The following is a 177,429-nucleotide window of genomic DNA, read 5'->3' as shown; positions in this document are numbered from 1 at the left end:
ATTGTGAAAAATAGCGAGCCCTTCAGCCTTGTAGAGGCAAGCTTCGCTTTTTGCGCGGCTAGTACTTCAGCAGCCTGTTAGACAAGACTGTCCGGCCGTGGGCACCGCGCGGCCGGCGCACAGAACGACAGCGGTTGGCCTTGGTAAGGAATGGCAAGATGGATCTCGAAAAAGCCCGATTCAACATGATCGAACAGCAAATCCGCCCGTGGGACGTGCTGGACCAGGAAATCCTGGACCTGCTGGCGGTGGTCAAGCGGGAGCAGTTCGTCCCGGCCGCGTACGCCTCGCTGGCGTTCGTCGACATGGAGATTCCGCTGCCCGCCGGGCAGAACATGCTGCCGCCGCGGGTCGAAGCGCGCATCCTGCAGGACCTGGCCGTGCGCAAGCATGAGAACGTGCTGGAAATCGGCGCCGGCTCCGGCTACATGGCCGCCCTGCTGGCCAACCGCGCGCGCCACGTGCTGACCGTGGACATCGTGCCCGAGCTGGTGGAGCTGGCCCGCACCAACCTGGCCAACGCCGGCGTCACCAACGTCGACGTCGCCGAAGGCAATGCCGCCGACGGCTGGGCCGCCGCGGCGCCGTACGACGTGATCTGCATCTCGGGCTCGCTGCCGGCCTTGCCGCAGTCGATCCTGTCGCAGGTCAAGGTGGGCGGCCGCATCGCCGCCTTCGTGGGCGAACTGCCGGTAATGGAAGCGCGCCTCATCACGCGCGTGTCCGAGACCGAGTACCAGGTCGTCAACCTGTTCGAGACGGCGGTCAAGCCCCTGCAGGGCGCGGCCCGTCCGTCGCAGTTCCAGTTCTGAGGACCGTTCCATCATGCAGGTGATCAAGCCGACCGAACTGGCCCAGTGGATGGCCGATACCAGCCGCGCCAGGCCGGTCCTGCTGGACGTGCGTGAAGGCTGGGAGGTGCAGACCTGCGCCATGCCCGGCATCACCCATATCCCGATGCGCGACATCCCGGCACGCGCCGCCGAACTGGATGAAGACGCCGACATCGTCTGCATCTGCCACCACGGCATGCGCAGCATGCAGGTGGCCGCGTTCCTGGAGCGCCAGGGCTACGCCAAGGTCTACAACCTGACCGGCGGCGTCGACGCCTGGGCCAGCGAGGTGGACCCGGCGATGCCGAAGTACTGAAGCGAGCCGCGGCCTGCCCACGCGGGCCGGCCGCTTTCGTTCGCACCGCAAGCAGCATTCCGAAGAAGAAACGACCGTAGCCGCGGCCCGCGCCCGGCAACCTGGAGGTGTCATGACGTTTGCGCCCAACGCCCTGCCCGGAGCGATCCGGACACGCCTGGCGATCGCGGCTACCCTGCTTGCTCCGCTGCTTGCCATGCTGCCCGCGGCACCGGCAGGCGCGGCCGACCTGCTGCAGGTCTATCGCGATGCGCAATCCAATGACGCGCAGTTCGCCAGCGCCCGCTCGCAGTTGCTCGCCACGCGCGAGAAGCTGCCGCAGGGCCGCGCGGGGCTGCTGCCGCAGATTGTCGGCACCGCCGGCGCCAACCGCACCAAGCTCGACCAGACCGCCTCGCTGCCGATCGCCGGCTCGCCCAGCGCTTCGGGCACGCGTTTCTTCAACAACAACAACTGGCAGTTGCAGCTGAGCCAGCCGCTGTTCCGCTGGGACCGCTGGGAAACCTACAAGCAGGGCGAGCTGGCCGCGATGGCGGGCGAAGTCACCTTCCACCAGGCCGAGCTCGACCTGATCACGCGCAGCGCGCAGGCCTACTTCGACGTGCTCGCCGCGCAGGACAACCTGTACCTGGCGCGCGCGCAGAAGAAGGCGATCGGCGAGCAGCTGGAGCAGGCCAAGCGCAACTTCGAGGTCGGCACCGCCACCATCGTCGATGCCAACGACGCCCAGGCGCGCTACGACCTGGCCACCTCGACCGAGATCGCCGCGCAGAACGACCTGGAGATCCGGCGCGCCACGCTGCAGCAGATCACCGGCAAGCCGGTCGACGAACTGATGGGCCTGCGCTCCGAGGCGCCCATCCCCGGCCCGCAGCCGCCCGACGTCAACGCCTGGGCCGCGCAGGCCGAGACCAGCAACCCGCAGGTCAACCTGGCCGGCTACAACCTGGAAACCGCGCAGCGCGAGACCAACAAGGCCAAGGCCGGGCATTTGCCGTCGGTCGACCTGGTGGCGTCGTACGGCTTCAACAACCAGACCGGCAGCGCCACGCAGGCGATCTCGACGCACTACAACGCGTCGCAGATCGGCGTGCAGCTGACCATGCCGATTTTCTCCGGCGGCCAGATCCAGTCGCGCGTGCGTGAAACCATCGCGCTGGCCGACAAGGCCGCCAGCGACCTGGAGTTCGCGCGCCGCACGGCCGCGCAGACGGCGCGGCAGACCTACTCCGGGGTCTCCAACGGCCTGGCGCAGGTGAAGGCGCTGGAAGCGGCGGAGCGTTCGGCGCAGAGCGCGGTGGAATCGAACCAACTGGGCTACGAGGTTGGCGTCCGCATTAATATCGATGTGCTGAACGCCGAGGCACAACTGTTCTCCACACGGCGCGACCTGGCCAAGGCGCGCTATGACACCATCATGAACGGCTTGCGGCTGAAGGCTTCCACCGGGGTGCTGCAGGAAGCGGATGTGGTGCAGATCAATACGCTGCTGACTTCGGTGCCGGGGTCGATGTACAAGCTGCCGGTGCCGGCGCAGGCTGGCGGCAAGGCGCCGGCAAAGGCGGCGGCCACCGCGGATCGCCGCGGTGTGCGGCGCGATGGCGGGACGCCGCGATCCTGATTCCACTGACACAAAGCAAACGGGCCGCAATTGCGGCCCGTTTGCTTTGTGGGGGATGCCGGCGACAACTTGTTTGCTCCCCTCTCCCGCTTGCGGGAGAGGGGAGAAACCAGCAGCTACTGCCCCCTCGTCCGCGACTCCACCTTCAGCAACTCCCACCGTATCGACGACGCATCCGCCGGCGGATTCGGCACCTGGTATTCGCGCACGCGCACCTTGTACGAAACCCCCTGCTCGAAATCCAGCCCCTCGATCGGCCCGTACCAGAGCTGCCACGGCGCATCCGGCGACTCGCGCCAGCGGTAGCACATCATCTTGCCGACGCCCGCACACTCCACGCGCTGCGAATCGATATAGACGATCTTCTCCACGCCGCCCGCCGCAGCGCTCGCGCCGCGCCTGCCCACGCCTTCGCGCTCGGCAAACTGCAGCAGGTCGCCGCTGGCGGTCTTCCAGATCACCTGCCGTCCGGCGCTGCCCGCCGACGGCTGCGTGCCGACGGTGGTGAACGACGCCTGCATCGCCTTGAGCAACGCCGACTCCAGTTCCATGCGCGGCGCCGGGCAGGCCATGCGCGTGCCGGCGACGCGATCGAAGCGCACGCCGGTGTCGGTCTTGCCGTAGCTGCCGGTAAAGCGGTTGCAACCACTGGTGCCGCTCACCGTGCCCTGCGCGGCATCGATGCCCTCGCTGAACTCGAAGATGATGGGCTCGCCGTTGTCGCCATGCGGGATGTCGCGCAACGTGCCGTCGGCCTGCTGCCAGCGCACCAGTTCCCAGCGGCTGGGACCGGTCGGCTGCGTCTGGTTGAGGTTGGCGCCGGCGCTGGGCAGGCCGGGGGCCGGGGCGGTGGCGCAGGCAGCAAGTGTGGCGGCGGCGGTGGCAAGCGCAACGGCCGCGCTGCGCAGGCCGATGTTCCCGCCGGTTTTCCGGCATATGCCGCGAAGGGATGTCTGCATATCGGTGAGCTCCTGTAACTTGGGCGGGAACGCCGCTGGCAATCGATTGACGATCGCACCGCAGCGTCCGCGCTTCATGCTGGCTTAGAGCCTGGCGGAATCATGCAAGTTTCAGCATTGCCGGCTGCACAATGCTGCCGTCTAGTGTAACGTGCGCCCCATGTCTCGCCGCGGCCGGATGCCGGCCGCTACCTTTCGTGTCCCCGGGTGCCTCAGAACACTTCGGATCGCCCAGATCGCCTTGCCCACCACCACGCATCCCTCGCCTTCCGGCCGCAATATCTGCTTCCTGACCGGCACGCTGAACGCCATGGCCGGCGCCGAACGCATGACGGCGACGGTCGCCAATGCGCTGGCCGCGCTCGGCCATAACGTGACCATTCTGAGCCTGTGGGACCAGGCCAGCCAGTTCGCGCTCGATCCGCGTATCCGGCATGAAGCGCTGTTTGCCCAGCGGCCTTCATTCAAGCGGGCTTACCTGGCCACCGCGGCCGGCATCCGCCGCCATTGCCGGGCGCACCGGACCGAAGTGCTGGTGCAGGTTGACACCATGCTCGCGCTGTTTGTGCTGCCCGCCACCGCTGGCCTTGGCCTGCACCATATCGCCTGGGAGCACTGCCACTTCGACGAAGACCTCGGCAAGCCGGCGCGCAAACTGGCGCGGCGGCTCGCGGCACGCTTCTGCCGGCAGGTCGTGGTGTTGACGGAACGGGACCGCCAGCGCTGGCGCGAAGCGCTGCAGCCGCGCAGCGATATCGTCTGCCTGCCAAACCCCCTGCCATTCCCGATGCCGCCCGCATCTGCGCCGCGCACGCAGAAGACGGTGCTCGCCATGGGCCGGCTGGTTGCGGCCAAGGGGTTCGATGTGCTGCTGCATGCGTGGCAGCAGGTCGCCGCGCAGGCGCCGGGATGGCAATTGCTGATCCACGGCGAGGGCAAGGAGCGCCCTGCCCTGCGTGCGCTGATTGTTGAATTGGGCTTGCAGGATCGCGTCAGCATGCCGGGCATTTGCCACGATCCGCAGCAAGCGTACGGGCGCGCGTCGGTGTTCTGCCTGAGTTCTCGATATGAGGGCTTCGGGCTGGTGCTGATCGAAGCCATGGCGTTCGGCTTGCCCATCGTCTCGACGGATTGCGAAACGGGCCCGCGCGAACTGCTGACGCCCGGCCAAGACGCGCTGGTGGTCGCGACAGGCAATGCGGATGCGCTTGCGCAAGCGCTGCTGACCGTGATCCGCGAGCCGGCGACCGCTACTCGCCTCGCCGACGCCGGCCGCCGCAAGGCAGCCGGCTTTGCGCTCGAGCGGATCGCGCTGCAGTGGGATGCGCTGGTCAGGACGCCACCGGCTCCGGCGGAACCCTGACCTGGCCGCTTAGTCTTCCAGTACCGGCGCCAGCGCCGCCAGCGTGCGCACGGTAGCGCCGCGATGCAGCCCGGCAAAGGTCTGCGCATGCGCCCGCATATCCGCCAGCCGCGCGCGGTCCGCCAGCACGCTGCCGGCGCTGCGCACCAGTTCATCGGCATTGTCCACGCGCAGGCAGGCGCCTGCGGCAATGGCGTCTTCGGTCGCCTGCGCAAAGTTGAAGGTATGCGGGCCGATCAGCACCGGCGTGCCGACCGCGCACGCCTCGATCAGGTTCTGTCCGCCCAGCGGCAACAGGCTGCCGCCGATAAAGGCGAGGTCCGATGCGGCGAAGTACATCGCCATCTCGCCCATCGAATCACCGAGCAGGATATCCGCGTCCACGGGTGCCGTCTCGCCATCGAGATTCAGCGCACTGCGGCGCGCCACCGAGAACCCGGCGCGCCCAGCCATTGCCGCCACTTCATCGAAGCGCTGCGGATGGCGCGGGATCAGCAGCAACGCCGGGCGCGGCACGTCGCCGGCCAGCGACTGCCAGCGTGAGAAGGCGTCGAGCAGCAGCGGCTCCTCGCCTTCGCGGGTACTGGCGGCGGCCAGCACCTGGCGGCCATTGAAGACCTTGCGCAGCCGCTCGCCCAGCGCCATGCCGGCCGCTGGCGGCTGCATGTCGAACTTGAGGTTGCCCGTGATCTGCACGGCCGGCACGCCCAGTGCGCGAAAGCGCTCGGCATCGCCAGCAGTCTGCGCCAGCACACCCGCGAAGTCGCGGTACATCGCCGAAGCCGCGCGTCCGAAGCGCGCCGTGCGCCGGAAACTGCGCGGCGACAGGCGCGCATTGACCAGGTACAACGGCACACCCGCCTTGCGCGCGCCGTGCACCACATTGGGCCACACCTCGGTCTCCATCAGCATCCCCGCCTCGGGCCGGAAATACCGCAAGAACCGCCGCACCAGCCAGGGCAGGTCGTACGGCAGGTAGCACTGCACGATACGCGGCTCGTTGCCGAACAGCTGCGCGCCGGTCTGGCGCCCGGTCGGCGTCATGTGCGTCAACAGCAGGCGGTGGCGCGGATAGGCGCGGAGCAAGGACTCGATCAGCGGCTGCGCGGCACGGGTCTCGCCCACGGACACGGCGTGGACCCATAGCCATGGCCCCTGGTTCGGCAGGCTGCCATACACGCCCAGCCGCTCGCCGACATGGTGCAGGTAGCCGGGCTCCTTGCGCGCGCGCCATGCCAGCCGCAACAGCGCCAGCGGCAGCACCGCCACCCACAGCAGGCTATAGATCAGGCGCAGCATCAGGCAGCCACCCCGCGCACGCGGCGGGCGGCCTCATAGACTTCATCGACCGATGGCACCACGCCGTCGTCGCCGACGTTGGCGATGCGGCCGGACCAATACCCTTCCGTCTTCCAGCGCCACGTGGCGGTATAGATTTCCACCGTCGGCCGGCACAGCGCCGCGGCGATATGGACCAGACCCGTATCGACCCCGATCACCACTTCGGCACGGTTGATCAGGCCAAATCCCTGCATCACCGAGAACTTCGGCAGCACGCGGGCCTGCGGCACGCCCGCGGCGATCTCCTCGGCGGCCTGGCGCTCCTTGTCGTTGCCCCACGGCAGCAGCATCGTCAACCCTTCAGCAGCCAGGCGGTTGCCCAGCGCGTGCCAGTTCTGCACCGCCCACTTCTTGCGCGCCCCAGCTGTCGCGTGGAAGCAGACGGCATAGCGCGCGGGGAGGTCCGCCCACAACGGATCGTCCGCATGCAGCGACTGCGCCGCCGGCCCGAAGAACTGCGGCGGCTCCGCCGGCGCGATCCCGGTCAGCGCCGCGCCCAGCAGACGCGAGCGCCGCACCGAATGGGTCTGCCGCGGCACCCGCACCGCATCGGTGTACAACAGGCGCGCCGCCGGCTCATAGCCCGAGCCCTGCGTCGCATTGCCCAGCCCGATGATCGGCGCACCCGGCGCGCGCGTCGCCACGCGCGCCACCACCGCAGTCTTGAGCAGGCCCTGGCTTTCGATCACGGCGTCGTAGCGCTCCTGGCGCAAGGCGTCGCGCACGGCGCCCATTTCCTGCCAGGTCGCGCCCTGCAGGATGCGCTTGCGCCAGCGCCGCAGCGCGAACGGGATGACCCGCCGCACCTCGGGCAACAGGCGCACCAGCTCCACATAGCCCTCTTCCACCACCCAGTCGATCTCGGCACCGGGCCAGCGCGCGCGCAGGTCGTGCACCAGCGGCATGTTGTGCACCACGTCGCCGAGCGACGACACCTTGACCAGCAGGATGCGCGGCTTATCCGGCAACGTAAGCGGCAGCGCGAACGGCACCGCGGCCGGCATGGACTGCGCCACGCCGGCCGCGCCGACCGCATCGGGCGAAGGTGGCGGTGTCGGCGGCACCGCCGTGCGCTCAGAACGGGAGTTGAGCATCCGGTTTCTCGGCCAGGATCACACGCTTGAACTCGGCCTGGATGCGCCCCAGCGCGGCGTCGTTGTCCGCCTCGAAACGCATCACCACCACCGGCGTGGTGTTCGACGGACGCGCCAGGCCGAAGCCATCGGCGTATTCCACGCGCACGCCATCGATCTTGTTCACCTCGCGCGCCCCCTCGAACTTCGCGTTCGCCTTGATCTTGTCGAGCAGCGTAAAGGGCTCGCCTTCGGCGCACTTGAGCTGCAGCTCCGGCGTGTTGTTGGCGTTCGGCAGCGCATTCAGCACCGCGCTCGGGTCGGCGTGGCGCGACAGGATCTCCAGCAGTCGCGCGCCGGTGTACAGGCCGTCGTCAAAGCCATACCAGCGGTCCTTGAAGAACACGTGGCCGCTCATCTCGCCGGCGATCGGCGCACCGGTCTCCTTCAGCTTCGCCTTGACCAGCGAATGGCCGGTCTTCCACATCAGCGGCTCGCCGCCGTGCTCGCGGATCCACGGGGCCAGCTTGCCGGTGCACTTCACGTCGTAGATCACCTGCGCACCGGGATTGCGCGACAGGATCTCCTCGGCGAACAGCATCAGCTGGCGGTCCGGGAAGATCACCTGGCCGTCCTTGGTGACCACGCCCAGGCGGTCGCCGTCGCCATCGAAGGCCAGGCCCAGCTCGCAATCGGTCTCGCGCAGGGTCTTCATCAGGTCCTGCAGGTTCTCGATATGCGCCGGATCGGGGTGGTGGTTGGGGAAATTGCCGTCCACGTCGCAGAACAGTTCGGTCACTTCGCAGCCCAGGCCGCGGAACAGGTCGCCAACGAAGGCGCCGGCCACGCCATTGCCGGCGTCGAGGGCGATCTTCATCGGACGGGCGAGCTTGACGTCGCTCGTGATGCGGTCGAGGTACTTCTGACGCACATCGACTTTCTGGTAGGTGCCTGCACCGCTGGTGAAGTCACTCGCCTCAATGCGCTGGCTCAGGCCCTGGATCTGCTCGCCGTAGATGGCCTGGCCGGCGAGGACCATCTTGAAGCCGTTGTAGTCGGGGGGGTTGTGGCTGCCAGTGACCATGATGCCCGAGGTGGCACGGACGCCATTGAGCTCGATGTTGGTACCGAAGTAGACCATCGGGGTGGCGACCATGCCGACGTCGATCACGTCGAGGCCTGCGGAGCGCAGCCCCTCAACCAGGCCGTCGATCAGCTCAGGCCCCGAAAGCCGCCCGTCGCGGCCGACCACAATGGAGTTCTCACCCAGTTCCACAGCCGCTGAGCCGAACGACAGACCAATCTGGCGTGCGACCTCGCGCGTGAGCGTTTTGCCCACGATGCCGCGGATGTCATAGGCTTTAAAAATGGAGGGGTCGATTGCCATATTTTTTCCCATATACGCGACAGCGCGACGGTCTGTCGCAGTCGCAAAAAGTCAACTCAGCCGCTATTGTGCCGGATTTGAAATCGAGGGCGGCTTCCCGGGGGGTTTATAATGCGCTCCGCTGGTTTGCTCGTGGCCGTATGCCCGTTGCCGATACTACCCCGACAGACCCGCCCGGCCTTGCAGGCCAACGATTTCTGGTGCCGACGGCGCCTTTGTTCCTGGCCAGCCTGTTCCCGTCCGTATGTCGTACTCCCCAGAGCCAGTTGGTCAAACCTTGGCGCCAGCCGAGCGTCACAAGATGAAGCTGCCAACGCGTATATCGTCAGAAACCACCCGCCGCCGCAGCCGCATGCTCGCATGGGGTGCCTTGGGCCTCCTGCTCTACGGACTGGCCGCCCTTGGGGGACATGAAGCCACACGCCATGGCTGGGTCACGCAGATCTTCCTGAATACCATCGGCATGTCCGTGGTGCCGTATGCCATCGCCTGCATGCTGCTGGACCGCACTATCTATATTCCGCCAGTTGAAGGCAACAGCATAGTGGCGCTTGCGACACTGGTTCCCTTTGCCATCCTTCTGGCCACCTGCGCGGTATTCCGCATCGACTATTCGCGGGGCGCCATGCTGCTCTGCATGACGATCACAATGGTCTGGCTGTGGAGCGGTTATCTCCGCTTCGTGCGTCGCTACGTACCGAAATTCGGCTATACCGACCCCCAGGCGCTCGAACACTTGGATGAACTGCTGGCGATGCCTGGCGCGGCGCGCAGCGCACACGCCGAGTTCCACCGCATCAACACGCTCGCGGAAGCAGCCGACTGCGAGGGCCTGATGATGGACCGTAGCGCTGCTGTCGACCCGCAACGCACCCGGACGCTGGCGCGCTACAAGCTCAGCCACGTCCACGTCTATTCGGTCGAACGCATCGCGGAGCTGCTGACCGGCCGCCTGGCCTTGACGCACATCGACGAGAACTTTCTGGACGACCACGCACAGAATTTCATCTATGCGCCATTCAAGCGCCTGGGCGATATCGCCGCGGTGCTGCTGCTGGCGCCGCTGGCCATCCCCATCGGGCTGGCCGTTGCCGTGGCCATCCGCATGGAATCGAGCGGTCCGGCCATCTTCCGCCAGGAACGCGTGGGCCTTTACGGGAAGGTGTTCACGATGCTGAAGTTCCGCAGCATGGCCGATGAACCGGACACCGAGGCCCAGTTCGCTGCACATTCCGACCCCCGCGTCACGCGTGTGGGCCGCGTCATCCGGAAGTACCGGCTCGACGAGATCCCTCAGCTGTGGAATGTACTGGTGGGCGACATGAGCCTGATCGGACCGCGTCCCGAACAGTCCTTGATGGTCGAGTCATTCTCCGAGACGATCCCGTTCTATCCCTACCGCCATCTCGTGCGCCCAGGCCTGTCGGGCTGGGCGCAGGTCCAGCAAGGCTATGCCGCGAGCCACGAGGAAACCATCACCAAGCTTTGCTATGACCTCTACTACGTCAAGCACTGCTCGATGGCAATGGACCTGCTGATCGCCGGCAAGACCATGCGCACGCTGCTAACGGGCTACGGCGCGCGCTGAGATGCTCGGCGTGGCCCGCATGAATTGCCTCCCCGCCAGATGCGCATCCTGCTGCTGACGACAGGACTTCGGCTTGGCGGCGCCGAGCGCCAGGTCGCGGACCTCGCGCGTCAGTTCGTTGCCTTCGGGCATGAGGTGGCGGTGATCAGCCTGACACTTGCTCAAGAGGTAGTGTTACCCGCAGAGGTGATGCTGCATCGCGTGGACCTGCACAAGGATCCGCTGCGATTCCTTTTCACCCTGCACTCCGTGCGCAAGTGGGTGGGGCACTGGCAACCGGACATCGTCCATGCGCACATGTTCCACGCCAATATCTTCGCTCGGCTGCTGCGGCCGCGGCGCGCCGGCGGGGCGCGTATCCCCGTCCTCTGCACCGCGCACAGCTCACGCGAGGGAGGCAAACTGCGCATGCTGGCGTATCGGCTGACCGATGGCTTGTGCGCAGCGACCACCCACGTCAGCGCGGAAGGCATGCAGTACATGCTGGACGTCGGCGCCACGAAGACCGGGCGAATCAGCGTGATGCCAAACGGCATCGATACGGACCAGTTCCGCCGCGTCCCGCAGGCAGGTGTGCAGGCGCGGCAGGCACTGGGAATCGGCCCCGATGCCAGGGTCGTGCTCAATGTCGGCCGGCTGGTTCACGAGAAAGATCAGCGGCGCCTGATCGAAGCATTCCGCCAACTGGCAGACGATCCGGAGACCGGCGCAGGCATTTGCTTGCTGATTGCCGGCGACGGTCCCCTGAAGGCAACGCTGATACAGCACGCAGCCGCGCTCGGGCTTTCGCACGCCGTGCGGCTGCTCGGACCCTGCGACAACGTTCCGGCGCTGATGAACGCCGCCGACCTGTTCGTACTGTCCTCCATGCGCGAAGGCCTGCCCCTCGTGGTAGCCGAGGCGCTCGCCTGCGAGACGCCGCTGGTGGCCACCGACGTATCAGGCATCCGCGCGCTGCTGGCGGCGTCGGGCAGCATCGTGCCGGCAGGCGACACCGATGCGCTTGCGCGCGGCATGCGTGCGGCCCTGCTGGGCCGGCAGGATGTCGCGGCAGGCCGCGTCCACGCTGTTGCCGCATACAGCCTGGCCAGCGTCGCCCAGCGCTGGATCGACCTGTACCGGGAGCTCGTGCAGCGCCGGGGAGCCGCCCTGCCCCACGCCTCCGGCAAGGCCGACCATGCGTAGGCAGATCGCGCGCAACGTCGTCTGGCTGCTGGGCGAGCGGGCTCTTCAGATCACTGTCAGCATCGCCATCGTGGCGTTGATTGCACGCGGCGTCGGACCGGAAGGTTTTGCGCATTTTCAGTATGCGCAGTCGCTGGTGCTGATTGCGGCGTCGATTGGGTTGATCTGTGGCGCTGAAGTTGTTGTGCCGCGGCTGGTCGCGCATCCATCACCGGATGCCCAGTCCCATTTGATCGCACATGCCTTCGGCCTGCGTGCATTTGCCTCCATTGCTGGCTACTTGGCTCTGCTCACGAGCAGCGTGCTGACCGGGCAAGATACCACCACCGTGCATATCGCAGCCATTCTGGGTATTTCCATCTTGCTGCGCGAGCCGTTCGGCGTCGTGACAGCCTGGATGCAGGCGCACACCGACAACCGCCCTGGCGTGGTCTTCAGCCTATCCGCGCTGGCGTTCAAGGCTGCCCTGATCGCGGCGCTCTATTTCTCGGCAGTGCACGCCGTCCACGAGTATGCCTGGGCGTTTGCGATGGAGTCCATGCTGCTAGCGACGCTGCTCACCTGGTACTACGCCCGCCGCCGCCCGCGCACCTGGAATTCGTTTGATCGTGACTTGCTGGTGCGCCTGGTGCGAGACGGCTCGGTATTCTGGGTCAGCATGATCCTGCTGTTCAGCGCGCGCCGTATCGACCAGTTGCTGCTGAAACCCCGCGTGCCGTTGATCGACCTTGGGGCCTATGCGGCCTGCATGCAGGTACTTGACAATTTTTCCCTGCTGGCCACCATCATCGCGAGCGCGGTTGCACCGCTTGCGGTCTATGCGCAGCCGACCCTGGCCAAGGCGCGTTACAACGTCGCACGTGTGGCGGGAGGCATGGCGGCGATCGGGATGGTGGGGGGTATCCTCATTGCTGTCGGCGCACCATGGATTGTGCAACTTCTGTATGGTGAGCGTTTTGAGGCAACTGTGAGCCTTCTGCAGCAAGGCGCCATGGCCTCTGGACTGGCCTTCGCGGATACGGGCTTGGCTTTGCTTGCCGTCCATCTGCGCAAGCCCGCTTGGCTGGTAGGCAAATCGCTGCTCGTGTTGGTCGCAACTGCCGCTGTCGACCTGTTCACGATCCCCAAGTATGGTGTGCAAGGCGCGGTCTATGGATATATAGCGGCCAATGCACTGGCGGTTGTTGTGAGCTTGGGGTTCGTTGTTCTGGCTCGGGAGCCTGATGCCGTAAAGCAAGCTGCATGAGGTGATAGCGATACCGCTGCTACATCGCTCGTAGCGGCCCGGAGCGCCTTCTCCTCGTTGTGCGGTGATACAGTGGCCCGCAAGACGGCCCTTGTTGGGGTTCTGCTAAAATCTATTGCCTTCACTGTGCAACGAAATCAGGAATGCTAGACGGAGCACAACCGCAACATATTGGGCCTGTGTGACCGCCGAATTGGCATGTGACAAGGATGCTGAACAGTATTGACGAACATCCGGCCCACGCGGTACCAAAGCGATTTGAAGAGGTGGCCCATCAGCCCGGCAAGCTGCATCTGGACGGCACCCATATAGCATTCGTCGCCAATTCGAGTTGGTCTGTCCAGCAGTACCGTGGCGGGGTCGTGCGTGCTTTACTCGCGCACGGAGCGAAGGTCAGTGTCATTGCACCTGTGGATCGCAGCTCTGAAGCATTACAGGCACTTGGCTGCGACTTCCACCCCCTGACACTGTCGGCCAAAAGCGCCAATCCGTTAGCTGACTGGAAATGTTTCAGCCAGTTGACCAGGTTGTATAGGCAACTCAAACCTGACTGCGCGTTTCAGTACACGATCAAGCCGAACATCTATGGCTCGCTGGCTGCAAGGTTATCCGGCGTCCCGTGTATTGCAGTGACAACAGGGCTTGGCTTCGTTTTCATCAACAATAATTTTGTCGCACGAATCGGACGCGGGCTGTATCGTCTGGCGCTGCGCTCAGCCTATCAAGTCTGGTTCCTCAACGAAGACGACCGTCGCGAATTCGTCAAGCGGAGCTTGGTCAGCGAGCAACGAACCTTTGTGCTTCCCAGCGAGGGGATTGATCTCGAGCACTACACACCGGGTGAGCGGCCGCCCAGAGAAAACAACACATTCCACTTCCTCCTGATTGCGCGAATGCTATGGGACAAAGGGATCGGTGAATATGTCGAGGCTGCACGCCGCATTCGTGCCGTCTATCCCACAGTCCGGTTTCAGCTTCTCGGGCCCGCCGATGTCGAGAACCCCAGCGCCATTTCAAGGACGCAACTCCTGGCGTGGGAGGACCAAGGGCTCATCGAATATCTTGGCACAGCAACGGATGTCCGAGGCGCCATCGCACAGGCCGACTGCATCGTCTTGCCCTCGTACCGCGAAGGCGTGCCTCGCACACTGCTTGAAGCTGCCTCAATGGAAAGGCCGATTGTGGCCACGGACGTGCCGGGATGCCGGGACGTCGTGCGCGATGGGGTAACAGGAAGACTGTGCCGCCCACGCAGTGCAGAGGATCTCTCGAAAGTCCTGCTCGAGCTTTGCCAAAGCGAAGACGAAACGCTGCGACAAATGGGCAAGGCAGGACGATTGGATATGGATGCGCGCTTCAGCGAGGGCCGCGTGATAGATATCTATATGAAGGCGATCGCGCTGATCAGGCGCGGCAAGTCCGCTTGAGGATGGCGGTCATGGGCCCTTCTCGCAGGCCCGCCCGTCATGTCAGCCTTCTACCCTCCGCAGCGGTTTCCATATCCGTCGCACGCGGCTCAACACGTTCGTTGTCTTTCCAAGGGAAGAAGACATGAGCAAGCAACCCACCAGACGGATGGAAGCTGTTGAGACCGGTCTGGGGCCATTCCCGCTTCTTGGGGAGTCGCAGCGTGCCAAAAATCAAATCGAAGATTGGGAAGAAAGCCGCGTAGTTCGAATTGTAGTAGTGGCTATCGCGCCCATGGTGCAATCGGTGAAGCTGAGGCCCGGAAACCAGCCTCATTAAAGGCCCAAGCTGCAGCCTTACATTTGCATGGTTAAAGTAACCCCATCCGCTGAAAAGTACGATCGCACCGGCAAACGGCAAGAGTCCCCCCACCGCATATGACCATGGTCGGAATGTGTACAAGTACGAAACCCAGCACGAGCCCGCCGAAGCTATGCCTTACGGCAGTCGACGCGTTCATCGCGGAATCGGCGTGGTGAGTTCTGTGAAAAATCCACAGTATGCGGAAAGTGTGTTCGGCCCGGTGCTTCCAGTACTGGAAGAAGTCCCATACGAAAGCATATACAAACGTTGCCAGGATCGCACGAAGAAAACCATTCGTCGGCCACTGCACGGACAACCGATCAATCAACGCGACATTCGGTAGTTGCAGCCCCACCCAGCCATAGAGCGGACCCAGCGCCGCCATACCTAGCAAGAGCGCCGCATACATCGCGAGATTATGCAATCTACCGTGTGCGCCCGGATCTGCAGCCGCTGGCTTCCATACCTCAAATATCCACACAATCCCACAGGCAATCGCAGCAATTGCGACGCCCTTCCACGGAGCCGCCAGGGCCATTGCCAAATCCGACAGGAATTCCGTCATTTACTCGGCCTCACATAGCTTCCGTTTGGCCGCACGGACACCAGCAACTATTGCAGCTCATCCCGTTCCTCTCATTTGCTTTTTTTTTGGAAGGATTTTAGCGCGCTACCCCATCCAGCGGCCACGTCCAAAAGTGTGGCGTGCGCAAATCCTGACCTCTTCCAGCGCTCGCAGGCTGCCCGGCGATGCGGGGAAGGTGTCGTAGTCAGCCACTACTCTTGTTCGCTGTGCCAAGCTGAGCGACATCAAGATTTCACTTCGACCTAAGCCTCCAGCCACAGATGTTCGCCCAAGCGCGGTTGGGGGGCAAGATGGCCTTGGCGGTGTCGTCCGTCCGATAGTTCGTCCGCATTGTCAACGTAGATTGGCCTCATTCAGTCGCAGGCAGTGTGTCCACCACCCGAGTCTGGATGACCACCTGCGGTTCCGGCGGCGGCTTACTTTCCCCACTCGCGCCGCATCTTCGATTCTCGTTCAAGTCGGAACCGACAGCATAATGGGTCCATTCGGAGAAGGGCTGCGTTTTACGCTCTTCCACATTGCGTCTGGTTACTCTCTCCAGGCCGCATTCTCGGAGCTGCATGTCTACTGAGCTTACGTTCTTCCCGACAAGGCCTGTGGTAGCAATCTCTAGCAACGCCTCTCGGTTCGCCAGGACCCTCACAGCCGCGAACCGCCCTACGCGCCTCTTGCGAGCACGAAGATGCCGCCAACGATAAGACATATACCAAATGCCCTGCCAAGCGAAATGCTTTCCCCAAACACAATCGTGCTTGCTATCGCGACTAGCAGAAAGGTTGCGCCCGCCATCAAAGGTGCCGCCATGGAAAGCGGGTTTACCGCGAATACCTTCACGGTCAACAAGAAACTGGATCCATAAAGGGCAATGGCGAGCAACAGCCATGGCGAAAACCAGGACGCCATGCCGTCGTTACCAACGCCGTGGCGTCCGGCAACTTTAATCATTACTTGTGCCGCCACGTTGCACAGCACCGACACAAGAGCTAGCAATGGGGCATTCATGATTGAACGTCCTTCCTCTGAGTTTCACGGACGAAGGGAGGGCGCCCTTTTATCTCATCATATATACGACTCAGATAATGGCCGATGATACCTAGACTCACCATCAATATGCCGCTTGTCATAATAATAAGGAGGTTTACAGTCGTAAATCCATCGAGCGCAGTACCTTCCGCTTTTTGAATCAGACTCACCGTTCCCACTATACCTCCGAGAGCAAACATTAACATTCCCAACCATGTAATAGATTTCAGGGGAAAACTGGAAAACATGGTAATGTTGTTGATCGCGTATTTCAACAACTTAAGTTTGTTCCATCTAGACCCACCAATGTCACGCTCGGCCACTTGGAACGGAATACGGGCACTTCTGAACCCGACCCAGTGGATCAAACCGCGGAAGAACCGATTGCGCTCTGGCAGCCTGATATAGGCGTCGACAACGGACCTATCAAGCAGCTTGAAGTCCGAGTGGCCCGCAATATCGAGTTCAGATAAGTTGTGAAATATTTTATAGAAAAGCTTGGCAAACACACGATTGGCCACAGTTTCCTTGCCGCGATTCGCTTTGACCGCCTCCACCACCGGAAACCCACTTTGCCAAAGGCGGATCATTTCAGGGATAAGTGCAGGTGGGTGCTGCAGGTCTGCGTCAATCACGATTACGCCGTCCCCGCGAGCCTCCATCAATCCCGCCAGAATTGCAGCCTCCTTACCAAAATTGCGAGTGAAGCAGACCCCTCGAATTCGATCATCGGATATGGCGGCATCACAGATTTCAGCCCACGTGCCATCCGCAGAGCCATCATTGACAGCAATGATCTCTAGAGTATGGCCTTTTGCCTCAGCTTCACGCGCAATGATCTGGAGATTGCGCTTGACGATTGCCTCCTCGTTGTACAGCGGAACTACGATCGAAATCATTGTCATCTTTCAAAACCTTCTTTCAACTGTGACCTTATGAATTTCCATGACGCCATCACCGTCGTATATGCTTCGAATTTCCAGCGCGGGTAAAGGCCTTTCGAATGCGAAATCCGCACTCAGGCTAACGCTAGAGCCATCGGTCGCACGCAGGACGCCCTGGGTAACCTTCTGCAATCTATTGGCACCATCGGCCACCACATCCCAGGTACCACATTGACCGTCGGCTGCCGACGAACACGAATATTCGATCGATGCCCGGTATTTGCCCGGCGCAAGATCGACATAAGGGCCGTAACTTAGGATACCAGCTCGACTGGGTTCGCTGACTATGCGCCCGCCTTCCAGACGCCCTACTACGGTAGGCAGTTCCTTAGCTGCGTATTCTGCCTTTTCCTCAAGCATCAGGCCGTTGACAGGCGCCCGCTCCCACTTAATCTCGCCGACGCTCTTTAGCAGTTTGCGTCGACACACAAGAATCTTATCGACCACCGCACACTCACCACGTTTGGCTGCCGTCACAAGAGCAGGGGGTAGGTCAAACCGGATGAACTTTAGTTCGCTCTCGCGCATAACAAAGACCGTATCAGAGTCAAACTCGGCTGGCAGACCCGCCCCTGCAACGCCGCACGACCTCTTTAGTCGTGCAATGTAACCGGTATTGAACGTCAATCCCTGTCGCGCCGCGAGATTTTGGAAGTACAGATACTGTTCTGCGCCTACATGACCACAACCAAATGCCGGATACATAATCAAGTGACGCGCGTCAGCCAGAATGGATGGCCATGGTTTTCGGTCCACTTGCTCAGGACGATGCACCGCGTTGATTACATTGTTTCGGATAGCGGATGTGTCAAACCACTGTAGCGGGAGTGCAACTGCGAAGACGCCAACCGGTACTAGGCGCGCCTTGCTCCTCAGCAAGCGGGCCAGCATAACAAACATCAAGAGATATCCAACCACCCAGAAAAAACGACCACTCGCCCGAAACGAACTAGTAATGATTTTGAATACCGATGGCAGCGAGTATCTGAGTACCTTGCTATCTCCCAGATACCACGTAGTTGAGAGTGCATACAGAGTCAAGACCATCGCCATCAGTATCAAAAAAGGATACTTGACTTTCACGCCCAATGGCTGACGCTTGCGCATGAATGACAGTGTGCCCGCGGCCAGAATCAAGAGCCCTCCCGCACCAAAATAATTAAAGCCTTCTTGTTGCCCCCCTGTGGCGTCAATTTGGCAATGCAGAAAGAGGCCACCGCAGAAGGGGGATGCTAGGTTCATCGAAAAATAGTCAAACCCCCCCGCACCACCCGCCGAACCGATATAGCCGAAAAGGTACATCAAAGCCCCGACCAGGCCTAGCGATGCCGCGACTCGCAGCCCTTGTACACGCCAGCTCTCGCCTCCGACTCGCTTGTCGAGCACGTAGGCAAGAAAAATCGCGTAAATCATCGCCATAAGGTACGGATGTACCAACAGCGCAAGACCGATCAAACCAATCAAGCACCGAGCCGCAAGCCCGCTTTTTCTCGCGTCCTTGACACCCGCGAAATATGCACTTAGGGCAAACAATATCAGCCCGTGGGTCATCAACGACGTGTGTCCTAGGCGATTTGTTAGTGCCGGCCAGGAGACAGCGACTGAAGCAGCAATACATGCGGCAAAAAGTGTCCGACAACCGAGTACCCGTATTAACACTGCAGCCCCTAGTGCTTGGGTTAGGTACGCGACCGCATGCCACAAACCAATATATTGGAAGCCCTGGGGCAGCAAGCCACTTATTGGCTTAAGAAGAAGGGCTAACAGAGGGATACTATCGGTCAATGCAATGCTTACGCCATCGGGATTATTTAGGCGCGTAGTGCGAAGCAGGGGAAAATGCAAACTGTCTCGCGCATAGAAGAGCCATCCACTCACATGTTGGCTGGCGTCTCCATCAGAAAAGTAATATCCGATGCCGCGAAAAAAATCCAACGGGTAGACGTATGCGAGGTAAGCGGTCGCAACGGCCAACGCAATTGCTGCAGCGGCCCAGGTCGGGCAAGGGACATCGAAAACTCCTTTAGCAACGCGTCTCACAACAGATCACTCTCCCTCACATTTCCACTTTTTCTGCCAGTTGCTCCGTCGGTTTACTCCATTCATTGGGAATGGCTTCGGGCGCTCATGGAGCCTGGAAAACTTGTTAGTATGCACTAATTTAACCTCACCCCCAACATCTGCTAAATTGTAACTTCCCGAGGAAATGTTGATTTGACGACGCAGACGATCAGCCGCACTGAAAACGCGTGCGAGGGTAAGGAGGCATTGATAGGTCCACCCAGTCGAACGCACAAGCTTGGGAGGCAGTTGATGGGATTCGGCAATGCACACGTAGTGCATGGCGCACTTCTTGACTGATCCCCTCAGCGTGGTCTGATGAGCGTGCACATCGTAGCGGCGTGTTCGCCGCCACTATTCAAGCAGGCTGCCAGCGCTTCATGCGGTCATGGAAGCGGGACTTGCGCCAAAGCTTGTTGGCGTGTCTTACGTGCCGCAGGAGCCTCGCCCGGATTTCTCTCTGGGTCTACAGTCCCTGTCGCCCGGGAATCAAATGTTGTTGGCCGTCAGGCATATCCATCCTTCGGCATCGGCTTGCTCACCAACCTTCTTAGGCTGCCGCATGGTGCACCTCTGAGCCGCTCGATCGGGAGAAGCAACCGGAATTCAAGCGTGTGGGAGGGTATGTCGGTGGTTGGCCGGCAACATTGTTCCGCTATCTGAGGATTTCCAAGCCCTACACGCGCAGTATAAGCCACATAAGGGAAGACGCTCACCCGACTGCGGGTTAGAATGCAGTCTTTCCGGAGACTTCCCGCCCCTTTTGCGGTGGTTGTTATGCTCGAACCCACACACGGGTCCAAGCTGGCTCCTACAGATGTGATTGACGAGCGGAAGAACAATGAAGACCGAAAATAAGAAATGGAGATTGGAATGAAGGCAGTGATCCTCGCTGGTGGACTCGGCACCCGAATCAGTGAAGAAACTAGTTCCCGCCCCAAACCCATGGTCGAAATCGGGGGTAAGCCTATCCTATGGCACATACTCAAGATTTATTCGTCACACGGTATCAATGATTTTGTCGTTTGTTGTGGCTACAAAGGCTATGTCATTAAGGAATATTTTGCAAACTATTTCCTTCATATGTCGGATGTGACCTTCGACATGCGGCACAACAAAATGGAAGTCCACCATCGCTATGCGGAGCCCTGGAAGGTAACATTGGTCGATACTGGCGACAATACCATGACCGGTGGTCGTCTCAAGCGCGTCCGACAATACGTCGAAAATGAGGAAGCGTTTTGCTTCACCTACGGTGACGGTGTCAGCAATGTGGATATCAGCCAGCTCATCGAATTTCACCGACAGCACGGGAAGAAGGCAACATTGACAGCCACCTACCCGCCAGGCCGCTTCGGCGCACTAGACATCCATACCGACAATCGCGTCCTCTCTTTCAAAGAAAAGCCAAAGGGCGATGGGGGGATGATAAACGGAGGATTCTTTGTTCTTTCGCCTGCGGTAATCGACCTAATTAAGGATAACGATACAAGCTGGGAGCGCGAGCCTTTAGAACAATTGGCAGAAGATGGGCAACTGGCGGCCTTTCAGCATCATGGATTCTGGCAGCCAATGGATACCCTGCGCGACAAAAATTACCTCGAAGAACTCTGGCAGTCCGGCAAAGCTCCTTGGATGATCTGGTAATGAATTCAGCTTTCTGGCGCGGCAAACGCGTCTTTCTTACCGGTCATACCGGCTTCAAGGGAAGCTGGCTGTCGTTGTGGCTGCAAAGTCTCGGTGCAGAGCTCACCGGTTTCGCCCTTTCGCCGCCAACGCGGCCCAGCCTGTTTGATGAGGCTCATGTCTCAGGCGGCATGCGATCAATCATTGGCGACATTCGTGACCTCCCTGCGCTGCGACAAGCCATGCACAGCGCTCAACCAGAAATCGTCATCCACATGGCAGCCCAGCCGCTGGTGCGCTATTCGTACCAAAATCCGGTCGAGACCTATGCCACCAACGTGATGGGTACAGTGCATTTGTTTGAAGCCGTGCGTAACACGCCTGGCGTCAAAGCCGTAGTGAATATCACCACCGACAAATGCTACGAGAACCGGGAGTGGGTCTGGGGCTATCGCGAAAACGAACCCATGGGCGGCTATGACCCATATAGCAACAGTAAAGGATGCGCGGAATTAGTCAGTGCCGCCTATCGCTCGTCTTTCTTTAACGCTACCTCGCATGCTCAACACGGTATTGCCCTAGCTACTGTTCGGGCTGGCAATGTCATTGGCGCTGGCGATTGGGCGCAAGACCGTTTGATTCCGGACATCCTAACCGCCTTCGAACAGGGCAAGATCGTCAGCATTCGTAACCCCCACGCTATCCGCCCCTGGCAGCACGTCCTGGAACCTCTGCGAGGCTACTTGATACTGGCAGAGCGTCTTCACGAACAAGGCCCCGCCTTCGCTGAGGGCTGGAATCTCGGCCCCAGCGACGAAGACGCCAAGCCAGTTGGGTGGATTGTGGAGCAACTGGCTGAGATGTGGGGTAACGGCGCCAGATGGCAAATCGACACTGGCCACCATCCGCACGAAGCTACTTATCTCAAGCTGGATGTATCCAAGGCGCGAAGCCGTCTTAATTGGCGGCCGATCCTGCGCCTGAACGATGCTTTGAAGCTAATCGTAGACTGGGCAAAGCAACGCCAAGCCGGTACTGACATCCGCCAACTGACCCTCGCCCAGATCCACGGCTATCAAACATTGATCAAAAGCTAAAGAACACCATGCAAAACGCCAATACCCACGCACTCCGCGAACAAATCGCCAAGTTGGTCGACGAGTACGCCGCTATCGCGCTGGCCCCACAGCCATTCCTGCCCGGTGCCTCCGTCGTGCCGCCGTCCGGCAAAGTCCTCGACGCCGCCGAACTTAAACTCATGGTCGAAGCCTCGCTCGACGGTTGGCTGACGACCGGTCGCTTCAACGACGAATTTGAACAGCGCCTTGCCGCCTTCCTCGGCGTCAAATTCCTTATCACTGTCAATTCCGGCTCTTCCGCCAACTTGGTCGCATTTTCCACGCTGACATCGCCCAAGCTCGGTGAGCGCGCAATCAAACCCGGCGACGAAGTCATTGGTGTCGCCGCTGGCTTCCCGACCACTGTCAACCCCATTCTGCAATTTGGTGCTGTGCCCGTCTTCGTCGACGTCGAACTAGGCACGTACAATATCGATGCCACCAAGATCGAAGCTGCCATCAGCCCCAAAACCAAAGCGATCATGTTGGCCCACACGCTGGGCAATCCATACAGCCTGGAAGTCATCACCGCCCTTTGCAAGAAATACAACCTTTGGCTGGTTGAAGACTGCTGCGACGCGCTGGGCTCCACGTACAACGGTCAGCTCGTCGGCACTTTCGGCGACATTGGCACCCTGAGCTTCTATCCTGCCCACCACATCACAATGGGTGAAGGGGGCGCAGTCTTCACCAACAATGCCGAACTCAAACTGATCGCTGAGAGCTTCCGAGACTGGGGCCGCGATTGCTATTGCGCGCCTGGCAAGGACAACACCTGCGGTCGCCGTTTCTGCCAAAAACTCGGCAGCTTGCCCGAAGGTTACGACCACAAATACACCTATAGCCATCTCGGCTATAACCTCAAGATTACCGATATGCAAGCTGCCTGTGGCTTGGCGCAGCTCGCAAAGGCTCCTACCTTTATCCAGCAGCGGAAGAATAACTTTTCCTTCCTCAGGGAGCGTCTGGCTGCATGCGAAGAATTTCTGATCCTGCCGAAAGCCACCCCTAATTCAGACCCGTCCTGGTTCGGCTTCCCGATTACCCTCAAGGAAAACGCTCCGGTCACTCGCGTCGAACTGCTTCAATATCTTGACCAGAACAAGGTCGGCACCCGTCTACTGTTCGCTGGCAACCTAGTTCGTCAACCTTATATGATCGGACGAAATTTCCGGATAAGCGGCGAGCTGACTAATAGCGACAAAGTAATGAACAACACGTTCTGGATCGGCGTGCAGCCTGCGCTGACGCAAGACATGCTGGAATTTTCCGCCAGCAAGATCGAAGCCTATTTGGGCGTGAATTTTTAAGCGGTGCCTCCAATGAGCCTCCCGACGAAAGCCTTCGATACCAGTGTACTCCGAAAAAAAGTACTGGATATGGCCTATGCCGGTTCCACGGTGCACATTGGTTGTGCGTTCTCAATTATTGAGCTCCTAGCGGTTTTATATCGAAACCATTTGCGGTATCCGGGCAACAATCCGGTTGATCCTGGCCGCGACTATCTCGTGCTCAGCAAGGGCCATGGTGTTATGGCACAGTACGCCTGCATGCACGAATTGGGCTGGCTTAAGGATGAGGCACTGTCGCGGTATTTTTCCGATGGCAGCGACCTGAAAGGCCTTTCCGATTCAAGAATACGAGGTCTCGAAGTGACTTCGGGCTCATTGGGCCACGGCTTCTCGGTCGGCGTAGGTCTCGCGACCGGAGCAAAGCTACGTGGCACTGGTCAAAAGACCTATGCCTTGGTGGGCGATGGCGAGCTAAATGAAGGCCCTATCTGGGAGGGAGCACTTTTCGCGGCCCACCACGAGCTAAAGGACTTCATGGTCATCGTGGACGAGAACGGCTTCCAGGCAATGGGGAGTACTCAGGAAGTCCTCAAGCTTGGTTCGATCCAATCCAAGTTCGAGAGTTTCGGCTTTGAAGCGGTAACGATCGATGGTCATGATGAGACTGCCATTGACTGCGCGATCACCGATCTCTGGAAAAGCGATTCGAGGTCGCCAAAAGCTGTCATTGCCAAGACGGTCAAAGGCAAAGGTGTGCCTTTCATGGAACACAATAATATTTGGCATTACACACGCCTAAATGCGGAAACCTATGCACAGGCTGCATCCGCCGTTGCCGGGGGTGCACAATGAGAGCTGCTTTTTCTGACGCACTGATTCGCCTCGCAAAAGCCGACCCCAATGTGCTGCTCCTAACCGGGGATCATGGATATGCCTTGTTCGATGCTTTCCGCAAAGAGTGTCCCGCGCAATACATCAATGCAGGTATTGCCGAACAAAACATGGTCGGGATGGCCGCAGGACTGGCGCGGGCCGGTTTCAGGCCTTTCGTCTACGGTCTAAGTGCCTTTATACCGTTACGGGTTATCGAGCAAATAAAACTTGATGTGGCTCACGACAAATTGCCTGTCGTTTTCATCGGCGATGGAGCAGGGTTTGTCTATAGCCATCTGGGTACGAGTCACCAGGCCACCGAGGACATTGCTTGTGCACGAGCGATTCCAGACTTGTCGGTCTATTCGCCCGCGGATCGTTTCGAGCTAAGTGCCTGCATGGAATTGGCGTATCAATCAAGGTCTGCCGTCTACTTGCGCATGGGGAAATCTGACCGCGGCGACGTCCATCTTGCCGAACCAGAAGCAAGGATCGGGGCGTTATTGGAAGTCAAATCCGGAAAACCCGGCGATATCACATTCATCGCCACAGGCTCTCTGGTGCGCACAGCCAAGGATATCGCTGCGCAGAGATACCCCGATGCAGCAGTTTGGAGCGCTCCCTTCATCAAGCCTATTGATAGCGCAAAGGTGACCGCCATCTGCGAGAATAGTCGTGCAATCGTAGTCCTTGAGGAACACTCCATACTGGGGGGCCTAGGTTCCCTTATATGTGAAATTGCATCAGAATCTGCACCTTTACGAATTCTGAGAATTGGCGTTCGCGATCGTTTTTCGCATCATTGCGGTACCTACGAGTATCTGCTGAAGGAACACGAACTAGATCGCCAGGCAATTGAGCAACGAATTCGCGATTACCTCGCCTCCCTGCCTCGAGCGAATCTATGCGAATAGCTATCCTTGGTGCCACCAGCCAAATCGCGGGAGATCTGGTGCTGGCCTTCTCTGGGCAACGCAATCACGAGTTAGCATTGTTTGTACGTCGCCCAGAGACCATGAAACATTGGCTGGCGGGGGCAGGCTTGTCGAACCGTCATAGCGTTGCGGACTTCGGCGCCTTCGACATAGATGAGCGTTTCGACGCCATTGTGAATTTCGTCGGCGTTGGCAATCCAGCCACGGCTGCGGCAATGGGAGCGTCCATCCTCGATGTCACATTGAAATACGACGACCTGGCAATGGACTACTTAAGGCACTACCCAGATTGCCGATACATTTTTCTGAGCAGTGGCGCCGCGTACGGTTCAAATTTTGCCGAGCCGGTGGACGCAAATACCAGGGCTGTGATTGCAATCAACAACCTCCAGCCGCAGGACTGGTATGGCGTTGCCAAGTTGTATGCTGAATGCCGCCATCGTGCACACCCGACCCTCTCGATTGTGGATGTTCGGGTATTCAGCTATTTCAGCCACACGCAGAATCCTTCAGCGCGATTCTTTATTACAGATCTCTTGCACGCGATAGAGTCAGGCGAGACGTTAATTACTTCGCCGGACAATATTGTACGAGACTACATTGGACCGGACGACTTTACGCGATTGGTCTCCCTCATTCTCGAGGCCCCCCCTTCGAATAAGGTAGTGGATTGTTACACCCTCGCGCCAGTAGCCAAGATGACGTTACTGGAAGCACTGAAAGAACAGTTTGGTTTGGCGTATGAAGTCAGAAATGCACCGGCAGGCGTCAACGCGACCGGGGTGAAGATGAATTACTATTCGATGAATCGCGAAGCGGAGATTTTCGGATTCTATCCAACGCGAAATTCAATGGATAGTATTTTGAACGAAGTTCGTCTGATAAGCAAACGAATATAGCCAACCGTGCAGAAGTTCACATTGAATATTTGCCACGAATTGCTTAAACACCAGTTTGTAAAATTTCTTTTCGTTGGCGCCTTGAATTCCGCATTCGGATATGGGTGTTTTGCAGTCCTTGTGTATGCAGGGCTGCACTTCACCTTTGCCCTGTTCTTGGCAACGATTTTCGGAGTAATTTTTAACTTCAAAAGTACTGGCGCCCTCGTATTTGGCTCTCGCAACAACCGCCTTATATATCGCTTTATTGGCTCCTATGTTGTGGTTTACATAGTGAACGCAGCCGGAATCAAGGCATTTTCTCTCATCGAAGTCACCCCTTACGTCGGGGGTGCAATTCTCATTCTTCCGATGGCTGCGCTGGCATTTATCCTAAATAAGCGATTTGTTTTCAACTATGACTAAGCTGATAAGCATTGTCACACCGTGCTATAATGAAGAAGAAAATATCGAAGAACTGCATCGGCGGATCGCTGAGGTGATGTCCAAGCTTCCGTATGAGTACGAGCATATTTGTATCGACAATTGCTCCACGGATGGCACTGTCGGAAAGCTCAGGGAAATTGCTGCCAGGGACAAGCGGGTTAAGGTTATTATTAATGCAAGAAATTTTGGTCACATCAGGTCCCCTTATCATGCCTTGCTACAATCTAGCGGCGACGCCTGCATCCTGATAGCTTCGGATTTGCAGGATCCGCCGGAGATGATAGCGGAGTTTCTAAAGGCGTGGGAAAATGGATATAAAACCGTATTGGCCGTCAAGCCAGAGAGCGAAGAATCCCCCCTGATGTTTGTTATTCGGAAAACCTATTACCGGTTTATTTCCAGAATATCGGAGGTTCCTCTCGTCAAAAATGCCACAGGAGCAGGTCTTTTCGACCGCGTCATCATCGATATTTTGCGAAAAATTCAGGATCCCTATCCATATTTTCGAGGTCTGCTATGTGAAATAGGGTTTCCGATCGCAACCGTGCCTTTCAAGCAACCGAGGCGCCAGCGCGGAATAACCAAGAACAACTTCTACACGCTGTATGATATAGCAATGTTAGGAATCACGAATCACTCAAAGGTGCCATTACGACTTATGGCCATGGGTGGTTTTCTCCTATCCATTCTCAGCCTATTTACCGCTATCGGCTTTCTGATTGCTAAATTTATTTTTTGGGACTCCTTTCAGCTTGGGATTGCCCCAGTTCTGATTGGTATTTTCTTTTTTGGTGCAATTCAGACGTTTTTCATTGGACTGCTTGGCGAATACATAGGATCAATACATACGCAGGTTCGGAACATGCCCCTAGTGATCGAAGCTGAACGCATAAATTTTGATTCCTAGTGCAATCGAGTGAAACTAGCGGCGAATATTGGCTCCGAAGTCATCGTGCAGATCCTGGCAAGGGCCGCCATCCTGCATTTTGGCGACTCGCCAAGAGTGATTGAGTTACGGCGGGCGCCAGGCCGAACTACTGCGCGGGCTCGCCGAGCAGGCGTAACGACCCGGTCAGCACAGTCGAATGAATCGCTGTTGGCGTAGCAGGAGTTAGGGAGCGGGCGTGTCGAGGAACGGCAGTTCGTCAGCGACGGCCCAGGGCAGGAGTTCGGCGATCCGATTGATGGGGTGATCGGCGATGCGGCCCAGCACATGGCGCAAGTACGCTTCCGGGTTCATTGAGCCGGGCGGTGCCGATGAGTGTGTACATCGCGGCAGCCCGATCGCCACCGCTATCTCCTGAGTCCGACAGTTAGGGCTATGCTGAACAAGCCGCGTGAATTGGTGCGTTCAGAGTGATAAGACGTGTTCGCTCAGAAAAATTGGCTCTGATGACGAGAATTTTTCCTGCCGCCCCCAAATGGGGCGTGTTGGCGGAGCACTTGCCCGCGCGGGAAAGACACAGCACACCAACCCCGTCCAATAACTTTCTTCGTAGACAAACGCCGTGACAAACTTCACTGCCCAACCTTCATCGGCAGCCACCGCAAGTGCCAGTGCGGGGCGCTTGTGTTTCATCACGCCGATCGCGCTTACTTTAGTAACGGCACTGGTCGGCTGGGTGCTCGCTGGAGGTCCTGTTGTCAAACTTGGGGTACCGCTGATCTACGAGGGTGACGGCCTGCTGATGCTCACGGTCATCAAGCGAGTCATCGAGAACGAGTGGATTTACCACACCGACCTCATGGGCACGCCCTTCGGCTCATCCCTTTATGACTACCCGATGCCGGACTCGGGTAGTCTGCTGGCGCTCAAGATTCTCGGCTCGTTATTCGGTGGGCCAGCCGCGGCACTGAACTTCTACTATCTGCTGGGTTTTCCGTTGAACGCGTTGGCAGCGTATTTCGTGCTGCGCAAGTTCAACCTGAGCCGTACCCTCAGCTTCGCCGGAGGCCTGATCTATACAATCGCGCCATTCCACTTCATGCGGCTGCCGCATCTCTTCTACACCTGGTACTTTGTTGCGCCCATTTTCGTCTGGTACGCATACCGAATCTCCACGGGGTCGTTTGGGTGGAAGAAGGGGAAAGGAAAGCAGTCCACGCTGGTCATAGATGTCTGCGCCGTGCTCGCTGCATCATGCTTTGGTGTCTATTACGCGCTCTTCGGCTTGATCGCATTCTTGGGTGGTGGAATCATACGCAGCCTCAGCACCCGGAAATTTAGTGCACTCCTGCCTAGCCTCCTTGCTGTCGGTATCGTGACGCTCGGAATCGCCGCAAACGTCGCGCCGAATCTGCTGGACCGCAGCAAGCACGCAGCCAATCCCGAAGCCGTGCAACGTTTTGCATATGAAGCCGAAATCCACGGGCTCAAGCTCGTGCAACTGCTATTGCCGCGCCCCGAACATCGCCTTCCGAAATTCGCGTCATTAAACGCCCAGTATTCGAACAGTTTCCCGCTGGTCTACGAGAACCGTTTCGCGGCGCTTGGACTCATTGGCAGCATTGGCCTGCTGTTCCTTCTCACAAGACTGCTGATACCGCAGCCCAGCGGGGAAGATGGACGGCTGCTCCATGTGCTTGCGGGCCTGACGCTGGTTCTACTGCTGGCATCGACGATCGGCGGATTCTCATCTCTCTTCAGCCTGCTGATCAGTCCAGCAATCCGCGGCTGGAACCGGGTCAGTATTTTCATTGCATTCACCTCGGTGTGCGCCGCCATGATTGGCGTCAAGTATCTCGGCACACGAGTCGCGCCTCGCCGCTCGATCATTGCCGTCGCGCTATGCGCGCTGGCACTATGGGATCAGACGACCAATGCTTGCACCGCGTGCCTCGTGGCAAACGAGGCGGCCTGGGTGAACGACGCAAAGTTCGTGGCAAACATTGAGAAGCAGGTTCCTCAAGGGAGCATGATCTATCAGTTGCCATATATCGGTTTTCCCGAGGTGCCACACCAGCACAAGCTGGGTACTTACGATTTGGGGCGGGCTTACCTTCATTCCTCGTCACTCAAGTGGAGCTACGGCGGCATGAAAGGGCGCCCCGGCGATCTCTTCTTCCGCGCCTTGGCACAACAACCGACATCTCGACAACTCTCGATTCTGGAAAGCCTGGGATTCGCCGGCATCTACATCGACCGCCGCGGATATATCGATCAAGGAGCGGCAATTGAGCGAGAGCTGACTCAGTTGCTGGGCAAACCCGCCACGCTAGTGAGCAACGATGGGCAACAAGCGTTCTTCGCTCTGGCAAGCAACCCCGCGAATGCCGCTTCCCTCACCGGCCTGAGCGACAAAGACATCATGGAACGCGTCGACTTTGTCGCCGACACAGACGGCGAGCGGTATCGCGGCACCCTGCAGCAAGGCATCGATTTCAGCCGCTCCGGTTGGCCCAGGTTCGTCTCCTCCGTGGAAGGGCTGTCAATTCTCGAAAGCTGGGGACGATGGTCAGATGCCAACTTAGCACGCGCCGTCAAGGTGAGCTTTGCAGACGCGCTACCCAAGCAGTTTGTCCTGAATATCGAAGCGCAAGCTTTCGGCCCGAACGCTGGCAATCCGGTCATGGTCAGCATCGGAGGACAGTCCTCTACCTTCATGCCCACTGCGCGCATGCAGCAATTCTCCCTGCACTTCGCGCCCGCAGAGGGATCCAGGGAGATCACGATTGCCGCAGGAAATCCCCGATCGCCTTACGAACTGGGAATCGGCGGCGACCAACGCAAGATCGGCATCGGCCTGCGCCGCCTGTCGGTGCAGCCCGATTGATCACAGTCTTCTGAAGGCTGAAAGGTGGCGATGTCTACTGCAGCAGGCAGCAGGCATAGCCCGGCTCGAATGAGCTGCCCCTCAAAGGGTATTCGCTCTTGGCGGCGGCACATTCCCGCCACGCGGCCACTTCGGCACGCAGCGCGGTATTTTCTGCTTGTTTTGAGGGCTCATTGCAGACCTTCGGCCGCCGCCGGGATGAGCCTCGACATATTCCTACCACAGCAGGGTCAGCGTGACGCCTTGCGGCGCAGGTCCTGATGGATGCGGGATAGTCCGGCGGCACGTAGGCGTTGTTGCGTGCGCTGGGAGCAAGCGGGCGGCGATCGCCGCCTCGTCGAGGTCGCGTTGTAGCTGGTCCCATGCCAGTCCGGCCTCAACGGCCAGCGACACATACTTGGACACCACCCTTTGGAGACTTGCAGCGCCGCGGCAATGCTGGCGTGCGACAGTCTGGATTCGTGTTTGAGTCGTAACACGTCTTTGATCATGCGTATCGTCATGGGGGCTTGGGCATCGCTTCTCCGTGCAAAAACGCAGAAGGTTATCCACAGCCTGGGTTGAAAAATAAGCAACATCCCCAACCGGATCATGCAAGCCGGGCGCCACCACGTCAGAGGTGAGATGGCCCCCGGCGAGCCGGTCACGATCGCCGGAACGGCCGGTCACGATAAACCGGAAATGCCAGTCACGATGCCGGAATCCGCGGTCACGATAATCCGGAATGACTGGTCACGATCGGCCGGAAATACGCAATCACCGAGGAAGGCCTTCGCATACTTTCTTTTGCGTAAAAAATTTTGCGAAATTTTGCGCGCTCTGCGTCCATGTCAAAAAAGGTATTTCCCGAGAAGAGGGCTCTTGCTCGTTTTTCCTGAGCTCAAGCCATGTCTTAATGGCAGCGGCCAAGTCGCTTCCCTGATTGGCCGAAAAATAGTAGGCGTGTTCTCCAGCCACCTCGCGGAATACCGGCAAGTCTCGCGCGATAATTGGCAATCCGTGCCGAGCCGCCTCAATTAGAGGCAAACCAAAGCCCTCACCATAGGACGCGGCAACCAAACATGAGCTTGCAGCATACACACGCGACAAATATTCATCAGTAACACTTTCCAGCCAAAACAAACGCTTCCCTTGTTCAGCATGGGTTCGCAGCGCGACCGCCAGATTCTCAACCAACCACCCCTTTTTACCGACAATAACCAAGTTGACGTTCTGGTTCTCACGCCACAGTTGCTCGAAAGCGGCCAGCACCTGGGCGTGCCCCTTCCGAGGTTCCAATGTGCCAACCATTAAGAAAGTCGGGATATCACTCAACGGCTTGAATGCCGAGCCGGCATCGCCCGGAACTCCTGGCAATCCGAGCGGATTGTCAATATCCGCGCCGAGATGAAACCAATCAATCGCAAAAGATTGGGCCCGTTCGGGAGCCCACTGATTGATCCAATCAGCAAGCTCTCCCGCAACCGCTTTCGAAATGCATATTGCGCCATCGCTTTCCAACACCACGCTCAACCACCGCTCAAATCCTTCTGTCGCGCCAGGAACGAAGTATTGCGGCTGAAGAACACAAAGCAGGTCATAAACAACAAATTTGACCTCTACTCCACGTAACTTCATATCCTGATAAAACGCGCGTTGCGCCGGAACAATCTGTGGCTGTAGATCCAATCCGATGAAAATGTCCCCGGGACCATAATCAATCGGTGCGTCTTGCAACCAATGGTCTTCAAAACCCATTAGCTTCATCGTAAAGCTGCGAGCGTAGCGGTAGGCCTGCTCGGTCGTCGCATAAACGGGTTCCACTCGGAAACCTTCCGGCGGATGCTCCAGCCACTCCTTCAGCAAACTACAAACCACTCGCTGAATTCCACTTTTTGCGTCGCGTTGGACAAGTTCCGAAATATCTACCAATAATTGCCGCCGGCTGTTACGCGGTACAAAGTTCATCGCCGTAGACGTCGCCAATTGCCGAAAGTGAGTGTCGTCCGCCTCACCAACACGGCTAATAATTGTGCGCGCTAACACAGCGGTATTCGCGCTGGCCTGGTGATAGAAAGATTCGATAGCATTCCGATATCGTGCGGCGCACACATCCGGCGAGTGATGAGTCAAAATGGTTTCTCGTGCCAACGCTCCCATTTTTTGGCGCAAGCTCGAGTCTGAGTACAATGTGTCCAATGCGTTCGTTAGCTCGTGATCGGAAAATTCGTCTGGCAGCATCCAGACGGTCTCGGGATCCAGATCCGCCATGCTGCCGTTCGCATTAACGATCGTCGCCTTTGCGTAATTCATGCAATCTAGGACCGTTGCGGAAGTCTCCCCTCTAGAAAGAGTCCGCAATTGCACACCGACGTCTGCTGCAGCCAGATATCGATGGAAAGTTTGGGTGTCTGCCCAACCGGTAATGCGGACATTGGGTCGCTCGCCCAGTTCATGAATACTACTGACCAGTTCGTCACCGTAACGACCGAGCTGATTTTCTCCAACGAAAATTAGATGGCACGTAGAATTATGGGCCAGCGACGAGTCGGCCCATGCTTGTAACAACCGGTGATTCAATTTTGTCGGACCTAGTAAGCCGAATGCACAGACCAAGTAATCGTTTTCCCCAAATCCTAACGATGCGCGAGCGTCGGCTTTATCAAAATCAACCGCAGTATTGCGCGCAAGAGGTATCTGAACCCAATCGGCCGTATCCCCACCGTACCATTGCCGTGCCAATCGTATCGCATTTTCCGAGTGAACGATAAGCCCCAGGCTCTTCTGAATCACATCCAAACTACACGGATATTCCCACACAACATCTGCCGTATCCGATTTCTGATGCCGGTCTCTCACACCAGCATAACCGTGCCCCGCGTACAGCGCCGTGGACCAGTAGCCAGGGTGCCATCTTTGGGTATCCATCTCGGCTGCAATCCCAGAAAGAAAAAAATCGTGCAGCGCCACTACCCCAGGCACGACCTCGAGGAGCGGAAACATGTATCGATGAAACGATGAATTGCCGAAGTGGTACAGCACACTGTCATATGCATCGGGATTTCGGAGCAAGAATTCCGATGTTCTGACGGCGCCGTATTTGAATTGAACGTCAACATCCATGCCATCTTCAACGATAACATCGATATCGTAAAACTCAGAAAGCGCAGGCAGTAACTGCGCACTGAAGTCAGCAATTCCCGTTCGAGAGGGCGGCAGAGGTGATACATACGCCAACCGGGGGCGCGATGTTTGGCCTAATGCAGTCCGTTTCTGCTCCAACCAAGCCTCATACCGCGACTCCATTGCACTAATTGCACGACGACCGCTTTCATCCCATGAGAACTTTTGTGCTTGGTTCTCGGCGCGCACCACCAGTTCCTGCCTGAACTGCTCATCAGTCAGGCCGCGCCGCATACATTCGGCAATTGATCCATCAGATTTTGGATCGAACAGCGCCTCGCTCCAGCCAATCACTTCCGGCACGCTCGACGTATTCGAACCAATGACTGGAGCAGCACATCGCATTGCTTCCAATACTGGCAATCCGAATCCCTCGTGCCACGAAGGAAACACGAATAGTCGGCACAAATTATAGAAAGACAGTAATTCCTCATCCGGCACAAAATCCGTAAATACGACATCCTGTGCATCTAGACCGAATTGCCTGGCCAAGCGCTCGAGCACCTCGCGGCTAGCCGGCTGGATCGAACAAACGATCGTCAGTTGATGAGACTGCCGTAACTCTTGCGGCAGAAGTGAAAAGGCGCGAATCAGTCCCTCGACATTCTTACGGTGATCAATGCCACCCGTATACAGCACGAAAGGCTTGGATAATCCATATTTGCGGCGCAGAATCGCTTCCTGCTCGCAATCAATACGCGTGGGTAGGAACCATGTATCCACGCCGGTGGAAATATTAACCGACTGTTCATTTGCTAAATTCAAATATCTGATACCCTCCTGACGAGAAGATTCGGATATCGCCAACCACAGATCGGCCCGCCGCAGGTGCTCGATCTTTTCCATGTACCAAGCCCTAAAAGAAGGATTTTCCAAGTATGGATCGGGGTAGATATACGGAATCAAGTCGAAAAGCGTAACGGCAACCGGGACGCTTTCTTGGAGAGCATGAATACTCGTTACTGATTCGTCGCCAAAACCCTCGAAAAGACTGGTGATATAGATAAAGTCCGGCTTCAGACTTAGCAAAAAACTTTCATAAGTCAGCTCAGCTGCTCGGCGACGCCAACCATTTTCTTCGCCAACGTAAGCAACCGACTTCGGTGGAGACCAAATGCGAATGTTTTTCCGCGCAAGCGTATGTCTAAACTCTTCGCATAGGGAAGCGTTCTCACTTTCGAACGAACCATTCAATGCGAGGAGGATTTCATGCTCACCGCGATGCCGAATCATAGCCTTGACGATAGACAAGGTATAGCGGCCTATGCCTCGATTTCGCGACGCAAGGCTCTGCGCCCCCTGCATGTCGAAAACAATACGCATCAATGTCTTCCCTTATCTCTACTTTCCAGAGCAGCTTTCAATGCCACGTAGAATTTCCGGGCTCGGGGCGTCAACCCGTCATCCTCAACAGGAACCACGTTCATACGAACCTCGGTCACCGGCACGTCGGTCGTCGGAACCTCAGCCGTCGATTGTATGGGAGCACCGACAATAATGCGAATCAAGCGTTGTTTAACGCTTGGAACAACATCCAGCGCTCGCCCGACCAGTCGTCGTAGTAATGGCCGACGGTCGGCATATATCGCGCACCGCTGCAAGAACCGTCGCGCTTTTTCTTTGCTCCCTCGTTTTGCATTACGCGCGAATGTCGCTACACGCCGCAGCGGTGCCGTAATACGCCACGATGTACTGCAATAGACCGCCTGCAATTGCGTCGAAATCTGTTGCATTTCGCTTCGAACTTGCCGTATGTCCAATTCGACTTGCTGGAAATGTAATTCAACTTGATGGCTATGCGCTCTAGCTTGTTGGTTATGCTGGTCGAACTTCTCGATACGACGATCCAGTAGAGCAACATTTTTGCCGAGGCTCTGAAGTTGGTCCTCGAACTCATTATTTCGATTGGTCAACCGATTTTCGAATCGACTCGCCAATACTGCCAAGGTCAGCCCATAATCTGCATTAAATGCATCGTCAAATAATTTCGACAGATCTCCATCACAGACTTTTTGAGCAACTATGCCATAGTCTGGGCTTACGCCGCCCAATACATCCAATAAATGAACGTCAACATTCTGGTCGCGCAGGATCTCCGATTCTTGCAATCGTATTTTTTTTATCCTTGAAAACCCAGAGTACTCAACGACGAATCCAAGAAGCTCTGGAGGGATCGGATTTTTATGACTGGGATCTAAATAAAAATTACACCCCGCAACAATAATGTTTTCAGGGTTGGGGGTCTCAAGAATCAAAATCCCACCCGGGCGTAACACGCGAAACGCCTCCGATACTAGTGCAGCAAGGCACTCGAAATCCAGGTGCTCCACTACGTGAAACGCCGAAACCACAGATAAGGACTCGTCGGGTATTGAGCGCAATGCACTCAGCGCGTCCTCTTTTTGAGCATTTAGCCCCAACACATGGCACGCCTCAAGCATGCCATCGTCCAAGTCGACTCCTTTGGCGAGAAATCCCTCCTCAGTCAGGAGTTCCAACCACTCTCCACGGCCACACCCTAAATCAAGAGCAACTATGTCAAACCCAAACGTAAGCAATGGGCGGATAAATGGCAAATACGATCTCTGTCGCTCTTTTATCTGCGTCCTGGAGCCACGATGTCGATCTTCAAACGCGCGATAAAATTCATAACTCATAATGAGCTCCTGATGCCAGTCTACAATCAAACCCCGCCCCAAAAAACGCTTGTCTAGACATTAATCACATTAAATTCCAGTGTATGATCTTGCTTTGATAACTGTTATTAATATGATTATTTCTGGCCTGCTCGTTTTTAATACCATAGTCGCCAGTGAGTTCAGCCCCGTCCGCACAGCCCCAAGGAGGAAACGGGGATAAATCGACTGAATCTCCCGCATTACACTTCCGACGATAAAAGCTGTGGCACAATGTCAAAGCCATCAGGGTGATGCAGTCGATTTACAGTCCATGGCCGATCGTCGCGATCATTTTCCGTCCTCGCCCAGTTGGGGTGGCAACTCTTGTGTTGTGTGCCGGATCGAGCGGCTTGCGACCGCGCTTCTTGCGCCTGGGGCCCGCCACCTCGACCTCGGCCGTCCCTTCTTCTTCCTGCGCCGGCGCAGCGTTCGGCGCGAGGGCCGCGGGAAGGCATGGTCGCTCGCGGCAAACAGAATGAAACCTGCCTCGGTCTTTACAAGAACATCCCTTGGCTACAAGGTATGGCAACGCGACGCGCCGTGGCATAGCTATATTCTTCAATTCGATCGAGACGAGAATAAATGTTCTCGATCCAATCCTGCAGTCTCTGAGAGGCGGGATCAGATAGCTGCCGAAAGCGATGCTGGGACTGCATGTGCAGTTCGGGCGGTACATGTAATTCCTGGAGCGTGGAAGCCAATGCTCTGCGAATCTCCTGCTGTGACTTCCCATACGATTCGAGCAACTCCCCTCGTTGCACGACCTTCTTGCGCCGTAATAGTGGACGCATGCCTGATTTCGTGCAGAATATTCTGATGCACGCCATCGAGCAGATAACTCCCCATCCTTGATGCAATCGGCCGAAGCAAGGGCTTGGCCAGACGAAATCCGAACCGCGCGACCGGCCGCAACACCTTCTTGATCCAGGACGTAGTCACTCCATCTTGTGGAATTTCCTGCCCGGTGTCGTGATCATGAGTCATGGTGATATCGGCCTGCGCTGGAGCACGCCGCACCGCCAGCCTGTTTTCCATTTTTCATTCGCTTTGACGCAACCTGAAAGGCTGCCGAAACATCCACGCCGTCGCGATGTATCTCGTTCATTACGAACTCAGGCTCCGAAATAGGCTGGAACCACCGATTGCGGATCCCCATCCATCCGGACTTTACCATGTTCGAGCCAGATAACACGGTTACATGTATGCAGCACCAGATCACGTGAATGGCTGGCGATCACAAGGATGTTGGTGGACTGCACCAACTCCGTCATGCGCTCTTCGGCCTTATGCTTGAAGCCCTCGTCACCGACCGAAAGCCACTCATCCATCAGCAGGATCTCCGGCCGCACGATGGTCGACACGGCAAATGCCAGCCGCAAATGCATACCGGTCGAATAGGTACGCAACGGCATATCGACGAAATCTCCCAATTCGGAGAATTCGATAATATTCTCGATCTGGCTGGTGATCTGCGCCTTGGTCATGCCCAGCAGGCCGCCACGAAGATAGATATTTTCCCGGCCGGTCGCTTCCGGATCGATTCCGAGCGAGATATCGATCAGCGATCCGATTTCGCCTTTGATCCTGGCGTTTCCGGAGGATGGCTCATAGACGCCGCTCAACAGGCGAAGCAGCGTGCTTTTCCCCGCCCCGTTGTGACCGAGCAGGCCAACCCGATCGCCATCGCGAAGTGTAAAGGACAGCCCCTCCAAGGCCCGGACCACCACCCGGCCCTGCTGATCCGCGCCCAATTGACCACCGGTTGCGACTTGGATCAGCCGCTTCTTCAATGATCTGCCACTCGCGTTGTAAATAGGAAAATCGACGCAGACGTCCTTGAATTCAATCGAAGCCACTGTTCAATTTCCTTATTCAGAGCCAATAGGCGATGCGGCGCTTGTAACGTCCATACACCAGAATCGCTGCGCCCCACCCCAAAAGCGCCATGGCAAGGGATACGCTCCAGTTCAGCGCGGTCGGAACTTGGCCCAGCAACGGAGAGCGGACAATTTCAAGCACGTGATAGATCGGATTCAAATCAAGCAGATAGAGACTGGCTCGCTCCGGCAAATGGCTTGGCATCCACATGATGGGCGTCAGGTAAAAAACAACCTGCAAAACGCTACCCACCATTTGCGGCAAATCGCGATATCGGGCACACAGGATCGCCAGAATCAAGGCAACCCACGTCAGATTGATGATCGCCAGAAACAGGCCCGGGATAATTAGCAAAGCAACGATGCTCAATGGCTTTCCCACGGCCAGGAATACCAGCGGCAGAATCACGATATTGTGGCCAAGAATCAGCACATTCCGCCAGATCATGCGCAAAATGTGAACGAACAAGGGGATCGGGAGTTGCTTGATAATCCCTTCCGCGGCAATAAATCCAGTACAACCTTCCGTGACAATGGAAGAAATGAAAGCCCACAGAATCATGCCCGCCGCCAGATAGGGCAGGAATTCGTCTAGGGGCGATTTAAAAATCTGCCCGAAAACGATCCCAATAGTGCCGATCATGACACCCATGCTGAGCGTCAGCCAAAATGGCCCCAACGCAGATCGTCGATAGCGTTGGCGAACATCCTGCCATCCCAGCATTGCCACCAGGGAAAGGCGCCGCGATGCCGCGCTTATGTCAGAAACCGCTGCAACTGCCAAACCATTGCGCATTACAAACACCGAGTTAGTCACAAAATGCAATTTTAATCCAGGCAAAGGTGTGAGTCATCTTTGCCAACCGTATTCAGAACTTCCGGCGGCAAATCGCCCCGTCAACCTGCACGATGCGCCGATATAACTCCACGTAGGAGGCAGCCATTTTCTCCGCCGTAAATTCTGACTCGAATCTCTGGCGGGCCTGAGCGCCCATGATGGCAGCGAGAGCATCATCTTCATATAACCGCTCCATTGCCTTGCGGAAGGCAGCCGGATCGCCTGGTGGCACCACCAGACCCGTTTCACCATCGATATTGATGAAACTGCTTCCAGTTCCGATTTCGGAAGAAATCAACGGTTTGCTGTTCATGGCCCCCTCCAGCAGGGTCACGCCATAAGCTTCCGAACGCAAATGTGACGGGAATACAACTGCATGACAGAGACTCAGCAGCGCCATTTTATCCTCGTCCGGCAATGCTCCGAGAAAATGGACGTTATCAAGCCCGAGCGACTCAGCCTGCTTGCGCAGCTGTAATTCTATCGGTCCAGCCCCCACAATAACGACATGAAAAGGAGCTCCTTGTATGGCGTTGAGCAAGATATGCAGGCCCTTGTAATAACGGATAACGCCAACAAACAGGAAAAAGCGGTTACCCACCCTGTCCTTCCAATAGGCAACGCGCTCTGATTTAACGGTCGGGTAACTGGCCTCGTTCAAGCCGATCGGGACCACTGAAACCTTGTCACGAAACTCCTGCAGGGTTTCACTGGTCTCGACATAGTTGGGAGAGGTCGCCACCACCGCGTCCATGCTTCCAATGAAGCGCCGCATCAGTGGGCGATAAAAGTGCAAAAGGGTACGTTGCCGGACTATGTCCGAGTGATAGGTCAACAGCGAAGGCCTACGCGGGCGCCCAAGCAGATGGAGCATATCCCCAAAAGGCCACGGGAAATGGTAATGGATGACATCCGCCCATTTCGAAGCATCCTTGAATGGCTTCAGCGCCGACAACGAAAACGGGGTTGATGCCACATCGAGATTGGTGGGCGCCTGAATGACTTCGATCTCACCGTCACGCACCCGACGCACCTGACGTGTCGATTTACTCAGCGTAAAGACGCGACCTTCCACACCCAGCGGGCGCGCCGACAGGATGATTTGACGAATCACTTGCTCGACGCCACCGAAGGAGTCAGGGTAATAGGTCTTAAAAACGTGCAATACGCGCATGTTGGTCCGGCTTCTCAGGCGACGCGTCGGTAAACTTCGGCAGTCAGCTTGGCCGTATTCTCCCACGACAGGCGAAACGCACGCTCCCGGCCCAGGGCAATACATGTGCTGCGGACGTTCCGATCCTCGGTCAGCCGCTCCATCGCTACGACAAGTTCAGCCACGCTGGACGCGTCGACTTCCACGGCCGCACCGGCGGCAACCTCTGGCAAGGACGAACTGGTCGAAGTAATCACGGGTACGCCGCAAGCGAAGGCCTCCAGCAGCGGGATACCAAATCCCTCATACAGTGAAGGAAACACAAAGACGCCTGCACCGGTATAAATAGCCTTCAATTCCTGCTCACTCTTCACTGACTCGAGCCACACGACACGCTCTCCGCGGGCCTGCGCGGCACGGATCCCATCAATCTCCGCCTGGCAGCGCCAGCCAGCCCGGCCGACGATGACCAGTTGTCGCGTTTCGCGAATTCGCCTTGGCAGGGCAAGATAAGCGGCCAGAATCCGGCCAACATTTTTCCGCGGCTGAATCGTCCCGACAAACAGGAAATATTCCGGCGCCAGCCCGTACTTCGATGCGACGCTTACGACTTCCTGCGCATCGACCGGTTGCAGCCACTGGCGATCAATGCCGCAGGGCACTACCGAGATCTTCCTTTCATCGACGCCGAAGAACTCGACCAGGTCCGCGATCGAAGCGCGCGCGTGAGCAATCACATGATCGGCATTGCGGCCAGCCTGCCTGATCTGCCAGTTCTTCAGTGCACGCAACCTTGGACTGGTCCATTCCGGATGCTTCAGTGGAACGGCATCATGGAGAGTGGCGACTACCGGGCAATCCATACGTACCGCACGGAAATCCGTGGCGTGATAGACATCGATCTGCCTCCCGACCCTTAGCCGGAATCCCAGACTGCTGATGGCCGCCTGCACGAGGAATGGGTGCGGAAAGGTGACGGCCGCGGTCATGGCAAGCGTGCCTGCCGAGCGGTTCGAGTAGACGCACGGAATCGGCTGGCACCCGGAGCCGGGCAGCGCACGCACCAACGCGCTGGTGTAGACGCCGATCCCATCGATTCGTCCACCATGCGCACCTCCCACTATAGGCAGGGAACTGATGCCGACACGCAGCTCCCTCATCCTGCGTACATCCAGCGCAGCGTTTCTTCGAATGCCGGTCTTTCCAGACCAGGAACCAGGGACTCCAGCTTCCTGGTGGATCCGACCAGCATACGCACCTCATTGGGTCGTACAAAAGCCGGATTGACGTGGACTTCAATCGAATAGCCAGCGAGCTGCTCGACGACAGCGATGATGTCTCGCAAGCTGAACGGTTGCCCACTGCAGACGTTCACCATCTCCCCGCATGCAGGGCCGTCCAGCAGCGCAGCGTAAATGCTGGCGACTGTGCGCACATCGGAAAAATCGCGTGTTACATCGAGGTTGCCGAGCTCGATGGAACGCTCGCCCCGCTTGAAATGCGAAACGATCTTCGGCACCAGGAAATGCTCTGCCTGGCCGACACCGGTATAGTTGAACGGCCTGGTCACGATGATCGGTAAACGATCGAACCAGGTCCGGACCATATACTCCATCGCGACTTTGCTGGCGGCGTAGTGATTGACCGGCTGCGGCTGCTGGCTCTCTTCAATGACGCCTTCACAGGCATTGCCATAGACATTGGCGCTGCTCGCGATGAGAATCTTCGCCGGCTGGTGCCCAACGTCGGCACACGCCTGCAGCAGATTCAGCGTGCCGAGGACATTGACGCGATAGAACGCCAGCTCATCCGCATGTGCGACATAGCTGATGGCGGCAAGGTGCGCAATATAATCTGGCCGCTGCTCATCGATGACGCGGCGGCACTGATCGAGGTCGGTAACATCCAGCGGAATATCATCCGTGGCAGCCACGTCCGGATGGACGGACGCCCCCATTACGCCGACGCCGGCCTGGCGCAGCGTTTCGCTGAGATAGTGTCCGGTAAATCCACGCGCCCCAGTAATCAAGGCGCGTGGCACCGCCTTCTTAGAAGGAGAAGCCAATCTGATTTCTCCGCAGATCTGCCTCGACCATCATCTGGCACAGTTGCTCGAGTGTGGTTTGCGGTTGCCAGCCCAGCTTTTCCTTTGCTCTGGCCGGATTGCCAATCAGCAGGTCAACTTCAGCGGGCCGGTAGAACTTCGGATTGATGCGCACGATGGTCTTGCCCGTCGCGGTATCGACACCCATTTCAGCCTCCCCGCTGCCCTTCCACTCGAGCGACACATCCACGGCCTTGAAAGCCATCGTCACGAAATCGCGAACGGTTTCGGTACGGTTGGTGGCAAGCACGAAGGTGTCCGGCTCGTCAGCCTGCAGCATGCGCCACATGCCTTCGACATATTCCTTGGCGAAACCCCAATCCCGCTTGGCATCCAGGTTGCCCAGTTCCAGGACATCGAGCTTACCCAGCTTGATTTTCGCTGCCGAGTCCGTGATCTTTCGCGTCACGAACTCGCGCCCGCGCAACGGCGATTCATGGTTGAACAGGATGCCGCTGGAACCAAAGATCCCATAGGACTCGCGGTAATTCACCGTGATCCAGTGGGCATAAAGCTTGGCCACGCCATACGGGCTGCGCGGGTAGAACGGCGTCGTCTCGATCTGCGGGATGGCCTGCACCTTACCGAACATTTCGGAGGTGGATGCCTGATAGAAGCGGATCTTCGGATTGACGGTGCGAATAGCCTCGAGCAAATTGAGCGCTCCGACACCGGTAATTTCAGCCGTGGTCACGGGCTGCTCGAATGAGACCCCGACGAAGCTCTGGGCAGCCAGGTTGTAGACCTCCGTGGCGCCACTGGTCTGCAGCAGGCGAATGCACGTGCTCAGGTCAGTGAGGTCGAACTCCACCAGATGAAGGTTGGGGTGATCGGTGATGCCTAGTTCATCCATGCGCCAGAAGTTGACCGAGCTGGTCCGGCGATAGGTACCGTAGACGGTATAGCCCTTCTCCAGCAGAAGCTCGGTGAGATAGGCACCATCCTGACCGGTCACCCCGGTAATTACAGCAACACGTTGATTCATCGTTCTAGTCCTGAAGAAATGTTGACATTCAGTGTTCTCGATTCGGGATGGACGTCACGCCAGCCGCCCAAAGAGCTTCCCAGCCAACTGGCGCGCACTCTCCCGCCAAGTAATGGGTCGAATTCTACCCGCCAACGCCCGACGCTCGTCCTCCGGCATCTCTGTGATGCGACTTACCGCCTCTCCGAGCGAGGAAGGCACGCCAAGTTGAAAGTAGATGGCACCCTCGCCGCCGACCTCGCGGAACACGGGGATGTCGCTTGCCAGCACTGGCACCCGGTGCATTGCGGCTTCCACAATCGGCAAGCCGTAGCCTTCAATCGTGGAGGCGGCAATCAGCGCTGTGGCGCTTTCGTAGCAGCGATTGATCTCCGCGTCGGTAAAAGCCTCGATCACAAACAGCTTCTTCCCGTTCATGGGATGGTTGCGAATCCTCGATACGAGGGCTTCCACATGCCACCCCTGCTTTCCCGCGAAGCACAATCGTGCGTCGCCGCCGGCGGCCCAGATCTGCTCAAAGGCATCAAGTACAAAACCGTGCCCCTTGCGCGGCTCAATGGTGCCCACCAGAAGAAAGAGGGGTGAAGACACGTCATCGACCATGGCCTGCACCGCTGGCCTGATGCTCAATTCCTGTTCTAGCACTGCCAGATCGGCGCCAAGGTTCCAATGCTCAAGCAGAAGCGGCCGCGGAGGCTGTACTTTCGCGTCAGCAAGATGATCCGCCAGAGTTGTCTTCACTGCTCGCGAAATGCAGATCAGCATATCGCTCTCCATCACCGCCGACCGCAGCCAGTTCTTGAAAACGGAAACTAGGCCAGGACTGCAGTACTCGGGGTGCAGGATTGGGATCAGGTCGTAGACAACCGACACAATACGCCCGCCAAACTGCCTGACCTCCTCGAATACGGGCAGGAACTGCTCATACTGTTCCCAGGACGAATCGAGCATCAACAGCACATCACCCGGATGGATATCGATAACCGCGTCCCCATATGCATCGCGCTTTCGATCGAACACCGACGCGACCACACCGGCAGCCCGAACCAGCCTGCCGTTGACAAGCTGCACAACTTCGATCGGCGGCGTATCCGCACCGAGGCACAGCTCACGCACGATATTGCGCACCACCCGCTGGATTCCACTGCGTGCATCAGTCCTGGCCAATTGCGTCACATCGATCAGGAGCCGGCCATGCCGATTGAGCCTCAGGTTATGGCCAGCACTTGCGCAGATCCTGTCGAGCAGCGACTCGTCCGAAGGCAATTCCTCCAATGACTGTGCGACCTCATCCACGAGGCGAGAAGGCGCAAGATATGAAGCGCTATCAAGAAGCGATTGAATGCCTTCGACATTGCCACCCACCAAATCCAGAACTGTGATCGGCGGGCACCACCCGCCGGCTTGAAGCCGGCGCACCTGGTTTGCGGCCTCTTCAGTCTGCGTAACGACGGACAAGGTGGAAGCAAGCACATCGAGGACCGCTGGCTCTCCCCCATTACTCTCATCGCAAGGCGGCAATAACAGGGATCGGATCCCTGGCTCCAGGCAAGCGCCCGCCAGGCCGGAAGGGCCTAGTACCAGTACGCCCGGATTCGTCCGCATCTCGCGTAGCAGCCAGGCAGGAGGTGCAGAATCCTGGCTTGAGTACACGACCGTTCCACTGCGCAAAGCGCCATCGAAGGCCGTCCCTTCTGCCGATCCGGCGTGGATCGACAGACTGTGACCGGGCTGCGCTGCTTGCACCTCGACATTCGCAAACGCGGAAAGCTGAACGGCAAGCTGGCTACCCTCGCCTGGCTCGTCGCTGCCGGAACAGCCCGCGTCAGCAGATATGATGGAAACCGCCGGCCGGGTATCTCCAACTCCTCTCGCACTACACTGCTCACGGACGCGGGGCATCTCCTTCGCGTGCTCGATAGCCTGCCAGGCTTTCATGCCCGTTGCATCCCAGCTGAACTCAGCCGCGCGAGCGATGCCGAAGGTCCGCAACTCCTGCTGCAAACCTTCATCGGAGAGCACCCGTGACAGGGTGACAGCGATGGCCTCCGGATCTTTCGCGTCAAACAATACATCGGTTCGACCCACCACTTCCGGGATCGACGAATTGTCAGCCGCAATGACTGGCGCACCACAGGCCATTGCCTCCAGGACCGGCAAGCCGAAGCCTTCATAAAGCGATGGGAATACAAAGACCTTGCACTGCTGGTAGAGCGCAACCAGCTCGGCGTCATCGACATGGCCCGTGACAACGATATCACCATCGCGCAGGCCGAGCGCCTTCGCCTCATGCCAGAACTCCCCGCGATCTCCCGTTTGATTCACTACGAGCTGATGCGTATGCCGCAATGCTTCGGGCATGCGCGCATAGGCGCGCACCATGCCTGACAGATTCTTGCGGTAATCCGCGTTGCCTGTATACAGCACGAAGGGGCGTTGAATACCAAACCGGGAGACATCACCAGGTGTCCCGCCCTTGGCGAGGGGGCGAAACCGTTCGTCCACGGCTCCGCCGATAACGGCAATGCGACCCGGCTCGATGCCGAGATGCTCTATGGCATCCCGCCGCGTCGCCTCCGAGATTGCAAGCAGCAGATCGAACCTTTTCAGATGCTGAAGGCGCGCCGTATACCATTTCTTGAAGGTTGGCGAGGCATCCAGGTACTGTGAAGGAAAGAGCCACGGAATCAGATCGTACAGGACTGCAGCACGCAGGCTAGCACCCACACGAATCCCCGGATCCGGCGCAACGCCATTTTCCGCCCAGCCCTCGAATGGACTCAGGCACAGGACCGCATCCGGGGACAGAACCCGATAGGCGCCGGTTACCAGGCTTGCAGCTAGTCGCTCGTCCATGGACGCAGACACACCGCTATGCCGATAACTAGCGAAGTGTCCGGTCTCAAGCATGGGTGACAGCATGGTACGCAGTTCGTCGCACGACTTGCCATACTGGGCGTCCGCCAAAGCATGAAACTGATGCCCGCCATTGGTGCGCACAAGCGCCTGCGTCAGTGCCAGCGCATATCTGCCAATGCCACGCAGACGGGATGTCGTTTGGCAGGGAAGAAGGTCAACCAGAAGCCGCATCAGGAGGGTTCCCCGACGATCTTATAATCAGTCTTCAGCCGATTGATGAGGGCAGCCTTAAAAATCTGCGCATCTTCGGTGAGATATGGCACTACCAGCGTCTCGGTGGCTATAGCAGCACGAACGCGGCGCATCAACCAATCCCAGAGTCCCGGGAATCGCTTGGCGATCAACCTGAGGATTGGTCGCAACCATGCCTGAGCCTGCACGACCAGCACCAATGCTTTGGTCACGCGTCTAAATAATGCAAAAGCACTTGCTCTTGGCCGCTTGACTGCACGCAGCGCCTTTGCGGACGCCCGCAGCGGCTTGGTAAGACGCCATGACGTACTAGCATGCATAGCATCGAGGCTAGATCGCAAGTTGCCGTTCTCAGTTCGCAACTGTTCGAGTTCGGTGTAGAGGGCCTCATAGCGACGAACCGCCTTTACAAGGTCCGCTTGACGCTGTGCACCTTGTCTTGCCATCTCCCCTTTTTCCGCTACACCAGCCTGCCGCTCCTCGACGCGGCCGATGGAGACCATGCGATCAATAACGAAATCGTCGAATACGTTAGGAGGCACTTCAAATGCGAATTGCGCATCATGCTGCTCCTTGGCAACATAGTAGCGATTTAGCCCGTCGAAATATACAAAGTTATATCCGGCCGACAGGATAATCGGCTCCCAAAGCTGATGATTTTGCTCGGTACTGTTCGGCTTGGTAGCCTCCACGATCAGTACCCAGGGACGCCAGACCTCCAGATCGAGACCCTTCAGTACGGCCCTCTCAGCGCCTTCTACATCAATCTTGAGAAAATGGATTGGACGCATTGCGTAGCGGTCAAGCACACTTGAAAGCGTGTCGACATCGATCTGCTGCGTAAAGACGTCCGTGCCACGGGCGCGATAAGCATCGGCAACGGCCGAATCAAGCGTTGACAGCCCTCGCACAGGAATAGAATAAAACGGAACCGTCCCCTTTGAATCTCCGACGGCAATGGCAATGTTAATGTCGCGCGGTCGTACCTGACAAAGCCGTCGCCAGCTATCCTGCTCCGGCTCAATGTTGATGCCAGACCAGCCATGCTCATAAAACAGCCTGGTTACTGAATCGATATCCGGGTCACTCGCACCAACGTCAACATAGAAGCCATTAGACACGTGTTTGAGCGCGCGCCACAGCAAAACGTCTTCGAAATTCTGCGCGTACGAGGTAATTGTCATTGACTTACTAGTTAGGACTTGTGGGCCCACCGCGCATTCGGCCTGATCACCTGCGCAGAAGCCTTGGTCAGGGGCGAGCCACGTTTAGACGCCGTCGGGCACAGCCGTTGGGGGAGATGCCTTTCCATCGATTCGGCTGTGGCTGGTAATCAGGACGGCGAATGAAGCGCATAAGCGGCACCAGATTCGGTGAGCGCTTGTCATAGTTACGACAAGCGCTCACCGCACCGCACGAAAATGCCCCTTGGCCTACACCACCCGGCCGTATGAATCTTCGAAGCGTACGATGTCGTCTTCGCCCAGATATTCACCGCACTGGACCTCGATCAGGACGAGGTCCATTACCCCCGGATTGATCAACCGATGCTTGTGTCCCGCCGGGATATACGTAGACTGATTCGGTTGCAGCGAGATGACTTGTTCACCATTGACCACATCTGCGGTGCCACTTACCACAATCCAGTGCTCACTACGGTGATGATGCATCTGCAACGACAGCTGAGCGCCCGGCTTGACCACAATCCGCTTGATCTTGAAGCGGTCACTTTCCTCCAGCACTGTGTATGTGCCCCATGGACGGTGCGCAGTTTTGTGGATCTTATAACTGTCGTGACCGTTCTTTTTCAGCTGCCCGACGATGTGTTTGACATCTTGCGTGCAGTCGCGATTGGCCACCAGCAACGCATCAGGAGTGTCGACGATGATCAGGTTATCAACACCCACGGCGCCAACCACGCGCGCATCGCTCTTGATATAGCAGTTGCTTACGTCATGCAGCAGAGCATCCCCGTAAATCCGGTTCCCCTGCGCATCTGGCGGCGTCAGTTCGCTAATGGAGTGCCAGGAACCGATATCGCTCCAACCCATGTCGCTAGGCACAACCGACACGCGATCGGATTTTTCCATGATTGCGTAGTCGATGGAAATATCGGTGACGCGCTTAAACTGAGCCGCGTCTAGTTCAAGCGAACGGCATCCGTCTGCGGTTGAGCTAGCACCCGCACCGAAGCTGCTCTCGCATGCCTGGAGCAAATCCGGCGTGAAGCGGCTGAAATCCTTGAGAATGGTTCGGACAGAGAAGCAGAACATCCCGGAATTCCACAGATGTGCCCCGCCAGCCACCAGTGCCTCAGCCACCTCAAGCTTCGGCTTTTCCACAAAACGCACGACTGGATGAACACCATCCAGACCTTGCTCGCAGTCAAATTCAATGTATCCGTAGCCGGTTTCCGGCGCAGTGGGCCGAATGCCGAAAGTGACAATCCGCCCTTCCAAGGCCGCAGCAGCGGCTGCTTCGACGGCAGCCCGGAACTTGTCCAAGTCTTCGATGAGGTGATCCGCCGGCAACACCAACATTACCGCATCCTCGCCATGATTCTCGCGAACCCAGCAAGCCGCCGAAGCCACGGCCCCTGCGGTATTGCGGCCAAACGGTTCCAGAACGAAGCCAAGCGGAATCCGTTCCTCATTGACCTCCTGGCACTCGTCCCGGGTCAGGAAGAAGGTTTCCCGGTTGGTCACAACTACCACCTCCGGCACTTCATCAAACAAAGTGGCCCGCTTAAATGTCTTCTGCAGCAGACTTTCACCGTCAGCAAGCTTCAACAGCGGCTTGGGGAATGCCTCTCTGGAAACCGGCCAGAGACGGGTTCCTGCACCACCGGAGATAATGACTGGAATGATTTGCATGATTGACCACTTTTTTGACTCAGGGCCAAATTGTAACGGAGCATCCCGCCGACCCTGTAAGACCCATGTAATTTTGTCTTGCCATCTGTAACGTTCACGGCAATTAGCCTCTCGCCTCTTGCCAAGAGCGCTCTATGTTGCTAGCGGCCGGATATGGGGCGAAATTGATTGCCTTGCAGCGTCACCGCCACGGCAGGAGATGCCAAATGCGCCTCTCGATGTCGGTGTTGTGGTAATTAGATCACAAAACGGATGGAACGGCCCGATACACGCACTTACAGAATCGCCGCGCGCGGACAGGACAGAGCAATAGCCGTTCCTGATGCCCGTGCGCCTGCGAGCCTCTGTACAAACACAGCTACTGAGGTTGTTTAACTTCGAAAGCTACTTCCGCCAGCAACTTGCCCGCCGCATCCTTCGCCGTAAGGAACGGAGTGCCCTGTAGGGGCCAGCGCACACCAACCGACGGATCACTCCACAACAGAGTGCGCTCGTGCTCAGGGTACCAGTAGTCAGTCGCTTTATAGAGGACTTCGGCCTGCTCGGACAAAACCAGAAATCCGTGCGCGAAGCCTTCCGGTATCCAAAGTTGCTTCTTGTTTGCGGCCGAGAGCGTCACACCCACCCACTGACCGAAGGTAGGTGACTCGATGCGGACATCCACCGCGACGTCAAACACTTCCCCCGCGATTACCCGCAGCAGTTTACCTTGGGGATGCCGGACTTGGTAATGCAGGCCGCGGAGGACATTGCGCATTGAGCTGGAATGGTTGTCCTGGACGAAGGTAGGTCGGATGCCGGTCGCCTGCTCGAACGCCCGCGCGTTGAAGGTTTCCATGAAGAAGCCGCGCGCATCGCCGAACACCTGTGGCTCGATGACCAGCACTTCGGGCAGTGCGGTGGGAGTGACGGTGAGTTTCATTTGACCGGATCCGCAATGATTTGCCTCAGGTACTTTCCGTAGCTATTGTTGTCCAACGATCCGGCAAGCTCGGCAACCTTGTCGGCGTTGATCCACTGACTGCGGTAAGCGATTTCTTCCGGGCAAGCCACCATCAGACCTTGCCGGTTCTGTAGTGTTGCGATGAAGCTGGCCGCCTCCAGCAATGATTCATGCGTGCCGGTATCAAGCCAGGCATAGCCGCGCCCCATGATCTCCACATCGAGCTGTCCGGCCCGCAGATAGTGATTGTTGACGTCGGTGATCTCCAGCTCGCCGCGCGCCGATGGCCGGATCCCTGCGGCGATGTCGCATACCTGGTTGTCGTAGAAATAGAGGCCGGTCACCGCATAGTTGGAGCGCGGCTTGCGCGGCTTTTCTTCCAGCGACACGGCGCGAAAGTCCTCGTCAAATTCCACCACGCCATAGCGCTCGGGATCCTGCACGTGGTAGGCGAATATCGTGGCGCCATCGGTCTGTCTGGCGGAGCACCTGAGCTGGGCCACCAGGTCGTGGCCATAGAAGATGTTGTCGCCGAGGATCAGCGTAGACAAATGATTGCCGATGAAATCCTTACCGATGATGAAGGCCTGCGCCAGTCCATCGGGCGATGGCTGCACGGCATATTGGAGGTTGATGCCCCAGTCGCTGCCGTCGCCGAGCATCTCGGCGAAGCGCGGCGTGTCCTGTGGCGTGGAGATGACCAGGATGTCGCGGATGCCGGCCAGCATCAGGGTGGACAGCGGGTAGAAGACCATCGGCTTGTCGTACACCGGGAGCAGTTGCTTAGATACCGACCGCGTAATCGGGTATAGCCGGGTGCCGGAACCCCCGGCGAGGATGATGCCTTTACGCATGGAAATCTCGCTCAGCAAGGAGCTGGTCCAGCAGATAGCGCACCCCTTCTTCCCATGGAGGAAGGTGGATGCCGAAAGCCTGGCGCACCTTTGCCGTATTTAGCCGGGAGTTTGCCGGCCGTGGCGCTGCGGCGGCATACTCTTCCGCAGCAATGCCTTCGATATCGTCGGGCCCAGCCTTCAGGGCGATGCCGCGTGCCGCCGCATGGCGCAGGATTTCCTTCGCATAGGCATGCCACGTGGTCTCGCCGGCAGCAGCCAGGTGGTAGATGCCCGCCGCAAAGTCAGCTCGATTGCCGGACAGCCAGTGGCGCGCAACGATCTGAGCCGTTGCGTCGGCGATCAGCGCCGCCGAGGTCGGCGCGCCGCGCTGATCGGCCACCACCCGCAGGCTTTGGCGCTCGCGGGCAAGACGCAGCATGGTCTTAGCGAAATTGTCACCGTGCGCCCCCGCCACCCATGCCGTGCGCAGAATCAGGGCAGGAATGCCTGCCGCCCCGATCGCGGCTTCGCCGGCCAACTTGCTCTTGCCATACACTGAGCGCGGATTGACGGGGTCGCTTTCCACATAGGGACTGTCCTTGCTGCCGTCGAACACATAGTCGGTGGAATAGTGGACCAGCAGCGCACTCATGGTGCGTGCTTCTTCGGCCAGCACCACCACTGCCGCGGCATTGATGGCAAAGGCAAGCGCAGGCTCGGCTTCCGCCTTGTCGACCGCGGTATAGGCGGCAGCATTGACGATCACGTTGGGGCGATACTTGCGGAGCGCGCGGCGGACCTGGTCGGGGTCGGCAAGGTCGCACGCAGACCGGTCGAGCGCCACGACGCGGCCAAGCGGCGCCAGGCTGCGTCGCAGTTCGAAGCCGACCTGCCCGTTGCTGCCGGTGACGAGAAGCGTGGGGGTTTCCATGCTATGCGGCATATTGCTTCGCCACCCAGTGGCGGTATTCGCCGGACAGCACGTCCTGCACCCAGTCCTGGCTGTGCAGATACCACTGCACGGTCTTATGCAGGCCGGATTCGAAAGTCTCGGCCGGCTTCCATCCCAGTTCCCGCGCCAGCTTGCTGGCGTCGATGGCGTAGCGCCGGTCGTGCCCGGGGCGGTCCTTGACGAACGCGATCTGGGTTCGGTACGAACCGGAGGCCTTGGGCTTCAGTGCGTCCAGCATGTCGCAAAGCGTATGCACGACCTCCAAGTTGGTTTTCTCGTTCCAGCCGCCGACGTTGTAGGTTTCGCCGGGGCGGCCGCATGCCAGCACCTCGCGGATGGCCGCGCAGTGGTCGCTGACGTAGAGCCAGTCGCGCACGTTGAGGCCATCGCCATAGACGGGCAGCGGCTTGCCGGCCAGCGCGCTGGTGATCATTAGCGGGATCAGCTTCTCGGGAAATTGGAATGGCCCGTAGTTGTTGGAGCAGTTGGTCGTGATCACCGGTAACCCGTAGGTATGATGGTAGGCGCGCACCATATGATCCGATGCCGCCTTCGAGGCGGAATACGGACTGTTCGGCTGATAGGGCGAGGTTTCCGAGAACGGCGGGTCGGCAGGGCCGAGCGAGCCGAAGACTTCGTCGGTGGAGACGTGCAGGAAGCGGAATGCGGCCCGGGCGGCGGCATCCAGTGCTCGCCAGTAGGCGAGGACCGCTTCTAGTAGCGTGAGCGTGCCCACCACGTTGGTCTGCACAAAGTCGGCCGGCGCATCGATAGAGCGATCGACGTGGCTTTCCGCCGCAAAATGCAGGACCGCGCGAGGCCGGTAGGACTGCAGCAAGCGGGTGATCGCTGCGCCGTCGCAGATATCGGTTTGCGAAAAGATGTGCCGGGGATCGCCTTCAATGGCGGCCAGGTTCTTGCGGTTGCCGGCATAGGTCACCTTGTCGACATTGACGATTCCGTCGGCGCCGCCCTGGCGCAGCCAGTCGAGAACAAAGTTGGCGCCGATGAAACCTGCGCCGCCTGTAACCAAAATGTGCGACAACGCTTGCTCCTGCCAATGTATGTCGACAAACCCGTCATGCCGGGCGCTCAATTTCGAGAAGAAAACTACGGCTGCGTTCATCCCCTCTGAAAGGAACGGTATTCTATCTGCCGGTAACCCATCCTACGATCGCCGCAGTTCGTTGGGTAGCCTCAGATAACAGGTACCGGAACGGATTGCGGATGCGGCTCACCCTAATGACAAATCACAAAGCATTCCAAGCATCACCCTACGCCATTGGCGACCTTCAGGGCTGTGCCCCCTCCCTCGATAATCTTCTCGCCCAACTCCATGCCGAAACACCGGTGCGCTTCGTCGGCGACCTGATCAACCGCGGCCCCGCCGCGCTGCCAACGCTGCGCACCGTCCGCGCCATGGGCATCCGGGCTGAAACTGTACTTGGCAACCACGACATCCACCTCCTTGCCGTAGCCGCGGGCGTCCGCAAAAGAGGCAAATCGGACACCTTGGACGACATCCTCGCCGCGTCTGACTGCGAGGAACTCCTGACCTGGCTCCGCCACCGCCCCCTGGCCCTGCTCGAAAACAATTTCCTCCTGGTCCACGCCGGCGTCCTCCCCCAATGGACCGCCCCCCAGGTCATCGACCTAGCCCAGGAAGTCGAAGCCCAGCTCCAGGGCCCCAACTGGCAAGGCTTCCTCGCCGACATCTTCGGCAATACCCCCGACCGCTGGCACGACGGCCTGCGTGGCATCGAACGGCATCGCGTGGTGGTCAATGCACTTACCCGACTGCGCTTTTGCACCGTCGATGGCGTGATGGACTTCAAGACCAAGGAAGGGCTCGGCAAGGCGCCGGACGGCTTTATGCCGTGGTTCGATGTGCCGGGACGGCGCACCGGGGATGTGACCGTGGTGTGCGGGCACTGGTCGACGCTGGGCCTGGTGATGCGGCCGGACCTGATGGCACTGGATACCGGCTGCGTCTGGGGTGGCAAGCTGACGGCGGCGCGCATGGCGGCGGATCCGGCCGAGCGGACCGTGGTCCAAGTCGATTGCCCGCAATATTGTGATCCGCTGGCCTGAGGCGCAATCCCGCGTTGGCGGGGAGGACAAGCGCGCTAGCTGATGGCAGCGGAGGCTGCCGCAGGTTCGGCGACAGGGTTGGCCGGCTGGTTCAGCCGCTCGGCCGTTGCCACTGCCTCGTCACCGGCACCCTGCGCGAGATGATGAACAACCTCGCGGGCGGCACTTGCCAGTTCGCGGCGGTCGGCTGAGATCGGCATCAGGGACGGGCCGATGACCACCCGAGCCTTGATGCGCGGGGCGCGCAGGACGGCATTCAGCGACTGCAGCAGCGTGGTGTCGTCGATGTAGGCGGCCGCCAGCGTCGGCTGGCCGGAGGCCGCGTCGAGGTAGTTCAGTCCGACCGGCTGCACCGGCAGGCCGCCGGAGATCGGGGCCTGCATCAGGTTGGCGTGAAACGGCAGCACCCCGGTGCCGTCGGTGGTGGTGCCCTCGGGGAAGACGCCGACTAGGTCACCCTGCAGCATGACGTCGGTGATGTCGTGCAGGACCCGGTGGGCGTCGCGCTTGCGCGCGCGTTCGATGAAGATGGTGCCGGTCTTGTCACACAGCCAGCCGATCAGCGGCCAGCCGCGGATCTCGGACTTGGCAACGAACCGTACGGGCTGCCAGCTATGGATCACATAGATGTCCAGCCACGAGATATGGTTGGAGACGACCAGCGCGCCATGTCGGGCCGCACCTTGCGGGGCCTCGCCGCGGACGTCGACGACTTCGACCTCGATCCCGCAGATGCGCAGCAACCGCCGCGACCAGCGCCGGATGTGCCAGGCGCGCGAACGCGCGCCCAGCCACGGGAACAGCACGGCGCAGGTCAGCAGCCCACGCAGCAGGTGCAGCACCAGCGCGGTCTTGCGCAGCCAGATCATGCGGTGGCGTGGTTGCCGTTACCGCTGCCGCTGCCGTTGCCGCTGCCGTTGCCGTTGCCGTTGCCATATACGATCTGGCCGCCGACGAGCGTCACGCGCACCCTGCCTTCCATCTCATAGCCGAGCCACGGCGTGTTCTTGCCCTGGCTCTTGAGCGAGCGGCGATCGACCTTCCATACCTGCTTCGGATCGAACACGCAGACATCGGCGGTGGCGCCGGCGGCCAGCGTGCCGGCCTTCAGGCCGCTCACGCGCGCGGGCTCGGAGGTGATGCGGGCCAGTGCCTGCGCCAGCGGCACCTTGTGCTCGGCGGCCCAGCGCAGGGTCAACGGCAGCAGCAGTTCGAGGCCGGTGGCGCCGGGGGTGGCTTCGGCGAAGGGCAGCAGTTTCTCGTCGTCGTCCACCGGGGTGTGGTCGGAGCACAGGGCGTCGATGGTGCCGTCGGCCAGCGCGGCGACGATGGCGTCGCGGTCGCGGGTGCTGCGCAGCGGCGGCGAGAAGCGCATCTGCGAGTTGAAGTAGCCGATATCCATGTCGGTCAGCGAGACGTGGTGGATATTGACGTCGCAGCTGACCGGCAGGCCTTCGCGCTTGGCCTGGCGCACCAGCTCCAGCCCGGCGGCGGAGGACAGGCGGCACAGGTGCACGCGGGCGCCGGTGGAGCGCATCAACTCGAAGATGGTGTGCAGGCGCACGGTCTCGGCGATCACGGATACGCCGGACAGGCCGAGGCGCGACGCCACGGCGCCGCTGGCGGCCACGCCGCCGCCCAGGAACGGGTCTTCCGGGCGCAGCCAGACCGTAAAGCCGAAGGTCTGCGCGTACTGCAGCGCGCGCAGGAGCACCTGGGTGTTGCGCACCGGCTCCTCGGCCTGGCTGAAGCCGACGCAGCCAGCCTCGGTCAGCTGGTTCATTTCGGTCAGCACTTCGCCCTTCAGCCCCAGCGTCAGCGCGCCCAGCGGGTAGACGTGGGTCTGGTTCAGCGTGCGGGCGCGGAACTTGAGCATCTCGACCAGGCCGGGCTCGTCCAGCACGGGGTCGGTGTCAGGTGGGCAGATCAGGCTGGTGACGCCGCCGGCGGCGGCCGCGGCGACTTCGGATTCGAGGGTGGCCTTGTATTCGTAGCCGGGCTCGCGCAGGCGCGCGGACAGGTCGACCAGGCCGGGGCACACGATCAGGCCCTTGGCGTCGACGACCTTGTTGGCGGTGAAGTCCGCCGGGGCGCTGCCGACGCCGACGATCTTGCCGGCGGCGAGATAGAGGTCCTGGACGGCATCGGTGTTGCTGGCGGGGTCGATCAGGCGGCCGCCCTGGATGTGAATCTTCATAGCGTGGCTTGTCGTATCGGTCGTGTCGCTTGGCGTGTTCGGTAGGTCTTGGCTATGCCGCATCGTTTCAGTCGTTGTTCCCGGCCACGATGCCCATCACCGCCATGCGCACGGCGATGCCGAAGGTCACCTGGTTCAGGATCACCGACTGCGGGCCGTCGGCCACGGCGGAGTCGATCTCCACGCCGCGGTTCATCGGGCCCGGGTGCATCACGATGGCGTCGGGCCTGGCCAGTGCCAGGCGCTCCGGCGTGAGGCCGTATGCCTTGAAGTATTCCTGCGCCGACGGCAGCAGCGCACCGCTCATGCGCTCGTTCTGCAGCCGCAGCATGATGACCACGTCGACGCCCTTGAGCCCTTCTTCCATGTTGTGGAAGACGCGCACGCCCATCTGCTCCAGGCCGGATGGCAGCAGCGTGCGCGGGCCGATGGCGCGCACTTCGGGCACGCCGAGCGTGGTCAGCGCGTGGATATCCGAGCGCGCCACGCGGGAATGCAGGATGTCGCCGACGATCGCTACCGTCAGGTTAGTGAAGTCCTTCTTGAAGTGCCGGATTGTGTACATATCCAGCAGGCCCTGCGTCGGGTGCGCGTGGCGGCCGTCGCCGGCGTTGATCACGTGCACGTGCGGCGCGACGTGCTCGGCGATCAGGTAGGGCGCGCCGGAGCTGGCATGGCGCACCACGAACATGTCGGCGGACATGGCGGACAGGTTGTTGATGGTGTCGAGCAGCGACTCGCCCTTGCTGGTCGACGACGCATTGATGTTCAGGTTGAGCACGTCCGCCGACAGCCGCTTGGCCGCGATCTCGAAGGTGGTGCGGGTGCGGGTGGAGTTCTCGAAGAACAGGTTGAACACGCTCTTGCCGCGCAGCAGCGGCACCTTCTTGACATCGCGGTCTGAGTCGGACAGCGATACGAACTGGCTGGCGGTGTCGAGGATGTGCGTGATCATGTCACGCGACAACCCCTCGATCGACAGCAAATGCTTCAGTTCGCCGTTCTTGGTGAGCTGCGGGTTGCGGAACGTCTTGGTCATGGCAGGTCGGGCGCGGGCAAAAAACGGGGTGGTGTGGTCTCGTGGCAGGCGCCAGGCGCGCTACAGCGCAATGCGGCGCAATGCGGCGCCTGGCAGGCAACGCCGGCTCAGCCGGCGGCGGTATCGGCAGGTTCGGTGGCGAAGGCGAAGCGCGCGTCGGCGCCCTCGCCCTGGCGCGACAGCACCAGGGTCGTGCCGCGCGGCAGTTCGATCTCGGCGGCGACCAGGTCGGCGGCGATCGGCAGCTGGCGCCCGCCGCGGTCGGCCAGCACGCCCAGCGCCACGCGCGCCGGGCGGCCGTAGTCAAACAGTTCGTTGACGGCGGCGCGGATGGTGCGGCCGGTAGCCAGCACGTCGTCGATCAGCAGGATGTTGCGGTCTTCCACGGCAAACGGCAGCGTGGTCGACTGGGCCTGGCTGTGCAGGCCTTTCTTGGCGTAGTCGTCGCGATGGAAGGCGACGTTGATCACGCCATGCTCGGGCAGGTTCAGGTCGTTGGCCAGGCGCGCGGCGATCCACGCGCCGCCGGAATGGATGCCCGCCACAGACCAGCGTTCACGCTCGGCGTCGGGGATCAGGGCGCGGGCCTGGTCCAGCAGCTTGCGGTACAGCGACTCGGCGTCGGGTGCGGAAATCTGCGTCATAGCGGGAATTGGTCGAAATACTGTTGCAGGATGATGCGCGCGGCTTCGGCGTCAAGTTCGCCGCGGCGCGCGCCGGCCATCGAGGCGGCGCGCGAGGAATAACGCTCGTCCACCCATTCCACCGGCAGGTTGAAGCGTCCGTTGAGCTGGTTGCCAAAGCGCCGCGCCAGCCGCATCATCGGCTGCTCGCCACCTTCCGGGTTGACCGGCATGCCGACGATCAGCTGCACCGGGTTCCATTCCTGGATCAGCGCACCCACGGCCTCGAAGCGGCCTTCAACGGTGATATTGGGAAGGATGGCCAGCGCGCGCGCCTCGCGCGTGATGAAATTGCCCAGCGCGACGCCGATCTTTTTTTCGCCGTAGTCGAATGCCAGGACCGTGCCGTCGCGGGGCAGTTCGCGCCCCACGGCGTCAGGCATGCCCGGCCTCGCCCGACAGCATGTTGACGTCGACGCCCAACAGGCCGATGGCCGCGGCAAAGCGCCCTTCAGGCGGCACGCTGAAGATGATCTCGGGATCGGCCAGGACGGTCAGCCAGCCGTTGCGGCTGAGTTCTTCTTCCAGCTGGCCGGCACCCCAGCCGGAATAGCCCAGCGTCAGCAGGAAGCGATGCGGGCCGCTGCCGTTGGCCACGGCCTCCAGCACGTCCTTGGAGGTGGTCATTTCCAGCCCGCCCGGCACCGCCAGCGACGAGACATAGACGCCGACCGGGTCGTGCAGCACAAAGCCGCGCTCGGTCTGCACCGGGCCGCCGAAGTAGACCGGCTGGGCCGCCACTGGCTGGATTTCAAGCTTGAGGTCGATCTTGTCGAACAGCGTGGCCATGTCGATGTCGATGGGCCGGTTGATCACCAGCCCGAGCGCGCCACGCTCGTTGTGTTCGCAGATGTAGACGACGGAACCCGAAAAGGTCGGATCAGCCATGCCAGGCATGGCAATCAGGAACTGATTGGTCAGATTGATGGGTGCTTCGGGCTTCGCCATGCCTTGCATTTTATCAAATCGCCGGGGGTCTTCCGGAAAAGATTGGCGGGCGTTGCAGTGCAGCAATGGGCGCCCGCGCGGGCCGCTTGCCGGAAGCTACGGACCGATGATACGGCCCTTTGATCATGCCTTGTCATGCCTTGCGGGTCAGCGCCGCGAGCTCGTCCGCCGTCAGCCAGCGCCATTCCCCTTCGGCCAGCTCCGGGTCCAGCTGCAGGCTGCCGAGCGCGCTGCGGTGCAAGGCGCTGACGTGGTTGCCAGCCGCGGCCACCATGCGCTTGACCTGATGGTACTTGCCTTGCAGCAGGGTCAGCCGCAGGCTGCGTTCGCCGGTGATCTCGCAGGCTTCTGCGGCGATCGGCGCCGGTTCGTCCAGCAGCTGCACGCCGGCGACCAGTGCCTGCGCCTGTTCGGGCGTGACCGGCTCCGCAGTCGTCACTTCATAGACCTTGGGCACCTTGCGCTTGGGCGAGGTCTGGGCGTGGATGAACTGGCCGTCATCGGTGAGCAGCAGCAGCCCCGTGGTGTCGTGGTCGAGCCGGCCCACGGCCTGGACTTCGCGCTGGCGCAGCGGCACCGGCAGCAGGTTGTAGACGCTGGGATGGTGGCGCGGACGCTGCGAGCATTCATAGCCGGCGGGCTTGTTCAGCATCAGGTAGGCCTTGGTGCAGGCGATCCACTCCTCGCCGTCGACGGTCAGGCGCAGGCCGTCCACCTCGAACTGGGCGCGGGGATCCTCGCACAGCTCGCCGTTGACTTCGACCAGCCCGGCGGCGACCAGGTCGCCGCAGTAGCGGCGCGTGCCGAAGCCCTGGGATTGGAGGATGCGGTCGAGTGTCATGTGCTTTGTTGCTGTATTCGTTGGTTGAGTGGCAGATTGGTGCCGAACCGCTATGTTAGGGTATTGGCGCGACGCACCCGGCGACAGTCCCCGCCGCGACGCCCACTTGCCGGCCTCATTGCGCGCATTTTCCTTCGACTCCGTCAGGCAGCGAGCATGCAGCCAGCAGACCCTTCGGCATCGGGCCGCAAACCTTACCGTATCGGCCGGGATTTCGAGCGCGGGCTGGCCTGGTTCCGGCGCGACCTGCGCGCCAGGGACCACGCGGCGCTGCATTATGCCCTCCGGCATTGTGCCCGGGTGTGGTGCGTCTTCGTATTCGACCGCGACATCCTCGACCCGCTGCTGGCGCGCGGCCTGCATGCCGACCGGCGCGTCGAATTCATCCTCGAATCATTGCGGGAGCTGGCCCACACGCTGACCGCGGCCGGCGGCGGGCTGATCGTGCTGGACGACCGCGCCGTCGACGCCGTGCCCGCGCTGGCGCAAGCGCTGGACGTCCAGGCGGTCTTTGCCAACCACGACTACGAGCCTGCCGCCATGGCACGCGATGACACCGTGCGCCAGGCGCTGGCGGCACAGGCGCGCCTGCTGTTCACGTTCAAGGACCAGGCCGTCTTCGAACGCGACGAGATCCTGAACGGCCAGCGCAAGCCCTTCTCGGTGTTCACGCCCTACAAGAATGCCTGGCTGCGGACAGTGCAGCCGTTCGACCTGCGCCCGTATCCGATCGACCCGTACCTGCACGCGCTGGCGCCGGTGCCGGCAGCATATCGCAAGCCGTTGCCGACGCTCGAACAGCTAGGCTTCCGCAACAGCAACCTTGCCGAAGTCGCCATGCCGACCGGCGCCGCCGGTGCGCAGGCCCTGTTCGAGGAGTTCACCGGGCGCATCGGCGACTACGGCCGCCGCCGCGACTATCCTGCCCTGCGCGGTCCCAGCTACCTGTCGGTGCACCTGCGCTTCGGCACCATCTCGATCCGCACGCTGGCACGCGCCGCGCATGAAGCGATGCTGCGCGGCGGCGCGGACAGCGCGGGCGCGGCGGTGTGGCTGTCCGAGCTGATCTGGCGCGACTTTTACTTCATGATCCTGCACCACCATCCGCGCGTGGCCGACGGCGCGCCCTTCCACCCGGCCTACGACGCGATCCGCTGGCAGGACGGCGCAACCGGCGAGCGCTATTTCCGCGCCTGGTGCGATGGGGCCACCGGCTATCCGCTGGTCGATGCCGCCATGCTGCAGATCCGGCAGAGCGGCTATATGCACAACCGGCTGCGCATGGTCACGGCCAGCTTCCTGGTCAAGGACCTGGGCGTGGACTGGCACCGCGGCGAGCAGTATTTTGCCGACCTGCTCAATGATTTCGACTTTTCCGCCAACAACGGCGGCTGGCAATGGGCGGCGTCGACCGGTTGCGATGCGCAACCGTGGTTCCGCATCTTCAACCCGGTGACCCAGTCGGAGAAGTTTGACCCGCAGGGGCGCTTCATCCGCAAGTACCTGCCACAGCTGGCGGCGCTGCCGGACAAGTACCTGCATGCGCCATGGACCGCGCCAGACCATGTACTGGCGGACGCCGGCGTGCGGCTGGGCGAGGACTACCCGCGTCCGCTGGTGCAGCACGATATTGCACGCAAGGAAACCCTGGAGCGCTATGGGGTGGTGAAGGAAGCCGGCAAGCGCAGCGCCGCCGGCTTGGAACAGGATGCCCCCGACGACTGATCGCCCGGGGGGCGCCGCTCAGGCCGCCAGCATCGCGCTTTCGCGATAGTGCCGCTGCGCGTCGTCGAAACGCTCGGTTTCCTCGAACAGCCGCGCCAGCGCCAGGTGCGTACGCACGCGCAGCCGCCGCTGCTGGTCGATATCGGCGTACTTCAGCGCGCGCTCGAAGCTGGACTGGGCCTTGCCCCACAGCTTCTCGCCCAGGCACAGCACGCCCAGCGTGTAGTAGAGGTCGGCGTCGGCGGGATGCCCGGCCAGCCATTTCTCGGCCTGCTGGATCTGGGGCAGTGCGTGGCCGGGCACGGCGCAGTCGGCATAGCGCAGCACCAGGCGGCTGTCCCAATTGAATTTGAGCGCGTCCTCGATGATGCGGCGGGCTTCGTTCTGACGGCCCAGCGCGGCAAAGTAGCGCGCGGCGGGTTCGGCGATGCGCGTGGCGCGGCGTTCGTCGGCGGACAGCGAGCGCCAGAATTCGCCGAGGGCGTCGGCATCGTGGCGGCGCTCGTCGAGCATGGCCTCGACCGCCATCTGCTTGAGCCGCAGCGCCAGCACCGGATGCAGCGCGTTGCGCTTCTCCAGCGAGCGCGCCAGGCGCAGTACCTCGGACCAGTTCTTCAGGTGCTGGTGCGCGCGCAGCGCAATGCGCTGCACGTGGATCTGGCGCGCGCCCTGCGCCTGCAGCTGGGCGATGGTTTCCAGCGCGCCGTCTGCGTCGCGTGCGTCAACCAGCAGCTCGGCCATCGACACCAGCCGCGCCTGTTCGCGCTCGGGATCGGTGACCTGGGACATCCAGGCATCGCGCCGTTCGGTCTCCTGCATGCGGTGCGCGGCGCGCGCGCCGATCAGCGCGGCGGTCTGGGCCTGGTCTTCCCACGACTGGGCCTCGCGCGCGCAGCGCTCGGCGCGGGCAAAGCGGCCGGCGAACAGGTTTTCGATCGACTCGCGCAGCGCAGCCTGGGCCTTGTTCATGCGGCTGCGTTCGCGGTAGGCGGCGGCGCGGCGCGGCATGTCGCCCAGATGGCGGATGGTGGACATCACCGTCCAGACCACGAAGAACAGCAGCAGCAGCAAGGCCAGTGCCAGGTTCAGCGACAGCTCGACGCGGTACGGCGGATAGAACAGCACCACATTGCTGTGGTTGAACTGCGTGAAGAGCGCCAGCCCGACGGCGCCGCCGAACAGGACCGCAACCCAGAACAGAAGGCGCATGGGCTTACTCCTTCTTCAGGGCGTTCAACGCGCCCAGGCTCTCGGACATGGTCGGCAGCTGCACCGTCACCGCGCCTGCCTGTGCCTGCCTGAGCAGGGTCAGCACGCCCTGCACGCGGCGCGACTTGGTGTCGAAATAGCGCCCGATCATCGCCTGCGCGGCGGCCAGGTCATTGCGGAACACCGGCTCGTTGCGCGACAGCAGCGCCAGCCGCGCATTGAGCAGGCGCAGCTTGACGTTCTCGCGCAGGAACCAGCCCTGGTCGCCGGACAGCAGCAGCGCCTCGGCGTCGTCGACCTTGCGGATGCGGATCACCTGGGCCATTTCGTCGCGCAGGTAGGTCCACAGGCGGGAGAACCAGCCGTTGGTGGCAGCGGCGGCCGCCGGGGCGCTGGCCGCGCCCTTGCCGGCCGCGCCATCCTTGCGGGCATCGGCCTCGGTGCGTTCGAGCATGCGTTCGCTGGACAGCAGCGGCAGCGCGTCGACCTGGTTGATGGCTTCGTCCAGCTTGATCGCGGCGCCGGTCAGGTCGGTGTCGGGCACGGCCTTCATGCGCGCGATGTCGCGGGCGATGGCCCGGCGCAGCAGGTTGTACTGCGGCTTGTCGGCGCGTGCCAGGCGCGCGTCGGCGCTCTGCAGCGCGGCCAGCGCGACCTGCACGTTGCCGGTCAGCTGCAGCTGCTGGCCGGCGTTGGTCAGCAGTTGCTGGATCTCGGCGATTTCCCAGTCGTCGCGGTTGCGCATCAGGTCCTGGTAGACCTGCTCCAGCGCCACCTGCTTGTCGCGGGTTTCGCCGACCTGGTTTTCAAGCGCGCCGACCTTGGTCTGCAGTTCCTTGACCGTGTCCTGCGCATTGCGCGTCAGCACGCGCGACTCCTGCACCAGCGCATCGTTGCTTTGCTGGCGCCGGGCCAGTTCGCCGGTCAGGTGGTCCACGCGCTGCTGCAGCCACCAGAAGCCGCCGGCGGTGGCGACCAAGAGCACGGCCACCAGGGCCCACAGCGCCGCGGGCTTGCGCGCGGCAGCATGCTGGCCGGCGGAGGAAGCGGAAGCGCCGGAGCCCGGCACGGGCGCCGCGGCCGCCGAGGGCGGAGGTGTAGCGGAGGAGGACGTGGTTTCTTGCGTCACGCGTTCGACCTTCGTTGACGTTGCGGGGACTGCGGCAGCCGGCGCGGGCGCCGGTGCCTCGGCGCGCGCCGGGCCGGTGTCTGTTATCGCACTGGCGCGGCCGGATGCACCGGATGCATCCGGCGCAGCGGCCACCGGCACCGGACCGGCGTGGGCATCGGCCCATTGCAGGCACGCCGCGAGCAGGCCGGCATCGCCCGGCGCGGCGCGCAGGATGTGGCTGAAGCCCAGTGCCAGCGCTTGTTCGGCGATTCTCGCATGCGGCGCGATGCACTGCACCTGCCGCAGGCCGGCATTTTCCTGCGGCGAAAGGTGTTGACGCGCGAGCGTGTCGAGGTTACGCACGGCCTCGGAGCTGGTCAGCAGCCATACATGGGGCGGCGCGCCGGCCTGCAGGCTGTCGCGCACGGCTTGCCATTGCATCGCGCCGGGCTCGGGCAGCGTGCGCCGGTAGGCCTCGACGGCCTCGACCTGGGCACCGGCTTCGCGCAGGCGGTCGCCGAGCCAGTCGCGGCCGCCGTTGCCGCGGACGATCAGGACTGGCTTGCCGGCGAGCGCGGCGGGATCGAGCTGGGCCCACAGTGCCTCGGAATCGAAGCGCGGGCCGTCGGCGTCGTGGTTCGAATCGTGGTTCGGGTCGTGGTTCGAGCCGTGGTTCGAGCCGTGACTGAGACTGTGATTGGCATTGTCGCCGGCGTCATCGGCACCCTGCCCGTTCGTGGCGGCGCCGGCCGGCGCGATCACCCGGCAGGTGGGCGGCGCGATGCCACGCTCGGCCAGCGCCGCCACGCTGGCCGGCCCAACCACGGCGGCCGGCACCTGGGCGGGCCATTGCGCCGTGGCGGCGCCCTGCACGCCGGCCAGCGCATCCAGCGCATAGGCAATGGCGTTGGGACTGACAAAGACCACCAGGGCAAACTGGTCGAGCCGCGCCAGGGCCGCGCGCAGCGGCGCGTCGTCGGCCGACGGGCCGATGGCCAGCAGCGGAAAGCTGAGGACGTCGAGACCGGCGGCCTGCAGCGCCTCGGTCAGTTGCCGGGACTGCCCGGCGGGTCGTGTGACAACGACGGTCGGGCGGGGCATCGGGCAGCCTCAGGCGGGTGCTTGCGTGCCGGGCGAGCCGGCTGCCCGATCGTCGAGCGCGGCGAGAATCGCTTCGGCCCCTTGCGCAAGCAGGTCGCGCGCGCAGGCCTGGCCGAGCGCCTCGGCGGCGGCCAGATCGGCGGCCGGGCCCGCGGCGGCGGCGCGCAGGCCGCGCGTGCCGTCGGGCATGCCGACAAAGGCGTCAAGCTTGAGCTGGTCGCCTTCCCAATACGCGTGGGCCGCCAGCGGCACCTGGCATGAACCGCCCAGCATGCGCGCCACTGCGCGTTCCGCGGTCACGGCCAGCAGCGTCGGCTGGTGGTTGAGCGGGGCCAGCCATGCGGCCAGCTCGGGGCGGTTGGCAGGGATCTCGATGCCAAGCGCGCCCTGCCCGGCAGCAGGCAGCGACGACTCAACGGGGATCAGCGCGCGGATGCGGTCATTCAGGCCCAGGCGCTTGAGCCCCGCGGCGGCCAGGATGATGGCGCCGTATTCGCCGCGGTCGAGCTTGCCCAGCCGCGTGTCGAGGTTGCCGCGCAGCGGCTTGACCACCAGGTGCGGATAGCGGGTGCGCAGCAGGGCCTCGCGGCGCAGGCTGGAGGTGCCGACCACGGTGCCGGGCGGCATCTCGTCGAGCGAGGCGAAGCTGTTCGAAACCAGCGCGTCGCGCGGATCCTCGCGCTCCATCACCGCGGTCAGCGCGAAGCCGGCGGGCAGTTCCATCGGCACATCCTTGAGCGAATGCACCGCCAGGTCCGCGCGGCCTTCGTCCATCGCGAACTCCAGTTCTTTGACAAACAGACCCTTGCCGCCGACTTTCGACAGCGTACGGTCTAGAATCTGGTCTCCGCGTGTGGTCATGCCGAGAATGGACACGTCGCACGCGGGATAGTATTGTTGCAATGCAGCACGCACATGTTCAGCCTGCCACATGGCCAGACGGCTCTCGCGGGAGGCAATGACGAGCTTTTGCGGAAGGTTGCTAGACACGACAGCAGTAGAGGAAGACGGGGTGGCGGGTGCTTGCATCCGTGAATGGTAGCACGCGACCCAATAGCCGCTCCGCACCATATATCAGATAAGCAGACGAGGAGATTGCATGACGCAGCACGCTGCGCGCCCCGCTGGCCGCAAGTCCGCCGCTTCGGGCGCTTCGGGCACATCCGGCGCTTCGGCCACGAAGGATCCGGCCGCTGGCCAGGGTGAAGCAAACGGCGCATCCGCCGCCAAACCGACCCGCGCGGCTCGCCGCAGCGGCACCAACGGCACCAGCGGCGTCACCTCGTCGCGCGCCAAGCGCGTCACCAAACCCCAGCTTTCCATCGTGTCGAGCAACGGAACCACCGTCGCGGCCGCCGCCGGCCGCCGCACCCCCGACAAGGACCTGCCGCTGCGCGAGGACATCCGCTTCCTGGGCCGCCTGCTGGGCGACTGCCTGCGCGAGCAGGAAGGCGACGCCGCCTTCGAGGTGGTCGAGACCATCCGCCAGACCGCGGTGCGCTTCCGCCGCGAGAACGACCGCGCCGCCGGCGCCGAGCTGGACCGCCTGCTCAAGCGCCTGTCGCGCGACCAGACCAACCAGGTGGTGCGCGCGTTCAGCTATTTCTCGCACCTGGCCAATATCGCCGAGGACCAGCACCATAACCGCCGCCGCCGCGTGCATGCGCTGGCCGGCTCGCCGCCGCAGGCCGGCAGCCTGCAGCACGCGCTGGAGAAGATCGACGCCGCCGGCGTCACCGGCAAGCAGCTGCGCAAGTTCCTGGACGAGGCGCTGATCGTGCCGGTGCTGACCGCGCACCCGACCGAAGTCCAGCGCAAGAGCATCCTGGACGCAGAGCGCGAGATCGCCCGCCTGCTGGCCGAGCGCGACCTGCCGACGACCGCGCGCGAGCGCGAGCACAACACGGCCCAGCTGCGCGCCAAGGTCACCACGCTGTGGCAGACGCGCATGCTGCGCGACGCGCGCCTGACGGTGGGCGACGAGATCGACAACGCGCTGTCTTACTACCGCACCTGCTTCCTGCGCGGCATCCCGCAGCTGATGACGGAGCTGGAAGAAGACATCGCCGCGGTGTTCCCGACCACGCGCAAGCGCAAGGGCACGCCGGGCGCGCAGCAGGCGCCGCTGGCTCCGTTCCTGCAGATGGGCTCGTGGATCGGTGGCGACCGCGACGGCAATCCCAACGTGACCGCCGAGACCCTGGAGCATGCATCCAGCCAGCAGGCCCAGATGATCCTGGACTGGTACCTGGATGAAGTCCACGCGCTGGGCGCCGAGTTGTCGATGTCGACGCTGATGGTCGATGCCAGCGCCGAACTGCTGGCGCTGGCCGAGCGCTCGCCAGACCATTCCGAGCATCGCGCCGACGAGCCGTATCGCCGTGCGCTGATCGGCATCTACGCGCGCCTGGCCGCCACCTGCAAGACGCTGACCGGCCATGCCGCGCCGCGCCGCCCGGTGGCGCCGGCCGAGCCCTATGACAACGCCGAAGCCTTCGCCGCCGACGTGCAGGTCGTGATCGACTCGCTGCGCGAGAACCACGGCCAGGCACTGGCAGGCGCCCGCATCGACGCACTGGCGCGGGCCATTGGCGTGTTCGGCTTCCACCTGGCGTCGGTCGACATGCGCCAGGTGTCGGACGTGCACGAAGCCGTCATCGCCGAGCTGTTCGCCGCCGCCGGCATCGTCCCGGACTACGCCGCCCTGCCCGAGCAGCGCAAGCTGGAACTGCTGCTGGCCGAGCTGCGCCAGCCGCGCCTGCTGACGCTGCCGTGGCACGAATACTCCGAGCAGACCCGCAAGGAACTGGCGATCTTTGCCGCCGCGCGCGAGCTGCGCAAGCGCTACGGCAAGCGCATCGCACGCAACTACATCATCTCGCACACCGAGACGCTGTCGGACCTGGTCGAGGTCATGCTGCTGCAGAAGGAGTCGGGCATGCTGCAGGGCACGCTGGGCAGCAAGACCGACCCGGCGCGCATGGAACTGATGGTGATCCCGCTGTTCGAGACCATCGAGGACTTGCGCAACGCCGCCGGCATCATGCAGTCGCTGCTGGACCTGCCGGGCTTCGATTCGGTGATCGCGCACCATGGCGTCGAGCAGGAAGTGATGCTCGGCTATTCGGACTCCAACAAGGACGGCGGCTTCCTGACCTCCACCTGGGAGTTGTACAAGGCCGAGCTGGCGCTGGTGCAGCTGTTCGAGGAACGCAAGGTCAAGCTGCGCCTGTTCCATGGCCGCGGCGGCACCGTAGGCCGCGGCGGCGGTCCCACCTACGACGCGATCCTGTCGCAGCCGCCGGGCACGGTCAACGGCCAGATCCGCCTGACCGAGCAGGGCGAGATCATCAACAGCAAGTTCGCCAACGCCGAGATCGGCCGGCGCAACCTGGAGACGGTGGTCGCCGCCACGCTGGAGGCGTCGCTGCTGCCGCAGCAGAACGCGCCCAAGGATCTCGACATGTTCGAGGCGGTGATGCAGCAGCTGTCCGACCGCGCCTTCTCGGCCTACCGCGACCTGGTCTACGAGACCCCGGGCTTCAAGGACTACTTCTTCGCCACCACGCCGATCACCGAGATCGCCGACCTGAACCTGGGTTCGCGCCCGGCCTCGCGCAAGCTGATGGACAAGAAGCACCGCCGCATCGAAGACCTGCGCGCGATCCCGTGGGGCTTCTCGTGGGGCCAGTGCCGGCTGCTGCTGCCGGGCTGGTACGGCTTCGGCAGCGCGGTGAAGTCGCTGCTGGACCGCGCGCCGGACGACAAGGCACGCAAGTCCGCCGTCACCACGCTGCGCCGCATGGTCAAGACCTGGCCGTTCTTCTCCACGCTGCTGTCCAACATGGACATGGTGCTGGCCAAGACCGACCTGGCGGTGGCTTCGCGCTATGCGCAGCTGTGCGATGACGCGGCGCTGCGCCGCAATGTGTTCAACCGCATCAGCAAGGAATGGCACCTGACCAGCGAGATGCTCGCGCTGATCACCGGGCACCAGGACCGGCTGGCGGACAACCCGCTGCTGGCGCGCTCGATCAAGAACCGGTTTGCCTACCTGGATCCGCTGAACCACTTGCAGGTGGAGCTGCTGAAGCGCTACCGGGCGGGCAAGGACGGGGATGATATCCGTGTCCGGCGGGGGATCCACCTGACGATCAATGGGGTGGCGGCGGGGTTGCGCAATACGGGGTGACGACCGCTGGCATAAGACGAAAGCGGGCTGCCGGTTTGCTCCCCTCTTCCGCGCAAGTGGGAGAGGGGCCGGGGGTGAGGGCTGGCGCCTGCAACGGGCGGCGGCCTCCCCGGTGCCAGACCCCGATCTGCCGGCAAATCGACCCCCTGCAGTCCTGCCAACGCCCGCCCTCACCCCCTGCCCCTCTCCCGCTAGCGGGAGAGGGGAGCAAACAATCGGCAAGCGTTGCCGACCTCAGCCGACCTCAGCCCACAAACGCACCCGGCACCGGGTCCTCTCCCAGCGCATGCAGCAGGACGGCCCAGTGCATTGCCTCGTCCCCGAGGATGCTGCCGGCGGCCCGGGTCAGCTCGCGGTTGTGGAAGTTCGGCAGCACGCCCAGGTAGGCGGCGGTCGCACCCTTCTCCAGCCCCGCGGCAAAGCGCAGCACATCGGCCTGGTTCTTCAGGCTCTCGGTCGGGAACTTGTATTCCAAGGCTTTCTTCGCCACCACCGGCGTCCCACCCAGCTTCGACACCGTCCCGGCCAGCACCTGCGCATGGGCCTTGTGGTGGTCCTGGAACTTGACCGCGGTGGCCAGCACCGGCTTCTGCAAGAGGCCGCTTTCTGCGCCGACCTGGTAGGCGGCGATCGCCTGGTACTCCAGCCCCAGCGCGGTATTGAGGATATTGATGTCGTCCTTGGTGCTGCCCGACTGCGTCTGCGCCCATGCCGGCATCGACTCCCCGAGCGTGATGACGGCCAGCGAGCCGAGCGCGAACAGGCCGGGCGCCTTGAGCAAGCCCCGCCGGCGGGCATCCGGCAGCGTGACGATGGTTCCCGCCTCGTGCGCGGGTGTCTGTGACATGCGGTCCATGGTGTTCTCCTGTGAGGGATGACAACGTGGCGCCCCGTTGGCCGGGGTGCCGGGCTTGCGCCTGTCACTTCTACGCACGCGCCGCGCTTTTGGATGCGGCGCTACCTATAATCCGGCAAAGCTCCCTTGCGAGGACCCGTCCCGGTGCCGTCCGCCCCCCAGCCGTCCTATGCCGCGCCTGCCAGTCCCGATCGGCTGGAGGCACTGCTGCAGGCCGTGGCCGTGGGCGACCGCCAGGCACTGCGCGGCCTCTATGACCTCACCGCAACGAAACTGTTTGGCCTCGCGCTGCGTATCACTGGCAGGCGCGATTGGGCGGAGGACGTCGTGCAGGAAAGCTTTGTCAGCATCTGGCACCACGCCGGCGACTACCGGCCGCACCTGGCCGCGCCGATGACCTGGATGACCGCGATCGTGCGCAACCGGGCGCTCGACTGCCTGCGCCGCGCCGCCGCCGCGCGCATTGCGCAGACCGTCGAGCTGGAAGAAGACCTGGGCGAGTGGCTGGCCGACGACGCCGCCGGGCCCGCCGAGCTCGCCGATGCCAGCCAGCAGGCGCGCGCGCTGAACCGCTGCCTGCAACGGCTGGAGCAGGCGCAGCGCCAGGCCATCGTGCTGGCGTACCTGCACGACCTGAGCCATGCCGAACTGGCGGCGCGGCTGCGCGTGCCGCTGGGCACGGTCAAGTCCTGGGTGCGCCGCGGCCTGGAACGGCTGCGCCACTGCATGGAGGCGGCGACATGAAGCTGGCCGCCCATCCCGAGCTGCTCGACCGCCTTGCCGCCCAGTACGCGCTGGGCGTGCTGCGCGGTGGCGCGCGCCGGCGCATGGAACACCTCGCGCGCGAAGAACCGGCGGTGCACGCCGCCATCCTGCGCTGGCAGGACCGGCTGGCCGGCGTGTCCGAGCTGCAGGCGACGGCGGAACCGGTCGACAAGGTCTGGTGCGGCATCGAAACACGGCTGGGCTGGAAGGCGCCCGTTGAGAGTCTGGCGCCGGGGCCGCCGATGGCCGAACCGGCGGCCGGGTGGTGGCAGCGGCTGTGGTCGACCCCGCTTTTCTGGCGCGGCGCGGCGGCGGCAATGGCCGTGGTGGCGGTGCTGTCGATCGGGATCGGCATGCAGGTGGGACAGCAGCGCGAGGCCGCGCCGGCCGCGATCATCGCCGTGCTCAACGACGACCACGCCCAGCCCGCCATGCTGGTGTCGTGGGACGCAAGCGCACGCAGCCTGATCGTGCGACGCCTGGATCACCTGGAACTGAGCGAGCGGCAGGTGCTGCAGCTGTGGGCCCTGCCGGCCGACGGCAAGCCGCGCTCGCTCGGCGTGATCGGCCGGGCGCCGCAGGCCCGCCTCGCGCTGGCGGAGCCCCCTGCCGCGGTGCCGGCGCTGGCGGTCAGTATCGAGCCGACCGGCGGCTCGCCCAGTGCCGACGGGCCGAGCGGCCCGGTGGTGTTCAAGGGGCCTGTGCTCCACAACCCGCTGTAACCGGCGCCCGGCCGGCGCCGCCATGCCCCCGGCGGACGATATAATCGCCCTTTTCCCAAATTCTCCAATTCGCTTGCGCCCGCCGACGCTCACGCGCCGGCCGCCCGCGGCGAACCACTGCAGCCGACGTCCATGTCCACCTCCCAACTTGCCAAGAAAGGCGAAGCCTGGTCCGCCCGCTTCTCCGAACCGATGTCCGACCTGGTGAAGCGCTACACCGCCTCGGTGTTCTTCGACAAGCGCCTGGCCCTGTTCGACATCCAGGGTTCGCTGGCCCACGCGGCCATGCTGGCGAAACAGGGCATCATCGCCGAGGCCGACCGCGCCGAGATCGAACGCGGCATGGCCCAGATCAAGGGCGAGATCGAGGCCGGCAGCTTCGAATGGAAGCTGGACCTGGAAGACGTCCACCTGAATATCGAGGCGCGCCTGACCGCGCTGGTGGGCGATGCCGGCAAGCGCCTGCACACCGGCCGCTCGCGCAATGACCAGGTCGCGACCGATATCCGCCTGTGGCTGCGCAGCGAGATCGACAACATCATCTCCCTGCTCGGCGCGCTGCGCACCTCGCTGCTCGACCTGGCCGACCAGAACGCCGACACCATCCTGCCCGGATTCACCCACCTGCAGGTGGCGCAGCCGGTTACCTTCGGCCACCACCTGCTGGCCTACGTGGAAATGTTCACCCGCGATGCCGAGCGCATGGCCGACTGCCGCAAGCGCGTCAACCGCCTGCCCCTGGGCGCCGCCGCGCTGGCCGGCACCAGCTACCCGATCGACCGCGAGTTCGTGGCGCAGCAGCTGGGCTTCGACGGCGTCTGCCGCAATTCGCTGGATGCCGTGTCGGACCGCGACTTCGCCATCGAATTCTGCGCCGCCGCCGCGCTGGTGATGACCCACGTGTCGCGATTCTCGGAAGAGCTGGTGCTGTGGATGAGCCCGCGCGTCGGCTTTATCGACATTGCCGACCGCTTCTGCACCGGCAGCTCGATCATGCCGCAGAAGAAGAACCCCGACGTGCCCGAGCTGGCGCGCGGCAAGACCGGCCGCGTCAACGGCCACCTGATCGGCCTGCTGACCCTGATGAAGGGCCAGCCGCTGGCGTACAACAAGGACAACCAGGAAGACAAGGAGCCGCTGTTCGACACCGTCGACACCATCGTGGACACGCTGCGCATCTTCGCCGACATGGTGCCGGGCATCACCGTCAAGCCGGAAGCGATGCGCGCCGCCGCGCTGCAGGGCTACGCCACCGCCACCGACCTGGCCGACTACCTGGTCAAGAAGGGCCTGCCCTTCCGCGACGCGCACGAGGCCGTCGCCCACGCTGTCCGTGCCTGCGACAGCCGCCAGTGCGACCTGGCCGACCTGACCGTGGCCGAGCTGCGCGACGTGTCCGGCCTGGGCGACAAGGCCGCGCTGATCGGCGACGACGTGCACACCGTGCTGACGCTGGAAGGCTCGGTCGCCGCGCGCAACCATATTGGCGGCACCGCGCCGGACCAGGTGCGCGCTGCCATTGCCGACGCGCGCAAGGCACTGAACGCCTGACGGCCAGGAGGGCGGCGCCCTGCGCCCACCCCCACGCCGGTCATGACAAACGGGAGCGCGCGCTCCCGTTTTGTCTTTTCTGTGCGCGTTCGCACCGACACTGTTGTTATTTCCACGAAGCGGTTATTCCACCTCGGGGCAATGCCGCCCAGAAAATACGGAATTCGCCGCAATTCCGCGTGCATTAGTGCCTGTTCGCTGCAAGCGCGGCCGCAAATGTGATGCACTGGGGATTCACCCTAAAGATGTAGGACAAGTGACGCCGTAAACTAACGCGCCACCCCTGTATCCCCAATCCCTAGGACGATCACATGTCTCTCCTTATGAGGATCTCGCGGCTTATCGACGCCGTGAATGAATTCATCGGGCAATGGGCGAAATGGCTGATCCTGCTGGCCGTACTGGTCTGCGCAGGTAACGCCATCATTCGCTACACCTTCAGCATCAGTTCCAACGCATGGCTCGAACTGCAATGGTATATGTTCGCCGGCGTGTTCCTGCTCGGCGCCCCCTACACGCTGATGCGTGACGAACATGTGCGCATCGACGTCATCGCCGGCCGCTTCTCCGAACGCACCCAGGTCTGGATCGATATCTTCGGCATCCTGTTTTTCCTGCTGCCGATCTCGGCCATCATCCTCTGGCTGGCGATCCCCTACTTCTGGCTGTCTTATGTCGGCCATGAGATGTCCGGCAATGCCGGAGGCCTGATCCGCTGGCCCGCCAAATTCCTGATCGCCGCGGGCTTCCTGCTGCTGATCCTGCAGGGCCTGTCCGAACTGATCAAGCGCTTTGCGTACCTGAAGGGCGAGCTGCCATTCTCGGCATTCCGCAAGCACGCCGTCGACCCGGCGCTGGAGATCGCCGCGATCGCGCAGGCCAACCAGCCCGGTCCGTCCGAAAAACAATAAGGGGCGCGCACGATGACGCAATTCCTGATCGCGAACATGGCCCCGATCATGTTCGCTTCGCTGGTCGTATTCCTGCTGTCGGGCTTCCCGATCGCTTTCGCGCTGGCCGCCAACGGCCTGCTGTTCGCCTTTATCGGTATCGAGTTGGGCATGCTGCCGCCCGAGCTGCTGCAGGCCCTCCCCAGCCGGCTGTTCGGCATCATGGAGAACGACACGCTGCTGGCGATCCCGTTCTTCACCTTCATGGGCCTGATCCTCGAGCGATCCGGGATGGCCGAAGACCTGCTTGACACCATCGGCCAGCTGTTCGGCCCGATCCGGGGCGGCCTGGCCTATGCGGTGATCTTCGTCGGCGCGCTGCTGGCGGCAACCACCGGCGTGGTGGCGGCCTCGGTGATCTCGATGGGCCTGATCTCGCTGCCGCTGATGCTGAAGTACAAGTACGACAAGCGGCTGGCATCGGGCGTGATCGCCGCCTCGGGCACGCTGGCACAGATCATCCCGCCGTCGCTGGTGCTGATCGTGCTGGCCGACCAGCTTGGCCGCTCGGTGGGCGACATGTATAAGGGCGCGTTCGTGCCGGGCCTGGTGCTGACGGGCATGTACATGGGCTACGTGCTGCTGGTCACGCTGATCAAGCCGAGCGCGGCGCCGGCGCTGCCGATCGAGGCACGCACCTTCCGCGAGCCCAGCGGCAAGAGTGGCGCGGCGTCGGTACTGGTGCTGACCGCGCTGTCGGTCGCGGTAGGCGTGGCGGTGGACAAGATGTACAAGCCGGAGGCGCCGCTGGACGAGCGCCTGGTGATCTCGGTGGGCGCGGCGATCCTGTTCGCCTTCGTGCTGGCGGTGATCAACAAGGCGCTGAAGCTGAACCTGCTGTCGCACATGGCCGAAAAGGTCACCTTCGTGCTGATCCCGCCGCTGGCGCTGATCTTCCTGGTGCTCGGCACCATCTTCGTCGGCGTGGCCACGCCGACCGAAGGCGGCGGCATGGGCGCGCTGGGCGCGCTGGTGCTGGCCCTGCTGAAGCGCCGCCTGGATCTGGGGCTGACCCGGCAGGCAATGGAGGCGACGCTCAAGCTGTCGGCCTTCGTGATCTTCATTCTGATCGGCGCACGGGTGTTCTCGCTGACCTTCTACGGCGTGGACGGCCATATCTGGGTGGAGCACCTGCTGACCGCCCTGCCGGGCGGCCAGACCGGCTTCCTGGTCGCAGTCAACGTGCTGTTCTTCCTGCTGGCGTTCTTCCTGGACTTCTTCGAGCTTGCCTTTATCCTGGTGCCGCTGGTGGGGCCGGTGGCGGACAAGCTCGGCATCGACCTGATCTGGTTCGGCGTACTGCTGGCGGTGAACATGCAGACTTCGTTCATGCACCCGCCGTTCGGCTTTTCGCTGTTCTACCTGCGCTCGGTGGCGCCGCGCGAGGTGAAGACGTCGGACATCTACTGGGGTGCGGTGCCGTTCGTGGCCATCCAGCTGATCATGGTGGCGTTGATCATCGTCTTCCCGGGCCTGGTTGCGACCGGCGGCCACAAGGCCCAGGACCGCAGCATCACGCGTGACCTGAGCATCGACCTGGATAGCGCCGGTCCCAAGCCATCGGCGCCGAGCCTGTCGGTGCCGGCGCCGGCCGGGCAAGCGGGCGGCGGCGAAGGTCTGGAGTTGCCGGCCCAGCCAGCCGCGGAGAGCGAGCCGTCGGTGCCCCAGTTCGAGTTCGAGAAAAAGAAGAACTAGAGCCGGCATCGTCCGGACCCGCAAGGTCGAAAAGCCCCGCAACCGCTGCGGGGCTTTTTTTCTTTCGCGCATTGCGAATCGGCTTATCGGCCAGCACGCGGGCACGGCGCAGGCCCAGGCGCTGGAGCAATGGCTGACGGCGGTGCTGCAGGATTTCGGCCGGCATGTGTTGCCGATCGATGCCGATGTCGCCCAGATATGGGGCCGGCTACGCGTGCCGCGTCCGGAGCATGCCCTGGACAAGTTCATTGCTGCGACGGCGCTGATCCATGACCTGACGATTGTCACGCGGAATGTGGAGGATTTCAGCGGGACGGGGGCGGAGCTGTTGAATCCGTTCAGCTGACTAGATAGAAAAAGCCCCGCATGCGCGGGGCTTCTTCCAGTGCCGGATTCGCTTACAGCTCAGGCTACCTGCTTCACGCAGTCCACGAAGTAAGCCTTCTTGCCGTCCACCTCGTCCTCCACCAGCCCGTGGATATCGGTCTCGAATCCCGGGAACAGCTTGTTGAACTCGCGTGCGAACTTCAGGTACTGCACGATGGTGCGGTTGAAGCGCTCGCCCGGGATCAGCAGCGGGATGCCCGGCGGGTACGGCGTCAGCAAGATCGCGGTGACGCGGCCTTCGAGGTCGTCGACCGGCACGCGCTCGATCTCGCGGTGCGCCATCATTGCCCACGCATCCGACGGCTTCATCGCCGGCTCCATGTCCGACAGGTACATCTCGGTGGTCACGCGCGCCACATCGTTGGCCTTGTACACGCTGTGGATCGCATCGCACAGGTCACGCAGGCCCATGCGCTCGTACTGCGGATACTTGCCGACGAACTCCGGCAGCACGCGCCACAGCGGCTGGTTCTGGTCGTAGTCGTCCTTGAACTGCTGCAGCTCGGTCACCAGCGAGTTCCAGCGGCCCTTGGTGATGCCGATGGTGAACATGATGAAGAACGAGTACAGGCCCGTCTTCTCGATGATGATGCCGTGCTCGGCCAGGTACTTGGTGACAATCGCCGCCGGGATACCGCGCTCGCTGAACTCGCCATCCACGTCCAGACCCGGGGTGATGATGGTGGCCTTGATCGGGTCGAGCAGGTTGAAGCCGTCGGCGAGGTCGCCGAAGCCGTGCCAGCGCTCGTTGGCCTTCAGCATCCACTCTTCGCGATCGCCGATGCCGTCTTCGATCAGCGCGTCCGGACCCCACACCTTGAACCACCAGTCGCCGTTATGGCCGGCGTCGTACTCGCCCTCCACCTTGCGCATGGCGCGGCGGAAGTCCATGGCCTCCTGGATGCTTTCTTCCACCAGCGCGGTGCCGCCAGGCGCTTCCATCATCGCCGCCGCCACATCGCACGAGGCAATGATCGAATACTGCGGGCTGGTCGAGGTGTGCATCAGGTACGCCTCGTTGAAGCGGTAGCGGTCCAGCTTGCGTGTCTCGGAGTCTTGCACGAGGATCTGCGAGGCCTGCGACAGGCCGGCCAGCAGCTTGTGCGTGGACTGCGTGGCGAACACCAGCGCGTCCTTGCTGCGCGGGCGGCCCTTACCGATCGCGTGCATGTTGTGATAGAAGTCGTGGAACGCTGCGTGCGGCAGCCACGCTTCATCGAAATGCAGGGTGTCGATCTCGGCGGCCAGCATTTCCTTGATCTGCTCGGCGTTGTACAGCACGCCGTCGTAGGTGCCCTGCGTGATGGTCAGGATGCGCGGCTTCTGGTTCTTGGCCTTGCTGGCGAACGGGTGGTTGGCGATCTTGCGGCGGATGGTCTCGGGATCGAACTCGCTCTTCGGGATCGGGCCGATGATGCCGTAGTGGTTGCGCGTCGGCATCAGGAACACGGGGATCGCGCCGGTCATCATGATCGCGTGCAGGATCGACTTGTGGCAGTTGCGGTCCACCACCACGATATCGCCCGGCGCCACGTTGGCGTGCCACACCATCTTGTTCGACGTCGAGGTGCCGTTGGTGACGAAGAACATGTGGTCCGAATTGAAGATGCGCGCGGCGTTGCGCTCGGACGCGGCCACCGGTCCGGTGTGGTCGAGCAGCTGGCCGAGTTCGTCCACCGCGTTGCAGACGTCGGCGCGCAGCATGTTCTCGCCGAAGAACTGGTGGAAGACCTGGCCCACCGGGCTTTTCAGGAACGCCACGCCGCCCGAGTGGCCGGGGCAGTGCCACGAATACGAGCTGTCCTGCGCGTAGTCGATCAGCGCCTTGAAGAACGGCGGCGCCAGCGTGTCGAGGTAGACCTTGGCCTCGCGGATGATGTGGCGCGCGACGAACTCCGGCGTGTCCTCGAACATGTGGATGAAGCCGTGCAGCTCGCGCAGGATATCGTTGGGGATATGGCGCGAGGTGCGGGTTTCGCCGTACAGGAAGATCGGCAGGTCAGAGTTGCGGCGGCGCACTTCGGCAACAAAGGCGCGCAGCTTCTCGATCGCAGCGGCTTCAGGCTGGTCGTCGTCGCGCACGAACTCATCGTCGTCGATCGACACGATAAAGGTCGAGGCGCGGCTGGCCTGCTGCGCGAACGACGTCAGGTCGCCGTAGCTGGTCAGCCCCATGACCTCCATGCCCTCTTTCTCGATCGCCTCGGCCAGCGCGCGGATGCCCGAGCCTGAGATGTTCTCGGAGCGGAAGTCTTCGTCAATGATGATGACGGGGAAGCGGAATTTCATCGGGCATCCTTATGGAAAGCAGCAGGACATAAAGGACTTGAGCCACATGGCCCGCGGGGGTTCCCCTGCGACGGCGGCATGTGGCTCTCACGTCAGGTCTTGGCGCCCCCGCGCGGTCATCGCGCAGCGGCCGTTCCGGCAAACGCCGGCATTGTAATGCGCTCAGGTCTTCGGCAGTGTGACACCGTGCTGGCCCTGGTACTTGCCGCCCCGGTCGGCATACGAGGTCTCGCAGACTTCGTCGCTCTCGAAGAACAGCACCTGGGCACAGCCTTCGCCGGCATAGATCTTGGCGGGCAGCGGCGTGGTGTTGGAGAACTCCAGCGTCACATAACCTTCCCATTCCGGCTCGAACGGGGTCACGTTGACGATGATGCCGCAGCGGGCATAGGTGCTCTTGCCCAGGCAGATGGTCAGCACGCTGCGCGGGATGCGGAAATACTCCATCGTCCGCGCCAGCGCGAAGGAATTCGGCGGAATGATGCAGACATCACCCTTGAAGTCCACGAACGACTTCTCGTCGAAATTCTTCGGGTCGACGATGGTGCTGTTGATATTGGTGAAGATCTTGAATTCGTCGGCACAGCGGATGTCGTAGCCGTAGCTCGAAGTGCCGTACGACACGATCTTGCGCCCGTCGGCCTCCCGGACCTGGCCTGGCTCGAACGGCTCGATCATGCCGTGCTGCTCCGCCATGCGGCGGATCCATTTGTCGGATTTGATGCTCATAGTTGGGAGGTAGACACACTGGCTCGGAGTGCGCCGCATTGTACAACCATTCCGCCTGCGTTCCGTTGAGACAACGCCGCATCCGTCGCCGGGCCATGAAGTGGCGTTTGAGACGCACTCAAGCGACTGCGTCTTCGGGAATCCGATGACGGAACCGTTCGCGCCCCGTGTAGAGGAGGAAATGCTTGCCGGTGCAGCGCGCGAACAATGTCAGGTTGACCCGTTTGGCCATCTGGTAGCCCATCTGCGTCACGCCGGAGCGCGACAGCAGGAACGGGATACCCATCTGCGCGCCCTTGATGACCATTTCGGAGGTCAGGCGGCCGGTGGTGTAGAAGATCTTGTCGGTGCCGGTCATGCCCTCCAGCCACATGCGCCCGGCAATGGCGTCGACCGCATTATGGCGGCCGACATCCTCGACGAACATCAACAGCTCGGTCCCCTTGAACAGCGCGCAGCCATGGACCGAGCCGGCCTGCTTGTAGACCGACTGCTGCAGCCGGATGGTGTCGATAATGCCGTACAGCGTGTCCTGGTCGAGCGTGGTGTCCACCGGCAGGCGGATATTGTCGACCTCGTCCAGCAGCGAGCCGAACACCGTGCCCTGCCCGCAGCCGGTGGTCACCACGCGGCGCGCGGTGCGTTCCTCGATGCGGTCGACGCCGGTGCGGGTGGTGACGGCGGCGGATTCGGTTTCCCAGTCGACCTGTACCGCGGCAATGTCCTCGATCGATTCGACCAGCCGCTGGTTGCGCAGGTAGCCCAGCACAAGGTGCTCGGGAGCGCCGCCCAGCGTCATCAGCGTGACCAGCTCGCGCTTGTCCAGGTAGACCGTCAGCGGGCGCTCGCCCGGCAGGTAGGCCGCGCGCACGCGGCCTTGCTCGTCGACGACTTCGACCTCTTCGATCAGCGGAACGGCTGCCTGGGTAAGCTCGGGACGCAGGATCATGACAGGAAGGCTCAGGGCTGCTGGAAGGTGCCCCGTGCCGTCCAGGCGAGCATCGGGGCTGCGTTTACGGTGCCTTTGCGGGGGATTGTACCGCGCCGGGCGCAACCGGTTTGGCGTCGGGACCGGTGCTCGCGACCGCGGGCACCGGCGCTGTCGGGGGCGCCGCCGGGGGTGTCGCGGAAACGGGCGCGACAAATGGTCCCGGATCGGCACACGCCGCCGTCTGCACCGCCGCGCGCGCGTCCTTGCCCTGCGCCTGGCGTTCGGCATAGTAGCGTGTCGCGATCCTGTCCTGCGCACGGCACAACTGGAAGGCAGCGACCTTGTCCGACCAGGCGGCGCGGGCCTTCGTCTCGGCAGCCTTGGCCTGCTGGGCTTCGCTGGGTGGCGGCAGCTTGGCCAGCGCGCCGGCGCTCAACGTGGCGCCGGCGGCCAGGGCGATCAACGTCAGGGTGCGTGTCATGGTCGATGCTTCCCGAAGTGTTGGGTGTCCTGCCTGCTCAAGCTTCGCCCGGGGTTTGCCGTGCGGCCCGGCCGGACGCCGCATCCGGACTGGCCGGACCGGGCGAACGCTGCGCCGGGATCTTGCCGGACTGGATGTCGTCGTACCAGAGCTCGTGATGCTCCTTTGCCCACGCCTCGTCGACCCAGCCGTCGCGCATGGCGCGGTAGGCGCCTTCCATGCCGACCGTGCCCATGTAGATATGGCCGCACGCCATCGCGATCATCAGCACGGCGGAAATGCCATGGATCACGTTGGCGATCTGCATGGTCGCGCGGTAGTAGTCCATGCCCGGCACGATCATGTCGAGCACCCAGCCCGAGGCCGACAGCACAATGCCGAAGATAAACACGCCGACCCAGAACCACATCTTCTCGCCGGCGTTGAAGCGCCCGCTCGGCACGTGCTTGCCGGACGTCAGCCCGCCAAGGCGGGTGACCCAGCGCACGTCGTCGCGGCTGGGCAGGTTATCGCGCACGAACACCACGAAGGCGACGATCACCGACAGCGTGAAGATCGGCCCGACCACGTTATGCAGGTTCTTCAGGATGTAGCTGAGCCAGCCGAACAGCATGTGCCCCATCAGCGGCAGCAGGAAATGCTTGCCGAGCAGCATGACGATGCCCGACACCGCCAGCACCACGAACGAGATCGCCATGGTCCAGTGGATAATGCGCTCCAGCGGCGTGAAGCGTTCGATCATGCGGCCGGTGCGCGGCTCGCGCAGCGGGATGGTGCCGCGCCACAGGTAGAAGCCGAGGATGGCCAGCGGCACCACCAGCAGCAGCCAGCCGCCCCAGACGGTGATCACGCCGTTGCGGAACAGGCGCCATTGCTGTCCGGCGCGCTGGATCAGCACGCCGGCTTCCTTGTCGGGCAGGCTGCTGTAGTGGCGCTGGTCCGAATTGACCTCGCGCCATACCGGCGCGTTGTTGCCGGGCTGCGTGACAGTGCGCTCCTGCTGCGAGCGGGCCTCGGCGGCGATGTCACGGGGCGGCACGTCGAAGATGTTTTGCGATGCGATGCCAGCCAGCGGCTGGGCCGGATGCGTGGCCGGGTTGTTGGCATCGGCGCTGCCCGACGCGGTGGCCGGGCCGGTCGACGGCCCCGGTGCGGGAGCCTGGGCCGCGGCGCTGCCGGCCACGGCCATCAGTGCCAGCGCGCCGGCCGCCAGCCAGCGGCGCCATCCGGCGCCCTGCCCGCTGTGGCATGCATTGTGCGACGGCGTCATACGCCCTCCTTCAGGTCATCGGGAGCAGGCGCGCGGATGGCACCGTCTCCCCACTGCGGCGCATTCATTGCACGCGGTTGTACTCGTTCTGGTACTGGTTGCGCTGGCGGATCTGGTTATGCCAGCTGGTCTTGTCGCCCGCGGTCCAGCCCTTGGCGACGAAGGGGTCGTCGGGCGCGCCCTGGTAGGCCTGGGCGTCGGCCTTGCGGTGCGACTGGTTGATGGTCTGCGGCTTTTCGCCGCACGCGGCCAGCAGCGCGCCGCACAGTGTCAACAGGAGGATGGCGCTGGTGCGGTTCATGATGACTGGCCTCCCGGAGCGCCGGTTGCGGCTGGGGTAGTCGGTGCAGCCGGCGCGGCAGCCGGGGTTGGCGCGGCTGGTGTGGTGCGAGCCCCGGGCGCGTCCGGCCCGGCGGGGCCAGCCGGCGCTGCCGGCGCCCCTGGCGCGGCCTTGGGCACGCCATAGGCCGTGCCCCAGCCGAACACGTCGCCGCCGGTGCCGCGCTTGATCACGCGGTTGCGCAGGATGTCTGCGATCACATCGCCGTCGCCGCCCAGCAGCGCCTTGGTCGAGCACATCTCGGCGCACAGGGGCAGCTTGCCTTCGGCCAGCCGGTTGCGCCCGTACTTCTCGAACTCGGCCTCGCTGCCGTTCTTCTCCGGACCGCCGGCGCAGAACGTGCACTTGTCCATCTTGCCGCGCACGCCGAAGGTGCCGGTTGACGGGAACTGCGGCGCGCCGAACGGGCAGGCGTACGAGCAGTAGCCGCAGCCGATGCAGACGTCCTTGTCGTGCAGCACCACGCCGTCGTCGGTGCGGTAGAAGCAGTCGACCGGGCACACCGCCATGCACGGTGCGTCGGAGCAGTGCATGCAGGCCACCGAGATCGATTTCTCGGCGCCAACCATGCCATCGTTGACGGTGACCACGCGGCGCCGGTTCACACCCCACGGCACCTCGTGCTCGTTCTTGCAGGCCGTGACGCAGCTGTTGCACTCGATGCAGCGCTCGGCGTCACAGATGAATTTCATGCGTGCCATGATGTTCCTCTGCCCTGTCCTGTGACTTATGCAAACCGCTCGATCTGGCAAACGGTGGTCTTGGTCTCCTGCATCATCGTCACCGAGTCATAGCCATACGTGGTGGCGGTGTTGACGGCTTCGCCCCGCACCACCGGCATCGCGCCTTCGGGGTAGTAGTCCTTCAGGTCCTTGCCCTGCCACCAGCCCGAGAAGTGGAACGGGATGAAGGCGGTATCCGGCCCGACCCGCTCGGTCACCAGCGCGCGCACTTTCAGCGCGGCGCCGGTCGGCGTCCTGACCCAGCAGAAGTCGCCATTGCGGATGCCGCGATCGGAGGCCGCGCGCGGGTTGATCTCGACGAAGTTCTCCTGCTGCAGCTCGGCCAGCCACGGGTTGGAACGGGTTTCCTCGCCACCGCCCTCGTACTCGACCAGCCGCCCGGAGGTCAGGATGATCGGGAACTTCTCGTAGACCTTGTTCTCGATATTGCGCTGCTGCACCGACTTGTACAGCGTCGGCAGCCGCCAGAACGCCATCTTGTCGTCGTGGGTCGGGTACTTGGCGACCATGTCGGCCCGCGTGGAATACAGCGGCTCGCGGTGTTGCGGGATCGGGTCGGGGAAGTTCCACACCACCGCGCGCGCCTTGGCGTTGCCGAACGGATGGCAACCATGGTTCTTCAGCACCACGCGCTGGATGCCTCCGGAAAGGTCGGTCTTCCAGTTCTTGCCTTCGGCCTTGGCCTTCTCGGCGTCGGTCAGGTCGTCCCACCAGCCCAGCTTCTTCAGCAGCACGTGGTCGAATTCCGGATAGCCGGTGGTGATCTCCGCGCCCAATGAATATGAGCCGTCCTCGGCCAGCAGGTTGACGCCGTCGCGCTCCACGCCGAAGTTGGCGCGGAAGTTGCCGCCGCCATCCATCACGTGCTTGCTGGTGTCATACAGGTTGGGCGAGCCCGGGTGCTTCAGCTCCGGCGTGCCGTAGCACGGCCACGGCAGGCCGAAGTAGTCGCCGGTCAGGTCGTAGCCCGTGACGGGGTCCTTGCCTTGCTTGCAGCGCAGCGTCTTGACGTCGAACATCTGCATATTGCGCATATGCGACTTCAGACGCTCCGGCGACTGGCCGGTGTAGCCGATGGTCCAGTTGCTGGCGTTGATCTCGCGCAGGATCGACTCTGGCTCCGGCTCCATCCAGGTGCGGCCGGCGCGCTTGACCTCGATCATCTTGTAGTTCTTCGACAGTTCCTTGCCGAAGCCTAGCTTGTCAGCGAACGCCTGCATCAGCGTATGGTCGGGCATCGACTCGAACAGCGGCTCGATGACCTTCTCGCGCCATTGCAGCGAGCGGTTCGATGCCGTGCACGTACCCGAGGTCTCGAACTGCGTGCACGCCGGCAGCAGGTACACGGCGCGGTTCGGATTGACCTTGTCGCCCTCCGCCGGCGGCATGTTGGCCATGGCCGCGGTCGCTGACGGATACGGATCGATCACCACCAGCAGATCGAGCTTGTCCAGCGCCTTCTTCATCTCCAGCCCGCGCGTCTGCGAGTTGGGCGCATGGCCCCAGAAAAACACGCCGCGCACGTTGTTGTCCTGGTCGATCAACTCGTTCTTCTCGGTAACGATATCGATCCAGCGCGACACCGTGGTGCCGGACTTCTCCATCATCGTCTGCGAGGCGAACTGCTTCTTGATCCATTCGTAGTCCACGCCCCACACCGCCGCGTAGTGCTTCCACGCGCCGGTGGCCAGGCCGTAGTAGCCGGGCAGCGAGTCGGGGTTGGGGCCGACGTCGGTGGCACCCTGCACGTTGTCATGACCACGGAAGATATTGGCACCGCCGCCGCTCACGCCGATATTGCCCAGCGCCAGTTGCACGATGCACGACGCGCGCACGATCGCGTTGCCGATGGTGTGCTGGGTCTGGCCCATGCACCACACCAGCGTGCTGGGGCGGTTCTTGGCCATGGTCTCGGCGACCAGGTAGACCTGTGCCTCGGGCACGCCGGTCACTTCCTCGACCTTGTCGGGCGTCCACTTGGCCAGCACCTCTTCCTTGACCTTGTCCATGCCATAGACGCGGTCGCTCAGATACTTCTGGTCTTCCCAGCCGTTCTTGAAGATGTGGTACAGCATGCCGAACAGGAAGGCGATGTCGGTGCCCGAGCGGATGCGCACATAGTGATGCGCCTTGGCCGCGGTGCGGGTGAAGCGCGGATCGACCACGATCATCTTGCAGCCATTTTCCTTGGCATGCAGCATGTGCAGCATCGATACCGGGTGCGCCTCGGCCGCGTTCGAACCGATATACAACGCAGCCTTCGAGTTCTGCATATCGTTGTATGAGTTCGTCATCGCACCGTAGCCCCAGGTATTGGCCACGCCCGCCACGGTGGTCGAGTGGCAGATGCGCGCCTGGTGGTCGGTGTTGTTGGTGCCAAAGAACGAGACCCACTTGCGCAGCAGGTAGGACTGCTCGTTGCTGTGCTTGGACGAGCCGATGAAGAACAGCGAGTCCGGGCCGGTCTGCTGGCGGATCTCCTTCATCTTCGCGGTGATCTCGTCGAGCGCCTGGTCCCAGCCGATGCGCTGGTACTTGCCGTTGACCAGCTTCATCGGGTACTTCAACCGGTATTCGCCATGGCCGTGTTCGCGCAGCGCGGCGCCCTTGGCGCAGTGCGCGCCCAGGTTAAGGGGCGAATCGAACACCGGTTCCTGGCGGATCCACACGCCGTTCTGCACCACCGCGTCGACCGCGCAGCCGACCGAGCAGTGGCCGCATACGGTGCGTCGCACGACGATGCCGCTCTTGCCCTCGGCGGCGCCTTTCTTGTCGTCGGCGGCATCGGCCTTGCGCAGCAGCGTCAGCTGCGACGCCGCCAGGCCGGCACCGACGCCGATGCCCGAGCGTTTGAGGAAGCCGCGCCGGTCCATGGTCGGCATGGCGCCGGCCAGGCCTGCGGCAAGCCGCTGTGAGAGGCGTCCGGTTCCGGCTTGCGCGCCGGCAGGGTCGTGCCGGTTGGCGAGGCCGTCAGCGAGGCGGGCGGATGCGCCCTGCGCCGCGCGTTTGCGGGTCAAGATCATGTCTCACCTCAGATGCGGACGAGAGCCGTCCGTTTGCTGGCGGCGCGGCGAACCACGCCGCCCTGGCATTTACACCAGTGTGGTCCGGTAGTACTTGCGAATGTGTTCCGAGACCCGGTAGCCCTTGTTGTCCGACGGGGTGTCGGCGGGATCCGGCAGAGCGGCGGCCTGGTCCGGTAGTGCCGGTCCACGCGCTGTCAGCGCTGCCGCGCCCGTTGCGGCAGCCACAACTCCAGCGCCCGCGAGAAACGAGCGGCGCGCGACCCGGGTTGGCTTCTCTCTCATGTGGGGGGCTCCTCGGCTGTCAAAGCCCGATGGTTTCGCCGTTATGCGTTGTTATGCATATTCTAGGAGCATCTCGCAGGAAAGACCATGATATGCAAGGGTTTTTCCTGACTTACAGCGGCCTCAGCTCATCTCCAGCGCCAGCGCCTCGACATTGGCAAAGGCGGCAAGCAATCCGGCGACACTGCGATAGAAGCGCGCCTGCGGGTGCGCGATCACTGCATCGCACAATTTCCCGACCCACGGCTGCATGTGCTTCGCGTAGAAGCGCTGCTGCTCGCCGAGGTTGGACACCGACAGGTCCTCGCCTGCCACCAGGAAGCGCATCACCTCGCACAACGTGGCGATGTGGTCTTCGGTCTCGCTCACTTCCTCATGGCGCTCCAGGCCATAGCGGGCCAGGTCTTCGCGCAGCGCCACCAGCGGGCGCTCGTTGAGGAAGCCGGTCAGGTAGAACGAGCCATACAGGAACACGTCCTGCTTGCCCACGCCGACGAATAGTTGCCGGTATTCCTCTTCAGACTCCGCCGCAGTGGTCTCCGATGCTGCGTCGCACAACGCATTCCAGGCCTTCCCCAGTACCGTATCGGCGTCTTCGCCGACAGCGCGGTTGGCCGCGATGTGGTGCAGCAGCGCGGCATCGGGGGCGCGATAGAACAGCGTGGCCAGCAGGCCGTACAAGTCGGCGCGGGCGGTGTCCTCGGCATCTTCGGCGGGCGACGCGGCAGTGAGCTGGATCGGCTGGAAATCTGTCATGTCGTGATGAATTGTGTCGATGGCGACTCAGCGCAGCGTGGCGCCGCCCACAATGCCGCTGCCGGTGCCAGTATCGTGCTCCATCATGTCGATCACGCGGCAATCCGGGCACATCTTCAGCCGTTCGGCGGCTGCGCCGGCAAACGCCGGGTGGCCAGCAAGCCGGACCAGCATTGACTCCACCATCTGTGCCGTGCCGAACGGCTTGGCGCAGCGCACGCAATGGAACGGCTGGGTCTCGTTGAGCGTGACCGGACGGCGCGCGGCATCACCGGCCAGCAGGCGCGGCACCAGCGTAATCGCATCTTCCGGGCAGGTCTTCTCGCACAGGCCGCACTGCACGCAGTTTCGTTCGATCAGGCTGAGCACGGGGCGCTCGGGGTTGTCGCGCAGGGCCTGCGACGGGCAGGCGCCGACGCACGCCATGCACAAGGTGCACTTGCCGGTATCGACGGCAATCGCGCCGATCGGCGCGGCCGCCGGCAGCGGCACGATGTCGGCGGGCACCGGCGCGTGGCGCACCAGATGCTCAAGCACGAAGTCCAGCATCTCGCGCTTGGCCGCAACGGCGCCGAACGGCGCCGGCGGCAGCGCATTGCGGCCCGGACGCAACGCAGACAGGCCGGCATCCAGTGACGGCGTGCCGGTCGCATCGACCAGCGACAGCACTTCGGCGTCATAACCCAGCCCCGCCAGCAATGCGCGGCCGACTTCCATCTGCTCGCGCAGCGCGGTGCGGTATTGCGGCGCCTCGTCGCCGGTCAGCAGCACCGCCACGCCGCTGGCGCCCCAGCACAGCGCGGCCAGCCACAGCTCCAGCCCGGCCGCGGCCGGGTGGAACAGCGACAGCGGCATCACATTGGCGGGCACGCCTGCGGCACGGCCCGCGCGCGCGGCGCGGCCCAGCGCCAGCAAGGCGGGCGTGCCATATTCCTCGCCGTGCAGCAGCACGATCGGGTCGCGCGCGCCGGCCTGCCGGTAGGCCGCCAGCAGCGTGCGCAGCCGCGCGCCAGTGGTCTCGGGACCGGGATAGCCGTAGCTGATGGCGCCGCTGGGGCACACTGTGGTGCAGGCCCCGCAGCCCATGCACAGGTTGGGCGTGACTTCGATGCGGCCCTTGCCGTCATGCCAGCGCGACTGGATCGCCTGGGTCGAGCAAATGTCGATACAGGCCGTGCAGCCGGTGGTCTGGTTGCGGCCATGCGCGCACAGGCTGTCCTTGTAGCGGAAGAACTTTGGCTTCTCGAACTCGCCTACCAGGCCCACCAGCGTCAATGCCAGTGCTTGCTGTCGCGCCGGATCCGCGCCGGCGTGCAGGTAGCCTTGCGGCGGCTGGTGCATGGTGAAGGCAGGCTGGTCGCACAGGTCGAAGATCAGGTCGAAGCGGCCTTGCATGGTGCCCTGCGGCCGGTCGAAGTCGATGGCCGCGGCCGCGCCGCAGGCGCGCACGCAGTCGCGATGCGAGCGGCAGCGTGACAGGTCGATCTGATAGCTGAAATCGATCGCATTTTCGGGGCAGGCGTCGATGCAGGCGTTGCAGCGGGTGCACAGGTCGAGGTCGATCGGGTTGCTGCGTCCCGCGCCGGTTTCCCAGCTGGCTTCGAAGGCGCCGAGCCAGCCGCTGAGCGCTGCCAGCCGGCCGCTGTGGACCGGCCAGGCGCGCGCGGCCGGCTGCGCGGCAGCGCCCTCGCCCGGTGCGCTGCCCGTCAGCAGCACCGTGACCTCGAACTGCATGGCAGCGAGACGCTCGGCCCAGGGCAGCGCGCGCTGCGCGGGGCCCAGCACCAGCACCGTACCGTCGGAGCGGTAGTCGACCACGGGCACCGGCTCCGGCTCGGGCAACGCGGCCACCGCCAGCAGCGCGGCAATCTTGGCATTGGCGGTCCGCGGATCGCGCCGCGCGCCCTGCGACCAGCCGCCGGTTTCTCGGATATTGACGAAGCGGACGGGCGCGGTCACCACCGGCCGCCCATCCTGGCCTTGCGCGGTCTGCGCGGCGACTTCGGTAAACAGCGCGCGCTCCTGCGTGCAGGCCACGATGACATCGTCGGTGCCGTCCAGCGCCGCGGTGAAGGCGCCAATTTCGCGCCGGCACAGCAGATGGTGGACCTTAAGCGGACCGTGTTGCGGACCGTGTTGCGGACCGTGTTGCGGGCCTTGTTGCGGGCCTTGTTGCGGGCCCTGACAGGCTTCCGACAGCGCCGCCCCGTCAAGCGGCATGGTGTCGTTGCAATTGCAGATCAGCGTCGGCATGGCGAATGCGGCTGACCGGTCCGGACGTCCTTCTTGCGAGGATCTGCGGCCCGGCGGATTGTGGGATGCCTATTGTAGGCTGCGCTGCCCGGTCGGGCTACGCGCACTTATCCAGATCTTGCGGGTCTTGCGGGCCCTGTTTTGCGCTTTGACTGGCCACCGGCGGCGGCGTTTCGGAGGATGCGGGTATGTCCGTAGCACCGGCCGGGTCGCTTACCAAGGCAGGCGCCGCCGGCGGTACATCGTACGCTTGGGCGTCCGGTTTAGCGTCCACTTGTGCATCCACTTGTGCATCCACTTGTGCATCCACTTGTGCATCCGCCGGTGCGTCCGGCTGTGCGGCGGCGGCCGCCTGGGCTGCCGCGCGCTCCTCGTCGGTCGGCTCGAACAGCGCCAGCGACTCGGCCTGGCGCAGCTGGCGCAGGATCTCGGGCGGGATCGGGTCGGGCTTGCTGTAGTCGTCGATGTAGGTATCGAGGCCATCCATCACATTGAAGTGCGGATCGGCAAACAACGTCTTGAGCGCGGCGCGCTTGACCGATTCATCGACGCCGCGCGCGACGAAGCGGGCGATGTTGTCGCCAGGGCGCAGCGCGGCCACGTCCGCCAGCGTCGGCGGCGGAACTTCTGGCTCGGCCTCCGGCACCGCGGCCGCACCTTCCGGTGGCACGGGCAACGATGACGCCTCGGCAGGCTGCGCCGGCTCCGCCGGCACGGCCACGCCCTCTCGCACCGCGGCCTTGCGGCGCGACCAGCGTGACAGGAAGGACGAATCGCTCATCGGCCTGTTCGAACAGTAGGGTCAGTAGCGCGCGCGGTCCTGCGGCGCCTTGAAGGATTCGGGCCGGCGCCGCTGCTTGGGCTCGGGCCGGTAATGCTCGCTGACGTAGGCCTGCAGCCAGTCGCGCTGCTCCGGCGCCAGCGGCACGTTCTCGACGATCTCGCCGGCGTCGAGCCAGCGGCCGGCTTCGTTGTATGACAGCGTGACCGTCATCGGCACCGGGTGGGCGTCTTCACCGGTGCCGCCGCCGTCCTCGTCCTCGGGCATGCGCCACAGCACGAACCAGCATGGCGTGGTCGAGGTCAGGTTCAGGTAGTAGCCCTCGCCCTGGTCGCGGAACAGCTCGACCTCGTAGCCGGGATACAGCCAGCGCGCGCCGTGGTCGTCGTGCTCGAGGCAGACCGCCTGCGTGCCGAACTCGCCCAGGTCCGGCAGCACCGCATCGAGTTGCCACTTCCAGGGCTGCCAGCGGCTGGCCAGCGCAACCTTGCGCATCACCACCGCCATGGTGACGGCGGGACGGGCGCCGGGTGGCGGCGGCTGTGGCACGGACGTGGTTTCGGCTTCCATGGCTCTCTGGCGCGGCAAGCCGCGCGCTCAGGTGTTCTGCACGACGATGCTCGGGAACTTGCTGGTCATGTCGCGCGCCTTGTCGGCGACCTTGATCGCCACCTTGCGCGCGATGCCGCGGTACAGCTCGGCCACGGGACTGTCGGGCTCGGCCACCACGGTGGGGCGGCCCGAATCGGCCTGCTCGCGGATCTGCAGGTTCAGCGGCAGGCTGCCCAGCAGCTCCACGCCATAGTCGGCGCACATCTTCTCGCCGCCGCCATGGCCGAAGATATGCTCGACGTGGCCGCAGTTCGGGCAGCAGTACACCGCCATGTTCTCGACGATGCCGAGGATCGGGATGCCCACCTTCTCGAACATCTTCAGGCCTTTCTTGGCATCGAGCAGCGCGATGTCCTGCGGCGTGGTCACGATCACCGCGCCGGTGACCGGCACCTTCTGCGACAGCGTCAGCTGGATATCGCCGGTACCCGGCGGCATGTCGACGATCAGGTAGTCGAGGTCGTGCCAGTTGGTCTGGCGCAGCAGCTGCTCCAGCGCCGAGGTGACCATCGGCCCGCGCCACACCATCGGGTTGTCCTGCTCGATCAGGAAGCCGATCGAGTTGGCCTGCACGCCGTGGCCCTCCAGCGGCTCCATGGTCTGGCCGTCGGCGGATTCCGGGCGGCCGTCGATGCCGAGCATCATCGGCAGGCTGGGGCCGTAGATATCGGCATCGAGCATGCCCACGCGTGCGCCCTCGGCGGCCAGCGCCAGCCCCAGGTTGACGGCGGTGGTCGACTTGCCCACCCCGCCCTTGCCCGAGGCGACGGCAATCACGTTCTTCACGCCCGGCAGCAGCTTGACGCCCCGCTGCACCGCGTGCGCGACGATCTTCATGGTCACGGCCACGCTGACGTTGGTGACGCCCGGCACTTCCCGCACCGCGGCAACCACCAGCTTGCGGATCGGATCCAGCTGGCTCCTGGCGGGATAGCCGAGTTCGATTTCCAGCGAAACCTCGCCGCCGTCGACCCGGATGTTCCGGGCCGAGCGCGTGGACACCAGGTCCTTGCCCGTGTTGGGATCGATGACGGTGCGCAGGGCTTCGGTGACCTGCTCAGTGCTGACGCTCAAGACAAACTCCGCTTGGTTTTTCTGGATGTGGGGGATGGCCCGTACGGTCGGCGCCACCGGCTGGACTAGCACCCAATGTATCAAAGTATGAAGCACCGGCCATGGGTAGCCGGAGAAGCGCGTGGAAACCCCTGCGCCAGGTGTGGAATTACAGACATTTACAAATCTCACAACCTTGCACTTGTGCGCGCGCCGCCATATCCATATTGTAGTGCGGTTGGGCGGACAGGCACCCGGCATTGGCCACCGCGCCGGCCGCGCCGCCGCCAACGCGTACAAAGGGTTATCTGCGGTATCGCCATGGAGTTACCATCCGCATGCGGTACCAGGAACATTTACGGGAACATCAGAAGGAGAAAGCATGAAGATCAAGCTCGTCACTGTCTCGCTCGCCGCCGCCACCCTGCTGGCCGCGGGTTGCGCCACCGAACAGCAGACCCATACTGCGGTCGGTACCGGCGTAGGCGCCGCCGTGGGCGCCGGGCTTGGCAACCTGATCGGCGGCAATACCACCGGCACGCTGGTCGGCGCGGCCGTGGGCGGTGCCGTTGGCGGTGCGACCGGCTACAACTGGAATGCCATCCGCGGCAAGCTGAACAAGGACACCGCCGGCACTGGCACCCAGATCAGCGAGCAGCCGGACGGCTCGCTGAAGGTGAATATCCCCAGCCAGGTGACCTTCGATACTGACAGCGCCAGCATCAAGCCGTCGTTCCGCTCCGTGCTCGACCAGGTCGCCCAGACACTGGGCCAGCACCAGGAAGTCAGCGCCAATGTCGTGGGCCATACCGACAGCACCGGCAATCCCAGCTACAACATGCAGCTGTCGCAGCGCCGGGCGCAGAGCGTGGCGAGCTACCTGGGTGACCGCGGCGTCGCACGGAACCGCCTGACGGCCGAGGGCCGGGGCCAGGCCCAGCCCGTTGCAGACAACGCCACCGAGGCCGGCCGGCAACAAAATCGCCGCGTCGAAATTTTTTTGAAACCAATTCAGGGATGACCTAGTCATAGAAACAGGTACCGCTTGCCACCGTTGCTGGCTCGCGATGGGTGGCTGACCTCCCGGGCGGTGCCTGATTTCTCCTCCTTTTCCGTTGTGGAAAGCTGCGCCGGCTCTGACCGGCGCTTTTTTTTGGCCGCTTGCAGCAAACTTCCCGCGCCGCTTCGGAGAATTCCGCCATGCGGAACCGGCGCACCTGCGGCACGACGTTGCTAAAATACCCCTCCCCGGCACGCGCCCGCGCCGCGCGCAGCGCCGTCGCCACTGATATTCCCCGCTCCTGACCGGCCCTCCGTCTATGACCGCACGTCGCATCCTCGTCACATCCGCCCTGCCTTATGCCAACGGCCAGATCCATATCGGCCACCTGGTGGAATACATCCAGACCGATATCTGGGTGCGTTTCCAGCGCATGATGGGCAACGAGGTCTACTACGTCGGCGCCGACGACACGCACGGCACCCCGGTGATGCTGCGCGCCGAGAAGGAAGGCATCACCCCGAAGCAGCTGATCGACCGCGTCTGGACCGAGCACAAGCGCGATTTCGACAGCTTCCTGGTGTCGTTCGACAACTACTACAGCACCGACGCCGAAGAGAACCGCGAGCTTTGCGAGAAGATCTACCTCGCCCTCAAGGCCGAGGACCTGATCGCCGAGCGCGATGTCGAGCAGTTCTTCGACCCGGTCAAGAACATGTTCCTGCCGGACCGCTTCATCAAGGGCGAATGCCCGAAGTGCGGCGCCAAGGACCAGTACGGCGACTCGTGTGAAGTCTGCGGCACGACTTACGTACCGACCGACCTGAAGAACCCGTACTCGGTGGTGTCCGGCGCCACGCCGGTGCGCAAGTCGTCGACGCATTTCTTCTTCAAGCTGTCCGACCAGCGCTGCGAGACCTTCCTGCGCGAATGGGTGGCCGACCTGGCGCAGCCCGAGGCCGCCAACAAGATGCAGGAATGGCTGGGCGCCGAGGGCGAGGCCTCGACGCTGTCCGACTGGGACATCTCGCGCGACGCACCCTACTTCGGCTTCGAGATCCCCGGCGCGCCCGGCAAGTATTTCTACGTGTGGCTGGACGCCCCGATCGGCTACTACGCCAGCTTCAGGAACCTGGCGCAGCAGCGCGGCATCGACTTCGACGCCTGGGTCGGCCCGCACTCGACCGCCGAGCAATACCACTTCATCGGCAAGGACATCCTGTACTTCCATACGCTGTTCTGGCCGGCGATGCTGCGCTTCTCGGGCTACCGCACCCCGACCAACGTGTTCGCGCACGGCTTCCTGACCGTGGACGGCGCCAAGATGAGCAAGTCGCGCGGCACCTTCATCACCGCGCAGAGCTACATCGACACCGGCATGAACCCCGAATGGCTGCGCTACTACTTCGCCGCCAAGCTCAATGCGAGCATGGAAGACCTGGACCTGAACCTGGACGACTTCATCGCCCGCGTCAACAGCGACCTGATCGGCAAGTATGTCAATATCGCCAGCCGCGCGGCGGGCTTCCTGGTCAAGCGCTTCGAAGGCAAGGTCGACGAGGCCGCGCTGGCGCATCCGCTGCTGGAGCAGCTGCGCCAGGCCGCGCCGCAGATCGCGCAGCTGTATGAAGCGCGCGAGTACAGCAAGGCGCTGCGCCAGGTGATGGAGCTGACCGACGCGGTCAACGCCTTCGTCGACACCGAGAAGCCGTGGGAACTGGCCAAGGACGAAAGCAAGCGTGCCGCGCTGCACGCCGCCTGCTCGGTATCGCTGGAAGCCTTCCGCCTGCTGACGGTGTACCTGAAGCCGGTGGTGCCGAACGTGGCCGCCGGCGTCGAGCGCTTCCTGAACGTCGAACCGCTCGACTGGCGCGCGATCGACAAGCAGCTGGCCGCCGCCAGGCCGGTGCAGGCGTACCAGCACCTGATGACGCGCGTCGATGCCAAGCAGGTCGATGCACTGCTGGCCGCCAACCGCGATTCGCTGCAGGCCGCGGCGGCGCCCGCTGCCGCACCGTCGATCGAGCCGGTGGCCGAGACCATCACCATCGACGATTTCGCCAAGGTGGATCTGCGCGTGGCCAGGATCGTCGAGTGCCAGAAGGTCGAAGGCTCCAACAAGCTGCTGCAGCTGACGCTGGACCTGGGCGAGGGCAAGACCCGCAATGTTTTCTCGGGCATCCAGTCGGCCTACACGCCGGAGCAGCTGGTCGGCAAGCTGACCGTGGTGGTGGCCAACCTGGCACCGCGCAAGATGAAGTTCGGCATGTCCGAGGGCATGGTCCTGGCGGCCTCCGCGGCTGACGAGAAGGCCGCGCCGGGCCTGTACATCCTGGAGCCGCACAGCGGCGCCGTGCCGGGGATGCGCATCCGCTGATTGCAGGACCGCGCCGCGCCTCCGCACTCGGGGAGCGGCGCAAGCCGGCGGCGCGTACCGCGCTCTCCGGCATTTCGCTCCCCCTCCGCTTCGCTCCCCTCCCCTTTGCGCGCAGCCTGCGCGTCAAGAATTCCGCATAGCAGAACAAGATAAGCCGCGCGCGGCCTCCGTGCGCGGCGTGGTCATGCACGCGCGGCATGCCATACATGGTTCCCGCGCATCGCGCTTGGCGTTCGGTTGAGCTGCCGCGTAGATTCCACTGCGCAGAATCACAAACCAACAGACAGAAGCGTGCCGCGCACCCCCTGGCTGCGTGAAGCCGCTTCGCACGGAAGGGGACACTTGTGAAGAAGCTCTTGATCGCCAACCGCGGCGAGATCGCGTTGCGCGTGCAGCGCGCCGCGCGAGACCTTGGCATCGCCACCGTGGCCGTCTATGCCGCTGACGACCACGCCAGCCGGCACCGGCTCCTGGCTGACGAAGCCGTCGCCCTGCAGGGCCAGGGCGCCGCTGCCTACCTCGACATTCCCGCCATCATCGACGCGGCGCGCGCCACCGGCTGCGACGCCGTCCACCCTGGCTACGGCTTCCTCAGCGAGCGCGCCGACTTTGCCAGCGCCTGCGCCGCTGCCGAGCTCGTCTTCGTCGGGCCCGAGCCTGAGCAGTTGAGCCTGTTCGGCGACAAGGGCCACGCGCTGGCGCTGGCGGCGCGCTGCGGCGTGCCGGTGATGCCGGCCACCGCCGGCGCCGCCACGCTGGAGGCGGTCACGGCCTTCTTCAACGAACAGGGCGGTGCCGGCATCGTGCTCAAGGCGGTCGGCGGCGGCGGCGGGCGCGGCATGCGCGTGGTGCGCGAGCGCGAGGCGCTGCCCGAAGCCTACGCGCGCTGCCGCTCGGAGGCGCGCTCGGCCTTCGGTGTCGACGCCGTTTATGCCGAGCGGCTGGTCGCGCGTGCGCGCCATATCGAAGTGCAGATCGCCGGCGACGGTCACAGCGTGATCGCGCTGGGCGAGCGCGACTGCACGCTGCAGCGCCGCTTCCAGAAGGTGGTCGAGATCGCGCCCAGCCCGGCACTGGATCCGGCGCTGCGCCGGCGCATCGTCGATGCCGCCTGCACGCTGGCACGCGAAGCGCGCTACCGCAGCCTGGGCACCTTCGAGTTCCTGGTCGAGGAGCCCGAGCCCGGCGCGCGGCGCGACGGCGCCGCCCTGCCCTTTGTCTTTATCGAAGCCAATCCGCGCCTGCAGGTGGAGCACACGGTCACCGAACAGGTGACCGGGATCGACCTGGTGGCGGTGCAGCTGGGGCTGGCACAGGGCCGGCGCCTCGCCGAGCTCGGCCTGGACCCGCAGCAGCCGCCGCGCGCGCGCGGCTATGCCATCCAGGTGCGAGTCAATGCCGAGTCCACCGACGCGCAAGGGCTGGCGCGGCCGGCGCAGGGCCGGCTGGAACGCTTCGACCCGCCCAGCGGCCCGGACGTGCGCGTCGACACCCACGGCTATACCGGCTACGCACTGTCGGCGCACTACGACACGCTGCTCGCCAAGCTGATCGTCACCTCGGCCAGCGGGCAGTTCGCGGACGCGGTGCGGCGCCTGCAGCGCGCGCTGGCCGAATTCAATATCGGCGGCATCGACACCAATCTCGACCTGCTGCGCGCGCTGGCCGAGCGCGACGACTTTGCCAGCCAGCAGGTGCACACGCGCTATATGGAGGCCGCGCTGCCCCAGCTGCTGGAGCGTGCCGCGCAGATCGGCGCACAGTGCGCGGCACGGCAGGCGCTTGCGACAGGTAGCCCGGCCAGCGTGGCCGCCGCGGCCAGCACGGCGAGCTTCGACGAGCAATTGGGCGAAGGCCTGTGCGCGGTGCGCGCGCCCATGGGCGGCCGCGTGATCGAGCTGGCGGCCGACAACGCGCTGGTCAAGGCTGGCCAGACCGTCGCCGTGCTCGATGCCATGAAGATGGAGCACGCCATCGTGGCCGAACGCGCCGGTCGCGTGATCGACCTGCGCACCGAAGCCGGCGCGCAGGTTGGCGAAGGCCAGGTCATGCTGGTGCTGGAACCGGCCGATGCCGGCGCCGAGGCCGGCACCGAGGCCGAGCGCACCGACCCGTCGGCGATCCGCGCCGACCTGCAGCGGGTGCTCGACCGCCATGCCTTCCTCTACGATGCCGCCCGCCCCGATGCGGTGGCCCGGCGCCGCGCGCGCGGGCAGCGCACCGCGCGCGAGAACATCGACGACCTGTGCGATGCCGGCAGCTTCCGCGAATACGGCGGCCTCGCGGTGGCCGCGCAGGCCAGCCGGCGCAGCGAGGCCGACCTGATTGCCAACACGCCAGCCGACGGCCTGATCACCGGCACTGGCGCGGTCAACGGCAGCCTGTTCGCGCCGGAGCGCGCGCGCTGCGCGGTGCTGGCCTACGATGCCACCGTGCTGGCCGGCACCCAGGGCAAGCGCAACCACATGAAGACCGACCGCATCCTGGCGGTCGCGCTGCGGGACCGGCTGCCGACGGTGATCTTCGCCGAGGGCGGCGGCGGGCGTCCGGGTGATGTCGATTTTCCCACGGTGGCCGGCCTGTACCAGCCGTCGTTCGCCGCATTCGCCGAACTGAGCGGCGAAGTGCCGGTGGTGGGCATCGCCTCCGGGCGCTGCTTCGCCGGCAACGCCGCGCTGCTGGGCTGCTGCGACCTGATCATCGCGACACGCAACGCCAATATCGGCATGGCCGGTCCCGCCATGATCGAAGGCGGCGGCCTGGGGGTGTTCCGCCCCGAGGATATCGGCCCGGCCGCGGTGCAGTACCACAACGGCGTGGCCGACCTGCTGGTCGACGACGAAGCCGCCGCCGTGGCCGCGGCGAGGCACTACCTGTCGATGTTCCAGGGCCGCGTCGCCGACTGGCAGGCGCCGGATCCGATGGCGTTGCGCCACGTGGTGCCGGAGAACCGCCTGCGCGTGTACGACACCCGTGCCGCCATCGCCGGCCTGGCCGACGCCGGCAGTGTGCTGGAACTGCGCGCCGGCTTCGGCACCGGCATCCACACCGCGCTGGCGCGCATCGAGGGGCGGCCAGTGGGCATCCTCGCCAGCAATCCGCGCCACCTCGGCGGCGCCATCGACGCCGACGCCGCGGACAAGGCCGCGCGCTTCATGCAGCTGTGCAACGCGCACGGGTTGCCCATCGTCTCGCTGATCGACACACCGGGCTTCATGGTCGGCCCGGAGGTCGAGGCGCGCGCGCAGGTGCGGCACGTGTCGCGCATGTTCGTGATCGGCGCCAAGCTGCGCGTGCCGTTCCTGGCGGTGGTGCTGCGCAAGGGCTATGGCCTGGGCGCGATGGCGATGGCGGCGGGCGGCTTCCGCGCGCCGTCGTTCACGGTGTCGTGGCCGACCGGCGAGTTCGGCGGCATGGGCCTGGAAGGCGCGGTGCGGCTGGGCTTCCGCAAGGAGCTGGAAGCGCTGCCGGCGGGCCCGCAGCGCGACGCGCTGTACCAGCAGCTGGTAGCTCAGATGTACGAACGCGGCCACGCCATCAACGCGGCGGCGGCGCTGGAGATCGACGCCGTGATCGACCCCGCGGCCACGCGCCAGTGGCTGGTCAGCGGCCTGGACGCCGGCGCAGCGAATCCGGACCGGCCGGTGCGAAGCTACGTCGACGCCTGGTAGCGGCAACGGCCGGCACGGCACGGCACGGCACGGACAGTCAGGACAATAGCGACAGGAGACAGCAGGAATGAACGAGCAAGCGTTCTTCGAAGACCTGGAAGCCCGGCATCGCAAGATCTGGCCCGCCGGCCTGCCCACCGCCCCGGCCTATCCGCACGGCGAAGCGCCGCTGGGCGACTACCTGCGCGCGTGGGCGCGCAAGCGGCCCCGCCATCCCGCGCTGGAGTGGTACGGCACCACCGTCACCTATGCCGAACTCGACGACCTGTCCGAGCGCTGCGCCGCGCGGCTCAAGGCCGACGGCATCGGCGCAGGCGACCGGGTCGCGGTGATGATGGGCAATTGCCCGCAGTTCCACGTGGCCTTCTACGGCATCCTGAAACTGGCCGCGGTCTATGTGCCGGTCAACCCGCTCTTCAAGGAACACGAACTGGTCTACGAGCTGAACGATGCCGGCGCCACCACCATCATCGTGCAGGACCAATTGGCGCCGCTGCTGATGTCGGTGCGCGCGCAGACACGGTTGCGCACCATCTACACCACCAGTGCGGGCGCGATGCTGCCGGACCAGCCCACGCTGCCGCTGCCCGCCGGCCTGGATGCGCCGCCGCTGGAGGTGGAGGGTGCCACCGACCTGCTGCACGCGCTGCGCCAGACCGGGCCGGCCGGCGCGCTGCCGCCGGTGGACCTGGACGCGCTGGCCGCGCTCAACTACACCGGCGGCACCACCGGCCTGCCCAAGGGCTGCATGCACACGCAGCGCGACATGGTCTACACCGCGGCGGCCTCGTACGCGATGTCCGGCAGCGCCGACGCCGGCAGCCTGGCAGAAGGCTCCGACGAGGTGATGCTCAACTTCCTGCCGATGTTCTGGATCGCCGGCGAGAACCTCGGGCTGATCAGCCCGGTCTTCAGCGGTGCCACCCTCGTGCTGCTGGCGCGCTGGGATCCGGTGGCGGTGATGGCCGCGATCGCGCGCTATCGCGTCAACCGCACCTTCCTGGTGGTGGACAACGCCGTCGAGCTGATGAACCACCCCGACGCCGGCGGCTACGACCTGAGTTCGCTGCAGCACACGCGCGCCGCCTCGTTCATCCGCAAGATCACGCCCGACATACGCCAGCGCTGGCACGCGCTCACCGGCAGCATCATTGCCGAGGGCGCGTGGGGCATGACCGAGACCCATACCAGCGACACCTTCACCACCGGCATGCAGGCCGACGACATGGACCTGCGCGGCCGCCCGGTCTTCGTCGGCCTGCCCGTGCCGGGCACGCGCATCAAGATCTGCGACTTCGACACCGGCGCGGTGTTGCCCATCGGCGCGGAAGGCGAAATCGTGGTGAGCACCCCGTCGCTGCTCAAGGGCTATTGGGGGCGCCCGGACGTCGACGCCGAAGTGTTCCGCGACGGCTGGTTCCGCACCGGCGATATCGGCGCCTATGACGAGGCCGGCTACCTGCACTTCCTCGGCCGGCGCAAGGAGATGCTGAAGGTGCGCGGCATGAGCGTGTTCCCCTCCGAGCTGGAAGTGCTGCTGTCGCGCCACCCGGCGGTGCTGGGCTCGGCCGTGGTGGGACGCGCCGACGCGGACAAGGGCCAGGTGCCGGTGGCCTTTATCCGCCTGCGCCCGGAACATGCCGACGGCACCTCCGCGGACACGCTGCACGCCTGGTGCCGCGAGCAGATGGCGGTCTACAAGGTGCCCGAGATCCGCATCCTGCCCGAGTTGCCGCTGACCGCCACCGGCAAGGTGCGCAAGGTCGAGCTGCAGGCATTGCTGGACGCGGAAGCCAGCCGCTGACCGCGCGGCAATCCGCGCCGCGCTGGCGTGCCCCGACGGGGCGCGCCACGCACGCGGCTGGCGGTCAACGGCAAACCGAGGAGCCAACGGCCATGCATGACCGATCCACACCGGGCGGCGCCGCCAAGGCGGACCGCCACTTCGTCACCGCGCTGGCGCGCGGGCTGGAAGTGCTGGCCTGCTTCCGCACCAGCGACCGCGCGCTGGGCAACCAAGAGATCGCCGAGCGCTGCCGGCTGCCCAAGTCCACGGTGTCGCGCCTGACCTCGACGCTGACGCGGCTGGGCTACCTGGCGCACGAACATGGCAGCAGCAAGTACAGCCTGGGCACGGCCTGCCTGCGGCTGGGCAGCGCCATGCTGTCGCGGCTGGATATCCGCAAGGTGGCCCGTCCGCTGATGCAGGAACTGGCGGATTTCTCCGGCGGCACGGTCTCGCTGGGCACGCGCGACCGCTTCTCGATGATCTATGTCGAGCATTGCCGCAGCGCCGAGGCCATCGCACTCACGCTCGATACCGGCTCGCGCATCCCGGTGGCCACGTCGGCCATCGGCCGGGCCTGGCTGGCGGTGGTGCCGCCGGAGCAGCGGCAGGACTTCCTGGAGCAGGTGCGAGAGATCGACGACGTGGCGTGGCCGCGGCTGCTTCGGGGCATCGAGCAGGCGCTCGCCGACCACCGCGCGCTTGGCGTGGCCTGCTCGATGGGCGACTGGCAGAAAGACGTCCACGGCATTGCGCGCGGCTTCGCGCCGGGCCATGGCATGGCGCCGATGGCGATCAACGTGGGCGGGCCGGCGTTCCGCCTGTCCCCGTCGTTCCTGCTCGACGAGGTGCGCCCGCGCCTGCTGGACGTGGTGCGTCAGCTCGAGAACAGTTTTCCGCGCTGAGCGGGCCCGTTCTTCATACCAACCACGCCGCATCCGACGGCGCCACAGGAGGAGACACCATGCAACCGAAATTGACCGACGCCGCCCGGCGCCGCCTGCTGGCCGGCATGCTGGCCGCAGCCACCGTGCCGGTGACGGGCGCTGCGAATGCAGCGCCTCCCTCGGCGGCCACCCCGGCGGCCACCCCGGCAGCCACCGGCAGCCTCACCGTCGCTTTCGGCGCGGAGTCCACCACGCTCGATCCGGTCAAGATCTCTGCCGGCGTCGACCACTATTTTGTTGGCCAGATCTTCGAGATGCTGGTGCGCCGCAATGCCGCGCTCAAGGACGAGAACTGGCTGGCCGAAAGCTGGAAGCTGGAGACCGGCAAGGACGGCAAGCCGGTGCTGGACGTGCAACTGCGCAAGGGCGTGCGTTTCCACAACGGCGACCCGCTCACGGCCGAGGACTTCGAGTTTTCCTGGCAGCGCCAGCGCGACCCGAAGGGCAGCTTCTTCTCGCACTACGTCTCGTCGATCGAACGCTTCGAGATCGTCGACCCACACCACTTCAAGCTGCATTTCAAGGAGCCCGATGCGCAGTTCATCGTCGGCAACATGCAGCTGTGGGCGATGCCCAAGAAGTACATCCAGAAGGTCGGCGAGGAAGAATTCGCGCGCAAGCCCGTCGGCACCGGCCCGTGGAAGTTCGTCTCGCGCACCGTCAAGGACGAGCTCAAGCTGGAAGCCTTCGACGGCTACTGGAACAAGGAAAAGCGCCCGGGCGTCAAGGAACTGACCATCAAGGTGATCCCCGAGGATCTGACCCGGGTGGCGGCGTTCAAGACCGGCAAGGTCGATTTCATCGACAATGTGCCGCCCTCGATGGTCGATGAGTTCAGGAAGATGCCGGGCGTGAAAACCGTCACGCTGGTGAGCGGCAACAACCTCTTCCTCAACTTCAACACGCAAATGGCGAAGTCGCCGTTCAACGACGTGCGCGTGCGGCAGGCGGCGGCGCATGCGATCGACGTCGACGCCATCATCAAGCGCGTGCTGTTCGGCCAGGGCGAGCGCTACGCGCAGGTGGGCAAGGAATCGAACGGCTACGATCCCGCGCTCAAGCCCTACCCGTTCGACCAGAAGCGTGCGCGCGAGCTGCTGAAGCAGGCGGGCTATCCCAACGGCTTCGACACGCCCTGCTACAACCTCACCACGCCGCGCGAGCCGGGCGTGAAGGAAGTCGGCGAAGCCATGTACGCCTACCTGAGCTCGGTCGGCATCCGCTGCCAGGTGCGCAACCTGGAATACGGAGCGTGGATCAGCCTTGGCAAGCGCGGCCGCTCCGGCCCGCCCGAAATGGATGGCGTGCTGAGCTGGATGTGGTCGCAGGGCCTGCCCGGCGACCCCGGCCTGGCATGGTCCGGCCACCTGCACAGCTACCAGGGCGGCGGCGGCTGGGGCACTTACTCCTACACCAACGACCCCGAGGTCGATGCCCTGGTCGAGAAACAGCGCCACACCATGGATCCCGCCGCGCGCACTGCGTTGCTGAAGCAGATCGCGCGGCTCAAGCAGGAGCGCGTGCTGGGTGGGCTGCCGACGTACCGGCCGCTGGTGACCTTTGCCTGGCGCGACAACAAGATCGATTACGTGCCCTGGCCCATCCGCGACTACTGGCGCTCGTTCCAGGAAGTGAGCTGGAAGCAGCGCTGACCCGCCGCCGCGTCCGCCACGCGCCGCGTGCGCGCCGGACGCGGCATCCCCGCTGACGCTATCCCCACGGAGCCTGTCATGCCCATCGCGAAACGCCTGCTGCACGGACTGATCAGCATACTGGGCGCGAGCGTGATCATCTTCCTGATCTCGCGCCTGTCCGGCGACCCGCTTGCCCTGCTGTTGCCGGCCGATGCGCCGCCCCAGGTGATCGAGCAGACCCGGCAGCACCTCGGCCTGGACCAGCCGCTGGTGGCGCAGTACCTGGTCTTCCTCAGCCATGCCGTCACCGGCGACTTCGGCAACTCCTACCGCTGGCAGGAGCCGGCACTTGGCCTGATCCTGGAACGTCTGCCGGCCACGGTGGAACTGGCGCTGGCCGCGCTGGGCTTCTCGATCGCGATGGCGGTGCCGTTCGGCGTGCTGTCGGCGGTGTACCGCGGCTCATGGTTCGACCGCTTCGCCAAGGTCTTCGCCATGCTCGGGCAGGCCATGCCCAACTTCTGGGTCGGGCTGCTGCTGATCCTGTTCTTCGCGGTGCAGTTGAACTGGCTGCCGGCATTCGGGCGCGATTCGTGGAACAGCCTGGTGCTGCCAGCGATCGCGCTGGGCTGGTATCCGGTGGCGGCGCAGACGCGGGTGGTGCGCTCGGCCATGCTCGACGTGCTCGACAGCGACTACATCCGCATGGGCCGCGCCATGGGCCTGCCGGAAGGCGTGCTGGTGTGGAAGTACGCGCTGCGCAATGCGGCGATCCCGCTGGTCACCATCCTCGGCGTGTATTTCGCGGCGATGCTGGGCGGCGCTTTCGTGGTGGAAGTCATCTTCGCCTGGCCGGGCGTCGGCCGCACCGTGGTCGAAGCGGTGTTCGCGCGCGATTTCCCCGTGGTGCAGGCGGGCGTGATGCTCACCTCCGTGCTGTTCGTGCTGTCCAACCTGCTGGTCGACCTGAGCTACGGACTGATCGACCCGAGGATCCGCCATGCCTGAGATCGCCATCCCTCCCGCATCCACGGCGGCGCCGCTGGCCCGCAAGCGGCGCCGGCGCGAGCTGGGCACCCTGCCCTGGTTCGCGCTGGCCGTGTTCCCGCTGCTGCTGGCCTGCGCCATCGGCGGCGAAGCGCTGCTGCCGCACGACCCCAACGGCCTCGACCTCGGCCTCGCATTCCAGCCGCCGGCATGGCTGCAAGGCGGCAGCTGGGCTTATCCGCTCGGCACCGACAACATGGGCCGCGACCTGCTCAGCCGCATCATGGCCGGCACGCGCATTTCGCTGGTGGTGGCGCTGTACGCCATCCTGATCTCGGGCGGCATCGGCACCGTGGCAGGCATGCTGGCCGGCTACTTCGGCGGGCGCCTCGACGCGCTGATCATGCGGCTGGTCGATATCCAGATGTCGATCCCGGCGCTGGCGCTGGCACTGGTGCTGGCCGCGGTGCTGGGCCCGGGCTTCGAGACCGTGGTGCTGGTCATCGTGATCACCTACTGGACCTGGTACGCGCGCATCGTGCGCGGCGAGGTGATGTCGCTGAAGCAGCGCGACTACGTGGCGCTGGCGCGCGTGGCCGGCTGCGGCACTGTCACCATCTTCCGCCGCCACCTGCTGCCCAACCTGCTCAATACGCTGCTGGTACTGGCCACGCTGCAGGTCGGCCAGGTGATCATCTTCGAGGCCTCGCTGAGCTTCCTCGGCCTGGGCATCCAGCAACCCGACGTGTCCTGGGGCCTGATGCTGGCCGACGCGCGCAACTACATCACCAATGCATGGTGGGCCATCACCATGCCGGGGCTGGCCATCATGGCGACCTGCCTGGCGTCCAACCTGCTGGGCGACTGGCTGCGCGACCACTTCGACCCGAAAAGGAGACAGCTATGAACGGCACCAGCCAGGACATGACGCAACAACAAGCTGTCCCCGTCGCGCCGGGTGTCCGCGACGTCGCCGCGCCGATGCTGTCGGTGCAGGGCCTGACGACGCATCTCGACCTGCGCCGCGGACTGGTGCGCGCGGTGGACGGCGTGGACCTGCACGTGCACGAGGGCGAGACGCTGGGCGTGGTGGGCGAGTCCGGCTCGGGCAAGTCGATGACGATCCTGTCGATCCTGCGCCTGCTGCCGCGCGGCGCGCAACTGGGCGGCAAGGTCCTGCTCGACGGCACCGACCTGCTGCAGCTCCCCGAGAAAGCCATGAGCCGCGAGTACCGCGGCCGCAAGATCGCGATGATCTCGCAGGACCCGCTGACCTCGCTGAACCCGGTCTTCACCGTCGGCGACCAGGTCGGCGCGCCTTTGCACTACCACGGCCGCGCGGACAGCCGCGAGGCGCGCCGCCGCCAGGTGGTGCAGGTGCTGGAAAGCGTGCGCATCCCCTCCCCACAGACGCGGCTCGACGACTACCCGCACCAGTTCAGCGGCGGCATGCGCCAGCGCGTGGTGACCGGCATGGCGATCGCCAGCGCGCCGCGGCTGCTGGTGGCCGACGAGCCCACCTCCGCGCTGGACGTGACCATCCAGGTGCAGATCATGGCGCTGTTCCGCAAGATCCAGGCTCAGACCGGCGTCGGCATCATCCTGATCACGCATGACCTCGGCGTGGCCGCCAGCATCTGCCATCGCGTGGCGGTGATGTACGGGGGGCGCATCGTCGAGACCGGCGACGTGCGCACGCTGTACAAGCGGCCCGCCCATCCCTATACGCAGGCGCTGCTCAAGTCCATCCCGCACTTCGGCGAAAAGCGCGAGCGGCTGTATGCAATCCCCGGCAGCCCGCCCAGCCTGATCGATCCGCCGCACGGCTGCCGCTTCGCCGCGCGCTGCCCGCACCGCAAGCCGCTGTGCGACGACGCCTATCCGCCCGAGATCGAGCTGGAATCCGGCCACAAGGTCAGTTGCTGGCTGGCTTCGGCCGGTTAAGCCCCACGCGCTCAGGAGGCCCCATGCTGCTCGAAGTCCAAGACCTGAAGAAGCACTTTCCCGTACACGGCGGCGGCACGGTGCGCGCCGTCGACGGCGTCAGCTTTGCCGTCGATGCCGGCCAGACCTACGCGCTGGTGGGCGAGTCCGGCTGCGGCAAGACCACCATCGCCAGGCAGTTGCTGCTGCTCGAGCGCCCCAGCGCCGGCACCATCCGCTTCGACGGCCAGGACGTGCTCACGCTCGGCCGCAAGGGCGTGCTGGCCTACCGGCGCCAGGTGCAGGCGGTGTTCCAGGATCCGTCCTCGTCGCTCAATCCGCGCCTGAAGGTCGGCATGCTGCTGGCCGAGCCGCTCCTCGCGCACGGCCTCGGCGGCAACCGTGCGGCGTTGCGCCGGCGCCTGCTCGAGCTGCTGGAGATCGTCGGCCTGCCGCCCGGCGCGCTCGACCTGTATCCGCACGAGTTCAGCGGCGGGCAGCGCCAGCGCATCGCGGTGGCGCGCGCGCTGGCGCTGCAGCCGCGGCTGATCGTGCTGGACGAGCCGACCTCGGCGCTGGATGTGTCGATCCGCGCGCAGATCGTCAACCTGCTGGCGGACATCCAGCGCAGTTTCGGTATCGCCTATGTGATGATCGCGCACGACCTGGCGCTGGTGGAGCACTTCAGTTCGGCGGTGGGCGTGATGTACCTGGGCAGCATGGCCGAGAGCGGGCCGAGCCCGGCGGTGTTCGGCGCGCCGCGCCATCCGTACACGCAGGCGCTGCTCGGGTCTGCGCCGCGGCCGGATCCGGACCACCAGCCGGCCGAGGGGCTGATCCTGGGCGAGATCGGTTCGGCACTGAACCCGCCGCCGGGCTGCAAGTTCCATCCGCGCTGCCCGCGCGCGGCGCCGGCATGCGGCAAGGACCTGCCGCGCCTGCGGCAGCTGGCCCCGCATGGTGACGGCAAGCCGATGCATGTGGCGGCCTGCCACCTTCTTGTGTGATCGCCCCGGCTCGGACGGTAACGGCGCCGCGGCACCGGCGTCAGCCGCCCTGCATCCTCGACGGATCGTCGCTGCGCGAAGTCGTCGTCACCGTGCCGTCGGTGTTGAAATGCACGTTGAAGAAGGCCTTGTCGGTCGAGCTCTCCATCCAGCGGTAGCCCCACACCTCTTCCTTCTTCAGCGCGAACGCCTCGACCTTGGTCGGCTTGCCCAGCAGGCGGCGGATATCGTCCTTGCTCATGCCGGCGCGCACGCGCGCGAAGTTCTCCGGCGTCAGCACCTGCTCGATGCGCGCGACCTTGCCGTCGGCACCGATGGTGACCATCCAGGTGGTCGTGCCCTCCGGCCCGCGCGGATACTCCAGCCGGCGGCCGCCGTCGGCCTCTTCCCAGACGATCTCCGGCTTGCCGGCCTGGCGCCGCAGCTCTTCCTCGGTGGACTGGCCGGGCACGATGCCCTTGAACAGCTCGCTGTCAGGCTTGATCGCGTTCCAGGTATTGCGCGCGGTTTCGCCCGCCTTCTTCATCGCTTCATCGACCTTGCGCTGGTCGCAGCCGAACAGCGCAAGCACAGAGGCAATCAGTCCCATGGCGGCAAGGCGTCGCGGCGACGCGTGGTTGGCGGGGCGTAGGTGGGCGGGGCTTGCTTCAGCGGCGCACGGGCTCGGCAATGACTGACGAGGCGGCCTGCGCGGCGCTTTCGGGATCGAGTGTCTGGCCGTCATCCTGGCTCCTCCTGGTGCCGCTGCGGTTCGAGGCGCCCGAGAACAGGATCGCCCAGCTGTCGAAGCGGCGGTTGAACAAGACCGACAATCCGTTGATGGAGCCGCCCTTGGCAATCAGCGACCAGCGCCGCGAGAACTGCCAGGTCAGCTTCACCACGTTGGAGGCCGAGGTCAGGCTCTGCTCATAGCCTACCGCGATCTGGTCGGTGATGGCCTTGCCCATGCTGACCACCTGCTGGTCGTTCAGGCCCGCGGTGCTGGGCCCGATCGAGAACTCGTCGATGCCGAAATGCGAGACGATGCCCTTGCCCGCCTTGCCGCCGATCAGGCCGAGCGCCGCGCCGCCCATCGCGGCACCGCCCAGCTGGCGCTGCTGGCCCGCGGCGGCGCTTTCGGCGCCGTAGCCGAACATCAGCCAGGACAGCTTGTCTTCGTCGGGAACGTTCGGCTCCGACACCAGCCGCACGCGCGGCAGCCGCACCGTGCCGGTCACCTCGACGCCCGCCTCCACTTCCTGGTTGCGGCGCATGGCGCGGATGTTCATGTTCGGGTTGTCGATGGGCCCGTTGAAATTGATGATACCGCGCTCGATGTTCAGCTTGCGGCCGAACGCCTCGTAGGTGCCATCCGTCACGCGCACCGTGCCGACGGCCTTGAGCGGCACCAGCGGTTCGCTCCTGACCCCGAGCTGGCCGGCCAGCAGCAGGTCGGCGCCCGCGCCGCGGAAGCGGAAGTCGTTGCCCAGGTCGACGGTCAGGTCGATCACCGGGCTGAACTTGCTCGCCGGCTTGGTCTCGGGCACCACCGGCGTCGCGGCGGTCTTGACCGCGCGCTGGTCCTTGCGGCGGATTACCACCACGTCGTCGCCCAGCACCGGCGCGCCGGCCTTGGGCAGATCGAACAGGCCGCGGTCGACGCGGAACTTGCCGCGGATCACGATCTGCTTGTTCTCGTTGGCGATGCTGGCGTCGCCCGACACCACCAGCGTGCGTTCCGGGCTGGCAAACAGTTGCAGCTTGTCGGCGACGATCTTGCCGGTCAGGTTGGGATCGGCTTCGCCGAGCTTGACGTTGCCGGTGGCGGTGATCTTGCCATCGCCGCCGTGGAACTCGACGTGCTTCAGCTCCACCGTGTTCTGGTCCAGCGCCACGCGCACGGTGCCATCGGTCAGGCGCAGGCCCAGGTCGTACAGCGTGACGGCGAGGTTGTCGCCATCGACGGTGCCGGCCAGCAGCGGCGCGCCGACCGTGCCGCCCAGCCGCAGCGCGGCGGCCAGGCGCCCGTCGAAGGCATACTGCGGCCCGGTCAGCGCCTCGAGCGATTTCAGTCGTGGCACGTCGATCGTGACGGTGCCCGCCAGCGTCGACGCCGGCCCCACCGTCTGCAGGCCTTGCTCCTGCACCAGCCCCGCCGAGGCATCGACCACCACCTTGCCGATGCGCCCCGACACCATGCCCCCGCGCAGCGCGATGCGGTTGCCGCCCGCCTCGGCGCGCAGGCTGGTCTCGCCCAGGCCCATCGTGGTGAAGCCGCGGCCCGCATTGACCGACAGGTCGCCGCTGCGCCGCCGCACTTCGGCAAACCCGCTCGCGGTCTCGGCCAGCGCCAGGTTCCAGCGGCCATCGATGACCAGGTCGGAGCGCACCGGCGGCTTTTCGCCGGTAATGGTTTCCATCAGTTCGAGCACGTGGCCGACCTGCAGGCCGTTCAGCGTGCCCTGGCTGCGGATGCGGCCATGGTCCCAGTCGAAGCTGTCGATGGCGAGCGTGGCGTTGTCCAGCAGCAGCCGCGTGGCGCCCAGGCGCACGCGCTGGTCCGCGACCAGCAGCTGCGTCGGCGCGGCCAGCCGCAGGTTGACCGTGCTGCGTTCTTCCAGCGTGCGGATGGTGCCGTTCCAGCCATCCGGCCCCTTCCATGCGCCCTGCCCCGCCAGCGCGAGCTGCAATGGCCGGCGGTTCAGGCTGCCGGCCACCTTGATGTCGAAGACGTGGCTGGCCTGGGTGCCGTTGAGGGTGGCATCGAGCGTGCTGAGGCTGGCCTGCGGCCCGCGGTAGTCGCGCGCGGCCAGTTGCACCGACAGCGGGCCGTCCAGCCCGCCGCGCACTTCGGCGCGGCCGCTGGCAGTGGCCACCTTGTGCGGTCCGACCTCCAGCGCCTGCGCGTTGTAGTCGGCCACTACCTCGGGCTTCTTCAGCGTGCCGGTGATGGTGGCATCAAGCTTGAGCTTGCCGGCCACGCCGAACTTCAGGCGCTCCAGTTGCGGCGCGTCGACCGCCAGCCTGAGCTGGTCGCCGCGCGCGCCGAAGCTGCCGCGCAGGTTGGCCTGGTTGCCGGCCATGTTGAGCGCGGCTTCGCTCGGCAGCAGCCGCTCGCCGGCGAGCCGCACCTTGCCGCCACCGGTCATCGGCAGGCCCGCGTATTCGCTCTCGTGCACGGCAAAATCGAGCGCCACGCCAAGCACCGGGGCAATCTCGCCGCTGGCGCTGAAGTCGGCGTTGATGCGGCCCGCGGCCACCTTGGCGAGCCGCGACGGATCGAACGACGCCAGCTTGCCCTTGAAGCTGAACGGCTGCTTGTCCTTCAGTCCGAGCTTGCCTTCGGCGGTCAGCACGCCGGGACCCACGGTCGCGCGCAGCGTGGCCAGCGTAACGGTGTCGGCGTCCATGCTGGCATCGGCGAACAGCTTGAGCGCCGCGCCGGACAGGTCCAGCGCCACGCTCTGCCGGCCCGGCTCCATGCGCAGCACCACGGGCCCGGACAGGCTGGCGCTGGTCAGCGAGCCATGCAGCGCGGCCGGGTCGAGCCGGTGCACGTCCAGGTCGAAGCCGCCGCGGCCGTCGCGCAGCGTGCCGCCGCCGGTGATCTCGGCCTTGCCGGTCAGGGCCACGCGCAGGTCGCTGACGGCCTGCGCCATTTCGCTCAGTTCGACATGGGCGCGCACCGCCCGCACCGGCAGGCGCTCCTTGTCGAGCGGGCCGGCTTCGAGGTTGCGGATATCGATGTCGCCAGCGACGGCCAGCGGCGCGGGCGGCGGCGCGGCGGCAGGGGCAGATGCTGCAGGTGCCGATGCCGCGGCTGCCGATGCCGCGGGTGCGGAAGCGGCTGGCGGTGCCGCAGCCGCCGCCGCGCCATCCACCGGCCGCAGCTCGGCATGCACCGTCAGGTTGGCCTGCGGCGCGGTGGGGCTGAACAGCCGCGGGTTGATGCCCTCGCCATCGACCAGCAACTGCGTGAACGGCACCTTGCCGAACGGCGTCAGGTCAGCGCCGGCGCGCGCATGGATGCGGTCGCCGTTGGCCTGCAGCTCGGCGCGCAAGGCTTCGAGCGTGCCCCTGGCGGTGGCGTTGACGACAAAGGACTCCTTTTGCCAGCTCGCCTCCAGCAGCGCTTCGGCGCTGAGCGGGAAGGGCGCGCGCGCGCCGATCTGGGCGTTGGTGGCAAGCTTGCCGTACGGCGTCTCCAGCTTGTCGACGCTGACGCGGTGGTGCTGGCCGTCGCTGTGCAGCGCGCCGGACAGGTTGGCGAACACCATCGGCTGGGCGGCAGGCGCCGTGCCCTGCAGCAGCGCCAGCCGCTCCAGCGTCAGCGCGTCGACGTCGATCGCCAGCGGCAGTTCCAGCGACTTCGGCATCTGCGCCGGCTCGGTGCTCGGCGCCGACGGGCCCAGCCGGACCTCGGCCTTGCCGATGCGCAGGTAGTCGACGTGCAGGCGGCGCGGTTGCCAGGTCATGGCCCAGCTGCCATCGACGCGGTCCACCGTCACACGGGTCTGGCCGCTGGCAAAGACCACGTCGCGCAGCCGCAACCCATGCGCCACTGTGCCGCCTTCGAGCCGGCCGCTGAGCATGCCGGCCGACAGCCGCGTGGCCAGGGTCCACAGGTGGCGCGTGCCGGCCTCGGTGCTCAGTGCCGCCACGCCGGCGCCGATCAGTGCGATCACAAGGACCAGCAGCACGCCAAGGAACCAGGCGAGCGCGCGCCATACGCGCCGGCGCTTGCGCGGCGCGGGCGGGTTCGGCTCCCCGGGCGTGCCTTCGCCGGGCACGTCGGGCAGGTCGTGGGCGCTCATGCCGGCATCCCGGGCGCGAGGGCGGCCATCAGAACGCGACCCCCAGCGAGATATGCGGCCGGAACTGCTGTTCCTGGATGCCGTAGCCGACGTCCAGCTGCAGCGGCCCCACCGGCGTGCGCCAGCGCACGCCGACGCCCACGCCGTTGTAGATCGTCACGCCGCGCAGGTTGTCGGCGGCCGTGCCCAGGTCCCAGAACACCGCCACGCCCCAGTCCGGCTTGAACCAGTACTGGTACTCCAGGCTGCCGGTGCCAAGGTACTTGGCCGGCAGGATGCTGGAGCCGCTGGGCGTGCCGATCGACTGGTAGGTGTAGCCGCGGATCGAATCGGTGCCGCCGGCGCGGAAACGCAGCGTTGCGGGGATCTGGCCGGAACTGTCGCCGGTCAGGTCAGCGCCCAGTTCCAGCCGCGCCACCACCAGGTCACGCGTGCCCACCGGGATGTACTGGCGGATGCGGCCATAGAGGCGCAGGAAGGTGGCATCGCTGAGGAAGCCGCGGGCGGCCACGCCGATCTGGGTATTGATCACGTTGCCGCGGCGCGGGAATACCGGGTTGTCGACATCGCGCCGGGTCCAGGCGAAGGCGGGCACCAATGCCTTGCTGATCTGGGCGGCCTGGCCCTCGGGCACCAGCTTGTCGTAGTAGAAATCGAGCGACGTGGTGACATCGATCTTCTCGCGCGAGCGCGAGCGCTTCAGGCCCGCGCGCAGGCTGGTGGTGTCGGTGTTCTCGATATCGATGGTGCGCTCGTAGCTGCTGTACACGCTGTTGCGGTAGGCGCCGCGGGACGGCGGCATCGCGGCCTCGGCGAACATGTAGGTACGCTTCTGTTCGATCCGCGCCTGCGAGTCGAAGGTCCAGGCGCGGTTGAACAGGTTGTAGTAGGAATAGCGTCCTTCCACCTGGGCGCCGGTGTCGGTGGTAAAGCCGACGCCGCCGTTGAGCCGGTGCACCGGGTATTCGCGCACGCGCACCGAGACCGGCGCGGTGACCACGCCGTCCGGCGCCTTGTCGGCATCCGGCGGCGGTTCCAGGTCGACCTGCACGTTGGAGAAATACGGCTGGTTCTGGACGGCGCGCTGCAATTCCAGCAGCCGTTCCACGCGGTAGGGCTCGCCCTCGTTGAGCGGGTTGACGTTGTAGATGATCTGCTCGGGGTAGCGGCGCGTGCCGGTGACCTTGAGCGGCCCCAGCAGGTAGGACGGACCGCTGGCGTAGTGCGCGGACAGGTCGGCACGCAGCTCGTCCGGCTCCACCCGCGCCTGCGACGCGGCCAGCCGCGCGCCGTAGTAGTTGTGGCTTTGCAGCGTCACCAGCGCGTCTTCCTTGGCCTTGTCCCAGTCCGCCTGGCGGAACGGGTCGCCCACCGGCAGGCCCCACTTGGCCTTCATCTCGGCCACCTGCTCGGGCGAGCGCGTCGCCGCCGGCCCGGTCACCTGGACATCGACATTGCGGATCAGCGTGCGCGCGCCCGGGTCCACCGTGACATGGACCACGCGCCCGTCGCCCTCGCCCTCCACGCGCGTGGTGGTGGCCGGGTCGAAATAGCCTTCGGTCGAGGTGAACTGGCGCACCTGCTCGCCCACGGTCTCGACCATGTAGTTGAACTGGTCCTGCGACAGGTCGGCGCGGTCCTTGTAGCGCGACAGGTCGAGGTGCTCTTCGAGCATCTCCTTGATCGGCTTGGGGGCTTCGACCTCTACCTTGTAGGCGCCATGGGCCGCGGCCGGCAGCAGCAGCATCGCGGCGATCGCATACGCGGCCGCGCGCGCCCGCACCGGGAGCGGGGCGATCGGGGCCGGATGCGCCGCATCCGGCATGTCTGGGCGGCCCCGGCGGGCTGTCGTCCTGGCCAGGTCGATCCTCATCCGTTGTTGTCGCCGGGCGCCTCGGGCACACGGTCAGCAGAGATAGCGGTGTCTTTCGGCATCGCTCTTTGTCCACACATACGAAGTCGGTATTTGACCACACACAGGCCTGCGGCCGGAATCTTCCTACCCCCGGAAGCCGCCGGCGGGCCCAAATACGTCCCCGCGACGGGCCGATACTGTAAAATCCTGCCCCACTGTATCCATTACGCGCCCCAAGCGGCGCATACGGTTTCACCATGGCAATGTACGAATCCGAGATCACCCAGTTCCTGAAGCAGCTCAAGCAAGAGCGCCCGACGCTCGAGGCCGAGCAGCGCGACGGCCGCGCCCTGCTGTGGGACAAGGCGCCGATCGACCTGGAAGAGCGCGCCCGCGCCCAGGCCTCGCGCGTAGCCCAGAAGCCGTACGTCTACTCGCAGGACAACTGATCCCCGCCAGCACGCCCGGTCACCGGCGATGAGCACAGCCGACCAGGACAAGCTGCCGCTACCCGTCGCGGTTGCCGGCGCTGCCGACAACCTTGGCGGACCCGGGGAGCCCGCCGACATGGTCGACGGGATGGCCTTCGCGCGCCTGTACGGCGAGCCGCTGTTCAAGCTGCCGCAGGACCTGTACATCCCGCCCGATGCGCTCGAAATCTTCCTGGAAGCGTTCGAAGGCCCGCTGGACCTGCTGCTGTACCTGATCCGCAAGCAGAACTTCAACGTCCTCGACATCCCGATGTCGCAGGTCACGCGGCAGTACCTGTCGTACATCGAGCAGATCCGCAAGACCAACCTGGAGCTGGCGGCGGAGTATCTGCTGATGGCGGCCATGCTGATCGAGATCAAGTCGCGCATGCTGCTGCCGGTCAAGAAGGCCGATAGCGATGAAGACGCCGAGGACCCGCGCGCCGAGCTGGTGCGCCGCCTGCTGGAATACGAGCAGATGAAGCTGGCCGCGCAGCGGCTGGACACGGTGCCGCAGCTCGGCCGCGACTTCCTGCGCTCGCAGGTCTATATCGAGCAGAGCCTGGCGCCGCGCTTCCCGGAAGTCGAAACCATCGACCTGCAGGCCGCCTGGGCCGATGTGCTCAAGCGCGCCAAGCTGAACCAGCACCACAAGATCTCGCGCGAAGAACTGTCGGTGCGCGAACACATGAGCCAGATCCTGCGCCGGCTGCAGCACGCGCGCTTCATGGAGTTCTCGGAACTGTTCGAGGACGCGGTCCGCTCGGGCAAGGGCGTGCCGGTGGTGGTGGTCAACTTTATCGCCATGCTGGAGCTGTCGCGCGAGTCGCTGGTCGAGATCACCCAGGCCGAGCCGTTCGCGCCAATTTATGTGCGATTGGCGTACAGCCCTTCCTGACCCACCCGACGGGCAGGGTCCGCCCCCGCCCCACTTGATCTACAATCCGCCGACAGCCGAAACGATACGCCCGGAAGGCAGAACGCCCCGAGGCCCGGCAAGTCACGGCGCCGCCCCCCGGAGACCGGCGCCACGGGTCACACCCTCACGACAGCACACCTAGCCAGATGAAAGTCATTTCCTCCATCCAAGAGCTGCGGGACCAGCTGCGCGGCCAGAACCGCGCTGCCTTCGTCCCCACCATGGGCAACCTGCACGAAGGCCACCTGTCGCTGATGCGCCTGGCGCGCCAGCACGGCGACCCGGTAGTGGCGTCGATCTTTGTGAACCGCTTGCAGTTTGGCCCCAACGAGGATTTCGACAAGTACCCGCGCACGCTGCAGGACGATATCGAGAAGCTGCAGAAGGAAGGCGTCTATGTGCTGTTCGCGCCCTCCGAGCGCGACATGTACCCGGTGCCGCAGGAATACCGCGTCGAGCCGCCGCACGACCTGGGCGACATCCTGGAAGGCGAATTCCGCCCCGGCTTCTTCAAGGGCGTGTGCACCGTGGTGATGAAGCTGTTCTCGTGCGCGCAGCCGCGCGTGGCCGTGTTCGGCAAGAAGGACTACCAGCAACTGATGATCGTGCGCCGCATGGTGCAGCAGTTCGCGCTGCCGATCGACATCATCCCGGCCGAGACCATACGCGATGAAGACGGCCTGGCGCTGTCGTCGCGCAACCGCTACCTGAGCCCGGACGAACGCGCCGAGGCGCCGGTGCTGTACCGCACGCTGCATGAGGTGCGCGACACCGTGCTGGGCAGCGACCGCGCCGGCGCCGACCTGCTGGCGGTGGAGGCCAATGCCGTGGCAGCGCTGGCCAAGCGCGGCTGGAAGCCGGACTACGTGTCGATCCGCAAGCAAGCTAACCTGCAGGCGCCGACGCACGACGAGTTTGTCGCCGGCGAGCCGCTGGTGGTGCTGACCGCCGCCAAGCTGGGCGCGACCCGCCTGATCGACAACCTGGAAATCTGAGCCCGGGCGGGGGTTCGCGGGTTCGCAAAAAAAAGCAGGCCGCCGGCCTGCTTTTTTCATGCCCGGCGCATGGCCGCGCGCTGCGCCGTCTTCACGACGTGGCGGCGGTGCCCGCGCCGCCGCTTCCACCAGATCAGCACGCCGGTCAGCGCAAAGGCCAGCGGCGCCAGGCCGAACAGCGTGATGAAGATCCGTCCCGGCAGGCCGAACGCCTCGCCGGTATGCAGCGGGAACAGCCAGTTCAGCAGCGCGTCGCCGGCGGGCGCATCGTGCGGGTCCTTCGCGCCCAGCCGCGTGCCGGCCCAGGCGTCGAGCCAGAGCCGGGTCGCGCCGCTGTCCTTGCGCACCTCGTCCGGCTGGCGCAGCCGCACTTCAAAGGCGTCGCCCGGCTTGCGCGGGAAGCTGATGCGGGTGACCCGAGCGTCGGGATACTGGGACTGCGCCGCCGCCATGATCTGGCCGGCGTCGAGCGGGCGCGCGTCGGGCGCGGGCGGCGCCGAAACATGCTTCGCCGGCGGGGTCACTGTCATCACCCCCGCTACGATCGGCGTCACCCACTTCGGCAGGTTCAGATACCAGCCCGAAAAGGCAATGATGGCCAGCACAGGAGCCGCCAGGATGCCGCCGGCCCGGTGCAGCGAAAAGTTGAAGCGCGACCACGAGCCGCCATGGCTGATCCGGAACGCCTGCGCCCACGCGCGCAGTTTCGTCTTGGGCCACCACACCACCACGCCCACCAGCGTGGTCAGCAGCAGCAGCATGCCCGCCACCCCGATGACGGTCTTGCCGGTCTCGCCGCTGAGCAGGTAGCGGTGCAGGTGGAACAGCGTCGGCAGCAGCAGCCGGCGCGAGACGCCGGGCTCGCCCCACACGCGCTCGCCCTTCACTGCCAGCGTCACCGGATCGACCATCACCTGCCGCGAGCGGCCCTGCACCACGCCCTCCGGCCCCTTGACGGGATACCAGGCGGTGAAGACGCTGTCGTCGTGGGTCGGCAGCATCAGCAGGTTGGGCCTGCCGTACGGCGGCGCGGCCAGGCGCTCGGTCACCGCCTTGACGGTCGCCGGCGTAACGGGGCCGGTAGCGGGCGCCGAGGCGACCAGCAGATCCGGGTTGAGCCAGGCATCGAGCTCATCGCGCCACGCAATGGCCATGCCCGTCAGACCCAGCAGGACAAAAAGCAGGCCGAGAGTCAGCCCGATATAGAGATGCAGCTTGACGAAGACGACGCGCAGGCGGCCGGTGACCATGGCTTGTGTTTGTGAATGTGGAGCGCTGCAGCGTGCGGCGATATGACCCGAAAGTCATATCGCAACAGAATGCAAATGCGAAAGATTCGCAATTCTAACAGGGAGATGTTGCGGGGAGCCGGCACGATCCACGCAATGGCGGATCGCCAGCGTGTGGATCAGCGTTGCAGTGGAGCGAACATTGCTCCCAGGTCGAGATGTGCCGCCAGGGTATCGGCAAGCCGCTCGATCGACGCTTCGCGCAGCGCATCCAGGTCCACTGCCTGCGCGCCATCCAGTCCTGCCCAGCGCAGCAGCGCCTGGCAGCCGGCCGGGTCGTCGAACAGGCCATGGACGTAGGTCGCCAGCACCTGGCCATCGGCCGAGCAGGCGCCGTCGGGACGCATGGTGCCGTCGCCGCGGTCGAGCCACACTGCGGGCCGTTCCAGCCCGGCGCCCGTGGTGACGCCGAGATGGATCTCGTAGCCCCGCACCGGCGCGTCCGCATCCGCCAGCCGCCCGCTGACCTGGCGCAGCTGCTTCTCGGCGGCGAGCGTGGTCTCGTAGTCGAGCCATCCCAGGCCCGCGCTGCTGCCGGCAGGGCCTTCGCGGCCGTCGGGATCATGCACCTGCCGGCCCAGCATCTGCATGCCGCCGCAGATGCCGACCAGCTTGCCGCCGTAGCGCAGGTGCCGCTGCAGCGCCGCCTCCCAGCCGTTGGCGCGCAGGAAGGCCAGGTCGGCGCGCACGTTCTTGCTGCCGGGCAGCACCACCAGGTCGGCGGGCGGGACCGGCATGCCGGGGCCAATGAACCGCAGGTCTACCTGCGGATGGGCGCGCAACGCGTCGAAATCGGTATGGTTGGCGATGCGCGGCAGCACCGGCACGATCACGCGCAGCCGCTGCGCTCCGGCCTTCGCAGCCTGCGTGCCGACGATGGCGTCCTCCGCATCGAGGTGCAGGCCGTGCAGGTATGGCAGCACGCCGAACACCGGCTTGCCGGTACGCGCGGTGAGCCAGTCCAGCCCCGGTTCGAGCAGGCCGATGTCGCCGCGAAAGCGGTTGATGATGAAGCCGGTCACGCGCGCGCGTTCGCTGTCCGACAGGCAATCGAGCGTGCCGACCAGGTGCGCGAACACGCCGCCGCGGTCGATATCGGCGACCAGCACCACCGGGCAGTCGACCCGCTCGGCAAAGCCCATGTTGGCGATATCGCGTTCGCGCAGGTTGATCTCGGCGGGGCTGCCTGCGCCTTCCACCAGCACCACGTCATAGGCCTGCTCCAGCCGCGCGTGCGAGGCCAGCACCGCCTTCATCGCCTCGGGCTTGTAGGCGTGGTAGGCGCGGGCATCGAGGTCGAGCCGCGCGCGGCCGTGGATGATCACCTGCGCGCCGGTGTCGCTGCTGGGCTTGAGCAGCACCGGATTCATGTCGGTATGCGGCGCCAGCCGCGCGGCCTGCGCCTGCAGCGCCTGCGCGCGGCCGATCTCGCCGCCGTCGGCGGTCACCGCGCTGTTCAGCGCCATGTTCTGCGGCTTGAACGGCGCCACGCGCGTGCCGGCGCGCGCCAGCACGCGGCACAGCCCGGCGACCACGGTGCTCTTGCCGGCATCGGAGGTGGTGCCCTGGACCATCAGCGTGCCGCGCAGGGCACCCGGCGGCAAGGAAAGCGGGGAATCGGTATGCATCGGCGGATTATCTCACCGGCCTCCATGCGAGGGCGGGATGCGAGGGTGGGATGCGGCGGCTACAATACGCGGATGGAAACCCCGGCCATCGCCCCTGAATCCGCCACCGCCAGCGCGGCGAAGCCGCTTGCGGCCGGCACGTCCGGCGCGCGGCAGCTGACGCTGGTGCTGGGCGGCGCGCGCTCCGGCAAGAGCCACTACGCCGAACAGCTGGCAAGCGACCACGCCGGCATCACCGGCGGGCCGGTGACGTATATCGCCACCGCGCGCCAGGATCCCGCGCTGGCCGACCAGGAACTCGAAGTCCGCATCGCGCTGCACCGCGCCCGCCGCCCCGCGGACTGGCGCCTGGTGGAAGAGCCGGTGCGGCTGGCCGATGCGCTCTATGCCAACGCGCGCCACGACGGCTGCATCCTGGTGGACTGCATGACGCTGTGGATGAACAACCTGCTCTTCCCCGACGGCCGCAGCTATCCCGATCATGGGGTAATCACACCACCCGATGCCTTCACCGAAGAAATCGAGTCGCTGCTGACCGCGCTGCCCACGCTGCCCGGCCACGTGATCCTGGTCTCCAACGAGATCGGCTTCGGCGTAGTGCCGATGGGCGCGATCACCCGCTTCTACGTCGATGAACTGGGACGCCTGAACCAGAAGCTGGCTGCCGCCGCGGACCGCGTGCGGCTGCTGGTGGCGGGCATCCCGGTCCCGGTCAAGGGCGCCGATCCCGCATGCTGACGCAGGCCTGGCCGGCCTGGCCCGCGTGCGTGGCCGCGGCGCTGGCCGGCGTTCTGCTTGACCAGTGGCTGGGCGAGCCGCGCCGCTTCCACCCGCTGGTGGGCTTTGGCCGCGTCGCTTCGGCCCTCGAACGACGTGGCAACGATCCCGGAGGCCGCGGCGCGCCGTGGCGGCAGCGCGTGGCTGGCCTTGCCTGCTGGTGCGTACTGGTACTGGCGCCGGCGGCGCTCGCATGGTGGCTGGTCGATGCGGCAGCAAGCTGGCACCCGCTCGCGGCCCTGGTGCTGCATGCCATCGCGCTGTACGCCGCGCTCGGCGCGCGCAGCCTGCACCAGCATATCGCCCCGATCGCCAACGCCCTTGCCGCCGCGGACCTGCCCACCGCGCGAACGCTGACCGCGCGCATCGTCTCGCGCGATACCGCCAATGCCGATGCCGAAGCGCTGGCGTGCGCCGCCTGCGAATCGGCGCTGGAGAACGGCAACGATGCCATCTTCGGCGCGCTGTTCTGGTTCCTGCTCGGCGGCGCACCGGCGGTAATCGTGTTCCGGCTGGCCAATACGCTCGATGCGATGTGGGGCTACCGCACGCCGCGGCTGCGATATTTCGGCTGGGCGGCGGCGCGCATCGACGATGCGCTCAACCTCGTCCCCGCGCGGCTGACCGCGCTGTCGTACGCGCTGCTGGGCGCCACCGCGCAGGCGCTGCGCTGCTGGCGCACGCAGGCGCCGGCATGGTCCAGCCCCAATGCCGGCCCGGTAATGGCGGCGGGCGCCGGCGCGGTCGGCGTGCTGCTTGGCGGTCCGGCGCGCTATCACGGCGAGCTGGAACAACGCCCGCCGCTGGGCGCGGGCAGCGCACCCCAGGCGGGGCACGTGCTGGCGTGCCTGCGGCTGGTCCATCGCACCTTGTGGCTGTGGCTGGCGCTTGCGGGCGCCAGCGCGCTGGCCGTACTTGCCATGTCCGCATCGACGTGAGCCCTGCCCTCCCCCCGATCCGCCATGGCGGCAACCTGCTGGCCGCGGTGCACCGCTACGGCCGCGCCGAAGCCGACTGGCTCGACTTGTCCACCGGCATCCATCCCGACGGCTATCCCGTGCCGGCGCTGCCCGCTTCCGCGTGGCAGCGGCTGCCGCAGGACGGGGATGGGCTCGCAGAGCTGGCCGCGCAGGCCTTCGGCGCGCCGCAGGCGTTGCCGGTAGCCGGCTCGCAGGCCGCGATCCGCACGCTGCCAGGCCTGCTGCGGCCGGGGCGCGTCGGGATTGCCGCGCTCGGCTACAGCGAGTACGCACCGGCCTTCGCCGCGGCCGGGCACACGGTGGTGCCGCTGGACGAAGCGGACTTCACCCGCGCGGACCTTGCGGATGCGCTCGACCATCTGGTAGTCGTCAATCCCAACAACCCGACCGCGCGGCTGCTGCCGCCGGCGACGTTGCTGCGCTGGCATGCCGCGCTGGCAGGTCGCGGCGGCACGCTGCTGGTCGATGAAGCCTTTATCGATTGCCTGCCCGCGGCATCGGTCGCCGCGCACAGCGGCGCCGAAGGGCTGGTGGTGCTGCGCTCGATCGGCAAGTTCTATGGTCTTGCCGGTATCCGCTGCGGCTTCGTGCTGGCGCACCAGCCGTTGCTCGATGCGCTGCATGAGCGGCTGGGCCACTGGACCGTCTCGGGGCCGGCGCGCGCCGTCGCCCGCCATGCGCTGGCGGACCGCCAGTGGCAGGAAGCCAACCGAGCGCAGCTGCGCCTGTCCGGCGCGCGGCTCGGCACGCTGCTGGCGCGCCACGGACTGACCGCCGTGGTGCACCCGTTGTTTTGCTGGGTACCGCATGCCGAGGCGCTGGCGCTGCACGAAGCGCTGGCGCGCGATGGCATCTGGACCCGATACTTCGAAGCCGCCGGCGGTTGCCTGCCAGGCCTGCGCCTGGGCCTGCCGCCTGACCGGCCCGAAAGCTGGCAACGGCTCGATGCCGCGCTGGCCGCCCTGGCTGCTGTAATCGCCTGACCCTCACCATGCACGCACTGAAATCCGCCATGGCCATGACGGTGGTCGCTACCGCCCTGCTTGCCGCACCCTCTGCGCAAGCGGCCGTATCGGTGGTCGACGATGCCGGCCAGACCATTACGCTGGCCCAGCCGGCGCGCCGCGTGGTCTCACTGGCACCGCACGTGACCGAGATGATCTTTGCCGCCGGCGGCGGCGACCGCATCGTCGGCACGGTCCACTACAGCGACTACCCGCCGCAGGCGCGCGACATCCCGCGTGTCGGCGACAACAAGGCGCTGGACCTGGAGCGCATCGCCGCGCTCAAGCCGGACCTGATCGTGGTCTGGCGCCATGGCAACGCGCAGAAGCAGACCGACCGCCTGCGCGCGCTCGGCCTGCCGCTGTTCTACAGCGAGCCGCGCAAGCTGGCATCGATCCCGGAAAACCTGGAGAAGCTGGGCACGCTGCTAGGCACGGAAACAACCGCGCGCCGCGCCGCCGACAATTTCCGCCAGCAGGTGGAGACATTGCGCAAGACCTACGCCACGCGGCCCCCGGTGACTGTGTTCTACCAGGTCTGGCAGCAGCCGCTGATGACGCTCAACGGCCAGCACCTGGTCAGCGACATGCTGGCGCTGTGCGGCGGGCGCAACCTGTTCGGGGCCGAGACGCCGCTGGTGCCGACGGTGTCGGTCGAGGCGGTGGTGGCGGGCAATCCGGAAGCCATGCTGACCGCGGGCATGGGCGCCACGCGCTCGGACCAGCCGCTGCCCGACTATGCGATGTGGCAGCGCTGGAAGCAAATCACCGCGGTGGCGCGCAACAACCTGTTCGTGATCGACGGCGACCTGGTCAACCGCGCCGGCCCGCGCGTGGTGCAAGGCATCGAGCAGATCTGCAAGGACCTCGACGTGGCACGCAGCCGGCGCCCGGCACGCTGATCAGCCGCCGCGGTTCCACCATTCGAGCCGCGCTCCATCCGGGCCCAGCCGGAAGCGGCAGCTCGCGCCGAAGCCCAGTGCCCAGTTGACCGTCACCGACAGCGGCACGCCAAGCCAGTGCGCGGCGAGCATGCGCATCGGCCCGGCATGGCCGACCACCCACAGGCAGCGATCGTCCCGCACGTCGAGCGCATCGGCCCAGCCGGCAACGCGCGCCATCGCCTGCGCCGGCGACTCGCCGCCATGCGGGCGCGCATGCAGCAGGTCGGCGGCCCACTGGTCCAGCGCAGCGCGGTCGATCGCGTCCCACGCAACACCTTCCCAATTGCCGAAGCCCAGCTCGCGCAACAGCGGTTCGATGGCGATGGCCGGCACGCCGGCCGGCAAGGTCTGTGCCAGCGCCTGCGCTGTCCCGAGCGCGCGCGCCAGCGGGCTGCTGACGATGCGCGCCGGCGCCGGCAGGCCCGTCGCGATCTGCGCGGCAACCGGCGTCAGCGGCGACACCAGCGGCAGATCGAGGCAGCCGTAGCAGGTGCCCGCAGCCACCTCCGGCTGCGCATGGCGGATCAGGACCAGGTCCATGCCGATGCCACCAGGTAGATCAGGATCTCCGCGCACTGCTGGGCCATGCCGAGGCAGTCGCCGGTATAACCACCGATGCGGCGCACGAAGTAGCGGCCGAGCAGCACGCGCAACACCAGCAGCGCCACGACGGCCGCCGCAAGGAACGACGGCGATACCAGCCACAGCGGCACCAACCCGCACAGCAGCGCGAACCCCAACCCCGCGCCGGCGAGCCGCTGCGCCACCGGCTTGGCCTTGCCTTCCGCACGCACGTACTGCAGCGTGGCCAGGTAGCTGACCGCCATCGCGCGGCTGGCGGCGTGCGCGCCCACCAGCACCGCCGGCAATATCGCCGGCCCGCCCTGCGTGCCGATCGCCACCAGCAGTTGCCACTTGAGCAGCAGCGCCACCGCCAGCGCGATGGCACCGAACGCGCCGATGCGCGAGTCGTGCATGATGCGCAGCACGTCTTCGCGCTGCCATGCGCCGCCGAAGGCATCGACGCAGTCGGCCAGGCCGTCCTCATGGAAAGCGCCGGTCAGCAGCAGCGTGGCCGCCATCCCCAGCAGCACCGCCACGCCGATCGGCCACCACTGCAGCGCGCCCCACGTGACCAGCGCCCCGGCGCCGCCGACCAGCAGGCCTACCAGCGGGAAATAACGCGCTGCGGCATGCAGGTAATGTGGCTCGAATCCGACCCATCGTGCCAGCCGGCCCGGCAGCGGCACACGCGTGAAATAGCCCAGCGCAGTAAAAAAGTAGCGCAATTCACCGCCCATGCCACCGGGACCGGCAGGCGTGGGCGCGGGGTCGGACGGCACGCTCATGCCGAGGCCGTGCTGACGCCGGCGCCGCTGAAGGTCGCCATCTCGTTGAGGAACGCCACAGAGGATGCCAGCAGCGGCCACGCCAGCGCGGCGCCGGTGCCCTCGCCCAGGCGCAGATCCAGCGCCAGCAGCGGCTCGGCGCCAAAGTGGTCCAGCAGCGCGCGGTGGCCGCGTTCGTGCGAGCAATGCGTGAACACGCAGTACTGCAGCACGTTGGGATCGATGCGCTGCGCCACCAGCAGCGCGGCCGAGGCGATAAAGCCGTCGACCAGGATCACCATGCGGCTGGCCGCGGCGGCGAGGAAGGCGCCTGCCATCATCGCGATCTCGAAGCCGCCGAACGTCGCCAGCACATCGAGCGGTGCCTGCGCCTCGGCGTGCAGCGCGAGCGCGCCCTCCAGCACCTCGCGCTTGCGTGCAAGGCCCGCATCGTCGAGCCCCGTGCCGCGGCCGATGCAGTCGGCCAGCGGCAGCCCGGTCAGCCGCTGCATCAGGCAAGCGGCGGCGGAGGTATTGGCAATGCCCATCTCGCCGAAGCCGATCACATTGCAGCCTTGCTGGGCATGCCGCAGCACGCGCGCCATGCCGGCGGTCATCGCCGCCGCGGCCTGTTCCGGCGTCATTGCCGGTTCCTGCGCGAAGTTGCGGGTGCCGTCGGCGATGCGGCAGTTGACCAGCCCGGGTGCCGCCGGCAGCGGCACGCGCACGCCGGCGTCGACGATTTCCAGCGCAATGCCGTGCTGGCGCGAGAACACATTGATCGCCGCGCCGCCGGCGAGGAAATTCCGGACCATCTGCGCGGTGACCTCGGCCGGATAGGCGCTGACGCCCGTGTCGGCGACGCCGTGATCGGCGGCAAAGACGATCACCGTCGGCCGCTGCAGCACCGGCCGCTGCGTGCCAAGGATCAGGCCAAGCTGCAGGGCCAGCGATTCGAGTCGGCCGAGCGCGCCGAGCGGCTTGGTCTTGTCGTCGATGGCGGCCTGCAGCGCGGGCCGCAGCGTGTTGTCGAGGGGAGTGATTTCGGGAAACTGCATGGTGCTGTGGTTCTGGAAGTCTGTATCGGGGGCTACCGGGGCTACATTTCCACGCCGCGCTGCGCCTTGATGCCCTGCTGGAAGGCGTGCTTGACCGGCGTCATGTCGGTGACGGTATCGGCCGCCTCGACCAGTGCCGGCGGCGCGCCGCGTCCGGTGATGACCACGTGCTGCATCGGCGGTCGCGCGCGCAGGTCGGCGATGACCTGGTCCACATCAAGATAGTGCAGCTTGAGCGCGATGTTGAGTTCGTCGAGCAGCACCAGCCCGATGGCCGGGTCGCGCAGCATGCCACGCGCCACTTCCCACGCGGCTTCGGCCTTGGCCACGTCGCGCGCGCGGTCCTGGGTGTCCCAGGTATAGCCCTCGCCCATCACGTGGAATGCACATTCGTCGGGGAAGCGGCGCAGGAACATCTCTTCGCCGGTCGGCTGTGCGCCCTTGATGAACTGCACCACGCCGGCACGCATGCCGTGGCCGAGCGCGCGCACCACCATGCCGAAGCCGGAGCTGGACTTGCCCTTGCCGTTACCGGTGGTGATGACGATCACGCCACGCTCGTCCTGCGCGGCGGCGATCTTGGCGTCGATCACTTCTTTCTTGCGCGCCATGCGCGCCTTGTGGCGCGCGTCGCGCTCCGGGTCGTCGGTGGCGGGGTTGTGGGAATCGGTCATGGGTTCGGGTCTTGCGTAAAGAGTCGCGGCGCCGGGGCGCCATCGGGAATCAGTGCGGTATGCACGCCGTCGCTGACGCTGACGATGCGGGTGCGCAGCGCGCGGGAGCAATGTTCGGGAGTCAGTACCTGTGCCGCCGGGCCGCGCAGCGCGGTGCCGTCCTCAGCCATCAGCAAGGCGTGCGTGGCGTAGCGCAGCGCCAGCGTCAGGTCGTGCAGGATCACCACGATGGCGTGGCGACCGGCGTGGGCCAGCGCGGCAAGCCGCTCCAGCACCAGGATCTGGTGGCGCAGGTCTAGGTGCGAGACCGGCTCGTCGAGCAGCAGCAGCGGCGCCTGTTGCGCCAGCGCGGCGGCCAGCGATGCGCGCTGCCGCTCGCCGCCGGACAGCGTCAGCACGTCGCGGGCCGCCAGTGCCTCGATATCCATGGCGCGGATCGTGTCGCGCACGACGCGGTCGTCCTCGCTGCCGGTCCAGCCCCAGCCGGACAGGTGCGGGTGGCGGCCTACGCGCACCGCATCGAGCACCGACATGGAGAACGTATCGTGCACTGCCTGCGGCAGGTAGGCACGCTGTCGCGCCAGCGCCGACGGCGCCACCTGCACGGCAGGCCTGCCGTCGATCTCGACAGCGCCGCCATCCACGTGGCGCAGCCCCGCCATCGCGGTCATCAGCGTGGACTTGCCGGCGCCGTTGGGCCCGGCGATGCACCACAGCTGGCCGGGGCCGATGTCCAGCGTCAGGTGCTCGACCAGCACGCGCTGGCCGGTGCGCAGCCGCACCTCGCGCAGCGCCAGCACGGGGCAGGCCGCGAGCGGCTGCGACCAATCGGCGTTCGCGCTCATCGCGGCCTCCGCAACAGCAGATACAGGAAAGTCGGCACGCCCAGCAGCGCGGTGATCACGCCCACCGGCAGCTGTGCCGGGGCGATCACGGTGCGCGCGATCAGGTCGGCCGCCATCAGCAGCGCACCGCCCAGCAGCACTGCTGCCGGCAGCAGCATGCGCTGGTCGTTGCCCCACGCCAGCCGCACCAGGTGCGGCACGACCAGGCCGACGAAGCCGATCGAACCGGCGGTAGTGATGGCCACCGCGATGCACACCGAGGCCAGCAGAAAGGTCAGCAGCCGCACCCGGCCCACGCGCACGCCCAGCGACTGGGCCACGGTCTCGCCCAGCAGCATCACGTTGAGCGCGCGCGCCATCGGCATGGCGAGCAGCAGCGCGACGACCATCGTGGCAAGCGCGCCGCCATAGCTGGCGGTGCCGCCCAGGTCGCCGGTCAGCCAGAACAGCATGCCGCGCAGCCGCGATTCCGGCGCCACGGCAAGGATCAGCGTGATCACCGCGCCCCAGCCGGCGGCAAGGATCACGCCTGTCAGCAGCAAGCGTGCGCCGGCTTCGCGATGGCCGCCCTGCACCTGCGGGTGCAGCAGGTCGCGCCGCGCCAGCGTTGCCACCAGCAGCATCGAGCACAGCGCGCCGACCGCGGCGGCCGTCTGCACACCCCACCACGGCGCCAGCACCAGCATCGCCAGCAAGGCGCCGACCGACGCGCCGCCGGAGACGCCCAGCACGTAAGGCTCGGCCAGCGGGTTGCGCAGCAGCACCTGCATCAGCGCGCCGGACAGCGCCAGCAGCCCGCCGCAGGCAAAGGCCGCGGCCGCGCGCGGCAGGCGCAGTTCGCGCACGATGGCACTGGCGGTGCCGCTGTCGGTGCCCGTATCGGCACCGCTGAGCGCCTGCCACAGTTCGCGCGCATCGAGCGAGACGCTGCCCAGCGCGAGCGAGGCCGCGAAGACTACGACCGACGCCAGGGCGAGCGCCAGCCACAACGCCACGGCGCGCCGGAACTCAGACATGGCGCGCCCGTGCGCTCATCGCTGGCGCCAGCCCAGCGTGATGAAGCCCGCGCGCCCCTGCGTGTTGTAGGGGTAGGCGAGCTGGTAGTCCTTGTCGAACAGGTTTTCGACGCGGGCGGCAACGAACCATTGCTTGTCGATGTTGTAGCGAGCGTTGAGGTTGACGATACCGTATCCGCCCAGGCGGCGCGAGCCGGCATCCATGCGCGACGACGATACCAGCCATTCGCCGCCGAAGCGCCAGTTGCCGAAGTTGCGGCCCACGTCGAGCGCGGCATGGCGGCGGGCGCGGCGCAGCAGCTGGGTGTTGTTCTGCTCGTCGACCGGATTCTGGAAGGTCACGCTGGCGCCGAGGTCGGTGCCGTAAACGGTGGCGCGCCACGACGCCTCGATGCCCTGCACCTTGGCCTTGTTGACGTTCTCGGCCAGGAACATGCCGTTGGGCTGCAGCGCCGACACGATCAGGTCGTCGTAACGGGTCTCGAACGCCGTCACGCGCAGCAGCCCCGCCGTGGCGGTGGTGTACTGCACGCCCGCCTCGACCGACCTGGCGCGCTCGGGCTGCAGGTTTGGCTGGCCGAAATTGGGGAAATACAGCTCGTTGAAGGTCGGCGCGCGGAAGGCGTTGCTGACGTTGGCGATCAGCTTGAACGCATCGGTCACGTTATAGCCGTAGCCGGCGAAGAAACTGCTTTGGTTGCCGAAGTCGGAATAGTGGTCATTGCGCGCGTTGAGCTGCAGCTGGTGCTTGCCGATGCGCCCGTCATAGCCGCCGAACACCGAGAACACGTTGCGCGTGGGCGCGCCGTAGGCGCTCGAAACCAGCTCCTGCTGCAGGTAGTCGGTGCCGAACAGCAGCGTGTGGTTGGCGGCGACCGCATACTCGTTCTGCCAGTTGAACTGGCGGTTGCGGGTATTGAAGGTGCCGTTGGGACGCCCGTTGAGGAAAGTGTCGCTGTTGTCCGCGCTCTGCGACAGCTTGAAGTGCGTGGTCCAGTCGGCGCCGACCTTGCCGTTGACGAAGGCCGACAGCGCATACAGCTTGCTGTCGGTGCGGTTGTCGTCGGTCGGGCGGCCGAAGGCGCTGTCGAACGACAGCTTGCTCTTCGAATAGTAGCCGCTGAAGCCCGCATCCCAGTCGGGCGTGAAGCGGTGCTTCACCTGGCCCGACACGCTCTGGTTCTCGTACGGGTTGTCGTTGGGGTTGGCGCGCGGCGCCTGCTGCGTATTGATCGACGAGAAGCCGTCGGTCTTGAACGCCGAACCGGTCAGGTTGAAGGAGGTATCGCCGACCTGCCCGCCGTAGCCAACGGTACCCTGGCGCGTGTTGTTGCTGCCGTACTCCACCGACGCATTGGCCGCCGGAGCCTGGCCCGCGCCGCTCTTGGTAAAGATCTGCACCACGCCGCCGATCGCGTCCGAGCCGTACAGTGCCGACACGTTGCCGCGCACCACCTCGATCCGGTCGATCTGGTCGGGCAGGATGTTGGCCAGCTGCGCGGTGCCGCTGCTGGCCGCCGACACGCGCACGCCATCGATCAGGATCAGCGTCTGGTTGGAATTGGCGCCGCGCATGAACAGCGTGGTGTTGCTGCCCATGCCGCCATTGGCCGAGAATTCCACGCCGGCCTGGTTGCGCAGCAGCGTGCGCAGGTCCGGCGCTTGCGAATTGACGATATCTTCCTGCGTCACCACCGTCGTGTGCGGCAGCGCCTCGGTAATGGATTGCGCGGTGCGGGTGGAAGTCACCACCACCGGGGCCAGCTGTTGGGCGGTGCCGCTGTCGGCGGCTTGCGCGAACGAGGTGGCCGGGACCAGGGTGAACGAGGCAATGGCTGCCGCAATCGCAGACGAGGTTGCGGGCACGAGCGGACGCACCGCCGGGGCTGCCGGGCGGGTCGACCTGTGGAGCGATGAACGCATGATGCAGGACTAGGTAGGAACGGCCGGGCCCGTTCCCCCGCGGACCATATGGCGATGAGGCGTGCCGCGCACGGGCGGCAGCCCGCGTTCAGGCCGGTATCCGGGCTGGCGACTCGGAACCGGCGCCTTCCCGAACCTGAGGTTCAGTGGCGTGTGGCCGGTCCTGCGTGGACATGTGGCCGGGATCGGATCCCGGTCGTTGCCAGCGGCCCTTCCGGCAGGCTGGCTGCGGAAGTGGCTGGCGCTGGCGGATGCGCACGCGGTCGCTTACCGTTGCGGGGGCAGCACAGGTTGGCCCTTCCGGCGCGCGGCTGGCAAGGCTCCCTGTTTCCCGTTGAACTGCCCTTTCGCCACGGACGAAAAGGGCGAGCACCTGGAACGTGCGCGAGTGTAGGGAGTTTCGCAACCCGCGTCAACGCGGCGCCCGTAGTGATTTGTCACAACTCTGGCAGGGTTTTGGGTGCAGAAGGCTGCAACTTCCATGCAGGTGCCCGGTCAGAAACGCTTTCCTTCGCATTGTGCGCGCCGGCGCATCGGCTAGAATCGCGTTACCTGACTTTTATCCCATCATGACAGGCCCTATGCTCAACGAACTCGAACAACTGGCCGCGAAGATCGGGCGCGTGCTGCACCATGCGGACACCCTGGCGGCGGAAAACCAGCGGCTGCGCGACGAGATCGCCCGGCTAGAGGGTGAAGCCGCGCAATTGCGCAGCGAGCGCGAGGCCATGGCAGCCGACCGCGAGTTGCTCAACATCAAGATCGAGGAAGCGCAGCTGCGCATCCAGTCCATCCTTGACAAGCTGCCGACGGCCAGCGACACGCGCCAGCTCGACCTGCTGGGCGAGGGCGCCGCGGCAGGCGCAGAGCCGCACAAGGCCTCCGGAGAACACGCATGAGCAACAAGCAAGTCGAAGTCAACATTGCCGGCCAGCCGTACCGCTTTGCCATCGCGCCCGAGAACGAGGCTGCGCTGCTCGAGGCCGTGGCACTGGTCGACACGCAGATGAACAAGCTGCGCAACGGCATCGCCGCCAAGGGCGTCGAGCGCGTGGCCGTGATGGCCGCCATTTCGATCGCATCCGATCTGCTGGCTCTGCAGCGCAAGCAACAGGCCGAGGGCACGATCCCGGTCGAGGCCATCCACGCACGCATCCGCGAGCTGAACGAACGCGCCGACGAAGCGTTGCGGCAATACGCGCACGTGGGCACCGGCACGAGGGGCTGAGCGGACCGCTTGAGGCCCGCCCTGTCAGCCCCATATACCGTGAAAATGGAGGGATGTGCAGCGGATGCCGCGCTGTCGCGCAAAATGTAACGATACGCGCGTGTGGACTTGGTAAGGCCTGCAGCGCGGTGTATAGTGTAGCCAGACTGCACGAGGCACCACAGAAGTGCAGCTAACTGGCCAGGTTATCGCGCCCGGCCGCCGTTTTCATCCCATCCTAGTTAGAAACGGCAAACGTCTGACATCCCGCAGGCAGGTCACCTACCCGACCGGTCGAAGCGGTTGTAGCGTCAGACGTTTGACAGTTTCCCTGCCTGGTTCGTGAGGGTCATAAACTCCTTGAACCGATATGCATTGCATGGTGCGGGATCATGTCGCGTGGGCGAGCGCGTCGTCGCATTCATAGTCCGGGCCTGGCTTGGACTCCCTGAGTGGATGATGTACCCGAAATGCGACTTCCGCAGCCACTCTGAACCTCACTTGGGTTCAGGATGCCGACCCAGCGGCCGAGGCGGGGACCCCTTAAAAAGGCGGTGGTTTTCTGAACCATCGCCTTTTTTCTTTGCGCGCGCGCGTGGCCATGCCCGCGCGCCCCGACCCCTTCATCCACGAACCGCGCCGTGAGCCCGAACCAGAACAAACGCGCCCGCCAGTACTGGCTGATGAAATCGGAACCGGATGAGGCCAGCATCGACGACCTCGCCCGCGAGGGAACGCTGCCGTGGACCGGCGTGCGCAACTACCAGGCGCGCAATTTCATGCGCGACGCCATGCAGATCGGCGATGGCGTGCTGTTCTATCACTCGTCGTGCCCCGAGCCCGGCATTGCCGGCCTGGCCGAGGTCTGCTCCACGCCCTACCCCGACCCGACCCAGTTCGATTCCAGCAGCCCCTACTACGACGCCGCGTCGAAGCCCGATGCGCCGCGCTGGCTGCTGGTCGATGTCCGCTACGAACGCAAGAGCACGCTGATTCCGCTGCCCGCGCTGCGCGAGCATGAGGAACTGGCCGACATGGTGGTGCTGCGCCGTGGCAACCGGCTCTCGATCACGCCGGTCACGCCGGCGGAATGGCGCTTCATCACCGGCAAGCTGATGCGCTGAGGCCGGCTCCTATGCAGCTTGCTACCCTGCCGGTGCTGATCCCTGCGCTGCTGGCCCTCGGCGCCTTTACCGGCTTCTGCGCCGGGCTGCTCGGCGTCGGCGGCGGCATGATGATGGTGCCGTTCCTGACGCTGCTGTTCACCGCGCTGGGCTTTCCCACGGAAGCCATCGTCCATATGGCGATCGCCACCTCGATGGGCACCATCCTGTTTACGTCGCTGTCGTCGGTGCGCGCGCACCACCAGCGTGGCGCGGTGCGCTGGCCCGTGGTGCTGGCGCTGGCACCCGGCATCGTGCTCGGCGGCATGGTCGGGGGCGGCAAGGTCTTTGCCGCACTCAAGACCAGCTGGCTGTCGCTTGCCTTTGCCGTGTTTGTCGGGTTTTCCGCGCTGCAGATGCTGCGCAGCCGCCGCCCCGTTCCGAGCCGGCAACTGCCGGGCGCGGCGGGCATGCTGGGCACAGGCGGCGTGATCGGATTCCTGTCGAGCCTGGTCGGCGCGGGCGGCGCCTTTGTCTCGGTACCGTTCATGACCTGGTGCAACGTGCCGATCCACAGCGCGGTGGCGACGTCGGCGGCTCTGGGCTTCCCGATCGCCGCCGCCAGCGTGGCGGGCTATGTCTGGAGCGGCTGGCAGATGCCGGGACTGCCGTCGGGATCGATCGGCTACATCTACCTGCCGGCGCTGCTCGTCATTGTTGCGGCCAGCATGCTGACCGCGCCGCTGGGGGCGCGCACCGCGCACCGGATGGATGTCGGGCAGCTGCGCAAGGCCTTTGCAGTGCTGCTGCTAAGCCTGGCGTCCTACATGCTGTGGAAGGCCTGGCAGGCGTTCTGACGGCACGGGGCCTGCAACATTCGTTTGCAATCTCGCGGAACGTTTCATGCGCTGGTTCCGTCTGACAGCCACTACGTTTTTTCGGGAGAACAAGTTGACGTCCTCCCCTACCTAAAGACAGTCTAGAGACAGGGGATTCCCACACCTGGCGATGCACGTCCGCATCGGAGAATGTTCAGCGCAGCATTGGTATCACGGTCATGCACGGCACCACAGCTACTACAGATCCACTCTCCTATTCGCAGTCCCGCGATACCTTTCGGCCGCGTCGTACTGTCTTTCGAACCGCACGCCGAACAGGACTGGGTAGAACCGCTTTCGTTCACTTCCTCAAACGTCGCCCCGTGCGCAATCGCTTTGTAGCGGAGCTTGTCCCGGAAGGACGACCAGGATGCGTCGTAGACGCTTTTCGCCATCCAGGTCTTGGCGAGTTTCACAGCCGACACGTTGCCGACTGCGATGTAATCAAAGCGCCGGACGAGATCGAGCGCGAGCTTGTGCTGGAAGTCGGCGCGGGCATTCGCCACTTTGGCATGCAGCTTGGCGATATGCCGCTTGTGCTTTCGCGCCCGCTGCGCCTTCGCCAATCGTTCGGCGGCATGCCGGCCAAACCGGTCATTGGGAAGCTTCTCGCCGGTCGAGAGCGTCGCGAAGTCCTTCAACCCAAGGTCGATGCCGACGCCAGTTTGAATCGGGCGTGCCGGCACATCAGCGACTTCGATCACGATGTTGAGAAACCAGTTCCCGCGCGAATCCTGGGCAAAGTTTGTGCCGTCCTTAATCTTGCCTGCGGGCAACGGGCGGCTGTTGAACACGCGGAAGGTATGCCCGGCAAAGCGAAACGCCTCGCCCTCCCGTTTCAGATCGCGGCCCTTCAAGGGCACCCATCCAAGGCACTTCCTGCCGCGGTATCGCAGATAAGGACGGCGATGCTGGCTGCGCGATTTCGCTTACTGCTCGCACGTCGCATTGACCGTGCCGGAATGGATACCGAGTTCCTTACTGCTGCCGGTGGTCAGCACGTTCAGATCGAACCCGCTTGGCCACTTCTTGCCCCATTTGAGTGCGTGCTTCTGCGTGTCATTACAGAAGTTCCAGACGTAGTTCACCGCTCGGCTGTGCTTGTTGAGCAGGCCGTTGAGCGACTTCACCCGGTAGCGGTAGACGAGCATCATGCCGCTCATTCTAACGTTGGAATGCCGCCTGGCGGCGGCATTCCTTTCACTCCCCGCCATGAATGGCGGGGTTTCTCGGAGCAAATCTGATGAAACACTGGCTTGCCGCCACCCTGCTGGGCACCACCGCCATCGTCGCTTCGGCGCATGCCGGGCCGACGGAGACGCCGTCCGGCGTAATGTCGCTGTCGGCACAGGCTGTAAGCGAAGTGCCGACCGACATCGTGCACCTGACGCTCGCTGCCGAACAGGAAGGCGCGGAGCCCGCGGCGATCTCGACGGCGCTGTCCACGCGCACCCAGGCGGTGCTGGCACAGGCCAAGCGCACGCAGGGCGTGACCGCGGAATCGGGCGGCTTCACCATCCACCCCAGCACCGACCGCAATGGCCGCATCAGCACGTGGCGCGGGCGTTCCGAGATCATCCTGAAGTCGCGCGATTTCTCCGCGGTGTCGAAGCTGGCGGGCGAGCTGGCCAGCCAGATGCAGGTGCAGAACATCGCCTTCTCGCTGTCGCGTGAAGCGCGCGAAGCGGCCGAGGCCAAGCTGGCCGAACAGGCGGTGGCGTCGTTCCGCAACAAGGCGCAGTCGACCACCAAGCTATTTGGCTACAACAGCTACACCATCCGGGAAGTCAACGTGAGCGAAAGCGGCGTGGTGCCGCCGATGCCGCGCATGTATGGCGCAGCCAAGGCGATGATGGCCGATGCCACGGTGCCGGTGCCGGTGGAAGGCGGCAAGACGCAGGTGACGGTGTCGGTGAACGGGTCGGTGCAGATGCTGAAGTAAGCCGGCAGGGCACCGCTTGCGTGCTGCCTCTCCCGCAAGCGGGAGAGGCAGCAGACCCTGGAACGTCAGAGCGTCGCGAACTGCTGCCGCAACACGTTCTTCTGCACCTTCCCCATCGTATTGCGCGGCAGCTCGTCCACCACGTGCACGCGCTTGGGCACCTTGAAGTTGGCGATGCGTCCCTTCAGCGTACCGATCAGCTCCGACTCATCGATCTGCGCGCCCGGTTTCTTCACCACTACCGCCACCACCGCCTCACCGAAGTCCGCGTGCGGCACGCCGATCACCGCGCTCTCGGCCACGCCCGGCATCTCGTCGATAAAGCTTTCGATTTCCTTCGGGTAGACGTTGTAGCCGCCCGAGATGATCAGGTCCTTGCTGCGGCCGACGATGGTCAGGTAACTGTCCGGCACCTGGCGCTCACCCGCCTGGCTGACGATGGCGCCGCCAAAGCGGCCGACGTCGCCGGTCTTGAACCAGCCATCGTCGGTGAACTCTTCCTTGGTCTTCTCCGGCATGCGCCAGTAGCCCTTGAACACATTCGGGCCCTTGACCTCGACATTGCCGATCTCGCCCGGCGCGCACGCCTTGCCCTCGCCATCGACCACGCGCACCGACACACCCGGCAGCGGCATGCCGACGGTGCCGCCGATGCGCTCGCCCAGCGCGGAGTCATACGGGTTGGACACCAGCATCACCGTCTCGCTCATGCCGTAGCGCTCCAGGATGGTGTGGCCGGTGCGTTCGCGGAAAGCATCGAAGGTTTCCAGCAGCAGCGGCGCCGAGCCTGACACGAACAGCCGCATGCGACGGCAGGTGTCGTCGTCGAAGCGAGGCTCCTGCAGCATGCGCACATAGTAGGTCGGCACGCCCATCATCACGGTCGAGCGCGGCAGGAGTTTCAGCACCTGCGCCATGTCGAGCCGGGGCGCCCAGATCATCTTGGCGCCGGCCAGCAGCGCGCCGTGCGAGGCCACGAACAGGCCGTGCACGTGGAAGATCGGCAGCATGTGCAGCAGCACGTCGTCGCTGCGCCAGCCCCAGTATTCGTGCAGTGTCTGCGCGTTGGACGCCAGGTTGCGGTGTGTCAGCATCGCGCCCTTGCTGCGACCGGTGGTGCCCGAGGTGTAGAGGATTGCGGCGAGGTCATCGTCCTGGCGTTCAACCGTGGCGAAGGTGTCGTCCTTGCCGGCGGCGCGCGCCAGCAGCGAGCCGCTGCGATCTTCATCCAGCGTGAACACGTGGTTGACGCCGTGGCGGAACGCCACCTTGGAGACCCAGCCGAAATTCTTGCTGCTGCACACCACCACCGACGGCTCGGCGTTGCCGACGAAGTAGTCGATCTCCGCCTCCTGGTAGGCGGTGTTCAGCGGCAGGTAGACATAGCCCGCGCGCAGCGTAGCCAGGTACAGGAACAACGCCTCGGGCGATTTTTCGACCTGCACGGCCACGCGCGCGCCTTCGGGCAGGTTCAGCGAGGCCAGCAGGTTGGCCAGCTTGGCGGTGGCGCGGTCGAGGTCATCCCAGCTGTAGTACAGGCCGTCATGGGTCTCGATGCAGCAGGCGGTGCGGTCGGCGGGAAAGCGGGATTCGAACAGGGCGAACAGGTTGGCGTTCATGGTGTGGATCGAACGAAAGACTTGGAACGGTACGGGTCAGGCAGGGGCAAATGCCCCCGATGCCAGGCTGTGCGGGCATGGCAATCCCGCATTCTGGCAGATTTGCCGGACTACTCTCCCCGGAACTGCGGCGGCCGGCGCGCCAGGAAGGCGGCCACGCCTTCGGCATGGTCGGCGCCCTCCGCGTAGGCGAAATGAGCGTCGAGTTCGGCCGGAGACAGCGCCGCCGGCATCGGCGCCAGGCGGTGGATGGTGGACTTGTTGATACGCGCCGCCGCGGGTGCGCCGGCGGTAATGCGGCGCACCGTGGCATCGACTTCGGCGGCCAGCGCGCCCGGCTCGACCACGCGCGTCAGCAGCCCCTTGGCACGCGCCTCGGCGGCGTCGAAGACGCGGCCTTCCAGCAGGATCTCCAGCGTGGCGGCGCGCCCGGCCAGCGTTAGCAGGCCTTGCAGCTCCCCGGGCGCCATCGGAAAGCCGAGCCGGTTGATCGGCACCCCGAAGCGGCTGTCCGAGGCGGCGATGCGGAGGTCGCAATGGCACGCGATCTCCAGGCCGCCGCCTACGCATACGCCCTCGATCATCGCCACGGTCGGGTGCGGGCATTGCGCCACCGCGGCCAGCGCCGGCGCGATGGTAGCCATGTGGTAGTGCCGCACCGCAGCCTCGTCACCGCGTTCGGCGGGAAACTCGGCGATGTCGGCGCCGGCGGCAAAGTTGCCGTCGGCGCCGCGCACGACCACGCAGCGCAGCGCAGAATCGGCGGCCAGCCGGGTGAAGCCCGCGGCCAGCTCGCGCCACATCTGCGCGGAAATGGCATTGAGCTTGCCGGCATGCGACAGCGTCACGGTCGCCGTGGCGCCCTGCGTGGCAAAGACGACGGTGCCGCTCATCGCGGCGCCCCGGTGCATCGGATCAGCATGGCCTGGCGCTCCGTTCAGTCCATCTTGGCGCCGGACTGCTGCACCACCTGCGCCCAGCGCCGGATCTCGGCACGCTGGAACTGCGCGAACTGCTCCTGCGTGAAGGCCGGCGTCTCGGAGCCGTTGTTGAGCCAGATCTGCTTCATTTCCGGCGTGTTCAGCGCCTTTTCGGTTTCGACGTACAAGCGGTCGACGATCTCCTTGGGCGTACCCTTGGGCACCCACATCGCATACCAGGTCGAGACCTCGTAGTTCGGCACCCCGGCCTCGGCCGCGGTCGGCACATTGGGGAAGGCCGGCGAGCGCTTGCTGGAAGCCACCGCCAGCGCCTTGATGCGGCCCGCGCGGATATGCTGCGCCGACGAGCCCAGGCCGTCGAACATCAGGTCGACCTGGCCCGCGATCAGGTCGGACAGCGCCGGGCCGGCGCCCTTGTACGGGATATGCGTGATAAAGGTCTTGGTCTGGAGCTTGAACAGCTCGCCCGCCAGGTGGTGCGACGAGCCGTTGCCGGCCGATCCATAGTTAAGCTTGCCCGGGTTCTTGCTGGCGTAGGCGATCAGTTCCTGCAGCGTGTTGGCCTGCACGCGGGTGGGGTTGACCACCACCACCTGCGGCGGCTGGGCGATCACGGTGACCGGGATGAAATCCTTCTCGATGTCGTAGTCGAGCTTCTTGTAGAACGACGGGGCGATGGCATGGTGCGCGCCGCCGATGAACACGGTATAGCCATCCGGCACGGCCTTGGACGCCAGGCTGGCGCCAACGGTGCCGCCGGCGCCGCCGCGGTTGTCGATCACGAACTGCTTGCCCAACTGCTTGGACAGCTGCGCAGTCAGCGGCCGCGCGAAAGCGTCGGTGCCGCCGCCGGCGGGGAACGGCACGATCACCGTGACGGGCTTGGACGGCCAGGTATCGGCATGGGCCGCGGGTGCCGCGAACAGGGTGGCGGCACCGATGCCGGCCACGCCCAGAGCCATGCCCGCTGCCCGCGCGCACGCGGCCAGGCTGAACTGACGACGATTCATCTTGCTGTCTCCTCTCTCTCTTTTCTTCGGAAAGTCGATTAGATTGCCGCGAGCACGCGCCGCGGCATGGGTCTACTGCATGGTCCCGGCAAGAAAACGCGGCGCGCGTGGCGCCGCGGCTGCGGGGGCGATCCCCGTGACCTGACCAGGGTCACAGCAGCTTCCCGACGCTACGGCCGATGCGCGGGTTGCCTGCACCCAGACGTGCCAGATTGTCATCCAGCGCCTCCGGTACGTAAAGGTAATTCACCATCATGCCGCAGCTCTGGCTTCGGCCTTTTCGCGACAGGTCGGCGGCCCAGTTGAGCCGCTCGACGCAGGCGCCGTTGCCCAGGTGGAAGCGAGCCACCGGATCCGCCGGCAGCGCCTGGTGGCGCTCGCGTACCAGGTAATGCGCGGCCAGCGCCATCGCGGTATCGCGCGTCAGCGGCTCGGCATCGGCGGGCGCGTCGGCCGACAGCGCCGCCAGCCACCCCGACCCGTCCGCCGGCGCCTCGCCGTGGCGCTCGCGCCAGCGCGCCAGGCGCTTGTCGCCGAGCGCGCGCGACACTGTATCCGCGTCCTGCTTGCGCAGCCAGTCGGCAAACCCGGGAATCGGCGACAGCGTGGCGAACTGCTTGACCTTGGGGAATTCGCGCTGCAGTTCCTCGATCACGCGCTTGAGCAGGAAATTGCCAAAGCTGACGCCACGCAGGCCGGGCTGCGTGTTGCTGATCGAATAGAAGATGGCCCACTTCACGCGGCGCAGGTCTTCCAGCGGCGCGGCCTCGTCGAGCAATGTCTGGACATTGGCGGCCATCTCGGGAACGAACGCGACCTCGACGAAAATCAGCGGCTCGCGCGGGATGCGCGGATGGAAGAAGGCGTAGCAGCGGCGGTCTGAGTCGAGCCGGTTGCGCAGGTCGGTCCACGAGGCGATCTCGTGCACGGCCTCGTAGCGGATCAGCTTCTCCAGCAGCGAGGCGGGCGAGTCCCAGGTGATCGGCTGCAGTTCCAGCAGGCCCACGTCGAACCAGTTGGAGAACAGCGCCTCGAGGTCGTCGTCGAGCACGCGCAGCCCCGGCACCCGCCGCTGCCAGCGCAGCATGTCGGCGCGCAGCTGGATCAGGAAGTGCAGCCCGCACGCGCTGCTGCCGCGCTGGCCGTGGAGCGCGGCCAGGCGCTTGAAGAAGCGGATGCGGGCGCTGGACAGGGCATGGGTCAGCCCGGAATGGCCGCCCTTGCCGTCGGGCTTCGCCTCACCCTTGGCTTCACCTCTGCCTTCACCCTTGGCTTCACCTTTGCCTTCACCCTTTGCGTCGCCCTTGCCCTCGCCTTTGGCGTCGGCGGCTTTTTCGCCGCTGCTGCTGGCCACCTCGGCAAGCAACTCCAGCATGGCACGCCGGGTGGCCTCGCCCGCTGCCTCGTACTCGGCCTGCCATGCCTGCGCGGCGGCATTGGCGGCACCGTCGGTCAGTCGGGCATCGAAGCACAGCCGCAACTGCTCGCGCTGGCGCCGCGCCACGCGCGGTGCCAGCGGCACCTCGCCGTCGGCATGCGCGACGTCGTTGGCTGCCTTGGCCGCGGCCTCGGCTTCGCCTTTGCGGCCCCACCAGCGGCCCAGCCGCGACAGGAAATTACTGCCGGCCGGCTCGCTCTCGCCCAGCGGCGCGCTGATTTTCTGGTCACCCGTGTCGAAGGAGTTCATGCGGTACCTGCCTTGTGCATCGATCGGAACGTAGAAGACTTGCCATGCTGCGGTGAAAGGCGTGAGCTGTGAAACGTGTGGCGTGGGCAGCTAGTCGTCGCCACTGGCCACGCGCAGCGCCGGCGGTGCCCGGGTCGGCTGCGCCGTGCCGGCGGCGTTGTCGAGCGCCTGCAGTGCCGCGCGCTGGCGCAGCAGATGGGTCTTCATCATCGCCTCGGCACCTTCAGGGTCGCGCGCCTTGAGTGCGGCGAACACCGACAGGTGCTCGGCGCAGGACTCGCGGATGCGGCCCGGCAGCTTCAGGCTCTTGTGGCGCGACAACCGCAGCACCTTGCGCAGATCGCTGATCAGCCCCGACAGCCAGCGGTTGCCGGCCAGGCGCTGGATCGCCTCATGGATCTGCGCGTTGGTTTCGTAATAGGCGTCGATGTCGCCGGCCTGCGCGTAGCGGGCCAGGTCGGCGTGCAGGCCGTCCAGCGCATCCAGGTCGGCGCGCGTGGCGTTGCGCGCGGCCTCGTAGGCGCAGCGGCCTTCGAGCAGCGCCATCAGCGGGAAGATCTCGTCCAGGTCCTGCTCGGACAGTTTGTTGACAAAGCAGCCGCGTCGCGGCTCGAGCCGGACCAGCCCTTCGGCAGCCAGCACCTTTAACGCTTCGCGCAGCGGCGTGCGCGAGATGCCGAGCAACTCGGCCATCGCGCTTTCGTCGATCCAGGCGCCGGGCGTCAACGTATGGGCATCGATCATTGCGCGCAGCCGGTCTGCGACTTCGAGGTACAGGGCCTGCTGGACAATGCGCATTGCCACCCCCGGTTGAGTACTCCGTTGGCCGGAACCAATGCGTCCCGGTCGCCATAATTCATAATTATGGATTAGGACGGCGACGATACAAGCGATTTCGATGCTGCATCGCGGAACACAGGATCAATACGGAACAAGCGCCGGAGATAACGAGTGAGACCGGGCGTGACAGGCGCCGGCATGGCGAGAAGGAGGTGCGGCGGGCGTTTCCATGCCTCCCTGCAAAGAAACGCCCGCGCCTGAAAGGACTACTGAACTGCTTGCATCGCCTGCGGATACGTCCGTATCCGCCGCGTGGGTCATCATTCAAACCTGGCGCTGGCCCGGCGCCCCCCTTGAAACGCGCTTGCGCGCGGATTTTCCCGTTGCCCTGTTCGGTGGCGTGAAGCATCCGACCCCAGTGGTCCTGCCGGACCCTCCCTGAATGCTTCCGTGGCGGCTGTGGCTTGCCGCTCATCTTGTAACAGTATCGTTAGCGATTAACGTGCCAGTGGCTCTAAGTCCTTGAATTTATTGATGGCACGCATCCGAAACTTGTTACAGATTACGACCAGTGTAACAGGATGTTTCTCGATTGTTACGAGGGTTTTCCCATGGGGCCAACGAGGCAAACCCGACTGTCGGCAATTGCATATGGAAAATGTGCGGCGATCTTAATTTATCGATGCGAGAATGTGCACGACGCACCGCAATAGCCTGATTTCAATCGGTTGCATATCTGATACAAGCGCGGAGCGATATTTGCCGCGTTTCGTTCGCCAAACCGCATTTCTATTTACCCGGGAGCCTGCCCATGCACGCCGGCAGCAGCGATTTCACATTCTCTTCGTCCGCGGCCCTGGACACGGCGCCGGCGTTGCCGCAGCCTTTGCGGCTGTCCTTCACCGGTTCGGGATCGGAGTATTTCCGTATCTGGATCGTTAACGTACTGCTGACCATCGTCACCTTCGGTGTCTATTCCGCCTGGGCCAAGGTGCGCACGCTGCAGTATTTCTATCGCAATACCCGGCTCGATGGGGCCAGCTTCGATTACCACGGCAAGGCCTCCGCCATCCTGAAGGGGCGCGCCATCGTGTTCGGCCTCGCGCTTGCGTTCCAGCTGGCCTCGAATGTATCGCCCTTCCTCGCGCTGGCGATGCTGGTAGCCCTGCTGGCGGTATTCCCGCTGCTGCTGGTGCGCTCGCTGCGCTTCCGCATGGCCAATTCCAGCTACCGCGGCCTGCGCTTTGCCTTCACGGGCGGCGATGCCGGGGCCTACAAGGTATTCGTGCTGTGGCCGCTGGCAGCGGTGTTCACGCTGGGGCTGCTCGGGCCGCTGGCGCACCAGCGATTCAAGCAATACCAGCACCGCAACACACGCTTCGGCACGGCGCCGTTCGGCTTTGCCGCCGGCGCCGGCGAGTTCTACGGCGTCTACCTGCGGGCTTTCGGCGTGGTGCTGGCCACGGTTGTCGCCGGCATCGTGCTCAGCTTTGTCCTGGGCGCGGTGGTGGCACCCGGGGCCAAGGGCCTTGCCGCCGCGGTAATCCTTGGCTTCGCGATTGCCGGCTTCTACCTGGGCCTGCTGGCGGTCAGCCCCTACCTGATGGCGCGCCTGCAGAACGTCGTGTGGAGCCACACCACGCTCGCCCCGCACGCCTTCCGCAGCCAGGTCGGCGCGGGCCGCATGATCTTTATCTTCGTCACCAACCTGATCGCCATCGCGCTCACGCTGGGCCTGTACCTGCCGTTCGCGCGGGTCCGCGCCGCGCGTTACCGGGTCGAAAGCGTGACCATGCTGGCCGCCAGCCCGCTCGACAGCTTTGTCGCCGGCGAGGTGCAGCAGGTCGGTGCGCTGGGCGATGCCGCAGTAGACTGGTACGACATCGACATCGCGCTGTGATTGCCGCGCCCGCCAGCCCTGGCACCATGATCCCAGTCACCTACTTCGATGGCCGCACCTCGCGTGCGCATCCCGCGACCCTGGCCGTGGAAGCGCGGCAGGCCGTGCTGCGCGACCCCGGCGGCGCCGAACTGCGCCGCGCCGCGCTGTCCGATGTGCGCGTATCCGAACGCGTACGGCGCGCGCCGCGGCTGGTCACGTTCGCCGACGGCGCCTTCTGCGAAATCAACGACCACGCCGCCTTCGACCACATGCTGGCCGCCACCGGCCACCGCGAAGGGCTGGTGTCGCGCGCGCAGAACAGCTGGCGCCTGGCGGGGATGGCGGTGGCGGCGCTGGTGGCGGTGCTGGTGCTGGGCTATTACGTGCTGCTGCCGTGGGGCGCGGGCGTGATGGCGCGCACGGTGCCGGCGGAAGTGGAGGCCCATCTGGGCAGGCTGACGCTGGCGAGCCTGGACAACGGCGTGGTCAAGCCGACGCAGCTGCCGCAGGCCGAACAGGAACGCATCCGCCAGGGCTTTGCCGCGCTCAGGCGGCCGCCCGACGCGGGACACGACTACCAGATCCTGTTCCGCCAGGGCGGTGAAATCGGCGCCAATGCCCTGGCGCTGCCCGGCGGCACCATCGTGGTCACCGACGAGCTGGTCAGCCTGGCAGGCACCGGCGCGGGAATGATGGGGGTGCTGGCGCACGAAGCCGGCCATGTGGCGCGCCGCCACGGCCTGCAGCAGGTGATCCAGGCTTCGGCGCTGGGCGCGCTGTCGGCCTACCTGTTCGGCGACATCTCGACGGTACTGGCCGGCGTGCCGGCCGCCATGCTGACGCTGCGCTACTCACGCGACCACGAGCGCGAGGCCGACGACTTCGCCATCGAGGTCATGCAGCGCAATGGGCTGCCGCCGGCGGCGCTGGCCGATGTGCTGGTCAGGCTGGAACAGCGTGCGAGCGCCGGCGCGACGTCGTCGGCATCGGAAGCCGCACCGGACCGCGGCCAGGACTTCCTGTCGACGCACCCGCATACACAGGCGCGCATCGACGCGCTGCGCCGCGCCGGCAGGTAATCCGCCGCGGCGCCTGCGCTCAGGCTGCCGGCTGCGGCGCGCCCGCGCCCGGCTGGCGCCGGTAGGCCCAGATCACCATGGCGATGCCGGCCAGGATCATCGGCAGGCTCAGCCACTGTCCCATCGACATCTTCAGCGCCAGCAGGCCGAGGAAGCTGTCCGGCTCGCGCGCAAATTCGGCGGCGAAGCGGAACGCGCCATAACCGATCAGGAACACGCCCGACACCGCGCCCATCGGCCGCGGCTTGCGCGCGAACAGCCACAGGATGATGAACAGCGCCACGCCCTCGCCGGCGAACTGGTACAGCTGCGACGGATGGCGCGGGATGTTGTCGCCCGCCTGCGGGAAGATCATGCCCCAGGGCAGGTCGGTCGCGCGGCCCCACAGCTCGCCGTTGATGAAATTGCCGATGCGGCCGGCGGCGAGCCCGCACGGGATCATCGGCGCGATGAAGTCGGTCACCTCCATCCAGTGGCGACGCCGCAGTTTGCCGAACAGCCACATGGCCACGATCACGCCGAGAAAGCCGCCGTGGAAGGCCATGCCGCCCTCCCACACCTTGAAGATCTCCATCGGGTGCGCCAGGTAGTACGTCGGCTTGTAGAACAGCACGTAGCCCAGCCGCCCGCCCAGGATCACGCCCAGCACGCCGAAGAACAGCATGTCGTCGAGGTCGCGCGTGGTCCAGCCCTTGGCCGCCATATGCGGCTGGCGGATGCGCAGGCGCCCGAACCACAGGAACATGATGAACCCGGCCAGGTACATCAGCCCGTACCAGCGGATGGCAAGCGGGCCCAGGTGGATGGCAACCGGGTCGAACTGGGGATGGATCAGCATGTTGGCGTGAATGAAGTTATCTGTATGGGCCAGCCGCGCGCTCAGCGCGGCGCCGCGGCGGCCTCGCTGGCCAGTGCGCCTGCGATCTCGATGAACGACCGCAGCACCGGCGCCACGCCGGCGCTGCCGCCGTCGCGCCAGGCCAGCCCGGTCTCGATCTGCGGGCCGGACTCGCGCAGCGCCAGGTACGACACGCCGGTGCGCCGGAGGTTGCACAGCGATGCCGGCACCAGCGCCACGCCCATGCCGGCCGACACCAGGCTGACGATGGTCTGCATCTGGATGGCTTCCTGCGCGATCGCCGGCACCAGGCCCTCGCGCGCATAGTAGCCCGTAATGATGTCATAAAACGCCGGCGCGCTTCGGCGCGGGAAGATGATCAGCGGTTCGGATGCCGCATCGCGCAGCGACACCTTGCCGTCCTGTGCGAGCCCGCCCGGCGGCCGCCAGCCGTCGGGAACGGCCAGCACCAGCGGTTCGCTGACCAGCGGCAGGTAGGCCAGTCCGTGCGGCATCGCCGGCAGCTGGGGCCGGATCACCAGGCCCGCGTCGATCGTGCCTTCCAGCAGCGCTTCGAGCTGGACGTCGCTGGTGGCCTCGCGCAGTTGCAGTTGCACCGCCGGATGACGCGCCCGGAAGCGCCGCAGCAGGTCGGGAAGGATGCCGTAGTCGGCCGTGCTGACGAAGGCCAGCGACAGCGAACCCAGCTCGCCCCGCGCCAGCCGCTGCGCCAGCCCGGGCAGCGCCGCGGCATCGGCCAGCACCCGGCGCACCTCGGGCAGCCATTGCGCGCCGGCCGGCGTCAGTGCCACCGAGCGGCGCGTGCGCACGAACAGGGGCACGCCGAGTTCCTCCTCCAGCGCCTGGATCTGCTGCGACAGCGGCGGCTGCGTCATCGACAGCCGTTGCGCGGCGCGGCCGAAATGCAACTCTTCCGCCACGGTGACGAAGTAACGCAGCTGACGCAGGTCCAACCCGCCTCCTGATATGTTTTTCGACTCAATAAAGGGCAAATAATATATTTGACACTCCAAAATGCAAGGGGCATGCTCTCCGGCACAACATCGGCTGCCCGCGTGACAGCGCCCGACTCCGCGGCGCCGGACATTCCCCCGGAGACCACCATGGCATTCAACAAACGCTCCCGGAACATCACGCAAGGCGTGGCGCGTTCCCCCAACCGCTCGATGTATTACGCCCTCGGCTACAAGCAGGAAGACTTCGACAAGCCGATGGTGGGCATCGCCAACGGCCACTCCACGATCACCCCCTGCAATGCAGGCCTGCAGCGCCTGGCCGACGCGGCGATCGACGCGATCAAGGCATCCGGCGCCAACCCGCAGGTGTTCGGCACGCCCACCATCTCGGACGGCATGTCGATGGGCACCGAGGGGATGAAGTACTCGCTGATCTCGCGCGAGGTCATCGCCGACTGCATCGAGACCGCGGCGCAGGGCCAGTGGATGGACGGCGTGGTCGTGATCGGCGGCTGCGACAAGAACATGCCCGGTGGCATGATCGCGCTGGCGCGCACCAACGTGCCGGGCATCTACGTCTACGGCGGCACCATCAAGCCGGGCAACTGGAAGGGCAAGGACCTGACCATCGTGTCGTCGTTCGAGGCGGTGGGCGAATTCACCGCCGGGCGCATGAGCCAGGAAGACTTCGAGGGCGTGGAAAAGAACGCCTGCCCGTCGACCGGATCGTGCGGCGGCATGTACACCGCCAACACCATGAGCTCGTCGTTCGAGGCGCTGGGCATGTCGCTGCTGTACTCGTCGACCATGGCCAACCCGGACCAGGAGAAGGTCGACAGCGCGGCCGAATCGGCGCGCGTGCTGGTCGAGGCGATCAAGAAGGACATCAAGCCGCGCGACATCATCACGCGCCAGTCGATCGAGAACGCCGTGGCGCTGATCATGGCCACCGGAGGCTCGACCAACGCGGTGCTGCACTACCTCGCCATCGCGCACTCGGCGGAAGTCGAATGGACCATCGAGGACTTCGAGCGCATCCGCCGCAAGGTGCCGGTGCTCTGCAACCTGAAGCCGTCCGGGCAGTACGTGGCCACCGACCTGCACAAGGCGGGCGGCATCCCGCAGGTCATGAAGATCCTGCTCAAGGCCGGCCTGCTGCATGGCGACTGCCTGACGATTACCGGCCGCACGCTGGCCGAAGAACTCGAACACGTGCCGGACACCCCGCGCGCCGACCAGGACGTGATCCTGCCAATCGAAAAGGCGCTCTACAAGGAAGGCCACCTCGCAATCCTGAAGGGCAACCTGGCCGAGGAAGGCGCGGTCGCCAAGATCACCGGGCTGAAAAACCCGGTCATCACCGGCCCGGCGCGCGTGTTCGAGGACGAGCAGAGCGCGATGGAAGCCATCCTGGCCGACAAGATCAACGCCGGCGACGTGCTGGTGCTGCGCTACCTCGGCCCCAAGGGCGGCCCGGGCATGCCGGAAATGCTGGCGCCGACGTCGGCCATCATCGGCAAGGGGCTGGGTGAGTCGGTCGGGTTCATTACCGATGGCCGCTTTTCGGGCGGTACCTGGGGGATGGTGGTCGGCCACGTGGCGCCCGAAGCGTTCGCCGGCGGCACGATCGCTCTGGTGCAGGAAGGGGATTCGATCACCATCGATGCGCACAAACTGCTGCTGCAGCTGAATGTGGCGGACGAGGAGCTGGCCCGGCGCCGGGCCAACTGGAAGCAGCCGGCACCGCGTTATACGCGCGGGGTGCTGGCGAAGTTTGCGCGCCTGGCGTCGACGGCCAGCAAGGGCGCGGTGACGGACTGAGGCGCCTTTGCCGTATGCAAGAAAGCCCGCAAGGTCGCGGGCTTTTTTGTTGGCGAGGCGTCTTGCATGCCGGCGGTTTGCTCCACTCTCCCAAATGGAGAGGGGAAAAACCCTTCGCCGCGCCACGGCGACGATGGCTCTCCTCAGTCCCCGCCCGGCGTCCGCTCGATCTCCTCCAGCGTCGCGTCCAGCCACTCCACCAGCCTGGCCTCCAGTGACTGCGTCAGTTCGCTGGCCAGCTGCGCGGTCAGCGGCGCCAGCCGCGCCTGCAGCGTGGCTTCGGTATGGGCCTCGACCACCTGCGGCCATTCGGTGCGGAAGCGCAGCATCACCCGCGACAGCAGCTCGCTGCGCATGGCGCGCAGGTCGTCCTCGCCGGGATCGGCCACCGCCGCCGGGGCTTGCGGCGGCGGTGCTTCGGCCTGCGGCTCCCCGGTATCGCCCACGTGCATGACCATGCCGGATTCGGCCATGCCGAAGGTATCGATGACGCCTTCCTGCGAAGCGGCCAGCGGCTGCGCCGCCGATTCCGTATCCGGCAGTTCGACCACTTCGGTCAGCAGCGGAATGCTGTCGTTGGGCCCGGGCCGCGGGATCACCCGCGATGTGGTGCGTTCGCTCATGTTGCGTCTCCCTTGGGCTGGCCGATATCGTGATGCGTCAGCGGATAGCCGCGTTCGCGGTAGAAGCGGTAGCGCTGGCGGCCGGCTTCGCGGGCGGCGTCGCCCGACCCCACCACTTCGATCAGGCGTTCGAAACTGGCGAATTGCGCCGGCGGCTGGTCGGACAGGTTGATCAGCAGCTGGTGGTGCGGCACGCCTTCGGTGGTGGCGGCCAGCAGGATCGGCGTGACCGCCGCATTGGGGTGTTCCAGCCCGCAATGCGGCAGGAAATCCAGCGCCGAGAAGGTCCACAGGCGTGCATCCAGGTCCGCCAGCTGCGCCGGCGTGCCGTGGATCACGACCTTCTGGCCGGCGCCGTAGGCCTTGCGGACCAGCCGGCAGACATAGCCGAGCAGGTCCGGCACGTTGCTGTGGAAGTCGATGCGCGTCATGGACGTTTGCTGCTTGCGTGGCCGGGTTGGGTGACTGCGGCCGTCAGGCCGCGCGGTCCATCAGGAACTGCGTCAGCAGCGGCACCGGGCGGCCGGTGGCACCCTTGGCCGCGCCGCTCTTCCAGGCGGTGCCGGCGATGTCCAGGTGCGCCCAGTCGTACTTCTCGGTGAAGCGCGACAGGAAGCAGGCCGCGGTCACGCTGCCCGCCGGGCGCCCGCCGATATTGGCCATGTCGGCGAAGTTGGACTTGAGCTGGTCCTGGTACTCGTCATCGAGCGGCATGCGCCAGGCGGTGTCCATGGCGTGGCGGCCGGCCTGCAGCAGCTGGTCGGCGAGCATGTCGGAGCGCGAATACAGGCCGCTGTTCTGGTGCCCCAGCGCGATGATGCAGGCGCCGGTCAGCGTGGCCACGTCGATCACCGCGGCCGGCTTGAAGCGCTCGACATAGGTCAGCGCGTCGCACAGGATCAGGCGGCCCTCGGCGTCGGTGTTCAGGATCTCGATGGTCTGGCCAGACATGCTGGTGACGACATCGCCCGGCTTGGTGGCGATGCCGCTGGGCATGTTCTCGCAGGTCGGCACCACGGCCACCACATTGAGCTTCAGGCCCATCTCTGCCACGGCCTGGATGGTGCCGAGCACCGAGGCGGCGCCGCACATGTCGTACTTCATCTCGTCCATGCCCTCGCCCGGCTTGAGCGAGATGCCGCCGGTGTCGAAGGTGATGCCCTTGCCGACCAGCACCACCGGCGCCTGCTTGGCACCGGCGCCGTCATAGCGCAGCACGATGAACTGCGGCGGCTCCTGGCTGCCCTTGGTCACGGCCAGGAAGGCACCCATGTTGAGCGCCTCGATCTGCTTGCGGCCCAGCACTTCGGCCTTGAGCTTGTGGCGCTTGGCGATGCTGCGCGCGGCATTGGCCAGGTAAGTCGGGGTGCAGATATTGGACGGCAGGTTGCCCAGGTCACGCGTCACTTCCATGCCGTTGGCGATGGCGGTGCCGCGCACCGCGGCCTGGGTGGCGGCGCGGGCGTCGCTGCTGTCGACCGCGATCACGACCTTGCGCAGCAACGACTTGTCGGCGCCGTTGGACTTGCCGTTGGCATTGGCGCGCTTCAGGCCAGGATGTCGCTCCAGCAACCGGTAACCGGCGTCGCGCACCAGCGTGATGGTGCTGATGATGGCCCACGAAACATCGCGCTGCTGCGGCGCCTGCTGCGCCAGGCACCACAGCGCGGTGGTGGCGCGCGTGGACGACAAGGCACGCACCGCGGTGCGCACGGCGTCGGCAAAGGCCTTGTCCGAGAACTCGGCTTCCTTGCCCAGGCCCACCAGCAGCACGCGCGCGGCGCCAACGCCGGCCACTTCGTGCAGCATCAGGTGGGTGCCGCGCTTGCCTTCGAAATCGCCCTGCTTGACCAGGCGCGCCACCAAGCCCTTGGTGGCCGTGTCCAGCGCCTTGGCCACGCCGGCAAGGTTCTGGCCTTCGAACAGGCCGACCACGAGGCAGTCAGTCTTGGTCGCCAGGAAACCATTTTGGCCGGCTTTGCTCAAATCCAGGGCTTTTGTGCTAAATTCCATCGCGCTTCCTTCCAGGGGCTCGTTAGACACGAAAGCCTCCATTATCCGCGATTTTTACCCCGCGACCTGCCGCCGCTGATACGCCCCGGTCACGCTGACAGCCACTTGTGCTACCAGTCCGCTGTTCTGCCAGGCACCTCGCACGGCACATCGCCCGCTCCGGCCGGCAGCCCGGAACCGAATCCGCATGATCCTTCAACAAGCCCTGCGACGCGAGCTCGCCTACACCGCCGGGGCGGTGTTCCTGGTGATGCTGACCTTCATGCTCACGTCGCTCGTGATCCGCATTCTGGGGATGGCCGCGAGCGGCAAGGCCAGTCCCAACGACGTGCTGATGCTGATCGGCCTGGCCACGATCGGCTATCTCTCGATCCTGCTGTCCGCCACGCTCTTCATCTCCACCCTGATCGTGCTCACGCGCTGGTACAAGGATTCGGAGATGGTGGTGTGGTTCTCGGCCGGCATCTCGCTGCGCGACCTGGTCAAGCCGGTGCTGCAGTTCGCCGCGCCGTTCATCGTGCTGGCGCTGCTGCTGGGCATGTTCGCCTGGCCGTGGGCCAACCAGCAGAGCGCGCTGTTCCGCGACCGCTTCGAGCAGCGCGGGGTGATGTCGATGATCGCCGCCGGCCGCTTCATCGAACCCGCCAAGGCCAACTACGTGCTGTTCATCGAGGGCATGGACCCCGACATGAAGTATGCGCGCAATGTCTTCGTCGCCAATGCCGAGGCCGACAAGATCGGCGTGGCGCTGGCGCACCAGGGCAAGTTCGAGACCATGCCCAACGGCGACCGCCTGGTGGTGATGGAGAACGGCCGCCGCTATTCCGGCACGCCCGGCCAGGTCGACTACCGCATCGTCGAGTTCGAACGCTATGCGGTCAAGGTGGACAACAAGCCGCCCGAGTCCGAAGCCAAGCTGCCGCCCAAGAGCCGCGACACCATCGAGCTGATCCGCAACCCCACGCGCGAGAACCTGGGCGAGCTGATCTGGCGCATCTCGCTGCCGATCCTGGCCTTTAACTTCGTGATGATCGCGATCCCGCTGGCCTACGTGAACCCGCGCCTGGGCCGCTATACCCCGCTGGTGTTCGCGGTGCTGATCTACCTCACGTACAGCAACCTGATCAACCTGACCCAATCCTGGGTGCGCAACGGCTCGGTGCCGTTCTGGCTGGCCTGGTGGCCGATCCACCTGACGGTGTTCCTGGGGGCGCTGGTGCTGTTCCGCTACCGGCAGAACCGCAGCCTGGGCGGCTGGCGCGCCGTGTTCGGCCTGAAACGCGGCAGTGCCGCCACCAGCGGGAGCCGGGCATGAGGATCCTGCGCGTCTATGAACGCTACTTCGGGCGGCTGGTCTATGGCGTGTTCGCCTTCATCCTGTTCGCGGTGCTGTCGCTGTTCGTGTTCTTCGACATGCTCAACGAGCTGGAGAACGTCAACGCCCAGTACACCTCGCTGGTGGCGCTGTTCCACGTGCTGCTGCAGGCCCCTACCCGGGTCTACGAGGTGCTGCCGATCGCGGTGCTGATCAGTGCGATCTACGTGTTCTCGCAGCTGGCCAGCCAGTCCGAGTTCACCATTTTCCGCGTCGCCGGCCTGAACACGCGGCAGGCGCTGTTCTCGCTGTTCAAGCTGGCTGTGCCGCTGGCGATCGTGACCTTTATCTTCGGCGAGTTCATCGGGCCGCGCGCGGAGCAGTACGCGCAGAAGATCAAGCTCGAGGCGATCGGCGCGACGGTGTCGGCGGGCTTCCGCTCGGGCGTCTGGGTCAAGGACCGCGACCAGGACCCGGCCGGCGGCGGCGAGATCACCCGCTTCGTCAACGTAGCCGGGCTGCAGCCGGACCAGACCATCACCGGCATCACCATCTACGAGTTCGACCCCCAATACCGGCTGCGCGTGATCCGCGTGGCCGAGGAAGGCCGCTACCAGGGCGGCCAGTCGTGGGAACTGCAAGGGGTCAGCGAGACGCGCTTCACCGAGCTGATGCCGCAGGCCGATCCGGCAAAGCCCGCGCCGCCGCGCGATGCACTGGCACCGGATTTCCGCGCCGAGCAGCTGAAATTCCCGCGCGTGGCAATGCACTCGGAGCTGACGCCGCAGATCCTGTCGGTGCTGCTGGTGACGCCGGAGCGGATGTCGACGCTGGACCTGTTCCGCTATATCCGCCACCTGCGCGACAACAAGCAGGACACGCAGCGCTATGAGATCGCGTTCTGGAAGAAGGTGATCTACCCGCTGACGCTGTTCGTGATGGTGGCGCTGGCGCTGCCCTTCGCCTACCTGCACGCGCGTGCCGGGGCGGTAGGCGTGAAGGTGTTCGGCGGCATCATGCTGGGGCTGTCGTTCCACCTGTCCAATACGCTGTTCTCTCACGTCGGCCTGCTGCACACATGGCCGCCCATCATCTCCGCGCTGGTGCCAGGCACGCTCTACCTGACGGTGGCGCTGTTGGCGCTGCGCTGGGTCGACCGGCACTGAGGACGGCCATGGCAGCTTGCGACCGTGCCCTGGTCCTGTTCGCGCACGGCGCGCGCGATGCGCGCTGGCGCGAGCCGTTCGACCGGCTGCGGCAGAAGCTGGCCACTGCCCTGCCCCAGTGCGAGGTGCGGCTGGCGTTCCTGGAGCTGATGTCGCCGCTGTTGCCGGATACGCTGGCAGAACTCGCCGTGGGCGGCGTGGGCGAGGTCACGGTGGTGCCGGTGTTCTTCGGCCAGGGCGGGCATATCCGGCGCGACCTGCCGGCGCTGCTCGACCAGTGCAGGCAGGCTTATCCCGGCCTGCGCATTCATTGCGCTGCCGCGGTGGGCGAATCTGATGCGGTGCTGGATGCGATTGCGGCTTACTGCGTTGCGTCGCTGCCGGGGGCTGCTGCGCAGTCCTGAAGACTTCAAGACCCTAACGAAAAAACCCCGTGCCGGAATCCCGGCACGGGGTCACTATTGTTGACGGCACGCTGATGGGACTGGTTGTCTCCCATGAATGGGAGAGGGGAGCAAACCCTCGCAGTGCCAGCGCAGGAGCCTAAAATCAGGCAGCGCGCGGCGTACAGACTTCAATCCCGCCCACATCCTCCTGCGGCGCTTCGGTCGCGCGAGCGGCCAGCGCCGCGCCGATCATCAGCAAGCTCGGCTGCACCGGATCGATCCACGCCGCCGCTTCCCCGGCCGCCATCTGGCCAAGCGTGAATTCGCGGCTGCGCTGGCGCGGCGTGGTGGCAGCTTCCACCACCCATGCCGGCGTCGACGCGGGCTTGCCGTGCCCGATCAGCTGCGCGGCGATCGAAGCGGCCTGGTCGCGGCCCATGTAGTAGACCAGCGTGTCGGCCTTGACCGCGGCTTCGATATCGGGCGAGCCCTCGCCGTCCGCCGCCTTGGCCTGCGTGGCAAACGCCACACTGCGCGACACGCCGCGCTTGGTCAGCGGCTTGCCGATCGCGGAAGCAGCAGCCAGCGCGGCGGTGATGCCCGGCACCACCTCATACTCGATGCCGGCCGCTTCCAGCGCCTGCAGTTCTTCGTCGGCGCGGCCGAACAACATCGGGTCGCCGCCCTTCAGGCGCACCACGCGCTCGTACTTGCTGGCCAGGTCGACAATCTGCCGGTTGATGAACAGCTGCGCGGTGGAGCGCTGGCCGCAGCGCTTGCCGACTTCGACCAGCTCCGCCTGCGGACACCAGGCCAGCATCTCCGGCGACACCAGTGCATCGTGCAGCACCACCTGGGCTTCGCCCAAAAGCCGTGCACCACGCACCGTAATGAGGTCTGCCGCACCGGGGCCTGCCCCGATCAGGTACACCTTGCCGTAAGTCTTGCGCGCCTGCTTGTCCATCTGTTGCCCCTTGTCCGCTCGTTCCTGTTCGTTACCGATCAGGAGAACGCACGGATCATGCCTGCGGCCACCGTGTGGTTGGTCGCCTCGTCGATCAGCACGAAGGCGCCCGTTGCCGGATTGTCGCCGTAGGCATCGCACACGATCGGCTTCTGCAGCGAGATCTGCACCGAGCCGATATCGTTCAGGCTGATCTCGTGGCGGCCGGTCTCGTGCGACAGCGTGTGCACGTCCAGCACGCGGTCCACCGCCGACACGCGCGCGAACACGCTGGCCGTGGTGTGCTTGAGCACGTACTTGCGCGACGGGTTCAGCGACTCGTCGTCGAACCAGCACAGGTCGGCCTGCAGCTTCTTGGCGGAAGCCGCCGTCGCATCGGCGGCAACGAACATGTCACCGCGCGATACATCGACGTCGTCGGCCAGGCGCACGGTGACGGTGTCGCCGACGTTGGCCGATTCAGCGGCGCCATTCGGGGTCAGCACTTCGGCCACCACGGCCTCGCGGTTGGCGGGCAGCACGCGCAGCTTCTGGCCGACGCGCACGGTGCCGGCCTCGACACGGCCGGCATAGCCGCGGAAGTCGTCCGACTGCGAACCGTCCTGGCGGATCACCAGCTGCACCGGGAAACGCAGCGCGGCGTCGTCTTCGGGCGCGGCTTCTTCCACCGGCAGCTCTTCCAGCAGCGGCAGCAGCGGCTCGCCCTGGTACCACGGCATGGCGTCGCTCTCGTGCACGATGTTGTCGCCGCGCAGCGCGGACACCGGCACGTAGCGCACATCCTTCAGGCCCAGCTGCTCGGCCAGTTCGGCGTAGGCGGTGCGGATCTCGTTGAAGGTCTGCTCGCTGTAGTCGACCAGGTCCATCTTGTTGACAGCGACGATCACGTGCTGGATCTCCAGCAGCTTCAGGATCGCCGAGTGGCGCTTGGTCTGGGCCAGCAGTTCGGCGCGGCCGTCGGTGACGGTCACGCGGGTGGCATCGACCAGCACGATGGCCGCATGCGCGGTCGACGCGCCGGTGACCATGTTGCGGGTGTACTGCTCGTGGCCCGGCGTATCCGCGATGATGAACTTGCGGCGCGCCGTCGAGAAATAGCGGTAGGCCACGTCGATGGTGATGCCCTGCTCGCGCTCGGCCTCCAGGCCGTCGGTCAGCAGCGAAAAGTCGATCTGCTCGCCGGCGGTGCGCTTGTTCTTGGCATTGGCCAGCGCGGTCAGCTGGTCGGACAGCACGGCCTTGCTGTCGTACAGCAGGCGGCCGATCAGCGTGCTCTTGCCGTCGTCGACGGAGCCGGCGGTAATGAAGCGCAGCAGGCCTTGGTGGGTTGCTTGGTGAGTCATGTCTGGATCCTTTGCTGCGTGCGGCTTAGAAGTAGCCTTCCTTCTTGCGGCGCTCCATCGAAGCTTCGCTGGTCTGGTCGTCCATGCGGGTGGCGCCGCGCTCGGTGATCTCGGTCACCGCGGTCTCGGCGATGATCGCTTCCGGCGAGTCGGCAACGCTGGCCACCGGGCAGGTGCAGCTGATGTCGCCAACGGTGCGGAAGCGGACCGACAGCACTTCGCTGACGTCGCCATCCTGCTTGGGCGTGATCGGCGTGACCGGCACCAGCAGGCCGTTCTTGCGCACCACTTCGCGCTGGTGCGAATAATAGATCGGCGGCAGCGCCAGCTTCTCGCGGGCGATGTACTGCCACACGTCCAGCTCGGTCCAGTTGGAGATCGGGAACACGCGCATCTGCTCGCCCTGCGCCATGCGGGCGTTGTACAGGCTCCACAGCTCGGGGCGCTGGGCCTTCGGGTCCCACTGGCCGAACTCGTCGCGGAACGAGAAGATGCGCTCCTTGGCGCGGGCCTTCTCTTCGTCGCGGCGGGCGCCGCCCATCAGCGCGTCGAACTTGTGCGCCTCGATGGTTTCCAGCAGCGTCACGGCCTGCGCGGCGTTGCGCGAATCGGTTTCCTTGCGCAGGCGCACGGTGCCGCGCTTGATCGAGTCTTCCACATGGCCCACCACCAGGCGCGCGCCCAGTTCCGCCACGCGCTGGTCGCGGAAGGCGATCACTTCCGGGTAGTTGTGGCCGGTGTCGATATGCACCAGCGGGAACGGCAGCTCGATCTTGCGGTCACCCAGGCGGAAGGCCTTCAGCGCCAGGTGCAGCATCACGATCGAGTCCTTGCCGCCGGAGAACAGCAGCGCCGGGTTGCGGCACTCTGCCACCACCTCGCGGATGATGTAGATCGATTCCGCTTCGAGGCGGTCGAGATGGTCGTTCTGTACCTGCAACAGGTGCGCCACGCTGGAGGTGGCTTCTGCGATGTCGTTCATGATGCCCATTTTCTTACGGCCTCAATGCTTGATGTTCTGTTCGTGGAGCCCGCACTCTTTCGAGTCCTTGCTCTCCCACCACCACCGTCCGGCGCGGACATCCTCGCCCGCGCGCACCGCGCGCGTACACGGCTCGCAGCCGATGCTGGGATAGCCCTTGGCGTGCAGGTCGTTGACCGGCACGTCGTGGCGCTTCAGGTAGGCCCACACTTCGGCCTCGCTCCAGTCCGCCAGCGGATTGAACTTCGGGATGCCGCGGGCTTCGTCCTGCTCCTCGAACGGCAGCTCGGCGCGCGTCACGGCCTGCTCGCGGCGCTGGCCGGTCAGCCACGCGTCGGCGTGCGACAGCGCGCGATTGAGCGGCTCGACCTTGCGGATGCCGCAGCATTCCTTGCGCAGGTCGATGCTGTCGTAGAAGGCGTTCAGGCCATGCTTCTTCAGGTAGTTCTCGACCGCCTCGGCGTCCGGCGTGTACTGCTCGATGCTGTAGCCGTAGTGCGACTGCACCTTGTCGAGCACCGCCAGCGTTTCGGCGTGCAGGCGCCCGGTCTGCAGCGTGAAGACGCGGATGCCGGCGCGCACGGCGGGGGTGCCGCGCAGGATGGCATCGGTCAGCACCATGTCTTCGGCCGCCAGGCTCGAGGCAAAGCGCGCGCGGAAGAAACGCGCGGCGATGCCGGCCAGGCGCTCGCCCAGCTCGCGCTCCTTCTGCTCCAGCGCTTCGATGCTGCCGGTGTACTCGGGCGCGACCCACAGCGCGGGCGGACGCAGCGCCGACACCGCGCCGGCATCCACCACGGGGATATCGGTCAGCACCGTGCTCATGCCGTCGCCTTCGGTTGCACGGCACCGCCTTCGGTGCGGGCGCGGCGGAACAGCGGCAGCGGCTCGTCGACCGAAGCCTGGTAGGTCACGGTGAACTCGGTGAAGCCCTTGATGGCGTCGTCGATATTCTTGTCGGCACGGACCGCGAAGGCATCGAAGCCGCAGCGCTTCATGAAGTTGAGCTGGTCGCGCAGCACGTCGCCGACGGCGCGCAGCTGGCCTTCCCACTTGTAGCGGGTGCGCAGCAGGTAGGCCGTGGAGAAGCCGCGGCCGTCGCGGAACACCGGGAAGTCCACCGCCACCAGCGACACCCGGTCGAAGTACGCGGCGGCGTCGCCCGGCTCGTCTTCCGGGGCCAGCCACACGCCGGTGCGGGCGGCATCGCGGCCGGCCAGCAGCGCTTCATTGGCCTTCCACACCGACAGCGGGAACAGCACGGCGTCCTGGCCTTGCGCGGCGGCGGCGATGCGCTCTTCGGTCAGCGGTTGCTCTTCAGTGGCGCGCAGCACGGTCCAGTTGTCTTCGACGATCACCGGGGTGACGTTCGCACTGCCGGTTGCTTCCTGGCGTTGCAGTTGAATGATCTTTGCCATGTTCAGTCTCTCCGGTCCTCAGGCTTCGGCGCGCTCGCGCGGCTGCTTGTCTGCGTAGACGCGCTCCTTGAACGGGGCGATGCCGATGCGGGACAGGGTTTCGATAAAGCGTTCGTCTTCGATGCGGTTGGCCACGAAGGTGTCGATGATGCGCGTCACCACCTCGGGCATTTCCTCGGCGCTGAACGACGGGCCGATCACCTTGCCCAGCGCGGTCTTGTTGCCCTGGGCGCCGCCCAGCGTGACCTGGTACCACTCCGAACCGTCCTTGTCGACGCCCAGCACGCCGATGTTGCCAACGTGGTGGTGGCCGCACGCGTTGATGCAGCCCGAGATGTTCAGCGAGATCTCGCCCAGGTCATAGACGTAGTCCAGGTCGTCGAAGCGGTCCTGGATCGCCTGCGCGATGGGGATCGACTTGGCGTTGGCCAGCGAGCAGAAATCGCCGCCCGGGCAGGCGATGATGTCGGTCAGCAGGCCGATGTTCGGGGTGGCCAGGCCGGCCTTCTTCGCCAGCTGCCACAGCGCGTACAGGTCGTGCTTCTTCACGTCCGGCAGCACCAGGTTCTGCTCGTGCGCCACGCGCAGTTCGCCGAAGCCGAACTGGTCGGCCAGGTCCGCCACCGCTTCCATCTGCGCATCGGTGGCATCTCCCGGGGGCGAGGCCACGCCCGGCTTGGTCGACAGCGTCACCGCGGCGTAGCCCGGCACCTTGTGGCCGTGCACGCTGCGGCTGACCCAGCGCGCGAACGCCTTGTCTTCCAGCAGGTGGTTCTCGTACGAGGCATCGGTATCGGCCAGCTTTTCATAGGCCGGCGGCGTGAAGTACTGCGCCACGCGGTCGAACTCGACCTGCGTCAGCGTGGCCGGGCCGTCCTTGCTGTGCTGCCATTCTTCCTCGACTTCCTGCGCGAACTTCTCCACGCCGATGGCCTTCACCAGGATCTTGATGCGGGCCTTGTACTTGTTGTCGCGGCGGCCGTAGCGGTTGTACACGCGGATGGCCGATTCAACATAGGTCAGCATGTGCTGCCACGGCAGGTCTTCCTTGATGATCGAACCCAGGATCGGCGTGCGGCCCAGGCCGCCACCGGCCAGGATGCGCAGGCGCGTTTCGCCGTCGGCGTTCTTGTAGGCGTAGATGCCGATGTCGTGCATCTGCACCACGGCGCGGTCATCCTTCGAAGCCGAGATCGCGATCTTGAACTTGCGCGGCAGGAAGGCGAACTCCGGCTGGAACGTGCTCCACTGGCGCAGCAGCTCGGCCAGCACGCGCGGGTCCACCGACTCGTCCGGCGCCACGCCGGCGAAGTGGTCGGTGGTGATGTTGCGCACGCAGTTGCCCGAGGTCTGGATGCCGTGCATCTCGACGCTGGCCAGCTCGGCCAGCACGTCGGGCACGCGCTCCAGCTCCATCCAGTTGTACTGGATGTTCTGGCGGGTGGAGAAGTGGCCGTAGCCGCGGTCATACTCGCGGGCGATGTGGGCCAGCTTGCGCAGCTGCGTCGAAGACAGCAGGCCGTACGGGATCGCCACGCGCAGCATGTAGGCATGGCGCTGCAGGTACAGGCCGTTCTGCAGGCGCAGCGGCAGGAATTCTTCCTCGGTCAGCTCGTCCGACAGGCGGCGGCGCACCTGGTCACGGAACTGGGCGACGCGCTCGTTGACGATGCGCTGGTCATATTGGTCGTACTGATACATGGCGGGGTCCGTTCAGTATTCGTTGGATTCAGGAAACGAGCTTGATTGCGACCAGCGTCAGCGTGGTCGCCAGTGCGGCACGCACCAGCCGCTCGGGCAGCGCCCGCGACAGTTGCGCGCCCAGCCAGATGCCGGGGATCGAACCCACCAGCAGCGCCAGCAGCAAATTCCAGTTGACGGTACCGAGCCACACGTGGCCCAGCCCGGCCAGCGCCGTCAGCGGGACGGCGTAGGCGATATCGGTGCCGGCAACTTCGGCCGGCTTCATATGGGGGTACAGCAGCAGGATCAGCGTGGCGCCAACCGCGCCCGCGCCGATCGACGACACCGTCACCAGCACGCCGATCACCGCGCCGACCAGGATGGTGGCGATGACCTGGGCGCGGCCGTGCAGCTGGAAGCGCGGGTTGCGTTCGAGCCAGGCCAGCATCTGCTTGCGGAACAGCAGCGACAGTACGGTCAGCAGCACCGACACGCCGATGGTCACGCGGATCGCGTGCAGCCACTGCGCGTTGAGCTCACCTGCGCTCTTGAGCACCAGGATGGACACGACCGCCGCCGGCAGGCTGCCGATGCACAGGCGCCGCACCACCTGCCACTGCACATGGCCGTGGGCCCGGTGCGCGATGGTGCCAAAACCCTTGGTGATGGCCGCGAAGGCCAGGTCGGTGCCGACCGCCGTCGCCGGCGAAAAGCCGAACAGCAGCGTCAGCAAAGGCGTCATCAACGAGCCCCCACCCACGCCGGTCAGACCGACGAGGACGCCTACAAACAGACCGGAAACGGTATAGGCCAGCGACATGAGGGGCTCGGTGGATCCTGGCCCGTGAGGCTCGCATCACAATCCGGGGGCTGCGAGCGGACGCACTGAGGGCAGGACGTTCATTAACAAAGTTCGAGAATCGTAATAAACTGGCCTCATACCTCAAACTAATAAGAAGTTGTTTGTTTATACGACCCGAGTTATATGAACCTGCACCAGTTTCGCTTCGTGCGCGAGGCCGTCCGGCAGAACTACAACCTGACCGAAGCCGCCAAAGCGCTCTACACGTCACAACCCGGGGTGTCCAAGGCCATCATCGAGCTGGAAGAAGAGCTGGGTGTCGATATCTTCACGCGACACGGCAAGCGCATCCGCAGCCTGACCGAGCCGGGGCGGCGCATTCTCACCTCCGTTGAGAAAATCCTGCAGGAAGTCGAGAGCCTGAAGCGGGTCGGCATGGACTATGCGGCACAAGACCAGGGCAACTTCACCATCGCCACCACCCATACCCAGGCGCGCTACGCGCTGCCCCGGGTGATCGGCGAATTCACCAAGCGCTACCCGAAGGTCCGGCTGTCGATCCAGCAAGGCAACCCCACGCAGATCGCCGACATGCTGCTGCACGACCAGGCCGATATCGGCATCGCCACGGAAGGCATCACCGACGACAAGAACCTGGTGTCGCTGCCGGGCTATCAGTGGACGCATATGGTGATTACGCCACCCGATCATCCGCTGCTGGACAAGAAGCACCTGGCGCTGGAAGACCTGATGGGCTACCCGCTGATCACCTACGACCCCAACTTCGCCGGCCGGCCCAAGATCGACAAGGCCTTCCAGCTGCGCCACCTGAAGCCGGACATCGTGCTCGAGGCGATCGACGCCGACGTGATCAAGACCTACGTGGAGATCGGCCTGGGCGTGGGCATCGTCGCCGGCGTGGCCTATGATGCCGAGCGCGACAGCAAACTGCGCGGGATCCCGGCCGGTCACCTGTTCGGCAGCAATGTGACGCACCTGGCGGTCAAGCAAGGCGCCTACCTGCGCAGCTTTGTCTACACCTTCATCGAGCTGTTCTCGCCGACGCTGAACCGCAAGCTGGTCGAACAGGCCATGTCGGGCGAGCACGAAGCCTACGAACTCTGAGCGCGGCAGCCCGCCGCCTCTCCTCTCTATATAAGAAGCAGAACCCGACATGCATTCCCAATCCGTCATGCCCCGCCGGCCGGAGGCGCTGTGAGCGAACCCATGAGCGAAGCCACCAGCGAACTGCCCCGCATCCACTGGACCGAGGACGGCATCGAGCGCAGCGCCGCCTGGCGCTCCGAGGCCGGCAACCCGCCGCCGCGCCGCGTGGTGGTCGCCGACGACACCACCAGCGCCGACACCGCCTACCGGCTCGCCTGCGAAGGCACTGCGCTGCTGTGGCGTGGCGACTTCCAGAACGCGCGCCAGCTGCTCAACGCCATGGCGCGGCGCACCGAGCGCAAACCCAAAAAGGCGAGCCGGCCGGGCCAGAAGGCCAAGGGCGCGCCCGGCTCGGCCGCCGAGGCCTTCCACCTGCATCGGCTGGCGCAGTCGCAGCGCGCCCGCACGCTGGGCATGCTGCTGCTGCCGTTCGAGGCCGATCACAGCGTGCCGCTGCGCCGCGCCCCCGATGTGCGCGAAGCCTGCGAGCAGGTCTACGGGCCGGCGGGCGAGCCGTATGTGGCATCGCTGCGCGAGCTGCTGGGCATGATCGGCGCCTATGAATGGCGCAGGAAAGGTGTGGAGATCCCGGCACTGGAAGACCGCATCCATCCCTGGTACGGCGTGTTCTCGCCGGTGCGGGGCGAGTATGTCGACCTGGTTGCCGCCGAGCCGCTGCCGTCCAGGACGCTGGCCTTCGACATCGGCACCGGCACCGGGGTGCTGGCCGCCGTGCTGGCCCGGCGTGGCGTGCAGCGCATCGTCGGCACCGACCAGGATCCGCGTGCGCTGGCCTGCGCACGCGCGAATATCGGCCAGCTCGGCTACGCCGGCCCCGTCGAGATCGTGCAGGCCGACCTGTTCCCGGAAGGCCGCGCACCGCTGGTGGTGTGCAACCCGCCATGGGTGCCGGCCCGGCCCAGCTCGCCGGTCGAGCGTGCCGTCTATGACCCCGACAGCGCCATGCTGCGCGGCTTCCTCGATGGGCTGGCCGCGCATCTCGAGCCCGGCGGCGAAGGCTGGCTGCTGCTGTCCGACCTGGCCGAGCACCTGGGCCTGCGCCCGCGCGAGCAGCTGGAAGGCTGGATCGAGGCCGCAGGGCTGAAGGTGCTGGGCCGCTCCGATATCCGCCCGCGTCACCCGCGCGCCGCCGACCCCAGCGATCCGCTACATGCGGCGCGGTCGGCCGAAGTGACCTCGCTGTGGCGGCTGGGCGTGCGCTGACGCGTGTGCCCTTGCCGGCGGAGTTCGGCTATCCTTCCCGTCACAAACAAGACCGGAGGAGACAAGATGCCGAAGTTGCCCAGCCTGCTGCCCACCCTCGCAATGGCTACCCTGCTCTGCGCCAGCGCCGCCGCGCTGGCCGATATCCGCGTCGGCATCGATGTGTCCACCACCGGGCCGGCGGCCTCGATCGGCATCCCCTCCAAGAACACCGTGCTGATGTGGCCGCAGACGCTGGGCGGCCAGAAGGCGCACTACGTGATCCTGGACGACGGCTCCGACCCGGCCGCCGCGGTGCGCAATGTGCGCAAGCTGATTTCCGAGGAAAAGGTCGACGTGATCGTCGGCCCCAACATCACGCCGACCGCGCTGGCCGCGCTTGACGCCGTGTCCGAAGGCGAGACGCCGATGGTGGCGCTGGCCGCGTCGGCGTCGATCGTCGAGCCGCAGACGGATGCCAAGCGCCGCTGGGCGTTCAAGATGCCGCAGAACGACTCGCACATGGCGACCGTGCTGACGGAGTACATGAGCAACCACGGCATCAAGACCGTGGGCTTCATCGGCTTTGCCGACGCCTATGGCGAAAGCTGGTGGCGCGAATTCTCGAAGCTGGCCGAAGTGCGCAAGATCAAGGTCGTCGCCAACGAGCGCTTCTCGCGCAACGACACCTCGGTGACCGGCCAGGTGCTCAAGCTGATGGCGGCAAACCCCGACGCCGTGCTGATCGCCGGCGCCGGCACGCCCTCGGTGCTGCCGCAGAAGACACTGGGCGAGCGCGGCTACAAGGGCAAGGTCTACCAGACCCATGGCATCGCCACCTGGGAATTCCTGCGCATGGGCGGCAAGGATGTCGAGGGCACGCTGTTCCCGACCGGGCCGGTCGTGGTCGCGCGCCAGCTGCCTGAAAGCCATCCGGTGCGCAAGGTCGCGCTGGACTTCGTCAATCGCTACGAGGGCAAGTACGGCGCCGACAGCGTGACGCAGTTCGCCGGCGACGCCTGGGGCGCGTGGCTGCTGCTGGACGATGCCGCGCGCCGCGCGCTCAAGACCGGCGCCCAGCCCGGCACGCGCGAATTCCGCGCCGCCATGCGCGATGCGCTCGAATCCACCACCAATCTCACCATCCCCAACGGCGTGCTGAACCTGAACGCGAAGGACCACCAGGGCTTCGACCAGCGTTCGCGCGTGATGGGGGTGATCCGCAACGGCAAGTTCGCCTACGCGGGCGACAAGTAGCCAGCGCCCGCCGCATCCGGCATTCTGAAAGGAAGCATCGCATGATCACCACTTCCACTCCGTCCGTCACGGTTGCCTTCATCGGCCTGGGCGCCATGGGCTCGCACATGGTCCGCCACCTGCTGGCCGCCGGCCACACCGTGCGCGCCTTCGTGCGCCGTCCCGAGGCCGCCGATGCGGCGCGCGCCATGGGTGCGGAGCCGTTCTTCACGCCCGCCGAGGCCGCGCGCGGCGCCAGCGTCGTCTTCACCAACGTGACCTCGTCCGAAGACGTGCGCGAAGTGCTGCTGGGCGAGCAAGGCGTGGTCCACGGCGCGGCGCCCGGCACGGTATGCGTCGACCACAGCACCATCTCGCCGGTGGTCACGCGCGAGATCGCCGCGGCACTGGCCGCGCGCGGCCTCGAGGCGCTCGACTGCCCGGTCTCGGGCGGAACCACTGCCGCCGCATCCGGCAAGCTGACCATCATGGTCGGCGGCAAGCTCGACGTGCTGGAACGCGTGCTGCCGCTGCTGGAGCTGCTGGGCACGACCATCACGCATATCGGCGGCAACGGCGCCGGCCAGGTCGCCAAGCTGTGCAACCAGATCGCGCAGGTAGTCAATATCGAAGGCATCGCCGAAGCCATGCGCTTTGCCTCGGCGCAGAACGTCGATACCGGCCGCGTGCTGCAGGCCATGTCGACGGGCATGGCGGGCAGCCGCATGCTTGACCTGATGGGGCCCAAGATGGTGTCGCGCAATTTCGCCGCCGGCATCGAGGCGCGGCTGCACGACAAGGACTTCGGGCTGGCGCGCGATATCGCCGAGGAAATCGGCCTGGACCTGCCGGCGATGCAGGCCACCTCGGCGCAGCTGCGCACGCTGATGGCCAACGGCTGGGGCAAGGACGATACCTCGTCGCTTCTGCGCGTGCTGGAGGGTTGAAGGCCGGCGCTCAGGTAGCTGTCAGGCGCCTGTCAGGCGCAGGACGGCGCGTATCAGCGCGCTGTCGGCATCAATGAAGCCATCGAGCACGTTGAAGTGATGACAGCCCGGCAGCACCAGATCGCTCGCTGCCAGACTGCGGACATTGGCGGGCCACGCCGCCCGCATCAGAGCATGCTGGCGGTGGTATTCGGCCGCTTCCAGTTCGCCCACCGCTAGCGACAGCGGCGCGGCGGTGGCCGGCGTCATGTACGCCGGCGACAGGCGCGCCACGTCGTCCTCGGACAGCCGCAGGTCGCATTGCAGGAACGCGGCGCGGCGCAGCGGCTCCATGTCGTACAGCCCGCTGACCGACAGACCGCCCTTGACCAGGTCCGCTGGCAGGTCTTGCGCCAGCTGCGGCCAGCGTGCCGCCATCAGCATCGCCACCAGGTGGCCGCCGACGGAATGCCCGGCGGCGAACAGCCGTTGCGGGTCATGCCCCAGTTCGCCGGATTGCCGGTACAGCCACGCCACGCTGCGCAGCACCTGCCGCACGATGTCCGGCACCGTCACCGACGGCACCAGCGAATAGTTGACCACCGCCACCGACACGCCCAGCGCCGGCAGCACGCTGGCGACGAAACTGTGGTCGCGCTTGTCGAGCGCGCGGAAGTAGCCGCCGTGGACGAACACCAGCAGCGGCGGTGCCACTCCGCCACGTGCCGGCGTCGGCGCCGGGAAATAATCCAGCGTCTCATCCTGCGGATGCCGCGAAGCTGCATCGGCATAGCCCAAATCGGCGATAAAGCTGCCGCGCTCGCGCACCCGCGCCGACCATTCGCCCCAGCGCGCCATATGCGCCGGGTTGTCCGGCACGTTGGCGCGGTTGTTGTATTCGCGGTCGTAGAAGCCGGGATCCTGCGAGGGCAGGCTGGCGAGGCTCGACAATGGGTCGGTCATGGCGGTCGGTGCGTGCGGAGGGTGGGCGAGGCGGCGCGGTGACGGCGATGCTAATCCGATTCGCCATGCACAAGTTATCCGGGCCACTACCATGGCCATAGCGGCCGGTTGTCGGTCGGAGGGAATTGCGGCATAATCGCCGGCTCAGCCCGGCATCGGTTCCGATGCCGTCACACCTGCCCGGGTGGTGAAACAGGTAGACGCAGGGGACTCAAAATCCCCCGCCGCAAGGCGTGTCGGTTCGAGTCCGACCCCGGGCACCAGATTTCCTTCCAAAGCAATCAGCCGTCCACATGGGCGGCTGCGCCGCATAGCCCGGCATCTCCGGCCTATCGCGTCACATCGCCCCCCTTCCGGCCGAAATTTGAAGGTGTGTCGGACAGCGCCCACTGGTGCCCGTGCGCCTGGCTTCCTATCCTATGGCATTGCCATCCCGCGAAAATCCCGCGAAACGGAGCCACCATGAGCCGACTGACCCTTCCCGCCCTCGCCTGCGCGACCCTGCTGGCCGGCTGCGCCGGCACCAATATGGAAAACCTGTCCCAGGCCGGCGGCAGCCTGTTCACCGCGGCCACGCTGTCGGACACCAGCGTCAAGACGCTGTCCGACCAGTCGTGCGCGGAAATGGACCAGAAGAACACCATTGCGCCGGCCGACAGCACCTATGCCAAGCGGCTCGCGACTGTGATGAGCGGGCTGGGCAATACCGGGCTGCCCCTCAATGCCAAGGTCTACGTGACCAAGGACATCAACGCGTGGGCCATGGCCAATGGATGCGTGCGCGTCTACAGCGGGCTGATGGACTTCCTCAGCGACGACGAAGTGCGCGGCGTAGTCGGGCACGAGATCGGCCATGTGGCGCTGGGCCACACCAAGGCGGCGATGCAGGTGGCCTACACCACTGCCGCGGCGCGCGGCCTGCTCGGATCTACCGGCATTGCTTCGCTGACCGCGCTGTCGTCGTCGCAGATCGGGGACCTGGCGGAAACGTTCGTCAATGCGCAGTTCTCGCAGCGCCAGGAATCCGCTGCGGACGACTACTCCTTCAACCTGCTGACCAAGAACGGCGCCAACCGGCAGGCGCTGGCGTCGGCGTTCCGCAAGATGTCGCAGCTTGACGGCGGCCAGTCGAGCATGCTCAGCACGCACCCCGGCTCTTTGGAGCGCGCCAAGCATATCGAGGATCGCCTGGCCGGCGGGCGCTGAGCGCGCCGCATTCTTTTGCGCCGCCGCCCCCGCCCGGGGAACGCGGCCGCACCCTGTATTTCCCCCTCCAGACAGCACACTCGTCATGCGCAATGCCGCGCGCAATCGCCGCGCGCGGAATGTTGACAGCATTTAACTCAGTCAAGAAAGCTTTCAATATGACGGCCCGAAACCGGGGGGATAATGCCACTTCCTGGCTACCGTGCCGCGCCACGGCTTCTGGCAGCTGGGCCTGCTTGCCATGCACGAATCGGAGGGTAGTTCTCTTGCATGCCTGAAGGCGTCGACTAGCTGTATTGCTGCCGGGCCGCGGGTTCGGTACGCGGCATCCGTCTGGCCGGGTGTCGCTGGCCAACCTCAATGAAGCGGATTACGCCAAGATCGGCAGCGCGATCTGCAAGCTGTTCGAGGAGTATGTGGAGAAGTACAACGCGTCGACGGGGAGCAAGGCGAACAAGAACGTCGTGAAGAAATAAGCCTTCGTTGGCGTGCCTAAGGCCCGGCATGACGCCGGGCCTTTTTTATGCACTGCGCCTTACCGCGACTCGACGAACGCAAGCACCGTGGCCAGCATGCCTTGCAGCGCCGGCTGCAACCCCGCCGACCGCGCCTCGTCATAGGCGAACGGATACGTCTCGCTCATATATGCACATTGCGACAGCTCAAGCTGCACCGCATGCACCCCATCCTGCGGCTTGCCGTACTGGCGCGTGATATAGCCGCCCTTGAAGCGCCCGTTCAGCACCGCGGTATGGCCGGGCACCGCGCTGGCCTGCTCGAGCAGCTGGCTCGCCAGCCCCGCGTCGCAGCTCTCGCCATTGGCCGTGCCGAGGTTGAAATCCGGCAGCTTGCCTTCGAAGAAGCGCGGCAGCACCGAGCGGATCGAATGCGCGTCCCACAGCGCGACGGTGCCGTGCTCGGTCTTCAGGCGCGCCAGTTCCGCAGCCAGCGCCTCATGGTACGGACGCCAGATCGCGTCGCGGCGCGCGGCGATTTCCGCGTCGTCGGGGCCGTTGCTGCCATCGGCGTACAGCGCCGTCTTGTCGAAGGTGTCGACCGGGCACAGGCCGGTGGTGTCCTGGCCGGGATACAGGTTGGCGTTGTCGGGCGGGCGGTTCAGGTCGACAACGTAACGAGAATGCGTGGCAACCAGCAGGGACGCGCCGAGTTCGCGGGCAAAGCCGTAGAGGCGTTCCAGGTGCCAGTCGGTGTCGGGCACGGTACGCGCCTCGGCCGTGAGGCGCTGCGAAACCGAAGCCGGCAGGTGCGTGCCGACGTGCGGCATCGATATCAGCAGCGGGCGCGTGCCGCGATGCAGGGTGAAGGCGGGAGTATCGGTGGAGAAGGACATGTTCTTTGCAATGCGTCGGGCGGTGCCCGGATTTGTCGCCTATTTTGTCGCGTATCAGTCGGCCAGCAGGCTGGCGCGCGCGGCGATGAACTGCCGGGCCGCATCGGCCTGCAGCGCATGCGCGCCATGCTGCACGCGGCTGCAGCCGGCGGTGCGGACCTCCGCTAGTGTCTCATGACCGTGGTTCGCGAACACGTGGGTGGCCAGCGCCTGCGCGCCGTCGAGGCCGGCCAGCGTCGGGTGCGCACCGTCCAGCACCACGAAGTCCGCCTGCTGGCCGGGCGCCAGCCCGGCCACGTCGCGGCCGCTGGCGCGCGCGCCGCCTGCCACGGCTTCGAGATAAAGGCGGTCGGCCACCTGCAGGTGGGTATCCGAGGCCAGCACGTTGCGCTGCTGCAGGCCCAGCCGCTGGCCGTACTCGAACAGGCGCAGTTCCTCGGCCACGCTGACGCTGGCATGGCTGTCCGAGCCGATGCCCCACGCGCCGTGCTGCGCGAGGTAAGGCTCCGCCTCGAACACGCCGTCGCCGAGGTTCGCTTCGGTGGTCGCGCAGATGCCGGCCACGGCGCCGCTGTGCCCGAGGCGCCGGCGCTCATCCCAGTCCATGTGCGTGGCGTGCACCAGGCACCAGCGCGCGTCGACGTCGACATGATCGAACAGCCATGTCACCGGGCGCGTGCCGGACCAGGCGATGCAGTCGTCGACTTCGCGCTGCTGCTCGGCGATGTGGATATGGACCGGCGCCTGCGCGTCGATCGCCTTCAGCCCTGCCAGCGCATGCAGCAGGCTGTCTTCGGGCACCGCGCGCAGCGAATGGGGCGCCAGCCCGAGACGTGCGCCGGCCTGCGCGCACATGGGCGCCAGCCGCTCCAGCAGCCGCAGCATGGCGTCTGTGTCATGCAGGAAGCGGCGCTGCTCGGCCAGCGGCGGCTTGCCGCCGAAGCCGGCGGTCTGGTACAGCACCGGCAGCAGCGTCATGCCGATGCCGGTGCGCTGCGCCGCGCGCAGCAGCCGCAGCGACATCTCGGCGGCATCGGCGTAGGGCTTGCCGTTGGCATCGTGGTGGACGTAGTGGAACTCGCACACGCTGGTATAGCCCGCACGCAGCATTTCGATGTAGAGCTGGGTGGCGATGGCTTCCAGCGTGTCTGGCGAGATCCGCTGCGCGAAGCGGTACATCAGCGTGCGCCAGCTCCAGAACGAATCGGCGCCGGCGGAATTTTCACCCTGCGGGCGGCTGCGGTATTCGGTCAGGCCGGCAAAGCCACGCTGGAATGCGTGCGAATGCAGGTTGGGCATGCCCGGCAGCACCGGGCCCGCGGCGCGCGGCACACCGGCACTTGCGGTGGACCCGGCTTGCACGGTGGCCAGGCGGCCCTGCTCGTCCCAGGCGAGCAGCACATTGCGCGCCCAGCCATCGGGCAGCAGGGCCCAGTCTGCGAACAGCAGCGATGTGCTCATGCCTGTGCCTCCGCTTGTGCCCCTTCTTGCGCCGGATATACGCGCCCTTGCCGCACAACCATTGCCGCAGGGTTGCGGCCGAACCAGTATGCCAGCTCTGCCGGCGAATCGACGCGCCACAGCACGAAGTCGGCTACGCGCCCCGCTTCCAGCTTGCCGTGGCGATCCGATGCGCCCAGCGCGCGTGCCGCATGCAGGGTCACGCCGGCCAGCGCCTCGGGCACCGTCAGGCGGAACAGCGTGCAGGCCATATTCATCATCAGCAGCAGCGACGTCACCGGCGACGTGCCGGGGTTGTGGTCGGTCGAGATCGCCATCGGCACGCCGTGCTGGCGCAACAGCGCGATCGGCGGCAGGTTGGTGTCGCGCAGGAAATAGTAGGCGCCGGGCAGCAGCACCGCGACCGTGCCGGCTTCTGCCATCGCGGCGACGCCGGCCTCGTCGAGATGTTCGAGATGGTCCGCCGACAGCGCGCGATGGCGTGCCGCCAGCGCCGCGCCGCCGAGGTTGCTGAGCTGCTCGGCGTGCAGCTTGACGCGCAGGCCGTGGCGCGCAGCGGCATCGAAGACGCGTTCGGTCTGCGCGATCGAGAAGCCGATCGATTCGCAGAAGGCATCGACGGCATCGACCAGCCCTTCTTCGGCCAGCGCCGGCAGCATGGTGCCGCACACCAGGTCGATGTAGTCATCGGCGCGGCCGGCGTACTCGGGCGGCAGCGCGTGCGCACCGAGGAAGGTGGTGTGCACCGCGACGCCGAACTGCTCGCCCAGGCGACGCGCCACGCGCAATTGCTTGCGCTCGGCTTCCAGGCTGAGGCCGTAGCCGGATTTGATCTCGATGGCGGTCACGCCTTCGGCGAGCAGCGGTTGCAGGCGCGCGGCGGCCTGCGCGAACAGCGTGTCTTCGTCGGCGGCGCGGGTGGCGCGCACGGTCGAGACGATGCCGCCGCCGGCGCGCGCGATTTCCTCATAGCCGGCACCGGCCAGGCGCATCGCGAACTCGTCGGCGCGCTGGCCGCCGTAGACCAGGTGGGTGTGGCAATCGACCAGTCCCGGCGTGATCCACGCGCCGTTGGCGTTGTGGCGCGCGAGGTCGCGATACTGCTGCGGCAATTCCGTGGCAGCGCCGAGCCAGGCTATTCGGCCTTGTTCTACCACGAGCGCGGCATCGCGGATGGCGCGCGCGGGGTCGGCATCGGGCAACAGGTGGCAGTTGTGCCAGAGGCCATCGGCGCTGGCGGTGCCAGGTACGGAAGGCAGCGTCATTGGTCGGGCTCCATTTCCAGCGTGACACACAGGCACAGCGCGTCGCCGGCGCCTGGTGCAAAGGCTTGCCGGCCAGCGGGTTCGCCGGCCGGATACAGCACGCCCTGCCCGGCGTCCAGCGTGACAGCCGGCTGCGCATCCTGCGCCAGCCAGGTGCCGGACACGGCAAGCAGGCAAACGGTATCGGCACCGGTGCTGACGGTAAAGCCGTCGCGGAAGGCGTCGACGCGCGCGCGGCAGCGGCCACGCCGCGTCATCACGTTGAAGTCGCGCGTGGCGCCATCGAGCAGCGCGGCCTGCAGGCCGGTGTCGCCCGAGAAGGCAAACGGTGCGCCCGGCTGGACCAGCCGGTGACTGAAGCTGCCGTCGTCGGCGCGCAGCATCACCCCGGCGCCGTCGAGCAGCACGATCTGGCGGTCGATGCCGGGGAAGGCGGAGAACGGGCCGTCGGCTTCGATATCGGCCACGCTCAGGCGCCACACGAAGTCATCCATGCCTGCACCCGGCGGCCACACCGCGATCTCGCGCGTGTTGCCGCCGCCGTTCTTCCAGCGCGTCGGGTCGATGGCCGCGAGCTTGAAATACTGTGACATCACAGTGCTCATACGCCCTTCACCATCGGCAGGTTCAGGCCCTTCTCACGCGCGCAGTCGATGGCGATGTCGTAGCCCGCATCGGCATGGCGCATCACGCCGGTGGCCGGATCGTTCCACAGCACGCGCTCGATGCGCTTCGCGGCGGCATCGGTGCCATCGCAGACGATCACCACGCCGGAGTGTTGCGAGAAGCCCATGCCCACGCCGCCGCCGTGGTGCAGGCTTACCCAAGTGGCGCCGCCGGCGGTATTGAGCAGCGCGTTCAGCAGCGGCCAGTCGGACACCGCGTCGGAACCGTCGCGCATCGCTTCGGTCTCGCGGTTGGGCGACGCCACCGAGCCGCAGTCCAGGTGGTCGCGGCCGATCACCACCGGCGCCTTCAGCTCGCCCGACTTCACCATCTCGTTGAAGGCCAGGCCGGCGCGGTGGCGCTCGTCCAGGCCCACCCAGCAGATGCGCGCCGGCAGGCCCTGGAAGGCGATGCGGTCGTGCGCCATGTCGAGCCAGCGGTGCAGGTGCTTGTCCTCGGGGAACAGCTCCTTCATCTTGGCGTCGGTCTTGTAGATATCCTCGGGATCGCCCGACAGCGCCACCCAGCGGAACGGGCCCTTGCCGCGGCAGAACAGCGGGCGGATATAGGCCGGCACGAAGCCGGGGAAATCGAAGGCATTCTGCACGCCTTCGTCGAACGCGACCTGGCGGATGTTGTTGCCGTAGTCGACCGTCGGCACGCCCATCTTCTGGAAGTCGAGCATGGCCTGCACGTGCTTGACGATAGAGGGGCGCGCAGCGGCTTCCACCGACTTGGGATCGTGCTGGCGCGCATGCTCCCACTGTTCGACAGTCCACCCTTGCGGCAGGTAGCCGTTGACCAGGTCATGCGCGGAAGTCTGGTCGGTGACGATATGCGGGCGCATGCCACCGGCCTGCGCCCGCTTGGCCAGTTCCGGCACGATGTCGGCGGCGTTGCCGAGCAGGCCGACGGAGATTGCCTCCTTCCTTGCCGTGGCCTCGGCGATCATCGCCAGCGCCTCGTCCAGCGTGGTGGCCTTCTTGTCGAGGTAGCGCGTGCGGATGCGGAAGTCGATGCGCGATTCCTGGCACTCGATCGCCAGCACGCAGGCACCCGCCAGCACGCCGGCCAGCGGCTGCGCGCCGCCCATGCCGCCGAGGCCGGCGGTCAGGATCCATTTGCCCGACAAATCGCCGTCATAGTGCTGGCGGCCGGCTTCGACAAAGGTCTCGTAGGTGCCCTGCACGATGCCCTGCGTACCGATGTAGATCCACGAGCCCGCGGTCATCTGGCCGTACATCATCAGGCCGGCGCGATCGAGCTCGTTGAACTTGTCCCACGTTGCCCAGTGCGGCACCAGGTTGGAGTTGGCGATCAGCACGCGCGGCGCGTCCGTGTGCGTGCGGAACACGCCGACCGGCTTGCCCGACTGCACCAGCAGCGATTCGTCCTCGCCCAGGCGGCGCAGGCTGTCAAGGATGGCGTCGAAGCATTCCCAGTTGCGCGCGGCCTTGCCGATGCCGCCGTACACCACCAGGTCCTGCGGGCGCTCGGCCACGTCGGGGTCCAGGTTGTTCTGGATCATGCGGTAGGCGGCTTCGATCAGCCAATTCCTGCAGTGCAGCTGGGTGCCGCGCGGGGCGCGGATCTCGCGCTGGCCGCGCTGGAGGGATTGGGATTCGGGAGCGTTCATGTGTTGTTCTCCTTTGGATGGCGCTGGTGGTGCGATCAGATCGGTGGCACGGCATTTGGTACGTCGGCGGCTTCCGGATACGCTGGCCCTCACCCCCGGCCCCTCTCCCGCGTGCGGGAGAGGGGAGCAAACCGCTGGCCCCTCCAACACAGTCTGGGGTCTCCCCTCTCGCCGCTTGCGGGAGAGGGGCGGGGGTGAGGGCCGGCGCATCAACTTGCGTTGGTCGGCAAAATCGCCCTGACCGCCTGCGGCCACCCCGCGCCCGCATCGCCCTGCACCACCCACTGCTTCATCGCTTCGATATCCGGCGCCAGGTAACGGTCGCCTTCCACAAAATCCACCCGCGCACGAATGCGGGCCAGCTCCTGCTCCACCAGCGGCGACGACTTCAGCGGGCGGTGGAACTCGATGCCCTGTGCCGCGGCCATCGCCTCGATGCCGACCACCACGGCGGTGTTGGCCGCCATGTCGCCCAACCGGCGCGCGCCGTAGGTGGCCATCGACACATGGTCTTCCTGGTTGGCCGAGGTCGGCAGGCTGTCCACGCTCGACGGATGCGCCAGCGACTTGTTCTCGGAAGCCAGCGCCGCCGCGGTCACCTGCGCGATCATGAAGCCCGAATTCAAACCGCCATCGCGCACCAGGAACGGCGGCAGGCCGGACAGGCCGGTATCGAGCAGCAGCGCCAGGCGCCGCTCGGAAATCGCACCGATCTCGGCGATCGCCAGCGCGATGATGTCGGCGGCGAAGGCCACCGGCTCGGCGTGGAAGTTGCCGCCGGAGACCACGTCGCCCTGCTCGGAGAACACCAGCGGGTTGTCCGACGCGGCATTGGCTTCGATCTGCAGGATGCGCGCGGCGTGCTGCAGGTTGTCCAGGCAAGCACCCATCACCTGCGGCTGGCAGCGGATCGAATACGGGTCCTGCACACGGCCGCAGGCCTTGTGCGAATCGACGATCTCGCTGCCATCCAGCATCGCGCGCACGGCGCCGGCCACGGCGATCTGGCCGGCCTGGCCGCGGGCCTCATGGATGCGGGCGTCGAACGGCTTGACCGAGCCCTTGATCGCTTCCAGCGACAGTGCGCCAGCCACCAGCCCGGCGGCGAAGGTGTCCTCGGCGGCGAACAGGCCGGCCAGCGCCAGCGCGGTCGACACCTGCGTGCCGTTGAGCAGCGCCAGGCCTTCCTTCGGGCCCAGTTCGAACGCCTTCAGGCCCGCATGGGCCAGGCCTTCGGCGGCCGGCACGCGCTTGCCGTCGACCAGCACGTCGCCCACGCCGATCAGCGTGCACGACATATGCGCCAGCGGCGCCAGGTCGCCCGAGGCACCGACCGAACCCTTGGCGGGAATGCACGGCGTCACGCCGTGGTTGACCAGCGCCAGCAATGCCTCGATCAGTTCCGGACGCACACCGGAATGGCCGCGCGCCAGGCTGACCGCCTTGGTGGCCAGGATCAGGCGCACCGTATCCTCGGCCAGGTCCGGACCGGTGCCGACGCTGTGCGACAGCACCAGGTTGCGCTGCAGCTGCGCCAGCTTGTCGTTGGGGATGCGGGTCTGCGCCAGCTTGCCGAAGCCCGTATTGATGCCGTAGACCACGGCGTCGGCATCGATGATGTCCTGCACGGTGGCCTGCGCCGCGCGTACGCCGGCCCAGGCGGAATCGGCCATTGCCACGCGCACTTCGCCGCGGTAGATGCGACGCAGGTCGGCCAGGGTGACTTGGCCCGGCTGCAAGGTCAGCAGCGGGCGGGAGGCTTGGTCGTGTTGGCTCGCAGTCATTTGTATGTTCCTGTCTATACAGCTTAGGCTAAAAAATGAACCAAAGGCCGATCCCACGAGGGAATCAGCCGAAAGCGGGATTGCCGTCGGCGCGGAAGCGGCTGCCGAGGCGGTAGCGGTTGCCCGGATGCAGGCAACGAACGAATGTCACTGGCACGCCATTGGTCCAGGTGCGGCGGGTCAGCATCAGGCAAGGTTGCGTTGGCGGCATTTCCAGTTGCGCGGCCTGCTCCGGCGTGGCGGCAATGGCATCGACCACATGCTCCACCTGATCGTAGGGAACGTGGCGCAACAGGTATTCGCCGGGCTGGGTCGCGCTGAAGTCCTGGCCGATGAAATCCGGCGCCACGCGCGGGTTCACGTAGCGGTCCTCCAGCTGCACCGGCACGCCGTCTTCGCGATGCACGCAGACCGAATGGAACACCGACTCGCCGGTATGCAGCTCCAGCGCGGCGGCCACCTCGATCGACGCCGAGACCCGCTCGACCAGGATCACGTCGCAGGCATAGTCATGCCCGCGCATGCGGATCTCGTCCTGCAGGTTGACCACCGACAGCAGCGTCGACTGCGGCTTGTGCTCGGCAACGAAGGTGCCGACGCCGGCGACGCGCACCACCCGGCCCTGCTCCGACAGCTCGCGCAGGGCCCGGTTGACGGTCATGCGCGAGACCCCGAAGCGGTTCACCAGTTCCTGCTCCGACGGCACCCGGTCGCCCGGCTGCCACGCGCCGCTCTGGATCTGGCGGGCGATGTACTCCTTCACCTGCTGGTAGAGCGCGGTGGGAGAGGAAGCGGGGGTGGCGGAGCCGACGGCGTGGTTCATGGCGTTTCAGTGCTCGGCCGCGGCAATGGCCTCGGCGCGGATTTCCTCGGTCAGCCGCGCCTTGAGCGCGGAAAACTCCGGAGAGGTCTTGATGGTGTAATGGCGCGGATGCGGGAAATCGACCGCGATATCGCTCTTGATCCGACCCGGCCTGGCGGAAAACACCGCCACCCGGTTGGCCATGAAAATGGCCTCGTCGATATCGTGGGTCACGAATAATACCGTCTTGCGCGACGCTTCCCATATGCCGAGCAACAACTCCTGCATCAGCACGCGGGTCTGGTTGTCGAGCGCGCCAAAGGGTTCGTCGAGCAGCAGGATCTTGGGATCGTTGGCCAGCGCCCGCGCGATCGCGGTGCGCTGCTGCATGCCGCCCGACAGCTGCTTCGGGTAATGGTGCTCGAAGCCGCGCAGCCCCACGCGCTGGATAAAGAAGTCGCTGCGCTCCTTCTGCTCCGCCGCGCTCATGCCGCGCTCGCGCAGGCCGAAGCGCACATTCTGCTCGATCGTCAGCCATGGGAACAGCGTGTACGACTGGAACACCATGCCGCGGTCGGCGCCCGGATCGGTGACCGGCTGGCCGTCGAGCAGCACGCGGCCGGTGGAAGGCGTGTCGAGCCCGGCCACGATGCGCAGCAGCGTGGACTTGCCGCAGCCCGACGGGCCCAGGATGGTGACGAAGTCGTTGTCGCGCACTTCGAAATCGACCGGCTGCAGCGCCAGCGTCTGCCCGCCGCGCGGGTTGGAGAAGGTACGCGAGACCTGCTGGATGGACAGTGCGCTCATTGGATCGAACTCCACGGGAACAGGCGCTGGTTGGCGCGCTTGAAGACAAGGTCTGAGACCAGGCCAATGCAGCCGATCACGATGATGCCGAAGATGATCTGCCCGGTATTGAGCAGCGCCTGGCTGTCGGTGATCATGTGCCCGATGCCCGACGACGAGCCGATCAGCTCGGCCACGATCACATAGGTCCAGGCCCAGCCCAGCACCAGCCGCAGGATCTCGGCGATTTCCGGCGCGGCGCCCGGGATCAGCACGCGGCGCACGATGCCTGCGCTGTTCGCGCCCAGCGTGTAGGCTGCCTCGACCAGGTCCTTGCGCGCGCCGCCGACCGCCACCGCCACCATCAGCACGATCTGGAAGAACGAGCCGATGAAGATCACCAGCAGCTTCTGGGTCTCGCCGATGCCGGCCCACAGGATCAGCAGCGGGATAAAGGCCGACGCGGGCAGGTAGCGGCAGAACGACACGAAGGGCTCGAAGAACGCCTCGGCCGCCTTGTACGCGCCCATGAAAATGCCGAGCGGCACCGCCAGCACCGCCGCAAGCACGAAGCCGCCGACCACGCGCCACACCGTCATGCCGATGTCGCCGATGAAGTTGTGTTCGGTGAAGAGGACCAGGCCCTCCTTGGCCATTGTCAGCGGATCGGCCAGGAACGTGCGCGGCACGAAGCCGCCCAGCGTCACCGCGGCCCACACGCCGAAGAACAGCACGAAGAAAGACAGGCCCAGCATCCAGCGCGTGTTGGGCTGCACCGGCACCAGCGGGGCCAGCCAGGGATGGCGCCGGCGCGCCGGTGCCGCCGTTTGGACGGGCACCGCCGCCGCGGGCGCGTGGGAACCGATTCGGGCTTGCGTCATGACGTCACGCCTCCTTGCGACTGCGTTGCTTACTTGAGGAAACGCGCGTCATACAACGCCGTCACGTCGGGCACCTGGCGGATCACGCCGATGTCCATCAGCACGCCCGCCGCTTCCTTGCTGAAGCTGGCGAGCTCGCCGGCAAAGAACTTCTTGTTGGCCTCGCGGTCCTGCCAGCGCAGGTAGGCGGCCGACTTGGCGAACTGCTCGCCGGACTGCTTGACCGCGGCGCCCATGATCTCGTTGGCCTTCGCCGGCTCCTTCTTGATCATTTCCAGCGCCTCGAAGTAGCTGTCGACCAGCGCTTGCGCCGCCTTGGGGTTCTCCTTGAGCCACTTGGGCGCGCAGCCCAGCGTGTCGGTCACCATGGGGTAGTCGAGCGTGGTCGCCAGGATCTTGCCCTTGTCCGGGTTCTGTCGGACGGTGGACAGGTACGGCTCATAGGTCA

149 protein-coding genes, 1 tRNA gene, 1 other RNA gene, 3 pseudogenes and 1 riboswitch (1 of these 155 only partly in view) are annotated in these 177,429 nt (G+C 65.0%); of the genes and pseudogenes, 62 read left to right on the top strand and 92 right to left on the bottom strand.

Annotated features, from left to right (window positions below; all coding sequences use genetic code 11):
* Positions 1 to 158 precede the first annotated feature (158 nt).
* From J8I34_RS01300 to J8I34_RS01290, 3 genes are all read left to right on the top strand, one after another.
* Entirely contained in the window at positions 159 to 812 is a 654-nt protein-coding gene (locus J8I34_RS01300; RefSeq protein ID WP_029045429.1) for a protein-L-isoaspartate O-methyltransferase family protein, read from the top strand.
* 13 nt (positions 813 to 825) lie between these two features.
* Positions 826 to 1,149, top strand: coding sequence for a rhodanese-like domain-containing protein (locus J8I34_RS01295; protein WP_029045428.1), 324 nt, complete (start codon positions 826 to 828; stop codon positions 1,147 to 1,149).
* 112 nt (positions 1,150 to 1,261) lie between these two features.
* Positions 1,262 to 2,770, top strand: coding sequence for a TolC family outer membrane protein (locus J8I34_RS01290; RefSeq protein ID WP_209805172.1), 1,509 nt, complete (start codon positions 1,262 to 1,264; stop codon positions 2,768 to 2,770).
* 116 nt (positions 2,771 to 2,886) lie between these two features.
* On the opposite strand, the gene J8I34_RS01285 is transcribed toward J8I34_RS01290, so the two are convergent.
* Positions 2,887 to 3,729 (bottom strand): META and DUF4377 domain-containing protein, encoded by an 843-nt coding sequence (locus J8I34_RS01285; protein ID WP_209805171.1) that lies wholly within the window; start codon positions 3,727 to 3,729, stop codon positions 2,887 to 2,889.
* A 310-nt stretch (positions 3,730 to 4,039) separates the two neighbouring features.
* On the opposite strand from J8I34_RS01285, the gene J8I34_RS01280 reads away from it, so the two are divergent.
* On the top strand, positions 4,040 to 5,092 hold the full coding sequence (locus tag J8I34_RS01280) for a glycosyltransferase family 4 protein (protein WP_245175714.1): 1,053 nt from the start codon (positions 4,040 to 4,042) through the stop codon (positions 5,090 to 5,092).
* A 9-nt stretch (positions 5,093 to 5,101) separates the two neighbouring features.
* On the opposite strand, the gene waaA is transcribed toward J8I34_RS01280, so the two are convergent.
* Genes waaA through J8I34_RS01265 form a run of 3 tightly spaced genes read right to left on the bottom strand, consistent with a single transcriptional unit; the run spans position 5,102 to position 8,893 of the window.
* Complete coding sequence (waaA, locus tag J8I34_RS01275) at positions 5,102 to 6,391, bottom strand: lipid IV(A) 3-deoxy-D-manno-octulosonic acid transferase (protein ID WP_029045423.1); 1,290 nt, start codon at positions 6,389 to 6,391, stop codon at positions 5,102 to 5,104.
* The gene (gene waaC, locus J8I34_RS01270) at positions 6,391 to 7,527 is read right to left on the bottom strand and encodes a lipopolysaccharide heptosyltransferase I (RefSeq protein ID WP_029045422.1); all 1,137 of its coding nucleotides are present in this window, start codon (positions 7,525 to 7,527) and stop codon (positions 6,391 to 6,393) included. The genes waaA and waaC overlap by 1 nt, the downstream gene beginning before the upstream one ends.
* Entirely contained in the window at positions 7,508 to 8,893 is a 1,386-nt protein-coding gene (locus J8I34_RS01265; protein ID WP_029045421.1) for a phosphomannomutase/phosphoglucomutase, read from the bottom strand. The genes waaC and J8I34_RS01265 overlap by 20 nt, the downstream gene beginning before the upstream one ends.
* A 301-nt stretch (positions 8,894 to 9,194) precedes the next feature.
* On the opposite strand from J8I34_RS01265, the gene J8I34_RS01260 reads away from it, so the two are divergent.
* From J8I34_RS01260 to J8I34_RS01245, 4 genes are all read left to right on the top strand, one after another.
* Positions 9,195 to 10,481, top strand: a complete 1,287-nt coding sequence (locus J8I34_RS01260; RefSeq protein WP_029045420.1) for an exopolysaccharide biosynthesis polyprenyl glycosylphosphotransferase — start codon at positions 9,195 to 9,197, stop codon at positions 10,479 to 10,481.
* 39 nt (positions 10,482 to 10,520) lie between these two features.
* Complete coding sequence (locus J8I34_RS01255; protein WP_035876865.1) at positions 10,521 to 11,666, top strand: glycosyltransferase; 1,146 nt, start codon at positions 10,521 to 10,523, stop codon at positions 11,664 to 11,666.
* Positions 11,659 to 12,912, top strand: a complete 1,254-nt coding sequence (locus J8I34_RS01250; RefSeq protein WP_209805170.1) for an oligosaccharide flippase family protein — start codon at positions 11,659 to 11,661, stop codon at positions 12,910 to 12,912. The genes J8I34_RS01255 and J8I34_RS01250 overlap by 8 nt, the downstream gene beginning before the upstream one ends.
* 209 nt (positions 12,913 to 13,121) lie before the next feature.
* Positions 13,122 to 14,339, top strand: a complete 1,218-nt coding sequence (locus J8I34_RS01245; RefSeq protein ID WP_084402361.1) for a glycosyltransferase family 4 protein — start codon at positions 13,122 to 13,124, stop codon at positions 14,337 to 14,339.
* 37 nt (positions 14,340 to 14,376) lie between these two features.
* Here the strand turns inward: J8I34_RS01245 and J8I34_RS35420 are convergent, their stop codons facing one another.
* The 5 genes from J8I34_RS35420 to J8I34_RS01220 form a co-directional block, all read right to left on the bottom strand.
* On the bottom strand, positions 14,377 to 14,751 hold the full coding sequence (locus tag J8I34_RS35420; RefSeq protein WP_369796394.1) for a sterol desaturase family protein: 375 nt from the start codon (positions 14,749 to 14,751) through the stop codon (positions 14,377 to 14,379).
* Positions 14,690 to 15,247, bottom strand: a complete 558-nt coding sequence (locus tag J8I34_RS01235; protein ID WP_051320343.1) for a sterol desaturase family protein — start codon at positions 15,245 to 15,247, stop codon at positions 14,690 to 14,692. Before J8I34_RS01235 ends, J8I34_RS35420 begins: the two co-directional genes overlap by 62 nt.
* A gap of 678 nt (positions 15,248 to 15,925) precedes the next feature.
* Positions 15,926 to 16,270 (bottom strand): DMT family transporter, encoded by a 345-nt coding sequence (locus J8I34_RS01230; protein ID WP_051320342.1) that lies wholly within the window; start codon positions 16,268 to 16,270, stop codon positions 15,926 to 15,928.
* On the bottom strand, positions 16,267 to 17,190 hold the full coding sequence (locus J8I34_RS01225) for a glycosyltransferase family 2 protein (protein ID WP_029045416.1): 924 nt from the start codon (positions 17,188 to 17,190) through the stop codon (positions 16,267 to 16,269). Before J8I34_RS01225 ends, J8I34_RS01230 begins: the two co-directional genes overlap by 4 nt.
* Positions 17,191 to 17,199: 9 nt before the next feature.
* Positions 17,200 to 19,275: a DUF6311 domain-containing protein gene (locus J8I34_RS01220; RefSeq protein WP_371748028.1), complete on the bottom strand. Its 2,076-nt coding sequence runs from the start codon at positions 19,273 to 19,275 to the stop codon at positions 17,200 to 17,202.
* Positions 19,276 to 20,169: 894 nt separating this feature from the next.
* Here J8I34_RS01220 and rfbF point away from each other — a divergent pair.
* The 8 genes from rfbF to J8I34_RS01180 are packed head-to-tail and all read left to right on the top strand — an operon-like array spanning position 20,170 to position 27,372.
* Entirely contained in the window at positions 20,170 to 20,943 is a 774-nt protein-coding gene (rfbF, locus tag J8I34_RS01215) for a glucose-1-phosphate cytidylyltransferase (protein ID WP_209805168.1), read from the top strand.
* Positions 20,943 to 22,019 carry a CDP-glucose 4,6-dehydratase gene (rfbG, locus tag J8I34_RS01210; RefSeq protein ID WP_029045413.1) on the top strand — a complete coding sequence of 359 codons (1,077 nt, stop codon included), beginning with the start codon at positions 20,943 to 20,945 and terminating at the stop codon, positions 22,017 to 22,019. The genes rfbF and rfbG overlap by 1 nt, the downstream gene beginning before the upstream one ends.
* Before the next feature lie 8 nt (positions 22,020 to 22,027).
* Positions 22,028 to 23,350: a lipopolysaccharide biosynthesis protein RfbH gene (gene rfbH, locus J8I34_RS01205; protein WP_029045412.1), complete on the top strand. Its 1,323-nt coding sequence runs from the start codon at positions 22,028 to 22,030 to the stop codon at positions 23,348 to 23,350.
* A gap of 12 nt (positions 23,351 to 23,362) precedes the next feature.
* A complete protein-coding gene (locus J8I34_RS01200; protein WP_029045411.1) occupies positions 23,363 to 24,184 on the top strand; it encodes a transketolase in 822 nt (273 codons plus the stop codon).
* The gene (locus J8I34_RS01195) at positions 24,181 to 25,119 is read left to right on the top strand and encodes a transketolase family protein (protein WP_084402358.1); all 939 of its coding nucleotides are present in this window, start codon (positions 24,181 to 24,183) and stop codon (positions 25,117 to 25,119) included. Before J8I34_RS01200 ends, J8I34_RS01195 begins: the two co-directional genes overlap by 4 nt.
* The gene (locus tag J8I34_RS01190; RefSeq protein ID WP_209805167.1) at positions 25,110 to 26,039 is read left to right on the top strand and encodes an NAD-dependent epimerase/dehydratase family protein; all 930 of its coding nucleotides are present in this window, start codon (positions 25,110 to 25,112) and stop codon (positions 26,037 to 26,039) included. Before J8I34_RS01195 ends, J8I34_RS01190 begins: the two co-directional genes overlap by 10 nt.
* 6 nt (positions 26,040 to 26,045) lie before the next feature.
* Entirely contained in the window at positions 26,046 to 26,444 is a 399-nt protein-coding gene (locus J8I34_RS01185) for a GtrA family protein (RefSeq protein WP_209805166.1), read from the top strand.
* Positions 26,437 to 27,372 (top strand): glycosyltransferase family 2 protein, encoded by a 936-nt coding sequence (locus J8I34_RS01180; RefSeq protein ID WP_029045408.1) that lies wholly within the window; start codon positions 26,437 to 26,439, stop codon positions 27,370 to 27,372. The genes J8I34_RS01185 and J8I34_RS01180 overlap by 8 nt, the downstream gene beginning before the upstream one ends.
* Before the next feature lie 204 nt (positions 27,373 to 27,576).
* Here J8I34_RS01180 and J8I34_RS01175 read toward each other — a convergent pair.
* Positions 27,577 to 27,763: pseudogene (locus tag J8I34_RS01175) on the bottom strand (transposase domain-containing protein); the annotation flags it as partial.
* Between the two features lie 210 nt (positions 27,764 to 27,973).
* On the opposite strand from J8I34_RS01175, the gene J8I34_RS01170 reads away from it, so the two are divergent.
* A complete protein-coding gene (locus J8I34_RS01170) occupies positions 27,974 to 30,238 on the top strand; it encodes a DUF7024 domain-containing protein (protein WP_198030787.1) in 2,265 nt (754 codons plus the stop codon).
* 756 nt (positions 30,239 to 30,994) lie between these two features.
* Here the strand turns inward: J8I34_RS01170 and J8I34_RS01165 are convergent.
* The 16 genes from J8I34_RS01165 to rfbB all read right to left on the bottom strand — a co-directional run bounded on the left by J8I34_RS01165 (position 30,995) and on the right by rfbB (position 52,795).
* Entirely contained in the window at positions 30,995 to 34,723 is a 3,729-nt protein-coding gene (locus J8I34_RS01165) for a glycosyltransferase (RefSeq protein ID WP_209805165.1), read from the bottom strand.
* Positions 34,723 to 36,057, bottom strand: a complete 1,335-nt coding sequence (locus J8I34_RS01160) for a class I SAM-dependent methyltransferase (protein WP_084402608.1) — start codon at positions 36,055 to 36,057, stop codon at positions 34,723 to 34,725. The genes J8I34_RS01165 and J8I34_RS01160 overlap by 1 nt, the downstream gene beginning before the upstream one ends.
* 642 nt (positions 36,058 to 36,699) lie before the next feature.
* Complete coding sequence (locus tag J8I34_RS01155) at positions 36,700 to 37,113, bottom strand: hypothetical protein (protein WP_156914488.1); 414 nt, start codon at positions 37,111 to 37,113, stop codon at positions 36,700 to 36,702.
* Positions 37,114 to 37,190: 77 nt separating this feature from the next.
* A complete protein-coding gene (locus J8I34_RS01150; RefSeq protein WP_029049756.1) occupies positions 37,191 to 37,934 on the bottom strand; it encodes an ABC transporter ATP-binding protein in 744 nt (247 codons plus the stop codon).
* A gap of 16 nt (positions 37,935 to 37,950) precedes the next feature.
* Positions 37,951 to 38,772 carry an ABC transporter permease gene (locus tag J8I34_RS01145; RefSeq protein WP_232232550.1) on the bottom strand — a complete coding sequence of 274 codons (822 nt, stop codon included), beginning with the start codon at positions 38,770 to 38,772 and terminating at the stop codon, positions 37,951 to 37,953.
* Between the two features lie 52 nt (positions 38,773 to 38,824).
* Complete coding sequence (locus tag J8I34_RS01140; protein WP_029049758.1) at positions 38,825 to 39,967, bottom strand: glycosyltransferase family 4 protein; 1,143 nt, start codon at positions 39,965 to 39,967, stop codon at positions 38,825 to 38,827.
* Between the two features lie 14 nt (positions 39,968 to 39,981).
* Complete coding sequence (locus J8I34_RS01135; protein WP_209805164.1) at positions 39,982 to 41,106, bottom strand: glycosyltransferase family 4 protein; 1,125 nt, start codon at positions 41,104 to 41,106, stop codon at positions 39,982 to 39,984.
* Positions 41,103 to 42,011, bottom strand: a complete 909-nt coding sequence (locus J8I34_RS01130; RefSeq protein ID WP_029049760.1) for a GDP-mannose 4,6-dehydratase — start codon at positions 42,009 to 42,011, stop codon at positions 41,103 to 41,105. Before J8I34_RS01130 ends, J8I34_RS01135 begins: the two co-directional genes overlap by 4 nt.
* Entirely contained in the window at positions 41,995 to 43,035 is a 1,041-nt protein-coding gene (gene gmd / locus J8I34_RS01125; RefSeq protein ID WP_029049761.1) for a GDP-mannose 4,6-dehydratase, read from the bottom strand. Before gmd ends, J8I34_RS01130 begins: the two co-directional genes overlap by 17 nt.
* Positions 43,036 to 43,089: 54 nt before the next feature.
* The gene (locus tag J8I34_RS01120) at positions 43,090 to 46,125 is read right to left on the bottom strand and encodes a glycosyltransferase family 4 protein (protein WP_051320687.1); all 3,036 of its coding nucleotides are present in this window, start codon (positions 46,123 to 46,125) and stop codon (positions 43,090 to 43,092) included.
* The gene (locus tag J8I34_RS01115) at positions 46,125 to 47,330 is read right to left on the bottom strand and encodes an FkbM family methyltransferase (RefSeq protein ID WP_051320688.1); all 1,206 of its coding nucleotides are present in this window, start codon (positions 47,328 to 47,330) and stop codon (positions 46,125 to 46,127) included. Before J8I34_RS01115 ends, J8I34_RS01120 begins: the two co-directional genes overlap by 1 nt.
* Positions 47,331 to 47,579: 249 nt before the next feature.
* Positions 47,580 to 49,019 carry a mannose-1-phosphate guanylyltransferase/mannose-6-phosphate isomerase gene (locus J8I34_RS01110; RefSeq protein WP_029049762.1) on the bottom strand — a complete coding sequence of 480 codons (1,440 nt, stop codon included), beginning with the start codon at positions 49,017 to 49,019 and terminating at the stop codon, positions 47,580 to 47,582.
* A gap of 358 nt (positions 49,020 to 49,377) precedes the next feature.
* Positions 49,378 to 49,941 carry a dTDP-4-dehydrorhamnose 3,5-epimerase gene (rfbC, locus tag J8I34_RS01105; RefSeq protein ID WP_209805163.1) on the bottom strand — a complete coding sequence of 188 codons (564 nt, stop codon included), beginning with the start codon at positions 49,939 to 49,941 and terminating at the stop codon, positions 49,378 to 49,380.
* A complete protein-coding gene (gene rfbA, locus J8I34_RS01100; protein ID WP_029046112.1) occupies positions 49,938 to 50,816 on the bottom strand; it encodes a glucose-1-phosphate thymidylyltransferase RfbA in 879 nt (292 codons plus the stop codon). Before rfbA ends, rfbC begins: the two co-directional genes overlap by 4 nt.
* Positions 50,809 to 51,729, bottom strand: a complete 921-nt coding sequence (gene rfbD / locus J8I34_RS01095; RefSeq protein ID WP_232232340.1) for a dTDP-4-dehydrorhamnose reductase — start codon at positions 51,727 to 51,729, stop codon at positions 50,809 to 50,811. The genes rfbA and rfbD overlap by 8 nt, the downstream gene beginning before the upstream one ends.
* 1 nt (position 51,730) lies before the next feature.
* Positions 51,731 to 52,795: a dTDP-glucose 4,6-dehydratase gene (gene rfbB, locus J8I34_RS01090; RefSeq protein WP_029046110.1), complete on the bottom strand. Its 1,065-nt coding sequence runs from the start codon at positions 52,793 to 52,795 to the stop codon at positions 51,731 to 51,733.
* Positions 52,796 to 52,977: 182 nt separating this feature from the next.
* Between rfbB and J8I34_RS01085 the strand changes: the two genes are divergently transcribed.
* Positions 52,978 to 53,841, top strand: a complete 864-nt coding sequence (locus J8I34_RS01085; protein WP_232232339.1) for a symmetrical bis(5'-nucleosyl)-tetraphosphatase — start codon at positions 52,978 to 52,980, stop codon at positions 53,839 to 53,841.
* A 35-nt stretch (positions 53,842 to 53,876) separates the two neighbouring features.
* Here the strand turns inward: J8I34_RS01085 and J8I34_RS01080 are convergent, their stop codons facing one another.
* The 7 genes from J8I34_RS01080 to J8I34_RS01050 form a co-directional block, all read right to left on the bottom strand.
* Positions 53,877 to 54,710: a lysophospholipid acyltransferase family protein gene (locus J8I34_RS01080; protein WP_209805162.1), complete on the bottom strand. Its 834-nt coding sequence runs from the start codon at positions 54,708 to 54,710 to the stop codon at positions 53,877 to 53,879.
* Positions 54,707 to 56,038 (bottom strand): dihydroorotase, encoded by a 1,332-nt coding sequence (locus J8I34_RS01075; RefSeq protein ID WP_245175701.1) that lies wholly within the window; start codon positions 56,036 to 56,038, stop codon positions 54,707 to 54,709. The genes J8I34_RS01080 and J8I34_RS01075 overlap by 4 nt, the downstream gene beginning before the upstream one ends.
* Before the next feature lie 67 nt (positions 56,039 to 56,105).
* Positions 56,106 to 57,077, bottom strand: a complete 972-nt coding sequence (locus tag J8I34_RS01070) for an aspartate carbamoyltransferase catalytic subunit (protein WP_029046106.1) — start codon at positions 57,075 to 57,077, stop codon at positions 56,106 to 56,108.
* Positions 57,078 to 57,184: 107 nt separating this feature from the next.
* Positions 57,185 to 57,721 carry a bifunctional pyr operon transcriptional regulator/uracil phosphoribosyltransferase PyrR gene (gene pyrR, locus J8I34_RS01065; RefSeq protein WP_209805161.1) on the bottom strand — a complete coding sequence of 179 codons (537 nt, stop codon included), beginning with the start codon at positions 57,719 to 57,721 and terminating at the stop codon, positions 57,185 to 57,187.
* Positions 57,718 to 58,143, bottom strand: a complete 426-nt coding sequence (gene ruvX / locus J8I34_RS01060; RefSeq protein WP_209805160.1) for a Holliday junction resolvase RuvX — start codon at positions 58,141 to 58,143, stop codon at positions 57,718 to 57,720. Before ruvX ends, pyrR begins: the two co-directional genes overlap by 4 nt.
* On the bottom strand, positions 58,136 to 58,708 hold the full coding sequence (locus tag J8I34_RS01055) for a YqgE/AlgH family protein (RefSeq protein ID WP_029046103.1): 573 nt from the start codon (positions 58,706 to 58,708) through the stop codon (positions 58,136 to 58,138). The genes ruvX and J8I34_RS01055 overlap by 8 nt, the downstream gene beginning before the upstream one ends.
* A gap of 133 nt (positions 58,709 to 58,841) precedes the next feature.
* Positions 58,842 to 59,549, bottom strand: coding sequence for a pseudouridine synthase (locus tag J8I34_RS01050; protein ID WP_209805159.1), 708 nt, complete (start codon positions 59,547 to 59,549; stop codon positions 58,842 to 58,844).
* 156 nt (positions 59,550 to 59,705) lie between these two features.
* Here J8I34_RS01050 and J8I34_RS01045 point away from each other — a divergent pair, with 156 nt between their 5' ends.
* The gene (locus J8I34_RS01045) at positions 59,706 to 61,274 is read left to right on the top strand and encodes a cryptochrome/photolyase family protein (protein ID WP_209805158.1); all 1,569 of its coding nucleotides are present in this window, start codon (positions 59,706 to 59,708) and stop codon (positions 61,272 to 61,274) included.
* An 18-nt stretch (positions 61,275 to 61,292) separates the two neighbouring features.
* On the opposite strand, the gene J8I34_RS01040 is transcribed toward J8I34_RS01045, so the two are convergent.
* Genes J8I34_RS01040 through hemC form a run of 3 tightly spaced genes read right to left on the bottom strand, consistent with a single transcriptional unit; the run spans position 61,293 to position 65,724 of the window.
* Positions 61,293 to 62,483: a heme biosynthesis protein HemY gene (locus J8I34_RS01040; RefSeq protein ID WP_029046101.1), complete on the bottom strand. Its 1,191-nt coding sequence runs from the start codon at positions 62,481 to 62,483 to the stop codon at positions 61,293 to 61,295.
* 4 nt (positions 62,484 to 62,487) lie between these two features.
* Positions 62,488 to 64,695 carry a fused uroporphyrinogen-III synthase HemD/membrane protein HemX gene (gene hemDX / locus J8I34_RS01035; RefSeq protein WP_209805157.1) on the bottom strand — a complete coding sequence of 736 codons (2,208 nt, stop codon included), beginning with the start codon at positions 64,693 to 64,695 and terminating at the stop codon, positions 62,488 to 62,490.
* 9 nt (positions 64,696 to 64,704) lie between these two features.
* On the bottom strand, positions 64,705 to 65,724 hold the full coding sequence (gene hemC / locus J8I34_RS01030; protein ID WP_029046099.1) for a hydroxymethylbilane synthase: 1,020 nt from the start codon (positions 65,722 to 65,724) through the stop codon (positions 64,705 to 64,707).
* Between the two features lie 70 nt (positions 65,725 to 65,794).
* On the opposite strand from hemC, the gene ppc reads away from it, so the two are divergent.
* Entirely contained in the window at positions 65,795 to 68,887 is a 3,093-nt protein-coding gene (gene ppc, locus J8I34_RS01025; protein WP_209805156.1) for a phosphoenolpyruvate carboxylase, read from the top strand.
* A 244-nt stretch (positions 68,888 to 69,131) separates the two neighbouring features.
* Here ppc and J8I34_RS01020 read toward each other — a convergent pair whose 3' ends face one another.
* On the bottom strand, positions 69,132 to 69,743 hold the full coding sequence (locus tag J8I34_RS01020; protein WP_029046097.1) for a ferritin-like domain-containing protein: 612 nt from the start codon (positions 69,741 to 69,743) through the stop codon (positions 69,132 to 69,134).
* A 144-nt stretch (positions 69,744 to 69,887) separates the two neighbouring features.
* On the opposite strand from J8I34_RS01020, the gene J8I34_RS01015 reads away from it, so the two are divergent.
* The 6 genes from J8I34_RS01015 (at position 69,888) to J8I34_RS00990 (ending at position 75,772) form a co-directional block, all read left to right on the top strand.
* Positions 69,888 to 70,487 (top strand): RNA polymerase sigma factor, encoded by a 600-nt coding sequence (locus tag J8I34_RS01015; protein WP_029046096.1) that lies wholly within the window; start codon positions 69,888 to 69,890, stop codon positions 70,485 to 70,487.
* Positions 70,484 to 71,230, top strand: a complete 747-nt coding sequence (locus J8I34_RS01010) for an anti-sigma factor (protein ID WP_029046095.1) — start codon at positions 70,484 to 70,486, stop codon at positions 71,228 to 71,230. The genes J8I34_RS01015 and J8I34_RS01010 overlap by 4 nt, the downstream gene beginning before the upstream one ends.
* 132 nt (positions 71,231 to 71,362) lie before the next feature.
* On the top strand, positions 71,363 to 72,781 hold the full coding sequence (argH, locus tag J8I34_RS01005) for an argininosuccinate lyase (protein WP_029046094.1): 1,419 nt from the start codon (positions 71,363 to 71,365) through the stop codon (positions 72,779 to 72,781).
* Positions 72,782 to 73,092: 311 nt separating this feature from the next.
* The gene (locus J8I34_RS01000) at positions 73,093 to 73,692 is read left to right on the top strand and encodes a TRAP transporter small permease subunit (protein WP_029046093.1); all 600 of its coding nucleotides are present in this window, start codon (positions 73,093 to 73,095) and stop codon (positions 73,690 to 73,692) included.
* A 12-nt stretch (positions 73,693 to 73,704) separates the two neighbouring features.
* Positions 73,705 to 75,426 carry a TRAP transporter large permease gene (locus tag J8I34_RS00995; protein WP_209805155.1) on the top strand — a complete coding sequence of 574 codons (1,722 nt, stop codon included), beginning with the start codon at positions 73,705 to 73,707 and terminating at the stop codon, positions 75,424 to 75,426.
* 142 nt (positions 75,427 to 75,568) lie between these two features.
* Positions 75,569 to 75,772, top strand: coding sequence for a PIN domain-containing protein (locus J8I34_RS00990; RefSeq protein WP_371748027.1), 204 nt, complete (start codon positions 75,569 to 75,571; stop codon positions 75,770 to 75,772).
* A 59-nt stretch (positions 75,773 to 75,831) separates the two neighbouring features.
* Here the strand turns inward: J8I34_RS00990 and J8I34_RS00985 are convergent, their stop codons facing one another.
* The 14 genes from J8I34_RS00985 to apbC form a co-directional block, all read right to left on the bottom strand.
* On the bottom strand, positions 75,832 to 78,102 hold the full coding sequence (locus J8I34_RS00985; protein ID WP_029046090.1) for an arginine/lysine/ornithine decarboxylase: 2,271 nt from the start codon (positions 78,100 to 78,102) through the stop codon (positions 75,832 to 75,834).
* Between the two features lie 162 nt (positions 78,103 to 78,264).
* Positions 78,265 to 78,831 (bottom strand): dCTP deaminase, encoded by a 567-nt coding sequence (dcd, locus tag J8I34_RS00980; protein WP_029046089.1) that lies wholly within the window; start codon positions 78,829 to 78,831, stop codon positions 78,265 to 78,267.
* A gap of 118 nt (positions 78,832 to 78,949) precedes the next feature.
* Positions 78,950 to 79,780 carry a formate dehydrogenase accessory sulfurtransferase FdhD gene (locus J8I34_RS00975; protein WP_209805154.1) on the bottom strand — a complete coding sequence of 277 codons (831 nt, stop codon included), beginning with the start codon at positions 79,778 to 79,780 and terminating at the stop codon, positions 78,950 to 78,952.
* 64 nt (positions 79,781 to 79,844) lie between these two features.
* Entirely contained in the window at positions 79,845 to 80,243 is a 399-nt protein-coding gene (locus J8I34_RS00970; RefSeq protein ID WP_209805153.1) for a hypothetical protein, read from the bottom strand.
* 37 nt (positions 80,244 to 80,280) lie between these two features.
* On the bottom strand, positions 80,281 to 81,513 hold the full coding sequence (locus J8I34_RS00965; RefSeq protein ID WP_209805152.1) for a formate dehydrogenase subunit gamma: 1,233 nt from the start codon (positions 81,511 to 81,513) through the stop codon (positions 80,281 to 80,283).
* A gap of 64 nt (positions 81,514 to 81,577) precedes the next feature.
* Positions 81,578 to 81,814: a hypothetical protein gene (locus J8I34_RS00960; RefSeq protein WP_029046085.1), complete on the bottom strand. Its 237-nt coding sequence runs from the start codon at positions 81,812 to 81,814 to the stop codon at positions 81,578 to 81,580.
* Positions 81,811 to 82,554 (bottom strand): formate dehydrogenase FDH3 subunit beta, encoded by a 744-nt coding sequence (fdh3B, locus tag J8I34_RS00955; protein ID WP_029046084.1) that lies wholly within the window; start codon positions 82,552 to 82,554, stop codon positions 81,811 to 81,813. The genes J8I34_RS00960 and fdh3B overlap by 4 nt, the downstream gene beginning before the upstream one ends.
* 26 nt (positions 82,555 to 82,580) lie before the next feature.
* Positions 82,581 to 85,619 carry a molybdopterin-dependent oxidoreductase gene (locus tag J8I34_RS00950; protein ID WP_209769585.1) on the bottom strand — a complete coding sequence of 1,013 codons (3,039 nt, stop codon included), beginning with the start codon at positions 85,617 to 85,619 and terminating at the stop codon, positions 82,581 to 82,583.
* Positions 85,620 to 85,688: 69 nt separating this feature from the next.
* Positions 85,689 to 85,904 (bottom strand): formate dehydrogenase, encoded by a 216-nt coding sequence (locus tag J8I34_RS00945; RefSeq protein ID WP_209805151.1) that lies wholly within the window; start codon positions 85,902 to 85,904, stop codon positions 85,689 to 85,691.
* 123 nt (positions 85,905 to 86,027) lie between these two features.
* Positions 86,028 to 86,660: a TorD/DmsD family molecular chaperone gene (locus tag J8I34_RS00940; RefSeq protein ID WP_029046082.1), complete on the bottom strand. Its 633-nt coding sequence runs from the start codon at positions 86,658 to 86,660 to the stop codon at positions 86,028 to 86,030.
* 27 nt (positions 86,661 to 86,687) lie between these two features.
* Complete coding sequence (locus J8I34_RS00935; protein ID WP_209805150.1) at positions 86,688 to 88,913, bottom strand: 4Fe-4S binding protein; 2,226 nt, start codon at positions 88,911 to 88,913, stop codon at positions 86,688 to 86,690.
* A gap of 97 nt (positions 88,914 to 89,010) precedes the next feature.
* Positions 89,011 to 89,694 carry a DUF3306 domain-containing protein gene (locus tag J8I34_RS00930; protein WP_209805149.1) on the bottom strand — a complete coding sequence of 228 codons (684 nt, stop codon included), beginning with the start codon at positions 89,692 to 89,694 and terminating at the stop codon, positions 89,011 to 89,013.
* 21 nt (positions 89,695 to 89,715) lie between these two features.
* Complete coding sequence (locus J8I34_RS00925; protein ID WP_209769575.1) at positions 89,716 to 90,264, bottom strand: DUF3305 domain-containing protein; 549 nt, start codon at positions 90,262 to 90,264, stop codon at positions 89,716 to 89,718.
* A gap of 27 nt (positions 90,265 to 90,291) precedes the next feature.
* On the bottom strand, positions 90,292 to 91,380 hold the full coding sequence (apbC, locus tag J8I34_RS00920) for an iron-sulfur cluster carrier protein ApbC (protein WP_209805148.1): 1,089 nt from the start codon (positions 91,378 to 91,380) through the stop codon (positions 90,292 to 90,294).
* Positions 91,381 to 91,741: 361 nt separating this feature from the next.
* Between apbC and J8I34_RS00915 the strand changes: the two genes are divergently transcribed.
* The 10 genes from J8I34_RS00915 (at position 91,742) to J8I34_RS00870 (ending at position 106,691) form a co-directional block, all read left to right on the top strand.
* The gene (locus J8I34_RS00915; protein ID WP_209805147.1) at positions 91,742 to 92,380 is read left to right on the top strand and encodes a YiaD family glycine zipper/OmpA-like lipoprotein; all 639 of its coding nucleotides are present in this window, start codon (positions 91,742 to 91,744) and stop codon (positions 92,378 to 92,380) included.
* Between the two features lie 298 nt (positions 92,381 to 92,678).
* Positions 92,679 to 94,736 (top strand): methionine--tRNA ligase, encoded by a 2,058-nt coding sequence (metG, locus tag J8I34_RS00910; RefSeq protein ID WP_209805146.1) that lies wholly within the window; start codon positions 92,679 to 92,681, stop codon positions 94,734 to 94,736.
* Between the two features lie 344 nt (positions 94,737 to 95,080).
* Positions 95,081 to 98,407 carry an acetyl-CoA carboxylase family protein gene (locus tag J8I34_RS00905; RefSeq protein WP_209805145.1) on the top strand — a complete coding sequence of 1,109 codons (3,327 nt, stop codon included), beginning with the start codon at positions 95,081 to 95,083 and terminating at the stop codon, positions 98,405 to 98,407.
* 67 nt (positions 98,408 to 98,474) lie between these two features.
* Positions 98,475 to 100,211 carry an AMP-binding protein gene (locus J8I34_RS00900; protein WP_209805144.1) on the top strand — a complete coding sequence of 579 codons (1,737 nt, stop codon included), beginning with the start codon at positions 98,475 to 98,477 and terminating at the stop codon, positions 100,209 to 100,211.
* Between the two features lie 92 nt (positions 100,212 to 100,303).
* A complete protein-coding gene (locus J8I34_RS00895) occupies positions 100,304 to 101,098 on the top strand; it encodes an IclR family transcriptional regulator (protein WP_029046073.1) in 795 nt (264 codons plus the stop codon).
* 59 nt (positions 101,099 to 101,157) lie between these two features.
* Entirely contained in the window at positions 101,158 to 102,792 is a 1,635-nt protein-coding gene (locus tag J8I34_RS00890; protein ID WP_209769556.1) for an ABC transporter substrate-binding protein, read from the top strand.
* A 78-nt stretch (positions 102,793 to 102,870) separates the two neighbouring features.
* Positions 102,871 to 103,782 carry an ABC transporter permease gene (locus J8I34_RS00885; protein ID WP_029046072.1) on the top strand — a complete coding sequence of 304 codons (912 nt, stop codon included), beginning with the start codon at positions 102,871 to 102,873 and terminating at the stop codon, positions 103,780 to 103,782.
* Positions 103,775 to 104,668 carry an ABC transporter permease gene (locus tag J8I34_RS00880; protein WP_029046071.1) on the top strand — a complete coding sequence of 298 codons (894 nt, stop codon included), beginning with the start codon at positions 103,775 to 103,777 and terminating at the stop codon, positions 104,666 to 104,668. Before J8I34_RS00885 ends, J8I34_RS00880 begins: the two co-directional genes overlap by 8 nt.
* Positions 104,669 to 104,685: 17 nt before the next feature.
* Complete coding sequence (locus tag J8I34_RS00875) at positions 104,686 to 105,705, top strand: ABC transporter ATP-binding protein (protein ID WP_371748029.1); 1,020 nt, start codon at positions 104,686 to 104,688, stop codon at positions 105,703 to 105,705.
* 23 nt (positions 105,706 to 105,728) lie between these two features.
* Entirely contained in the window at positions 105,729 to 106,691 is a 963-nt protein-coding gene (locus J8I34_RS00870) for an ABC transporter ATP-binding protein (protein WP_209805143.1), read from the top strand.
* A gap of 40 nt (positions 106,692 to 106,731) precedes the next feature.
* On the opposite strand, the gene bamE is transcribed toward J8I34_RS00870, so the two are convergent.
* From bamE to J8I34_RS00855, 3 genes are read right to left on the bottom strand one after another with little or no spacing between them, the layout of a single operon-like run.
* The gene (bamE, locus tag J8I34_RS00865; RefSeq protein WP_209805142.1) at positions 106,732 to 107,280 is read right to left on the bottom strand and encodes an outer membrane protein assembly factor BamE domain-containing protein; all 549 of its coding nucleotides are present in this window, start codon (positions 107,278 to 107,280) and stop codon (positions 106,732 to 106,734) included.
* A gap of 58 nt (positions 107,281 to 107,338) precedes the next feature.
* Entirely contained in the window at positions 107,339 to 111,484 is a 4,146-nt protein-coding gene (locus J8I34_RS00860; protein ID WP_209805141.1) for a translocation/assembly module TamB domain-containing protein, read from the bottom strand.
* Positions 111,485 to 111,512: 28 nt separating this feature from the next.
* Positions 111,513 to 113,357 (bottom strand): autotransporter assembly complex protein TamA, encoded by a 1,845-nt coding sequence (locus tag J8I34_RS00855; protein ID WP_371748026.1) that lies wholly within the window; start codon positions 113,355 to 113,357, stop codon positions 111,513 to 111,515.
* A 239-nt stretch (positions 113,358 to 113,596) separates the two neighbouring features.
* On the opposite strand from J8I34_RS00855, the gene J8I34_RS00850 reads away from it, so the two are divergent.
* The 3 genes from J8I34_RS00850 (at position 113,597) to panC (ending at position 115,723) form a co-directional block, all read left to right on the top strand.
* Positions 113,597 to 113,788, top strand: a complete 192-nt coding sequence (locus J8I34_RS00850) for a DUF3460 family protein (RefSeq protein ID WP_029046065.1) — start codon at positions 113,597 to 113,599, stop codon at positions 113,786 to 113,788.
* Between the two features lie 28 nt (positions 113,789 to 113,816).
* Positions 113,817 to 114,707, top strand: a complete 891-nt coding sequence (locus J8I34_RS00845; RefSeq protein WP_029046064.1) for a segregation and condensation protein A — start codon at positions 113,817 to 113,819, stop codon at positions 114,705 to 114,707.
* A gap of 167 nt (positions 114,708 to 114,874) precedes the next feature.
* Positions 114,875 to 115,723: a pantoate--beta-alanine ligase gene (panC, locus tag J8I34_RS00840; protein ID WP_209769547.1), complete on the top strand. Its 849-nt coding sequence runs from the start codon at positions 114,875 to 114,877 to the stop codon at positions 115,721 to 115,723.
* Positions 115,724 to 115,779: 56 nt separating this feature from the next.
* Here panC and J8I34_RS00835 read toward each other — a convergent pair whose 3' ends face one another.
* Both J8I34_RS00835 and J8I34_RS00830 read right to left on the bottom strand, forming a co-directional pair.
* The gene (locus J8I34_RS00835; RefSeq protein ID WP_209805140.1) at positions 115,780 to 116,973 is read right to left on the bottom strand and encodes a PepSY-associated TM helix domain-containing protein; all 1,194 of its coding nucleotides are present in this window, start codon (positions 116,971 to 116,973) and stop codon (positions 115,780 to 115,782) included.
* A 158-nt stretch (positions 116,974 to 117,131) separates the two neighbouring features.
* Positions 117,132 to 118,640, bottom strand: coding sequence for a cobyric acid synthase (locus J8I34_RS00830; protein ID WP_209769545.1), 1,509 nt, complete (start codon positions 118,638 to 118,640; stop codon positions 117,132 to 117,134).
* A gap of 72 nt (positions 118,641 to 118,712) precedes the next feature.
* Here J8I34_RS00830 and cobU point away from each other — a divergent pair, with 72 nt between their 5' ends.
* Genes cobU through J8I34_RS00810 form a run of 4 tightly spaced genes read left to right on the top strand, consistent with a single transcriptional unit; the run spans position 118,713 to position 122,303 of the window.
* Positions 118,713 to 119,378, top strand: coding sequence for a bifunctional adenosylcobinamide kinase/adenosylcobinamide-phosphate guanylyltransferase (gene cobU, locus J8I34_RS00825; protein ID WP_029046060.1), 666 nt, complete (start codon positions 118,713 to 118,715; stop codon positions 119,376 to 119,378).
* Complete coding sequence (cbiB, locus tag J8I34_RS00820; protein ID WP_209769543.1) at positions 119,372 to 120,355, top strand: adenosylcobinamide-phosphate synthase CbiB; 984 nt, start codon at positions 119,372 to 119,374, stop codon at positions 120,353 to 120,355. The genes cobU and cbiB overlap by 7 nt, the downstream gene beginning before the upstream one ends.
* Complete coding sequence (gene cobD / locus J8I34_RS00815) at positions 120,352 to 121,380, top strand: threonine-phosphate decarboxylase CobD (protein ID WP_209769542.1); 1,029 nt, start codon at positions 120,352 to 120,354, stop codon at positions 121,378 to 121,380. The genes cbiB and cobD overlap by 4 nt, the downstream gene beginning before the upstream one ends.
* A 29-nt stretch (positions 121,381 to 121,409) precedes the next feature.
* Entirely contained in the window at positions 121,410 to 122,303 is an 894-nt protein-coding gene (locus J8I34_RS00810; RefSeq protein WP_209769820.1) for a cobalamin-binding protein, read from the top strand.
* On the opposite strand, the gene J8I34_RS00805 is transcribed toward J8I34_RS00810, so the two are convergent.
* Genes J8I34_RS00805 through J8I34_RS00775 form a run of 7 tightly spaced genes read right to left on the bottom strand, consistent with a single transcriptional unit; the run spans position 122,304 to position 129,189 of the window.
* Positions 122,304 to 122,885, bottom strand: coding sequence for a histidine phosphatase family protein (locus J8I34_RS00805; protein WP_209805139.1), 582 nt, complete (start codon positions 122,883 to 122,885; stop codon positions 122,304 to 122,306).
* Positions 122,870 to 123,694, bottom strand: a complete 825-nt coding sequence (locus J8I34_RS00800) for an adenosylcobinamide-GDP ribazoletransferase (protein WP_245175697.1) — start codon at positions 123,692 to 123,694, stop codon at positions 122,870 to 122,872. Before J8I34_RS00800 ends, J8I34_RS00805 begins: the two co-directional genes overlap by 16 nt.
* Positions 123,691 to 124,731, bottom strand: a complete 1,041-nt coding sequence (gene cobT / locus J8I34_RS00795) for a nicotinate-nucleotide--dimethylbenzimidazole phosphoribosyltransferase (RefSeq protein WP_209769538.1) — start codon at positions 124,729 to 124,731, stop codon at positions 123,691 to 123,693. Before cobT ends, J8I34_RS00800 begins: the two co-directional genes overlap by 4 nt.
* A 41-nt stretch (positions 124,732 to 124,772) precedes the next feature.
* Positions 124,773 to 125,405: a cob(I)yrinic acid a,c-diamide adenosyltransferase gene (cobO, locus tag J8I34_RS00790; protein ID WP_029046053.1), complete on the bottom strand. Its 633-nt coding sequence runs from the start codon at positions 125,403 to 125,405 to the stop codon at positions 124,773 to 124,775.
* Entirely contained in the window at positions 125,402 to 126,250 is an 849-nt protein-coding gene (locus J8I34_RS00785; RefSeq protein ID WP_209769536.1) for an ABC transporter ATP-binding protein, read from the bottom strand. Before J8I34_RS00785 ends, cobO begins: the two co-directional genes overlap by 4 nt.
* Positions 126,247 to 127,266 carry a FecCD family ABC transporter permease gene (locus J8I34_RS00780; RefSeq protein ID WP_209769533.1) on the bottom strand — a complete coding sequence of 340 codons (1,020 nt, stop codon included), beginning with the start codon at positions 127,264 to 127,266 and terminating at the stop codon, positions 126,247 to 126,249. Before J8I34_RS00780 ends, J8I34_RS00785 begins: the two co-directional genes overlap by 4 nt.
* 15 nt (positions 127,267 to 127,281) lie before the next feature.
* The gene (locus tag J8I34_RS00775; protein ID WP_209769531.1) at positions 127,282 to 129,189 is read right to left on the bottom strand and encodes a TonB-dependent receptor domain-containing protein; all 1,908 of its coding nucleotides are present in this window, start codon (positions 129,187 to 129,189) and stop codon (positions 127,282 to 127,284) included.
* A gap of 74 nt (positions 129,190 to 129,263) precedes the next feature.
* Positions 129,264 to 129,582: riboswitch (cobalamin riboswitch) on the bottom strand.
* Between the two features lie 188 nt (positions 129,583 to 129,770).
* Between J8I34_RS00775 and J8I34_RS00770 the strand changes: the two genes are divergently transcribed.
* From J8I34_RS00770 to J8I34_RS00750, 5 genes are all read left to right on the top strand, one after another.
* The gene (locus tag J8I34_RS00770; protein ID WP_063240132.1) at positions 129,771 to 130,088 is read left to right on the top strand and encodes an MreC domain-containing protein; all 318 of its coding nucleotides are present in this window, start codon (positions 129,771 to 129,773) and stop codon (positions 130,086 to 130,088) included.
* A complete protein-coding gene (locus J8I34_RS00765; RefSeq protein WP_029046048.1) occupies positions 130,085 to 130,417 on the top strand; it encodes a cell division protein ZapA in 333 nt (110 codons plus the stop codon). The genes J8I34_RS00770 and J8I34_RS00765 overlap by 4 nt, the downstream gene beginning before the upstream one ends.
* 304 nt (positions 130,418 to 130,721) lie before the next feature.
* Positions 130,722 to 130,939: non-coding RNA, 6S RNA (ssrS, locus tag J8I34_RS00760), on the top strand.
* Between the two features lie 98 nt (positions 130,940 to 131,037).
* The gene (locus J8I34_RS00755) at positions 131,038 to 131,520 is read left to right on the top strand and encodes an EVE domain-containing protein (protein WP_029046047.1); all 483 of its coding nucleotides are present in this window, start codon (positions 131,038 to 131,040) and stop codon (positions 131,518 to 131,520) included.
* Between the two features lie 11 nt (positions 131,521 to 131,531).
* Positions 131,532 to 132,356 carry a sulfite exporter TauE/SafE family protein gene (locus J8I34_RS00750; protein WP_209805138.1) on the top strand — a complete coding sequence of 275 codons (825 nt, stop codon included), beginning with the start codon at positions 131,532 to 131,534 and terminating at the stop codon, positions 132,354 to 132,356.
* A 122-nt stretch (positions 132,357 to 132,478) separates the two neighbouring features.
* On the opposite strand, the pseudogene J8I34_RS00745 reads toward J8I34_RS00750, so the two are convergent.
* A pseudogene (locus J8I34_RS00745) lies at positions 132,479 to 133,531 on the bottom strand (RNA-guided endonuclease InsQ/TnpB family protein).
* Between the two features lie 89 nt (positions 133,532 to 133,620).
* On the opposite strand from J8I34_RS00745, the gene J8I34_RS00740 reads away from it, so the two are divergent.
* The gene (locus tag J8I34_RS00740; RefSeq protein WP_209805137.1) at positions 133,621 to 134,319 is read left to right on the top strand and encodes an SIMPL domain-containing protein; all 699 of its coding nucleotides are present in this window, start codon (positions 133,621 to 133,623) and stop codon (positions 134,317 to 134,319) included.
* Between the two features lie 65 nt (positions 134,320 to 134,384).
* On the opposite strand, the gene J8I34_RS00735 is transcribed toward J8I34_RS00740, so the two are convergent.
* The 5 genes from J8I34_RS00735 to J8I34_RS00715 all read right to left on the bottom strand — a co-directional run bounded on the left by J8I34_RS00735 (position 134,385) and on the right by J8I34_RS00715 (position 140,374).
* Positions 134,385 to 135,938, bottom strand: a complete 1,554-nt coding sequence (locus J8I34_RS00735) for a malonate--CoA ligase (protein ID WP_209805136.1) — start codon at positions 135,936 to 135,938, stop codon at positions 134,385 to 134,387.
* A gap of 110 nt (positions 135,939 to 136,048) precedes the next feature.
* A complete protein-coding gene (locus tag J8I34_RS00730) occupies positions 136,049 to 136,831 on the bottom strand; it encodes an enoyl-CoA hydratase/isomerase family protein (RefSeq protein ID WP_029046043.1) in 783 nt (260 codons plus the stop codon).
* Positions 136,832 to 136,875: 44 nt separating this feature from the next.
* Positions 136,876 to 137,889 carry a Bug family tripartite tricarboxylate transporter substrate binding protein gene (locus J8I34_RS00725; RefSeq protein ID WP_029046042.1) on the bottom strand — a complete coding sequence of 338 codons (1,014 nt, stop codon included), beginning with the start codon at positions 137,887 to 137,889 and terminating at the stop codon, positions 136,876 to 136,878.
* A gap of 151 nt (positions 137,890 to 138,040) precedes the next feature.
* Positions 138,041 to 139,576: a malonyl-CoA decarboxylase domain-containing protein gene (locus tag J8I34_RS00720; protein ID WP_209805135.1), complete on the bottom strand. Its 1,536-nt coding sequence runs from the start codon at positions 139,574 to 139,576 to the stop codon at positions 138,041 to 138,043.
* A gap of 90 nt (positions 139,577 to 139,666) precedes the next feature.
* Positions 139,667 to 140,374: a GntR family transcriptional regulator gene (locus tag J8I34_RS00715; RefSeq protein WP_209805134.1), complete on the bottom strand. Its 708-nt coding sequence runs from the start codon at positions 140,372 to 140,374 to the stop codon at positions 139,667 to 139,669.
* Between the two features lie 793 nt (positions 140,375 to 141,167).
* On the opposite strand from J8I34_RS00715, the gene J8I34_RS00710 reads away from it, so the two are divergent.
* A complete protein-coding gene (locus J8I34_RS00710) occupies positions 141,168 to 142,256 on the top strand; it encodes a YjgN family protein (RefSeq protein WP_209805133.1) in 1,089 nt (362 codons plus the stop codon).
* 26 nt (positions 142,257 to 142,282) lie between these two features.
* Positions 142,283 to 143,317, top strand: a complete 1,035-nt coding sequence (locus J8I34_RS00705; RefSeq protein WP_209805132.1) for a M48 family metallopeptidase — start codon at positions 142,283 to 142,285, stop codon at positions 143,315 to 143,317.
* A gap of 19 nt (positions 143,318 to 143,336) precedes the next feature.
* Here the strand turns inward: J8I34_RS00705 and lgt are convergent, their stop codons facing one another.
* Both lgt and J8I34_RS00695 read right to left on the bottom strand, forming a co-directional pair.
* Positions 143,337 to 144,155, bottom strand: coding sequence for a prolipoprotein diacylglyceryl transferase (gene lgt / locus J8I34_RS00700; protein ID WP_029046037.1), 819 nt, complete (start codon positions 144,153 to 144,155; stop codon positions 143,337 to 143,339).
* Between the two features lie 41 nt (positions 144,156 to 144,196).
* The gene (locus J8I34_RS00695; protein WP_209805131.1) at positions 144,197 to 145,129 is read right to left on the bottom strand and encodes a LysR family transcriptional regulator; all 933 of its coding nucleotides are present in this window, start codon (positions 145,127 to 145,129) and stop codon (positions 144,197 to 144,199) included.
* Between the two features lie 150 nt (positions 145,130 to 145,279).
* On the opposite strand from J8I34_RS00695, the gene ilvD reads away from it, so the two are divergent.
* Positions 145,280 to 146,953: a dihydroxy-acid dehydratase gene (gene ilvD / locus J8I34_RS00690; RefSeq protein WP_209805130.1), complete on the top strand. Its 1,674-nt coding sequence runs from the start codon at positions 145,280 to 145,282 to the stop codon at positions 146,951 to 146,953.
* 143 nt (positions 146,954 to 147,096) lie between these two features.
* Here ilvD and J8I34_RS00685 read toward each other — a convergent pair whose 3' ends face one another.
* From J8I34_RS00685 to J8I34_RS00675, 3 genes are read right to left on the bottom strand one after another with little or no spacing between them, the layout of a single operon-like run.
* The gene (locus J8I34_RS00685; protein ID WP_209805129.1) at positions 147,097 to 147,576 is read right to left on the bottom strand and encodes a DUF2486 family protein; all 480 of its coding nucleotides are present in this window, start codon (positions 147,574 to 147,576) and stop codon (positions 147,097 to 147,099) included.
* Positions 147,573 to 148,007 carry a DNA polymerase III subunit chi gene (locus tag J8I34_RS00680; protein WP_029046033.1) on the bottom strand — a complete coding sequence of 145 codons (435 nt, stop codon included), beginning with the start codon at positions 148,005 to 148,007 and terminating at the stop codon, positions 147,573 to 147,575. The genes J8I34_RS00685 and J8I34_RS00680 overlap by 4 nt, the downstream gene beginning before the upstream one ends.
* A 43-nt stretch (positions 148,008 to 148,050) precedes the next feature.
* Positions 148,051 to 149,589 (bottom strand): leucyl aminopeptidase, encoded by a 1,539-nt coding sequence (locus tag J8I34_RS00675; RefSeq protein ID WP_029046032.1) that lies wholly within the window; start codon positions 149,587 to 149,589, stop codon positions 148,051 to 148,053.
* A 187-nt stretch (positions 149,590 to 149,776) separates the two neighbouring features.
* On the opposite strand from J8I34_RS00675, the gene lptF reads away from it, so the two are divergent.
* Genes lptF through J8I34_RS00660 form a run of 3 tightly spaced genes read left to right on the top strand, consistent with a single transcriptional unit; the run spans position 149,777 to position 152,474 of the window.
* On the top strand, positions 149,777 to 150,904 hold the full coding sequence (gene lptF, locus J8I34_RS00670) for an LPS export ABC transporter permease LptF (RefSeq protein ID WP_029046031.1): 1,128 nt from the start codon (positions 149,777 to 149,779) through the stop codon (positions 150,902 to 150,904).
* Positions 150,901 to 152,070, top strand: coding sequence for an LPS export ABC transporter permease LptG (gene lptG / locus J8I34_RS00665; RefSeq protein ID WP_029046030.1), 1,170 nt, complete (start codon positions 150,901 to 150,903; stop codon positions 152,068 to 152,070). Before lptF ends, lptG begins: the two co-directional genes overlap by 4 nt.
* A gap of 8 nt (positions 152,071 to 152,078) precedes the next feature.
* Positions 152,079 to 152,474 carry a sirohydrochlorin chelatase gene (locus J8I34_RS00660; protein ID WP_209805128.1) on the top strand — a complete coding sequence of 132 codons (396 nt, stop codon included), beginning with the start codon at positions 152,079 to 152,081 and terminating at the stop codon, positions 152,472 to 152,474.
* Positions 152,475 to 152,619: 145 nt separating this feature from the next.
* On the opposite strand, the gene cobA is transcribed toward J8I34_RS00660, so the two are convergent.
* From cobA to J8I34_RS00625, 7 genes are read right to left on the bottom strand one after another with little or no spacing between them, the layout of a single operon-like run.
* Entirely contained in the window at positions 152,620 to 153,420 is an 801-nt protein-coding gene (gene cobA, locus J8I34_RS00655; protein ID WP_029046028.1) for a uroporphyrinogen-III C-methyltransferase, read from the bottom strand.
* Positions 153,421 to 153,458: 38 nt separating this feature from the next.
* Complete coding sequence (locus J8I34_RS00650; RefSeq protein WP_209769471.1) at positions 153,459 to 154,763, bottom strand: sulfate adenylyltransferase subunit 1; 1,305 nt, start codon at positions 154,761 to 154,763, stop codon at positions 153,459 to 153,461.
* A 25-nt stretch (positions 154,764 to 154,788) separates the two neighbouring features.
* A complete protein-coding gene (gene cysD / locus J8I34_RS00645) occupies positions 154,789 to 155,754 on the bottom strand; it encodes a sulfate adenylyltransferase subunit CysD (RefSeq protein ID WP_029046026.1) in 966 nt (321 codons plus the stop codon).
* A 12-nt stretch (positions 155,755 to 155,766) separates the two neighbouring features.
* A complete protein-coding gene (locus tag J8I34_RS00640) occupies positions 155,767 to 156,570 on the bottom strand; it encodes a phosphoadenylyl-sulfate reductase (protein WP_209769469.1) in 804 nt (267 codons plus the stop codon).
* Entirely contained in the window at positions 156,567 to 157,163 is a 597-nt protein-coding gene (locus J8I34_RS00635) for a DUF934 domain-containing protein (RefSeq protein WP_209805127.1), read from the bottom strand. Before J8I34_RS00635 ends, J8I34_RS00640 begins: the two co-directional genes overlap by 4 nt.
* Before the next feature lie 18 nt (positions 157,164 to 157,181).
* The gene (nirA, locus tag J8I34_RS00630) at positions 157,182 to 158,864 is read right to left on the bottom strand and encodes a nitrite reductase NirA (RefSeq protein ID WP_029046023.1); all 1,683 of its coding nucleotides are present in this window, start codon (positions 158,862 to 158,864) and stop codon (positions 157,182 to 157,184) included.
* A 28-nt stretch (positions 158,865 to 158,892) separates the two neighbouring features.
* Positions 158,893 to 159,666 carry a sulfite exporter TauE/SafE family protein gene (locus tag J8I34_RS00625; protein WP_029046022.1) on the bottom strand — a complete coding sequence of 258 codons (774 nt, stop codon included), beginning with the start codon at positions 159,664 to 159,666 and terminating at the stop codon, positions 158,893 to 158,895.
* Between the two features lie 165 nt (positions 159,667 to 159,831).
* Here J8I34_RS00625 and J8I34_RS00620 point away from each other — a divergent pair, with 165 nt between their 5' ends.
* The 4 genes from J8I34_RS00620 to J8I34_RS00605 all read left to right on the top strand — a co-directional run bounded on the left by J8I34_RS00620 (position 159,832) and on the right by J8I34_RS00605 (position 164,201).
* Complete coding sequence (locus J8I34_RS00620; RefSeq protein ID WP_029046021.1) at positions 159,832 to 160,773, top strand: CysB family HTH-type transcriptional regulator; 942 nt, start codon at positions 159,832 to 159,834, stop codon at positions 160,771 to 160,773.
* Between the two features lie 102 nt (positions 160,774 to 160,875).
* On the top strand, positions 160,876 to 162,039 hold the full coding sequence (locus J8I34_RS00615; RefSeq protein WP_209805126.1) for a methyltransferase: 1,164 nt from the start codon (positions 160,876 to 160,878) through the stop codon (positions 162,037 to 162,039).
* Between the two features lie 66 nt (positions 162,040 to 162,105).
* Positions 162,106 to 163,275: an ABC transporter substrate-binding protein gene (locus tag J8I34_RS00610; protein ID WP_209805125.1), complete on the top strand. Its 1,170-nt coding sequence runs from the start codon at positions 162,106 to 162,108 to the stop codon at positions 163,273 to 163,275.
* Positions 163,276 to 163,316: 41 nt separating this feature from the next.
* A complete protein-coding gene (locus J8I34_RS00605) occupies positions 163,317 to 164,201 on the top strand; it encodes an NAD(P)-dependent oxidoreductase (protein ID WP_209769461.1) in 885 nt (294 codons plus the stop codon).
* A 21-nt stretch (positions 164,202 to 164,222) separates the two neighbouring features.
* Here the strand turns inward: J8I34_RS00605 and J8I34_RS00600 are convergent, their stop codons facing one another.
* On the bottom strand, positions 164,223 to 165,143 hold the full coding sequence (locus tag J8I34_RS00600) for an alpha/beta hydrolase (protein ID WP_209805124.1): 921 nt from the start codon (positions 165,141 to 165,143) through the stop codon (positions 164,223 to 164,225).
* 178 nt (positions 165,144 to 165,321) lie between these two features.
* Between J8I34_RS00600 and J8I34_RS00595 the strand changes: the two genes are divergently transcribed.
* The 3 genes and pseudogenes from J8I34_RS00595 to J8I34_RS00585 all read left to right on the top strand — a co-directional run.
* Positions 165,322 to 165,406: transfer RNA gene (locus J8I34_RS00595), tRNA-Leu, on the top strand.
* 199 nt (positions 165,407 to 165,605) lie between these two features.
* Positions 165,606 to 166,349, top strand: a complete 744-nt coding sequence (gene loiP / locus J8I34_RS00590) for a metalloprotease LoiP (protein ID WP_029046016.1) — start codon at positions 165,606 to 165,608, stop codon at positions 166,347 to 166,349.
* A gap of 293 nt (positions 166,350 to 166,642) precedes the next feature.
* Positions 166,643 to 166,825: pseudogene (locus tag J8I34_RS00585) on the top strand (bifunctional aspartate transaminase/aspartate 4-decarboxylase); the annotation flags it as partial.
* Between the two features lie 59 nt (positions 166,826 to 166,884).
* On the opposite strand, the gene hutG reads toward J8I34_RS00585, so the two are convergent.
* The 10 genes from hutG to J8I34_RS00535 form a co-directional block, all read right to left on the bottom strand.
* Positions 166,885 to 167,700: an N-formylglutamate deformylase gene (hutG, locus tag J8I34_RS00580; RefSeq protein ID WP_209805123.1), complete on the bottom strand. Its 816-nt coding sequence runs from the start codon at positions 167,698 to 167,700 to the stop codon at positions 166,885 to 166,887.
* Positions 167,701 to 167,754: 54 nt separating this feature from the next.
* The gene (locus J8I34_RS00575) at positions 167,755 to 169,161 is read right to left on the bottom strand and encodes a formimidoylglutamate deiminase (RefSeq protein WP_209805122.1); all 1,407 of its coding nucleotides are present in this window, start codon (positions 169,159 to 169,161) and stop codon (positions 167,755 to 167,757) included.
* Positions 169,158 to 170,426, bottom strand: a complete 1,269-nt coding sequence (gene hutI, locus J8I34_RS00570) for an imidazolonepropionase (RefSeq protein WP_209805121.1) — start codon at positions 170,424 to 170,426, stop codon at positions 169,158 to 169,160. Before hutI ends, J8I34_RS00575 begins: the two co-directional genes overlap by 4 nt.
* Complete coding sequence (locus J8I34_RS00565) at positions 170,423 to 171,031, bottom strand: HutD/Ves family protein (protein WP_209769438.1); 609 nt, start codon at positions 171,029 to 171,031, stop codon at positions 170,423 to 170,425. The genes hutI and J8I34_RS00565 overlap by 4 nt, the downstream gene beginning before the upstream one ends.
* The gene (gene hutU, locus J8I34_RS00560; protein ID WP_209805120.1) at positions 171,028 to 172,728 is read right to left on the bottom strand and encodes a urocanate hydratase; all 1,701 of its coding nucleotides are present in this window, start codon (positions 172,726 to 172,728) and stop codon (positions 171,028 to 171,030) included. Before hutU ends, J8I34_RS00565 begins: the two co-directional genes overlap by 4 nt.
* Before the next feature lie 209 nt (positions 172,729 to 172,937).
* The gene (hutH, locus tag J8I34_RS00555; RefSeq protein WP_209805119.1) at positions 172,938 to 174,512 is read right to left on the bottom strand and encodes a histidine ammonia-lyase; all 1,575 of its coding nucleotides are present in this window, start codon (positions 174,510 to 174,512) and stop codon (positions 172,938 to 172,940) included.
* 64 nt (positions 174,513 to 174,576) lie between these two features.
* On the bottom strand, positions 174,577 to 175,335 hold the full coding sequence (gene hutC / locus J8I34_RS00550) for a histidine utilization transcriptional repressor HutC (protein WP_029046008.1): 759 nt from the start codon (positions 175,333 to 175,335) through the stop codon (positions 174,577 to 174,579).
* Positions 175,336 to 175,341: 6 nt separating this feature from the next.
* Positions 175,342 to 176,121 carry an ABC transporter ATP-binding protein gene (locus J8I34_RS00545; protein ID WP_029046007.1) on the bottom strand — a complete coding sequence of 260 codons (780 nt, stop codon included), beginning with the start codon at positions 176,119 to 176,121 and terminating at the stop codon, positions 175,342 to 175,344.
* A complete protein-coding gene (locus J8I34_RS00540) occupies positions 176,118 to 176,981 on the bottom strand; it encodes an ABC transporter permease (RefSeq protein WP_209769425.1) in 864 nt (287 codons plus the stop codon). Before J8I34_RS00540 ends, J8I34_RS00545 begins: the two co-directional genes overlap by 4 nt.
* Positions 176,982 to 177,010: 29 nt before the next feature.
* Positions 177,011 to 177,429, bottom strand: the 3' portion of a protein-coding gene (locus J8I34_RS00535; protein WP_035877074.1) for an ABC transporter substrate-binding protein. 517 nt of this gene lie beyond the right edge of the window; only the last 419 of its 936 coding nucleotides appear in the window; the start codon falls outside the window, past its right edge — the gene reads right to left on this strand; it ends in the stop codon at positions 177,011 to 177,013.

Source organism: Cupriavidus phytohabitans (genome assembly GCF_017815025.1).
Lineage (GTDB): Bacteria > Pseudomonadota > Gammaproteobacteria > Burkholderiales > Burkholderiaceae > Cupriavidus.
This window is presented reverse-complemented; position numbering and strand designations above follow the sequence as displayed.

What these genes read in the sequence shown, in the direction of transcription:
- J8I34_RS01300 (WP_029045429.1), top strand. Translation starts at nt 159, where the DNA reads ATGGATCTCGAAAAAGCCCGATTCAACATGATCGAACAGCAAATCCGC.
- J8I34_RS01295 (WP_029045428.1), top strand. Translation starts at nt 826, where the DNA reads ATGCAGGTGATCAAGCCGACCGAACTGGCCCAGTGGATGGCCGATACC.
- J8I34_RS01290 (WP_209805172.1), top strand. Translation starts at nt 1,262, where the DNA reads ATGACGTTTGCGCCCAACGCCCTGCCCGGAGCGATCCGGACACGCCTG.
- J8I34_RS01285 (WP_209805171.1), bottom strand. Translation starts at nt 3,729, where the DNA reads ATGCAGACATCCCTTCGCGGCATATGCCGGAAAACCGGCGGGAACATC.
- J8I34_RS01280 (WP_245175714.1), top strand. Translation starts at nt 4,040, where the DNA reads ATGGCCGGCGCCGAACGCATGACGGCGACGGTCGCCAATGCGCTGGCC.
- waaA (WP_029045423.1), bottom strand. Translation starts at nt 6,391, where the DNA reads ATGCTGCGCCTGATCTATAGCCTGCTGTGGGTGGCGGTGCTGCCGCTG.
- waaC (WP_029045422.1), bottom strand. Translation starts at nt 7,527, where the DNA reads ATGCTCAACTCCCGTTCTGAGCGCACGGCGGTGCCGCCGACACCGCCA.
- J8I34_RS01265 (WP_029045421.1), bottom strand. Translation starts at nt 8,893, where the DNA reads ATGGCAATCGACCCCTCCATTTTTAAAGCCTATGACATCCGCGGCATC.
- J8I34_RS01260 (WP_029045420.1), top strand. Translation starts at nt 9,195, where the DNA reads ATGAAGCTGCCAACGCGTATATCGTCAGAAACCACCCGCCGCCGCAGC.
- J8I34_RS01255 (WP_035876865.1), top strand. Translation starts at nt 10,521, where the DNA reads ATGCGCATCCTGCTGCTGACGACAGGACTTCGGCTTGGCGGCGCCGAG.
- J8I34_RS01250 (WP_209805170.1), top strand. Translation starts at nt 11,659, where the DNA reads ATGCGTAGGCAGATCGCGCGCAACGTCGTCTGGCTGCTGGGCGAGCGG.
- J8I34_RS01245 (WP_084402361.1), top strand. Translation starts at nt 13,122, where the DNA reads ATGCTGAACAGTATTGACGAACATCCGGCCCACGCGGTACCAAAGCGA.
- J8I34_RS01235 (WP_051320343.1), bottom strand. Translation starts at nt 15,247, where the DNA reads ATGACGGAATTCCTGTCGGATTTGGCAATGGCCCTGGCGGCTCCGTGG.
- J8I34_RS01230 (WP_051320342.1), bottom strand. Translation starts at nt 16,270, where the DNA reads ATGAATGCCCCATTGCTAGCTCTTGTGTCGGTGCTGTGCAACGTGGCG.
- J8I34_RS01225 (WP_029045416.1), bottom strand. Translation starts at nt 17,190, where the DNA reads ATGATTTCGATCGTAGTTCCGCTGTACAACGAGGAGGCAATCGTCAAG.
- rfbF (WP_209805168.1), top strand. Translation starts at nt 20,170, where the DNA reads ATGAAGGCAGTGATCCTCGCTGGTGGACTCGGCACCCGAATCAGTGAA.
- rfbG (WP_029045413.1), top strand. Translation starts at nt 20,943, where the DNA reads ATGAATTCAGCTTTCTGGCGCGGCAAACGCGTCTTTCTTACCGGTCAT.
- rfbH (WP_029045412.1), top strand. Translation starts at nt 22,028, where the DNA reads ATGCAAAACGCCAATACCCACGCACTCCGCGAACAAATCGCCAAGTTG.
- J8I34_RS01200 (WP_029045411.1), top strand. Translation starts at nt 23,363, where the DNA reads ATGAGCCTCCCGACGAAAGCCTTCGATACCAGTGTACTCCGAAAAAAA.
- J8I34_RS01195 (WP_084402358.1), top strand. Translation starts at nt 24,181, where the DNA reads ATGAGAGCTGCTTTTTCTGACGCACTGATTCGCCTCGCAAAAGCCGAC.
- J8I34_RS01190 (WP_209805167.1), top strand. Translation starts at nt 25,110, where the DNA reads ATGCGAATAGCTATCCTTGGTGCCACCAGCCAAATCGCGGGAGATCTG.
- J8I34_RS01180 (WP_029045408.1), top strand. Translation starts at nt 26,437, where the DNA reads ATGACTAAGCTGATAAGCATTGTCACACCGTGCTATAATGAAGAAGAA.
- J8I34_RS01165 (WP_209805165.1), bottom strand. Translation starts at nt 34,723, where the DNA reads ATGCGTATTGTTTTCGACATGCAGGGGGCGCAGAGCCTTGCGTCGCGA.
- J8I34_RS01160 (WP_084402608.1), bottom strand. Translation starts at nt 36,057, where the DNA reads ATGAGTTATGAATTTTATCGCGCGTTTGAAGATCGACATCGTGGCTCC.
- J8I34_RS01155 (WP_156914488.1), bottom strand. Translation starts at nt 37,113, where the DNA reads ATGGAAAACAGGCTGGCGGTGCGGCGTGCTCCAGCGCAGGCCGATATC.
- J8I34_RS01140 (WP_029049758.1), bottom strand. Translation starts at nt 39,967, where the DNA reads ATGCGCGTATTGCACGTTTTTAAGACCTATTACCCTGACTCCTTCGGT.
- J8I34_RS01135 (WP_209805164.1), bottom strand. Translation starts at nt 41,106, where the DNA reads ATGAGGGAGCTGCGTGTCGGCATCAGTTCCCTGCCTATAGTGGGAGGT.
- gmd (WP_029049761.1), bottom strand. Translation starts at nt 43,035, where the DNA reads ATGAATCAACGTGTTGCTGTAATTACCGGGGTGACCGGTCAGGATGGT.
- J8I34_RS01120 (WP_051320687.1), bottom strand. Translation starts at nt 46,125, where the DNA reads ATGCGGCTTCTGGTTGACCTTCTTCCCTGCCAAACGACATCCCGTCTG.
- J8I34_RS01115 (WP_051320688.1), bottom strand. Translation starts at nt 47,330, where the DNA reads ATGACAATTACCTCGTACGCGCAGAATTTCGAAGACGTTTTGCTGTGG.
- J8I34_RS01110 (WP_029049762.1), bottom strand. Translation starts at nt 49,019, where the DNA reads ATGCAAATCATTCCAGTCATTATCTCCGGTGGTGCAGGAACCCGTCTC.
- rfbC (WP_209805163.1), bottom strand. Translation starts at nt 49,941, where the DNA reads ATGAAACTCACCGTCACTCCCACCGCACTGCCCGAAGTGCTGGTCATC.
- rfbA (WP_029046112.1), bottom strand. Translation starts at nt 50,816, where the DNA reads ATGCGTAAAGGCATCATCCTCGCCGGGGGTTCCGGCACCCGGCTATAC.
- rfbD (WP_232232340.1), bottom strand. Translation starts at nt 51,729, where the DNA reads ATGGAAACCCCCACGCTTCTCGTCACCGGCAGCAACGGGCAGGTCGGC.
- J8I34_RS01085 (WP_232232339.1), top strand. Translation starts at nt 52,978, where the DNA reads ATGCGGCTCACCCTAATGACAAATCACAAAGCATTCCAAGCATCACCC.
- J8I34_RS01080 (WP_209805162.1), bottom strand. Translation starts at nt 54,710, where the DNA reads ATGATCTGGCTGCGCAAGACCGCGCTGGTGCTGCACCTGCTGCGTGGG.
- J8I34_RS01075 (WP_245175701.1), bottom strand. Translation starts at nt 56,038, where the DNA reads ATGAAGATTCACATCCAGGGCGGCCGCCTGATCGACCCCGCCAGCAAC.
- J8I34_RS01070 (WP_029046106.1), bottom strand. Translation starts at nt 57,077, where the DNA reads ATGACCAAGACGTTCCGCAACCCGCAGCTCACCAAGAACGGCGAACTG.
- pyrR (WP_209805161.1), bottom strand. Translation starts at nt 57,721, where the DNA reads ATGACGCAGATTTCCGCACCCGACGCCGAGTCGCTGTACCGCAAGCTG.
- ruvX (WP_209805160.1), bottom strand. Translation starts at nt 58,143, where the DNA reads ATGCCTGACGCCGTGGGGCGCGAACTGCCCCGCGACGGCACGGTCCTG.
- J8I34_RS01055 (WP_029046103.1), bottom strand. Translation starts at nt 58,708, where the DNA reads ATGGCGAAGCCCGAAGCACCCATCAATCTGACCAATCAGTTCCTGATT.
- J8I34_RS01050 (WP_209805159.1), bottom strand. Translation starts at nt 59,549, where the DNA reads ATGACACTCGACCGCATCCTCCAATCCCAGGGCTTCGGCACGCGCCGC.
- J8I34_RS01045 (WP_209805158.1), top strand. Translation starts at nt 59,706, where the DNA reads ATGCAGCCAGCAGACCCTTCGGCATCGGGCCGCAAACCTTACCGTATC.
- J8I34_RS01040 (WP_029046101.1), bottom strand. Translation starts at nt 62,483, where the DNA reads ATGCGCCTTCTGTTCTGGGTTGCGGTCCTGTTCGGCGGCGCCGTCGGG.
- hemDX (WP_209805157.1), bottom strand. Translation starts at nt 64,695, where the DNA reads ATGCCCCGCCCGACCGTCGTTGTCACACGACCCGCCGGGCAGTCCCGG.
- hemC (WP_029046099.1), bottom strand. Translation starts at nt 65,724, where the DNA reads ATGCAAGCACCCGCCACCCCGTCTTCCTCTACTGCTGTCGTGTCTAGC.
- ppc (WP_209805156.1), top strand. Translation starts at nt 65,795, where the DNA reads ATGACGCAGCACGCTGCGCGCCCCGCTGGCCGCAAGTCCGCCGCTTCG.
- J8I34_RS01020 (WP_029046097.1), bottom strand. Translation starts at nt 69,743, where the DNA reads ATGGACCGCATGTCACAGACACCCGCGCACGAGGCGGGAACCATCGTC.
- J8I34_RS01010 (WP_029046095.1), top strand. Translation starts at nt 70,484, where the DNA reads ATGAAGCTGGCCGCCCATCCCGAGCTGCTCGACCGCCTTGCCGCCCAG.
- argH (WP_029046094.1), top strand. Translation starts at nt 71,363, where the DNA reads ATGTCCACCTCCCAACTTGCCAAGAAAGGCGAAGCCTGGTCCGCCCGC.
- J8I34_RS01000 (WP_029046093.1), top strand. Translation starts at nt 73,093, where the DNA reads ATGTCTCTCCTTATGAGGATCTCGCGGCTTATCGACGCCGTGAATGAA.
- J8I34_RS00995 (WP_209805155.1), top strand. Translation starts at nt 73,705, where the DNA reads ATGACGCAATTCCTGATCGCGAACATGGCCCCGATCATGTTCGCTTCG.
- J8I34_RS00985 (WP_029046090.1), bottom strand. Translation starts at nt 78,102, where the DNA reads ATGAAATTCCGCTTCCCCGTCATCATCATTGACGAAGACTTCCGCTCC.
- dcd (WP_029046089.1), bottom strand. Translation starts at nt 78,831, where the DNA reads ATGAGCATCAAATCCGACAAATGGATCCGCCGCATGGCGGAGCAGCAC.
- J8I34_RS00975 (WP_209805154.1), bottom strand. Translation starts at nt 79,780, where the DNA reads ATGATCCTGCGTCCCGAGCTTACCCAGGCAGCCGTTCCGCTGATCGAA.
- J8I34_RS00970 (WP_209805153.1), bottom strand. Translation starts at nt 80,243, where the DNA reads ATGACACGCACCCTGACGTTGATCGCCCTGGCCGCCGGCGCCACGTTG.
- J8I34_RS00965 (WP_209805152.1), bottom strand. Translation starts at nt 81,513, where the DNA reads ATGACGCCGTCGCACAATGCATGCCACAGCGGGCAGGGCGCCGGATGG.
- J8I34_RS00960 (WP_029046085.1), bottom strand. Translation starts at nt 81,814, where the DNA reads ATGAACCGCACCAGCGCCATCCTCCTGTTGACACTGTGCGGCGCGCTG.
- fdh3B (WP_029046084.1), bottom strand. Translation starts at nt 82,554, where the DNA reads ATGGCACGCATGAAATTCATCTGTGACGCCGAGCGCTGCATCGAGTGC.
- J8I34_RS00950 (WP_209769585.1), bottom strand. Translation starts at nt 85,619, where the DNA reads ATGATCTTGACCCGCAAACGCGCGGCGCAGGGCGCATCCGCCCGCCTC.
- J8I34_RS00945 (WP_209805151.1), bottom strand. Translation starts at nt 85,904, where the DNA reads ATGAGAGAGAAGCCAACCCGGGTCGCGCGCCGCTCGTTTCTCGCGGGC.
- J8I34_RS00940 (WP_029046082.1), bottom strand. Translation starts at nt 86,660, where the DNA reads ATGACAGATTTCCAGCCGATCCAGCTCACTGCCGCGTCGCCCGCCGAA.
- J8I34_RS00935 (WP_209805150.1), bottom strand. Translation starts at nt 88,913, where the DNA reads ATGCCGACGCTGATCTGCAATTGCAACGACACCATGCCGCTTGACGGG.
- J8I34_RS00930 (WP_209805149.1), bottom strand. Translation starts at nt 89,694, where the DNA reads ATGAGCGATTCGTCCTTCCTGTCACGCTGGTCGCGCCGCAAGGCCGCG.
- J8I34_RS00925 (WP_209769575.1), bottom strand. Translation starts at nt 90,264, where the DNA reads ATGGAAGCCGAAACCACGTCCGTGCCACAGCCGCCGCCACCCGGCGCC.
- J8I34_RS00915 (WP_209805147.1), top strand. Translation starts at nt 91,742, where the DNA reads ATGAAGATCAAGCTCGTCACTGTCTCGCTCGCCGCCGCCACCCTGCTG.
- metG (WP_209805146.1), top strand. Translation starts at nt 92,679, where the DNA reads ATGACCGCACGTCGCATCCTCGTCACATCCGCCCTGCCTTATGCCAAC.
- J8I34_RS00900 (WP_209805144.1), top strand. Translation starts at nt 98,475, where the DNA reads ATGAACGAGCAAGCGTTCTTCGAAGACCTGGAAGCCCGGCATCGCAAG.
- J8I34_RS00895 (WP_029046073.1), top strand. Translation starts at nt 100,304, where the DNA reads ATGCATGACCGATCCACACCGGGCGGCGCCGCCAAGGCGGACCGCCAC.
- J8I34_RS00890 (WP_209769556.1), top strand. Translation starts at nt 101,158, where the DNA reads ATGCAACCGAAATTGACCGACGCCGCCCGGCGCCGCCTGCTGGCCGGC.
- J8I34_RS00885 (WP_029046072.1), top strand. Translation starts at nt 102,871, where the DNA reads ATGCCCATCGCGAAACGCCTGCTGCACGGACTGATCAGCATACTGGGC.
- J8I34_RS00880 (WP_029046071.1), top strand. Translation starts at nt 103,775, where the DNA reads ATGCCTGAGATCGCCATCCCTCCCGCATCCACGGCGGCGCCGCTGGCC.
- J8I34_RS00875 (WP_371748029.1), top strand. Translation starts at nt 104,686, where the DNA reads ATGACGCAACAACAAGCTGTCCCCGTCGCGCCGGGTGTCCGCGACGTC.
- J8I34_RS00870 (WP_209805143.1), top strand. Translation starts at nt 105,729, where the DNA reads ATGCTGCTCGAAGTCCAAGACCTGAAGAAGCACTTTCCCGTACACGGC.
- bamE (WP_209805142.1), bottom strand. Translation starts at nt 107,280, where the DNA reads ATGGGACTGATTGCCTCTGTGCTTGCGCTGTTCGGCTGCGACCAGCGC.
- J8I34_RS00860 (WP_209805141.1), bottom strand. Translation starts at nt 111,484, where the DNA reads ATGAGCGCCCACGACCTGCCCGACGTGCCCGGCGAAGGCACGCCCGGG.
- J8I34_RS00855 (WP_371748026.1), bottom strand. Translation starts at nt 113,357, where the DNA reads ATGAGGATCGACCTGGCCAGGACGACAGCCCGCCGGGGCCGCCCAGAC.
- J8I34_RS00850 (WP_029046065.1), top strand. Translation starts at nt 113,597, where the DNA reads ATGGCAATGTACGAATCCGAGATCACCCAGTTCCTGAAGCAGCTCAAG.
- J8I34_RS00845 (WP_029046064.1), top strand. Translation starts at nt 113,817, where the DNA reads ATGAGCACAGCCGACCAGGACAAGCTGCCGCTACCCGTCGCGGTTGCC.
- panC (WP_209769547.1), top strand. Translation starts at nt 114,875, where the DNA reads ATGAAAGTCATTTCCTCCATCCAAGAGCTGCGGGACCAGCTGCGCGGC.
- J8I34_RS00835 (WP_209805140.1), bottom strand. Translation starts at nt 116,973, where the DNA reads ATGGTCACCGGCCGCCTGCGCGTCGTCTTCGTCAAGCTGCATCTCTAT.
- J8I34_RS00830 (WP_209769545.1), bottom strand. Translation starts at nt 118,640, where the DNA reads ATGCATACCGATTCCCCGCTTTCCTTGCCGCCGGGTGCCCTGCGCGGC.
- cobU (WP_029046060.1), top strand. Translation starts at nt 118,713, where the DNA reads ATGGAAACCCCGGCCATCGCCCCTGAATCCGCCACCGCCAGCGCGGCG.
- cbiB (WP_209769543.1), top strand. Translation starts at nt 119,372, where the DNA reads ATGCTGACGCAGGCCTGGCCGGCCTGGCCCGCGTGCGTGGCCGCGGCG.
- J8I34_RS00810 (WP_209769820.1), top strand. Translation starts at nt 121,410, where the DNA reads ATGGCCATGACGGTGGTCGCTACCGCCCTGCTTGCCGCACCCTCTGCG.
- J8I34_RS00805 (WP_209805139.1), bottom strand. Translation starts at nt 122,885, where the DNA reads ATGGACCTGGTCCTGATCCGCCATGCGCAGCCGGAGGTGGCTGCGGGC.
- J8I34_RS00800 (WP_245175697.1), bottom strand. Translation starts at nt 123,694, where the DNA reads ATGAGCGTGCCGTCCGACCCCGCGCCCACGCCTGCCGGTCCCGGTGGC.
- cobT (WP_209769538.1), bottom strand. Translation starts at nt 124,731, where the DNA reads ATGCAGTTTCCCGAAATCACTCCCCTCGACAACACGCTGCGGCCCGCG.
- cobO (WP_029046053.1), bottom strand. Translation starts at nt 125,405, where the DNA reads ATGACCGATTCCCACAACCCCGCCACCGACGACCCGGAGCGCGACGCG.
- J8I34_RS00785 (WP_209769536.1), bottom strand. Translation starts at nt 126,250, where the DNA reads ATGAGCGCGAACGCCGATTGGTCGCAGCCGCTCGCGGCCTGCCCCGTG.
- J8I34_RS00780 (WP_209769533.1), bottom strand. Translation starts at nt 127,266, where the DNA reads ATGTCTGAGTTCCGGCGCGCCGTGGCGTTGTGGCTGGCGCTCGCCCTG.
- J8I34_RS00775 (WP_209769531.1), bottom strand. Translation starts at nt 129,189, where the DNA reads ATGCGTTCATCGCTCCACAGGTCGACCCGCCCGGCAGCCCCGGCGGTG.
- J8I34_RS00770 (WP_063240132.1), top strand. Translation starts at nt 129,771, where the DNA reads ATGCTCAACGAACTCGAACAACTGGCCGCGAAGATCGGGCGCGTGCTG.
- J8I34_RS00765 (WP_029046048.1), top strand. Translation starts at nt 130,085, where the DNA reads ATGAGCAACAAGCAAGTCGAAGTCAACATTGCCGGCCAGCCGTACCGC.
- J8I34_RS00750 (WP_209805138.1), top strand. Translation starts at nt 131,532, where the DNA reads ATGCAGCTTGCTACCCTGCCGGTGCTGATCCCTGCGCTGCTGGCCCTC.
- J8I34_RS00740 (WP_209805137.1), top strand. Translation starts at nt 133,621, where the DNA reads ATGAAACACTGGCTTGCCGCCACCCTGCTGGGCACCACCGCCATCGTC.
- J8I34_RS00735 (WP_209805136.1), bottom strand. Translation starts at nt 135,938, where the DNA reads ATGAACGCCAACCTGTTCGCCCTGTTCGAATCCCGCTTTCCCGCCGAC.
- J8I34_RS00730 (WP_029046043.1), bottom strand. Translation starts at nt 136,831, where the DNA reads ATGAGCGGCACCGTCGTCTTTGCCACGCAGGGCGCCACGGCGACCGTG.
- J8I34_RS00725 (WP_029046042.1), bottom strand. Translation starts at nt 137,889, where the DNA reads ATGAATCGTCGTCAGTTCAGCCTGGCCGCGTGCGCGCGGGCAGCGGGC.
- J8I34_RS00720 (WP_209805135.1), bottom strand. Translation starts at nt 139,576, where the DNA reads ATGAACTCCTTCGACACGGGTGACCAGAAAATCAGCGCGCCGCTGGGC.
- J8I34_RS00715 (WP_209805134.1), bottom strand. Translation starts at nt 140,374, where the DNA reads ATGCGCATTGTCCAGCAGGCCCTGTACCTCGAAGTCGCAGACCGGCTG.
- J8I34_RS00710 (WP_209805133.1), top strand. Translation starts at nt 141,168, where the DNA reads ATGCACGCCGGCAGCAGCGATTTCACATTCTCTTCGTCCGCGGCCCTG.
- J8I34_RS00705 (WP_209805132.1), top strand. Translation starts at nt 142,283, where the DNA reads ATGATCCCAGTCACCTACTTCGATGGCCGCACCTCGCGTGCGCATCCC.
- lgt (WP_029046037.1), bottom strand. Translation starts at nt 144,155, where the DNA reads ATGCTGATCCATCCCCAGTTCGACCCGGTTGCCATCCACCTGGGCCCG.
- ilvD (WP_209805130.1), top strand. Translation starts at nt 145,280, where the DNA reads ATGGCATTCAACAAACGCTCCCGGAACATCACGCAAGGCGTGGCGCGT.
- J8I34_RS00685 (WP_209805129.1), bottom strand. Translation starts at nt 147,576, where the DNA reads ATGAGCGAACGCACCACATCGCGGGTGATCCCGCGGCCCGGGCCCAAC.
- J8I34_RS00680 (WP_029046033.1), bottom strand. Translation starts at nt 148,007, where the DNA reads ATGACGCGCATCGACTTCCACAGCAACGTGCCGGACCTGCTCGGCTAT.
- J8I34_RS00675 (WP_029046032.1), bottom strand. Translation starts at nt 149,589, where the DNA reads ATGGAATTTAGCACAAAAGCCCTGGATTTGAGCAAAGCCGGCCAAAAT.
- lptF (WP_029046031.1), top strand. Translation starts at nt 149,777, where the DNA reads ATGATCCTTCAACAAGCCCTGCGACGCGAGCTCGCCTACACCGCCGGG.
- lptG (WP_029046030.1), top strand. Translation starts at nt 150,901, where the DNA reads ATGAGGATCCTGCGCGTCTATGAACGCTACTTCGGGCGGCTGGTCTAT.
- J8I34_RS00660 (WP_209805128.1), top strand. Translation starts at nt 152,079, where the DNA reads ATGGCAGCTTGCGACCGTGCCCTGGTCCTGTTCGCGCACGGCGCGCGC.
- cobA (WP_029046028.1), bottom strand. Translation starts at nt 153,420, where the DNA reads ATGGACAAGCAGGCGCGCAAGACTTACGGCAAGGTGTACCTGATCGGG.
- J8I34_RS00650 (WP_209769471.1), bottom strand. Translation starts at nt 154,763, where the DNA reads ATGACTCACCAAGCAACCCACCAAGGCCTGCTGCGCTTCATTACCGCC.
- cysD (WP_029046026.1), bottom strand. Translation starts at nt 155,754, where the DNA reads ATGGGCATCATGAACGACATCGCAGAAGCCACCTCCAGCGTGGCGCAC.
- J8I34_RS00640 (WP_209769469.1), bottom strand. Translation starts at nt 156,570, where the DNA reads ATGAGCACGGTGCTGACCGATATCCCCGTGGTGGATGCCGGCGCGGTG.
- J8I34_RS00635 (WP_209805127.1), bottom strand. Translation starts at nt 157,163, where the DNA reads ATGGCAAAGATCATTCAACTGCAACGCCAGGAAGCAACCGGCAGTGCG.
- nirA (WP_029046023.1), bottom strand. Translation starts at nt 158,864, where the DNA reads ATGTATCAGTACGACCAATATGACCAGCGCATCGTCAACGAGCGCGTC.
- J8I34_RS00625 (WP_029046022.1), bottom strand. Translation starts at nt 159,666, where the DNA reads ATGTCGCTGGCCTATACCGTTTCCGGTCTGTTTGTAGGCGTCCTCGTC.
- J8I34_RS00620 (WP_029046021.1), top strand. Translation starts at nt 159,832, where the DNA reads ATGAACCTGCACCAGTTTCGCTTCGTGCGCGAGGCCGTCCGGCAGAAC.
- J8I34_RS00615 (WP_209805126.1), top strand. Translation starts at nt 160,876, where the DNA reads ATGAGCGAAGCCACCAGCGAACTGCCCCGCATCCACTGGACCGAGGAC.
- J8I34_RS00610 (WP_209805125.1), top strand. Translation starts at nt 162,106, where the DNA reads ATGCCGAAGTTGCCCAGCCTGCTGCCCACCCTCGCAATGGCTACCCTG.
- J8I34_RS00605 (WP_209769461.1), top strand. Translation starts at nt 163,317, where the DNA reads ATGATCACCACTTCCACTCCGTCCGTCACGGTTGCCTTCATCGGCCTG.
- J8I34_RS00600 (WP_209805124.1), bottom strand. Translation starts at nt 165,143, where the DNA reads ATGACCGACCCATTGTCGAGCCTCGCCAGCCTGCCCTCGCAGGATCCC.
- loiP (WP_029046016.1), top strand. Translation starts at nt 165,606, where the DNA reads ATGAGCCGACTGACCCTTCCCGCCCTCGCCTGCGCGACCCTGCTGGCC.
- hutG (WP_209805123.1), bottom strand. Translation starts at nt 167,700, where the DNA reads ATGTCCTTCTCCACCGATACTCCCGCCTTCACCCTGCATCGCGGCACG.
- J8I34_RS00575 (WP_209805122.1), bottom strand. Translation starts at nt 169,161, where the DNA reads ATGAGCACATCGCTGCTGTTCGCAGACTGGGCCCTGCTGCCCGATGGC.
- hutI (WP_209805121.1), bottom strand. Translation starts at nt 170,426, where the DNA reads ATGACGCTGCCTTCCGTACCTGGCACCGCCAGCGCCGATGGCCTCTGG.
- J8I34_RS00565 (WP_209769438.1), bottom strand. Translation starts at nt 171,031, where the DNA reads ATGAGCACTGTGATGTCACAGTATTTCAAGCTCGCGGCCATCGACCCG.
- hutU (WP_209805120.1), bottom strand. Translation starts at nt 172,728, where the DNA reads ATGAACGCTCCCGAATCCCAATCCCTCCAGCGCGGCCAGCGCGAGATC.
- hutH (WP_209805119.1), bottom strand. Translation starts at nt 174,512, where the DNA reads ATGACTGCGAGCCAACACGACCAAGCCTCCCGCCCGCTGCTGACCTTG.
- hutC (WP_029046008.1), bottom strand. Translation starts at nt 175,335, where the DNA reads ATGAACCACGCCGTCGGCTCCGCCACCCCCGCTTCCTCTCCCACCGCG.
- J8I34_RS00545 (WP_029046007.1), bottom strand. Translation starts at nt 176,121, where the DNA reads ATGAGCGCACTGTCCATCCAGCAGGTCTCGCGTACCTTCTCCAACCCG.
- J8I34_RS00540 (WP_209769425.1), bottom strand. Translation starts at nt 176,981, where the DNA reads ATGACGCAAGCCCGAATCGGTTCCCACGCGCCCGCGGCGGCGGTGCCC.